The organism is Hydrogenophaga sp. YM1, assembly GCF_016903055.1.
Classification (GTDB): domain Bacteria; phylum Pseudomonadota; class Gammaproteobacteria; order Burkholderiales; family Burkholderiaceae_C; genus Hydrogenophaga; species Hydrogenophaga borbori.
On the sequence record NZ_CP070223.1, the window covers coordinates 2,841,264 to 3,066,206 of the forward strand.

Below are 224,943 nucleotides of genomic sequence, written 5' to 3' on the forward strand. Positions count from 1 at the left end.
GCTGACGGCCGATCTCAAGACCGAGGCCGGCCAAGCCGTGCTGCACAAGCAGTTGCTGCGCACCGACGTGCTGCTGACCTCCTTCCGCCCCTCGGCCCTGGCCAAGCTGGGCCTGTCGTGGCCGGCGCTGCGCAAGCGCTACCCCGCGCTGGCCATGGTGAGCATCGTGGGCGCGCCCGGCGAACGCGCCGAGGAACCGGGACACGACCTCACCTACCTGGCCGACGCCGGCCTGGTGACCGGCCTGGACCTGCCGGCGACGCTGTTCGCCGACATGGGCGGCGCGCTGATGGCCGCCGAGGCGGTGCTCAAGGCCGTGCTGCTGCTGCGCTCCACGGGGCGCGGCAGTGCCCATGAGGTGGCCCTGTCCGATGCCGCCGCCTGGCTCGCGCTGCCGCGCAGCTGGGGCCTGACGCAGCCGACGGGGGCCGTGGGTGGCGCGCACGCGGGCTACCGCGTCTACCCCTGCAAGGACGGGCGCGTGGCCGTGGCCGCGCTGGAGCCGCACTTCGCCGCCGCGCTGTGCGAAGCGGCGGGCGTGGCCGACGGCCAGCGGATGAAGACCCTGTTCGCACCCGCCACACATGAGGCCATCGCGCGCTTTCTGGCGGGCCGCACGCGCGCGCAACTGGACAAACTGGCGGTCGAGCGCGACATCCCGATGCACACGCTGGCATGAGGCCTCAGCGCGGCGCCAGCAGCCCCTGGGCCCAGCGCGGCAAGGACGCCTCCCGAAAGGTGGGCACGCCGCGCCGCAGGCGCGCCACCAGGCGCGGCGGCACGATGTCCTGCCCGTGCGCGGCCGTGGTGTCAAACAGCAGGCACAGCTGGTCAAGCCGCGCGGCGTGCCCGCGCCGAGGGTGGCGCCGGCGCCCGCTGGCGATCGGCCTGCACCGTTTCTCGCACGGCCTGGGCCAGGCCACCGCTGGCCACCGCCTCGGCGAACCACAAGACCGACAATCCAGCGGCACCACCCTCCCCGAGGCCATGAAGAAGCAAGGCACCATCGTCCACTGGGACGCCGAGCGCGCGTCCGGTTTCATCCGCAGTCCCGACACCGCCGCCGAGGTGTACTTCCACCTGCGCGACTACGAAGGTCCACACCCCATCGCGCCGGGCACGGCGGTGGTGTACGAGGAGATCGTGGTCGGTGGCAAGGGGCCGCGCGCACTGTCGATCAAGCTGCCGCCCCCGCCGCCGCTGCGCGAGGCCGGCGCCCCCATTGGGCCGGCGCCCGAGCCGGTGCTGGCCCCAACCGCCACGTCCAAGGCCCAGCGCTGGCGAGAGGAACGCGCGCAGCGCCGCCAGACCCAGATCGCCCTGGGCCTGCTGGGCGGCTGGCTGCTGCTCTGGCTCATCGGCATCGGTTCTGGCCGCTTTCCGTGGGTGGTGCTCACCGGCGTGGTGCTGGTGAACATCGCCACCGTCTTCCTGTACTGGCGCGACCAGCACGTGATGACCGAGGGCGGCGCGCCCTGGCCGCTGGAACTGCTGCACGCGGCGGCCGCGCTGGGCGGCTGGCCAGCGGCCTGGCTGGCCCAGCATTCGCTTCGGCACCGCCTGGACGACAAGCGCTTCCAGCAGACCTTCGTGGCCTGCGCCGTGTTCAACGTGACCGCCCTGCTGGCCTGGGTGGCCTGGCCGCTGTTCGCCGGCGGCGGCGCCTGAGCGCCGTCAGCGCGGCTTGGGCCGCCGCGCCGCCGTGCCGGCGCGCGGCGGCAGGCCGGTGTGCTGCGTCAGCATCTGCCCCTTGCGCGGCGCGGGCGCCGCGGCCGGCGCGCGGGCGGTGGGCGTGCTGTTTTTGCGCCGCGCGCTCTGGTAGCCGCCGTCGGTGAGCGGCTGGAACGTGGGGATGAGGTGGTGCTTGCCGTTGCCGATCAGGTCGGCGCGGCCCATGGCCTTGAGCGCCTCGCGCAGCAGCGGCCAGTTGTTGGGGTCGTGGTAGCGCAGGAAGGCCTTGTGCAGGCGGCGGCGCTTCTCGCCGCGCACGATGTCCACGCGCTCGCCGCGTTCGTCGCGGTGAATGCCCTTGAGCGGGTTCAGGCCCGAGTGGTACATGGCCGTGGCGGTGGCCATGGGGCTCGGGTAGAAGGTCTGCACCTGGTCGGCGCGGAAGCCATTCTTCTTGAGCCACAGCGCGAGGTTCATCATGTCCTCGTCGCTGGTGCCCGGGTGCGCGGCAATGAAGTACGGGATGAGGAATTGCTTCTTGCCCGCCTCCTCGCTGTACTTCTCGAACATCTGCTTGAAGCGGTCGTAGCTGCCGATGCCGGGCTTCATCATCTTCGACAGCGGACCGGTCTCGGTGTGTTCGGGCGCGATCTTCAGGTAGCCGCCCACGTGGTGCTGCACCAGCTCCTTCACGTACTCGGGGCTCTTGATCGCGAGGTCGTAGCGCAGGCCCGAGCCGATCAGGATCTTCTTGATGCCCGGCAGCGCCCGCGCACGGCGGTAGATGCGCACCAGCGGCCCGTGGTCGGTCGTGAGGTTCTGGCAGATGCCGGGGTAGACGCAGCTGGGCTTGCGGCAGGCGGCCTCGATCTCGGGGCTGGCGCAGCCCAGGCGGTACATGTTGGCCGTGGGGCCACCGAGGTCGCTGATGACGCCGGTGAAGCCCTCGACCTTGTCGCGGATCTCCTCCACCTCTTTCAGGATGGAGGCCTGCGAGCGGCTCTGGATGATGCGGCCCTCGTGCTCGGTGATGGAGCAGAAGGTGCAGCCGCCGAAGCAGCCGCGCATGATGTTCACACTGAAGCGGATCATCTCCCACGCGGGGATCTTGGTTTCACCGTCGTGGCGGCCCTGCGCGTCGGCATAGGCCGGGTGCGGGCTGCGCGCGTACGGCAGGTCGAACACGTGGTCCATCTCGGCCGTGGTCAGCGGAATGGGCGGCGGGTTGATCCAGACGTCGCGCGCGGTCGCCCCCTCGCCGTGTGCCTGCACCAGGGCGCGCGCGTTACCGGGGTTGGCCTCCACGTGCAGCACGCGGTTGGCGTGGGCGTAGAGCACGGCGTCGCTCTTGACCTGTTCGTAGCTGGGCAGGCGGATCACGCTGCGATCGCGCGGCGGGCGCTTGGTCTTGCCCTGCAACGCGGGGTTGGGCACGAAGTTCAGCGCTTGGATCGACGCGCCCTGCGCCGCCGGCGCCTGCGCGGCCTCGTCCTTCGCGCACGATTGACCCGCCGACTGCGCCTGTTCGCTCGTGGTCTGGTACGGGTTGATGTGCGCGTCCACCGGGCCGGGCTGGTCCACCTCGGTGGAATCGATCTCGAACCAGCCCTCGGTGGACGGATCACCCGGGCGGCGCACGAAGGCCGTGCCACGCACGTCGGTGATGCGCTCGATGGGCTCGCGCGCCGCGAGCCGGTGCGCCACCTCGACCAGCGCGCGTTCGGCGTTGCCATAGAGCAGCAGATCGCACTTGCTGTCCACCACCACCGAGCGGCGCACCTTGTCGCTCCAGTAGTCGTAGTGCGCGATGCGGCGCAGGCTGCCTTCGATGCCACCGAGCACGATGGGCACATCCTTGTACGCCTCGCGGCAGCGCTGGCTGTAGACGATGGCGGCGCGATCGGGGCGTTTGCCGCCCTCATCGCCGGGCGTGTAGGCGTCGTCGCTGCGGATCTTCCGGTCGGCGGTGTACCGGTTGATCATGGAGTCCATGTTGCCGGCCGTCACGCCCCAGAACAGGTTCGGTTTGCCCAGGGCCTTGAAAGGCTCGGCACTCTGCCAGTCGGGCTGGGCGATGATGCCCACGCGAAAGCCCTGCGCCTCGAGCACGCGGCCGATGACCGCCATGCCGAAGCTGGGGTGGTCCACGTAGGCATCGCCGGTGACGATGATGACGTCGCAGCTGTCCCAGCCGAGCGCGTCCATCTCGGCCCGGCTCATGGGCAGGAAGGGCGCGGTGCCGAAGCGCTTGGCCCAGTAGGGCCGGTAGCTGGTGAGCGGCTTGGCGTTGCGCGCGAAGAGGGAGACGTCGATGGGAGCGTTCATGGGTGGGCGCGAACCCATGGCGGGCGCAGCGGGGCGAAGGGCGCGATTTTACCGGCGCCCTCCTTTTCCCGCTGCCCGCGGGCCATCCCGCCTAGCTGTTGAGTTGCAATAGGTTGTTCCCAGCGAGGCGGGAAGCTGGAGGGCGATGACCGAGGGCCGAGTGAGGCCTGCGGGCGTTGTAGTAGCTCAGGAACGCGGGTAGCCAGGCGGTGCGCTCGGCGCTGTTGCTCCAGATTCGACCGTAGGCCCATTCGCGCAGGCAAGTCTGGATGAAGCGCTCGGCCTTGCCGTTGGTCTGCGGTCGGTAGGGTTGGGTGAAGCCGTGCTTGATGCCCAGCGCCTGGCAAGTCTTGGCGAACAGGCGCGAGCGGTAGGCCGAGCCGTTGTCGGTGAGCAGCCGCTCGATGCGCACACCCAGCGCCGCGTAGTGAGCAACGGCAGCCTTCAAGAAGGCCACCGCCGAGCCTTTGCGTTCATCGTCATGCATCTGTACGAAGCCCACGCGGCTGTGGTCATCAATGGCCACGTGGGCAAACTCCCAGCCGATGCCCTCGACCGAGTCGCGCCGGTTGCCCGTGACGCGGTGGCTGGGGCGCTCGATGCGCCCGAGCTTCTTCGTGTCCATGTGCAGCATGGCTCCAGGCGTGTCGTGTTCGTAGCGAACCACAGGCGCGGCCGGCTGCAGCGCTTTGAGGCTGGAGAGGCCCAACCTGGCCAGCCAGCGGCTGATAGTGGCCACGCTGCGCCCGACCACGGCGGCGATGCGGCGCATGGGCATGCGGCTGCGTCGCAACTGCTCGATGCGCTGACCCAGCGCCACGTCAATGGTGTTGCGCGTTCTGGCGGGGCGCGAACTGCTGTCCAGGAGAGCATCGAGTCCGCCAGCCTCGAAGCGACGCCGCCACTTGCGGGCAGTCCGCACGCTGATGCCTGCGGCCTCGGCCGCAGGCATCAGCCCCATGACGGCAATGCGCTCGATGAGCAACTTGCGTCCTTCAAACGTCAATCTGGCATTCTTGTGGCTGTTCATCCGACGGGTTTCCTCTGTGAGTGCTGAAGCGTGGTAACTCCAGTCTCCCAGATGCCGTCGGGTGAACAACCTATTGAAACACCACACCTAGCGGGACTTGAGCGTCCAGTCGGGCACGCTGGCCGGCATGGGCCGTGCCTGTCGGCGGGTCTCTAGCCGCTGCGCGGCCAGCCGCGCGGTGAGCTTGAGTTTGGCCAGGTCCTCGGGGTTGGGCCGGCCATGGGCCTCGAAGCTGAAGCAGCACAGCGTGCCGTAGACCTCGCCGCTGGACAGCACCAGCGGCGTGCTGATGTGCGTGCCGATGGGAAACGGCAGGTCCTTGAGCAGCGGGGAGGCGGCGGGATCGCGCTTCGCGTCGGCGATGTACTGCCGCAGTCGGCCGTCCACCACGCGCTGACACCAGGACTCCTCCAGCCACGCGCTCTCGCCCTCAGCGATCACGCCCACGCCGGGCGCTTGGGCCACCTGGCGGAATACGCGCCGGCCATTGACGAATTCGGAGACGAAGACCACGTCCATCTGCAGGCGCTCGCGAAGCAGGCGCAGCACCTCGCCGATGGCCGCGTCCAATTCCGCGTCGGTCTGGTCGGAGGTGGCCACCAGCGACTCGGACACCCGCACTTCAAGCGAATCGGCACCAAAGTCCGTGGGAGCGAAGGGATTGCGCTTCATGTGAAGCGTTATAGCGACGATGCGCGTATCAAGGTGTATCGCCTCCAGCGCCCCCCGGGCGGCGCGGCGCGGCGTGCGCGATCAACCGGTCCACCAGCCCGAGCAACTGCCGCCGCTCGGCCACGCCCAGGCAGCCCATGATTTCGCGGTTGCGGCGGTCGATCAGGCGCAGCGCGCGCGCGTGCAGTGCACGCCCCGGGCGCGACAGGCGCAGCACCACGGCGCGCGCGTCGGTCTCGCTGGGCGCCTTGATCACACTGCCGCGCTCCACCAGCATCTGCGCGGCGCGGCTGGCCTGCGCCTTGTCCAGGTGGGCGTGCGCGGCCAGGTCGTTCACCGACAGCGGTTCGAAGGAACCGATCGCGGCCAAGGCGCGCGCCTCGGCCACGCCCAGGCCCAATTCGCCCGCGTAAGCGGCGGCGGTCGCGGCATCGGTGAGCTTGCCCAGGCGGTGCAGGCGCCAGCTCAGTTGCTGCTCCAGCGGCAGCGGCTTGGTGTCAGCGCTCATGCAAGGGCTCCTGCAGGCAGCGTTCGCGCGCCCGCTCGATCAGGGGCAGGGCCTGCGCGGCGCTGTCCAGCCGCCCCAGCAGCGACAGGCTCAGCATGGCCAGCAGGAGGGGGGCCTGCTGTTCTCCCACCTCGCCCAGGGCGCGGCACAGCGCGGTGTAGCTCGTGTCGAGATCGGCATCGGTCATGCGGTGACTCCAGAGGATTGCAGGGCCGCGCGCAAGGGCGCGGTGTCCAGGCCGCGCCAACGGCCCATCACGTAGCCGTCGGGACGCACCAGCACCAGAGCGGGAGCGGCCTCGACAGGCAGACCATAGCGCCGCCAGGCCTGGCCGTGCGGGTCGGCTGCGGGGTGGATGGGTATGGCCTCCACGTCGCGCGGCAGGCCGCCCTCGGGGGGGCCGTTGAACACCAACGCCACGAAGCCACGCCCGAAACGGCTGCTGAGGTGAAAGGCGTGGCCGTGCGCGTCGTGCAGCAGGGCCTCGGGTGCAGGGGCGCCGGGCCCGGCCTGCGCGCTCGCCCATTCACCAGACTCGCCCGCGTTGAGCGGCGAACCCAGGTACTGAATGGCCGAGGACTGGCGTGGGTTGATCAGTGGGCGAACGGTCTCGTCGTCCAGCGCGAGGCGCAGCGCGGCCTCGCGCATGAGGCGGAAAGCGAAGTCGGGCGGCGCCATGAACTCGGTGCTCTTGGCACCGTAGGCGATGTTCTCGCGCGTGGCGTGCACACGCTCCACGCTGTAGCTGTCGAGCAGTGCCTCGGGCGAAGCGCCGCGCACCACGCGGGCCAGCTTCCAGGCCAGGTTGCCGGCGTCGTCCAGGCCCGAGTTGAGCCCGCGCACGCCGAAGATGGGCACCAGGTGGGCGGCGTCGCCCGCGAAGAACACACGACCGTGGCGGTAGCTCGGCAGCGTGAGGCACTTGGCGTTGTAGATCGAGATCCACAGCGGCTCCCAGGGCTCGGTCTCGCCGATCATCTCGAGGTGGCTGCGCACGCGTGGCAATACGTTCTCCGGCTTGACCGCCTCGGCTGGGTCTTCGTCGTCACGGATCTGATAGTCGATGCGCCAGACGTCGTCGGGCTGGCGGTGCATGAGGATGGTGGAGCCCGGGTTGGACGGCGGGTCGAACCAGGCCAGGCGCTCCACCGGGCGCTGCGTCTTCTGGCGGATGTCGACGATGACGTAGCGACCCTCGTATTGCGTGCCCTCGAACTGCAGGCCCAGTTGCTCGCGCACGGTGCTGCGCCCACCGTCGCAGGCCAAGAGCCAGTCGGCGCGCACGCGCCGGTGGCCGCGCGGCGATTCGATGTCGACCAGCACGTCACGCTCGCGCGCCTGAACGCGCTGCACACGCTCGCCCCAGCGCACGGTCGTGCCATCGGCGCCCGCTTCGTCGATGGCGCGGTGCGCGTATTCCTCGACGTAGAACTGCTGGATGTTCACCATGGGCGCGAAGCGCTGCGTGGGCTCGCTGGGCATCTCGAAGCGCAGCACCTCGGTCTGGCGGAAATGGCTACTCCCGGCGGTCCAGCCCAGGCCCTTGGCCACCAGCGGCGCGTCGGCGCCCACCCAGCCCAGGATCTCCTGCGAGCGGCGCGAGATGCAGATGGCGCGGCTGCCGGTGCAATAGCCCTCGTCGGCCTCGATCACCTGGCTTCGGATGCCCTGACGCGACAGCAGCGCGGCCAGCGTAAGGCCCACCGGGCCGCCACCGGCGATGAGCACCGGCACGTGTTCTTCGGTTGTCTGGTCCATGAATGTTTCACCTATTTAGTTGCGCGCGCAACTGTATCGCCTTCGCGACTCCACGCCACAACCACCCGTCGATAAGATGGTTTTCACACCAACAAAGGAGACAGCCATGCCGAACTTCAACACCCTGCGCATCGACCAGGACCCCGCGAACCCGCGCGTGGCGCGCCTGCTGCTCAACCGCCCCGAGCGGCTCAACGCCATCAACGACGACACCCCGCGCGAGATCCGCGCGGCGGTGGAATGGGCCAACGCCAACGACGACGTGCATGTCATCCTGGTCGAGGGAGCGGGCAAGGGCTTCTGCGGCGGCTACGACCTTTCCCACTTTGGCGAGGGCGACATCGACCACCCCTGTCAGCAGGAACGCCACCCCTGGGACCCCCTGGACGACTACGCCTTCATGAAGCGCATCACCGAGGACTTCATGAGCCTGTGGCGCAGCCCCAAGCCCACCATCGCCAAGGTTCATGGCGCGGCCGTGGCCGGCGGCAGCGACATCGCCTTGTGCTGCGACCTGCTGGTGATGGCCGAGGACGCGCGCATCGGCTACATGCCCACGCGCGTGTGGGGCTGCCCCACCACGGCCATGTGGACCTACCGCCTGGGTCCCACGCGCGCCAAGCAGCTCATGTTCACCGGCGACCTGATCGATGGCCGCACCGCCGCCGATTGGGGCCTGGCCAACGAAGCCGTGCCGCTCGACCAGCTGGAGACGCGCGCCCTGGCCCTGGCCGAGCGCATCGCGGGCGTGCCGCGCTCGCACCTGGCCATGCACAAGATGGTGGTCAACCAGGTGCTGCTCACCATGGGGCTGGAGCAGACGCAATCCCTGGCCACGCTGTTCGACGGCATCACGCGCCACAACCCCGAAGGCCTGTGGTTCCGCCGGTATGCGCAGGACCAGGGCTTCAAGGCCGCCGTGCAGTGGCGCGACAGCGGCCGTCCCATTCCAGAAGGCGATGAAGCCCGAGCGCTGATCCGCGACATGGAGGATCGCCGGCGTACCAACCGCTGAGGGCCGTTGGTCGCCCGTTCATCTCGACACAGCTCTTACGGAACGGGCGCGAATGTAAGGGCTATGCTCCCTAGCATGGGGACTTCTGCCCACTACACCTCAGGAGAAACCCATGGCACTGCACTTCGGCAAACGCGACAACGAGCCCTCCCGCCCCCTGGGCAGCGGCGGCATGGCCACACCGCGCAACACGGCTTACGGTCAATCACAAACCTCCCCCAGCAGCAGTGCGCCGGTGGTTCCCCAGGAGGCCGAGGTGAAACCTGCCACCAGCACCACGCCCACCACCACCCCCGAAGGCGGCAGCAAGCTCACCGTCGGGCCGAACATCAAGCTCAAGGGCGTGGAGATCACCGACTGCGACACGCTGGTGGTCGAGGGCACGGTCGAGGCGACCATGGACTCGCGCGTGATCCAGATCGCGCAGCAAGGCGCCTTCAAGGGCTCGTGCGAGGTCGACCTGGCCGAGATCTACGGCACCATCGACGGCAACCTCACGGTGCGCCAGAAGCTGGTGATCCACGCCACGGGCAGGGTCACCGGCCGCATCCGCTACGGCAAGATCGTCATCGAAGAAGGCGGCCAGCTCTCGGGTGACGTCGAGTGCGCCGCCAACGGCGCGGCCAAGGCGTCGTCGTCCGGCACCAAGCCGTCGATGCAGCTGGCGGCCTAAGTCTGCGCCGAACCCCCGGCGGGCGGTTTGCCCGCCCCGGGGGGCCCCGGTATGCTCGGGGCCATGTACGCCGAGTTTTTCGGGCTCCAGAGCGACCCGTTTTCGATCGCGCCCGACCCCCGCTACCTGTTCATGAGCGAGCGCCACCGCGAAGCGCTCGCTCATTTGCTCTATGGCGTGCGGGGCGGTGGCGGCTTCGTGCTGCTCAGCGGCGAGATCGGCGCCGGCAAGACCACCATCTGCCGCTGTTTCCTGGAGCAGGTGCCCGAGAACTGCAACGTCGCGTACATCTTTAATCCGCGCCTGACGGTCGCGGACCTGCTCAAGTCCATCTGCCGCGAGTTCCGCATTGAGGTCAAGCACGAGGGCCTGGGCCCGGCCACGGTGCACGACCACCTCGATCCGCTCAACGAATTCCTGCTGGCCAGCCACGCGCGCGGCGAGCGCAACCTGCTCATCATCGACGAGGCGCAGAACCTCACGCCCCATGTGCTGGAGCAGCTGCGCCTGCTCACCAACCTGGAAACCAGCGAGCGAAAGCTGCTGCAGATCATCCTCATCGGCCAGCCCGAGCTGCGCGGCATCGTGGCGCGGCCCGAACTGGAGCAGTTGGCCCAACGCGTGATCGCGCGCTTCCACCTCGACGCCCTGGACGCCGCCGAGACACGCCAGTACATCCAGCACCGCCTGCAGGTGGCCGGCCTCAAGGGGCCGCTGCCGTTCTCGCCAGCCGCCATCGAACGCATCCATGAGCTGTCGCGCGGTGTGCCGCGCCGCATCAACCTGCTGTGCGACCGCGCCCTGCTCGGCGCCTACGCGAACGGGCAGAGCCGCGTCGAACGCACGGTGGTCGACAAGGCCGCCGCCGAGGTGTTCGACGGCGCCGGCTCCCCGCCACCGCCCCGGCGCGCCCGTCCGATGGGCGTCGCGCGTCCCACCGGCCTGGGCACTGCGGGCATGGGCGCATTGGCCGGCGCTGTGGTGGGCGCCTTGGTCGCCGCCGCGGTGCTGTGGTTCTGGCTGCAGCGGTCGGGCACGCCGACCGCCGCCGGGCCCGCCGCCCCAGTGGCCGCCGCCCCGGTCGCCCCTCCCGTCACCGACCACCCCGCGGCCGCCCCCGCCATCAGCCCCAGCGCGCCGACCGACCCCGCCACGACCCGCGATCCCTCCCCCACCTCCGGCTGGCCCGCTGCCGATACCCTGCTGGCCACCGAGGCCGAGGCCTGGCGCGAACTGGCCCCGCTGTGGGGCGCCGCGCTGGCCGACAGCGGCGACCCCTGCGAACACGCGCTGGCCGGCGGTCTGCAGTGCTACCGCACCTCGCGCATGACAGTGCATGGCCTGCGCCAGCTCGACCGCCCCGGCATCTTGAACCTGCGCCTGCCCGGCGGCGACAGCGGCCGGCTGCTGCTCACCGCCCTGGACGCGGACAGCGCCGTGCTGGCACGCGGTGAGCGCCGCTGGCGCGTGCCCCTGACCGAACTGGCCGACGCCTGGCGCGGCGACTACGCCACGCTGTGGCGCCTGCCCCCCGGCCACACCGGCCGCCTGGCCGATGGCCGCGACGGCCCGGCTGGCCGCTGGCTCGGCGAGCGCATCGCGGCCTTGCAGGCCAGCGGCCGGGTGCCCGCCTCGGGCCAGGATCTGGCGGCGCGCCTGCTGGCCTTCCAGCGCGCGCAGGGCATCGACGCCGGCGGCCCGGCGGGCCCGGTGACCTTCATGCAAATCAACCTGGCCAGCGGGGTGGATGAGCCCCGGCTGCTGCCCCGCTCCTGAGCTTCCGATGTCTTACATCCTCGACGCCCTGCGCCGCGCCGACGCGGAACGCGAACGCGGCCGCGTGCCGGGCCTGCACACCCAGGTGCCGCCCTCGCGGGCAAGCGAACCGCCGGCGGCGCGTGGTGGCGCGCGGCCCTCGCGCGGCCCGCTGTGGATAGGCCTCGGTGTGCTGGCGGCCGCCATCGCCGGCATCGCCTGGTGGTTGATGCGCGACGGCGCTTCGGCGCCGTCGCCTGGGCCGGTGGCCCAGGCCCCCTCGCCCGCACCGGCGTTCAAACCCGAGCCCCCGCCGGCGCCGCCGCCCCGCACGGGCGCGGCCCCTGTCCCGGCACCGACACCGGCCGCGCCCGTGCAGCCTATCCTGGCGCCGCCACCGCCACCGCCACCGCCACCCGCGCCCGCTCCGTCCGCCGCGCCGGCGCGCCCACCCACCCCACCCGTGGCGCCGCCCCCGGTCACGCCCTCGCCAACGCCCGCCCCCGCCACCAGCGGCGACACCCACCTGCCGCGCGTGAACGAGCTCAGCCCCACGGCGCGCGCGGCCCTGCCGCCGCTCAAACTCAGCGGCAGCACCTACGCCGACAACCCCAAGCTGCGCATGCTCATCGTCGACGGCCAGGTGGTGCAGGAAGGCCAGGACATCGTGCCGGGGCTCAGGCTGGAGTCGATCGGCCCGCGCAGCGCGGTCATCGTCCACCAGGGCCAGCGGCTGCGCCTGCCCTACTGACCCCCCATGACCCCGCTGCTGCGCGCCGACCACCTGCGCTTCGCCTGGCCCGGCGGCCGGCCGCTGTTCGATGGCCTTTCGCTGGCACTCGGCCCCGGCCTCACCTGGATCACCGGCGACGACGGCTGCGGCAAAAGCACCCTGCTGTCGCTGCTGGCGGGCGCCCTGGCGCCCCAGGCCGGGCGGCTGTGGGCGGCCGGTCACTGGGCCGACGAGGACCCGGTGGCCTACCGCCGCCAGGTGTTCTGGATCGATCCCCAGACCGAGGCCCACGACGCCCTGCCCGCCGCCGGCTACCTGGAGGGCCTGAGCGCGCATTGGCCGGGCCTGAGCGAGGCCGCCCTGGCCGATCTCGTGGACGGCTTCGGCCTGGCCGAGCACCTGCACAAGCCGCTGTACATGCTGTCCACCGGCAGCCGGCGCAAGGTCTGGCTCACCGCCGCGCTGGCAACGGGCGCGCCCGTCACGCTCATCGACCAGCCCTTCGCCGCGCTGGACGCCCCGTCGGCCCGTTTTCTGGCCGACTGCCTGACCGAGGTCGCCGAGCACCCCAGCCGCGCCTGGGTGGTGGCCGATCACGCCGCCCCGCCGGATACCCCCGAAGGGTTCATCCTTCGCCTAAGCGGCGCTTGAGACCGCACCGAATGGTGCGAACGTACTGCCAGCGCAGTACTGTGACGGCCTCATCGGGCCGGTTTTTAGCGCTGCTAAATCGTCCTTGCTAACTTCGAAATCGACAGGGTGACGGGGCCCACCTAGATTCGCGTCCATGCCGAGCCGGGGCCAGTCGCCGCCCACCAGGTTGCCGGCCGCCGTTGGGACCCAGGAGCCACCATGAGCCATGCCGCCTTTGCCGAGTCGCAACTGACCGCCTCCATGCTCGACATGCTGATGGCGCGTTGGCAGACGGCGCCCCGCCCGGCGGCCCCGCCGCACGAATCCCCAGCCGATGCCATGGAGCGCGCGCGCGGCATCGTCGTCCAGACGGTGGGCCACTACGTGAACTACCTGGAGGCCTCGGACCAGGCGCTCTACGCCACGCTGATCTCCCTCACCGACGCCGAAGCCCTGCGCGAATTGTTCTTCGAGTGCTTTGACCTCATGGTCAGGACCCGAGGCCCGGCCATCGCCGTTCTGCGCGTGCACGAGCTCTACCGCCTCGTGCGCTGACGGCCGCCGCGCGGTCGTCCGGCTTTAGGCCGCCACCACAGGATCCGGCGCCACGTGTTCCCGCAGTCGCTCCCGCAGCCAGCGGTGGGGCGGGCTTTGGTGGGTGCGGTGGTGCCACACCATGTAGTTCGGGCGCCAGGACCGGGGCAGTTCGGGCGGCAAGGGCAGTAGCCTCAGCCCGGGGGCACGTCGGCGCAGGTCATTTCCATCGATGGGCGCCACCGTGGCCAAACGGTCCGTCGTGGACAAGACGTGGGCCAGACGATCAATGGGATAGACCACACTGCAGGACCGCGGTGGCAAGCCGATGCTCATGAGCCAGCGGTCGATGGGCAGCACGGCGGCCTCGGTGGCGCGCATCGTCACCGAGGCCAACAGGTGGTGCTCGGCCAGGTATTGCTGCAGGCTCAAGCTGTCGCCGATGCGCGGATGCGCGGCGCTGAGGCAGCAATGGGTGAACGTGGTCGCCGGCAACGGCTCAGCGTGCAAATCCGGGGCGTCCTCGGGGGGCGGCCACGCGGTCAGCAGAACGTCGGCGTCCGCGGTTCGCAGCCCCTCGTAGCCCCCGGTGGCCGCGTCGGGCTCGCGCACGTCGAGCCGCACATGCGGCGCCAGGGCCACGATGGCGCTGTAGCAGGCGTTCAGGTCGACCCGCGTGAAGCCCTCGGTACTCATGATCCGCAGATGCGCCTCGCCGCTGGCGGGGTCGAAAGGCGCGCCCGAGGTGATGTCCTGCCACAGATGCACCATCTCCCGGAACGACGCCAGCACGCCTTGCCCCAAGGGCGTGGCCACATAGTCCGAGCCCTGGCGCTGCACAAGCTCGTCGCCGAAGAACTCGCGCAGTCGCTGCAGCGACTGGCTGGCCGCCGGCGGCGTGAGGCCCATGCGCTCCGCGGCCTGGCTCAGGCTCTGCGCGTCCAGCAGCGCCACCATCAGCGCGATCTGACGCATGTCGGCCGTGCCGATGGCGCGTGCAACGCGCGACCCACCGAAACCTTCGGTACTCACGCAGGCACCTCCATCGACCGGCCCGCGGCCCGCGACACCGCCCGCAGGCGCTCGCGCAGCCATTGGTGAGGGCGGCTGCGATCGGTCCGTTCGTGCCAGATCATGTGGAGCTCACTGCGCACCGCCGGAAAGTCGGGGGGCAAGGGCAGGCTGCGCACCTGGCTCAGCAGTGCCACCACCACGCGGGCGCCGTCGGCCGACATCGTCATGAGAAAGTCGCCCCGCGACACCAACTGCAGGCAGGTCCACAGGGACTGCACGTAGGTCGAGCGGCGCAGAGCCTGGCCCCGCGCCTGCAGGGCGGCGTCCAGCGGGCTGCGCGACGCCGCGTCGAGGTTGCGGTAGTGCGCCACCACGTGTTCCTCGGCCAGGTACTGCGCCAGGCTGATGCGGTCACCCACGCGGGGGTGCGACTTGCTCAGCAGCACATGCGTCAGGGCGTGCGAACAGAGCAGCTCATGCCGCATATCCCGCGCGTCCGCCGGCGGCGGCGCGCTGGCGCAGAGCACATCGAGCCGGCCCGCGCGCAGCAACTGGAAGTCAACCGCGTTGTACAGGGGCACCTGCAGATCGAGCCGCGCGCCCGGCGCCTGTTCGCGCAGATCGGCCTGCAGTTGCACGAAATCGGGCAGAGCCGAGTGGCCCACGCAGGCCACGTTGAACCGCATTGCGCTCTCGGACGGATCGAAGCCCTGCACGGCCTGCAGGCTCTCGTTCCAGCGTTTGACGATGGTCCGGATGCCACCGATCACACGCTCGCCGTGGGACGTGAGCCGGTAGGCATTGCCGTGCCGCACATACACCTCTTGCGCGAACGCGGCGCGCAAGCGGCTGAGCGACTGGCTGGCGGCCGACGGCGTCATGCCCAACCGGGCCGCTGCCTCGCTGAGGCTTTGCGTATCGATCAGCTCGCACATCAGGGCCAACTGCTTGATGTCGGCGTTTTTCATGGCCAAGCGCTCCAGCAACCACCGTGCCGAGCCACAGCCTACACCCATGCCAGCGGTTTGGCATGACCGGTTTCGGACCGCGCGTCTTCAGCGCCCGCCCAGGCCCATCTGCCGGGAGATCAGCTCCTTCATGATCTCGTTGGTGCCGCCGTAGATGCGCTGCACGCGCGCGTCGGCGTAGGCGCGGGTGATGGGGTATTCCCACATGAAGCCGTAGCCGCCGTGCAACTGCACGCACTCGTCCATCACCTTGCACTGCAGGTCGGAACACCAGTACTTGGCCATGCTGGCAGTGGCCGAGTCGAGGCGGTTCTCGTTGACGAGCTCGCAGCACTTGTCCACGAACACGCGCGCCACCTGCACCTCGGTCTGCAGCTCGGCCAGGGTGTAGCGCGTGTTCTGGAAGGCCGCCACCGTGCTGCCGAAGGCCTTGCGCTCCTTCACGTACTGCACGGTCCAGTCGATGGCGGCCTGGGCCGCCGCCACCGCGCCGATGGCGATCTGCAGCCGCTCCCAGGGCAGCTGCTCCATCAGGCAGACGAAGCCCCGGCCCAGAAAATCCGGCCCGCCGAGCACGTTGTCGGCCGGCACCGCCACGTTGTCGAAGAACAGCTCGGAGGTGTCCTGCGCCTTCAGGCCCAGCTTCTTCAGGCGCTTGCCCTTGTCGAAGCCGGGCATGCCGCGCTCCACCAGCAGCAGCGTGGTGCCTTTGGCGCCGGCCGAAGGATCGGTCTTGGCGACGACGATCACCAGGTCGGCGTGCCAGCCATTCGTGATGAAGGTTTTGCTGCCGTTGAGGCGATAGCTGCCGTCGGGCTGCAACAAGGCGGTGCTCTTGATGCCCTGCAGGTCGCTGCCGGCCGCGGGCTCGCTCATGGCGATGGCGCCCACCATCTCGCCGCTGGCCAGCCGCGGCAGGTACTTGCGCTTCTGCGCCTCGGTACCGTAGTGCAGGATGTAGGGCGCCACGATCTCGCTGTGCAGCCCGAAACCGATGCCACTGAAGCCGCCGCGCGCCAGCGCCTCCATCTGCACCACCGAGTAGAGCCGGTCGGCGCCCGCGCCGCCGTAGGCTTCGGGCATGGACGGACACAGAAAGCCGTTGGCCCCGGCCTGGCGCCAGACCTCGCGGTCCACGTAGCCTTGCTCTTCCCAGGCCTCGTGGAAGGGCGCGATCTCCTTGTCGACGAAGCGCTGGAAGGCGTCGGCGAAGGCCTGGTGGTCGCTGTTGAAGAGGGTGCGTTCGATCATGCTGTCACCGACTGGACGGTTGGGGGATTTTTGGCAAGCAACTGCTTGGCGAAAGTCAATATACTGGGCCGAGGTATCGGTCACCACCGGGGACAAACCATGAGCGCCGTCCCGCCGTTTCGAAGGCGCTCGCACCGCAGCCCGCTGCGCGGAGGTCATGACAATGAGCGAAGCCTTCATCTTCGACGCCATCCGGACGCCCCGTGGCAAGGGCAAGAAGGACGGCAGCCTGCACGAGGTCAAGCCGATCGATCTGCTGGCCGGCACGCTGAGCGCGCTGCAGCGGCGGCACGACTTCGACACCGCCGCGGTGGATGACGTGGTCATGGGCGTGGTCTCGCCCATCGGTGAGCAGGGCTCGGTGATCGCCAAGGTGGCCGCGCTCAAGGCCGGCTGGGACTGGCGCTGCTCGGGCGTGCAGCTCAACCGCTTCTGCGCCTCGGGCCTGGAAGCGGTGAACCTGGCGGCCATGAAGGTGCGCAGCGGCTGGGAAGAGCTGGTCGTGGCCGGCGGCGTGGAGAGCATGAGCCGCGTGCCCATCGGCTCGGACGGCGGCGCCTGGGCCCAGGACCCCGCCACCAACAGCGCGACGATGTTCGTGCCCCAGGGCATCGGCGCCGACCTGATCGCCACCATCGAAGGCTTTCGCCGCGAAGACGTGGACGCCTTCGCCCTCGAGTCGCAGCGCCGCGCGGCCAGTGCACGCGGCGAAGGCCGCTTCGATCGCTCCGTGGTGCCCGTGACGGACATGCTGGGCCAGACCGTGCTGGGCGAGGACGAGTTCATCAAGCCCCACACCACCCTGGAAGGCCTGGGCGCGCTCAAGCCGGCCTTCGAACAGCTCGGCCAGATGGGCTTCGACGCCGTGGCCCTGCAGCGCTACCCGCAGGTCGAGCGCATCGAACACGTGCACCACGCGGGCAATTCCTCGGGCATCGTCGACGGCGCGGCGGCCGTGCTGATCGGCAGCGAGGCGGCGGGACGCACGCACGGCCTGACGCCACGCGGACGCATCGTCGCGGCGGCCCTGTCGGGCGCGGACCCGACCATCATGCTCACCGGCCCCATGCCGGCCAGCCGCAAGGCCTTGGAAAAAGCCGGCCTGACGGTGGACGACATCGACCTCTTCGAGGTCAACGAGGCCTTCGCCGCGGTGCCGATGAAGTTCATGCGCGAGATGGGCGTGCCGCACGACAAGGTCAACGTCAACGGCGGCGCCATCGCCCTGGGCCATCCGCTGGGCGCCACCGGCGCCATGATCCTGGGCACCCTGCTCGACGAGCTGGAGCGCCGCGGCCTCAAGCGCGGCCTGGCCACGCTGTGCGTGGGCGGGGGCATGGGCATCGCCACCATCATCGAACGGGTCTGAACGAATGAAAACGATCCGCTACGAGCTGCACGACGGCATCGCCACCATCACCTTCGACGAGCCCGGCTCGCCGGTGAACACCATGTGCACCGACTGGCAACGCGACCTCACCACGGTCACGGGCCTGGTGGTGCGCGACAAGGCGCTCATCAAGGGCATCATCCTGGCCTCGGCCAAGAGCACCTTCTTCGCCGGCGCCGACCTGAAGGGCACGATGCGCCTGAAGGCCAGCGACGCGCGCCAGGTCTACGCCGAGATCGAGCAGACCAAGAAGAACTTCCGCACGCTGGAAACCCTGGGCGTGCCGGTGGTGAGCTGCATCAACGGCGCCGCCCTGGGTGGCGGCTGGGAGGTGGCGCTGGTGGGGCACCACCGCATCGCCATCGACCACCCCAAGATCCAGCTCGGACTGCCCGAGATCACGCTGGGCCTGATCCCGGGCGCCACCGGCATCACCAAGATGACGCGCCTGCTGGGCCTGCAGGGTGCCCAGCCCTTCATCCTGGAAAGCCGCCTGTTCGGTCCGCGCGAGGCGCTGGAGCTGGGCCTGGTGCACGAGCTCGCGCCCGACGCGCTGAGCCTGCGCGCCGCGGCCGAGGCCTTCATCGGCGCCCACCCGACGGCCCAGCACCCCTGGGACGCCAAGGACTACAAGATGCCCGGCGGCACACCGAGCAACCCCAAGGTGGCCGGCATGCTCAGCGTGGCGCCAGCCCTGTTGCGGCAGAAGACGCAGGGCCTGTACCCCGCGCCCGAGGCCGCGCTGGCCGCCATGGTGGAAGGCGCGATGGTCGACTACGACACGGCGCTGCGCATCGAGAGCCGCTACCTCGCCCAGCTCATCGTGAGCCCGGTGGCGAAGAACATGATCAACACCTTCTTCTTCGACATGAACGCCGTGCGCGGCGGCGGTTCGCGTCCGAAGGACTATCCGCGCTTCACGCCACGCAAGGTGGGCATCCTGGGCGCCGGCATGATGGGCGCGGGCATCGCCTACGCCCAGGCCAGCCGCGGCATCAACACCGTGCTGGAGGACGTGAACCTGGAGACCGCCGACATCGGCAAGGCCTACAGCCAGCGACTCACGCAGATGCGTGTCGACAAGGGGCTGATGAGCGTGCAGGAGCAGCTCGGCCTGCTCGACCGCATCCAGCCCACCGACCACCCCAAGGACCTCAAGGGCTGCGACCTGATCATCGAGGCCGTGTACGAAAACCGCGAGGTCAAGGCGCAGATCACGCGCGAGGCCGAGGAGCAGCTGGCGCCCGGCGGCTTCTTCGCCAGCAACACCTCCACCCTGCCCATCTCCAGCCTGGCCAAGGCCTGCCGGCGCCCCGAGAAGTTCGTCGGCATCCACTTCTTCAGCCCGGTGGACAAGATGAAGCTGGTGGAGATCATCCGCGGCCAGCGCACCGACGACGAGACCATCGCGCGCGCCTACGACTACGTGCTGGCGCTGGGCAAGCTGCCCATCGTGGTGAACGACGCGCGCGGCTTCTACACCAGCCGCACCTTCGGCACCTACGTGATGGAAGGCGCGGCCATGCTGGGCGAAGGCATTCCCGCGCCGGTGATCGAGAACGCCGCCGTGCAGGCCGGCATGCCCGTGGGCCCGCTGGCCGTGCTCGACGAAACCTCGCTCGCGCTCTCAGTGCACGTGCTCGACCAGACGCGCGCCGACTTCAAGGCCGAAGGCAAGGTCTACGAACCCGGCGCCGGCGAGTTGCTGGTCGAGCGCATGGTCAAGACCCTGCGGCGCGCGGGCCGCGCGTCGGGTGGTGGCTTCTACGAATACCCGGCGGGCCAGCGCAAGCGCCTGTGGGTGGAGCTCAAGGGCCTGTTCGAGGACCCCAAGCTGCCCTGGGAGCTGCAGGACGTGAAGGACCGCCTGCTCTACCGCCAGTCGGTGGAGACCGCGCGCTGCCTGGCCGAGGGCGTGCTCACCAGCGCGCACGACGCCAACATCGGCTCCATCTTCGGCATCGGCTTCCCGGCCTGGACGGGGGGCGCGCTGCAATTCATCTACGGCCAGGGCATCGAAGCCTTCGAGCGCCGCTGCGACCTGCTGGCGCGCCGCTTCGGCCGCGGCTTCCTGCTCGACGGCGCGGCGCGCGACGCCATCCGCCGCTTCCAACCCCAGTACTGACACCCCGAACGATGTCCCGACTGTCGAACAAGGTCTGCCTCATCACCGGCGCCGCCCAGGGCATTGGCCTGGCCACCGCCGAAACCTTCGCCCGCGAAGGTGCCACCGTGGTCGTCGCCGACCTCAAGCCCGAGGCCGTGGACGCGGCCGTGCGCCGCTGCCAGGCCCTGGGCGCCCAGGCCGAGGGCCACGCGCTGGACGTGACCGAGCGCACGCAAGTGGACGGGGTGGTGGCCAAGGTGTTGGCGCGCCATGGCCGCATCGACGTGCTGGTCAACAACGCCGGCATTACGCAGGACGCGCGCCTGCAGAAGATGACGATCGAGCAGTTCGATCGCGTCATCGACGTCAACCTGCGCGGCGTCTTCCACTGCGCGCAGGCCGTGGCCGACGCCATGGTGCGCCAGGGCCACGGCGTGATCCTCAACGCCTCTTCGGTGGTGGGCCTGTATGGCAACTATGGCCAGACCAACTACGCCGCCAGCAAGTTCGGCGTCATCGGCTTCACCAAGACCTGGGCGCGCGAGCTGGGGCCCAAGGGCATCCGCGTCAATGCCGTCGCGCCGGGGTTCATCGAAACGCCCATCCTCGCCACCATCCCCGACAAGGTGCTGGACGAACTGCGCCAGCGCGTGCCTCTGCACCGACTGGGCCGGCCCGAGGAGATCGCCAGCGTCTACGCCTTCCTGGCCAGCGACGACGCCAGCTACGTCAACGGCGCGGTCATCGAGGTCAGCGGCGGCATGTCGGTCTGAGGCGGCCCCCGGGATCTGGCATCCCCCAATGAGGGGATGTGAGGAATATCACACCCTGTCCAGCCGCCCGGCGGACAACCGGCGGCGGGCCAGCGTGTTACAAATCGGGGTTTTGCTCGCCCCAAGCCCCCGATGCAGCCCTCTCCGCCGCCCGCCCCAGAAGGCCCGCGCCTCGCGCGGCTGCGCGCGCTGGGCGTGCTCGACACCCTGCCCGACCGGGCCTACGACGGCATCGCCGCCCTGGCCCAGACCCTGTGCGACACCCCCATCGCCCTGGTCTCGCTGGTGGACGCCGAGCGGCAGTGGTTCAAGGCCCGCATCGGCCTGCCCCTGAGCGAAACCCCACGCGACTGGAGCTTCTGCGCCATCGCCATCCAGACGCCCGGCGAGGTGCTGGTGATCGAGGACGTGCGCCACGACCCGCGCGTGCAGCACCACCCCCTCCTGCGCGAACAGCCCGACCTGGGTTTCTACGCGGGCGCGCCCATCGTGACCGCCGACGGCCTGGCCCTGGGCACGGTCTGCGTCATGGACGTTCGGCCCCGGCGGCTGTCCGCCCCCCAGGTGGACGGACTGCGCCACCTGGCCACGCTGTCGGCCACCCTGCTGGAACAGGGCGCGCAGGACGTCGAGACGCTCAAGCGCAACGAGGTCCGACTCAACCGCACCGTCGCGCTGCTGGAGCGCAAGACGGTGGAGCAGCAGCGCTTCATCTACATGCTTTCGCACGACCTGCGCGAGCCGGTCAACACCATCAACAACTTCAGCTCGCTGCTGGTGGAGGACCACCAGGCCGAGCTGATGCCGGCCGCGCAGCGCTACCTGGGTTTCGTGCGCGAAGGGGGCCGGCGCATCGGCCGCCTGCTTGACGACCTGGTCGAGTTCGCCCAGCTCGACACCCACCCGCTGCGCATCGAGCCGGTGGACCCGGCCGCCCTGGCGCAACACGTCACGCAAGACCTGGCACCGGTGCTGCAGCGTTGCCAGGGCCGCATCGAGATCAACACGGCCCTGCCGGTGGTCATGGCCGACGCCGGCCTGCTGCGCGTGGCCCTGCACAACCTGGTGAGCAACGCGCTCAAGTTCACGCGCCCCGGCATTCCGCCGGTGGTGACCGTGGGCGCCTCGCGCAGCGGCGAGCTCGACCAGATCCACGTGAGCGACAACGGCGTGGGCATCGCGCAGGAGCACCAGGGCCGCATCTTTGGTCTGTTCAACCGCCTGCACAACCGCCGCCGCTACGACGGCACCGGCCTGGGCCTGCCGATCTGCCAGCGCATCGCCGAACTCCACCAAGGCCGCCTGACGCTCGATTCGTCCACCGACGCCGGCAGCCGCTTCACCCTGCACCTGCCTCCGGCGGGTCGCGCCTGAGGACCCCCACACATGGCAGCCCCCGCGCGTTTCATCCTGATCGACGACAGCGACGCCGACAACGTGTACCACGAGATCATGATCCGCCGGGCCGGCTTCACCGGCGAGGTACGGGTCTTCGACAACGGCGTGGACGCCTTGAACTTCCTGCGCGACGACCCGCTCGCGCTGCCCACCTGCATCTTCCTGGACATCAACATGCCCGTGCTCGATGGCTTCGAGGTCGCGCACCAGGCCACCGATCTGCTGAGCGGCAAGCCGGCCACCGTGCTGCTGATGCTCACCTCGTCCGACGCGCCGCAGGACCGCCAGCGCGCCGCCGAGCTGCCGGTGATCCAGGGCTACGTCACCAAGCCCCTCACCGCCGACATGGTGCGCCGCATGCTGGCCCGCGATGCCTGAGCCCGCTCCCGACGAAGCCCCCCTGCGGCCGCGCTCGCGCGCCGAACTCTTCACCGCTTTCACCTGGCTGGCCCTGCAGGGCTTTGGCGGCGTGCTGGCCGTGGTGCAGCGCGAGCTGGTGGAAAAACGCCGCTGGCTCACGCGCGACCAGTTCGTCGAGGACTGGGCGGTCGCGCAGATCATGCCGGGCCCCAATGTGGTCAATCTGGCCTTGATGATCGGCGGGCGGCACTTCGGCCTGCCGGGCGCGCTGTCGGCGCTGGCCGGCATGCTGTTGGCGCCGCTGGCCCTGCTGCTGCTGTTGGCCGTGCTCTACAGCCAGTTCGCCATGCTGCCGCAGGCGCAGGCCGCGCTGCGCGGCATGGGCGCGGTGGCGGCCGGACTGATCACCGCCACCGGCCTGAAGCTGGTGGCGGCGCTGCGCAGCAACGTCATGGGGCTGGGCGTGTGCATGGGCTTCGCCGCCTGCACCTTCGTTGCCATCGCCTTGCTGCGCTGGCCGCTGGCCTGGGTGCTGCTGGGCCTGGGCACGCTGGCCAGCGCCTGGGCCTGGCGCCAACTGGGCCGCACGGGGGGCTGAGGCCATGACCACCCTGCCCCTGGCCGTGGACTGGCTGGACCTGTTCACCCACTTCCTCACGCTCTCCCTGCTGGCGGTCGGCGGGGCCATCACCGTGGCACCGGACATGCACCGCTACCTGGTGGTACAGCACGGCTGGCTCGGCGACGCGCAGTTCACCGCCTCGATCGCGCTGTCGCAGGCCGCGCCCGGGCCCAACGTGCTGTTCATCGCGCTGCTGGGCTTCAACATCGGCATCAACGCGGCGGGCGGGCCCGCGGCGGGCTGGCGCGCCTGGGCGCTGGGGCTGTTCGGCGCGGGGGTGACGATGGTGGCGATCCTGCTGCCGTCCTCGTTGCTCACCTACACGGCCACCCGCTGGGCGCACCGCCACCGCGAGCGGCGCGGGGTGCGCGCCTTCAAGGCGGGCATGGCGCCCATCGTGATCGCGCTGCTCATCGCCACCGGCTGGGTGCTCACCGCGGCGCACGACCAGCCGGCGCGCGACTGGCGGCTGTGGCTGCTGACGGCGGTGGCCGCGCTGATCGTCTGGCGCACCCGGCTGCACCTGCTGTGGCTGATCGGCGCGGGTGGGCTGCTGGGAGCGCTGGGCTGGGTCTGAGCCTCAGCGCCCGATCGCCAGGTAATCGAAGCCCATGCGGCGCACGAACACCGGGTCGTAGAGGTTGCGGCCATCCACGATCAACGGCTGCTTCAGGCGCTCCTTGATCAGGTCGAAGTCCGGGCTGCGGAACTCCTTCCACTCGGTCACGATGACCAAGGCGTCGGCGCCCTCCAGGGTCTCGTTGGGCGTCTGGGCGTAGCGCACGCGCGGCTCGTCGCCCAGGATGCGCTGCGCCTCGGGCATGGCGGCCGGGTCGTAGGCCGTGACGGTGGCGCCCGCGGCCAGCACCTCCTCGATGAAGCTCAGGCTGGGCGCCTCGCGCATGTCGTCGGTGTTGGGCTTGAAGGCCAGGCCCCAGAGCGCGATGTGGCGGCCCTTGAGGTCGGCGCCCAGGCGCTGCTTGAGCTTGCGCGCCAGCACCTGCTTCTGCGCGTCGTTGGCGGCCTCGACGGCGCTCAGCACCTGCAGGTTCAGGTCGGCGTCGCTGGCGGCGGTCTTGATCAGCGCCTTGACGTCCTTGGGGAAGCAGGAGCCGCCGTAACCCGCGCCGGGGTAGAGGAAGTGGTAACCGATGCGGGGGTCGGAGCCGATGCCCTGGCGCACCATCTCGATGTCGGCGCCCAGCTTCTCGGCCAGGTTGGCCAGCTCGTTCATGAAGCTGATGCGCGTGGCCAGCATGGCGTTGGCCGCGTACTTGATGAGTTCCGCGCTGCGCACATCGGTCACCAGCAGGCGCTCGCGGTTGCGCTGGAACGGCGCGTAGAGCGCGCGCATGAGGAAGATGGCCTGCTCGTCGCTGCCGCCCACCACGATGCGGTCGGGCTTCATGAAGTCGTCCACCGCCGCGCCCTCCTTCAGGAATTCGGGGTTGGAGACCACGGCATAGGGCGTGCTCACGCCGCGCTGGGCCAGTTCGTCGGCGATGGCGGCGTGCACCTTGTCGGCGGTGCCCACGGGCACGGTGCTCTTGTCCACCACCACCTTGTAGTCCGTCATCAGGCGGCCGATGCTGCGCGCCGCGGCCAGCACGTACTGCATGTCGGCCGATCCATCCTCGTCGGGCGGCGTACCGACGGCAATGAACTGGATGGTGCCGTGGTTCACGGCGCGCGCCACGTCGGTGGTGAAATGCAGGCGGCCGGCGGCCACGTTGCGTGCCACCATCTCCTTGAGGCCCGGTTCGTAGATCGGGATGCCGCCCGACTCGAGAATGCGGATCTTCTCGGGGTTCACGTCCAGGCAGAGCACGTCGTTGCCCACCTCGGCCAGACAGGCGCCGCTGACCAGCCCCACGTAGCCCGTTCCCACCACCGTCACTTTCATTGCGGATCCCTTGTTCGGCGTCCCTCATGGCGGGGACGCGGCATGATAGCGAACGAATATGGCACTTTCGTCGTACCCTCCCCCGTATGGGCGACGCCGCGTGAAGCTGTTCGCGCTGGCGCTTGGCCTGCTGTTGCTGTTGACCCTGGCACCGCTGGCCTGGCTGGCCGGCACCGAACGGGGCCGGGCTGTCTGGGACCAGGCCACCAGCCGCAGCCCCAACGAACTGATCCGCTACACCGAACGCCGGCTGCAGGGCCACCCCCGGCTGGAGCGCTGGCTGCTGCCGCCCTTGTACGCCCTGCGCTCGCGGGTGGAGCCCGAGCCGCCTCCGGGCCCCCTGCCCGACCTGGGCAAGGGCCAGCGCCCCGAGTCTTTTCCGCTCCCGGCCGGTCTCTCCACCCGCTGGGCGGTCGACACCCCGCAGGCCATCCGAGACGCCCTGCTGCGGGCCACACCCGGCACGCAGATCGTGGTGGCGCCGGGCCTCTACCCCTTCGACGCTCCCCTGCGCCTGGGCCAGGACGGCAGGGCCGACGCCCCCATCGCCCTGCGCGCCGAGCGCCCGGGCACCGTGTGGTTCGCCTTCGCCCAGGTGGACGGCATCCGCGTCGACCGTCCGCACTGGGTGTTCGAGAACCTGGACATCCGCGGCACCTGCGCGCGCCACGGCGATTGCGAGCACGCCTTCCACGTGATCGGGCGCGGCGCGCGGGTGAGCATCCGCAACAACCGGCTCAGCGACTTCAATGCCCCCATCAAGGTCAATGGGCAGGACGGCAACTGGCCCGACGCAGGCGAGCTGGCCTGGAACACCCTGAGCAACACCAGCCCGCGCGACACCGCCCAACCCGTGGTCATGCTCGATCTGGTCGGCGCCCACCGCTGGCGCGTGCACGACAACCACGCCGCCCATTTCGTGAAAACCCAAGGCAACCGCGTGGCCTATGGCTTATTTGCCAAGGGCGCGAGTGAGGACATCCGAATCGAACGCAACCTGGTGGTCTGCACGCCCCAGGGCATTTCACAACCCGGCGAGCGCGTCGGCATTTCGGTGGGCGGCGGTGGCACCGACCCCCAGGTGTGCCGCGACGGCACCTGCCGGTCGTTTGAGCACCGCGGTGGCGTCGCCGCCAACAACGTGGTCGCGCATTGCAACGACGCGGGCGTGGACGTGAACCGGGGCGTGGACGTGCGGGTGGTGCACAACACGCTCATCAATACGGCCGGCATCACCGTGCGGGCGGGCTCCAGCGCCCGCCTGCAGGCCAACCTCGTCGACGGCGGCAGTTGGCGGCGCGACCGCAGCGTGGTGGACGAGCGCGACGCCGCCCCGCTGGCCCGGTGGCTGGACCCGGCGGCGGCACGGGCCCTGCAATGGCACTGGCGGCGGGCCCCGCTGGATGGCCCCGCCACCCCGGACATTCCCAGCGATTTCAATGGCCAATCGCGCGCCGGCCATTCGACACCGGGCGCGCTGCTCCCCTGAACTCACAATTCGTCACCGATTTTCAACAATCGGTGACAGGGAAACGCGATTCAGCCCCTACCCAGGGCCGAATGAGTTACCAATTGACACGGCGATCAATGGCAATTCTCCGTCAATAATTCATTGACGGTATTTCGCGATATCGCACCCCTCTGATTCGCTCGAATCAGCCTCCCATCCGGCGCCTACTACCTATTCGGTACACCGATGAAGTGGTGGGTCAATTTGTGTCTTTTTGTACGAAGAATACCGTTCGTCGGCAAAAAATGCCGTGCGTTTCCGCGCACTTCCGCACATCGCCGATTTTGAACAGCCGATCAACTGTGCCGCTTTTCACGCTTTCACCCCCCCTAAAGTCATTCGCAGTGGCGTCGAGAAACAAGGCAATGGGGCCAAAAACGTGAGGCACTTCACGATCGGACTGCAGAACCCCAAACATTCGTATTAACGCTTTTGGCTGAAATTCGCCAGGCGTCGGAACTTTCAATTCAACTCATTGCGAACGCCAACCATCATGGAAATCGAATTGGTTAATCCCCGCCAGAAACGGCAGTTGTCCCGCCCGGTGTTGGCGGCCCTGTTCACCTGCGTGGCCTTGGCCGCCTGTGGTGGTGGTGGCGGTGGGGGTAGCGAAGGCGCCTCCGCGGCGCCCGTGGACAACGCGGCCAGCGCGGCGCCCCCGCCGCCCGCCAACGGCGGCTCGCCCACCCAAGCCGAGATGGACGCGGCGGCGGCCCGTGGCTGGTCCTGGAACAGCTTCAAGAAGTTCTGGGAATCGATCAAGTCGCCTGCTCCAGCACCTGCCCCCGCTCCGGCACCTGCCCCCGCTCCGGCGCCTGCCCCCGCTCCGGCACCTGCCCCCGCTCCGGCGCCTGCCCCCGCTCCGGCGCCTGCCCCCGCTCCGGCACCTGCCCCCGCGCCGGCGCCTGCCCCCGCGCCGGCACCTGCCCCCGCTCCGGCACCTGCCCCCGCTCCGGCACCTGCCCCCGCTCCGGCGCCTGCCCCCGCGCCGGCACCTGCTCCCGCACCGGCGCCTGCCCCCGCGCCTGCCCCCGCTCCCGCCCCGGCGGTCGGCATCGGCGGCCTGGCCTGCGCCGCGGGCGCCATCACCTGCGTGGAGGTGAGCTCCGGCAGCGCCCAGACCAACCTGCCCATCACCTTCGGCCAGCCCTTCCGCAGCGGCGACCTTTCCACCAGCCAGGGCCTCAGCGCCCAGGACAGCGCCGGCAACACCGTGCCCGTGCAGATGGATGAGGTGTCCACCCATGCCAACGGCTCCGTGCGTTTCGCTGTGCTCAGCGCCAGCGTCCCCAGCCTGCCAGCCAACACCGCGCGCCTGATCAATTTCTACCCCGCCGCCAAGACCAGCCCCAGCGTCTCGGTGCCAGCCGATCCGGCCTGGAACCTGCAGGTCACGGCCAAGCTCGCCGACGGCAGCACCCTGGTGGCCAACCCGCAGCAGCAGCTCAAGCAGCAGATCGCCAGTGGCACCAACCGCCGCCTGTACGGCCCGGTGGCCAGCGAATTCACCGTGGTCGCGCCCATGGTCAACCAGGCCACCGGCGCCGCCCACCCGCACCTGGTCGCACGCCTGCACACCCGCCTGTACCAGAGCGGCCAGATCCGCACCGACGTGGTGATGGAGAACAACTGGGCGCTCAAGGCCTCGCCGTCTGACCTGAGCTACTCGTTGACCATCACGGCCAACGGCCAGACGCTGCTGTCGCAGCCCTCGTTCACGCACCACCACCATGCGCGCTGGCACAAGGTGGTGTGGAACAACGGCGCCGCACCGAACGTTCGCCTGCGCCACAACATGCGCTACTTCCTGGATAGCCGCGCCACCTGGAACTACAACCTGGGCCTGACGATTCCCGAAACCGTGCTCGCCGCCGAGGCGAGCAACCTGGCCAAGACCAACACCGGCCCCATGGGCACGGCCATGCTGACCACCAACATGCCGGGCACCGGCGGCCGGGCGGAGATCGCCCCCGTGCCGCGCTGGACGGCGATGTACCTGATCAGCCAGGACGACCGCGCCCGCGCCTCCATGCTGGCCAACGCCGACGCCGCCGCCAGTGCCCCGGTGCACTACCGCGACGAGGCCACCGACCAGCCCATCAGCGTGATCAAGTACCCCGGCATCGCGCTGCGCTACGGCTCCTCCAGCCCCGCCGTGCCGACCGCCAGCACGTCCAGCGTCTGGACGCCGGACATCGCGCACCAGGGGTCGTACGCCTATATCCCCTACCTGGTCACCGGCGACGCCTTCTACCTCGACGAAATGATGTTCTGGGCCGCCTGGAACGTCGCCGCCAACGACCCGTACTACCGCCAGCAGGGCAAGGGCCTGCTGATGCCCGAACAGGTGCGCGGCCAGACCTGGGGCGCGCGCTCCCTCGCCGAAGCGGCCTTCGCCACGCCGGACAACCACCCCATGAACGGCTACTTCGACACCATGCTGTCGAACAACATGGCCTGGTTCCTGGACACCTACGGCCCGGGCAAATCGGGTCCGCTGTTCTCGCCCATGGGGGCGCTGATCTCGCAGTACAACAACAACCAGACACCGTCGTACGAGTCGGATTTCTTCGCCACCGTGATGAGCTGGCTGACGGAGAACAACGTGCCGAACGCCAGCGCGGTGCTCAACAGCGTGGGCCGCATGCAGATCGACCGCTTCCTGGCCACCTCCCAAACGGCCGGCTTCTGCACCAGCCGCGCCGCGGGCTACTGGCTGCAGACCATGAACGGCAGCTCGTACGTCAACACCTGGGCCGACTTCTACAAGCTGAACTACGGCACCGCCACCTGCGGCACCACCGCCCAGCCCAATGACCCGGCTTACCCCGACTGGGCCGGCGGCTACGCGGCCGTGGCGCGCGGCATGCTGGCGGCGGCGAAGAACGCCGGCGCGACCAACGCCTCGACCGCACAGGCCCGCTGGGTGCAGTTCACGCCCAACCTGGACCCGGACTTCAAGAACGACCCGTCCTACGCGATCGTGCCGCGCTGAGCGCCACGGTGTTCAGACCAAGCCCCGCGGCCCGCGCCGCGGGGCTTTTTCTTGCGCTCATGTCCGCCCCGCTGAGCACGGCCATGTGCCGCGCCGAGCGGACCCAGGCGCGGAGCGCCTCGTCCGTGGGGGGTCAGCCGCGCTGGCGCAGGGCCTCGTAGAGGCAGACGCCGCTGGCCACCGAGACGTTCAGGCTCTCGACCGCGCCGCGCATGGGGATGTGCACCAGCTCATCGCAGGTCTTGCGCGTGAGCTGGCGCATGCCTGGGCCCTCGGCGCCCAGCACCAGGGCCACCGGGCCCTTGAGGTCGACCTCGTAGACCGATTTGGGCGCGTCGTCGCTGGTGCCGATGACCCAGATGTTGCGTTCCTTGAGCTCGCCCAGCGTGCGCGCGAGATTGGTCACCATGAAGTACGGCATGGTCTCGGCCGCGCCACTGGCCACCTTGGCCACGGTGGCGTTCAGGCCCACCGCGTGGTCCTTGGGCGCCACCACGGCGTGCGCGCCCGCGCCGTCGGCCACGCGCAGGCAGGCGCCCAGGTTGTGCGGATCGGTCACGCCGTCGAGCACCAACAGCAGCGGTGCCTGGCCCGCGCCGTCCACCTGGTCCAGCAAATCGTCGAGCGAACGGGCCTGTTCGACGGGCAGCACGCGCGCGGCCACGCCCTGGTGGCCGTGGCTGCCGACGAGCTTGGCGATGCGCAGCGCGTCGGCCTCGATCAGGCGCACGCCGGCTTCCTTGGCGCGTTCGAGGAACTGGCGCATGCGCGCGTCGCGCCGCGAGCTGTCCACGTAGACCTCGACCAGGCTCTGCGGCGCGGTCTTCAGGCGCACGCCAACCGCGTGGAAACCGAACAGGACTTTGGTGGCGGACGGGGCTTTGGGCGGGGCGGACATGGGCGCGATTATCGGCCCCCCGCCCCGGCGGCCCCGCCAGCCCGCGCGCGGCGCCTCAGGCCGCGACGCCGGCGCTGATGTCGGCCACCTGGCCCGCGCTGATGGTGATGCGGCGCTCGCAGCGCTCGGCGATGCCGCGGTCGTGCGTGACCAGCACCAGCGTGGTGTGCTGCTCGCGGTTGAGCTCGAACATCAACTCCATCACGCTGGCGCCGGTGGCGAAGTCCAGGCTGCCCGTGGGCTCGTCGGCCAGCAACACGGCCGGGCGCACCACGAAGGCCCGCGCCAGGGCCACGCGCTGCTGCTCACCGCCCGACAGCACCTTGGGGTAGTGGTTGAGCCGCTCGCCCAGGCCCACGCGCTGCAGCATCTGCGTGGCGGCGGCGCGGGCGTCGCGCCGCCCGGCCAACTCCAGCGGCAGCATCACGTTCTCCAATGCGGTCAGGTTGGCCAGCAGCTGGAAGCTCTGGAACACGAACCCCACCTTCTCGGCGCGCAACGCGGCGCGGCGGTCCTCGTCCATGGCGAACAGATCGACACCATCGATGTGAACCGTTCCCTGCGTCGGGGTATCCAAGCCCGCGATGATCGACAGCAAGGTGCTCTTGCCCGAGCCGGAGGCGCCCACGATGGCCACGGTTTCGGCGCGGCGCAGGCTGAAATCGATATCGCGCAGAATGGTCAGCGTGCCCGTCGAGTCGGACACCGACTTGAACACATGGCTGACCGCAATCATCACATCGGACATGAAGCATTCCCTGAAGACGAACCGCCGCCACTTTAGCCTGAGCCTGGTGGCGGCGTGGGCGCTCGGCCAGGCGGGCGCGCTGCGCGCCCAGGGCAAGGCCGAGCCCGTGGTGCTGGTGGTGGGCGATTCGCTCAGCGCCGAATACGGCCTGCGCCGGGGCAGTGGCTGGGTCGCGCTCACCGAAGAGCGGCTCAAGGCCGAAAAGGTTCCGGCGCGGGTGGTCAACGCCAGCGTCAGCGGCGACACCACCTCGGGCGGGCGTTCGCGCCTGCCGGCGCTGCTCCAGCAGCACCGGCCCTCGGTCGTGGTCATCGAGCTGGGCGGCAACGACGCCCTGCGCGGCCTGCCGCTGAGCATGACGCGCGACAACCTGGCCGTCATGGCGCGCGCCGCCAAGGCCGCCGGCGCGCGCGTGCTGCTGCTGGGCATGGAAATGCCGCCCAACTACGGCGCGAAGTACGGACAGGAATTCCGCGAGCTGTTCGCCGCCGTGGCACGGCAGGAAAAGGCCGCGCTGGTGCCCTTTTTCCTCAAGGGCGTGGCCGACGGCGCCGACCCGCTGGCGCTGTTCCAGAGCGACCGCATCCACCCGAACGAGAAGGCCCAGCCCACCATGCGCGACACGGTCTGGCCTGAACTGCGCAAACTGATCGCGGCGGGATAATCGGGCCCATGCCCGTTGCCACCCTGAGCGCAGGCGACGCCCTGCGCCGCCTCGCCGAATTCGACACGATCATCGACGCCCGCACCGAGGACGAGCACGCGCTCGACCACGTACCCGGCGCCCTGAACTGGCCCACGCTGGACAACGCCGAGCGCATTGAGATCGGCACCATGTACAAGCAGGTGAGCGCCTTCGAGGCCAAGAAGCGCGGCGCCGCGCTCGCCGCGCGCAACATCGCCGCCCATATCGAGCGCGAGGTGCTCGACAAGCCCAAGGGCTGGCGCCCGCTGGTCTACTGCTGGCGCGGCGGAAACCGCAGCGGCGCCCTGGCCACCATCCTGGGCGCCATCGGTTTCCAGGTCACGCTCATCGACGGCGGCTACAAGGCGTGGCGCGCCGCGCTGGTGGACGACCTGCCCCGCCTGGCCGCGGGCTTGCGCTACCGCGTCGTCTGTGGTCCCACGGGCAGCGGCAAGACGCGGCTGCTGCACGCGCTGGCGGCTGAGGGTGCGCAGGTGCTCGACCTGGAGGGCCTGGCCTGCCACCGCAGCTCGGTGCTGGGCCACCTGCCCGGCCAGCCACAGCCCAGCCAAAAGGGCTTCGATTCCTTGCTGTGGGACGCGCTGCGCCGCTTCGACCCCGAGCGACCGGTGTACGCCGAAAGCGAAAGCAAGAAGGTGGGCAACCTGCGCGTGCCCGACGGCCTGATGGACGCCCTGCGCGCCAGCGAGTGCATCGCCCTGCGCCTGAGCGACGAGGAGCGCGTGGCGCTGCTGCTGGAAGACTACGACTACTTCGTGCGCGACCCCGAGCTGCTGATCGGGCGCCTGCAGGCCCTGCGCGCGCTGCGGGGCGGCGAGGTGGTCAACGGCTGGATCGGTCTGGTGCGCGCGGGGCGCACGCCGGAAATGGTGCGGGATCTGCTGGCCCAGCACTACGACCCCACTTACGCGGCCTCGACCTCGCGCAACTTCCGCCGCTTCGCCGAGGCCCTGCCTTGCGAGCCCGCCGACCGGTCGATGGGGGCGATGCGAGCGGCCGCGCGCCGCCTCATCGACAGCGAAACGGCACCGGCACCGAAGGCCGGTTGAGGCCTTCAGTTGGCGCCGCCGGCGCCACCATCGCCCTGCCCGGCATCGCCCGGCGCACCGGTCGCCTCGCCATCGGGCTGGTCGGCACCGTCTGGGTGCTCGCTGGTCTTGCGCGCGGCCTTGGCGCGCAGTTTCTCTTCCTTCTTCTGCTTCTTGGCCAGCTCGCGCTGCCGTTTCTCGTAACCGTAGTTGGGTGTAGCCAAATCGCGCTTTCGTCGGGTTGAAGGGGGTCAGGACCGCAAGCGGGGCAAGGCCTGCGCCAAGTCGGCCCGCAGGTCTTCGACATGTTCCAGGCCGATGGCAAAGCGTACCAGACCCCCCGCGTGAGGCCAACCCAATGTCCGGATGGCGCTCATGCGGTACGGTGCGCACAGGCTGATGGGACCGGCCCAGCTCCAGCCCAGCTTGAACACGCGCAGGCTGTCGCAGAAGGCGTCGATGCGTTCCTGGGGAATGGACGCGTCGAAGGCTGCGCTGAACAGGCAGCCAGCCGCCTGGGCGTCGCGTTGCCAGGTGGCGTGGCCGGGCGAGCCCGCCAGCGCCGGATGGAAAACCTGCGCCACGCCGGGCTGGCCCTGCATCCAGTGCGCCAGCTCGCGCGTGGCGGCGTCCTGGGCGCGGTAGCGCAGTTCGATGCTGGGCAGACCGCGCAGCACGAGCTCGGCGTCGTTGCCAGCCACGCCCAGGCCCAGGCGCATGTGGCACAGCAGCACCGTGCGGTGCAAGGCCTCGTCGCGCGTGACCACGGAGCCCATGAGCACGTCGGCACCGCCGCTGGGGTACTTGGTGAGCGCCTGCACGGACAGGTCCACGCCCAGCGCGAAAGGCGCGAACGCGATGCCGGCGCCCCAGGTGTTGTCCAGCGCGGTGACGATGGGCCGCTCGCGGCCTTCGCTGGCCCGGCGCGCCACCGCCACCAGCGCGGGAATGTCGGGGAACTCGAGCGTGATGGAACCCGGCGCCTCCAGCCACACCAGGCGCGTGGCCGACGAGATCTTCGCGGCCAGGTCGGCCGGGTCCATGGGATCGTAGAAGCGGTGCGCAATGCCCCAGGCCGCCAGTTCGCCCTCGGCGAAGGTTTTGCCAGGCCCGTAGGCGTTGTCCGGGATCAGCAGTTCGTCGCCCGTGCGCAGGAAGGCCATGTCCACCAGGGCCACGGCGGCCAGGCCGCTGGGCGCGAGCACGCAGTGCGCACCGCCTTCCAGGGTGGCGATGCGCTCCTCCAGGGTGAAGGTGGTGGGCGTGCCGTGCAGACCGTAGGTGTAGCCGCTCTTGTCCTTCCAGTCGTAGGTGCGCAGGGCCTGCACGTTCGGGAAGATGACGGTGGAGGCCTTGTGCACGCCAGGCGCGACAGCCTCGAAGCCCTCGGGGGGCTTGTAGGGGTGGTGGATGAGCTGGGTGGACAGGCGCTCGCGGCTCATTCGCTCACAGCTTCCACTTTTCCAGCAGTTGCGCGGGGCGCAGGCTGTCGTAGCCCTCGAAGGGCTGGTGGATCCACGGGTTGGTGGGCAGGTATTCCACCGAATAGTCGGGCGTGAAGGTGGACAGCTGCTTGGTCCAGATCACCGCGCTGCGCAACTCGGTGATGGGCGAGTAGTTGTTCTTGAGCAGGTCGATCACCACCTTGAGCGTGTGGCCCGAGTCGGCGAGGTCGTCGACCAGCAGCACCTTGCCGGCGATTTCGCCCTTGGGCGTGGTGATGTAGCGCGCGATGTCGAGCTTGCCCTGCACCGTGCCGGCCTCGGCGCGGTAAGAGCTGGTGGACATGATGGCCAGCGGCTTGTCGAAGATGCGGGAGAGGATGTCGCCCGGGCGCATGCCGCCGCGCGCCAGGCACAGGATGGTGTCGAACTCCCAGCCCGACTGGTACACCTTGAGCGCCAGCTTTTCGATGAGGTTGTGGTACTCGTCGTAGGAGACGTAGAGGTGTTTGCCGTCTTCGGTGAGCATGCGTGCGGACTCCAGGCTGGGAGGGTCGAAACAGTGTGTCGTGGGGCGGGCGAACGCCCTACCCGGGCTTACCCGTGCTCACCCCTGGAAGGGGTGCTGCAGCAGGATAGTGTGGTCGCGGTCGGGGCTGGTGGACACCACGTGGATCGGCACGCCGGTGGTCTCCTGGATGCGCTTGAGGTAGTGGCGCGCGTTCGCGGGCAGGTCCTCGAAGCGCGTGACGCCCACGGAGGACTCCGTCCAGCCGGGAATGGTCTCGTAGATGGGCTTGCAACGCGCGATCTCGTCGGCGCCCATGGGCAGGATGTCGATGCGCTCGCCGTCGAGCTCGTAGCCCGTGCAGAGCTGCAACTCAGTCAGGCCGTCGAGCACGTCGAGCTTGGTGATGCACAGGCCCGACAGGCCGTTCACCTGGGCCGAGCGCTTGAGCAGCGCGGCGTCGAACCAGCCGCAGCGGCGCGAGCGGCCGGTGGTGACGCCCTTTTCGGCGCCCACAGTGGCCATGTGCCAGCCCGGCGTGCCTTCCGTTTCCCAGTCGAGTTCGGTGGGGAACGGGCCGCCGCCCACACGCGTGCAATAGGCCTTGGTGATGCCCAGCACGTAGTGCAGCAGTTGCGGGCCCACGCCCGCGCCGGCCGCGGCGTTGCCGGCCACGCAGTTGCTGGAGGTGACGAAGGGGTAGGTGCCGTGGTCGATGTCGAGCAGCGTGCCCTGCGCGCCCTCGAACAGCAGGTTGACACCCGCCTGGTGGGCTTCGTTGAGCTCGCGCGAGACGTCGGCGATCATGGGCTTGAGCTGCTCGGCCTGGGCCATGGCTTCGGCGTAGACGCGCTCGAACTGGATGGCGCCGTCCTTCATGTAGGGCGCGATCTTGTCGTCCCAGGCCATGTCGGCCGAATGCAGGTAGGTGGTGAGCACGTGGTTGTGCAGATCCAGCAGTTCGCGCAGCTTGGCCGCGAAGCGCTCGGGGTACTTCAGGTCCTGCACGCGCAGCGCGCGGCGCGCGATCTTGTCCTCGTAAGCCGGGCCGATGCCGCGGCCCGTCGTGCCGATCTTCTCGGTGCCGGCCTTGACCTTGGCGGCCTCGCGCGCGATGTCCACCGCGGCGTGGAAGGGCAGGATCAGCGGGCAGGCCTCGCTCACGCGCAGGCGCGAACGCACCTCGACGCCAGCTTTCTCCAGTCCCGCGATTTCCTCGAACAGCTTGCCGACCGAGAGCACCACGCCGTTGCCGATGTAGCACTTGACGCCCGCGCGCATGATGCCGCTGGGAATGAGGTGCAGCGCCGTCTTCACGCCGTTGATGACGAGGGTGTGGCCCGCGTTGTGGCCGCCCTGGAAACGCACCACGCCCTGCGCGGTTTCGGTCAGCCAGTCGACCAGCTTGCCCTTGCCTTCGTCGCCCCACTGGGTGCCGACCACCACCACGTTGCGCCCGGGGGTTGCGGCGCGGTCCTTGTTGCTCATCTCGGTTTCCAGTCAAAGAGGCCGGACGGTCCAGCCGCCCGGGCGGCCGGTGTCGGGCACCAGCTCGCGGTCACACAGGAATTCATCGACCTCGTGCTCATGCCCCGGCAGGGCACAGACCACGGTATGGCCCTGCGCGCGCAGGAGGGCCACCGCCTGGCGCAGGCCGGCGTCCATGCCCCAGGGAGCGCGGATGGCAGCCACCAGGGGGCGCGGGGCCACGCAGGCGACGAGTTCCTTGAGGTCGAGGCTGAAGCCCACGGCCGGGCGCTTGCGCCCGAACACGGCCCCCACCTCGTCGTAGCGGCCGCCGCGCGCGATGTCGGCGGCCGGGCCGCGCGCGTCGCGCGCGAAGACGGCGAAACGCACACCGGTGTAATAGGCATAGCCACGCAGGTCGGACAGGTCAAACGAGACCGCCATGCCCTGCACGTGCTCGGCCAGCCACTGCAGCTGGTCCAGCGCGGCGTGCAAGGCCGGCGACGGCGTGAGCACGCGGCGTGCCTCGGCCAGCACCTGGGCATCGCCGAACAGCGTGGCCAGCGCGGTCAGGTCGCGCTGCACGGCCGCGGGCAGGGCCTTGGAGAGCAGGCGCAGCTCGGCCACGTCCTTGGCGGTGAGGGCGGCGTGCAGCAGGGCCACCCGCGCGGCGGGCAGCTTCAGCGGATCCAGCACGGCGTCGATGATGCGCACGTCAGCCAGATCGACCTGCAGCTCGCGCAGGCCGGCGCCGCGCAGGCAGGCCTGGGCCAGCTCCAGCGCCTCCAGATCGGCCTCCAGCCCGGCGTGGCCATATATCTCGGCGCCAAACTGAAGCGGCTCGCGGCTGGACGCCGGGCGCTCCATGCGCGTGTGCACCACCGGGCCGCAGTAGCACAGGCGTGCCACGCCCTGGCGGTTGAGCAGGTGGGCGTCGATGCGCGCCACCTGGGGCGTGCTGTCGGCGCGCAGGCCCAGCGTGCGGCCGCTGAGCTGGTCCACGAGCTTGAAGGTGCGCAGATCGAGCGATTCACCGGTGCCGGTGAGCAGCGACTCGATGTGCTCGAGCAACGGCGGCATCACCAGCTCGTAGCCGTGGGCGCGGGCGGTATCGAGCAGACTTCGGCGGAGTTCTTCGATGTGCCGGGCCTCGGACGGCAGGACATCGGCGATGTGATCCGGGAGGACCCAGGCGGACATGGCGTTTTCAGGCGCTGTTAAAAACCGGATTCTACCGGGACCCATGCGGGGCCCCGGCAGGCGCCGGCCTGGGCTCAGGCGAACAGGCCCGCAATCAGCAGGCCCGCGGCCACGCTGATGAGTCCGAAGAAGCGGATCTGCCCGTCGCGCAGCGAGAGCATCTGCGTGAAGACGCGGCGCCAGCCGCCGGGTGACAGCAGCGGGAGCAAGCCCTCGAACACCAGGACGAGCCCCAGCGCCAGCCACCAGGCGTCGCCGCCACCGCTGTTCATGTTCAGCGCTGCGTCGCCGCGCTCGGGCTGCGCAGCGCCCGGAAGAAGTCGGTCGAGGGATCGACCACCATCACGTCGTTGCGGCCCGTGAAGCTGGCCTTGTAGGCCTCCAGGCTGCGGTAGAACTGCGCGAAGGCCGGGTCACGGCCGAAAGCCTCGGCGAACGAGGCCGCGGCGGCGGCGTCGCCCTCGCCCTTGATGCGCTGGGCGTCGCGGTAGGCCTCGGCCACGATCACCTCGCGCTGGCGGTCGGCGTCGGCGCGGATGGCCTCGCCCTCGGCATAGCCGGTGGAGCGCAGCTCGTTGGCCACGCGCTTGCGCTCCGCTTCCATGCGCTGGTAGACGGAGGACACGATGGATTCGGCGTAGTCGACGCGGTTGATGCGCACGTCCACCACCTCCATGCCCCAGGGCTGGTTGGCGCTTTGCACCGCCGCCACCACGCCGCGCTGCACCTCGCGCATGAGCTCCTCGCGGTGCGTGGCGAGCAGCTCACGCAGGGTGCGCTTGTTCACTTCCTGCTGGAACGCGTTGCGCACCACGCGGTTGAGCTGCAGGGCGCCCGCGCGCTCGTTGGTGCCCACGTTGCGGATGTAGGCCTGCGGGTCGCTGATGCGCCAGCGCACGTACCAGTCAATCACCACGCGTTGCTTCTCGGCCGTGAGGGTCGGCTCGCTGTCCTGGCTCTCGAGCGTGAGCAGGCGCTTGTCGATGTAGGTGACGTTCTGGAACGGCGGCGGCAGCTTGAAGTTCAGGCCAGGCTCGGTCACGACCTGCTTGATCTGGCCGAGCTGGTAGACCACGCCGAACTGGCGCTGGTCGACGACGAACAGCATGGAGCTGGCCACGGCCAGCAGCACGATGAGGGAGGTGACGACGAAACCAAGTTTGTTCATGTTCTGACTTCCCTTATCAGCGGCTTTCGCGCTCGCGCGAGCGGGCGCCGTCGCCGGAGCGCTCGGTCGGCACCGCCGTGGAGGCCGGCGAGGACGTGCTCGGCAGGGCATTGGCGGGCACGCTCGGCGGCATGGCGCCCGCGGACTGCATCAGGCGGTCGAGCGGCAGGTACAGCAGGTTGGAGCCGCCGTTCTTGGTGTCGACCAGCACCTTGGTCACGTTGCCGTAGATCTGCTGCATGGTGTCGATGTAGAGGCGATCGCGCGTGACTTGCGGTGCCTTCTGGTACTCGGCCAACAACGACTTGAAGCGCTGCGAATCGCCTTGCGCCTGGGCGGAGATGCGCGCCTTGTAACCCTCGGCCTCTTCCTTCAGTCGCGAGGCCGTGCCGCGGGCGCGTGGCACCACGTCATTGGCGTAGGCCTCAGCCTCGTTCTTGGCGCGCTCGCGCTCCTGGCCGGCGCGCAGCACGTCGTCGAAGGCCGCCTGCACCTGCTCAGGCGGGCGCACGCCACCCTGCTGCAGGTTCACGGCCACCACGTCGATGCCCACCTTGTAGCGGTCGAGAATGGTCTGCATGAGGCTGCGCACGCGCGGCGCGATCTGGTCGCGTTCCTCGGCCAGCACGGCGTCCATCTTCATCTTGCCCACCACCTCGCGCACGGCGGTCTCGGCGGCCTTGAGCACGGCCAGGTCGGGGTCGCGGCTTTCGAACAGGAAGGCGCGCGCGTCACTCAGGCGGTACTGCACGACGAACTTGATGTCGACGATGTTCTCGTCCTCGGTGAGCATGGACGACTCGCGCAGGCCCGTCGCCGGCACGATGTTGTCGCGCCCCACGTCGACCGAGCGCAGCTGCGTCACGAACACGGTCTCATGCCGCTGCACGGGGTATGGCAGGCGCCAGTTGAAACCGGCCCCCACGGTGCTGTGGTAACGGCCGAACTGGGTGATGACGGCCTGCTGGCCTTCCTGCACGATGAAGAAGCCCGTGCCCAGCCAGATGAGCACCGCGATGCCGGCGATGAGGCCCACGCCCACGCCGGCCGCCTTGGGGTTGGGGTTGAAACCCTGGCCGCCGCCGTTGCCGCCGCCCGTGGGGCCACCGGGGCCACCGGGGCCGCCGGGCCGGCGGTTGCCCAGCAAGCCACCGAGCTTGCGGTTGAAGTCGCGCCAGAGTTCGTCCAGGTCGGGCGGGCCCTGGTTGGGGCCCTGCCCGCGCGGACGCTGCGGCGATCGCGAATCGTCCTCGCGGCCGTTTTGCTCACCGTCCTCGCGACCCCAGCGCGGGTCGTTGAGGTTGAACACGCCCAGCCAGCGGCGCCAGCCACGCGGACGGGCCGGCGCGGCGTCGCGCGCGGCCTGCGGGGTCCCAAGGTTCACATCCATGCTCGGTGTTGTTCCTGTTATCGACTCGGAGTTCACATTGTGCCCAATCAAACCAGCGGGTCGGCCGCTTCGGCGGGCCGCATGGGGTCTTGTTCGGCCGGCGCGCCGTGGCGGCGCGCCACCTCGGCCGCCAGCCAGGACCGCAGTTCGGGCAGACCTTCGCCCGAAAGCGCGCTCACGAAGACGCGCGGCACGCTCTGCCCATCGACCTCCATCGCGTCCAGCGCACGCAGGGGCCGGTTCGCCGGGTCCATGGCGTCGATCTTGTTGAAAACCAGCAACTGCGGCACCTCGGCCGCCCCGATCTCGCCGAGCACACGCTGCACGGCGGCGATCTGCTCGGGGTGGTCGGGGTTGGAGGCGTCGACCACATGCAACAGCAGGTCGGCGTCGGCGGCTTCCTGCAAGGTCGCGGCGAAAGCCTCCACCAGGCCGTGCGGCAGCTCGCGGATGAAGCCCACGGTGTCGGACAGCGACACCGTGCGCCCGGCCTCGCCCAGGTAGAGCTGACGGGTGGTGGTGTCCAGCGTGGCGAAGAGCTGGTCAGCCGCATAGGTGCGGGCCTTCACCAGGGCGTTGAAGATCGAGCTCTTGCCGGCGTTGGTGTACCCCACCAGGGAGATGGTGAACGCCTCGCGGCGCTGGCGCTGGCGGCGCTGCGTGGCGCGCTGCTTCTTGACCTTCTCCAGGCGCTCTTTGGTGCGCTTGATGGCCTCGCCGATCATGCGGCGGTCGAGCTCGATCTGCGTCTCGCCCGGGCCGCCGCGCATGCCGATGCCGCCGCTCTGGCGCTCCAGGTGCGACCAGCGCCGCACCAGCCGGGTCGACAGGTACTGCAGCCGCGCGAGTTCGACCTGCAGCTTGCCCTCGTGGCTGCGCGCGCGCTGCGCGAAGATTTCCAGGATCAGCAGGGTGCGGTCGTTGACCGGACAGCCCATGTGGCGCTCGAGGTTGCGCTGCTGGGCCGGGCTCAGCGCCTGATCGAACAGCACCTCGCTGGCGCCGGTGGACTGCACCAGCAGCTTGATCTCGTCGGCCTTGCCCGAGCCCACGAACAGGGCCGGATCGGGCGCACGGCGCTTGCAGCTGACGCGGTCGGCCACGCGGTAACCCGCGGTCTCGGCCAGCTGGCCCAGCTCCTGCAGGTCGGCATCGAAATGGGGAAGCCCGAAATCAACCCCCACCAGGATGACCGATGGTGTGGCGTTCGGGAGAGAGGCGGTGGGAGATGTCAAATTGGTGGGGCAACGCGCCCTGCGTTGCCCACCCGGCCGTCAGGACGTGCCTGGCGGCTCGGGTTGCGCGTGTCTCGCAGCGGCGGACTCAGGCGGCGTTGGAATCGTCGGGGTTGTTGGCCGAGAACTGCACGGGACGACCGGGAACGATGGTCGAGATGGCGTGCTTGTAGACCATTTGCGTCACGGTGTTGCGCAACAGCACGACGTACTGGTCGAAGGACTCGATCTGGCCCTGCAGCTTGATGCCGTTGACCAGGTAGATCGAGACGGGGACATGTTCCCGGCGCAATTGGTTCAGGAACGGGTCTTGCAAGAGCTGGCCTTTGTTGTTGCTCACGATATGCTCCGTGTTCGGCTGGTTTTGGAGGGTGGAAACATACCACACGGGCATGCCCTGCGCCTCACCGGGCCATTATTTGCGCCTCGGTCATTCGGCTTTGAAGGGGTTGCTCGAGGTTCTGAACTCGATGCGCAGCGGGGTGCCGACGAGGTCGAAGGCCTTGCGAAAGCGCCCCTCCAGGAAGCGCCGGTAGGCGTCGGGCACCCGGTCCAGCGAGTTGCCGTGGATGACGATCACCGGGGGGTTCATGCCGCCCTGGTGGGCGTAGCGCATCTTGGGCCGGGCCTGGCCACCGCGTGACGGCGCCTGGAAGGCCACCGCCTCCTGCAGCAGGCGGGTCAGCACCGGGGTGGGCATCTTGCGCATGGCCGAGGCGTGCGCCTGGGCAATGGAGGCCCACAGCGGCGCCAGGCCCTGGCGCTTTTTCGCCGAAATGCGGTGCAGCGCGGCGAACTTCAGGAATGCCAGGCGGTTTTCGATCTGGCGCTCCAGCTGCTCGCGCTGGTAGCTGTCGATCGCGTCCCATTTGTTGATGGCCACCACCACGGCGCGGCCACTCTCCAGGATGTAGCCCGCGATGTGGGCGTCCTGGTCGGTCACGCCTTGGGTGGCGTCGAGCAGCAACAGCACGACGTTGGCGTTCTCGATGGCCTGGAGCGTCTTGATGACGGAGAACTTCTCGATCGCCTCGAACACGCGGCCCTTGCGGCGCAGGCCGGCCGTGTCGACCAGCTCGAAGCGTTGGCCATTGCGCTCGAAGGGCACGCTGATGGCGTCGCGCGTGGTGCCGGGCATGTCGAAAGCGACCAGGCGCTCCTCGCCGAGCCAGGCGTTGATCAGCGTGGATTTGCCGACGTTGGGGCGGCCCGCCACGGTCAGGCGGATGGTGCCGGTGTTGTCCTCGGCCTCGCCTTCCTCGTCCTCGGCCAGGCCGGGGACTCGATCGAGGGCGGTCTCGATCATGGAGCGAACGCCCTGCCCGTGCGCGCCCGACACGGGCAGCACTTCGCCCAGGCCGAGTTCGAAGAACTCCACCAGCTGGGCGCCCTGGGTCATGCCCTCGGCCTTGTTGGCCACCAGCACGCAGGGCTTGCCCAGGCGGCGCAGGTAGTTGGCGATGTCGTGGTCCTGCGCGCTCAGGCCGGCGCGCGCGTCGACCACGAAGAGCACCACGTCGCTTTCGGCCACGGCTTGGCGCGTCTGCTGCGCCATTTCGCGGTAGATGCTGCCCTCGCCGGCGTCGGGCTCGAAGCCGCCGGTGTCGACGACGATGTACTCGCGTTTGCCCAGGCGGCCATTGCCGTAGTGGCGGTCGCGCGTGAGGCCGGCCAGGTCGGCCACGATGGCGTCGCGTGTGCCCGTGAGGCGGTTGAACAGGGTGGACTTGCCCACATTGGGGCGGCCCACGAGCGCGACGACGGGTTTCATGGAGGGCGAACGGGCCTTATTGCGGGCGCCAGGCGTACAGGCCGCCGCGCGCTGTCATGACCACCAGCGCGTCGCCGGCCAGCACGGGCGGCGACACGATGGCCGAGCCGTCGGTGCTCAGACGGGCCATTTCACTGCCGTCCTCGCGCGACAGCACGTGCACCAGGCCGGTGCCGTCGCCCAGCGCAATCACGCGGCCCAGGGCCAGCGGGGCGCTGAGTTGGCGGTACTTCAGGCGCTCGGAACGCCAGGCCTGTTCACCGCTGTCGCGCCGCCAGGCCAGGAGGGTGCCGTTGCTTTCGGTACCGAACAGCAGGCGGTCGTCGCCGTGCACGCCCACCACGCCCTGCGCCGGCTTGGTCCAGATCACGGAGCCGCGCACGCCGTCCAGGCAACCCACCGCGGCGCTGTAGGCGCGCACGCAGATGTTGGTGCCGATGCGGCTGACGGGCGCCAGCACGTCGACCAGGCGCTCGACCTCGTTGGTGCCGCGCGCCGTGGCCACGGGCGCTTCCCAGCGCACCGTGCCGTTGTCGGGGTTGAGGCCGACCAGGCGGCCGGACACGCCGGCCACCAGGGTGTCGCCCACGGCCGCGAGCGCGCCCGGCTGGTTCAGCGTGAGCGGGTCGCCCGAGCGGGTCTGGTTCCACAGGCGCGCCCCGTTGGCGGCGTCGAAGGCCACCACGCTGCGATCGGCGGTGAGCACGAACACCCGGCCGCCGGCCACCAGCGGCGGCGTGAAGGAACGCGCCGGCAGGCGCACGCGCCAGCGCGCCTCGCCGTCGACGATGGCCACCAGCACATTGGCGGCGGTGACGACGGCAGCGGTCTGGCCGTCGCTGCCCACGCCCGTGGCCAGGCGGGTGCGCAGGTCCACGCGCCAGGCGTCGGCGCCGGTGTTGGCGTCGATGGCGGCCACCACGCCGGTGGCGCCGGCCGCGAACACGCGGCCGGCCGCGTGCACGGGCACGAAGCCCGAGCCGCCCTCGCCCACGTTGGCGGTCCAGATCTGGCGCGTGCCCATCAGCTGGGTGGCGGGGCCCAGGTCCGCTGGCTGCGGCTTCTTGGGCCCGGAGGAGCAGGCCGCGAGCGCGAGCGCGGCCGCGAGGCACAGGCTGGCGGTGCGCAGGCGCTTCATGGCTTGGCTCCCGCGTCCACGGCCACGCCCAGCGAGGCCAGCTTCACCGCCACCAGGCGGCGCACCTCATTGCCGGCATCCAGCGCCTTCCAGGCGGCCTCGTACTGGGCCTTGGCCTCCTCGGTCTTGCCCTGGGCCAGCAGCACGTCGCCACGGCGGTCGGCCAGCAGCGGCTCGAAGGGCGCCGGCACCTTGGCCTGCAGCACCTGCAGGGCGGCGTCGGGCTTGTCGGCCTGCAGCTCCACCGAGGCCAGGCGCAGGCGGGCGACGGCCTGCAGCCCCTCGTCCTTGCTCTCGTTCAACACGGCCTGCAGGGCCTCGCGCGCCTTGTCGAGCTGGCCGCCGTCGAACAGCGCCTTGCCGGCCAGCAGGCCGGCCTGGGCGGAGAAGGTGGTGCGGGCGAAATCGGCGCGCATGTCGGCCAGCACGCGGCCCACGCGGTCCAGGTCCTTGGACTGCACGGCGCGGTCGACCTCTTCATAGAGCACCGCCGCCTTGGCCGCCTGGTTGCGCTGCCACCAGTTCCAGCCGTTGTAGGCGGCGAAGCCGCCGAACACCACGATGAGCAGCCAGCTGATGGCGTTGCCGTACTTGGCCCAGAAGTGTTTGATCTGGTCGAGCTGTTCCTGCTCTTCGAGGTCGAGGTGTTTGGCCATTGGACTCGTCGTTCGCGAAAGTGCTGGATTGTAGGTAGGCGGGCGACCCGCTCAGTGCGCGCGAAGGCGGGCAGCGATGGCGCCGGGATCGGCCAGGGGCAGCATCACCTGCCCCGCCGCCTGCTCGCGCTCGCCGCGCAGGGGCTTGAGCGCCACCTGGCCCAAGGCGATTTCCTCGGCACCGAAGATGAGCGCGAAGCGCGCGCCGCTGGCGTCGGCCTTCTTGAACTGCGATTTCATGCTGCCCATGCCCTCGGCGCCGGCGGCGTGCATCTGCACGCGGGCGCCGGCCTGGCGCAGGGCGCGCAGCAGCGGCATGACGCGCGGCAGCTCGGCGGCGTCGGGCACCACGGCGTAGGCGTCGGGCACCGGCGCTTCGGGCAGGCGGCCCTGCTCTTTCAGCAGCTCCAGGATGCGCTCCATGCCCAGGGCCCAGCCCACGGCGGGCGTGGGCTTGCCGCCGATCTGCTCGAACAGGCCGTCGTAGCGGCCGCCCGCGCACACCGTGCCCTGCGAGCCGAGCTGGGTGGTGACGAACTCGAACACCGTGAGGTTGTAGTAGTCCATGCCGCGCACCAGGCGCGGATTGACGCGGTACGCGATGCCGTGCGCCTCCAGCAGGGCCTTCACGCGCCCGAAGTGCGCGAGCGATTCGGCCCCCAGGTGGTCCATGAGCTTGGGCGCCGCGTTCACCAGCGCCTGCATGGCGGGGTTCTTGGTGTCGAGGATGCGCAGCGGGTTGCTGTGCAGGCGGCGCCTGGCGTCCTCGTCGAGCTGTTCGGCGTGCGATTCCAGGTAGGCGATCAGCGCCTGGCGGTGCGCCAGGCGTTCGGCGGGTTGGCCCAGGCTGTTGATCTCGAGCTCGATGCCCGTGAGGCCCAGCCTGGCCCACAGGTCGCAGGCCAGCACGATGAGTTCGACGTCGACGTCGGGGCCGGCGAAGCCCAGGGCCTCGGCGCCGAACTGGTGGAATTGCCGGTAGCGACCACGCTGCGGGCGCTCGTGCCGGAACATCGGGCCCATGTAGTACAGGCGCTTGGGGCCGTCGTAGAGCATGGAATGCTCCAGCGCGGCGCGCACCACGCCGGCGGTGTTCTCAGGCCGCAGCGTGAGGTGCTCGCCGTTGAGCCGGTCCTCGAAGGAGTACATCTCCTTCTCGACGATGTCGGTCACCTCGCCCAGGCCCCGCACGAACAGCGCCGTGGGCTCCACGATGGGCGTGCGCAGGTTGCGGTAGCCGTAGCCCGCCATGAGCGCGCGCAGCGTGTCTTCCAGCCACTCCCAGTGCGCCGACTGCGGAGGGGCGATGTCGTTCATGCCTTTGACGGCAACCAGTTTCTCGGCCATGGAAAAAGGGGCGGTCAGGCGTGCAACACGCCGAACCGCTTCTCGATGTAGTTTTCGACGATGGTCTGGAACTCGCGCGCGATGCCCTCACCGCGCAGCGTGACGGCCTTCTGGCCGTCGATGAACACCGGCGCGGCCGGCGCCTCGCCGGTGCCGGGCAGGCTGATGCCGATGTCGGCGTGCTTGCTTTCGCCCGGGCCGTTGACGATGCAGCCCATGACCGCGACCTTCAGGCCCTCGACACCCGGGTAGCGCTCGCGCCAGACCGGCATGGAGGCGCGCAGGTAGTCGTCGATCTGCTTGGCCAGTTCCTGGAAGGTGGTGCTGGTGGTGCGGCCGCAGCCGGGACAGGCGGTGACGCTGGGCACGAAGCTGCGCAGGCCCAGGGCCTGCAGGATCTCCAGGCCGACCACCACCTCCTGTGTGCGCGCCTCGCCGGGCTGCGGCGTGAGCGAGATGCGGATGGTGTCGCCAATGCCCTGCTGCAGCAGCACCGACAGCGCGGCGGTGGAGGCCACCGCGCCCTTGGTGCCCATGCCGGCCTCGGTGAGGCCCAGGTGCAGGGGGTAGTCGCAGCGCTGCGCCAGCGCCTGGTAGACGGCGATCAGGTCCTGCACCGCGCTCACCTTGCAGGACAGCACGATGTTCTCGCCCGGCAGGCCGATGGCCTCGGCGCGCTCGGCGGACGAGATGGCCGAGGTGATGAGCGCCTCGTACATCACCTGCTTGGCGTCCCAGGGCTTGGCGCGCGCGTGGTTGTCGTCCATGAGCCGCGCGAGCAGGTCCTGGTCGAGGCTGCCCCAGTTCACGCCGATGCGGATGTGCTTGCCGTGGCGCGCGGCGATCTCGACCATCTGCGCGAACTGGCGGTCGCCCTTCTCGCCGCGCCCCACGTTGCCGGGGTTGATGCGGTACTTGGACAAGGCCTCGGCGCAGGCCGGGTGGTCGCTGAGCAGGCGGTGGCCGTTGTAGTGGAAGTCGCCGATCAGGGGCACGCTGATGCCCATGCGGTCGAGCTGCTCGCGGATGTGCGGCACGGCCTTCGCGGCCTCGTCGTTGTTGACGGTGATGCGCACGAGCTCGGAGCCGGCCTGGGCCAGCTCCTTCACCTGGATGGCGGTGGCGATGGCGTCGGCCGTGTCGGTGTTGGTCATCGACTGCACACGCACCGGGGCGTCGCCGCCGATGGACACGCCGTGATCGCCCCAGCGCACCACGCCCTGGCGGGTGCGCCGGCGCGGGGCTTGGGGCAGGGGAATCGGGCCGTCGGACATGCGGGAACTCACTTGGCGTCGAAGCGCGCGACGTCGTTGCGCGCGACGCTGGCGACGTCGTAGGCGCGGCCGCGCAGCTTGACCTGCACCGCGCTGGCCTTGCCGATGGTCACCGCGTACGGCGGCGCGGCCGAGAACTCGACGCGCTCGCCGCGCTGCAGCAGCCGCTGCAGCACCACGGTGCCGGTGCCGTTCACCACCTCGGCCCAGGACTCGCCACTGGCCTCGATCTGCAGCACGGCGCCGCCCGGAGGCGTGGCCACGGCCGGCGCCTCGGGGGTGACGGCGGGAGCCGCGGCACTGGTGGGTGCGGTGGGCGCCGCGCCCGCGGCCGCAGGCGAAGGGGTGGGCGGCGCGGCCGCCCCGGTGTCGGCCGGGCCGGTGGTTTCCTCGCCCGCGGGCGCGCTGGGCGCGCCTGGCGTGGCCTCGGACGGCTGGAAGATCGGCAGCCCTGGCGCGGCGGCGGGGGCCACGGGCGCGGCGGCCTCCTGGGCGGTGTCGGGCGCGCCCTGCACCACGTCCGCGGGTTCCATGTCGGGCAGGAACATGACCACCAGCGCCGCCAGCAGCAGGGCGATGGCGCCCAGCAGCGCGGGGCGCGACAGCCAGGTCAGCGGGCTGGCGGCGGGCGCCTCGCTCGCGGGCTTGAAGGGCGCGTTGATGGTGCTGTCGCTGTCGCGCAGGGCGGGCTTGGGGTTCAGCGGGATCTGCTCCAGCACCGGCGCCGGGTCGATCCGCAGCTGGCGGCAGGCGCTGGAGGCCAGGGCGCGCGCGAAGGTCAGGTCGGGCAGTTCCTCGTAGCGGCCGGCCTCCAGGGCCTCCAGTTTGCGCACAGGCACCTTGAGCGCGGCGGCCAGCGCCGCGATGTGCAGTCCCGCGGCCTCGCGGGCCTCGCTCAAACGCACCGGCCGGCTCGCCGCCGGTGCCGATTCGAGGGTCTGCTCCCCCAACTCACTCATTGAATGCCCCCCGTTGGTACGCCGCCCACTGGGGCGACTGTGGAAAACGCCGGCCCAGCTGCTGGGCGAGCTGCGCCGCCGCCACGTCGTTGTTGAGCTGGCGCTCGACCTTCACGCCGAGCCACAGCGTTTCGGCGTTGGCGAGCTCGGAGTTGTTGACGCGGCGGATGATGAACTGCGCCCCCTGGTTATCGCCCCGGCGGTGCTTGAGGCTGGCCAGGTTGTAGGCCGCGATCGGGTTGCTCGGGTCGAACTCGTAGGCGCGCGCGAGCGTGGCCTCGGCGTCCTGCAGCTTGCCCGCGCGGATCTGGCAGACGCCCTGAACCAGCCAGGTGCGCGAGCGCCCGCCGTAGGTCGGCACGGCCAGGGCCTGGTTGAACATCTCGTCGGCCTGCACATAGCGGGCCTGCTCGCAGGCGAACAAGCCGTAGCTGTGCAGGGCCTGCGCGTCGCGCGGGTTGATCTGCAGCGCGCGGCGGAAGCTCTCCTCGGCCAGCGCCACGTCGTTCAGGCGCATGTAGACCAGACCGCGCAGGATGTAGGCCGGCGCGTAGTTCGGGTCGGCCTGCAGCGACAGCTTGATCTCGTCGAGCGCGACGGTGGTCTGGCCCTGCTCGTAGTAGCTGGCGGCCAGCTCGTAGCGGATGCGCGCGCGGCGCACCGCCGGCGGCTCGTCGGACGCGGTGATGGGCTCCACGCCCGGTGTGGGCGAGGCCGACACGCGCGGCGCCTGCGAGGAGGCGCAACCGGCCAACCACGCCAGCGCCAGCACCATGGACAAAAGCCACAGGGCTTGAACGGTTCGGCTGCGCGGCGGTCGGTTCGCGACGGAGGTCATGCCTGCCTTTCCTTTTCCTTGGTCATCAAACGGATGGGCTGCACCGATTCGCGGCGGCGCGCCATGCGGCGCGCGGCGTCGGTGCGGTCCAGCACGTCGCCGGCGAGCTGGCCGCAGGCGGCGTCGATGTCGTCGCCGCGCGTCTTGCGGATCGTGGTGACGATGCCGCCTTCGTTGAGCGCCTGGCCGAAGCGCTGCACCGCGGCGCGCGGCGAGCAGCGCAGGCCCGAATCGGGGAAGGGGTTGAAGGGAATGAGGTTGAGCTTGGCCGGCACGCCACGGCCGGCGTGCCCGCGCAGCAGCGTGAGCAGGGCCTGCGCGTGCTCGGGCTGGTCGTTCACGCCGTCGAGCATGCAGTACTCGAAGGTGATGAAGTCGCGCGGCGCGGCCGGCAGGTAGCGCAGGCAGGCGTCGAGCAGCTCGGCGATGGGGTACTTGCGGTTCAGCGGCACCAGGTCGTCGCGCAGCGGATCGAAGGGCGCGTGCAGCGACACGGCCAAAGCCACCGGGCAGTCCTGCGCCAGGCGGTCGATCATGGGCACCACGCCCGAGGTGGAGACCGTCACACGCCGGCGCGACAGGCCATAGGCGTGGTCGTCGAGCATGGTCTTGAGCGCGGGCACCAGCGCGTGGTAGTTCTGCAGCGGCTCTCCCATGCCCATCATGACCACGTTGGTGATCACGCGTTCCCCGGGGCGGTTGAGAAACACGCGCAGGAAGAACTCGGCGTGCCAGAGCTGGGCCAGGATCTCGCCGGTGGTGAGGTTGCGCGAGAAACCCTGGTGCCCGGTGGAGCAGAAGCGGCAGCCCACGGCGCAGCCTGCCTGCGAGGACACGCACAGCGTGCCGCGGTCGTCCTCGGGGATGAACACGGTCTCGACGGCGTTGCCGTCACCGACGTCGAACAGCCACTTGATGGTGCCGTCGGCCGAGTCCTGGCGCGAGAGCACGCGCAGGCCTTCGACGCGCGCCACGCCGGGCAGCTTCTCGCGCAGGCTGCGCGCGAGGTCGGTCATCTGGGAGAAATCGGACGCACCGCGCTGGTGGATCCAGCGAAACAGCTGGACGGCGCGGAAGCGCTTTTCGCCCAGCCCTTCGCAGAAGGCGGCCAGCCCCTCGAGATCGAAGTCGAGCAGGTTGACCGTCATGACATGGTCAACGCGAGTAGACGTTCATGCCGGGGAAGAAGAAACCCACTTCCACGGCGGCCGTCTCGGGCGCGTCGGAGCCGTGCACCGCGTTGGCGTCGATGCTGTCGGCGAAATCGGCGCGGATGGTGCCGGCGGCGGCCTTCTTCGGGTCGGTGGCACCCATCAGGTCGCGGTTCTTGAGGATGGCGCCCTCGCCTTCGAGCACCTGGATCATCACCGGGCCGCTGATCATGAACTCGACCAGGTCCTTGAAGAAGGGGCGCGCGCTGTGCACGGCGTAGAACTGCTCGGCTTCGCGGCGCGACAGGTGGGCCATCTTGGCGGCCACGACCTTCAGGCCGGCGGCCTCGAAACGGGCGTAAATCTGGCCGATGACGTTCTTGGCGACGGCGTCGGGTTTGATGATCGAGAGGGTGCGTTCGATGGCCATGGGTTTCCTGAAGTTTTGAGAGCGATCGGAGCAACGGACCCGTGGTCCGCAAAGCCCGCCATTCTACATGGCGGAAGTGTCAGCCCCTGGGGCGGCGCCCCTGTGGACGGGGGGGTTTGCCGATGCCTTTGCCCGGGGCTTTGCCGCCCTGGCGGCGCTGGCGCTGCACCGCGTCGTGGCCGATGTAGCCCTGGCTGGTCTTCATGGGATCGGGCTGGCCGCCGGCGCTTCGACCTCGGGCCGCGGCGCCCTCGGCGCGGCGCGGCGCGGACGGCTTGGGCGGCGGCGATTTGGGGCCCGGCCCCTGGCGACGGCGCGCGCTGGCTGGGGCCGGGGCGTCGCCGCGCGGGCCCCGGGGCGGGGCATCGGCCAGGCCGGCCGCCTGGCCCAGGCGCTGCACGTCGCGCTCGCCCAGTTCGATCCAGGCCCCGCGCGGCAGGCCGCGCGGCAGCACCACGGCCCCGTAGCGGATACGGATGAGCCGGCTCACGGCATGGCCCACGGCCTCGAACAGGCGGCGCACCTCGCGGTTGCGGCCTTCGCCGATGGTGACGCGGTACCAGCAGTTGGCGCCCTCGCCGCCCCCGTCCTCGATGGACTGGAACTGCGCCATGCCGTCTTCCAGCTGGACGCCGTCCAGCAGCCGCTGCCGCTCTTCGTTGGAGATGGCGCCGAGCACGCGCACGGCGTACTCGCGCTGCAGGCCGAAGCGCGGGTGCATCAGGCGGTTGGCCAGTTCGCCGGCATTGGTGAACAGCAGCAGGCCCTCGGTGTTGAGGTCGAGCCGCCCCACCGACTGCCATTTGCCCTGGTGCAGGCGCGGCAAGCGGCGGAACACCGTGGGGCGGTTCTGCGGGTCATCGTGGGTGACGACCTCGCCAGCCGGCTTGTGGTAAGCCAGCACGCGCGGTGCTGGCGGCTGCAGGCGCACGCGCAGGGGCTTGCCATCCAGGCGGATCTGGTCGCCGTGCTGGATGCGTTGGCCGACGTGGGCGGGCTCGCCGTTGACCGAGAGGCGGCCCTGCACGATGAGCTGCTCCATCTCGAGCCGCGAGCCCAGGCCCGCCTGGGCCAGCACCTTGTGCAGCTTGGGCGATTCGGCCTCGGGCGCGAGCACGCGCTTGGCCGGCTCGGTGGGCGCCTCGGGGGCGTGCGACTGGGCCTCGTCGAAGGCGCCGCTGACGACCTCGTCGAAGCGCAGGGCGTCGGCGTCGGCCGCGGGTGCGTCCGCGCGCCGGGGGCGCTCGGTGCGCGGCTTGTCGACGCGCGCCGCTTCGGAGCGCGGCTGGCTGGCGCGCGGCCGATCGGACCGGGACTTGCCGGCGGCGCTGGGCCGATCAGGCCGGGGTTTGCGTGGGGTGGCCGGGCTCATCGGGATCGTCCTCGGGGGCGGGTTCGTCGGCCGCGGGCGGTTCGCCCTCGGCCAGGGTGGCGGTGTCGTCGGCCGAGGGTTCGGCGGGCGGCTCGGCCGGTGTTTCGGCGGCAGGCTGGGCCGCGGCATCGCCAGCGGCCTCGCCGCCCTCGCCCGCCTCGGCCGGCAACTGCGCCGCCAGGCTCTCGAAATCGAGCGAGCCCAGCGAGGACTCCTGCACCCCGCTGGCCTCCAGCGGCGGCAGTTGGTCGAGCGAGCTCAGGCCCAGGTCGTCGAGGAACTGGCGGGTGGTGGCGAACAGCGCCGGACGGCCCACCGTCTCGCGGTGGCCGATCACCTCGACCCAGCCGCGGTCCTCCAGCTGCTTGAGGATCAGCGAGTTGATGGTGACGCCCCGGATGTCCTCCATGTCGCCGCGCGTCACGGGCTGGCGGTAGGCGATGATGGCCAGCGTCTCCAGCGTGGCGCGCGAGTAGCGCGGCGGCTTCTCGGGGTGCAGGCGGTCCAGGTAGTGGCGCATCTCGGGCCGGCTCTGGAAGCGCCAGCCGCTGGCCACGGGCACCAGCTCCACGCCGCGCCCGGTCCATTCGAGCTGCAGCTCGCCCAGCAGGGTCTTGAGGGTGTCATTGGCAAGTTCGCCGTCGAACAGCACCGAGAGTTCGCGCAGCGTCATCGGCTGCGCGGCACAGATGAGGGCCGTCTCGAGGACACGCTTGGCATCCGTGGTGTTCATGATGGTCTTGGTCGCTCGGCGCCGGGGCCGCGAAAAATGGGCTCTGGGTGGGCGGGGCCGGGGAAGAGGTCCCGGGCATGGGCCGCGGCACGGGCCGCGAAAGAAGCGTTCGCCGATGCGGGCGGATCAGTCGATCAGGCCCTGGCCGGCAGGGGGCGGATTGTACCGGAGCCCCCCGGCGGCCAAGGCGGCCGCCAGGTCCTCGGGCGGGTCGCGCCAGAAGGCCAGCGGCGCCCCGGAAACCGGGTGCGACAGGCGCAGGGACGCCGCGTGCAGCGCCTGGCGCTGCAGGCCCCAGAGCGGCCGGCCGCCGTACAGCGTGTCGCCCACCAGCGGATGGCCCAGCCAGGCCATGTGCACGCGGATCTGGTGCGTGCGCCCGGTGTGCAGCTTGCAGGCCACCAGCATGGCCTCAGCGCAGCGGTCGAGGGCAAGGAAATCGCTCTGCGCCGGCTTGCCCGCGCCCTCGCCCACCACCGCCATGCGCAGGCGGTTGCGGGGGTCGCGACCGATGGGCTCGTGCACCGTGCGCAGGCCCTCGTGGCGCCAGGCGCCGTGCGCGATGGCCAGGTACTGGCGCCCCACCTCGCGGGCCGCGATGGCGCTCACCAGCGCCTGCATGGCGGGGCGCGACTTGGCGACCATCATCAGACCCGAGGTGTCCTTGTCGAGCCGGTGCACGATGCCCGCGCGCGGCAGCGCGGCGGCGCCCGCGTGGTGCGCGAGCAGGCCGTTGAGCAGCGTGCCGCCCCAGTGCCCGGCCGCCGGGTGCACCACCAGGCCGGCGGGCTTGTCGATGACCAGCAGGTGCTCGTCCTCGAACACCAGGTCCAGCGCCATCGGCTCGGCCACGAAGGCGCGCGCCTGCGGCGTGGGCCGCAGCGTGACCACCACCGTGTCGCCCGCCGACACGCGCGTGGCGGCCTTGGTGCAGACGCGCTCGCGCCAGAGCACGCCGCCGTCGGCCAGCAGCTGCTGCAGGTAGGAGCGGGAGAACTCGGGCACCAGCGCGGCCAGCGCACGGTCCAACCGCCAGCCGTGTAGCCCGGCGGGGACCTCGTGGCGGCGCTGCTCGGCCTGTTCGTCCCAGGGCTCGCCCTCTGGCGCCACACCCCCGGCCGATATACTGTCCGCTTCGTTCAACGAGTCCTGTTCCAGCGCCATGCCCTTGAAGTTGAGCCGTGGATTATCGGCCCCGTCCCTGGCCGCCGTCGCCCTGGCGCTGCTGCTGCAGGGCTGCAGCACGACCCCGGTCGATGAGACCATTGGCTGGAGCCCCAACCGCCTCTACAGCGAGGCCACGGACGAGCGCGACGCCGGCAACTACGCGCGCGCCGTCACCCTGTTCGAAAAGCTCGAAGGCCGCGCCGCCGGTACGCCGCTGGCGCAGCAGGCCCAGCTCGACAAGGCCTACACCCAGTACCGCGGCGACGAGCCCGCGCAGGCCCTGGCCACGCTGGACCGCTTCATGCGCCTGCACCCGGCCAGCCCCGCGTTCGACTACGCGCTCTACCTCAAAGGCCTGGTCAACTTCAACGACAACCTGGGTCTCTTCGGCTCGCTGGCGCGCCAGGACCTGTCCGAGCGCGACCAGAAGGCGGCCAAGGAATCCTACGAAGCCTTCCGAGAGCTGAGCACGCGCTTTCCCCAGTCGCGCTACACGCCGGACGCGGTGGCGCGCATGCGCTACATCGTGAACTCGCTCGCGCAGTACGAGGTGCACGTAGCGCGCTATTACTTCGGCCGGGGCGCCTACCTGGCGGCCATCAACCGCGCGCAGTCGGCGCTGACCGATTACACCGACGCACCCGCGCTCGAAGAGGCGCTGTACATCCTCGTGCAGTCCTACGACGCCCTGGGCATGACCCAGCTGCGCGACGACGCCGCGCGCGTGATGCGCGCGAGCTACCCGAACAGCGAGTACGTCGAGCACGGCTTCAAGAAGTCGAGCGATCCGTGGTGGAAGCTCTGGTGAGCGCCGCCAGTTCGCCCAGCCACGCGTCCACCTCCCCCTCCGTGTCCAGCCAGCGGCTGGGCGGCAGCGCCGCCAGCAGCGCCGGTCCGTAGGCGCGCCGGCGCAGGCGCACGTCGCCGATCACGATCAGGCCCCGATCGCCCGCGCGGCGGATCAGGCGCCCCACCCCCTGCCGCAAGGCCATCGCCGCGTCGGCCAGTTGCACCTCGCTGAACGGGTCGGCGCCCAGCGCCTGCGCGCGCGCCAGGCGCTGCCGCAGCCAGGGGTCGTCGGGCGGCGCAAACGGCAGCTTGTCGATCACCAGCAGCTGCAGGGCCTCGCCCGGCACGTCGATGCCCTGCCACAGCGCGCCGCTGGCCACCACCACCGTGGGCGCCGCACCGCCCGCGCGGCGCAGGGCCTCCAGCGCGGCGTGCGTGGGGCGCTCGCCCACCAGCCACACCCGCCAGCCCGGCCGGGCGCGCGCCTGCAGGGCCTGCGCGATCCGCTGCGCCGCGCGCCGCGTGGTGGCCAGCACCAGGCAGCGGCCGCCCAGCCGCGCGATCCAGGGCACGATGCGCTCGGCCAGGGCCTGCGCGTGCGTGGCCTCGGCGGGCTCGGGCAAGTCCTCGGGCACGAACAGCGCGGCGGCGCTGGGGTCTTGGTCCCCCGCCACCAGGCGCAGCGCGCGCGGCGACCAGGCGGCATCCACCGCCAGGGCCTGGCGGTGCCAGCCCAGGGCGTCGTCCAGGCCCAGCGTGGCCGAGGCGTGCACCACGCAGCGCGCGCCCAGCGGCGCCGCGGTGGCCAGGGCCAGCGCGGCCGCGTCCTGGCCCTGCGTCGCCGGCCGCAGGCAGGTCCAGTCCTCGGGCGAACGCCAATCGAGCCAGACCGCCGCCGGGTCCTCGCTGCTCAGCAGCGTGTGCAGCACCTGCGCCATCGAGCGGGTGCGCTCCAGCAGGCGGCGCGGGCGTGGATCGGCCTCGCCGCTGGCCGTGAGCGCGGCCTGCGCGGCGGCGACGGCGTGGGCCAGCCGCCAGGGCGCCAGGCGATCGCCCAGGGGCCAGGCCTGCCGGCCTTCGCGCGGCGGCAGCGCCGCCAGCGCCTGGGCCAGCGCGCGCGTGGCCGATTGCCCGTCGTGCGCGAGCAGCCGCCAGGCCTGCAGGCCGCGCAGCGGGCCCTCGGCCAGCGCGGCGAGATCGGCCCACAGGCGCTGCAGCGCCGCCTGGTCGAAGGCCTCGGCGCCCAGTTGCGCGCGCAGCCCGTGCAGGGCATGCGCCTCGTCGAACACCACCACGTCCACCTCGGGCAGCAGGCGCGGGCGGCCCAGGCGATGGCGCTGCAGCTCGGCCAGCCACAGGTGGTGGTTGATGACCACCACGTCGGCCGCCTGCGCGGCGCGGCGCGCGCGCTCCACGTGGCAATCGGCCCAGCGCGGGCAGGCCTGGCGCGCGCAGTTCTCGCTGGTGGAGGTGATGCGCCCGTGCAGTCCGGCGATGGCGTCGGTGCCGGCCACCTGGTCGAGGTCGCCATCGCCGCCGCGCTCGGCCCAGGCCAGCAGTTCACGCAACCAGGCGTGTTCCGCCGGCGCGCCCGCGCGCGGGCCCTGGTCCACCGCCGTCTGCAGGCGCGCCAGGCAGACGTAACGCCCCCGGCCCTTGAGCAGGGCCACGCGCACCGGCTGGCCAGTGGCGCTGGCCAGGCGCGGCAGGTCTCGCTCGGCCAATTGGCGCTGCAGCACATGGGTGCTGGTGGAGACCAGTGCGCGCTGGCCCGACAGCAGCCAGGGCAGCAGGTAGGCCAGGGTCTTGCCGCTGCCCGCCGGGGCCTCGACCAACAGCGCGCCCCCGCCCTCGATGGTCTGCGCCACCGCCTGCGCCATGGCGGCCTGCGCCGCGCGCGCGGTCCAGCCGGGCCAGGTCCGGGCCAGCGCGCCACCGGGCGCGAGCGCCTGCGCCACGCGGGCGCCGAGCTCGCTCATGCGAACGCCTCCGCGCAGCGCGCCGCGCGGCGGGCCCCATCCGGCGGCCGTGCGAGGCTCACGCGGGCTTCCCCCGTCCGGCCGGCCGGGGATTAGTGGATACCATTGCGACCACCGCGCCCCCGCCGCCCCAACCGATCGAATCCATATGAGCAAAGGCTATCGCATCCTGGCATCGACCGGCATCCACAAGGGTGACCGCGACTACCAGCAGGACCAGGTCGAACTGATGCAGCACACGCGCATCCCCAACTGCCTGCTGGCCGTGCTGGCCGACGGCATGGGTGGGCGCAGCGGCGGCCGCAAGGCCTCGGACCAGGTGATGCTCACGGCGCGCCAGCTGTTCAACCGCTTCGACCCCGAAACCGACGACCCGCGCGCCCTGCTCAAGCAGATCGTCAACGAGTCGCACATGGTGATCAAGCTGACGGCGGTATCGGCCGAGCAGGAACCGCACAGCACCGTGGCGGCCTTCTTGCTGCTGCCCAATGGCGAGAGCCACTGGGTGCACGCCGGCGACTCGCGGGTCTACCACTTCCGCCAGGGCAAGCTGCTGCACCGCACGACGGACCATTCCTACGTGCAGACCCTGGTCAACCAGGGCGAGATCACCGAGCAGGAAGCCCTGGACCACCCGCACGCCAACATCCTGATGGGTTGCCTGGGCACCGAGAACGACCCGCCGATCGACCTGCACGCGGTGCCCAGGCTGAACGCGGGCGACGCGCTGATGGCCTGCAGCGACGGCATCTGGCACTACTTTTCGCCCGAGGAGCTGGCCAGCACCATCGCCATGCTTTCGCCGCGCGAGGCCTGCGAGTTCCTGATCCAGAAGGCGCGCACACGGGCGCGGGGGACCGGGGACAACCTCTCGCTGGTGGTCGTCAAGCTCGACCCCTTGATCTGAGCGCCGCGCTCAGGTCAGCGCCGTGTCCACCACCCGGTGCGGCAGGGCCAGGTACTCCTGCGACTGCATCTCCGTCAGGCGCGACACCGTGCGCGGGAATTCGTGCGACAGGGGCCCTTCGAGGTACAGCGCCTCGGGCGGCACGGCCGCCGACAGCACGAGCTTGCAGTGCCGGTCGTAGAGCACGTCCACCAGCCAGGTGAAGCGCCGCGCCTCCGACGCCATGCGCACCGACATCTGCGGCACGTTGGACAGCAGCACCGTGTGGAACTGGCTCGCGATCTCCAGGTAATCGTTCTGCGAGCGCGGTCCGCCACACAGGGTGCGGAAGTCGAACCAGATCACCCCGCCCGCGCGGCGCAGGGCCTGGATCTGGCGCGACTCGATGCCCATCACCGGGCTCTGGTCGCCCACCTCCGCGAGCTGGTTGAAGGTGGCTTCCATCGCCGCGTCGGCCGCGGGGCCCAGCGGCGTGTGGTACAGCGCGATGTGCGTCAGCGTGCGCTGGCGGTAGTCGGTGCCGTTGTCCACGTTCACCACCTCCAGCCGCTCCTTCAGCAGCTCGATCGCCGGCAGGATGCGGTCGCGGTGCAAGCCCTGCGGGTACAGCTGGTCGGGGTGGAAGTTCGAGGTGGTGACGAAACCCACGCCGTTGCGGAACAACGAGTCCAGCAGGCGGTGCAGGATCATGGCGTCCGTCACGTCGGCCACGTGGAACTCGTCGAAGCAGATCAGCTTGTAGCGCCGGGAGATGCGCTCGCCCAGCACGTCCAGCGGGTTCTGCGTGCCCTGCAGGTCGCGCAGCTCGCGGTGCACCTCGCGCATGAACTCGTGGAAGTGCAGGCGCGTCTTGCGCTTGAGCGGCACGGCGTGGAAGAAGCAGTCCATGAGGAAGCTCTTGCCGCGCCCCACCCCGCCGAACATGTACACGCCGCGCGGGATGTCCGGCCGGTGGATGAGCTTCTTCAGCGCGTTGGAGCGCTTCTGCTTGTACTGCGTCCACTCTTGCGCGCAGCGTTCCAGCGCGTCCACGGCCCGCAGTTGGGCCGGATCGGGCGTGTAGCCGCGCTCCTTGAGCGCGGCCTCGTAGGCGCTGCGGACGCTCAAGGCGGTGTCAGAAGTTCAGTGAGCGCTTGTCGACGGCCAGCGCGGCTTCCTTCGTCGCCTCCGACAGCGAGGGGTGCGCGTGGCAGATGCGCGCGATGTCCTCGCTGCTGGCCTTGAACTCCATCGCCACCACGGCCTCCGAGATGAGCTCGCTGGCCATGGGACCCACGATGTGCACGCCCAGGATCTCGTCGGTCGCGGCATCGGCCAGGAACTTCACCATGCCGGTGGTGTCGCCCAGCGCGCGCGCACGGCCGTTGGCCATGAAGGGGAAGGTGCCGGCCTTGTAGGCGGCGCCGCGGGCCTTGAGCTGCTGCTCGGTCTCGCCCACCCAGGCGATCTCGGGGCTGGTGTAGATCACCCAGGGGATGGTGTTGAAGTTCACGTGCCCGTGCTGGCCCGCGATGCGCTCGGCCACCGCCACGCCCTCTTCCTCGGCCTTGTGCGCGAGCATGGGGCCGCGCACCACGTCGCCAACGGCCCAGACGCCCGGCAGGTTGGTGCGGCAGTCGCCGTCGACCACGATGGCGCCGCGCTCGTCAAGCTGCAGGCCCACGCCCTCGGCGTTGAGGCCGATGGTGTTGGGCACGCGGCCGATGGAGACGATCAGCTTGTCCACCTCCAGCGTCTGCGCCTCGCCCTTGGCGGTGGTGTAGGCGATGGACACGCCCTTCTTGCCGGACTTGACTTCGCCGACCTTCACGCCCAGCTCGATCTTCAGGCCCTGCTTGTCGAAGGCCTTCTTGGCTTCCTTGGCGATCTGCTCGTCCACCGCGCCCAGGAACGTGGGCAGGCCTTCGAGGATGGTCACCTCGGCGCCCAGGCGGCGCCAGACGGAGCCCATTTCCAGGCCAATGACGCCCGAGCCGATCAGGCCCAGCTTCTTGGGCACCGCGCCCACGCGCAGGGCGCCGTCGTTCGATAGGATGTTCTCCTCGTCGAAGGGCGCGCCGGGCAGCGCGCGCGCATTGGAACCGGTGGCCACGATGACCTGCTTGCCGATGAGACTCTCCTCGCCGGCCTTGATCTCGTAGCCACCCGTGGAACCGGAGGTTCCACCCTCACCGGGCGGAACGGCCTTCACGAACGAACCGCGGCCGTGGAAGAAGGCCACCTTGTTCTTCTTGAACAGGAACTCGATGCCCTTGTTGTTCTGCTCGACCACGTGGTCCTTGCGCTTGAGCATCTGGCCCACGTCCAGGCTCAGGCCCTTGACCTCGATGCCGTGCTCGGCGAAGTGCTTGCCCGCGTGCTCGTAGTGCTCGGACGACTGCAGCAGCGCCTTGGAGGGGATGCAGCCCACGTTGGTGCAGGTGCCGCCCAGGGCGGCGCCGCCCTTGGCGTTTTTCCACTCGTCGATGCAGGCGACCTTGAAACCCAGTTGCGCGGCGCGGATGGCCGCGATGTAGCCCCCGGGGCCGCCGCCGATGACGATGACGTCGAATTGCTGGCTCATCGTCTCGTCCTCAGATGTCGAACAGCAGGCGCGCGGGGTCTTCCAGCGCTTCCTTCATGGCGACCAGGCCCAGCACGGCTTCGCGGCCGTCGATGATGCGGTGGTCGTACGACATGGCGAGGTAGTTGATCGGCCGGATCACGATCTGGCCGTTCTCCACCACGGCGCGGTCCTTGGTGGCGTGCACGCCCAGGATGGCCGACTGCGGTGGGTTGATGATGGGCGTGGACAGCATGGAACCGAAGACGCCGCCGTTGCTGATGGAGAAGGTGCCGCCGGACATCTCTTCAATGCCCAGCTTGCCGTCCTTGGCCTTCTGGCCGTACTCGGCGATCTTCTTCTCGACGTCGGCGAAGCTCATCTGGTCGGCGTTGCGCAGGATGGGCACCACCAGGCCGCGCGGCGAACCCACCGCGATGCCGATGTCGAAGTAGCCGTGGTAGACGATGTCGTTGCCGTCGACCGAGGCGTTGAGCACCGGGTACTTCTTGAGCGCGTGCACCGCGGCCTTGACGAAGAAGCTCATGAAACCCAGCTTGACGCCGTGCTCCTTCTCGAACTTCTCCTGGAACTTCTTGCGCATTTCCATCACCGGGGCCATGTTGACCTCGTTGAAGGTGGTGAGGATGGCGTTGGTGGACTGCGACTGCAGCAGGCGCTCGGCGATGCGGGCGCGCAGGCGCGTCATGGGCACGCGCTCTTCGGGGCGCTCGCCCAGGTTGGGACCGGCCACCGGCACTTGCGGCAGGGCCTTGGTGGGCGCACCCGTGGGGATCGCCACCGGTGCGGCCACGGCACCGGCGGCTTTGGGCGCGGCCACGGCGGCGAGCACGTCGCCCTTGGTCACGCGGCCATCTTTGCCGGTGCCGGCCACGGAGCCCGCGGCCAGGTTGTTGTCGGCCATGAGCTTGGCGGCGGCGGGCATGGCCACGCCGGCCTTGCTGCTCGACACGGCGGCAGCGGCGGCGGGGGCCGGCGCGGGCGCGGCGGTCGCGGGGGCCGCCGCCGGTGCGGCGGCGCCGGCCACGGCGGCGGTGTCGATGCGCGCGATCACCTGGTCGGCGACGACGGTGGCGCCGTCGCCCTGCAGGATTTCGGTGAGCACGCCGCCGGCGGGGGCCGGGGTCTCGAGCACCACCTTGTCGGTCTCGATCTCGATCAGGATTTCGTCGGCGGACACCGCCTCACCGACCTTCTTTTTCCACTGCAGCAGCGTGGCCTCGGCCACCGATTCGGACAACTGAGGGACTTTGACTTCAACGATTGCCATGTTCTGTTCCGTGCGTTCGTTCTAAGGGGGACGTGTCGGGCGCCTGGCGGCGCGACCGCGAGGCCACGCGCCCGACAGACTGTCTTTACTTGGTCAGGATGAAGCCCTTGAGCTTGCCGAAGGCGGCGTCGATCAGCTGCTTCTGCTGTTCCTGGTGCAGGTGGGCGTAGCCCACCGCCGGCGAGGCCGAGGCCGCGCGGCCGGCGTAGCCGAGCTTCTGGCCCTCGAGCATGTTCTCGTGGATGTAGTGCTGAACGAAGAACCAGGCGCCCTGGTTCTGCGGCTCGTCCTGGCACCACACGATGTCGGCCGCGTTCGGGAAGCGCTTGAGCTCGGCGGCGAAGGCCTTGTGCGGGAAGGGGTAGAGCTGCTCGACGCGGATGATGGCCACGTCCTCGCTGCCCTTTTCCTCGCGCTTCTTGACCAGGTCGTAGTAGACCTTGCCCGAGCACGCGATCACGCGCTTGACCTTCTCGGCCTTCTTCACCACCTCGGCGTTCTGCTCGGGGATCACGGTCTGGAAACCGCCCTTGGTGAACTCGGACAGCGGCGAGGTGGCGTCCTTGTTGCGCAGCAGGCTCTTGGGGGTGAACAGGATCAGCGGCTTGCGCAACGGGCGCACCATCTGGCGGCGCAGCACGTGGAAGATCTGGCTGGCCGTGGTCGGCTGCACGATCTGCATGTTCGTGTCGGCCGCCAGCTGCATGAAGCGCTCCAGGCGGGCCGAGCTGTGCTCGGGGCCCTGGCCTTCGTAGCCGTGCGGCAGCATCAGGGCGATGCCGTTGACGCGGCCCCACTTCACTTCGCCGGAGGCGATGAACTGGTCGATCACCACCTGCGCGCCGTTGGCGAAGTCGCCGAACTGCGCTTCCCACACCACCAGGGTGTTCGGGTCGTTCGACGCGTAGCCGTACTCAAAGCCCAGCACCGCCTCTTCCGACAGGATGGAGTCGATCACCACGAACGGGGCCTGGTTCTCGGCCACGTTCTGCAGCGGGATGTAGGTGCCCTCGTCGTACTTCTCGCGGTTCTGGTCGTGCACGACCGCGTGGCGGTGGGTGAAGGTGCCGCGGCCGCAGTCCTCGCCGGACAGGCGCACCGGGAAACCGCTGGCCACCAGCGAGGCGAAGGCCATGTGCTCGCCCATGCCCCAGTCCACCGGGATGTCGCCGCGGGCCATGGCCGCGCGGTCGGCGTAGACCTTCTTCACCAGCTGGTGCGGCGTCACGGTGTCGGGGATGGTGGTGATGCGCTCGGCCAGGCGGTTCCACTCGGTCAGCGGGATCGCGGTGTCGGCGCTGTCGCTCCACTTCTTGCCCAGGTAGGGGCTCCAGTCGACCGCGTACTTGCTCTTGAAGTTGGTGAGCACCGGGTCCACCGTGTGGCGGCCCTCGTCGAGCGCGGCGCGGTAGGTCTTGACCATGTCGTCGCCCAGCGTCTCGCCCAGGCCCTGGGCCGCGAGGCGGTCGGCGTACAGCTTGCGCGTGCCGGGGTGGGCCGCGATCTTCTTGTACATCAGGGGCTGGGTCAGGCTGGGGGTGTCCTGCTCGTTGTGGCCCAGCTTGCGGAAGCAGACGATGTCGACCACCACGTCCTTCTGGAAGGCCAGGCGGAACTCGAGCGCGAGCTGGGTGGCGAACACCACGGCCTCGGGGTCGTCCCCGTTCACGTGCAGCACGGGCGACTCGATCATCTTCACGATGTCCGAGCAGTACAGCGTGGAGCGGCTGTCGCGCGGGTCGGAGGTGGTGAAGCCGATCTGGTTGTTGATGACCAGGTGCACCGTGCCGCCGGTGGAGTAGCCACGCGTCTCGGCCAGCGCCAGGGTTTCCATGACCACGCCCTGGCCGGCGAAGGCGGCGTCGCCATGCACCAGCACGGGCAGCACCTGCTTGCCCAGGGGGTCACCGCGGCGGTCCATGCGGGCGCGCACCGAGCCCTCGACCACCGGGTTGACGATCTCCAGGTGAGAAGGGTTGAAGGCCAGAGAGAGGTGCACCGGGCCGCCGGGGGTGGCGACGTCGGAGCTGAAGCCCTGGTGGTACTTCACGTCACCGGCGGGCAGGTCCTCGGGCGCGGTGTGGTCGAACTCGGCGAACAGGTCCTTGGGCATCTTGCCCAGGGTGTTGACCAGCACGTTGAGGCGGCCGCGGTGGGCCATGCCGATGACGATTTCCTGGATGCCGGCCTGGCCGGCCTGCTGCACCAGCTCGTCCATCGATGCGATGAAGCTCTCGCCGCCTTCGAGCGAGAAGCGCTTCTGGCCGACGTACTTGGTGTGCAGGAAGCGCTCCAGACCCTCGGCGGCCGTCAGGCGCTCCAGGATGTGCTTCTTCTTCTCGGCGTTGTAGGCCGGACGGGTGCGCGTGGCTTCCAGCTTTTCCTGCCACCAGCGCTTCTGGTTCTGGTCGGTGATGTAGTTGTACTCGGCGCCGATGGAGCCGCAGTAGGTTTCGCGCAGCGCGTTCAGCAGGTCGCGCAGCGACATGGAATCGCGGCCGAAGAAGGTGTTGCTGGTGTTGAACACCGTCTCGTAATCGGCGTCGGTGAAGCCGTAGAACGAGGGCTCGAGCTCGGGGATGTGGGGGCGCTCGGCGCGCTTGAGCGGGTCCAGGTCGGCCCAGCGGGCGCCGACGTTGCGGTAGGCCGCGATGAGCTGCTGCACGGCGGTGCGCTTGCGGGCCAGCTCGGAATCGGCGCCGGAGGCCACCACCACGGTGGTGCCGCCCTGTTTGGCGCGCTCGGCGAAGGCGTTGATGACCGGCAGGTGCGGGACGTCCTTGGCGTTGCTGCCGTCGACCGCGGGAACGTTCTGCAGGGCGTCGAAGTACTCGCGCCAGTTGTCCGGCACGCTCGTGGGGTTGGCGAGGTAGTTCTCGTACATCTCTTCCACGTACGGCGCATTGCCGCCGAAGAGATACGAGTTGCCCTGATAGGCAACGTAGATGTTGCCCGCGTTCGATGGGGTATCGCTCATGGATCCGCTGACCTCCGTCTTCCTCGGGAAGACATTAGCTGGTTAAGACAACCTTCCGCGACACGGCTGGACCGGTTGGCGGATGCGACAGTGACTGGGAAGGACCTGACTGCGGACGGCATTGTGCCACCGCCCCGCGCCAAGGGGGCGATCATGGGCCAAAGCCCACGCCGATACTGTGACGGGTGGTGAAGCGGGCGTGACCGGCGGGCGTGCTCAGGGCGCCACGCGCGGCGACAGCCGCTCGGACGCCGGCACCGAGGCCGGCTCGTCCATCTCGATCGCGATCTGGGTGCAGACGGTGCGGCACAGCATCACGGCCTTCTCGCTCTGCACACGGTAGAACACCTGCGTACCGTCCTTGCGCTTGGCGAGCACGCCCGAGCGGTAGAGCAGGTTCAGGTGCTGCGATAGGTTGGGCTGGGTGGTGTCGATCTCGCGCAACAGCTGGGAGACCGACTTTTCCTGGTCGCACAGGGCGCTGAGGATGCGCAGCCGCATGGGGGTGGAGAGCACGCCGAAGAGTTCGGCGGCGAGTTCAAAGACCCGCCCTTTCTCGACCTGGGCATCACTGGCGATCATGTCGGCCATGGCATCCGCGCTTGGTTGGAAATATAAGCATGGATGATAGCCCTGGCCCCCGGCCCCCGCCTAGCCAGCCCGTCAGGGCCTGCGGCGGGAGGCGCGCTCAGCCGCCATCGCCCGCCAGCGCCTGGCGCAGTTCGCGCTTGAGCACCTTGCCCATGGGGTTGCGCGGCAGCGCCGGCATCACCGCCCAGCGGCGCGGCACCTCGTGGCGGGCCAGGTGGGCGCGGCACCACTCGCCCAGGGCCTGCGTGTCCAGGGTGTGGCCCGGCGCCGGAACGACGCAGGCGGCCACCTCCTCGCCCAGCCGTTCGTCGGGTACCGCCACGACGGCCACGTCCGCGATGCCAGGGAAACGCATCAGCGCGGCCTCCACGGCGGCCGAGGACACTTTCAGGCCGCCGCGGTTGATCACGTCCTTCACGCGGTCGATGAAGCGCAGCAGCCCGTCCCCGTCGGCCACCACCAGGTCACCGGTGTGCAGCCAGCCGTCGCGGAAAGCGAGCGCGGTGGCCTGTGGGTCCTCGAAATAGCCAGCCGCCAGGCTGGGGCCGCGGAACAGCAGCTCGCCCGGGGTGCCGGGCCCGACCGGCCGCCCCGCCCCGTCCACCACGCGCAGCTCGCAGTGCGGCATGGCCTGGCCCATGAGGCCGGCCTTGGCTGGCAGCCAGTGCGGCGGCAGGTAGGCGCCGGCCGGACCGCTCTCGGTCATGCCCCAGACGTGCACCTGCTCCATCCAGGGCCAGCGGACCGCCGCGCGCCCGATGAGGGGCGCCGGCATGGCCGCGCCGCCGTAGGCCAGGCGCCGCACGCGCCGCAGGCCCTCGGCGCCGCGCTCGGCCTCGGCCAGCATGAGCTGGATTACCGAGGGCACGCCGTGGTAGACGGTGGTGCCTTCGGCGTCGGCCAGGGCCAAGCGCTGCGCGCTGTCCAGGTGGTGCTCCATGACAAAACCCGCGCCATGCACCCAGGAGGACATGCAGCCCAGGTTCAGGCAGGAACTGGTGAAAAAGGGAAACGCGCCCTGGTAGAGGTCACCGGCCACCAGCCCCACCGCGGCGCCCATGGCCAGGCCCGCATGCAGCAGGCTGCGGTGGGTGTGCACCACCGCCTTGGCCTGGGCCGTGGTGCCCGAGGTGAACAGCAGGCAGGCGGGTTCGGTGGGCGACACGGGCGGGCCAGCCGCCTCGGCCAGCCCCGGTGCCGACCCGTCCAGGGTCGCCGGCCAGGCGGGTTCGGGCCCGTCCAGCAGCGCCAGGGGAACACCGCTGGCCGCCGCGAGGCGCGGCGCGCTGGCGGCCAGGCCAACCACCAGGCGGGGCCGCACCAGGGCCAGGGCCTGGGCCAGCTGCTCGTCGGACCCGCGGGTGCTGAGCGGCACCACCACCGCGCCGATGGCCCAGCAGCCCAGCGCCGTGAGCACCGCCTCGCGGCCGGCGTCGTTGTCCAGGTAGACAACCACGCGGTCGCCGCGCGCCACACCCCGGCGGGCCAGGCCCTCGCCCACGCGGCGCTGCCAGCGCGCGAGCTGGGCATAGCTCAGGCGCTCGCGGTGCCCGGCGGCGGCGCGCGCGGACAGGGCGATGGCCGAGGGCCGCTGCAGCGCCCGCCGATCGATGAGCGCGCTCACGCTCAGCCCCTGCAGCTGCGCGGGCGATGGGGGCTCGAAGTCGGGACCGGCCATCGCTGCCTCAGCGACCGGTGAACACCGGCGCGCGTTTCTCGCGGAAGGCGTTCACCGCCTCCTGGTGGTCCTGGCTGCGGTTGGACAGGGCCTCGTAGGCGAGCGAGGCGTCCATGATCGAATGGGCCAGTTGCTTGAGCCCGATGTTCACGGCCATCTTGCTCCAGCGGATGGCCTTGACCGCCCCACCCGCCAGCCGATCGGCGAACTGCGCCACGCGCGCGTCCAGATCGGCCGCCGGCACGGCGTGGTTGATGAGCCCGATGCGCGCGGCCTCGGTGGCGCTCATCAGGTCACCGGTCATCAGGTACTCCTTGGCGCGCGCGTAGCCGATGAGCTGCGGCCAGATCACCGCGCCGCCGTCGCCCGCCACGAAGCCCACGCTGACGTGCGGGTCGCCGATCCTGGCGGTCTCGGCGGCGAACACCACGTCGCAGAACAGCGCGATGGTGGCGCCCAGGCCAGTGGCGTGGCCGTTGAGCTTGGCCACCAGCGGCTTCTCGCAGTCCAGCAGCGAGTAGACGATCTGCTTGCCCTCGCGAGCGGTGGTCTCGAAGGCGCCCGGCTCGTCGATCATCTTCTGCATCCAGTCGATGTCGCCGCCAGCCGAGAAGGCGCGGCCCGCGCCGCCGAGCACCACCACGTCGCTGTCCGGGTCGCCCGAGGCCTCGACGAAGACGCGCGCCAGCTCGGCGTGCATGCGCTCGTCGATGGCATTGAGCTTGTCGGGCCGGTTCATGGTGATCTCCAGCACGCGGCCCCGGCGCGCGAACTGAAGCGACGAATAGCTTGAAAAGTCCATGGGTTCCTCGCTCAGGCCGCGGCGCGGTAGACGTTGAGTTCCAGTTTTTCGCGCGCCATGGCGGCCGCCACCGGCGCCGACGCGGCCACGCGCTGCGCGTGCGCCCACAGCGCCGGCAGGCCCTGCGGGTCGATGCCCGCGTAGCCACCCCAGCGCAGCAGGGTGAGCGCGTAGGCGTCGTGGAAGGACGGCCGCTCGCCGAACCAGAACGGCGTGGCCTGCGCCACCCAGCCCTGGATGCGCTCCAGGTGATCGCGGAAGCGCTTGGTGTTGAAGCGCTTGAGCTCGGCGTGCACGGCCTCGTCCTCGGCGAACAGGTGGGGCTTGAAGACGTGGGCGAAGGTGGGGTGCGCGGTGTTGTTCATGAAGGCGAGCTGCGACATGGCCTGCGCGCGCGCCCAGGGGTCGGTGGGCAGCAGGCCCACCTGGGGGAAGCGGCGGTCCAGGTAGTCGGCGATGGCCAGCACCTGGGTCAGCGGCCGGCCCTCGGCCACCAGCACGGGCACCTGGCCCAGGGGGTTGAGCGCCAGGTGCGCGGCGCTCAGGTGCTCGCCCTTGTGCAGGCGCACGGCGTGCGCCGCAAAGTCCTGGCCGATCGCCGCCCGGATGGTTTCCAGGCCGGCGTGGACCACGAACGAGCAGGTGCCCGGGCCATAGTGAAGTTCCAGCATGCAATGTGTCCTTGGTGGGGCCCGGGCGGTGCCGGGCGGGTGGGAAGCGTTCGCCGGCCTCAGAGGTCCAGGTCGTCGGGCACGGGGATGTCGAACTCCAGCAGCTGCTGGGCCATGCCCTTGCCCATGGGGTCGGGGCGCAGCGAGCTGGGGCCACCGCCGTCCAGGGCGCCGTCCAGCACGAAGTTCAGGGCGTGCAGGCCGGGCACCGCGTGGCGCACCACGGCGCCCTCGACCAGGTGGGCCAGGTAGGCCTTCACCGCCTCGGCGCTCAGCGCCGCCTCGATGAAGGGCAGGAAGGCCGGCCGGCGCGCGATGACGGCGATGTTGGAGGTGTTGCCCTTGTCGCCCGAGCGGCCCCAGGCCAGGCGCACCAGTGGCACGCGGCGCCCGCCGGTCGCGGTCGCGGTCGCGGCGCGCGGGGCCGCGGCCGGCGCCTCGGCCAACGGCGCACCGGCAGGGATGGGCACGCTCACGCACTGCCCGTCCAGCGTCACGCGCGGCGGCGCCAGCCGCGCCTTGTCCACCAGGCAGGTGAACAGGCGGTAGCGCGGCTCCACCACGGGCCGGCTGTTGAACATGAGCGCGCTGCCGGTGGTGGTGCCGGGCGCGAACGACACGCCGGGCACGCGCGCCTCGCGCGAGAACAGTTCCAGGGCCTCGCGGCGCGGGTGCGTTGCCGCCACGCGCGCGATCGCCTCGCGCAGATCGAAGGCGCGCGCGCGCGGGCCGTAGCCGTCCTCCGCGCCCACCACGCCCACGGCCACCTTCTCGAAATCGCCCAGGCCGCGCGCCAGCGCCATGGCGCGGGCCCGGCCGAGCAGCGCCTCGCCGGTGCGGCGCGCCTTGCGCACCGCGTCGATGCCGAACACCGGCAGCTGCGCCACGCAGCGGTAGCCGTCGAGGTAGGCGGCGGACAGCTTGTAGTGCGGGCCGGGTGCCTGGCCGCGCGCGCCACGCACCACCACGCGGTCGGGGCCGGCCTCGGTGACGGTGACGCCAGTGAAATCGCAGCAGACGTCGGGCAGCCGGTAGCGGGCCGGGTCGCCCACCTCGTACAGGATCTGCTCGCTGACCGTGCCGCGCGTGACCAGGCCACCGGTGCCGGCGGGCTTGCTCACCACGAAGTGCTCGGCGCCGTGGCATTCGATGACGGGGTAGCCGATGTTTTCCCAATCGGGCACGGTGTGCCAGTCGGTGTGGATGCCGCCCGTGGCCTGCGGCCCGCACTCCAGGATGTGGCCCGCCAGCGAGCCCATGGCCAGGGCGTCGTGGTCGTCTGGCGTCCAGCCGTACTCGTGCATCAGCACGCCCAGCGTGGTCGCGCTGTCGACGATGCGCCCGGTGACCACGATGTCCGCGCCCATCGCCAGGGCCCGCGCGATGGGCAGCGCGCCCAGGTAGGCGTTGGCGCTCACCAGCTCGGCCGGCATGGCCTCGCCGGTGTAGAAATCCACCACGCCCGCCGCGCGCAGCGAGGGCATCAGGTCCAGGCAGTCGTCGCCTTCGACGCAGGCCACCGTCAGCTGGGTGCCCAGTTCGCGCTGCAGCCGTCCGATGGCCTGGACGCAGCCGGCCGGGTTCAGGCCGCCCGCGTTGGCCACCAGGCGGATGCCGCGCTGCTGGCAGGCCGGCAGGATCTCGCGCAGCGTGAGCTCGACGAACTCGCTGGCCCAGCCGGCCGCCGGGTCGCCCTGACGGGTGTGGGCGAAGCTGGAGAGCGTCATCTCCGCCAGGTAGTCGAACACCAGGTACTGCATGCCCGGCACCGCCACCAGCTGGCGCGGCCCGAGGATGCTGTCGCCGACGAAGGCACAGGCGCCGCCGATGGTGACGGTCTTGGCGGTCTTGGAAGCGGTGCGGTTCATCAGTCGGCGCTCAGTCCCAGGCGGCGCACGATCTGGCCAGCGGTGTCGACCTCCTCGCGCAGGAAGGCGCTGAACTCGGCCGGCGTGCCGCCGATGCCCTCGGACCCCTTGCGCGCCAGCCGCTGCTGGAACTCGGGGTTCTTCATCACCTGGGCGATCTCGCGCGACAGCTTGTCCACGATGGCGGGCGGCGTGCCCGCCGGCGCCAGCAGGCCGGCCCAGGCGTAGGTCACCAGCTCCGGGTGACCCAGCTCGCCAATGGTGGGCACGGCCGGCAGCTGCGGCGAGCGCTGGTGGCTGGTCACCGCCAGGGCGTGCACCGCGCCCTTGGCGATGTGCGGCTCCATGGTGGGGATGGCGTCGAAGCTGAACTGCACGCGGCCGGTCAGCAGGTCGCCGCGCGCCTCGTTCGAGCCCTTGTAGGCCACGTCGAAGGCGCCGCGCAGGCCGGTGGCGACAGCGAAGCGCTCGCCCAGGATGTGGTTGGCCCCCCCCTTGCCGCTGGTGGCGTAGCTCAGCGGCGGCTGGCCCTTCTGGCCCAGGGCGACGAAATCCTTGAAGGCGCCCGGCATCTGCGGCGCGGCCACCAGCACCAGGGCCGTGCGCGTCATCAGCGACACCGGCACCAGCGACTGCGGCGTGTAGGGCAGCTTCTTGTAGAGCGACTGGTTGATGGCGTAGGCGCCGATCACCACGCCCAGGGTGTAGCCGTCGGGCGCCGACTTGGCCACGGACTCGGTGCCGATGATGCTGTTGGCCCCGGGCTTGTTGTCCACCACGATGGTCTGGCCCAGGCGCGCCGACAGCTCCTTCATCACCTCGCGGGTCATGTCGTCGGTGTTGCCGCCGGGCGGGTACGGCACCACCACGCGCAGCGGCCGGTTGGGGTAGCCGGCGTCGGCCTGGGCGGCGGCGCCGGTGCAGGCCAGCGCGGCCGCCGCCAGCAGCAGGCAGCGGAAGCGCAACGGGATCGAGGCGGGGGGCATGGCTTGTCTCCTGTCGTTGTTCATGGGCACTGTCGCCGGGCCATTGTGGAAGCGCCCTCCCCCGCATGGATGGCGAAACAGGGGTTTTCTGATAACGTTTTGGAATCGCAGAACAGCGCCGCCAAGGCTCGCCCCATGCAACTCAAGGACCTTCAGGCCTTCGCCCGCATCGCCGAGCACGGCAACCTGCACGCGGCGGCCGACGCCCTGGGCCTGACGCAGCCGGCGCTGTCCAAGTCCGTGCGCCGGCTGGAAACCGAACTGGGCGTGCGCCTGCTGGAGCGCCTGCCGCGCGGCGTGGCCCTCACGGCCGCCGGCCGCCTGCTGCACGAGCGCGGCCGCTCGCTCGCGCGGCTGGTCGACGACACGCGCGTGGAGATCGCCGACCTCAAGACCGGCCAGTCGGGGCAGTTGCGCGTAGGCGCGGTGCCCACCATCCTGGACACCAAGCTGGCGCCGGTGCTGGCGCAGCTGCTGGGCGGCGACGACCCGCTGCGCTTTTTCGTCAGCGTGCAGCTCAGCGGCGGCCTGCTGCGCGCGCTTCAGGCCGGCGAGCTGGATTTCGCGCTCGCCGCCATCCCTGAGCCGGTGCCGGACGGGCTGTCCTGCCTGCCGCTGTGGCGGCAGGAAACGCACATCGTGGCGCGCAAGGGGCACTGGCTGCTGCGCCGCCCCGGCACCCTGGACGACCTGCGCCAGCAGCCCTGGCTGCTGCCGCCGCGCGGCATCATGACGCGCACCTGGGTCGAGGCCCTGTTCGCGCAGGCCGGCCTGGACAAGCCGCGCATGATGGTGGAGGCCGACGCCTCGCCCGGCCTGTTCGCCACGCTGATCCGCAAGACCGACCTGCTGAGCGCCATGACGGTGGACACGCTGGCCTCGCCCATGGGCGCGGGTCTGGCCACGGTGGCCTCGCCGCAGGGCCCCTGGGTCACGCCCCTGGGCCTGTTCTGGCGCCGCACGGCCTACTTCTCCAAGCCCATGGAGCGCTACCGCGACCACCTGCTGGCCACCCTGGCCGAGCCCGCGCCCGCCTGAACGGGCGCGGCGGGCCGCAACGGGCGGCCGCCGGCCGGGCGGTGGTCAGGCGGCGCCCACCAGGTCCTTGATCTGCTGCAGCGCGCCGGGGTCGTCCATGGTGGTCAGGTCGCCCGGGTCGCGGCCTTCGCACACGGCCTGGATCGCGCGGCGCAGCAGCTTGCCGCTGCGCGTCTTGGGCAGCAGCGAGACGAAACGCACCCGCGCCGGCCGCGCCACCGCGCCCAGCTGCGCGTCCACCAGCTTCATGATCTCGCCTTCCAGCCGGAGCTGGGCCTGGGCGTCGCCCAGCGCCGAGGCGTCCTTGGCCACCACGAAGGCCATGGCCACCTGGCCCTTGAGCGAATCGGCCACGCCCACCACCGCCACTTCGGCCACGTTGGCGTGGCTGGCGATGCTCTCCTCGATTTCGCGCGTGCCCAGGCGGTGGCCGGCGACGTTGATCACGTCGTCCGTGCGGCCCAGGATGTAGTAGTAGCCGTCCTGGTCGCGGATGCCCCAGTCGAAGGTCGAATAGACCAGCTGGCCCGGGATGCTCTTCCAGTAGGTGTTGACGAAGCGCGCATCGTCGCGCCACACCGTCTGCATGAAGCCCGGCGGCGTGGGGCCTTCGATCACCACCACGCCTTTCTGATCGGCGCCGGTCAGCTCCTCGCCGGTGGACTCGTGCAGCAGCTTCACGCGGTAGCCGTACATGGGCACGCCCGGGCTGCCGAATTTGCTGGGCTGCTTCTCCACGCCGTTGGCCACGGTCAGGATCGGCCAGCCCGACTCGGTCTGCCAGTAGTTGTCGATGATGGGCACGCCCAGGCCGTCGGCGATCCAGCGCGCCGTGGGTTCGTCCAGCGGCTCGCCGGCCAGGAACAGCGCCTTGAGGCTGGAGAGGTCGTATTGCTTGAGGTAGGCCGGGTCCTGCTTCTTGAGCACCCGCACCGCGGTGGGCGCGCTGAACATCACCGTGACCTTGTACTTCTCGACCAGCTTCCACCAGATGCCGCCGTCGGGGCGGATCGGCAGGCCCTCGTACATGATGGTCGCCATGCCCGCGATCAGCGGCCCGTAGACGATGTAGCTGTGGCCCACCACCCAGCCGATGTCGCTGGTGGAGAAATAGGTCTCGCCCGGCTGGCCCAGGAAGATGTGCCGGATGCTGGCCGCCAGCGCCACCGCGTAGCCGCCCACGTCGCGCTGCACGCCCTTGGGCTTGCCCGTGGTGCCGCTGGTGTAGATGGTGTAGCTGATGTCCGTGGCGTCGAGCCAGGTGCAAGGCACCTGCGCGTTCAGGTGCTGTTCGCGCAGGGCGGCGTAGTCGTGGTCGCGCCCGGCCACCCGCTCCATGGGCGCCAGGCCGCGGTCCACCAGCAGCACCGAGGCGGGCTTGTGCCGGGCCAGGGCGATGGCCTCGTCCAGCAGCGGCTTGTAGGGCACCACCTTGCCTCCGCGCGAGCCGGCGTCGGCGCTGACGATGGCCACCGGCGTGGCGTCGTCGATGCGGCTGGCCAGCGAATGGCTGGCGAAGCCGCCAAACACCACCGAGTGGATGGCGCCGATGCGCGCGCAGGCCAGCATGGCGAAGGCGGCCTCGGGAATCATGGGCATGTAGATGAGCACGCGGTCGCCCGGCTTCACGCCCTGGGCGAGCAGCACGGCGGCCATGCGCTGCACCTCGGCGTGCAGCGCCTCGAAGCTGTAGATCCGCTCCACGTCGGTCTCGGTGGACACGAAGATCAACGCGTTCTGCTGCGCGCGGTCCTTGAGGTGCCGGTCCACCGCGTTGTGGCAGAGGTTGGTGCGGCCGCCCTCGAACCAGCGCGTGAACGGCGGCTTGTCGTTGTTGCAGACGCGGGTGAAGGGCGTGTGCCAGTCGATCAGGCGGGCCTGCTCGGCCCAGAAGCCCTCGGGGTCCTCGACCGAGCGGCGGTGGAAATCGGCGTATCCCATGCGTGTCTCCTGGTGCGGCCGGCCCCGGCTGGCGACCGCTTCTGAATTCTTAATTATGGAGACCTGGCTTGCGTGGGGCTGACGGGAGTAACCCGCGCTGCCCGGGCCCGCGCCTAACGTCCGCTTAATCCTGCGCCGTTCTGATGCCGGCCGTGATCACCGCCCCCGCCAGGACGTGCCATGGACGCCATCAACCAGTGGCTGATGCCGCTGTGGAACCTCTCCCCTTCCGCTCCCGCCGCGCTGGTGCTGCTCGCGCGCGTCGCCAGCCAGTACCTCCCCTTGATCGCCTTTCTCTCGGTCGCCGTCCTGCTCAGCCTGGGCGAGCCCTGGCGGCGCACCGCCTGGCAAATGCTGCTGGCCATGGGCGCCGCCTGGCTGATCGCCAGGGGCTTGCACAGCCTGTGGCCGCAGGCGCGCCCGGCGGCGCTGGGCATCGGCACCCAGTGGCTGGAGCATGGCAATTCGCCGGCCTTCCCCAGCCGCCACGCCACCGTCGGCCTGGCCTTCGGGTTCGCCGGCCTGCTGGCCGCGCCCCGGCGCGCGGTCGGCGCGCTCTGCCTGCTCGCCGGCCTGCTCATCGCCTGGAGCCGCGTGGCCCTGGGCGTTCACTTTCCCCTGGATGTCATCGCGGGCGCGGCCATTGCCGCGGCCTGCGCCCTGGCCGTGCACCGGCTGTGGCCGTGGACGCCCGCCGACAGCGAGCCGCCGCCTTCCCCGATTTCCGTTTCCACCGACGCCGCCATGCCCTACCCCCCTGCCCTTGAAGTCTCCGTCCTGATACCGGCCAAGAACGAGGCCGGCAACATCGGCCCCCTGGTGCGGGAAATCGCCGCCGCCCTGGGCGCCGACTACGCGTTCGAGGTGGTGCTGGTCGACGACGGCAGCACCGACCACACCGGCGCGGAATTCCTGGAGCAATGCCGCCAGCGGGGTGTGCGCGGCCAGCTGCTGCGCCACGCCCGCAGCTGCGGCCAAAGCACCGCGCTGGCCACGGCGGCGCAGCACGCGCAGGGGCGCTACCTCGTCACCATCGACGGGGACGGCCAGAACGACCCCGCTGACATCCCCGCCCTGATCGCCGAAGCGCGCCGGCTGAGCGCGGCCGGCCCCGACTTCTGCATCGCCGGCTACCGGCGCAACCGCCGGGACACGCGCTGGAAGCGCCTGCAGTCGCGCATCGCCAATGGCGTGCGCCGGCGCGTGCTGGACGATGGCGTGCCCGACACCGGCTGCGGCCTCAAGCTGATCCCGCGGCAGACCTGGCAACGCCTGCCGTACTTCGACCACATGCACCGTTTCCTGCCCGCGCTCGTGCAGCGCATCGACGGGCGGATCGCCGTGGTGCCGGTCAACCACCGCCCGCGGCGCACCGGCGTGTCCAAGTACACCGCCTGGAACCGGGTGTGGGTCGGCATCGTCGACATGCTGGGCGTGCGCTGGCTGATGCTGCGCAGCCAGCACCCCACCCTGTCGTCCAAAGAGGTCGTTGGCGAGCCCACGCCGTGAAGACCGAGCTCCGCCTCTTCGCCAAGCCGCTGCTGCTCACCGCCGCGCTCAGCCTGGCCTTCGTGGCGTTGCATGAGGGCTGGCTGGGCGCCTTCACGGAGAAGGAGCTGCTGCACGCGCTGTTCCTCTACCACTGGGGCATCGCCTGGCCGGCCTTCGTGGCCATCGGCGTTGTCTACACGGCCCTGGGCGGCCCGCGCCAGGTGCTGGCCTTCAGCAGCGGCTACCTGCTCGGGGGATGGCAGGGCGCGCTGGTCAGCACGCTCATCACCGGACTCGGCGCCCTGTTGACCATGGTCGTGGCGCGCTACGCCGCCGGCGACTGGCTGCGCCGCCAGTACCCGCGGCGGGTCGAGGCGCTGCGCCAGCTCATGGCCGAGGACACCTGGAAGTGGGTCTGCATCCTGCGCCTGCTGCCGGTGGGCAGCAACCTGGCCACCAACATCGTCGCCGGGCTGTCGGGGCTGGACCTTCGGCCCATCGTCGTGGGCAGCCTGCTGGGCTACCTGCCGCAGATGCTGCTGTTCGCCTACGCGGGCTCGGGCCTGGCCCTGCACAACAGCGCGCACCTGTGGATCAGCCTGGCCACGCTGGCCGCCTCCACGGCGCTGGGCGTCTACCTGTACCGCCACGGCTTCAGGCAGCGCCTGGAGCGCCTGCGCGGCGAGGCCCAGCCGCAATGACCCACGCCGAGCGCCCCGCCGACGGCGGATGGGCCTGGCCCGTCGCGTTCATCCTGCTGGCCGCGCTCGTCGTGCTGGCGGCCGGCATCGGCCTGCGCTCGCCCTGGCCGGCCGACGAGCCGCGCTTCGCGCAGATCGCGCGCGAGATGGTCGAGTCCGGCCAGTGGCTGTTCCCGATGCGCGGCGGCGAGCCCTATCCCGACAAGCCGCCCGTCTTCATCTGGCTGGTGGCCCTGTTCTACCTGGCCACCGGCCAGCTGAAAGTGGCCTTCCTGCTGCCCAGCGCGCTGGCCGGGCTGGGCACCCTCTGGCTGGTGCACGACATCGGCCGCCGCCTCTGGGGACGCGACGTCGCCCGGTACGCGCTGCTCATTCTGCTGTTCACGCCCCAGTTCTTCATGCAGGCCAAATCGGCGCAGCTCGATGCGCTGGTGACGTTCTGGATCACCCTCGGTTGCTACGGCCTGCTGAGGCACTTTGTGCTGGGCCCGTCCTGGGGCTGGTACTGCGGGGCCTTCGCGGCCATGGCGCTGGGCATCATGACCAAGGGCGTGGGCTTCCTGCCGGTGCTCATGCTCATCCCCTTCGCGCTCTGGGGCTCGCGCACCGGCGCGGGGCCTTCGGGCAAAGTCTGGGGCGCCAGGAGTTGGCTGGGCCTGCTGGTGCTGCTGGGCACGCTGGCCCTGTGGCTGGGGCCCATGCTGTGGACGGTCGCGGCCTCCGGCAGCGATGCCCTGCGCGCCTACCGCGACAACATCCTGTTCCACCAGACCGCCGGCCGCTACGCCAACCCCTGGGGCCACATCAACGCCTGGCACTACCTGTTCACGGTGGCCATCCCTTCCGTCTGGCTGCCCTTGCTGGTGCTGATGCTCACGCAGTGGCGGCGCCTGGGCCGCCTGCTCAAGGAGGACAGCACCGCCCGCGTGCTTTTCACCTGGGCGCTGATGGTGCTGGTCTTCTTCTCGCTGAGCCGGGGCAAGCGGGTGGTCTACATCCTGCCGGCGCTGCCCATGCTCTGCCTGGTGGCGGGCGCGCTCTGGCGGCGGGCGCTGGACGACGGCGGCACGCGCACCTCGGCCCTGGCGCTGCGGGCGGTGGTGGTGCTGATGGGCCTGGGCCTGGCCGCGCTGGGCGCGGTGGCCTGGCTGCACCCCGCCCTGCTGGGGCCCAAGGTCGACGACTACGGCGACGTGCTGGCCGTCATCGCCCTGCCCGTGCTGGGCATGGGCGTGGGCGTGCTGGCCCTGGCCGCCGCCACCTGGCGCCGCGACGCGCTGGCCTCGCTGGCCGCCGTATCGCTGCTGTGCTGGTTCGCGCTGTCCTGCTGGGTCTGGCCCGCGATGGACGCCCACCGCACGCCCAAGGCCTTGATGCAAGCGCTCGAGCGCGCCGTGGACGCCCGGCACGAGGTCGGCCTGCTGCAGTTCAAGGAGCAGTTCCTGCTGTTCTCGCACCGGCCGCTGACCCATTTCAGTGTCCTGGCCCCGGTGGCCGAGCAAGAGCGCAACGCCTGGCGCTGGATGCAGGAAGACCCCAGCCGTGTCCTGCTGGTGCCCGATTCGCTGGACCTGGCCTGCTTCGACATGCACCGGCTGCGCGTGCTGGGCAATGCCCACCGGCAGGACTGGGGCCTGCTCGACGCCGGCGCCATGAAGCCCCGCTGCGAGTCCCCGCTCAAGGCCCTGCGCTACACTTGGCGCCCGCAGCGCCTGGACATCCTGGACTGAGCCCGCGCCGCCGGCCTGGCCCACCGGGCCAGGCGGCCCGCGCGCCAGTGCCCGACCGCGCGGGCCTTACTTGATCAGCCCCTGCACCGCCTTGAAGTCGGGGTGCTCGGCCGTGCGCAGCCACTCGAAGGCCACCATCTCGGTGGTCAGCAGTTCGGCCCCGGCACCGGCCAGGCGGTCGAAGGCGGCGTCGCGGTTGCGCTCGGTGCGCGAGCCGCAGGCGTCCGTCACAACCCAGACCTCGAACTCCTGCTCCAGCAGCTCCAGCGCGGTCTGCATGAGGCAGACGTGGGCCTCGCAGCCGGCGATGACGATGCTGGGCCGCTCGGCCTCGCGCGGCGTCTGGGCGCGTTCCTTCTGCAGGTGCTTGGGCAGGCTGCGCACGTTGCCGCCCTGCGGGCGCGCGGGCGGGCGCAGCCAGTCGGCCAGGCCGTCGGCCACGGCGCTGAAGTGCATCTTGGCCAGGGTGCGGCGGCACAGGGCACGCAGCTCGGGCGGGTTGGGGCCCAGCTTGTCGGGGTTCTGCTCGGTGCCCCAGGCGGGCACGTCCAGGGCCTGGGCCATCTGCGCCAGGCGCAGCGCGTTGGCCAGCACCAGCGGGCCTTCGTGGATGGCGGGCATGAGGCGGGACTGGTAGTCCACCAGCACCAGTTGGGAGTCGTCGGCGTCGAGCAGCATGGCGAGCGGGAAAAGGGTCAATCGGCGAACAGATCGCGTTGCGGCAGGGTGCGGCCGGGCGCGGCGGGGTCGAAGCGCTCGACCAGGCGGTCCACGTACTGCGCGAACAGCGCCTCCGCGGCCTGGCCGAACAGCCGGATGCGGCCGGTGTGCTTGAGCAGCAGCAGCCCCATGCCGTGGGCGAACAGGGCGGCATTCTCGCGCGCCGCGGCGTCGGGCGGCAGACCCAGGTCCTCCAGCGCCTGTTCGCAGGGGCGCAGGGCCTCCAGCAGGCGCTCGTTGAGCGCGCGGTCCAGCTCGTGCGTCAGGCCATGCGGGGCCAGGCCATTGACGAGGTAGAAGCCCAGGTCCAGGTCGCGCGGGTGGCTGGCGTAGAAGCCGAACCAGGCCTGGGCCTTGGCCGCCAGGGCCTGGCCCGGCTGGCCCTTGGGCGCGCGCGCGGCCTGCACCTCGGCCAGCAGGCGGTCCAGCGACTCGGCCAGGAGCGCGCCGTAGATGGCCTCCTTGCTGTCGAAGTAGCTGTAGAGCGCCCCGGCGGTATAGCCCGCCTCGCGCGCGATCTCGCGGATGCTGGCGCCCTCCACGCCCTTGTCGGCGAAGACGCGGCGCGCCGCGTCCAGCACATGGGCCCGCCGCGTGTCCGACATGGCCAGCTGCCGCTGCTGGCGCAACTCCAGCTGGCGCTGGGCCTCGGCCTGGTCGGCCGCGCTGGGCAAGGGACGAAGCTCGTCGAGGTGCACGTTCATGGCGCGCAGTGTAGCGAGGGAGGCGAACTTGGTTTTATTTCATGAACTCTTGTCAAAGAATTGAACACTGTTTAATCTTTTGATCGTCACTACCAAAATTCAACGGCAACAACGGCCCCCGAACAGGAGACAAACGCATGAACACCATGGCCCCCCCGCCAGCCCTGATGACCGGCGCCGACTACCGCGAGTCGCTGCGGCGCTACCGCCCTCGGGTGAGCGTGGACGGGCGCTGGGTGGACAGCGTGGCCGACGACCCGGCGCTGCGGCCCGGCATCAACGCCGTGGCCCTGACCTACGACTTCGCCCACCAGCCGAAGTACGCGCCGCTGATGACGGCCACGCAGCCCACCAGCGGGCGCACGGTGAACCGCATGACCCACCTGTCCACCAGCGCCGGCGACCTGCTGAACAAGCTGGAGGCGGTGCGGCTGATCTGCCAGGAAACCGGTTGCGCCCAGCGTTACCTCACCCACGACGCGCTGCACGCCATCGCCCAGCTCAGCGCCCGGCTGGACGACGCCAGCGGCGGGCGCGAACGTGGCGACCGCTTCCTGGCCTACCTGCACCGCGTGCAGGACCAGGACCTGACCCTGGGCGTGGCCATGACCGACGCCAAGGGCGACCGCAGCCGCCGCCCGCACCAGCAGGCCAACGCCGACACCTATGTGCACATCGTCGAGCGCAACGCCAAGGGCATCGTCATCAGCGGCACCAAGGCCATCGTCACGGGCGCGCCCTATATGCACGAACTGCTGGTCATGCCCTGCCGCAACATGGGCGAGGCCGACGCCGACTTCGCCGTCTGCTGCGCCGTGCCGGTGGACGCCGAAGGCCTGACCATCGTGGCCCGGCCCGCGGGCCGCCCCGGCGAACGGCTGGAGCACGGCGACGCCCTCTTCTCGCGCCGCTTCGGCCAGAGCACCGGCGTGTGCCTGTTCGATCGCGTCTTCGTGCCCTGGGAGCGCGTGTTCCTGGCTGGCGAGTGGGAACACTCCGGCCACCTCACCTACAGCTACGCCACCCACCACCGCCAGACCTGCATCGCCGCGCGCGCCGGCTTCGGCGACCTGCTGATCGGCGCCGGCGCGCTGATGTGCGAGGCCAACGGCTTCGACCCGGGTGCCGAAAGCCACCTGCGCGAACAGATGGTGGAGCTGATCACCATCGTGGAAGGCTTCTACGCCTGCGGCGTGGCGGCCAGCGTCTACGGACGGCGCGACGAACACGCCGAGGTCTTCATGCCCGACCCGGTGTTCGCCAACATCGGCAAGCTGCTGCTGGCCACCAAGATCTACGACATGCACCGCCTCGCGCACACCGTGAGCGGCGGCCTCATCGTCACCCTGCCCGGCCCCGACGAGGACCACAACCCCGAGACGGCGGGCCGGCTGTCCGACGTGCTGCGCGCCAGCCCGGACGTGCCCTACGAGCAGCGCATCCAGGCCGCGCGCTTCATCGAAGACCTCACCGCCGGCTACCAGGGCGGCTGGTACAGCGTCATCAGCCTGCACGGCGGCGGCTCGCCGGCCGCCATGAAACAGGAAATCTGGCGCCACTACCCGGTGGGCGACAAGGTCGACCTGGTGGAGCGCCTGCTCGAGCGCGGCCTGAGCGCCGATCCGGCGCGCGCCATCACGCGCAACCGCCAGCCCGGCCGCTGCTGCGACAGCGGCTGCACCCAACCCGGCCAGCCCATGATGGTGAGCTTGCCAACGAATACCAAAGCAACAAAATCGGCCTGAATCAAGCAGTTACAAGGCTTTTTTCAGTTGACGGGAGAGGTGGCAGCCACTACCCTCCACGCCCATGCGCCGCTGGCTCCCCTTCCTCCTCCTTGGCTGTTCGGCCGTGGCACAGGCCGCGCCGCCCAGCGGGAGCTGGGAAAACATGGAGTCCATGCTCGCCGACAAGGGCTTCATCAGCCGCCTGGGCGAGCAGGTGCATCAAGCCGGCACCACTGCCGGCCAGCAGGCCTCCAGCTTGGTGATCAACGCCCTGGCCTTCCTGGGCGTGCCCTACAAATGGGGCGGCAACTCCTTCGACACCGGCTTCGACTGCAGCGGCTTCGTGCGCGCCGTGTACGAGCAGTCCATGGGCAAGCTGCTGCCGCGCCGCTCCGACGAGCAGGCCGCCGCCACCCAGCCCATCGAGCGCAGCGAGCTGCAACCCGGCGACCTGGTGTTCTTCAACACCCTGCGCCGCTCCTTCAGCCACGTGGGCATCTACATCGGCGACGGCAAGTTCGTTCACTCGCCCCGCGCCGGCGCCCAGGTGCGGGTGGAAGACATGCGCGTGGCCTACTGGAACAAGCGCTTCAATGGCGCCCGCCGCGTGCCCGAAGGCGCCGGCCCCAGCCAGCCTTGAGACCGCGCGGGCCGCGGAGCGCTGAGGCGGGCGCCGCCCCCGCATGGCCTCAGGGAGCGGCGGGGAAGTCCAGCGCCAGACCGAGGCGCTCGCCTCGGCGCACGCGACCGATGGCGTGCCGCATCCGCACCCGGTAATGGCCCCGGCCGCCCTGGAACGGGCGCTGGTTCGTGGCGATGATGGCTGCGTCGCCCAGCCGCAGCGGCAGCACCAGCGGGCGCGACTGCATGCGCGGGCGCTGCTCGGTCATCACGAAGTCGCCGCCCTCGAAGTCCTGGCCGGGTTGCGACAGCAGCACGACGAGCCGCAGCGGGAACGCGGCGTCGCCCACCGGGCCCGGGTGCAGCAGCAGCTCGTCGCCGGCCCCGAGCCGGCTGAGGCAGCACGGCCACCGCACCGGCCCCGCCCGCCGCGGGTCCAACCGACGGCCGTCCAGCGCCGCCGGGTAGCGGCCATCGAGCCCCAGGGTCTCGTTCCACCGGTTGGCGATGCCCGCCAGGGGCCGGTAGAGCGCCGTGCGCCAGGCCGCCAGCGGCGCCGGCAGCGGCCCGTCGACGCCTAGCGCCTCGCCGCGCCCCAGGCCCAGGGCGGCCAGCGGCACGCGGGCGGTGGCCGAGGCGGCGAAGCGCCGCGCCAGGCCGCGCGCCGCCTCGCCGCCCAGCCAGCCGGGCAGCAGGGCGTGGCCCTCGCTGTCCAGCTGCGCCGCGAGGGAGGCCCAGTCGAGGTGCTCGACCGCCGCGTCGACGGGCGCGTCGATGGACACCGTGGCGCTCGGCCCCATCACGCCAGGGCCTCGCGGCGCAGCAGCTCGCGCTTGCGGTCCACGCCCCAGCGGTAGCCGGCCAGGTCGCCATCGCACCGCACCACGCGGTGGCAGGGAATGGCCACGGCCAGGCGGTTCGCGCCGCAGGCCTGCGCCACGGCGCGCACCGCCCGGGGCGAGCCGATGCGCTCGGCGATCTCCGCGTAGCTCGCGGTCGTGCCCGGCGGGATCTCGCGCAGGGCGCGCCAGACGCGCTCCTGGAAGGCCGTGCCCTGCACGTCCAATGGCAGCCGCAGGCCGATCGCGGGCGCTTCGATGAAGCCCACGACCTCGGCGATCCAGCGCTCAAAGGCGGCGTCGCCGCCGATGAGCCGGGCCCGGGGAAACTGGTCCTGCAGCTCGCGCACCAGCGCCTCCGGGTCGTCGCCCAGCAGGATGGAACAGATGCCGCGCTGGCTCTGGGCCACCAGGATCGCGCCCAGCGAGCACTGCCCCACCGCGAATCGGATCTGCGCCCCGGCGCCACCGGCCCGGTAGTCGCGCGCCCGCATGCCGAGCAACTGGTCGGCGGCCTCGTAGAAGCGGCTGTTGGAGTTGAAGCCCGCGCCGTAGATGGCGTCGGTGATGGACGCCTTGGGCGCGGCCAGTTCCTCGCGCAGCCGGCGGGCGCGGTAGGCCCAGCCATAGGCCTTGGGCGTCAGGCCCGTCTCGGCCTTGAACAGGCGGTGGAAGTGGAAGGGGCTCATGCCGAGCTCGGCCGCCAGGCCGTCCAGCGAGGGCGGCGTCTGCGCGGCCTCGATGAGCCGGCAGGCGCGCGCCACCCGCTCGGCCCGCGCGGCCGCCGCGCGGGTCTGGTCGCCCTGGGCGCGGCGGCTGGGTCGGTAGCCCGCCGCCTCGGCCGCGTCGGCCGAATCGAAGAAGGCCACGTTCTCGCGCCGGGGCCGCCGCGCCGCCGAGCTGGGCGGACCGTACACCCCGGTGGTGCGCACGGCATAGACGAAGTGCCCGTCGGCGGCGGCTTCCCGGGCCTGCACCGCGGCCCAGCGCTCGTCCTCGGTGCGGTAGGCGACGGTGATGCTGGCGTTCATGTTCATCCTGCCCGACGGAACGTGAGGTTGATGCGCTGCGGGCCCAGCACGGCGTGGGACCCGTCCTTGAGCGGTGACACGCCGTGGAAGCGCAGGCGATCGGCGCCGCCCCAGACCACCACGTCCCCGTGCCGCAGCGGCAACTTGAGCGTCGGGTCGGTGCGCGCCTGGCCGCCCCACAGAAACGTGGCCGGCAGGCCCAGCGAGACCGACACGATGGGCGCCGAATGGTCGCGCTCATCGCGGTCCTGATGCAGCGACAGCCGCGCGCCGGGCGCGTAGCGGTTGATCAGGCAGGCGTCGGGCGCGAAGCCCTCGAAGCCCGCCGCGGCCGCCGCCTCGTGGGCCAAGCCGGCGAAGGCGGGCGGCATGGCCGGCCAGGGCCTGCCGCGCTCGGGATCGATGGCGCTGTACCGGTAACCCCGGCGGTCGCTGGTCCAGCCCAGCTCGCCGGCATTCGTCATCGCCACCGACATGGTGAAACCGCCCGGCGTCACCAGGTGCCGGAACGGCGACACCGCCTCGATGGCCGCGATGGCGGCCAGCAGCTGCGGCACGCACGGCAGGGCGAAGCCGTGCAGCAGCCAGGCGCCGGGCCCCAGGCGCTGCTGGCGCTCGCCCGGCTCGAACAGATCCAGCGTTTCCATGCTCAACCCGCGTCGTGGAAGATGAGGCCCACCGTGTGCCGCAGGCCAGCGTGGACGCGGCTGACGCCGTGCCGCATGGCCAGCCGGCGCACGCCGCGCCGGCCCGTGGCCGGCCGTTGATGGACGGTGAACACCACCGCGTCGCCCTGGTCCAGCGGGACCACCTCCGCGCGCTGGCCCTCGCCCGATCGCTCGGTCATGACGAATTCGCCGCCCTCGAAGTCCCGGCCGGGCCGCGACAGCAGGATGGCCACCTGCAGCGGGAAGACCAGCTCGCCGTACAGGTCCTGGTGCAGGCAGTTGTGGTCGCCCTCGCCATACCGCAGGATCAGTGGTGTCGGCCGCGTCTGGCCGGCCCCGTGGCAGCGCCGCAGAAAGCTGTCCAGCCCGTCCGGGTAGCGCGTGGCCAGGCCCAGCTGCTGGCTCCAGCGGTTGGCGATGGGGGCCAGCCGGGGATACAGGGCGTGGCGCAGTTCGTGCAGCAGCGGCGGCAGCGGGTACGCGAAGTACTTGTACTCGCCACGCCCGAAGCCGTGCCGCGCCATGACCACCCGCGAGCGGAAGCCTTCCTGGCGCGGATAAAGCGCCGCGAGGGCCTCGCATTGCGCCGCCGTGAGCAGGCCGGGCAGCACGGCGTGGCCATGGGCGTCGAGCGACGCTTCGATGCCCCCCCAGTCGTGGGGCGCGGCGGTGTCCTGGCAGATGGCGCTTGGCATGGGGTCCAGTGTAGGAAGCCCCGCCGGCCAGAACACTCCGCTCCTTGCGCTTGAATTGCCCTGCCCCAAAAAAAGCCCCCGGCCGTTGAACCGCCGGGGGCTTTTTGTCGCTCGGAGCGAGCCGGCTCAGCGCCGCTGCGGGGGGACGTCCGTGCAGCTGCCGTGCGCCACCTCGGCCGCCAGGCCCATGCTCTCGCCCAGCGTGGGGTGCGGGTGGATGGTCTTGCCGATGTCCACCGCGTCGGCGCCCATCTCGATGGCCAGCGCGATCTCGCCGATCATGTCGCCCGCGTGCGTGCCGACGATGCCGCCGCCCAGGATGCGGCCGTGGCCGTGCGCCTCGGGCGAGTCGTCGAACAGCAGCTTGGTGAAGCCCTCGTCGCGGCCGTTGGCGATGGCGCGGCCCGATGCGGTCCAGGGGAACAGGCCCTTCTTGACCTTGATGCCCTGCGCCTTGGCCTGGTCTTCGGTGAGGCCCACCCAGGCCACCTCGGGGTCGGTGTAGGCCACGCTGGGGATGACGCGCGCATTGAAGGCGGCGGCGGCCAGGTCGGCCTTGCCCTGCAGCTCGCCCGCGATCACCTCGGCCGCCACATGGCCCTCGTGCACCGCCTTGTGCGCCAGCATGGGCTGGCCCACGATGTCGCCGATGGCGAAGATGTGCGGCACGTTGGTGCGCATCTGGATGTCGACGTCGATGAAGCCGCGCTCGGTGACGGCCACGCCGGCCGCGTCGGCGCCGATCTTCTTGCCGTTGGGGCTGCGGCCCACGGCCTGCAGCACCAAGTCGTAGGTCTGCGGCGCGGGCGCGTTCTCGCCCTCGAAGCTCACCTCGATGCCCGCCGGCGTGGCCTTGGCCGCCACCGTCTTGGTCTTGAGCAGGATGTTGTCGAAGCGCGGCGCGTTCATCTTCTGCCAGACCTTCACCAGGTCGCGGTCGGCGCCCTGCATCAGGCCGTCGAGCATCTCCACCACGTCCAGGCGCGCGCCCAGGGTGCTGTAGACGGTGCCCATCTCCAGGCCGATGATGCCGCCGCCCAGGATCAGCATGCGCTTGGGCACGCCGGCCAGGGCCAGCGCGCCGGTGCTGTCGACCACGCGCGGGTCCTCGGGCATGAAGGGCAGGCGCACGGCCTGCGAGCCGGCCGCGATGATGGCCTTCTTGAAGGCCACCACCTGATTGCTCCCGGTCTTGTTCTGGCCAGCGCCCTCGGTGAGCTCCACGCCCAGGTGGTTGGGGCCGACGAAGCTGCCATAACCGCGCAGCACGGTGACCTTGCGCATCTTCGCCATGGACGATAGGCCGCCGGTGAGCTTGCCGATCACCTTTTCCTTGTGGCCGCGCAGCTTCTCGATGTTGACCACGGGGCGGCCGTACTCGATGCCGTAGCCGGCCAAGTGGTTCACCTCATCCATGACGGCGGCCACGTGCAGCAGCGCCTTGGAGGGGATGCAGCCCACGTTGAGGCAGACGCCGCCCAGCGTGGCGTAGCGCTCCACCAGCACCACCTTCAGGCCGAGGTCGGCCGCGCGGAAGGCGGCCGAGTAGCCGCCGGGGCCGCCGCCCAGCACGACGACGTCGCACGCCAGGTCGGCGGCACCGGCGTAAGCCGGGGCGGCGGGCGTGGCCGCGCGCGGGGCCGGCGCGGGACTGGCCGCGGCGGGTGCGGGTGCGGGTGCGGGTGCGGGTGCGGGTGCGGGCGACGCCGCGGGCGCCGGCGCGCTGGCCGCGCCCTCGCCGTCGATCACCGCGAGCAGGTCGCCGATGTTCACCTTGTCGCCGACCTTGACCTTGAGCTCCTTGAGCACGCCCGCCTGCGAGGACGGGATCTCCATCGAGGCCTTGTCGCTCTCCACGGTGATGAGCGATTGCTCGAGTTTGATGGTGTCGCCGGGTTTCACCAGCACCTCGATGACCGCGACGTCCTTGAAGTCGCCGATGTCGGGGACCTTGATGTCCATGAGAGGCATGTCGGTCTCCTTACAGCAGCACGCGGCGGAAGTCCGCCAGCACCTGGCCGAGGTACGCGTTGAAACGCGCGGCGGACGCGCCGTCGATGACGCGGTGGTCGTAGGACAGCGACAGCGGCAGCGTCAGGCGCGGCACGAACTGCTGGCCGTCCCACACCGGCTTCATCTGGCTCTTGGACAGGCCGAGGATGGCCACCTCCGGCGCGTTGATGATGGGCGTGAAGTGCGTGCCGCCAATGCCGCCGAGCGAGCTGATGGAGAAGCAGCCGCCGCTCATGTCGGCCGGGCCCATCTTGCCGTCGCGCGCCTTCTTGGCCAGATCGCCCATTTCCTGGCTGATCTGCAGGACGCCCTTCTTGTCGGCGTCCCTCAGCACGGGCACCACCAGGCCATTGGGCGTGTCGGCCGCGAAGCCGATGTGGAAGTACTGCTTGTAGACCAGGGTGTCGCCGTCGAGGCTGGCGTTGAACTCGGGGAATTTCTTCAGCGCCGAGACCACCGCCTTGATCACGAAGGCCAGCATGGTGACCTTCACGCCGGACTTCTCGTTCTCCTTGTTGGTGGCCACGCGGAAGGCCTCCAGTTCGGTGATGTCCGCCTCGTCGTTGTTGGTGACGTGCGGGATCATCACCCAGTTGCGGTGCAGGTTGGCGCCGCTGATCTTCTTGATGCGCGAGAGGTCCTTGCGCTCGACCGGGCCAAACTTGGTGAAGTCGACCTTGGGCCAAGGCAGCAGGTCCATGCCCATGCCGCCGCCACCGGCCGGGGCCTTAGCGGCCTGGGCCTGCGTCTGCGCGCTGCCCGCCATCACGGCCTTGGTGAAGTTCTGCACGTCCTCCAGCGTGATGCGGCCCTTGGGGCCGTTGCCCTTGACCTCGGCCAGCGGCACGCCCAGCTCGCGCGCGAACTTGCGCACCGAGGGCGAGGCGTGCGGCAGGCCCACGGGCGGCACGGTGGGGTTGTGCGCGGGGGCCTGGGCCGGCGCGGCCGAGGGCGCCGCCGCGGCGGGCGCCGGGCTGGACGCCTGGGCCGGGGCGGGAGCGGTGGCGGCCGGGGCGGGGGCCGGCGCCTGCGCGGGCGCGCCCGTGGCGGCCGCCCCTTCCAGCACCGCGATCAGGTCGCCGATGTTGAGCTTGTCGCCCACCTGGACCTTGAGTTCCTTGAGCACGCCAGCCGACGACGAGGGAATCTCCATCGAGGCCTTGTCGCTCTCCACGGTGATGAGCGACTGCTCGACCTTGACCGCGTCGCCGGGTTTGACCAGCACCTCGATCACCGCGACGTCCTTGAAGTCGCCGATGTCGGGCACGCGCACCTCGACCGGGCCGGCAGGTGCCGCTGCGGCGGGTGATGGAGCCGGCGGCTGCGCGGGCGAGGCAGCGGGCGCCGGTGCGGCTGCGGCGGGCGCCGGTGCAGCGGCAGCAGGCGCCGGTGCGGCGGCAGCGTCGGCCTCCAGCACGACCACCACCGAGCCCTGCTTCACCTTGTCGCCGAGCTGGACCTTCAGCTCCTTCACCACCCCCGCGTGCGAGGACGGGATCTCCATCGAGGCCTTGTCGCTCTCCACGGTGATGAGCGACTGCTCGGCCTTCACGGTGTCGCCGGGCTTGACCAGCAGCTCGATCACCGCCACTTCGTCGAAATCCCCGATGTCCGGGACCTTCACTTCAATGCTTGCCATGTCGGTCTCCGGTGCTCAGGCGTGGAGCGGGTTGATCTTGTCGGCCTTGATGCCGTATTTCTGGATCGCCTCGGCCACCTTGGCCGCCGGCAGCTTGCCCTCGTCGGCCAGCGCCTTCAGCGCGGCCAGCACGATGTAGTGGCGGTTCACCTCGAAGTGCTCGCGCAGCTTGCTGCGGAAGTCGCTGCGGCCGAAGCCGTCGGTGCCCAGCACCTTGTAGGTGCGGTCCTTGGGCACGAAGGGACGGATCTGCTCCGCGTAGTTCTTCATGTAGTCGGTGGAGGCGATCACCGGGCCCGTGGTCTTGGCCAGTTGCTCGGTCACGAAGGCCGTGCGCGGCTTCTCGGTGGGGTGCAGCAGGTTCCAGCGCTCCACGTCCTGGCCGTCGCGCGTCAGCTCGTTGAAGCTCGGGCAGCTCCAGATGCCAGCGGCCACGCCCCAGTCCTTCTCCAGCAGCTCCTGCGCGGCGAACGCCTCGCGCAGGATGGTGCCGCTGCCCAGCAGCTGCACCGTGGGCGCGTCCTTCTTGAGCGCGGGCGCCTGCTTGCACAGGTACATGCCCTTGATGATCTGCTCCTCGGTGCCGGGCTGAAGGCCGGGCATGGGGTAGTTCTCGTTGAGCAGCGTGAGGTAATAGAAGACGTTCTCCTGGCGCTCCACCATGCGCTTGAGACCGTGGTGCATGATCACCGCCACCTCGTGCGCGAAGGTCGGGTCGTAGCTCACGCAGTTGGGAATGGTGCCCGCCATGATGTGACTGTGGCCGTCCTCGTGCTGCAGGCCTTCGCCGTTGAGCGTGGTGCGCCCCGAGGTGCCGCCCAGCAGGAAGCCGCGGGCCTGCATGTCGCCCGCCGCCCAGGCCAGGTCGCCGATGCGCTGGAAACCGAACATCGAGTAGTACACGTAGAACGGCACCATGATGCGGTTGTTCGTCGAGTACGAGGTGGCCGCGGCGATCCAGCTGGCCATGCCGCCGGCTTCGTTGATGCCTTCCTGCAGGATCTGGCCCGCCTTGTCTTCCTTGTAGTACATGACCTGGTCTTTATCGACCGGGGTGTACAGCTGGCCCTTGGGGTTGTAGATGCCGATCTGGCGGAACAGGCCTTCCATGCCGAAGGTGCGCGCCTCGTCCACCAGGATGGGCACCACGCGCGGGCCCAGCGCCTGGTCGCGCAGCAGTTGCGTCAGGAAACGCACATAGGCCTGGGTGGTGCTGATCTCGCGGCCCTCGGCCGTGGGTTCCAGCACCGCCTTGAAGGTCTCCAGCGCCGGCACGGTGAAGCTCTCGCTGCTCTTGGCGCGGCGGTGCGGCAGGTAGCCGCCCAGGGCCTTGCGGCGGTCGTGCAGGTACTTCATCTCCGGCGTGTCGTCGGCCGGCTTGTAGAACGGGATCTTGGGCAGCTCGCTGTCCGGGATCGGGATGTTGAAGCGGTCGCGCATGTAGCGGATGTCATCGTCCGACAGCTTCTTGGTCTGGTGGGCGGTGTTCTTGCCCTCGCCGGCCTTGCCCATGCCATAGCCCTTGACCGTCTTGACCAGCAGCACCGTGGGCTGGCCCTCGTGGTGGAAGGCACGGTGGAAGGCGGCGTACACCTTCTGGGCATCGTGGCCACCGCGGCGCAGCGCCCAGATGTCGTCGTCGCTCATCTTGGACACCAGCTCCAGCGTGCGCGGGTCGCGGCCGAAGAAGTTCTTGCGCACGAAGGCGCCGTCGTTGGCCTTGAAGGCCTGGTAGTCGCCGTCCAGCGTGTCCATCATGACCTTGCGCAGCGCGCCGTCCTTGTCGCGTGCCAGCAGGGCGTCCCACTCGCTGCCCCACAGCAGCTTGATGACGTTCCAGCCCGAGCCGCGGAACTCGCCTTCCAGCTCCTGGATGATCTTGCCGTTGCCGCGCACCGGGCCGTCCAGGCGCTGCAGGTTGCAGTTGACGACGAACACCAGGTTGTCGAGCTTTTCGCGCGCCGCCAGGCCGATGGCGCCCAGGCTCTCGGGCTCGTCCATCTCGCCGTCGCCACAGAACACCCAGACCTTGCGCTGGGAGGTGTCGGCGATGCCGCGCGCGTGCAGGTACTTGAGGAAACGCGCCTGGTAGATCGCCATGAGCGGCCCCAGGCCCATGGACACGGTGGGGAACTGCCAGAACCCGGGCATGAGCTTGGGGTGCGGGTAGCTGGACAGGCCCTTGCCGTCCACCTCCTGGCGGAAATTGAGCAGGTGCTCCTCGCTCAGGCGGCCTTCCATGAAGGCGCGGGCGTAGATGCCGGGCGCGCTGTGGCCCTGGATGTAGAGCAGGTCGCCGCCGTGCTTGCCGCCGTTGTCGGTGTCGTCGGCGTGCCAGAAGTGGTTGAAGCCGACCGCGAACATGTGCGCGAGCGACTGGAAAGAGCTGATGTGGCCACCCAGGTCGCCGCCGTCGGCCGGGTCCAGGCGGTTGGCCTTCACGACCATGGCCATGGCGTTCCAGCGCATGTAGGCGCGCAGCCGGCCTTCAAGCTCCAGATTGCCCGGATTGCGGGCCTCTTCGCCGGGCTCGATGGTGTTGACGTAGCCCGTGGTGGCCGAGAACGGCATGTTCACGCTGTGCTGGCGGGCTTCTTCGAGGAGCTGCTCCAGCAGGAAGTGCGCGCGCTCGGGACCTTCTTTCTCGATGACGGCGGCCAGCGCCTCCATCCATTCCCGCGTCTCCTGGACGTCGTGGTCCACGGCGCCCGCGCCGCTGTTCGTGTCGTTCGCTGACATCGCTGTCTCCTGATGTATGAAGGCGAGCTTACGGAGCCCGTTCGGTGAAGTCTTGGATTCTTCCACAGCGGCCTGGGCATTTCAATATGCGCCTATTGATTTCTTTATGTGAAATTTCAGATGGGGGCCGGCCATGAAACCATTTCCCCTCACGTAGACTCCTCCCGCCATGTCATATACCCCCCCTGCCACCACCCCGCCGTGGTGGAAACGCTGGTGGCGCCGGCTGCCACCATCGCGGCAGGACCGCTTCGCCACGCTCGGCCCGCTGCTGGCGGTGCTGCTGTTCCTGGCCGCCATCGTGGTGGCCATCGCCTACCTGCGCTTCGAGGAGATCGACCGCGAGCGCGAGGCCGTCACGCGCGACGTCGAGTACGCCCAGCAGCGCTTGCGGCTGCGGCTGCTGGAACGCCAGGAGCAATTGATGCGCCTGGCCCGCGAGATCGACAACCAGGCCCTGGACACGGAGGAGTTCGCCTTCCAGGCCGAGACCCTGGTGAGCCAGTTCCCCGAGCTGCTGGCCATCACCTGGGTGGACAGCCGCCGCCGCGTGTTGTCGGGCTATACCTCACCCAGCGCGCCCGTCGCGCTCATGCGCAGCGTGGGCAGCTCGCTCTCGCCATCCGAGACCGACGGCAGCTTCGACCTCGCGCGCGACCTGCGCCAGCCGATCTACTCGCGCCCGCTCGCCGACAACGACCCGCGCAGCGCGCGGCTGATGCTGCACGTGCCGCTGTCCGAGCAGGGCCGCTTCGCCGGCACCGTGATGGGCGAGTACTCGGTGGACGGCCTGGTGCGCTTCGGCATGCCGCCCGAGATCATGGCGCGCTACGCCGTGGCCCTGCTGGACGACAGCGGCACCGTGTTGGCCGGCAGCCTGCAGACGGCCGAGCCAGTGCTGTCCTTCCTGCCCTGGTCCACGCCCTCGCTGGAGCACGAGGTGCCGGTCTCGCCCGTGGGCAACGGCCTGATCCTCAAGGCCCAGGGCTACCGCACCTCGCAGGACATCGTGGGTTCGGGCTTTGTCGGGGTCATCGGCGCGCTGTCGGCGCTCACGGTGTGGATGCTGATCGGCACCTGGCGCCACACGCGTCGGCGCGTGCAGGCCCAGCAGGCCCTGGTGGCCGAGACCAATTTCCGCCGCGCCATGGAGAACTCCATGCTCACCGGCATGCGCGCGCTGGACATGCAGGGCCGCATCACCTACGTCAACCCCGCGTTCTGCTCCATGACGGGCTGGACCGAGGCCGAGCTGGTGGGCCGCACCGCGCCCTTTCCCTATTGGCCCGAGGAGGACCACGAGCTGCTGCACGCGCGACTGGACGACGAGCTCAACGGCCGCTCCACGCCCGGCGGCTTCGAGGTGCGCGTGCGCCGGCGCAACGGCACGGTGTTCGACGCGCGCATGTACGTCTCGCCGCTGATCGACCCGAAGGGGCACCAGACCGGCTGGATGACCTCCATGACCGACATCACCGAGCCCAAGCGCATCCGCGAGGAGCTGTCGGCCTCCTATGAGCGCTTCACCACCGTGCTGGAGTCGCTGGACTCGGCCGTGTCGGTGGCGCCGCTGGGCAGCGAGGAACTGCTGTTCGCCAACAAGATGTACCGCCTGTGGTTCGGCACGCGCGGCCAGGGCCACCGCCACCTGGTGGACCTGGCGGGCAACCAGCCCCAGCCCAGCATGGACGACGCCGACCCGGTCGACGCCTTCGCCGGCATGCCCACCGGCACGCTCACCGACGCCGGCGTGGAGAACGCCGAGGTCTTCGTGCAGGAACTCGACCGCTGGCTGGAGGTGCGCACGCGCTACCTCACCTGGGTGGACGGGCGACTGGCGCAGATGGTGATCGCCAGCGACATCACGCCGCGGCGCGCCGCCGAGGAACAGGCCGCGCGCCAGACCGAGCGCGCCCAGACCGCCAGCCGCCTCATCACCATGGGCGAGATGGCCTCCAGCGTGGCGCACGAACTGAACCAGCCGCTCACCGCCATCAGCAACTATTGCACCGGCATCATTTCGCGCCTGCAGGAGCAGCGCATCTCACCCGAGGAAATGCTGGTGGCGCTGGACAAGACGGCGCGCCAGGCCCAGCGCGCGGGACAGATCATCCAGCGCATCCGCGCCTTCGTGAAGCGCAGCGAGCCCAACCCCACGCTGTCGGATGTGGCCCAGATGGTGAACAACGCCATCGAGCTGGCCGACATCGAGCTGCGCCGCCAGCAGGTGCGGCTCACGCCCTACGTGGCCGCGCGCCTGCCGGCGCTGATGGTGGACCCGATCCTGATCGAGCAGGTGCTCATCAACCTGCTCAAGAACGCCGGCGAGTCCATCGTGCAGGCGGGCCGCCCGCTGGGCGAGCGCCTGGTGGAGCTGCGCGTGGCGCCGCGCCAGCTGGACGGCGAGGGCGTGGTCGAGTTCGAGGTGCGCGACTCCGGCAAGGGCGTGCCCGACGAGATGATCGAGCGCATCTACGAGGCCTTCTACAGCACCAAGAGCGAGGGCATGGGCATCGGCCTCAAGCTGTGCCGCAGCATCGTCGAGTCGCACCACGGCCGGATGCGGATGGAGAACCTCTACAATGGCACCGAGGTGACGGGGTGCTGTTTCAGCTTCTGGATCCCCGTCGCGCCGCGACTTCAACCCCAGGGTTCGTCGGACACTGCCGCCAACGAACCACTGACGGACACCGAGAGAGCGAGATGAGCCTGATCCCCAAAAAGGGCACCGTCTATGTCGTCGATGACGACGAGGCCGTGCGCGATTCCCTCCAGTGGCTGCTCGAGGGCAAGGACTTCCGGGTTCGCTGTTTTGAATCGGCGGAGGCCTTCCTCTCCCGGTACGACGCCCGCGAAGTGGCCTGCCTCATCGCTGACATCCGCATGGGCGGCATGACCGGCATGGAGCTGCAAGACCGCCTGGTCGAGCGCCAGTCCCCCTTGCCCATCGTCTTCATCACCGGCCACGGCGACGTGCCCATGGCGGTCGAATCCATGAAAAAGGGCGCGCTGGACTTCATCCAGAAGCCCTTCAAGGAAGACCAACTGGTGGCCCTGGTCGAGCGCATGCTGGAACACGCGCGCGAGGCCTTCACGACCCATCAGCAGGCCGCCAGCCGCGACGCCCTGCTCTCCAAGCTCACCGGCCGCGAATCGCAGGTGCTCGAGCGCATCGTCGCCGGCCGCCTGAACAAGCAGATCGCCGACGACCTGGGCATCAGCATCAAGACGGTGGAGGCGCACCGCGCCAACATCATGGAAAAGCTCGGCGCCAATACGGTGGCCGACCTGCTCAAGATCGCCCTGGGCCAAACGCCCGCGAAAGCCTGACCCCACAGCCACCCACCAACGCCCGCCACCTTGGCGGGCGTTTCGTTTTCCCAGCCTTCACTCTCTTGCAGCCATGACCGCCCAGCTCATCGACGGCAACGCCCTCTCCCGCCAACTCCGCGCCGACGTGGCGCAGCGCGTGCAGGCCCTGCGCAACCGCGGCCTCACGCCCGGCCTGGCCGTGATCCTGGTCGGCGACAACCCGGCCTCGCAGGTCTACGTGCGCAACAAGGTCAAGGCCTGCGAGGACACCGGCATGCACTCGGTGCTGGAAACCTGGCCCGCCACGCTGAGCGAGGCCGAGCTGCTGGCGCGCGTGCAGGCCATGAATCAGGACCCGACGATCCACGGCATCCTGGTGCAGCTGCCGCTGCCCGCTCACATCGACGCGCAGAAGGTGATCGAGGCCATCTCCCCCGCCAAGGACGTGGACGGCTTTCACGTGGCCAGCGCCGGCGCGCTGATGACCGGCCTGCCCGGCTTCTGGCCCTGCACGCCGCATGGCTGCATGAAGATGCTGGAGCACATCGGCGTCGACCTGCGCGGCAAGCACGCGGTGGTGATCGGGCGCAGCAACATCGTGGGCAAGCCCATGGCGCTGATGCTGCTGCAGGCCAATGCCACCGTCACCGTCTGCCACAGCGGCACGAAGGACCTGGCGGCGTTCACGCGCCAGGCCGACGTGGTGGTGGCCGCCGTGGGCAAGCGCAACGTGCTGACGGCCGACATGGTCAAGCCCGGCGCCGTGGTGATCGACGTGGGCATGAACCGCAACGAGGCCGGCAAGCTCTGCGGCGACGTGGACTTCGACGGGGTCAAGGAAGTGGCCGGCTGGATCACGCCCGTGCCCGGTGGCGTGGGCCCCATGACCATCACCATGCTGATGGTGAACACGCTCGACTCGGCCGAGCGCCAGGCCGGCGTTCAGGCGGGCTGATCGCCGCCCGCGGGCCGGGGCCCGCTCAGGCGCCACAGCAGGGCGCCGCTGCACAGCCACTGGCCCAGCACCAGGGCGCTGCCCGCGCCGTGCCAGAGCCTGAGATCGCCGCCGCTGGCGCGCGCGCTCACGATCTTCTGCGCCACGCCGTACTCCTGCAGCACGGCCAGCGCCATGGCCACACAGACCAGGGCCAGCGCGGTGCGGGCCATCGGCGAAGGGCCGCCCTGGCGCACCAGGATCAGCAGCACCAAGCCGATGACCAGGCCCGCCTGGCACTGCAGCGAGAACAGCTTCGCCGCCACCGGCCCGGCCACGGCCGGGTTGCCAAGGGCGGCAAACAAGGTGGGCACGGCCAGGAAGCTCAAGGCCGTGATGCCGCCCCACCAGAGGGCGGCCAGCATCAACGCGGGGCGTTGCAGGCGCATGGTCCGCGCGCTCAGGCGTAGCGCACGGCCACGATTTCGTAGCGGCGCAAACCGCCGGGCGCCTGCACCTCGGCGGTGTCGCCCTCTTCCTTGCCGATCAGCGCGCGCGCGATCGGGCTGCCGATGTTGATCAGGCCTTCCTTCAGGTCGGCCTCGTCCTCGCCCACGATCTGGTACGTGACGGCCGAGCCGCTGTCCTCGTCCTCGAGTTCCACGGTGGCGCCGAACACCACCTTGCCGCCCGCGTTCAGGGCGCTGGGGTCGATGATCTGCGCCGTCGACAGCTTGCCCTCGATCTCGGCGATGCGGCCTTCGATGAAGCCCTGGCGGTCCTTGGCGGCGTCGTACTCGGCGTTCTCGCTCAGGTCGCCCTGGGCGCGCGCCTCGGCGATGGCGCTGATGACCGCGGGGCGGTCGACGGTCTTGAGGCGGTGCAGCTCTTCCTTGAGCTTTTCGGCGCCGCGCTTGGTGATGGGGATGGTGGCCATAGATGTCTCTCCACAAAAGCAAACCGCCGGGCGTTGCCGCTCGGCGGTGTCGTGAAAGGCATTATGCCCCGAAGGGCACGCGGGTCAATGCCGCGCCGGCGGATCGCGCGAGGCGCGGAGGTGGTGGGCCTCTGTTCAGGCCGCGATCAGCGCGTGCATGTCCTGCACCGAGATGACGTCCAGGCTGGCCATGTACTTCATGCCCTCGACGGCCGCCTCGGCGCCCGCGATGGTGGTGAAGGTGGTGACGCGCGCCAGCAGCGCCGAAGTGCGAATCGCGCGCGAGTCGGCGATGGCGTTGCGGCGCTCCTCCACCGTGTTGATCACCAGCGCGATGTCGCCGTTCTTGATCATGTCCACGATGTGCGGGCGGCCCTCGGTGACCTTGTTGACCGTCTGCACCGCCAGGCCGGCCGCCTCGATGGCCGCCGCCGTGCCGCGCGTGGCGATCAGCTCGAAGCCCAGGTCGACGAGCTGGCGCGCCACGTCCACGGCCCGCGGCTTGTCGCTGTTCTTCACCGTCAGGAAGACCTTGCCCGCCGTGGGCAGCTTGGTGCCCGCGCCGATCTGGCTCTTCACGAAGGCTTCGCCGAAGGTCTTGCCCACGCCCATGACCTCGCCAGTGGACTTCATCTCGGGGCCGAGGATGGTGTCCACACCCGGGAACTTGACGAAGGGGAAGACCGCTTCCTTCACGCTGAAGTACGGCGGCACCACCTCTTCACCGATGCCCTGCGAGTCGAGCGACTGGCCGGCCATGCAGCGCGCGGCCACCTTGGCCAGCTGGATGCCCGTGGCCTTGGAGACGAAGGGCACCGTGCGCGAGGCGCGCGGGTTCACTTCGAGCACGTAGATCACGTCCTTCTTCTGGCCGTCTTCCTCGATCTCCTGGATCGCGAACTGCACGTTCATGAGACCGACCACGTTCAGGCCCTGGGCCATGGCCGCGGTCTGGCGCTTGAGCTCGTCCACCGTGGCCTTGCTCAGGTAGTACGGCGGCAGCGAGCAGGCGGAGTCGCCGCTGTGCACGCCGGCCTGTTCGATGTGCTCCATCACGCCGCCGATGAACACGCGGCCCGTGGCGTCGCGCACGGCGTCCACGTCGCACTCGATGGCGTCGTTGAGGAAGCGGTCGAGCAGCACCGGCGAATCGTTGCTGACCTTCACGGCCTCGCGCATGTAGCGCTCGAGGTCGCGCTGCTCGTGCACGATTTCCATGGCGCGGCCGCCGAGCACATAGCTCGGGCGCACCACCAGCGGGTAACCCAGCGCGGCGGCCTTCTCGAGCGCTTCCGTCTCGGTGCGCGCGGTGGCGTTGGGCGGCTGGCGCAGCTTGAGCTCGTGCAGCAGCTTCTGGAAACGCTCGCGGTCTTCGGCCGCGTCGATCATGTCGGGCGAGGTGCCGATGATGGGCACGCCCGCGGCCTCCAGGCCCAGCGCGAGCTTGAGCGGCGTCTGGCCGCCGTACTGCACGATCACGCCGGCCGGCTTTTCCTTGTCGACGATCTCCAGCACGTCTTCCAGCGTGAGCGGCTCGAAGTAGAGGCGGTCGCTGGTGTCGTAGTCGGTCGACACGGTCTCGGGGTTGCAGTTGACCATGATGGTCTCGTAGCCATCCTCGCGCATGGCGAGCGCGGCGTGCACGCAGCAGTAGTCGAACTCGATGCCCTGGCCGATGCGGTTGGGACCGCCGCCCAGCACCATGATCTTCTTGTTGCCAGTGGGCTCGGCCTCGCACTCGGCCTGGCCGTGGCCTTCGTAAGTGGAGTACAGGTAGGCCGTGGTGGTGGCGAATTCGGCCGCGCAGGTGTCCACGCGCTTGTAGACCGGGCGCACGCCCAGCTCGCGGCGGCGCGCCCGCACGGCGGTGTCGCTGGTCTTGAGCAGCTTGGCCAGGCGGCGATCGGAGAAGCCTTTCTTCTTCAGGCCCCGCAGCGTGGCCACGTCCAGCGAGGCCAGCGCGCCCTCGCCCTTCTGCGCGGTCAGCGCGTCCATGGCGAGTTCGAGCTTGACGATCTCCTCGATCTGCACGAGGAACCACTTGTCGATCTTGGTGAACTGGTGCACCTCGTCGACCGTCCAGCCCGCGGCGAAGGCGTCGCCCACGTACCAGATGCGCTCGGGGCCGGGCTCACCGAGTTCCTTTTCCAGCGTCTCGCGGTCCTGCGTCTTCTCGTTCATGCCGTCGACGCCGACCTCCAGGCCGCGCAGGGCCTTCTGGAAGCTCTCCTGGAAGGTGCGGCCCATGGCCATGACCTCGCCCACGGACTTCATCTGCGTGGTCAGGCGGTCGTCGGCGTCCTTGAACTTCTCGAAGGCGAAGCGCGGGATCTTGGTGACCACGTAGTCGATCGAGGGCTCGAAGCTCGCGGGCGTGGCGCCACCGGTGATCTCGTTGCGCAGCTCGTCGAGCGTGTAGCCCACGGCCAGCTTGGCCGCGACCTTGGCGATGGGGAAGCCCGTGGCCTTGGAGGCCAGCGCGGACGAACGCGACACGCGCGGGTTCATCTCGATGACGACCATGCGGCCGTCTTTCGGGTTGATGGAGAACTGCACGTTGGAGCCACCGGTGTCGACGCCGATCTCGCGCAGCACCGCCAGGCTGGCGTTGCGCAGGATCTGGTACTCCTTGTCGGTCAGCGTCTGCGCGGGCGCCACGGTGATCGAGTCGCCGGTGTGCACGCCCATGGGGTCGAGGTTTTCGATCGAGCAGACGATGATGCAGTTGTCGGCCTTGTCGCGCACGACCTCCATCTCGTACTCTTTCCAGCCGAGCAGCGACTCTTCGATCAGCAGCTCATTGGTGGGCGAGGCCTCGATGCCGCGCTTGCAGATGGTCTCGAACTCTTCGGGGTTGTAGGCGATGCCGCCGCCCGTGCCGCCCAGCGTGAAGCTGGGGCGAATGACGACCGGGAAGCCCACGGTCTTTTGCACGCCCCAGGCCTCTTCCAGCGTGTGGGCGATGCCCGAGCGCGCCGAACCCAGGCCGATGCGCGTCATCGCGTCCTTGAACTTCAGGCGGTCCTCGGCCTTGTCGATGGCTTCGGGCGTGGCGCCGATCAGCTCGACGCCATATTTGGCCAGCACGCCGTGGCGCCAGAGGTCCAGCGCGCAGTTGAGCGCCGTCTGGCCGCCCATGGTCGGCAGGATGGCGAAGCCGCCGGCCGTTTTGGGGCGCTCCTTGGCGATGATCTTCTCGACCGTCTGCCAGGTGATGGGCTCGATGTAGGTGACGTCGGCCGTGGCCGGGTCGGTCATGATGGTGGCGGGGTTGCTGTTGATCAGCACCACGCGGTAGCCCTCTTCGCGCAGGGCCTTGCAGGCCTGCACGCCGGAGTAATCGAACTCGCAGGCCTGGCCGATGATGATGGGACCGGCGCCGATGATCAGCACGGTCTGGATGTCTGTTCTCTTGGGCATCTTGTGTCGCTCGCGGGTTATTGGTCCGCGCGTTGGTCTAGTTTGTTCAGCAGCGCCTGCGCGCGCTCGGCGGGGATGGCCTTCTGCATCAGCTGCAACAGGCCGTCGCCCTGCACCAGGGGGCGCAGGACCTCGGCCTCGGCCTCGTGGAAGCGCGCGTCCCACGCGGCCATTTCGCTGTTGAAGGTCTCGTCGTCCCAGGTCTTGCACTTGGCCAGCAGCGTCACCAGCGGCACGGCCTTGTGGTCGAGAAAGGCCTTGCGGTAGGGCTTCTGCGCCCAGCGCTGCGCGAACCACTCCTTGTGCGGCGGCGGCAGCGTGAGCTGGCGCTTGGCGATGGCCTTCTCGATGGCGGCGGCGGGAAAGCTGAACAGCTTCATTCGGGCCTTCTCAGGCGGCGACCGCCGCGCGCTCCTTCATGAGCGCGACGAAGCGGTCGAACAGGTAGCCGATGTCGTGCGGACCAGGCGAGGCCTCAGGGTGGCCCTGGAAGCAGAAGGCCGGCTGGTCGGTGCGGGCCAGGCCCTGCAGCGTGCCGTCGAACAGGCTCACGTGCGTGGGGCGCAGGTTGGCGGGCAGGGTCTTTTCGTCGACCGCGAAGCCGTGGTTCTGGCTGGTGATGGACACGCGGCCGTCGTCCAGGTCTTTCACCGGGTGGTTCGCGCCATGGTGGCCGAACTTCATCTTGAAAGTCTTGGCGCCGCTGGCCAAGGCCATGATCTGGTGACCCAGGCAGATGCCGAAGGTGGGCAGGCCGGCGTCGATGATCTCGCGCGCGGCGGCGATGGCGTAGTCGCAGGGCTCCGGGTCGCCGGGGCCGTTGGAGAGGAACACACCGTCGGGCTGGAGCTTGAAGACCTCGGCCGCGGGCGTCTGCGCGGGCACCACGGTCACGCGGCAGCCGCGCGAGGCCAGCATGCGCAGGATGTTGTGCTTGACACCGAAGTCGTAGGCGACGACATGGAAGGCGGCCTGGCTGAGTTCGCCATAGCCCTGGCCCAGCGTCCACTCGGTTTCGGACCAGGCGTAGGGCTTGTCCACGGACACCACCTTGGCCAGGTCCTGCCCCGCCATGTTGGGCGCAGCCTTCGCGGCGGCAATGGCGGCGGCGCGGTGCGCGTCGGTGAGGGCTTCGCCCGCCGCCAGCGCCACGATGCAGCCGTTCTGCGCGCCGTGGGTTCGCAGGCGGCGCGTGAGCGCGCGCGTGTCCAGGTCGGCGATGGCCACGGTGTTCTCGCGGCGCAGGTAGTCGGAGAGGGTTTCCTCGCAACGGAAGTTGGAGGCCAGCAGCGGCAGGTCCTTGATGATCAGGCCGGCGGCGTGCACGCGCGTGGCTTCCACGTCTTCGCGGTTGACGCCGGTGTTGCCGATGTGGGGATAGGTCAGCGTGACGATCTGGCGGCAGTAGCTGGGATCGGTGAGGATCTCCTGGTAGCCGGTGATCGCGGTGTTGAACACCACCTCGCCCACGGTCTGGCCGGTGGCGCCGATGGAGATGCCTTCAAAGACCGTTCCATCAGCGAGCGCGAGAAGGGCTTTCGGGTGGACGGGCAGCACAGGGATCTCCAGAAAAGGGGTGGGCTGGCCGTCGCGCGCGGTCGGCAGGTGCCGCGCAGGCTTCGCGTCCACCGGCCGCGGGGGGCGCTGGGTGGGCGAAATCCTGGGGTGTGGAGCCGCGGCGCGCGGGGCATGGCGCCGATTGCAGTTAAACCGTCGAATTATAGCGCGCCGCTGTGTTGCGGCGCAGCACCCAGGGCACCTGCTGGCCTCAGTCGCCGGCGCCGTTGAAACGTCCGGCCGCGCTCGCGTGCAGACAGATGGCGGCCGCCGCGGCGACGTTGAGCGACTCCTCGCCACCGGGCTGCGCAATGCGCACGAAGCGGCTCGCACGCGCCATGAGCGCCTCGCCCACGCCCTGCCCTTCGTGGCCCATGACCCAGGCGCAGGGCCAGGGCAAGGCGGTCCGGTGCAACCAATCGCCCTGGTGCGAGCTGGTGACCAGCAGCGGCACCGACAGGGACGCCAGCGCCTCGGGCGCCAGGCCCTCGACCAGGCGCAGGGCGAAATGCGCGCCCATGCCCGCGCGCAGCACCTTGGGCGACCACAGCGCGGCCGAGCCCTTGAGCGCGGCCACTTGCGTGAAGCCGAAGGCGGCCGCGCTGCGCAGCACGGAGCCCACGTTGCCGGCGTCCTGCAGGCGGTCGAGCACCACGGTGGGCGCATCGGGCAGCAGCCCCGCCGCGTCGGGCAGATCGGTCACGAAGCCCATGGCGGGGGGCGACTCCAGGCCGCTCACGCTGGCCATGACGGCGTCGGGCAGGCGCACCACGCGCGGCGCGGCGGCCACCAGTTCGGCGTCGGCGCGCGGCCAGCCGGAGACGCTGAAGACAGCGATGGACGGCCGCTGGCCGCGCGCCAGCAGCGCGCGGCAGAGGTGGTCGCCGTCCAGCCAGACCCGTCCGCGCTGGCGGTAGGCGGTGTTGTCCTGCGCCAGCGCGCGCAGCTCCTTCACGAGCGGGTTGTCGCGCGACTGGATGTCCTGCGGCGTCACGGTCATGGCGTGGCCCGCGCGTCGGGCATGGCGGCGCCCAGGCCGTCGGCCGGCCGCACGGCGCTCACGCGCGCCGCGTGGGCCTGGGCCACGGGCGCGAAGGAACGCCGGTGCTCGGGCAAGGGGCCGTGCTGGCGCAAAGCGTCCAGGTGTTGCGCGGTGCCGTAGCCCTTGTGTTGGTTGAAGCCGTACTGCGGATGCCGCAGGTGCAGCTCGTCGAGCAGGCGGTCGCGCGTGACCTTGGCCAGGATGGAGGCGGCCGAGATGGCCGGTACCTTGGCGTCGCCTTGCACGATGGCTTCGGCCAGCACGTCCAGCGGCGGCAGGCGGTTGCCATCCACCAGCACCTTCACCGGCTTCAGGCGCAGCCCGGCGACCGCGCGCTGCATGGCCAGCAGGGTGGCCTGCAGGATGTTGAGCGTGTCGATCTCCTCCACCGAGGCCAGGGCCACGCTGCAGCACAGGGCCTTGGCGCGGATCTCGTCGTACAGCCGCTCGCGCCGCGCGGCGCTGAGCTGCTTGGAGTCGGCCAGGCCCGCTATGGGCTGCAGTTCGTCGAGGATGACCGCGGCCGCCACCACCGGACCCGCGAGCGGACCGCGGCCGGCCTCGTCCACGCCGGCGTGCAGGCCGGGCGTATCCCACACCAGCGTGGCCTGCTCAGCGAGCAAGAAGCGCTTCGATCGCATCGGTGGCCAGCGCCGCGGTGTCGCGGCGCAGCTCGTGGTGCAGTTGGGTGAAGCGGGCCTGCAGCGCGCGCACGCGCTCGGGCGCGTCGAGCCAGTCGAGCACGGCCTGCGCCAGGCGCTGGGGCGAGGCCTCTTCCTGCAGCAGCTCGGGCACGACGAAGTCCTGGCACAGGATGTTGGGCAGGCCCACCCAAGGCTGCAGGCGCTGGCGACGCATGATCTGCCAGGACAGCCAGTTCATGTTGTAGGCAATGACCATGGGCCGCTTGAACAGCGCGGCCTCCAGCGTGGCGGTGCCGCTGGCGATCAGCGTGGCATCACAGGCGGCCAGCACGGCATGCGACTGACCTGGCACCACCTGCACCAGGTCCGACACGCCCGCCTCGCGCGCCACGCGCTCGATGCGCTCGCGCTGCACGGGCACGGCGGGCAACACGAAGCGCAGCCCCTGGCGCGCCTGCCGCATGAGCCGCGCCGCCTCGAAAAATCGGTGCGCGAGGTAGTCGACCTCCGAGCCACGGCTGCCCGGCAACAGCGCCACCACCTCAGCGTCCTCGGGAAGGCCGAGCTGGCGGCGCGCGGCCTGGCGGTCGGGCTCCAGGGGCACCACGTTGGCCACCGGGTGCCCCACGTAGGTGGCGGCGATGCCGTGCTCGGCGAGCAGCGCGGGCTCGAAAGGAAAGATGCACAGCACGTGGTCGGCGCTCGCCTGGATCTTGCGCACGCGCTCGGGCCGCCAGGCCCAGATCGAGGGACAGACGAAATGCACCGTGCGCACGCCCGCCGCCTTGAGACTCGCTTCGAGTTCGAGGTTGAAGTCGGGCGCGTCCACCCCGATGAAAACGTCGGGTCGCTCGCCTTGCAGCAGGCGTTGGCGCAGCTGCTGGCGTATGCCCACGATTTCGCGGTAGTGCCGCAGAACCTCGACATAACCGCGCACGGCCAGCCGCTCGCTGGGCCACCAGGCGTCGAAACCCTGGGCGACCATCTGCGGACCGCCGATGCCCACGCCCGTGAGGCCCGGCCAGCGCTGGCGCAGGCCACCCAGCAGCAGGCCCGCGAGCAGATCGCCCGAGGCCTCGCCTGCCACCAGGGCGAAACGTGGCGATGCGCTCACGCCAAACCCCTCTTCAGCGAACGATGCCGCGCTGCGGCGAGGCGCCGCGCAGGAAGCCCAGCATCAGATCGACGTCTTCCCCGGCCTCGGGCTTTTCAAGGCGCAGCGCGTCGATGCGCGCCATGGCTTGCTCGAGCGTGCGGTCCTCGCGGTAGAGCGCCTTGTGCATGGCCTTGACGGCGGCGATGCGCTCGGCCGAAAAGCCGCGCCGGCGCAGGCCCTCAAAATTCATCGAGCGCGCACTGGCGGGCTGGCCCTGCGTCATCACGAACGGTGGCACGTCGGCAAGCAGCGCGGAGCACATGGCCGTCATGGCGTGCGCGCCGATGCGCACGAACTGGTGAACCACGGTGAAGCCACCAAGGATCGCCCAATCGCCCACGTGCACGTGCCCCGCGAGTTGCGAGTTGTTGGCGAAGATGGTCTTGTTGCCCACCACACAATCGTGCGCGAGGTGCACGTAGGCCATGATCCAGTTGTCGTCGCCCAGGCGCGTGAGCCCCTTGTCACCGGGCGAGCCGATGTTGAAGGTGCAGAACTCGCGGATGGTGTTGCGGTCGCCGATCACCAGCTCGCAGGGCTCGCCCGCGTACTTCTTGTCCTGCGGGATCGCGCCGAGGGAGTTGAACTGGAAGATGCGGTTGTCGCGGCCGATGGTGGTGTGGCCCTCGATCACGCAGTGCGGACCGACCGTGGTGCCGGCGCCGATCTTCACGTGCGGACCGATCACGGTGTACGGACCGACCTCGACCGTGCTGTCGAGCGAGGCCGAGGGATCGACGATCGCCGTGGGGTGGATACGCGTCATTGGCAGACCTCCGCGCAACGCGCTGCGGAGCGAGCCCCTTCGGGCGGCCGTGCGGTGCTCATGCGTCGCGCCCCGCCGTCAGGCAACCGTGCGCATGGTGCACATGAGCTCGGCCTCGCAGGCCACCTCATTGCTCACGCGGGTGACGCCCTTGAACTTGTAGATGCCGGCCTTGGCGCGTTCCAGGCTCACGTCCATCACGAGCTGGTCGCCCGGCTCCACGGGGCGCTTGAAGCGCGCGCCATCGATGCCGGCGAAGTAGTAGACCGTCTTGTCGTCGGGTGCCACGCCCATGGTGTCGAAGGTCAGCAGCGCGGCCGTCTGCGCCATCGCTTCGAGCATGAGAACGCCCGGCATCACGGGCCGGTGGGGGAAGTGGCCGGTGAAGAACGGCTCATTGATGGTGACGTTCTTGAGCGCCTGGATGCGCTGGCCCTTTTCGATCGAGACCACGCGGTCCACGAGCAGGAAGGGGTAGCGGTGGGGCAGGAGTTTGAGAATCTGGTGGATGTCCATCAGGCGTCGTCCGTTCTGGTCTGGGCCCGCGCGATCGCTTGTTCCACGGCCTTGAGCCGTTCGCGCAGGCGGTTGAGCTGCTTGAGCGAAGCAGCGTTCTTTTCCCAGGCGGCATTGTCGTCGATGGGGAACATGCCGGTGTAATGGCCCGGCTGCAGGATGGAGCGCGTGACCACCGAGGCCGCCGAGATGTTGACGCCATCGGCCAGCTTGAGGTGACCCAGCACCACGGCGCCGCCGCCGATGGTGCAACGCGCGCCGATATCGGCGCTGCCGGCCACGCCCACGCAACCGGCCATGGCCGTGTGCGCGCCCACGCGCACGTTGTGGCCGATCTGGATCAGGTTGTCGAGCTTGACGCCATCCTCGATCACCGTGTCGTCGAGCGCGCCGCGGTCGATGCAGGTGTTGGCACCGATCTCCACCCCATGGCCGATGCGCACCGCGCCCAGTTGCTCGATCTTGATCCACTGCCCCTGGTGAGGCGCAAAGCCGAAGCCGTCGGCGCCGATCACCACGCCGCTGTGCAGGATGCAGCGATCGCCCACGGAGCAGCGCTCGCCCAGCGTGACGCGTGGGTGCAGCACGCTGCCCTCGCCCACCGCCGCGTCGCGACCGATCACCGCGTGGGCGCCGATGCGCGCGCCAGCGCCGACCCGGGCGCCTTCGGCGATCACCACGAACGGCCCGACATCGACGCCGGGCCCCAACACCGCGTCGGGGTGCACGCTGGCGAGCGGATCGATCCGCGGCGTGCGCGCCGGCTCGTGCCGTTCGCGCCACCACTGGGTCAGGCGCGCGAAATAGAGGTAGGGATCGTCGGTGACGATGCGCGCGGCGCGATCGGCCGTGGTGGCCTCGAGCGCGGGCGGCACGATGAGGGCGCCTGCCTGGGAGGCCGCGATCTGAGTGGCGTAGCGCGCACTGGCCACGAAGGCCAGTTCATCGGCGCGGGCGCTGTTCAGCGGCGCGAGCCGCTGCACGAGAAAGGAGGCGTCACCGACCAGGCTGCCACCGAGGGCATCGACGATGGCGCCCAGCGGTGCTGCCACGGCGCGGCTTACTTGCCGTCGAGCTGGGACATCACACGATCGGTGATGTCCACGCGCGGGCTCACGTAATAGGCTTCCTGCACGATCAGATCGTACTTTTCGGCCTCGGCGATCGTGCGGATCACGCGGTTGAGCTTTTCGACGACCTGCTGCAGGGCCTCGTTGCGGCGCAGGTTGAGCTCTTCCTGGAAGTCGCGCTGGCGGCGTTGCAGGTCGCGTTCCTGCTCGACCAGCTGTCGCTGGCGCGGGGTGCGCTGGCTCTCGGGCAGCGTGGGCGATTCGCGCTCGAACTTCTCGACGGCCTGGCGGAGCTGGTCGGCCGAGGCACGGAGGTCGCGCTCACGCTTGGAGAAATCCTGCTCCAGCTTGGCCGAGACGGCCTTGGCTGTGGAGGAGTCACGCAGGATGCGCTCGACGTTGACGGCGCCAACCTTGGCACCGGCCTTGGCGTCCTGCGCCGCGGCACCGCCGACCATGGCCAGCGCCAGCGACACCGCCAGGGCGAATTGCCGTGCGAACAGGCGAGTTGGGGTGTTCATCAAAAGGACGTTCCGATCTGAAACTGGAATCTCTGGATTCTATCGCCCTCGAACTTGCGAACGGGGTTAGCGAATGCAATACGCAAAGGGCCGATCGGCGACAGCCAGCTCACGCCAAGACCGACGGAAGCGCGCAGGTCGCGGGCATGGGGACGGGTGTCGTTCTCGCCAAAAACGTTGCCCACGTCGAAGAAGCCAAACATGCGCAGGGTGCGGTCATTGCCCGCGCCGGGGAACGGCATGATGAATTCGGTATTGAGCGCAATGCTGCGATTGCCGCCAATGTTGATGACGGACCCGTTGGGGGAATTGATCACCGGCGAGGTCGGGCCCAGGGTACCGCCCTCGAAGCCGCGCACCGAACCCAGGCCGCCGCCGAAGAAATTCTTGAAGACCGGGTACGGGCGGCCACCAAGGCCCTTGCCGTAGCCCAGTTCGGCGTTGAAGGCCAGGGTGTACTGGCGCGACAGCGGGTAGTACTGCTGGAACTGCAGGTTGGTCTTGGCGTAGCGCGCGTCGCCCGACAGGCTCATCTCGCCGTTGACGCGCATCAGCCGTCCCTTGGTGGGCACCAGCGCGCTGTCGCGGCTGTCGCGCGTCCAGCCCAGGGTCAATGGCAGGGTGTTGCTGGTGCGACCGAACTGCGCGGCGTAGTCCTCGTACGCCGTCGGCAGGAAGTTGCCCGGCTCGATGGTGGTCTGCTCCACGCCGGCGCCGAAGAACACGGTGTCGATCTCGGTGAAGGGCACGCCGAAGCGCACGCTCAGGCCCTTGGTGACCAAGCGGTAGTCGCCATCCTGGTTGTCGTAGGGGCGCGTGGTGCGGTAATAGGCGTCGAAGGCACGCGAGACGCCGTCCTTGGTGAAGTACGGGTCGACCGTGCTCACCACCAGCTGGCGGTTGAACTTGCTGGTGTTGATGTCCAGGCCCAGGTAGTTGCCGGTGCCGAACACGTTCTCCTGGCGAATGCCCGCGATGATCGAGAGCTTTTCTTCCTGCGAGTAGCCCGCGCCCAGGGTCAGGTTGCCCGTGGGCTTTTCGACCACGGTGACGGTCAGGTCCACCTGGTCGGGCGAGCCAGGCACAGGCTCGGTGTTCAGGTCGACCGAGGTGAAGAAGCCCAGGCGGTCGATGCGGTCGCGCGAGAGGCGGATGCGGTCGCTGTCGTACCAGGCGGCTTCGAATTGCCGGAACTCGCGCCGGATGATCTCGTCGCGCGTGCGGTTGTTGCCCTCGACGTGGATGCGGCGCACGTAGACACGGCGCTGCGGCGTGGCGCGCAGCGTGAAGGCCACGCGCTTGTTGACGCGGTCGATGTCGGGCGTGGCCTCGACCTGGGCGAAGGCGTAGCCGAAGGCGCCGAAGTACTCGGTGAACGCTTTGGTGGTGTTGGTGACGTCCTCGACGTTGTAAGCCTCGCCGGGCTTGAGCGTGACGAGCGACTTGAACTCGTCCTCGCGGTCCAGGTAATCCCCCTGCAGCGCCACCGAGGACACCACGTAGCGGTCGCCTTCGGTGACGTTGATGGTGACCGACATGCTCTGCTTGTCGGGCGAGATGGCGACCTGCGTGGAGTCGATGCGGAAGTCGATGAAGCCGCGGCTGAGGTAGTAGGAGCGCAGCGTCTCGATGTCGGCGTTGAGCTTGGCGCGCGAGTAGCGGTCGCTCTTGGTGTACCAGCTCAGCCAGTTGCCCGTGTCGAGATCGAACAGGTCGCGCAGGGTCGACTCGGAAAATGCCTGGTTGCCGACGATGCGGATCTCGGTGATCTTGGCGATCTCGCCTTCGGTCACGCTGAAGTTCAGGTTGACGCGGTTGCGCTCGGTCGGGGTGACGGTGGTCACCACCTCGGCGCCGTAGAAGCTGCGGTTGATGTACTGGCGCTTGAGCTCCTGCTCGGCGCGGTCGGCCAGGGCCTTGTCGAACGGCCGGCCGTCGGTCAGGCCGATGTCGCGCAGCACGCCGCGCAGCACCTCGTCGCTGAACTCCTTGATGCCCGAAAAGCTCAGGCCGGCCACGGTGGGCCGCTCTTCCACGATGACGACCAGCACGTCGTTGCTGATCTGCAGCCGCACGTCACTGAACAGACCGAGGCCGAAGAGCGAGCGGATGGCCGCGCTGCCCTTGTCGTCGTTGTACTGATCGCCGATGCGAAACGGCAGCGACGCGAAGACCGTGCCCGGTTCGACCCGCTGCAAGCCCTCGACGCGGATGTCGCGCAGGGTGAAGGGATCGACCGCCCACGCCGGCAAGGCGGCCAGCAGGCCCATCGCGAGCGCAGAAAGACTCAGGCCGCGAAGACCTCGTTTGGATTGATTCATGCGAAGGAAATGTTCAGCCGGCGAGGCGGACGACATCGTTGAACAGGGCAACGGACATGAGCGCCATGAGCACCACGACACCACCACGCTGCAGGCGCTCCATCCATGCGTCCGACACGCTTCGGCCCGTGAGCGCCTCCCAAAGATAATACATGAGGTGCCCCCCATCGAGGACCGGCAGCGGCAGCAGGTTGAGCACGCCCAGGCTCACGCTGATGAGGGCCAGGAACAGAAGGTAGGAGGTCAGGCCCAGGCTGGCCGACTTGCCGGCGTAGTCGGCGATGGTCAGGGGGCCGCTGAGGTTGCTCAGCGAGGCCTCGCCAATCAGCATGCGCCCCATCATCTTGAGGGTGAGCCAGGACATCTCCCAGGTTCTTTGCACGCCGTGCACCAGGCCGTCGACGGGGCCATGGCGCACGGTCAGCATGGCGGGGGCGTCGCCCACGTAGGCCTCCACCCGCGCGATCCATTGGCCGCCCTGCTGCTGCGGGCGTGGCGTCACCGCCAGGCTGAGCGCCTGGCCGCCACGGTCAATGTCCCAGCGCTGCGGTTTCGGCTGGCCCTGCGGGCCCACCGACTCGCGGATCAGGCGGCGCAGTTCCTGGCCGTCCCGCACCGGCCGGCCGTCGATGCGGCGCACCAGGTCGCCGTCGCGCAGGCCGGCGGCCTGCGCCGCCCCGCCATCGAAGACCTGCCCCACGCGCGGCGCGGTGTGCGGCGAGGTGATGCCGATGCGGCGGAACAAGGCGGCATCCGCCTCTCGCACGTCCAGGCCGGCAAGTGCCAGCGTGATCGGACGCGCTGGTGCCTCGGGCGCGGCGGCCACCCACAGGGTGAGGTCCTGGCCGTCCAGCGCCGCCTGGGTGATGCGCCAGCGCAGGTCCTCGAAGGAGGCGACGCCCTCGCCCGCCGCCAGGCCATCGGAGCCGTCGTTGGCCTCACTGGCGCGCAGCACCCATTCGCCGCCGCGCAGGCCGGCGCGCTCGGCCACGGTGCCAGCGGCCGGCGCCGACAGCACGGGCTGCGGCTCCTCGATGCCCACCCAATTGATCACCGAATAGATGAGGGTGGCCAGCAGCAGGTTGGCCAGTGGGCCAGCGGCGACGATGGCCGCGCGCGAGCGCAGCGGCTGGGTGTTGAAGGCCAGGTGGCGCTCGGCGGGGTCCACCGGCGCCTCGCGCTCGTCGAGCATGCGCACGTAGCCACCGAGCGGCAACGCCCCAAGAACGAACTCCGTGGGCTTGCCGGGGCGGTGCCATCGCAGGATGGGTTTGCCAAAGCCCACCGAAAAGCGCAGCACCTTGACGCCACAGGCCACGGCCACGCGGTAATGGCCGTATTCGTGGATCGCGATCAGCAGACCCAGGGCAACGAGGAAGGCGATGACGGTGAGCATGGGCGACTCGCTGCGCCAGGGGACAGGCCGGGCCGGCGCGAAGGATCAGGTCTGCAAACGGGTGACTTGCTGCCGCGCGCAGGCGCGGGCCTCTTCGTCGAGCGCCAGCAGGTCGGCCAGCGATTGTGGCTTGGAAGGGCTCACGCGCTGCAAAGTTGCATCGTTGACCGCGTGGATGTGGTCGAAGCGCAGCCGCCGGTCGAGAAAGGCCGCCACGGCCTCCTCGTTGGCGGCGTTGAGCACCGCGGTGGTACCGGCCGGCCCGCGCAGCGCGGACCAGGCCAGCGGCAGGCCGGGGAAACGTGTCTCGTCGGCGGTTTCGAAACTCAGCGTGCCCAGGGTGGCGAAGTCGAGCGCGCTGGCGCCCGAGGCGATGCGCTCGGGCCAGGCGAGGCCATAGGCGATGGGCACCCGCATATCGGGCGTGCCGAGCTGGGCCACGATGGAGCCGTCGCGGTACTGCACCATGGAGTGGATGACGCTCTGCGGGTGGATCACCACCTCGATACGCTCGGGCGCCAGGCCGAAGAGGTAGCGCGCCTCGATGACCTCCAACGCCTTGTTCATCATGGTCGCGGAGTCGACCGAGATCTTTCGGCCCATGACCCAGTTGGGGTGGGCGCAGGCCTGCTCGGGTGTGACATCGGCCAGCGTGCCGGGCGCGCGGGTGCGAAAAGGCCCCCCGGAGGCTGTGAGCACGATCTTGTCCACGCGCCGTTCCCAGCTCGCCGGGTCCTCGGGCAGCGACTGGAACACCGCCGAGTGCTCGCTGTCGATGGGCAGCAGCGTGGCGCCGCCGGCGCGCACGGTGTCCATGAACAGATCGCCGCCGACCACGAGCGCCTCCTTGTTGGCCAGCAGCAGTTTCTTGCCGGCGCGCGCGGCGGCCAGGCTGGGCGCCAGGCCGGCGGCACCGACGATGGCGGCCATCACGGCGTGCACCTCGGGCGCTTCGCTCACCTCGCACAGGGCCTGGGCACCCTGCCGCACCTCGACGGCCAGGCCGGCCTCGCGCACGCGCTCGCGCAGACGCGCGGCGGCGGCGGCGTCCACCAGCACCGCGACGCGCGGCTGGAAGGCCCGGCATTGCTGGAACAGGGCTTCGTCCTGCCGCGCGGCGGTGAGGGCGAACACGCGGTAGCGCCCGGGGTGGCGCGCGACCACGTCGAGCGTGCTTTGCCCGATCGAGCCCGTGGAACCGAGGATGGTGATGAATTGCGGGGCGTCGGACATGGATCAGAAGGAGACGAGCATCATGGCCAGCGGCAACACGGGCAGCAAGGCGTCGATGCGGTCGAGAACGCCGCCATGGCCCGGCAGCAGGCCGCTGGAGTCCTTGACGCCGGCCGCGCGCTTGACCAGGGACTCGACCAGGTCGCCCACCACGCTCATCGTGGTGAGGAACACCAGGGCGGCCAGGGCCAGCGGCGGCCCCAGGCTCCAGAGCGTGTCGTACAGGTGGCCAGGCGCCAGCCAGCCCCGCTGGGTGCCCAGCAGCCAGACGCCGGCGAGCAAGAACACGCCGATGAGGCCGCTGATGGCGCCCTCCCAGCTCTTGCCCGGGCTGATGCGGGGCGCGAGCTTGCGGCGCCCGAAGCGCTTGCCGCCGAAATACGCGGCGATGTCGGCCGCCCACACCAGCAGCAGCACGGACAGCAGAAAGCCCAGGCCGATCAGGCGCGCCTGGACCAGCGCCAGCCAGGCGCAGGCGATCAGAAACAGGCCCAGCCACAGGCGGATCCAGAGTGGGCAGCGGGTCAGCGCCTCGGTGCCGCCGCGCAGCAGCACCAGGGCCAGCAGCACCCAGACCCCGCACAGGCCCAGCCACAGGCGGGGCCAGGGACGCTCCACCCCACCCAGCAGCCAAAACACCAGGCCCGCGACGCCCAGCGCCAGTCCGGCGCTCACCGCGCGGGTCTGGCCGCAGCCGTTAAGCCGCGCCCATTCCCAGCCTGCCGTGCCGATCAACACCAGCGTGAAGGCCGCGAAGGGTTCGATCGACGGGTACAGCAGCGTGGGCAGGAAGACGGCGAGCAGCAGCAGCGCCGTGATGACCCGCTGCTTAAGCATCGCGGGTTCCGGCGTCGGCGGTCACGGCGGCGTCGGCGCGCTGCGCGGAGGTCTGGCCGAAGCGGCGTTCGCGGCGCGCGTACTCGGCCAGGGCCAGGTCCAGCTGCGCGGCGTCGAACTCGGGCCAGAGGCAGTCGCTGAACACCAGCTCGGCGTAAGCCGCTTGCCACAACAGGAAGTTGCTGATGCGCTGCTCACCACCGGTGCGGATGATGAGGTCGGGATCGGGCACATGGGCCATGGCCATCGCGGCCGACAGGCTCTCTTCGGTGATGGCTTCGCCGCGCTCGGCCAGCCGTTGCGCGGCCTGCGCCATGTCCCAGCGCCCGCCGTAGTTGAAGCAGACATTGAGCACCAGGCGCTCATTGCCCTGCGTCGCCGCCTCCGCCGAAGCCAGGCCTTGCGCCAGGCGCGGCGACAGGCGCGAGCGGTCACCGGGGAAATGCAGGCGCACGCCACTGTCGGCCAGGCGCGGCACCTCGCGCGACAGCGCCACGGCCAGCAGGTCCATCAGGCTGGCCACCTCGTCCACGGGGCGGCTCCAGTTCTCGGACGAGAACGCGAACACGGTAAGCACCCGGATGCCGCGCTGCACGCTGGCCTCGACGATGCGGCGCAGCGCGTCCACGCCTTGCTTGTGGCCGGCCACACGCGGCAGCCAGCGCTTCTGAGCCCAGCGGCCATTGCCGTCCATCACGATCGCGACGTGATACGGCAGGTTCTGGGCGACGGTGTTCTGCATGCCTCGGTCTGGCTCGAACGGGACCGGCGGCTCAGACCGCCATGATGTCCTGTTCCTTGCTGGCCACGAGCTTGTCCACCTCGGTGATCATGCGATCGGTCAGCTTCTGGATGTCGTCCTGGGCGCGGCGCTCATCGTCCTCGGAGACTTCCTTGTCCTTCAGCAGCTTCTTGAGCGCTTCGTTGGCGTCGCGGCGCAGGTTGCGGATGGCGACCTTGGCGGACTCGCCCTCGCCCTTCACCACCTTGGTGAGCTCCCGGCGGCGCTCTTCGGTCATGGGCGGCAGGGGCACGCGGATCAGGTCGCCCTGCGAGGCCGGGTTCAGGCCCAGGTCGGACTCGCGGATCGCCTTCTCGATCTTGGCGCCCATGCCCTTCTCCCAGGGCGCAACGCCGATGGTGCGGGAGTCGAGCAGCGACAGGTTGGCCACCTGCGACAGGGGCAGCATGGAGCCGTAGTAGTCCACGTGCACGGTGTCCAGCAAGGCCGGGTTCGCGCGGCCGGTGCGGACCTTGGTCAGGCTGTTCTTGAACGCCTCGATGGACTGCTGCATCTTGTGCTCGGCGTTCTTGCGGGTATCGGCAATGGTCATCTTGGGAGTCTCCTGTGGGCGGACGCGCTCAGACGTGAACGAGGGTGCCCTCGTCGGCGCCCATCACCACGTTGCGCAGCGCGCCGGGCTTGAAGATGGAAAACACCTTGACGGGCAGCTTCTGGTCACGGCACAGCGCGAACGCCGTCGCGTCCATCACCTGCAGGTTCTTGACCATGGCCTCGTCGAAGGAAATGGTGGTGTAGCGCGTGGCGCTCGGGTCCTTGTTCGGGTCGGCGGTATAGACACCGTCGACCTTGGTGGCCTTGAGCACCATCTCGGCACCGATCTCGGCGCCGCGCAGCGCGGCCGCGGTGTCGGTGGTGAAGAAGGGGTTGCCGGTGCCGGCGGCGAACACCACCACCTTGCCTTCTTCGAGGTACTGCAGGGCCTTGGGGCGCACATAGGGCTCGACGACCTGCTCGATGCCGATGGCGGACATCACGCGGGCCACCAGGCCGGCCTTGTTCATGGTGTCGGCCAGCGCCAGCGAGTTCATGACCGTGGCGAGCATGCCCATGTAGTCGGCGGTGGCGCGGTCCATGCCCACGGAGCCGCCGGCCACGCCGCGGAAGATGTTGCCACCGCCGATGACGATGGCCACTTGCACCCCGAGGCGGGTGACTTCGGCGATTTCGTCGACGATGCGCACGATGGTGGCGCGGTTGATGCCGAAGGCGTCATCGCCCATGAGGGCTTCACCGGACAGCTTCAGCAGGATCCGTTGGTAGGCGGGCATGAAAGGCTTTCTGGATCGGTTCGCGGCGCGGGCAGCCGCCAAGTGTAGCGGCGGTCCAGGGGGCCACTGGCCGCCCCGCCGCCGAAAAATGGTCAACACATATGACAACGGGCCTTGCGGCCCGTTGTCTGAGGGAGCAGGACGCTCAGGCGCCCTTGGCCGCCGCGACCTGGGCCGCCACCTCGGCGGCGAAGTCGTCGACCTTCTTCTCGATGCCCTCGCCCACCACGAACAGGGTGAAGGACTTCACCGTGGTATTGGCGGCCTTGAGCATCTGCTCCACCGTCTGCTTGTCGTTCTTGACGAAGGGCTGGTTGAACAGCGAGACCTCCTTGAGGTACTTCTGCACCGAACCTTCGATCATCTTGGCGGCGATGTCGGCGGGTTTGCCGGACTCGGCCGCCTTGGCGGTGGCCACCGAGCGCTCGCGCTCGATCAGCTCGGCCGGCACGTCGGCGCTGGTCAGCGCCACGGGCTTCATGGCGGCCACGTGCATGGCCACGTCCTTGGCGGCCGCCTCGTCGCCGTCGAACTCGACGACCACGCCGATGCGGGTGCCGTGCAGGTAGCTGGCCAGCTTGGACGAGCCGCTGTAGCGCTTGAAGCGGCGGAACGACATGTTCTCGCCGATCTTGCCGATCAGGCCCTTGCGCACGTCTTCCAGCGTCGGGCCGAAGCCGTCCTGGCTGTAGGCCAGGGCGCCCAGGGCGTCGACGTCGGCCGGGTTGTGTTCGGCGATGAGCTTGGCCGCGGCGTTGGCCAGGGCCAGGAAGCTGTCGTTCTTGGTCACGAAGTCGGTTTCGCAGTTGACCTCGATGAGCGCGCCGGTGTTGCCCTGCACGGCGGCGGCCACCACGCCTTCGGCGGTCACGCGGCTGGCGGCCTTGCCGGCCTTGGTGCCCAGCTTGACGCGCAGCAGTTCCTCGGCCTTGGCCATGTCGCCATCGGCCTCGGTGAGGGCTTTCTTGCACTCCATCATGGGGGCGTCGGTCTTGGCGCGCAGCTCAGCGACCATGCTTGCGGTGATTGCCATGTGTGTTCTCCTGGGGTCCGGCGCGTCGGGTGCGCCGGCGGGTCAATGATGGATTTCGGTTACGAAAAAGGGGCTACGCGAGCCCCTCGTTCGCGCGCGAAACGGGATCAGGCCGCGTCGTCCTGCACTTCGACGAACTCGTCGCCGCCTTCAGCCGACACGGCCTTGGCCACGTCGGACACGGCGTTGGCGCGGCCTTCCAGCACGGCGTCGGCGATGCCGCGGGCGTACAGGGCCACGGCGCGGGCCGAGTCATCGTTGCCGGGGATCACATAGTCGATGCCGACGGGCGAGTGGTTGGTGTCGACCACGCCCACCAGCGGAATGCCCAGCTTCTGTGCCTCGAGCACGGCGATCTTGTGGAAACCCACGTCGACCACGAAGATGGCATCGGGCAGCGCGGTCATGTCCTGGATGCCGCCGATGTCCTTCTCAAGCTTTTCCATCTCGCGGTTGAACATGAGCTGTTCCTTCTTGCTCATGCTGTCCAGGCCGGCTTCCTTCTGAGCCTGCATGTCTTTCAGGCGCTTGATGGAGGTCTTGACGGTCTTGAAGTTGGTCAGCATGCCGCCCAGCCAGCGCTGGTCGACGAAGGGCACGCCGGCGCGGCGCGCTTCCTGGGCCACGATGTCGCGCGACTGGCGCTTGGTGCCCACCATCAGCAGGGTGCCGCGGTTGGCCGACAGCTGGCGCACGAACTTCTGCGCGTCGTGGAACATCGGCAACGTCTTTTCGAGGTTGACGATGTGGATCTTGTTGCGGTGCCCGAAGATGAAGGGCGCCATCTTGGGGTTCCAGAAGCGGGTCTGGTGACCGAAATGGACACCGGCTTCCAGCATTTCGCGCATGGAAATGGACATGAGTTGTTTCCTGAGGTTAGGTCTAAAATCCAGCCCCGATCGCGGCGGTAGCGGGTGGAGCAACTCCACGGCGGCCGACGCGACACCCGGATGGGCCGGTTTGCGATTGACTTTGCGCCGATGGGCTTCAGGCGAAGCCCCAGATGCAAAGCCTGTCAATTATAGCACCCGGTGTCTGGGCGCCCTCTTCTCTTCCCTCCCTTTGCATGAACATCGCCATCGTGGGCGCAGGTGTCTGCGGCGTGACCACCGCCCATGAGCTGCTGAACGACGGTCACACGGTGACCCTGTACGAAAAGCGCGGCACGCCCGCCGAGGAAGCGAGCTTCGCGCCGGCCGGCCTGGTGTCCACCGCCTGGGCGCTGGCCTGGGCCGGCCCTGAGCACCGGCTGCACGCCCCCTGGGCGCCCCCTGGCCCTGGCGTGCGCTGGCGCGCCGGACTGGACACCGCCGCCTGGCGATGGTGGCGGCGCTGGCGGCGCGAGGAGCGCCGCCGCAGCGACGACGCCCTGCTGGCCCTGCGCGACCTGATCGACCGAGGCCTGCAGCGCCAGATTGAACTGACCGCCGAACTCGACCTGGACCACGACCGCAGCGACGACCTGTTGGTGCTGCTGAGCGACGCCCGCGAAGCAGCCAATGCGCAGCCCGCCATCGACCGCCTGCGCGGCCTGGGGCTGGAGCTGCGCGCGGTCTCGGCCGACGAGGCGCGCGCCATCGAACCCGCCCTCAATCCGACCGCGCCCCTGCATTCGGCCGTGCACCTGCGCGGCCCCGGGGTGGCCAACTGCCGCGAATGGACCATGCTCATGCGCCACCGCGTCGCGCGCCTGGGCGGTGCCTTGCGCTTGCGCACCGGCGTCACCGGGCTGCGGCCGGACGGCCTGGGGTGGCGGCTGAGCGCCTCGGACGGCAGCGAGGCGCGCTTCGACGCCGTGGTGCTGTGCGCCGGCGTCGGCGCGGACGAGCTGCTCGGCAACCTCGGTCTGCCCACGCCCTGGACGGTGCTGTGGTCGCACTCCCTGAGCGCGGGCCTACGCGAGCCCATGGACGCGCCCGTGTCGGCCGTGCTCGACCTCAAGTCACGCATCGCCATCACCCGCTTGGGCCAGCGGGTGCGCGCCTCGGGCGGGGCCGATCTCGGCGGCTCCGGCGCCGGCACCGATCCGGCCAGCCTGCGCCGGCTGGGCCAGGTGATGTCGCACTGGTTCCCGGCGGCGGCCCGTTTCTCGGGTCCGCAGGCTTCGATACAAAGCTGGCGCGGCGCCCTGGTCATGTCGGACGACGGCCTGCCCTGCATCGGCGCCAGCCGCCTGCCCGGCCTGTGGCTGAACCTGGCGCACGGCGCGGCCGGCTGGGCCATGGCCTGCGGCGCAGCGCGCCATCTCGCCGACGCCATCACCCACCCCTCCACCGAGGCCCCCGCCGCCTTTTCTCCCTCGCGTGTGGGGCTGTGAACCCGCGATCGCGTGGTGAAATGCCCGCCATGCGATCCCTGCGCGCCGACCAACTCGAACCCCTGCACGACACGGCGGGTACGCGCGCGATCGAGCAGGCCCTGGCGGCCACCCTGCCCCCGCACGCCCTGATGGCCCGCGCCGGCGAGGCGGTGGCCCGCCTGGCCCTGGCCTGGCGGCCGCATGCGCGGCGCCTCTGGGTGGCCTGCGGCCCCGGCAACAACGGCGGCGACGGCCTGGTCGCCGCCCGCCATCTGTTGCAGGCCACTCCGCCCGGCTGGCGCGAGATCGTGGTGACGCACGACGCCCACCCCGAGCGCCTGCCAGCCGACGCCGCCTGGGCCTTGCGCGACGCCCTGGCCGCCGGCGCCACCGTGCAGTCCGCCCCTCCCGACAGCCCCGACCTGGTCATCGACGCCCTGCTGGGCATCGGCGCCCGCGCCTTGGGCCAGGACCCGCTGGCCACGCGCGTGCGCGAGGTGCGCGGCCATCGCGCGCCGGTGCTGTGCGTCGACCTGCCGAGCGGGCTGAACGCCGACAGCGGCGTGGACAGCGCCGGTGCCTGCCCCGACGCCGGCCCGCGCCAGACCCTGAGCCTGCTGACACTCAAACCCGGGCTGTTCACGGCCGGCGGGCGCGACGCCGCGGGCACGGTCTGGTTCCACGACCTCGGCGCCCCCGCCGACGGGGCGCCGCCCGCCGCCTGGTGGGGCGGGCACCTGCCCTCTGTGGCGGACCCGGCTGTCGGCCCCCACGCGGCCCACAAAGGCAGCCATGGGGACGTGGGCGTGCTGGGTGGCCAGCTGCCAGGTGCCACCGGCGTGGGCATGGCGGGCGCCGCCGTGCTGGCGGCGCGGGCCGCCCTGCACGCCGGCGCGGGGCGCGTGTACCTTGCGTTGGTGGGGAACGGGCCAGCCCCCTCGCACGACCCACTGTCACCCGAGCTGATGCACCGACTGCCCGCCGCGCTGCTGGGCGCCGACGAGCACGCCCTGCCCGTGCTCGTCGCGGGCTGCGGCGGCGGCGAGGCCATTCGCGAATGGATGCCGCAGGCCCTGGTCTGCCCCCGGCTGGTGATCGACGCGGACGGGCTCAACGCCCTCGCCCGCGACCCCACGCTGCAGCGCCTGGCCGCGCGCCGCGCGGCGCGCGGCTGGCTGACGGTGCTCACGCCCCACCCGCTGGAAGCCGCCCGCCTGCTGGGGACCAGCACCGCCGAGGTCATGGCCGACCGATTGGGCGCCGCGCGCCAGCTCACCAAGCGCTTTGGCGCGGTCACGGTGCTCAAGGGGTCCGGAACCGTGGTGACCGAGCCCGGCGGCGCGCCCTGGATCAACGCCACCGGCAACGCCCGCCTGGCCACCGCCGGCACCGGCGACGTGCTGGCCGGGATGATCGGCGCGGCCTTGGCGCGCCCGCACGAACACGGCGCCGACGCCGTGCGCCGCGCCGTCGCCGCACACGGCGCGCTGGCGGACCACTGGCCCGCCGATCACACACTCACGGCCGGGCGGCTGGCGCGCGCGGCGCAGCCGCTCTGACACGAGCTACTGGGCGAATCAGCCCAGCAGCATCAGCCCCACCTGCAGGGCGATGATCACCACCAGCACCGACAGGTCGACCCCGCCCACCAGCGGAACCACGCGCCGCACGGGTGCCACGATGGGTGAGGACAGACGGTCGAGCAGCCCCATGAGGGGCGAGCGCGGCTGCACCCAAGACAGGATCGCGTAGACGATCAGCAGCAGCATGAGGCCCTGCAACAGGTCCCGCACCAGAAAACGCAGGCCCAGCACCGGCACGGCCGCCCAGGGCAACTCGCCGCCCGAGGCGATCAGCAGCCACAGCAGCGCGTGCAGCAGGGACAGCAGCACCGCGGCCACCAGGCTCGCGCCATCGATGCGGCCCTTGGCAATGGCCGCTGGCAACAGGCGGCGCAGCGGCTGCACCAGCCAGTCGGTGATGGCCATCACGAAGCGCCCGGGCTGCGCCTGCATGGGCACGCGCAGGTGGTTCATCCAGGCGCGCAGCAGCGCCGCGGCCACGAGGAAGAAAAAGACGGTGTCGAGCAGGAACAGGAGGATGCGCATGCCGGCGAGTTTAGGCCGTCGGGAACCTCAAGCCGCCAGGCGCTGACCGGCGCGCGGCGGCCGGGGGTCGAGTTCCAGGCCGGCGTCGAAGCGGCGCATGGCTTCGGCGCGCGAGGCCTCCAGAAAGTCCAGCATGATGGGCGAGCTGTCCACCAGGGCGTGGCGGCCATGGTGGAACTCGGGGTGCCACTGCACGCCGCGCGCGTAGGCCTCGCCGGTCCAGCGGATCGCCTCGACCAGGCCGTCGAGCGAGGAAACGGCCTCCACCACGATGCCCTTGCCCAGGTCCGCCACCGCTTGGTGGTGGATGCTGGTGACGCGCAGCTGCGTGGACTTGGGGTAAAGCTCGGTGAGCGCAGAGCCCTGGATGAAGGTGACGTCGTGCTCGAACTGGTCGTACAGCTCCACGTCCACGTGCTCGTGCGCGGCCGGGCATTGCGTGGCGATGTCCTGGAACAGTGTGCCGCCGAAAGCCACATTGAGCAGTTGCGCGCCACGGCACACGCCCAGCACGGGCTTCTTCTGCGCCAGGAAGCAGCGCATCAGCGCGAGTTCGTAGCGGTCGCGCACCACGTCGCCTCGCCACTCCTCGCGCAGCGGTTCTTGCCCGTAGGTTTCGGGCGCCACGTCCGCCCCGCCCTGCAGCACCAGGGCATCGAGCTCCTGCACCACGTGCTCAACCTTCAGGTGGCGCGCGGCCAACTGGGTGTCCTGCGTGACGGCCGGCACCATGAAGGCCACGGCGCCGTGCGCCATGATCCAGTGCGCCAGCGAGGCCTCGATGTACTGCAGGCTCTTGTTGCGAAAGCCCAGCTCGGGTGGCACATGGTGCATGAGCCGCGCCGACACGCCGATGCGCAAGGGCCGCTCCTGTTCGACGCGCAGCGATTTGCGGGCCCCGGCACCGCCGAGGCTGCCCTTCGCACTCATCGCCGCGACGCTCATCGCTTGCCCCGCCTCGACTTGGAGGGCCCCGCGCGCGAGGGCTTGGCGGCCGACTTCTTGTCGGCCGCACGGCGCACCGCGGACTTGAGTTCGGCGCCCGGGCGCGGCTTGGCCGCGCCCCGCTCCCGTCGCCCCGCGCCGGCCGAAGCGGCTTCGCCGCCGGTCTTGTCGCGCATGGCCTTGAGCACCACGTCGTCCTCGCCGCTCACCAGGCGGAAATCGATGCGGCGGCCGTCCAGGTCGACACGGCTGACCTGCACCTGCACGCGCGAACCCAGCGTGTAGCGGATGCCCGTGCGCTCGCCGCGCAGTTCCTGGCGCGCCTCGTCGAAGCGGAAATACTCGCCCCCGAGCTCGGTGATGTGCACCAGGCCCTCGACGTACATCGCATCCAGGGTGACGAAGAGGCCGAAGCTCGTGACCGCGCTGACCACGCCCGAGAACACTTCGCCCAGGTGCTCGCGCATGTACTTGCACTTGAGCCAGGCCTCCACGTCGCGGCTGGCCTCGTCGGCGCGGCGCTCGTTGGCGCTGCAGTGCAGGCCCGCGGCCTGCCAGCCCAGGGTGTCGGCCGAGGGCTTGCGCGCGTTGGGTGCCGGTGGCTTCACGCGGCTGGCCAGGCGCTTGCTGAGCTTGGCGTGCGCATCGCCCGGCGTGGGCAGCTCGGGCAGCTGGTACTTCTGCTTGTGCAGGATGGCCTTGATCACGCGGTGCACCAGCAGGTCGGGGTAGCGGCGGATCGGACTGGTGAAGTGCGTATAGGCCTCGAACGCCAGGCCGAAGTGGCCGCTGTTGATGGGCGTGTAGATGGCCTGTTGCATGGAGCGCAGCAGCATGGTGTGGATCTGCTGCGCATCGGGTCGGTCCTGCGTCGCCTGGGCGATCTGCTGGAACTCACCTGGCTTGGGTTCCTCGCTGAGCGAGGCGTTGACGCCCATGGCCTTGAGGTAGTTGCGCAGCACCTCCAGCTTCTCGGGCGTGGGGCCTTCGTGCACGCGGAACAGGCCCGGGTGCTTGCCCTGCTCGATGAACTCGGCCGAGCAGACGTTGGCGGCCAGCATGGCTTCTTCGATCAGCTTGTGCGCGTCGTTGCGCGTGCGCGGCACGATGCGCTCGATGCGGCCCGATTCGTCGCAGACGATCTGCGTCTCCACGGTCTCGAAGTCCACCGCCCCGCGCGCGTTGCGCGCCGCCAGCAACGCGCGGTACACGTCGTGCAGGTTCAGCAGGTACGGCACCAGCGGCTTGCGGTTCATGGCCTCGGGGCCGCGCGTGTTCTGCAGGATCGCCGCCACCTCGGTGTAGGTGAGGCGCGCGTGGCTGAACATCACCGCCGGGTAGAACTGGTAGGCGTGGATCTCGCCGCGCGCGGTGATGAGCATGTCGCACACCATGCACAGGCGCTCCACCCCGGGGTTGAGCGAGCACAGGCCGTTGGACAGCTTCTCAGGCAGCATGGGGATCACGCGGCGCGGGAAGTAGACCGAGGTCGCGCGGTCGTAGGCGTCCACGTCGATGGGCGAACCGGTCTGCACGTAGTGGCTCACGTCGGCGATGGCCACCAGCAGGCGCCAGCCCTTGGCCTTGCCCACTTTCGCGGGCTCGCAGTACACGGCGTCGTCGAAGTCGCGCGCGTCTTCGCCATCGATGGTCACCAGCGGCACGTCGCGCAGGTCCACCCGGTGGCGCAGATCGCTCGGCCGCACGTGATCGGGCAAGGCGCGCGCCTGCGCCATGGCGGTCTGCGAGAACTCGTGCGGCACGCCGTACTTGCGGACCGCGATCTCGATCTCCATGCCCGGGTCGTCGATCTCGCCGAGCACTTCCTTCACACGCCCCACGGGCTGCCCGTACAGCGCGGGCGGCTCGGTGAGCTCCACCACCACCACCTGGCCCGGCTTGGCCGAGCCCGTGGCACCCTTGGGAATCAGCACGTCCTGGCCGTAGCGCTTGTCTTCGGGCGCCACGAGCCACACGCCGCCCTCTTGCAGCAGACGGCCGATGATGGGCGCCGTGGAGCGCTCGATGATTTCGGTGACGCGGCCCTCGGGACGGCCCTTGCGGTCGAGCCGCACGATGCGGGCCTTCACGCGGTCCTTGTGCAGCACCGCGCGCATTTCGTTGGAGGGAAGGTAGATGTCGGGCTGGCCGTCGTCGCGGACCACGAAACCGTGTCCATCACGGTGTCCGGAAACGACGCCATCAAATTCTGCAAGGAGGTTGTTTTTATCGCTCACTATTTCTCTGCTATACTGCTGGTTTCCTGAGATGCCCAGGTGGCGGAATTGGTAGACGCACTAGTTTCAGGTACTAGCGCCGAGAGGCGTGGAGGTTCGAGTCCTCTCTTGGGCACCATCATATAAGGGCCTGCAGTCCACAAGACTGCAGGCTTTTTCTTTGGCCGAATGCCGCAATGGCGCCGGCCAGGGCCGGCGGCCCCGGATCAAACGGGCAAGGCCACAAGGTCGTGGCCGTCGGTATCAACAATGCGGGCCCGCGTGAATTCGCCCACCTTCAGCGTCTTGCTGATCTTCTCGGGCGGCAGCAGCCGCACCACGCCATCGATTTCAGGCGCGTCCGCGTAGCTGCGGCCCACGGCCCCCTTCTTGCCCAGGCCGGGCGCGCTGTCCACCAGCACCTGCATGTTGGCGCCGATGTGAGCGCGCAGCTTGTCGGCCGACACCTGCTCGGCCACGGCCATGAAACGCGCGCGGCGCTCCTCGCGCAGCGCCTCGGGCACCGGGTCGGCCAACCCATTGGCGGCGGCGCCCTCCACCGGCGAATACGCGAAGCAGCCGGCGCGGTCGATGCGCGCCTCGCGCAGGAAATCGAGCAGGTGCTCGAATTCGGCCTCGGTCTCGCCGGGAAAGCCCGCGATGAAGGTGCTGCGCACGACGATCTGCGGACAGATCTCGCGCCAGCGCGCGATGCGCTCCAGGTTGCGCTCACCGCTGGCGGGCCGCTTCATGCGGCGCAGCACGTCGGGGTGGCTGTGCTGCAAGGGCACGTCCAGGTAAGGCAGCACCAGGCCTTCGGCCATCAGCGGGACGATTTCGTCCACGTGCGGGTAGGGATAAACGTAGTGCAGGCGCACCCAGGCGCCGAAGGGCTTGGCGAGCTCGCCCAATTCGCGCACCAGGTAGTGCATGCGCGTCTTCACCGGCCGGCCATCCCAGAAGCCGGTGCGGTACTTCAGGTCCACGCCGTAGGCGGAGGTGTCCTGGCTCACCACCAGCAGCTCTTTAACCCCCGCCTCGAACAGCTTGCGCGCCTCGGTCAGCACGTCACCGACGGGCCGGCTCACCAGGTCCCCGCGCATCGACGGGATGATGCAGAAGGTGCAGCGGTGGTTGCAGCCCTCGCTGATCTTGAGGTACGCGTAGTGGCGCGGCGTGAGCTTGATGCCTTGCGGCGGCACCAGGTCCACGAAGGGATCGTGCGGCTTGGGCAGGTGCTGATGCACCGCTTCCATCACCTCGTGCGTGGCGTGCGGGCCGGTGACGGCCAGCACGCTGGGGTGCATCTGGCGCACCAGGTTGCCGCCCTCTTCGCCTGCGCGCGCACCCAGGCAGCCGGTGACGATGACACGGCCGTTCTCGGCCAAGGCTTCGCCGATGGCGTCCAGGCTTTCCTTCACGGCGTCGTCGATGAAGCCGCAGGTGTTGACGATGACCAGGTCGGCGCCGTCGTAGGACTTGGAGGTCTGGTAGCCCTCGGCGCTCAGTTGGGTCAGGATCAGCTCGGCGTCGGTGAGCGCCTTGGGGCAGCCGAGGCTGACGAAGCCCACCTTGGGCACGGCGCCCGGGGCGGTTGCAGTGGATTCACTCATAGAGGCGGGATTGTCTCAGACCCCGCCCAAGCGTTCAGGCCATTCAGCGTTTGAGGCCCAGCGCGGCGAGCATCTGCTCACTGTTTTTCTGCATCTGCTCCTGCATCTGCGTGAAGGCGGTGCGCGACTGCTCCAGGTAAGTGCCCATCATGCCCTGCATCATGGGCGACTGCAGGTTCATGAATTGTTTCCAGGCCTCGGGGTTGAGCCCGCCACCGCCCTGCTCCGCCATCTTCTGCTGCAGGTCCATAAAGATCTGGATGTTCTTTTCCAGATAGGACCCCATGAAGTCCTGCATGGCATGGCCGTAGAAACGGATGATGTTCGCCAGCACCTGTTCGGTGAAGATGGGCGCGCCGGCCGTTTCCTCTTCCAAGATGATCTGCAGCAGGATGCTGCGGGTGAGGTCTTCGTTGGTCTTGGCGTCACGCACCACGAAGGACTCGTTGCCCATCACCAAAGCCTTGACCTCGGCCAGGGTGATGTACGACGAGGTGTCGGTGTCGTACAGCCGGCGGTTGGGGTACTTCTTGATCACGCGCACGCCACGCGCACCCGCTGCTTCGGTCTTGGATTTGGTCGCCATTCCGGCATTCTAGGAACCGGCGGGGGGGTACCGGGCATGGTTTTCCCTGTGCAACCCGCCCCGCCTCAAGGCCAAGACAAAGGGCCTGTCGCGGTGGCAACAGGCCCTTTGGGAAAGTTGGTAGGCGCGAAGGGACTCGAACCCCTGACCCCCACCATGTCAAGGTGGTGCTCTAACCAGCTGAGCTACGCGCCTTCGAACGAATCGAAGCCTCGCAGTATAGCAGTTCCTGGCCGCGCTATTTGCGGCGCACCATGCGAACGCCGTTCACGTCTCCCACCACGGCCATGGCGCGCGCCACCTGCCGGGCGTCTGCCACCTCGATGGTGAAGGTCATCCAGGCCACGCCCCTGACGGACTGCGTCTGTACCCCGATCACGTTCATCTTCTCGCGGGCGAAGACGTCGGAGATGTCGCGCAACAGGCCCTGACGGTCGACAGCCTCGATGGCCACGTCGACGGGGTACACCGCCTGAGAGCCGCCACGCGCGTCGTCGCGACCGGCCCAATCGACCTCGATCACGCGGTCCGGGCTCTTGCGCACCAGGTGCGCGAAGTCGGTGCAGTCGGCACGGTGAATGCTCACGCCCTTGCCTCGCGTGACGAAGCCGCGAATCTCGTCGGGCGGTGCGGGCCGGCAGCACTTGGCGAGCTGGGTCATCAGCGAGCCCACGCCCACCACCAGCACGTCGCCCTTGGGGCTTTCCTGGCCGCGACGGGGCTTGCGCACCCAGCTGCTGGGCTCGGGCGTGGCCTCGGGTTCGGGCGGGCGCAACTGGGTCTCGATCGAGCGCAGCGACAGCTCATCCTTGCCGACCAGCTCGAAGAGCTCGTCGGCGGAACCCAGGCCCATTTCAATGGCCAGGTCCTCGAACTTGAGCGCCGTGCGGCCTTCGCGCTGCAGCAGCTTTTCCACCGCCTCTCGCCCGCGCGCGATGGTCTCGGCCAGGGCCTGGGCGTTGAACCAGGCGCGCACCTTGCTCTTGGCGCGGTGGCTCACCAGATAACCCAGCTCGGGGTTGAGCCAGTCACGCGAAGGGCCACCGTCCTTCACGGACACGATCTCCACCGTCTGGCCGTTCTGCAACGCCGTGTTCAGCGGCACCATGGCGCCGTCGACCTTGGCGCCGCGGCAGTGGTGGCCCAGGTCGGTGTGCACGGTGTAGGCAAAGTCGACCGGCGTGGCGCCCTGCGGCAGTTCAACGATGGCGGCGTTCGGCGTGAGCACGTAGATGCGGTCGTCGAACAGGCCCTGGGCGGTGCCGCTGAGGTCGCGCTCCCAGGCCAGCAGTTGGCGCAGCACGGCGATCTTGGCGTCGTACTCGGAGTTGGCCGTGACGCCCGAGTAGCCTTTGGCACCCGCTTCCTTGTAGGCCCAGTGCGCGGCCACGCCGTGTTCGGCGTGGTCGTGCATGGCCTGGGTACGGATCTGGATCTCGAAGGCCCGCCCCTGGGCGTCGCGCACCACCGTGTGCAGGGACTGATAGCCGTTGGGTTTGGGCTTGGCGATGTAGTCGTCGAACTCATCCGCCACCGGCGTGAAGTGCTCGTGCACGAAGGACAGCACGGCGTAGCAGTCAGCGGTTTCGAGCACGATCACGCGCAAGGCCCGGATGTCGAACACCTGCTCGAAGTCCAGCGCCTTGCCCCGCATCTTCTTGACGATGCTGTAGATGTGCTTGGGCCGGCCTTGCACCATGGCGGCGATACCCTGCGCCAGCAGCGCGCGCTGCAGGTCCTCGCGCACCTGCTCGACATGCGCCTCGCGCTCGGCGCGCTTTTCGTCGAGCAGCTTGGCCACGTTCTTGTAGGTCTGCGGCTCCAAGAAGCGAAAAGCCAGGTCTTCCATCTCCCACTTGATCTGCCAGATGCCCAGCCGGTTGGCCAGGGGCGCGAACACATGCAGGGATTCGCTGGCCAGCAGTTCACCCGGATCGCCCTTGATGGAGGCGAAATAGCGCAGCGTCTGCAGACGCGAGGCCAGGCGCAGCATCACCACGCGCAGGTCGCGTGAAAAGGCGAGCAGCATCTTGCGCACGTTCTCGGTCTGGCTGGCCGCGAGCTCGGACACGGGCGCCTTGGACAAGCCCGGCGCGGGCTGGCCCGCGTCTTGGGCGGCCAGGCGTTCCTCCTGCTTGCGCGCGAGCTTCTCCGCCGCCTTCAGACGCGCCTGCCGCTGCAACTGGACGAGCTTGGTGGTCTCCAGCGCCAGCGCGGCGTGCTGCTCGCCGAAGGCTTTGGCGATGACTTCTTGCGGCCGGTTCAGGTGCTGACAGGCATACACCAGGTACACCACCGACTGCATGGCCTCGGACCCCCCGATGTCGGCCAGGATGCGCGCCACCGCCTCGGCGTGTGCCCAGGTGTTCTCACCCGTGTCCAGGCACTCGCCTTCCAGCAGGGGCTCGGCAAAGGCACGGGCGCGCGCCAGCGCATTGGCCTGCTGAGGCAGGCCCGCGGCGGTGGCGGCCACGATCGCGGCCGTGGCGGGCGCCGCGTCGTCCAACGAGGGGTTGGCCCGCTTCATGGCGAGAGCAGGAAGTCGAGCACGGCGCGCACCTGATCGTCGGCCATCAGCGTGGGCGCGTGACCCACGCCGGCGAAGCTCACGCAGCGCGGGCGCGGCCCGCGGGCCTGCATGGCCCGCACGGTGTCCATGCTGAGCAGGTCCGAGTCCTCGCCACGCAACACCAGGGTGGGCGCGGCGATCGCGTCGTACAGGTCCCACAGCGCGGCCTCGCCGGCGCGCACCGCCTCACGCAGCGCCTGCGTTTCCACGCCCTGCGTCATGGCCTTGAACGGCAGGGCGATGGCCGGGTCGTAGTGCAGGCGCACGCGCCCGCCGCGCTCGCGCAGCATGGGCAGGGACAGGGCCCGCCATTGCTCGGGCGTGTGGGGGCCGAAGCCCTTGGAAATGCTGGCCAGGTAGTCACTCGCCGCCTGCATGGAGTCGAAGTCGGGGTCCAGGCCCAGGTAGGTGCCGATGCGCATGAGCGCTTCCCACTGCACCACGGGTCCCACATCGTTCAGCACCAGGCGCGTGGGCGCCAGCAGCGGCTGCGCCGCCACGCCCATGCCGATGAGTCCTCCCATGCTGGTGCCGACCCAGTCGATGCGCACGCCGGGTCGCTGCGCGCGCAACTGCTGCAGCAGCACGGCAAGGTCGGCCACGTAGGTGGGCACCTGGTAGGCCATGGGGTCAGCCAGCCAATCGCTGTGCCCGCGCCCCGCCACGTCCACCGCGACCACGCGGCAGAACGGTTGCAGCGCGCGCGCCAGGGTGTCGAAGTCGCGCCCCTGGCGCGACAGACCGTGCACGCAGACGACCACGTGATCGTCGCGCCCGCCGGTGCTGCGCCAGTCCCACCAAGCCATGCAGCGCGGGCCGCCTTCACGGGCCGCGGCCCCACCGACGACGGTGTGCTGGAGTTGGGGTTCGGTCATGGTGCGGCTCGGGGCTGGCGTCCGCCATCCATAATGCATGGCAGCACGTCGAACCAATCGTAATGGAACTGGAGTAACCCATGCTCACCGGGAAAACCGCACTCGTCACCGGATCCACCAGCGGCATCGGCCTCGGCATCGCCAAGGCCCTCGCACGCCAGGGCGCCAATGTCGTGCTCAATGGTTTCGGTGACAGCGCCGGCCCACAGGCCGAGGTGGCGGCACTGGGCGCCAAGGTCGGCTACCACGGTGCCGACATGAGCAAGCCGGCAGAGATTGAGGACATGATGGCCTACGCGGCCAAGACCTTCGGCCAAGTGGACATCCTCGTGAACAACGCGGGCATCCAGCACGTCGCCAGGGTGCAGGACTTCCCGGTCGAACGCTGGGACGCGGTGATCGCCATCAACTTGTCCAGCGCCTTCCATACCTCGCGTCTGGCCCTGCCGGCCATGCTCAAGGCCAACTGGGGACGCATCATCAACGTGGCTTCGGTACATGGGCTGGTGGGATCGGCGGAGAAGTCGGCGTACGTGGCGGCCAAGCATGGCATCGTGGGCCTGACCAAGGTGACGGCCCTGGAAACCGCCACCTCGGGCGTCACCTGCAACGCCATCTGCCCGGGTTGGGTGCTGACGCCGCTGGTGCAGAAGCAGGTGGACGCGAAGGCCGCCGCGCTGAAGCTTTCGAACGCGGAAGCCACCAAGCTGCTGCTGGGCGAGAAGGAGCCCTCGATGCAATTCACCACGCCCGAGGAGCTGGGCGAACTGGCGGTGTTCTTCTGCTCGCCCGCCGCCGGCAACGTACGCGGCGTGGCCTGGAACATGGACGGCGGTTGGGCCGCCCAGTAAGGCCTCAGCGCATTTGGATGGCGCCAGACACCGTGATGCTCACGGTGCTGGTGCCGGCGGCCACCGGAATGGCGGCGTCGCTCGCGGCCGCCTTGGCCTCCATGGCCATCATGCGCGGCATGGGTCGCTCGGGCATCTCGGCCGAGCTCACCGACACATCGCGCAGCGTGTAGCCGCTGAAGCCAAAGCCCTTGGCGATTTCACTGGCGCGCGCGCGAAAACGCTCGATGGCCTGCGCCTGCACCTGGGACTCCAGCGCCTGACGCGCTTCGCGCGAGAGCGAGAAGCCCATGTTGGAGACGGTGAGGGTCTGCACACGACCAGCCACCGCGCTCACGTTGGCGATGTCGCGGCCCTCGATCACCACCTCGGCCTGACCCTGCCAGCCGCTGATGCGGCCATTGCTGCCATAACGGGGGTAGAGGCGCAGGTTGCCGGTGCGCACCTCCAGTTGCTGAGGCTTGGCCTGCGGCTGGGCGATCGCCAGCGCGGCATCCACAGCCACCTTGAGCTGATTCTGCACAGTAGCGGCATCGCTGCCCTCGCGGGTGGTGCTCAACACCACGGTGAGCCAGTCTTGCGGCACTTCCAGGTGGCCGCTGGCGGAGAGGCTCACCACATTGGCGGGCACCTCGGGCGCCTGCGCCAGCGCAACCGGCGAAGCGGCCACGGCGGCCATGAGGCTGAGAGCGGAAGCGGCGCGGCGAACCGCAGCCGCCGAGCGGGCGGGCAGATAGGGCATGGGCATGTGTGCTGGTTTTTTTCAGGGCTGGCGATGGGACTCGAAGGGCGGTTGCACCCTGAGCTGCTCGCGCAGGCGCTGACGCTCCTCCACGGACAGCCGGAAAGGCTTGCCGCCGTCGTCCATGTCGTCAAAGGGTTGGCGCAGGGCATCGCGCAGCCGCATGGGCGCACGCGCCTCGCCACCATCGATTGAGATCGGCACCACCGTCACCGCCGCGGCGTCGGCGCCGATCACGCCGGCGTCGCGCGGACGCTCCGGATTGGCGTAAGCCAGACCCGCGGTCAAGCAAGCGATGGTTCCCATCCAAACGGACTTCATGGTGTGGAGGAGTATGAACAGAAGCCCGATTGTGCGAGTGAGGCTCGGGTCAAGCGAATGGCGTGCAGGGCAACATCTGTAACAGCCTGTCAGAAAACCAAAAAACGAGCGTTGACAAGCACTTGCCGCTGCCAAAATCGGCTTTGTTACATTTATCGGAAGTTGCTCCCATGCCACAGAACCACCCCCGCCCCAACAAGGTTCTCGTCGTCGATGACGACGTGCGCATCCGCGACCTGCTGCGCCGCTACCTGATGCAGGAAGGCTTCGAAGTGATGCTGGCCGAAGACGGCAAGGCCCTGAACAGGGTCCTGCAGCGCGACGCCGTAGACATCATCGTGCTCGATCTGATGATGCCCGGCGAGGACGGGCTGTCGATCTGCCGCCGCCTGCGCGCCAATGGCGACCGCACGCCCATCATCATGCTGACCGCCAAGAGCGAGGACGTGGACCGCATCGTGGGCTTGGAGGTCGGCGCCGATGACTACCTCGGCAAACCGTTCAATCCGCGGGAACTGCTGGCCCGCATCCACGCCGTGCTGCGCCGCCGCCCGCCGGCCGAGGTGCCCGGCGCGCCCTCGCAGGACGCCGAGGTGGTGAAGTTCGGCCCCTACGAATTCGATCTGAGCCTGCGCACCCTGCGCAAGGACGGCAACGACCTGCCCTTGACCACTGGCGAATTCGCCATGCTCAAGGCCCTGGTGCGCCACCCGCGCCAACCGCTGTCGCGCGAGAAGCTGGCCCAGTTGGCGCGCGGACGCGAGTTCGAGCCCTTCGACCGCAGCCTGGATGTGCAGGTCTCGCGCCTGCGCAAGCTGATCGAGGACGACGCATCCTCGCCGCGCTACCTGCAGACGGTATGGGGCGTGGGCTACGTGTTCGTGCCGGACGGCAACACCTGATGGACAGCGAATCACGGGTACCGTTCGAGACCGAACCCACCGCGCTGGAAACCGCCCCGGCCCCGCTGGAGGTGCGGCCCACGCGCGGCGTGAGCCTGTTCTGGCGCACCTTCTTCTTTCTCACGCTGCTGCTCACTGGCTGCATCATCGCGTGGCTGCAAACTTTCCGCGCGCTGGAATACGAGCCGCGCGCCCTGCAAAGCGCGCAGCAGCTCGCTTCGCTGGTGAACCTCAGCCGCGCGGCGCTGATTCACTCGGATTCGATCGCGCGCGTCTCGCTCATCAAGACCCTGGCGTCCGAGGAAGGCCTGCGCATCGCTCCGCGCGAGCCCAACGACACCTTCCAGCTCTACGACACCGACCTGCTCAGCCGCAACGTGGCCGGACAGTTGAAGGCCCGCCTGGGGCCGGACACGGTGGTGGCGCGAGAGGTCAATCACCAGGCGGGGCTGTGGATCGGCTTCTCGATCGACGGCGACCCATACTGGCTGTTGACCGACCCCTCCCGCATCGGCCCGGTGGCGGGCACCACCTGGCTGATCTGGCTGGGCACGGCCGCCCTGCTCTCGCTCGCTGGCGCCGCGCTCATCGCGCGCCTGATCAACCGGCCGTTGAAGAAGCTCTCCTTCGCGGCCAGCCGCGTGCGCGAGGGCGACTTCAACGCCAGCCAGCTCAACGAGACGGTGGCCACCAGCGAGATTCGCGAAGTCAACATCGGCTTCAACCGCATGGCGCAGCGCCTGTCCAAGATCGAGCAGGACCGCGCGCTCATGCTCGCCGGCATCTCGCACGACCTGCGCACGCCGCTGGCGCGCCTGCGGCTGGAAACCGAGATGAGCGTGGCCGATCCGATGGCGCGCGAGCACATGTCGGCCGACATCGAGCAGGTCAACGCCATCATCGACAAGTTCCTCGACTACGCGCGGCCCGACCACATGAAGCCGGAGGAGGTCAACCTCAACGAGGTGATAGAGACCGCGCTGTTCGCGCTCGGCGACGACCCCAAGACGGTCATCAAGACCCGTATCGAGCCCGCGCTGTTCGTTCTGGGTGACCCGGTGGAGTTGCAGCGCGTGTTCAGCAACCTGCTGGAAAACGCCTCGCGCTACGGCCGCGACCCCGACAGCGGCGTGGCGCAAATCGACATCGCCGCCAAGGCCAAGGACGACTCGGTGCTGGTCAAGCTGCGCGACCATGGCCGCGGCGTGCGGCCCGAAATGCTGGAGCAGCTGACCCAGCCGTTCTTCCGCGGCGACGCCGCGCGCTCCGACGCCACCGGCACGGGCCTGGGCCTGGCCATTGTGGAGCGCGCCATCACGCGCATGGGCGGGCGCTTCGCGCTGGCCAACAGCAGCACGGGCGGCCTGGCGGCGCACATGAAGCTGCGCCGCGCGCCGGGCTGAGCGCCGCCCGGCGGCTGCCGCTCAGACCTTGAACAACAAGGCCACGGCGCGGGCCTCGATGGCCTCGCCCTGCCCCACCGGCCCCATCTTCTCGGCCGTCTTGGCCTTCACGTTCACCTGGCCCACCGCCAAGTCGAGCAAGGCGGCGATGCGCTCGACCATGGCCGGGATGTGCGGCGCCAGCTTGGGCGCCTGCGCAACCACGGTGCTGTCGAGGTTGCCGATCTCGTAGCCTTCGGCGCGCACGCGCCGAGCGGCCTCGGCCAGCAGCGCACCCGAGTCGGCGCCGCGGAAGCGCTCGTCGGTGTCGGGAAAGTGGCGGCCGATATCGCCCAGCGCGGCGGCGCCGAGCAGCGCGTCGGTGATGGCATGCAGCAGCGCGTCAGCGTCGGAATGCCCCAGCAGGCCATGCGTGTGCGGCACGGTGATCCCCCCCAACACCAGTGGGCGACCGGTAACCAGGCGGTGGATGTCCCATCCTTCGCCGATGCGGATGGCGTTCATGTGCGGCTCCTGAGGATGGCTTCGGCCAAGGCGAAGTCGTACGGGTAGGTGACCTTGATGTTGCTGGCGCGCCCTTCCACCAGGCGCGGGCGCCGCCCGGTGCGCTCGATGGCGCTGGCCTCGTCGGTGATGCCCTCGAAGCCGGTGGCTCGCGCCATCAACAGCGCGTCCAGCAGTTCGCCCAGGCGGAACATCTGCGGTGTCTGTGCCAGCCACTTGTGGCGGCGCTCGATGGTGCGCGCCACGCGGCCGTCCACCTCGTCCTTCAGCGTGTCCGGCAACGGCAGCGCCAGCAGGCCGCCCACCGGGTCGCTGGCGCAGGCCTCGATCAGCGCCGTCACCTCCTCGGGCGTGACCAGGCAGCGCGCGGCGTCGTGCACCAGCACCCAATCGGCATCGGGCACGCCGGCTTCGCGCAGGGCCTGCAGGCCATTGAACACGGTTTCGGCGCGCGTGGCCCCGCCGCGGCGCAGGGCGAGCACGCCGTCGACATCGCCGGGCCAGTGCGCATCGTCGGGCGCCAGCACCACCACGATCCGATCCAGCGTCGTCACGCCGCGCAACGCAGCCAGGGTGTGTTGCACCAGAGGCCGCCCCGCGATGGGCTGGTATTGCTTGGGCAGCGGCGCGCCCGCGCGCGAACCGGTGCCCGCGCAAGGCAGCAGCGCATGGCAGCGGGGCAAGGACGATGGGGCGTGGAAAGGGGAAGCAGCGCTCATGGGCGCCGCCATTCTAGAATTCACCCACACCCCCGGCCCGATCCGACCGGGGGTATTTGCATTGTTGGTACCGACCGAATGTCCCTCACCCTGCCCGCGCTGAGCCCCGGCAAGCGCCACACCCTGCCCCACCCCGGCGGCTCGGCCGACGCGCTGTGGTTGGCCCGCCTGGCCGAGCGCGAACAGCGCGACGGCCGGCTCACCGCCATCGTCACGGCCGACGCGAACGACGCCCGGCGCCTGATCGACGAGCTGGCCTTCTTCGCACCCGATCTGCGCACCACGCTGTTTCCCGATTGGGAAACCCTGCCCTACGACACCTTCTCGCCGCACCAGGACCTCATCAGCGAGCGCCTGGCCACCCTGTGGCGCATCTCCCAGCGCGCGCAGGACGGCGGCGCCGACGTGGTACTGGTGCCCGCCACCACGGCGCTCTACCGGCTCGCGCCACCGTCCTTCCTGGCGGGCTACACCTTCCACTTCAAGGTCAAGCAATCGCTGGACGAGGCGCGGCTCAAGGGCCAGCTCACGCTCGCGGGCTACCAGCACGTCACACAGGTGGTGAGTCCCGGCGAGTACGCCGTGCGCGGCGGCCTCATCGACCTCTTCCCCATGGGCAGCCCGGTGCCGTACCGCGTGGATCTGTTCGACGACGAGATCGACAGCATCCGCACCTTCGACCCCGACAGCCAGCGCAGCCTGTACCCGGTGAACGAGGTGCGCCTGCTGCCCGGCCGCGAATTCCCTATGGACGACGCGGCGCGCGCGCGCTTTCGCAGCCGCTGGCGCGAACTGCTCGAAGGCGACCCGACCAAGAGCCGCCTATACAAGGACATGGGCAACGGGGTGGCCACCGCCGGCATCGAGTACTACCTGCCGCTGTTCTTCGAGGACACCGCCACGGTGTTCGACTACCTTGGCGAGGCCGCAACCTTGGTGCTGCACGGGGAGCTGGAGCCCGCCTTCCAGCGCTTCTGGCAGGACACGCGCGAGCGCCACCGCCTGCTGCAGGGCGATCCCGACCGCCCCATCCTGCCGCCCGACGCCCTCTTCCTCAACGCCGAGCAGTTCTTCACCCGGGCCAAGGCGCATGCCCAGGTGGTGATGCGCCCGGGCGCCAGCGACGTGAGCGACAGCGCATTCGCCCAGGCACTGCCCGATCTGGCCGTGGTGCGCGGCGCCGACGAACCGCTGGCCAAGCTGCAGGCCCACCTGCGCGCCAGCCCGCAGCGCGCGCTGATCTTGGCCGAAAGCGACGGCCGCCGAGAAAGCCTGCTCGACTTCCTGCGCGCCAGCGGCCTGAACCCGCCCGCCTTCGACAGCCTGGCCGAATTCCAGGCCAGCGAGGAAAAGGCCGGCATCGCCACCGCCGCCCTGGCCACCGGCTTCGCCTGGCTGGAAGCCGGCATCGACTTCGTCACAGAGACCGAGCTCTTCGCCGCCGGCCCCACCACACGCCGGCGCCGCAAGCAGGAGCAGGTGAGCGACGTCGACGCGCTCATCAAGGACCTGTCCGAGCTCAACGTGGGCGACCCGGTCGTGCACGCGGCGCACGGCATCGGCCGCTACCGCGGGCTCATCAACCTGGACATGGGCGAGAAAAACGCCGACGGCACGCCCGCGCTGCAGGAGTTCCTGCACCTGGAATACGCCGACAAGGCCGTGCTCTACGTGCCCGTGAGTCAGCTCGGTCTCATCGGCCGCTACACCGGTGTCAGCGCCGACGAGGCGCCACTGCACAAGCTGGGCAGCGGCCAGTGGGAGAAGGCCAAGCGCAAGGCCGCCGAGCAGGTGCGCGACGCCGCCGCCGAACTGCTCAACATCTACGCGCGCCGCGCCGCGCGCCAAGGCCACGCCTTCCGCTACTCACCGCAGGACTACGAGGCCTTCGCCAACGACTTCGGCTTCGAGGAAACCGCCGACCAGCGCGCCGCCATCCACGCCGTGGTGCAGGACATGATCAGCCCGCGGCCCATGGACCGCCTGGTCTGCGGCGACGTGGGCTTCGGCAAGACCGAAGTGGCACTGCGGGCGGCCTTCGTGGCCGTGACCGGCGGCAAGCAGGTGGCCTTCCTCGCGCCCACCACGCTGCTGGCAGAACAGCACTACCAGACCCTGGTGGACCGCTTCAGCAAGTGGCCGGTGAAGATCGCCGAGATGAGCCGCTTCCGATCGCAGAAGGAAATCACCGCGGCCATGAAGGGCATCGCCGACGGCTCGGTGGACATCGTCGTTGGCACGCACAAGCTGCTGAGCGAGAAAGCCCAGTTCAAGAACCTGGGCCTGCTCATCATCGACGAGGAGCACCGCTTCGGCGTGCGCCACAAGGAGGCCATGAAGCAGCTGCGCGCCGAAGTCGACGTGCTGACGCTCACCGCCACCCCCATCCCCCGCACCCTGGGCATGGCGCTCGAGGGCCTGCGCGACCTGAGCGTGATCGCCACCGCCCCGCAGCGCCGCCTGGCCATCAAGACCTTCGTTCGCAACGAAGGCAACGGCGTCATCCGCGAGGCCGTGCTGCGCGAGCTCAAGCGCGGCGGCCAGGTCTACTTCCTGCACAACGAGGTCGAAACCATCGAAAACCGCAAGGCCAAGCTGGAAGAGATCCTGCCCGAGGCGCGCATCGCCGTCGCGCACGGCCAGATGCCCGAGCGCGAGCTGGAGCGCGTGATGCGCGACTTCGTGGCCCAGCGGTACAACCTGTTGCTGTGCTCCACCATCATCGAGACCGGCATCGACGTGCCCACGGCCAACACCATCGTCATGAGCCGCGCCGACAAGTTCGGCCTGGCGCAGCTGCACCAGCTGCGCGGCCGCGTGGGCCGCAGCCACCACCAGGCCTACGCCTACCTGCTGGTGCCCGAGATCGAAGGCCTCACCAAACAGGCCGCGCAGCGGCTGGACGCCATCCAGCAGATGGAGGAACTGGGCAGCGGCTTTTACCTGGCCATGCACGATCTGGAGATCCGTGGCGCCGGCGAGGTGCTGGGCGAGAACCAGAGCGGCAACATGCTGGAGGTGGGTTTCCAGCTCTACAACGAGATGCTCTCGGAGGCCGTGAAGGCGCTCAAGGCCGGCCGCGAACCCGACCTGCTGGCGCCCTTGTCCGTCACCACCGACATCAACCTGCACGCCCCCGCCCTGCTGCCCAACGACTACTGCGGCGACGTGCACCTGCGCCTGAGCTTCTACAAAAAGCTGGCCACCGCCCGCAGCGCCGAGCAGGTCGATGCCCTGCTGGAGGAAATCGTCGACCGCTTCGGCAAGCCGCCGGCGCAGACGCAGACCCTCATCGACGTGCACCGCCTGCGCGTGCTCAGCGCGCCCTATGGCGTGGCCAAGGTCGACGCGGCGCCGGGCGTGATCAACATCACCTTCAAACCCAACCCGCCCATCGAGCCGATGCGCATCGTCGAGCTCATCCAGAAGCACAAGCACATCAAGCTGGCGGGCAACGAGAAGCTGCGCATCGAGCGCGCGCTGCCCGAGGTGAAGGACCGCGTGCAACTCGTGCGCGACGTGCTGCGCGCCCTGGGCCAACCCCAAAAGACCACCACCGAAACCGCATGACCGCCCCCGCCACTTCCATCGCCCCCGGCCTCACCGTGCGTGGCTTCACGCCGCCGCTCAAGCTCCGCGACTTCAAGCTCATCGCCTTCGACATGGATTCCACGCTCATCAGCATCGAGTGCGTGGACGAGATCGCCGACGTGGTCGGCAAGAAGGCGGAGGTCGCCGCCATCACCGAGGCCGCGATGCGCGGCGAAATCACCGACTACAAGGACAGCCTGCGCCGTCGTGTGGCCCTGCTCAAGGGCGTGACCGTGGCCGACATGGAGCAGGTGCTGGTCGAGCGCCTGCGCATCAACCCCGGCGCGGCCGAACTCGTGCGCGCCTGCCAGGCCGCCGGACTCAAGGTGCTGCTGGTCTCTGGCGGCTTCACCTATTTCGCCTACCGTGTGCGCGACACGCTGGGCATCGACTTCGTGCGCGCCAACGTGCTGGAGATCGCGAGCGGCGCGAACTGCGGCGAACTCACGGGCCGCATGGTCGACCAGACCTGGGGCGACATCTGCGACGGCGCAGAGAAGCGGCGCACCCTGCTGGAGGTGGCCTCGCTGCTGGGCATCGAGCCCTCGGAATGCATTGCCATGGGCGACGGCGCCAACGACCTGCCCATGATGGGTGTGGCCGGCCTGTCCGTGGCCTACCACGCCAAGCCCGCCGTGCGCGAACAGGCCATGGTGTCCATCGAAAGCGGCGGACTGGACCGCCTGCTGGAGGTGCTGCGCTGAAGCGCGGGCGCCCGAGACAAAAGAAAAAGCCCGTCATCGCAAGATGACGGGCTTTCGCATAAGTGGTCGGCGTGGCGGGATTCGAACTCGCGACCCCTTGCACCCCATGCAAGTGCGCTACCAGGCTGCGCTACACGCCGACAAGCCTCGCATTATAGCCGGCAAAAAAGCGCTCTCTCAGGCCGATAGCCGAAGCAACTCACGAATCTCGAGCAGTTCGCGGCGCATGTCGCTCAACAGCGTGGGTTCGGCCGATGCCGCTGGCGCGGCGTGCGACACCATGGCCGACACCACGGTGGTGTCGTCGTCGTGGATGACGGCGTCCAGGTCGATCACGTCGATCGGATCTTCCTCGTCCTGGCGGCGCTTCTCGCGCTCGGCCTGGGCCAGTTCCTGCAGCTTGTTGCGTGCACCGCTGATGGTGAAGCCCTGGTCGTACAGCAGCTCGCGGATGCGGCGGATCATCAGCACCTCGTGGTGCTGGTAGTAGCGCCGGTTGCCCCGGCGCTTCATGGGGCGAAGCTGCGTGAACTCCTGCTCCCAGTAGCGCAGCACATGCGGCTTGACGCCACACAGCTCGCCCACCTCACCAATGGTGAAGTAGCGCTTCGCTGGAATGGGGGGCAGCGATTTTTCCATGTAAATCAAGGCGGTAGAAACCGAAGCTTGAATTTACTCTAAGTCAGGAAACCCCGGGGACTACCCCGGGGCTTTTCGTGCGAAATGTTGTAAGCGACCCCTATCGGGCCGCGCGACAGCGCCGTTCAGCCGCCGATGACCGCCGCCTGCACCTGCTCCTTGAGCTTGGGACTGGCGTGGAAAGTGACAACCCGCCGGGCCTGGATGGCCACCGGTTCGCCGGTGCGCGGGTTGCGGCCCGGGCGGGCCGCCTTGGTGCGGATCTGGAAGTTGCCGAAGCCCGAGATCTTCACGTCCGTGCCATTGACCAGGCTCTCGGTGATGAGATCGAAGAAGGCGTCGATCATGTCCTTGGATTCCCGCTTGTTCAGGCCGATCTGGTCGAACAGCAGCTCGGCGAGCTGCGCCTTGGTGAGGGCGGGGGTTTCCAGGCTTTCGACGGCCAGTTCCATCGGGTTCTCCTTCTTGTCGGTGTCGGGGCTCAAGCGCGCAGACGGGCTTTCACGCGCTGCTGCAGGGACACGAGCGTCTGCTGCACGGCGGCTTCGATCTGTTCGTCGGCCAGTGTAGCGTCCTCACGGTTCATGACGAGGCGCACGGCCAGGCTCTTCTCATGCTCCGCCAGGCCGGGCACCGTGGCGCCTTTCTTCGGTCGGTAGACATCGAACAGCACGGCGTCCTGCAGCCAGGGGTTCCCGGCGGCGCGGATGGCGGCCATCACGGCGTCGTGCGAGACGGCTTCGTCGACCACCAGCGCCAGGTCGCGCTGCACCGGCTGGTGGCGGCTGACCGCGCGGAAGGCCGGCACCGGCCGGGCCAGCACGGCGTCGAGTTCCAGTTCGAACAGCACCGGCGCCTGGGGCAATTCGTATGCCTGGCGCCAGCGCGGGTGCAATTCGCCCACGTGACCGATGCAGCGGCCGTCCAGCCACACGGCCGCGCAGCGGCCCGGGTGCATCGCCGGGTGTTCGGCCGCGCGGAACTCGGCGCGGCGCGGCGCCAGCAAGGCCTCCACATCGCCCTTGGCGTCGAAGAAATCGGCGCCGCGATCGCTCTCGCCCCACTGCAAGGCGTTCAGCGGCCCGCCCGCGAGGCCGGCCACGCGCATGGGCTGGTCGAAGCCGGCCACGGTGGTGTCGCTGTCGGCCACGCCCGCGTCCTTGCGGAACACACGGCCGATCTCGAACAGGCGCACGCGCTCGGCGCGGCGGTCGAGGTTGAACTTGCACACCGCCACCAGGCTGCCGATCAGCGAGGAGCGCATCACGCTCATCTGGCTGGCGATCGGGTTGAGCAACTGGATCGGGTCGGCGTTGCCCGCGAGCTCACGCTCCCAGCGCTCTTCGACGAAGCTGAAGTTGATCGTCTCCTGGTAACCCAGCTGCGCGAGCTGGCGGCGCACGGCGAAAGCGCCGCGGCGCGCCTCGGGACGCAGCTTGGCGGTGATCGGCGCCAGCGGCGGCGCGGTGGGCAGTTGCTCGTAGCCCACGAGGCGCACCACTTCTTCGATCAGGTCCTCCTCGATCTGCAGATCGAAGCGGTAGGGTGGCGGCGTCACGGTGACCGTGCCCTCGCCCTCCTGCAAGGCCAGACCCAGGCGGCGCAGCGCACCCACGCACTGCGCCTGCGTGAGCGGCATGCCGATGACCTTGGCCGCGCGCGCCACGCGCAAGGTGACGGGCTTGGCCTCGGGCAGGCGCGCCACCTGGTCGTCCATGGGACCGGCCTGGCCGCCGCAAATCTCCAGCACGAGCTGCGTGATGCGCTCGATGTGCTCGACCGTCGTGGACGGATCGACACCACGCTCGAAGCGGTGGCCCGCGTCCGTGCTGAAGTTGTAGCGGCGCGAACGCCCGGCCACCGCCTTGGGCCACCAGAAGGCGGCCTCGATGTAGATGTTCTGGGTGTCGTCGGACACCGCGGTGGCGTCGCCGCCCATGATGCCCGCCAGCGACTCGACCGCCTGGTCGTCGGCGATCACGCCCACGCCGGCGTCCACCGCGATGGTGTTGCCGTTGAGCAGCTTGAGCGTTTCGCCCTCGCGCCCCCAGCGCACCTGCAGGCCGCCGTGGATCTTGTCGAGATCGAAGATGTGCGAGGGCCGGCCGAGCTCGAACATCACGTAGTTGGAGATGTCCACCAGCGCGGTGACGCTGCGCTGGCCGCAGCGCGCCAGGCGATCGACCATCCAGGCCGGCGTCTGCGCCCGGGTGTTCACGCCGCGCACCACGCGGCCGCTGAAGCGGCCGCACAGGTCGGGCGCCTCGATGCGCACCGGCAGCCGGTCGTCCAGCGACACCGGCGCGGCCGGGAAGCTGGGCGCCTGCAGCGGCGCGCCGGTGATGGCCGCCACTTCGCGCGCGATGCCGTACACGCTCAGGCAGTGCGCCAGATTGGGCGTGAGCTTCAGGGTGAACAGCATGTCGTCCAGCGCCAGCTGCTCGCGGATGTCGCGCCCCACCACGGCGTCGGCGGCGAGTTCGAGCAGGCCTTCGTGGCTGTCGGACAGCTGCAGCTCACGCGCCGAGCACAGCATGCCCTGGCTTTCCACGCCGCGCAGCTTGCCAAGCTTGATGGCGAAGGGCTTGCCGTCCTCGCCCGGGGGCAGTTCGGCGCCCACCAGCGCGCAAGGCACCTTGATCCCCACGCGGGCGTTCGGCGCGCCGCAAACGATATTGAGCGGCGCGCCCTGCCCCACGTCCACCTCGCACACCCGCAGGCGATCGGCGTTGGGGTGCTGCGCGGCGGACTTGATCTCGCCCACCACGACTCGGGTGAACGGCGGCGCCACCGGGCGCAGCTCTTCGACCTCGAGCCCGGCCATGGTGAGGGTGTCGGCAAGTTGCTGGCTCGTCAGCGGCGGGTTGCAGAAGCTGCGCAGCCAGGATTCGGGGAATTGCATGGTGGTCGCTTATCGGAACTGGCTGAGGAAACGCACGTCGCCGTCGAAGAACAGGCGCAGGTCATTGACGCCGTAGCGCAGCATGGTCAGGCGGTCGGGGCCCATGCCAAAGGCGAAGCCGATGTAGCGCTCGGGGTCGAGGCCCATGTTGCGCACCACGTTCGGGTGCACCTGGCCGGAGCCCGCCACTTCGAGCCAGCGCCCGGCCAGCGGGCCGCTCTGGAACTGGATGTCGATCTCCGCGCTCGGCTCGGTGAACGGGAAGAAGCTGGGGCGAAAGCGCAGCACCAGGTCGTCGCTCTCGAAGAAGGTGCGGCAGAAATCGGTGAAGACGACCTTGAGGTCTTTGAAGCTCACGTTCTCGCCAATCCACAGGCCCTCGCACTGGTGGAACATGGGCGAGTGGGTAGCGTCGCTGTCCACGCGGTAGGTGCGGCCCGGCGCGATGACGCGGATCTCGGGCATGCCCTGGCCGGCGTCCAGGGCCGCGCGGTGGCGCTTGACGTGCTGCACCGCGTGGCGGATCTGCATCGGGCTGGTGTGCGTGCGCAGCAGATTGGGCGCTTTCGCCGAGCCGCCTTCCACGTAGAAGGTGTCGTGCATGGAACGCGCCGGGTGGTCCTCGGGGGTGTTCAGGGCCGTGAAGTTGAACCAGTCGGACTCGATCTCGGGCCCCTCGGCCACCTCGAAACCCATGGAGCCGAAGATGGCCTCGATGCGCTCCAGCGTGAGGCTCACCGGGTGCAGCCCGCCCGCGCCGCGCTGACGGCCCGGCAGGCTCACGTCCAGGGCCTCGGCCTTGAGCTGGGCGTCCAGCTCCGCGTCGGCCAGGGCCTGGCGGCGCTGCGTCAGCGCGCCCTCGATGGCCTGCTTGGCCAGGTTGATCGCAGCACCGCGGGTCTTCTTCTCGTCCACCGACAGGGCAGCCATGCCCTTCATCAACTCGGTGATGCGGCCCGACTTGCCCAGGTAGCGCGCCTTGGCGTTCTCCAGGTCGGCCGGCGTGGCGGCCTGCGCGAACTCGGCGCGCGCCGCCTCGGCCAGGTTGTCCAACTCGTTCATTCGATGCGTGTCCGATGCAATGAAAAAAGGGTTGAAGCCGGCGGGTCACCCCTCAAGCCTCAACCCCTTAGAACGGCAGCGGGCGCCTGCGCGCCCGGCCGGGAATCAAGCGGTGGCCAGCTTGGCTTTGACCTGCTCCACGATGCTGCCAAAAGCCGCCGGGTCGTTGACGGCCAGGTCGGCGAGGACCTTGCGGTCGATCTCGATCTGGGCCTTCTTCAGACCGTTGGCGAACTGGCTGTAAGTCAGGCCGCAAGCGCGCGCACCGGCGTTGATACGCGCGATCCACAGCTGGCGGAACACGCGCTTCTTGGTGCGGCGATCGCGGTAGGCGTACTGGCCCGCCTTCATCACCGCCTGTTTGGCGATGCGGAAGACGTTGCCGCGGCGGCCGCGGAAACCTTTGGCCAGAGCCAGGACTTTTTTATGGCGGGCGCGAGCCGTGACACCACGTTTGACGCGAGGCATATGCTTCTCCTAGTTCGTCTTGATTACAGGCCAGCGAACGGCAGCATCTGCGCCATGTGACCCATGTTGGTCTCATGGACGTTGACGGCCCCGCGCAGGTGGCGCTTGTTCTTGGTGGACTTCTTGGTCAGGATGTGACGCTTGAAGGCTTGACCGCGCTTGACGGTGCCACCGGGACGAACGCGAAAACGCTTCTTCGCGCTGCTCTTGGTCTTCATTTTGGGCATGGAAATGCTCCTTTTGATTTGTGCTCGCGAGGCGCCGCGGCAACCAGCCACGGTCTTGATGGGCCCCGAGCCACTTCTGGTAAGGCCCTTTCGGGTCTTCCTTTCGGCACCGGCCTTGCGGCTGGTGCCTCAAGCCGGCAGGGGACCAACCCTGCCCGCTCAATTCTTCAAACAACCCCGGCGTCTCAGGCCGCCGTGGGGCTGGCCGCCGGCGCCGCCGTTTCGGCCGCGGGCTTCGCCGCCACCTTCTTGCGGCTCGGCGCGATCATCATGATCATCTGGCGCCCTTCCAGCTTCGGGAACTGCTCCACGATGATCAGGTCACCCAACTCGTCGCGGATGCGGTTCAGCAGCGCCAGACCGAGTTCCTGGTGCGTGATCTCGCGGCCACGGAAGCGCAGCGTGATCTTGCACTTGTCGCCGTCGTCCAGGAACCGGCGGATGTTGCGCATCTTGATGTTGTAGTCGCCGTCGTCGGTACCCGGGCGGAACTTGACTTCCTTGATCTCGATGACCGTCTGCTTGGCTTTCGCTTCGGCCGCCTTCTTCTGTTCCTGGTACTTGAACTTGCCGTAATCCATCAGGCGGCACACCGGCGGATTCGCGGTGGCGGCGATCTCCACGAGATCGACGTCGAGCTCGCCAGCCATCCGAAGGGCTTCCTGCAAGCTCACGATGCCCAAGGGCTCGTTGTTCGGGCCGTTGAGGCGAACCTCGGGGGCCATGATTTCCCGGTTCAGGCGGTGCGCGCGTTCTTCACGCTGGCGGCGGTCGCGAAAGTTGGTAGCGATGGTGCGTTTCCTTCAAGTGGGCCGGTGAATCAAAAGCGGCCTGTCGGCCGCGGGGCTGCTCGCACCATGGGCGCCCGGTGATGCGGCGGCTTCACCGGGCCATGCCCGAGGGCGTTCAAGCCTTGGATGAAACCGATGTCGCGACGAGCTGGGAGAAGGCCTCCAGCGACATCACGCCCAGGTCTTTGTTGCCCCGGGCCCGCACCGCCACGGCGCCAGCGGCCTTTTCCTTGTCGCCCACAACGGCAATGAAAGGCAGCTTTTGCAACGCGTGCTCTCGTATTTTATACGTTATTTTCTCGTTGCGCAGGTCTGTTTCGACTCTAAGCCCTTGATTCTGCAGTGATTTCGCGATTTCACGACAGTAATCGGCCTGCGCGTCCGTGATGTTGAGCACCGCCACCTGCACCGGCGCCAGCCAGGTGGGCAGCGCGCCGGCGTGCTGTTCGATCAGGATGCCAATGAAACGCTCCAGACTGCCAACGATGGCGCGGTGCAGCATGATGGGGCGCTGCCGGGAGCCATCTTCGGCCACGTACTCGGCGTCCAGGCGCTCGGGCATGTTCGGGTCGACCTGCATCGTGCCGCACTGCCACTGGCGTCCCAGGGCGTCCTTCAGCGTGTACTCGATCTTCGGGCCGTAGAAGGCGCCCTCGCCCGGCAGGTACTCGAATTCGCAGCCCGACGCGCGTAGGCCCTGGGCCAGGGCGGCCTCGGCCTTGTCCCAGCTCTCCTCGCTGCCGATGCGCTTCTCGGGGCGCGTCGAGAGCTTGTAGAGGATCTCAGTGAAGCCGAAGTCCTTGTAGACCTTCTGCAGCAGCGTCGTGAAGGCGGCGACCTCGGCCTGGATCATGTCTTCGGTGCAGAAGATGTGGCCGTCGTCCTGCGTGAAGGCGCGCACGCGCATGATGCCGTGCAGCCCGCCCGTGGGCTCATTGCGGTGGCAGTTGCCGAACTCACCGAAGCGCAGCGGCAGGTCACGGTAGCTCTTGATGCCCTGCTTGTAGATGAGGATGTGACCGGGGCAATTCATCGGCTTGAGCGCGTAGTCGCGCTTTTCCGACTCCGTGGTGAACATGTTCTCGCGGTACTTGTCCCAGTGGCCGGTCTTTTCCCACAGCGCCTTGTCCAGGATCTGCGGACCCTTGACCTCCTGGTAGCCGTTGTCGCGGTAGACGCGGCGCATGTACTGCTCCACCTCCTGCCAGACCACCCAGCCCTTGGGATGCCAGAACACCGTGCCGGGGCTGTGCTCGTCCAGGTGGAACAGGTCCAGCTCGCGGCCCAGCTTGCGGTGGTCGCGCTTCTCGGCTTCCTCCAGCATGGTCAGGTATTGCTGCAGCTCTTCCTTGGTGGCCCAGGCCGTGCCGTAGATGCGCTGCAGCATCTCGTTGCGGTGGTCCCCTCGCCAATAGGCGCCGGCCACCTTCATGAGCTTGAAGTGCTTGAGCTTGCCCGTGCTGGGCACGTGCGGACCGCGGCAGAGGTCCTCGAACCCGCCTTCACGGTAGAGGCTCACGTCCTCGTTGGCCGGGATGCTGGCGATGATCTCGGCCTTGTAGTGCTCGCCCATGGCCTTGAAGTGGGCCACGGCCTCATCGCGCGGCAACACGCGGCGCTCGACCTTCTCGTCCTTGTTGGCGAGTTCGGCCATGCGCTTCTCGATGGCGGCCAGGTCGTCGGGTGTGAAAGGACGTTTGTACGAAAAATCGTAGTAAAAGCCGTTCTCGATGACCGGGCCGATGGTGACCTGCGCCTCGGGATACAGCTCTTTCACGGCGTAGGCCAGCAGGTGGGCGGTGGAGTGGCGGATCATCTCCAGGCCGTCGGCGTCCTTGGCCGTGACGATCGCGAGCGAGGCGTCGCGATCGATGGTGTAGCTGGTGTCGACCAGCCGGCCGTCCACCTTGCCGCCCAGCGCGGCCTTGGCCAGGCCACTGCCGATGGAGGCCGCGACGTCGGCCACCGTCACCGGTGCGGGAAAGCTGCGTTGCGAACCGTCGGGAAGCGTGATCTGGGGCATGGTGGGTATCCGGAAAACAAAAAAGCGCGGCTGGGGCCGCGCTTTCATGAGGAAGAGGAAAAGGACTCGGGCAGGCGCGAACTGCTGGCCTCAAGGGGCCGCGAAGAAAAACGCCTGAGTTCGCGGTGTCATAACCGACATGCCTTTCTCGCTCTTTCTGGTGGACGGAAACGCAGATTGTCCCACAAAGGGCCCTGGCCGTCCCCTGCGGACAGGGCACGGCGTTTGCCGGCAAGACGCCCCATGAATCCCACCACCCTTCTGCGGGTCCAGGGCACCGACGTGGCGGTCCGCCTGAGTGGCGACCGGGGCCAGCCAGCCCTGCTGATGATCCACGGCTTCCCGAGCTCGTCCGAATCGTTCCGGCACGTGATCGACCCGCTCGCGCGCGACTGCTTCGTGATCGCACCCGACCTGCCGGGCTTCGGCCGCTCCCCGCCCATCGAGGCAGCCTCCTTTTCGCGCCTGGCCGACATCGTCGGCGAACTGTTGGCGCGGCTCGGGGTGGCCTCTTTCCACCTCTACCTGCACGACCACGGCGCGGCGGTGGGACTCCACCTCGCCACGCGCACGCCGGACCGCATCCGCGGGCTCATCGTCCAGAACGCCAACGCCCATGAGAGCGGCCTGGGACCGCAATGGTTGGCCACCCGGGCCTACTGGAAGGCTCCCTCACCCGAGCGGGAAGCCGAGGCGACCGCGCACCTGAGCTTCAAGGGAACACGCGACCAATATGTGGCCGGCATACCGGACGACCTGGCCGCGCGCATCGACCCGCAACAGTGGGAAAGGGACTGGCGCACCATGAACCTGCCCGGCCGGCTGGCGACGCAGCGCCAGCTGGTGCTGGACTACCGCCACCACGTCGCGCGCTTCGCGGACATTGCCGACTGGCTCGCCCGCTGGCAACCGCCAGCGCTGATGCTGTGGGGCCGGCACGACGCCTTCTTCGCGCTCGAAGAGACCCTCTCGTGGATGAAGGACCTGCCGCGCATGGAAGCGCACATCCTTGATGGCCCGCATTTCCTGCTGGAAACACACGCGGCCGAATGCGCGGCCCTCATGCGCGCCTTCATCGAACGCGTGGAAACACGGCACCGACCGAACCCCTGACCCACCCAACGTGGCCCCGAAGGTCGCGCCGTCAGCGCCCCCTGCCGAAAAGAAGCCCCCCTGGCAGACAGCGGAGCGGCTGGCGGATCGGACCGCCGGGCGGCCGACTGTCCGCCCCCCAGCAAAAAGGCCGCCCCGAAGGGCGGCCCTGTCTACTCGAGTGTCCTCGCGATCCGTGGATCCGGCTCAGTGGAACTGCTCTTCCTCCGTCGAGCCCGTCAGCGCCTTCACGCTCGACGAACCGCCCTGGATCACCGTGGTCACGTCGTCGAAGTAACCCGCGCCCACCTCCTGCTGGTGCGACACGAAGGTGTAGCCCTGCTCGCGCGCCTTGAATTCGGGCTCCTGCACCATCTCCGTGTAGTGCTTCATGCCTTCGCCGCGGGCGTAGGCGTGGGCGAACTGGAAGGTGTTGAACCAGTTGATGTGGATGCCGGCCAGGGTGATGAACTGGTACTTGTAGCCCAGCGCCGAGAGCTCGTCCTGGAAACGGGCGATGGTCTTGTCGTCCAGGTTCTTCTTCCAGTTGAACGAGGGCGAGCAGTTGTAGCTCAGCAGCTTGCCCGGGCTCTTGGCGTGCACGGCCTGCGCGAACTCGCGCGCGAAGCCCAGGTCGGGCGTGCCGGTCTCGCACCACACCAGGTCGGCGTAGGGCGCGTAGGCCACGCCGCGGCTGATGGCCTGCTCCAGGCCGTTCTTGACGCGGTAGAAGCCTTCCTGGGTGCGCTCGCCGGTGAGAAAGGGCTTGTCGTTGGCGTCGTGGTCGCTGGTGATGAGGTTGGCTGCCTCGGCGTCGGTGCGGGCCAGCACGATGGTGGACACGCCCATCACGTCGGCGGCGAAACGTGCAGCGATCAGTTTTTCGATGGCTTCCTGCGTGGGCACCAGCACCTTGCCGCCCATGTGGCCGCACTTCTTCACGGCGGCCAGCTGGTCCTCGAAGTGCACGCCGGCGGCGCCGGCCGCGATCATGTTCTTCATCAGCTCGAAGGCGTTGAGCACGCCGCCGAAGCCGGCTTCCGCGTCGGCCACGATGGGCAGGAAGTAGTCGATGAACTCCTTGCTGCCCGGCTCGATGCCGCGGCCCCACTGGATCTCATCGGCGCGCTTGAAGGTGTTGTTGATGCGTCGGACCATGGTGGGCACCGAGTCGTAGGCGTAGAGCGACTGGTCCGGGTACATGGTTTCGCTGGTGTTGCCGTCGGCCGCCACCTGCCAGCCCGACAGGTAGACCGCCTCCAGCCCGGCCTTGGCCTGCTGCATGGCCTGGCCGGCGGAGATCGCGCCGAAGGCGTTCACGTAGCCCTTCTTGGCGCCGCCGTTGATTTTTTCCCAGAGCTTTTCCGCGCCGCGCTTGGCCAGGGTGTGCTCGATGTGCATGCTGCCGCGCAGGCGCACCACGTCGGTGGCGCTGTAGCCGCGCTTGACGCCTTTCCAGCGCGGGTTCGTCGCCCAGTCTTTCTCCAGGGCTTCGATCTGTTGCGCGCGGCTGAGCTGTTCGGTGAGGGACTGGGGCATGGGGACACTCCTTGGGGGTTGATGGGTACCGGGGCGGCGTTCGCGGCAAAGGCGGTGCCGTTGGACATGACTCTAAGTCTTGTAGAAGACTTAAATCGTCTCTTATGTCTTATACAAGACAAAAATTTTCTTCTTTTAAATCAATGAAATTTTCATTCATTTTTTCAATACGAAATTCAATCTCCCATATCAAGAAATTTTTCTGCGACGCAGCATTCCACATTTTCTTGATGTGAAAAGCAAATTCCTCATCCCGAAACCCACGCCAGTGGCTGAGGCATGATGCGGACCACCCCGCCCCCGCCCACACCTTTCCCGTGACCTCCCTTCACCGTGCCACGGCCTACGCTTGCCTGGCCCTGAGCATGGCGCTCGTGGGCAGCTATGTGGCGCTGTCCAAGCCCCTGGTGCTGGTGTTTCCGGTGTTCCTGCTGGCCTGGCTGCGCTTCGGCATCGGCGCCCTGGCCATGTGGCGCTGGCTGCGCAAGCCCGCCGACGAGCCCCCCCTGAGCCCGCGCACGCGCGCCCTGCTCTTCCTCGAGTCCTTCCTGGGCAATTTCCTGTTCTCCATCTGCATGCTCTACGGCGTGAGCCTGACCACCGCCGTGGCCGCGGGCGTGGTGATGTCGTCCATTCCCGCCGTGGTGGCGGTGCTCAGCGCCATCTTTCTGCGCGAGCGCATCGGCGCGCGCAGCGCGGCGGGCATCGCCTGCGCGGCCTTGGGCATTGGCCTCTTTTCGCTCGACAAGGGCGCCGGCCCGGCCGTGGGCGGCGCCCAGGCCCTGCTCGGCAACCTGCTCGTGTTCGCAGCGGTGGTGTGCGAGGCGTCCTACGTGGTCATCGGCAAGCGCCTCACCGAGGGCCTGGGACCCAAGCGCATCTCGGCCATCATCAACCTCTGGGGGCTGGCGCTGGTCACGCCCCTGGGCGTGTGGGCCGCGCTGAGCTTCAACTTCGGCGCCGTGGCCCTGCCCACCTGGGGCCTGTTGGTGTTCTACGCGCTGGCGGCCAGTGTGTGGACGGTGTGGCTGTGGATGACCGGGCTCAAGACCGTGCCCGCCTCGCAGGCCGGCGTGTTCACCGTGATGCTGCCCATCAGCGCGGCGCTCATTGGCGTGGTCTTCATGGGCGAACGCCTCAGCGGCCTGCAGCTGCTGGCTTTTGGCATCGCTCTGCTGGGCCTGGTGCTGGCCACACTCCCGAGCCGTACCAAGACCTGACGCCGGGCGGCGGTCTTCACAAGCACCACAGACCCGTCGGTTGGGTGATCCCCATCCACAGGGCCCAGCCCGAGGCCAGCAGCAGCGCCAGCCCCGCGAGCCGGATGCCCCAGGCGCCCGAGCGCGCCTCGCGCAGGCGCAGCAGCAACCAGGGCCCGGCGAACAGCGACACGGACGAGCCGATGGCGAACAGCGCCATCACCGCCGCGCCCTGCACCGCGTCGGCCGAGAGCGAGGCCACCAGCAGCGCCGAATAGAGCAGACCGCAGGGCATGAGCGCCCAGCCGAAGCCCAGCACCCAGGGCGCGCGCGGGCCCAGGCGGGCGATGGCGGGTTTCGCGCGGCGCCAGATGCCCTGGCCCATGCCGTCAACCCACGCCGGCTGGCGCGCCCGCCAGAGCAGCCAGGCGCCCAGCAGCAGGGCCGCGACGTGGAACATGGTCCACAGCGGCCGGATCACCTGCGTGTGCGCGCCCAGCCAGGCCAGCCCCTGCACCGAGCCCGCCGCCAGCGCTCCCACGCTGGCGTAGCCAGCGACGCGGCTGAACTGGAACGCCAGCAGCGCGCGCGTGCCGCGCTCGCCGGCCGCACGGCCGATGCCCGCGCAGGCCGCGCCGCACATGGCGATGCAGTGCGGCCCGCCCACCAGGCCCATGAGCAGCGCCGTGATCAGCAGTGAACCGGACATCGGTGCGCTCAGAGAATCCTTGAAAACCGCGCGCGGTCCTGGTCGGCCTGCAGGTGGCGGTCGAACACCATGGCGATCGCGCGCACCAGGTACCAGCCGGTTTCGGTCACCTGCACGCCCTGCTCGTCCATGGTGACCAAGCCCTCGTCCACGAAGGGCTCGAGCGCGCGCAGCTCGTTGGCGAAGTAACGGCGACTGTCGATCAGGTGCCCCAGGTCGATGGCCTCGAACTGCAGTTCGCCCTGGCACATCAGGGACATGATCACCGCACGGCGCAGCACGTCGTCGCGCGTGAGCGCCAGACCACGCACGATGGGCAGGCGGCCCTGGTCGAGCAGGTCCACGTACTCGTCCAGGGTCTTGGCGTTCTGGCTGTAGGTGGCGCCCACCCGGCCGATGGCCGACACGCCGAGCGCGATGAGGTCGCAATCGGGCTGGGTGCTGTAGCCCTGGAAGTTGCGGTGCAGCCGGCCCTGGCGCTTGGCCACGGCCAGGGCGTCGTCGGGAAGGGCGAAGTGGTCCATGCCGACGTAAACGTAGCCCGCCGCGCGCAGGATGTCCAGCGAGGCCGAGAGCATGGCCAGCTTGTCGGCCGCGCCCGGCAACTCGGCCGCCACGATGCGCCGCTGCGGCTTGAAGCGCGCCGGCAGGTGCGCGTAGGCGTACAGCGCCACGCGGTCCGGCCGCAGGGCCTGCAGCTGCGCCAGCGTGCGCCGGAAGGACTCGGGCGTCTGCAGCGGCAGACCGTAGATCAGGTCCACGTTGACCGACTCGAAGCCGATCTGCCGCGCCGCGTCGACCAGCGCGAACACCTGCTCGGCCGGCTGCACGCGGTGCACGGCCTTCTGTACGGCGGGATCGAAGTCCTGCACACCGAAGCTCAGGCGGTTGAAGCCCAGGCGGTGCAGCGCGCGCAGGCGTTCGGCGCTCACGGTGCGCGGGTCCACCTCGATGGAGTACTCGCCGCCCGGCGCGAGCGCGAAGTGGCGCCGCAGCATGGCCATCAGGTCTTCCAGCTCGGCATCGCTCAGGAAGGTGGGCGTGCCGCCCCCCAGGTGCAACTGGGACACCGACTGGCCCGCGCCCAGGTGCTCGATCTGCAGGTCCAGCTCGCGCGAGAGGTGGCGCAGGTACTCGGCGCCGCGCGAATGGTGTTTTGTAATAACTTTGTTGCAAGCGCAGTAGTAGCACACCGATTCGCAGAACGGGATGTGCACATACAGCGACAGCGGCAGCGCCATCGACCCGGCCCGCCGCTGTCCCAGCGCCAGACGGTAGTCCTGCTCGGTGAAGGCCTCCACGAAGCGGTCGGCCGTGGGATAGGAGGTATAGCGCGGCCCCGGAACGTCGAAGCGACGCAGCAGTTCATCGGGGATCACATGGCTCACGGCGGGTCCTTCTGGCATGGCCCCACTGTGCCGGCTGGCGGGCCCAGACGCCTTGATCCTGGTCAAGCGGCTCTGTGATCCCGAACCCAAAGGGGTATGCTCGCTCCCTGTCATGCACTCAGGAACGACGCACATGGACGCGCAACGCATCAAAGTGGCGTGCTCAAGCTGCAACCTTCGCGAACTCTGCCTGCCCATGGGCCTGAGCGCAGAGGAAATGGGCCAGCTCGACACACTGATTTCCTCCCGCAAGCGCGTCAAGCGCGGCGAAGCCCTGTTCTCCGTCGGCGATCGCTTCACCTCGCTCTACGCCGTGCGCTCGGGCTTCTTCAAGACCTGCGTGACCACCGCCGACGGGCGCGACCAGGTCACGGGTTTCCAGATGGCGGGCGAGATCATCGGCCTGGACGGCATCGTGAGCGACCACCACGCCTGCGACGCGGTGGCGCTGGAAGACGCCGAGGTCTGCGTCATGCCCTTCAACCAGGTCGAAGAGCTGTCGCGCCAGTTCACCCCGCTGCAACACCACGTGCACCGCATCATGAGCCGCGAGATCGTGCGCGACCACAGCGTGATGCTGCTGCTGGGCAGCATGCGCGCCGAGGAGCGGCTGGCGGCCTTCCTGCTCAATCTGGTGCAGCGCCTGCAGGCGCGTGGTTTCTCGCCGTCCGAGTTCAACCTGCGCATGACGCGCGAGGAGATCGGCAGCTACCTGGGCATGAAGTTGGAGACGGTGAGCCGCACCTTCTCCAAGTTCGTCGACGACGGCATCATCGACGTCAAGCAGCGCTACGTGCACATCAAGGACACCGAGGCGCTGCGGCGCATCGTCAATCCGCAGACCTGCTCCTGAGCGCTTCCTGCGGCGGCAAGGCCAGCCACAGGCTCAGGCTGCAGGCGACGGCCGTCACCGCCCAGAACACGAAGAAGGCCACCGTGTAGACGGCGGGGCGCGACCAGTCGAGCGCGACGCCCTGCCAGTGCAACTCGCCCGGGTCCACCACCGCGAACACCAGCATCTCCAACACGCCGGCCATCAGGAATGACGGCCAGCCCACCCACATCCAGCGGCGGCCCATGTCAGTGGCCACCCTCGCGGACCACGGGCGAGGCCGCGTGGTTGCGCGCCTGGTGCGCGGGCTGCAGGCCGATCAGCGCCTCGTCGCGCTGCGGGCCCTGCAGGCGGCGTGCCTGCTCCAGTGTGGCCTGGTAGGCGGCCTTGTCGAGCACCGGGTCGGCGCCCTCGATGGCGATGACGGCGGTGCCGATGGCCGCCACCACCACCACCAGCGGCCCGCCCACCACCAGCCACATGGGGCCCACGCGCCACCAGGGCTCGGGCGCGTCGGTGCTCATCGGATCGGGGTTCATGGGGTCTCCTGCGAAAGCGTCATCGGGGAACGAGGAAGGTGCTCTTCTCACGCACCCGCACGCGCTCGTCCTGGGCGGCGCGCACTTCGAACTGGATGGGGTGCGAGCCGCTCGCGGCCACCCCGGGCGGCACCTGGACCCGCGCGGCGACGGCGCGCACCTCGGCGGGCGCCACCTCCACACGATCGCCAGACGCCAGGGCGATGCCCGGCAGGCCCTCCACGCGCAGTTCGTAGGTCTGCGCCACCTCGGTGGCATTCATGATCTGCAGCCGGTAGACGTTCTCGACGCGGCCTTGCTCCACCTCGCGCGCCAGCGCGCCGCGGTCGCGGATCACGTCCACCTTGAGCGGCGTGCGCAGCCACAGGCTGCCCAGCACCGCCAGCGACACCGCCAGCAACACGCCGCTGTAGACCAGCACGCGCGGGCGCAGGGCGCGGCGCAGCATCTGCGCGCGGTTCCAGCCCTTGGCGACACCGTTCTGCGTGGCAAAGCGGATCAGGCCACGCGGGTAGCCGACCTTGTCCATCACCTCATCGCACACGTCCACGCAGGCGGCGCAGCTGATGCACTCGTACTGCAGGCCTTTTCGGATGTCGATGCCGGTGGGGCAGACCTGCACGCACAGGGTGCAATCCACGCAACTGCCCAGGCCGAGGGCCTTGGGGTCGGCCTTGCGGCTGCGCGCGCCACGCGGCTCGCCGCGCGCCTCGTCGTAAGTGACGATCATCGTGTCGCGGTCGAACATGGCGCTCTGGAAGCGCGCGTAGGGGCACATGTACTTGCACACCTGCTCGCGCAGGAAGCCCGCGTTGCCGTAGGTGGCCAGGCCGTAGAACAGGATCCAGAAGGTCTGCCAGGGCCCGAGCGACAGGCTGGCCACCAGGCCCGCGAGCTCACGGATCGGCGTGAAGTAGCCGACGAAGGTGAAGCCCGTCCACAGCGCCAGCGCGCCCCACAGCCCGTGCTTGAGCGCGCGTTTGCCGAACTTGGCCGCGCTCATGGGCGCGGCGTCCAGGCGCAGCCGCGCGGAGCGATCGCCCTCGACCCGGCGCTCGATCCACATGAAGATTTCCGTGTACACCGTCTGCGGGCAGGTGAAGCCGCACCACAGGCGCCCGGCCACCGCCGTGAACAGGAACAGCGCCAGCGCCGAAATGACCAGCAGCCCGGTGAGGTAGATGAAGTCCTGCGGATACAGGATCAGGTCGAACAGGTAGAAGCGCCGCGCCTCCAGGTCGAACAGCACGGCCTGACGGCCGTTCCAGGGCAACCAGGCCAGGCCGTAGAACACCAGCTGCGTGGCCCACACGAAAAACCAGCGCCAGCGCGCGAACACGCCAGTGACCGAGCGCGACTGAATCTTCTCCTGCGCGGCATAGAGCGAAACGACGATTTCCTCGTCGTCGCCGGGCGGCGCGGGCTGGATCGGAATGGTCTTCATGTCGTCTGGCGGGCCCGACGCGCGGGCCGCCGCCGGGTCCTCAGGGTTTGGCGGGCCGGTTCGACAGGCCCCACACGTAGGCCGTCAGCACGCGGATCTGGTCGGCGTTGAGCAGCTGGTTCTGCGCCGGCATGCGGTTGTCGATGCCGTTGGTGATGGCGCGCACGATGGCCTCCTCGCCCCAGCCGTGCAGCCACACACCGTCGGTGAGGTTGGGCGCGCCCAGCGCGGTGTTGCCCTTGCCGTCCATGCCGTGGCAGGCCGCGCAGGCGGCGAACTTGGTTCGGCCCTGCGAGGCGCGCACGCGGTCGTGCGGGCTGTTGGACAGGCTGAGCACGTAGTGGGCGACGTTGCGCACATCGTCGGCGCTGCCCACGGCAGCGGCCATGGGCGGCATCACGCCGTGGCGGCCCTGGGTGATGGTGGTCTCGATGGCCGCGGGCTCGCCGCCGTGCAGCCAGTCGCCGTCGGTGAGGTTGGGGAAGCCCTTGGAGCCGCGCGCGTCCGAGCCGTGGCACTGGGCACACTGGTTCATGAACAGGCGCTCGCCGATCGCCATGGCCTGCGCATCGCCGGCCAGGCGCTCGGGCGGCTGGTCGTGGAACTGCGCGTACAGCGGCGCGATGGCTTCCTGGTGGCGCTGCACCTCGACGGTGTGCTGGCCGCTGGAAGTCCAGCCCAGCACGCCCGCGTAGCGGCCGTACATGGGGTACAGCAGGCCATAGGCCAGGGCGAAAACGATGGTGATGACGAACAGCCAGACCCACCAGCGCGGCAGCGGGTTGTTGAGTTCGCGCAGGTCGCCGTCCCACACGTGGCCGGTCGTGTTGTCCTGGCCCGGCTTGACCTTGGTGGTGCCGGCCACCCACAGCAGCACGCCGCAGGCCAGGATGCTGACCACCGTGATGGCGCCGACGTAGATGGACCAGAAGTCGCTGGTGAAATCGCTCATGATGGTTCCCGTGTGTGGGGGTGGCTCATTCGTCCTGGAACGGCAGGCGGGCCGCCTCGTCGAAGCGCTCGCGGTTGCGGCGCGACCAGGCCCAGGCCACGATGCCCAGGAAGACCAGCAGGCTGATGACGGTAACGATGGAACGCAGGGCGTTGATGTCCATGGCAGCCTCTCCTTATTTCAAGGCGGTGCCCAGCACCTGCAGGTAGGCGATGAGCGCGTCCATCTCGGTCTTGCCCTTCGCCGCCTCGCTGGAGGCGGTGATCTCCTCGTCGCTGTAGGGCGCGCCCAGGGTGCGCAGCGCCTTCATGCGCGCCGGCAGGCCAGCGGCGTCGACGGGTTTCTTCTCCAGCCAGCTGTAGGCCGGCATGTTGGACTCGGGCACCACGTCGCGCGGGTTGTTCAGGTGGATGCGGTGCCATTCGTCGCTGTAGCGGCCGCCCACGCGCGCCAGGTCGGGGCCGGTGCGCTTGCTGCCCCACTGGAAGGGGCGGTCGTAGACGAACTCGCCGGCCACCGAGTAGTGGCCGTAGCGCAGGGTCTCGGCCTGGAAGGGGCGGATCATCTGCGAGTGGCAGTTGTAGCAGCCTTCTTTCACGTACACGTCGCGGCCCGCGAGCTGCAAGGCGGTGTAGGGCTTGAGCCCTTCCACCGGTTGCGTGGTGGATTTCTGGAAGAACAGCGGCACGATCTCGACCAGGCCGCCGACCGAGACCACCAGGACGATCAGCACGATCATCAGGAAGTTGCTGGTCTCGATGCGCTCGTGCGTGAAGCCGGTGGGTTTGTCTTGTTGCGACATGCGATTCACCTCAGGCGTGGGCGGGTTGGGCGGCCGGAATGCGCACCGGCTCGATGCGGCCGTTGCGCGCCGTCATCACCGTGTTCCAGAGCATCACGCACATGCCGGCCAGGTACAGCAGGCCCCCGGCCAGGCGGATGACGTAGAACGGGAAGGTCGCCTTGACCGATTCGACGAAGGTGTAGGTCAGGCTGCCATCGGGGTTGACGGCGCGCCACATCAGGCCCTGCATCACGCCGGCGATCCACATGGCGGCGATGTAGAGCACGATGCCGATGGTGGCGATCCAGAAGTGCAGCTCGATCGCGGGCACCGAGTACATCTTCTTCTGGCCGTACAGGCGCGGGATCAGGTAGTACATGGAGCCCATGGTCACCAGGCCCACCCAGCCCAGCGCGCCCGAGTGCACGTGGCCGATGGTCCAGTCGGTGTAGTGCGACAGCGCGTTCACCGTCTTGATGGACATCATCGGACCCTCGAAGGTCGACATGCCGTAGAACGAGAGCGAGACGATCAGGAAGCGCAGGATCGGGTCGTCGCGCAGTTTGTGCCAGGCGCCCGACAGCGTCATGATGCCGTTGATCATGCCGCCCCAGCTGGGCGCCAGCAGGATCAGCGAGAACACCATGCCCACGGACTGCGCCCAGTCAGGCAGCGCGGTGTAGTGCAGGTGGTGCGGACCCGCCCACATGTAGGTAAAGATCAGCGCCCAGAAGTGCACGATGGACAGCCGGTACGAATACACCGGGCGCTCGGCCTGCTTGGGGATGAAGTAGTACATCATCCCCAGGAAGCCGGCCGTGAGGAAGAAGCCCACGGCGTTGTGGCCGTACCACCACTGCACCATCGCGTCCTGCACGCCCGCGTAGGCCGAGTAGCTCTTGGTGAGGCTCACCGGCAGGGCCGCGCTGTTGACGATGTGCAGCAGCGCCACGGCCAGGATGAACCCGCCGAAGAACCAGTTGGCCACGTAGATGTGGCGCACCTTGCGCAGGCCGATGGTGCCGAAGAACACCACCGCATACGCCACCCACACCAGCGCGATCAGGATGTCGATCGGCCACTCGAGCTCGGCGTATTCCTTGCCCTGTGTCATGCCCATGGGCAGCGTGATGGCCGCCAGCACGATGACCACCTGCCAGCCCCAGAAGGTGAAGGCGGCCAGACCGTCGGAGAACAGCCGGACCTGGCTGGTGCGCTGCACCACGTAGTAGCTGGCGGCGAACAGGCCGCAGCCGCCGAAAGCGAAGATGACCGCGTTGGTGTGCAGCGGTCGCAAGCGGCCATAGCTGAGCCATTCGATGCCCAGGTTGAGGGCCGGCCAGGTGAGCTGCGCGGCGATGATCACGCCGACGAGCATGCCCACCACGCCCCAGAAAACGGTGGCCAGGGCGAACTGCCTGACCACCTTGTCGTTGTAGACCGTGGGGTCGGCGGATGCCTTGTTGTTGACGGCCATGCGGATACTCCTCTCGATGTTGCACCGGGAGTGTCCCGGCCCGGCGGCCGGACCGGCTTGACCTAGGTCAAGCCGGTGTCATTCCTCGTGGAGGATGCGTTCGCCTTCGCGCTCGACGCCGTCGAACTGGCCCGACTGCAGCGCCCACCAGAACACGCCGATGACGCCAAAGACGATGAGGACCGACAGCGGGATCAACAGGTACAGGACATCCATGGCGACTCAGCCTTTCGGTGCGGGTTCGGGGCGGCTCAGGCGCCAGGCGTTGCCGATGACCAGCAGCGAGCTGGCGGCCATGCCCAGGCCAGCCAGCCAGGGCGGCATCCAGCCGATCAGCGCCAGCGGCACGCAGACCGCGTTGTAGAGCGCCGCCCAGGCCAGGTTCTGGCGCACCACGCGCCGCGTGCGCCGGGCCTGCAGCAGGCTGTCCACCACGTCCATCACGCGCCCGCCCTGCACCACGGCGTCGCTGCGCGCCTGCGCCAGCGGCGCGGCGCGGCCGAGCGCGAAGGACGCGTCGGCCCAGGCCAGCACGGGGCCGTCGTTCAAGCCGTCGCCCACCATGGCGACGCGCCAGCCTTGGCGCTGCAGGGCCTGAACCTCGGCCAGCTTGCGCTCGGGCGTGGCCTCGGCCAGCACATGGTCCACGCCCACGGCCTGGCCAATGCGGTGGGCCTGCGAGGCGCGGTCGCCCGACAGCAGCCATGTCTGCATACCCAGGGCGCGCAGGCGCTGCACGGCCACGCGCGCGTCCTCGCGCAGGCCCTCGCTGAGGGTGATGGTGGCCAGCCAGCCGTGCTCGTCGACCAGGTAGGTGCGCGGGCCTTCGGCGTCGTGCTCGGGCATGGCGCCGGTGAACAGGGGCGAACCGAGCTTGAGCCAGCGACCGTTGGCCAGGCGCGCGGAAATGCCCTGCCCCGGCTCCTCGTGCCAATCGAACAGGGGCTCGTCGGCCGGCGGAGCCGCCGCCGCGACAGCGCGCGCCACCGGGTGCAGCGAATCGCGCGCCAGCGCGGCCGCCAGCGCCAGCACCTGGGAGCGGTCGGCGCCGCTGCGCAGCAGCACCTCGCGCAGCATCAGGTGCTCGCGCGTCAGCGTGCCGGTCTTGTCGAACACCACGGCGTTCACCGAGGCCATGGACTCCAGGGCCTGCAGGCGGCGCACCAGCACGCCGCGGCGTGCCAGCGCGCCGGCCGAGGCCAGCATGGCCGCCGGCGTGGCCAGCGACAGCGCGCAGGGACAAGTGACGATGAGCACGGCCACGGCGATGGCCAGGGCGCGCGAGGGATCGACCTGCCACCAGGCAAAGGCGGCGGCGGCGGCGGCCAGCATCACCAGGACCAGGAAGGGCCCGGCGATGCGGTCGGCCAGCACGGCCAGACGCGGCTTGTCGGTGGCGGCGCGCTCCATCAGCCGCACGATCTGGGCGTAGCGCGTGTCCACGCCCACGCGGTCGAGCCGCAGGCGCACCGGCCCGGCGAGGTTGAGGCTGCCGGCCACCAGGGCATCGCCGCAGCGCCGCGTCTGCGGGCGCGCCTCGCCGGTGAGCAAGGCCTCGTCGACCGAGGCGCGCGCGTCGAGCAGCACGCCGTCGCCAGGGAAGGCCTCGCCGGCGCGCACCCAGACCACGTCGCCGGCCGCCAGCCGGCGCACCGAGACGGTTTCGCGCGCGCCGTCCGCGCGCTCGCGCTCGCAGGTGGCGGGCAGGCGGTTGATCAGCGCGTCCAGCGCGCCGGCCGTGCGCTGGCGCAGGCGCGCCTCCAGGTAGCGCCCGCCGAGCAGGAAGAACACGAACATCGTGAGCGAGTCGAACCAGACCTCGTGCCCCCAGGGGCCGCTGGGGTCGAAGGTGGCGGCCGAGCTGGCGAGGAAGGTGACCAGGATGCCCACGGACACCGGTGTGTCCATGCCGACGCGGCGGGCCTTGAGATCGGCCCAGGCGCGTTCGAAGAAAGGGCCGCTGGCGAAGAACACCACCGGCAGGCTGATGACCCAGCTGGCCCAGCGCAGCAGCTGTTCGATGTCGGGCGGGATGTCGCCCGGCGCGGCCACGTAGGCCGGCCACGCGTACATCATCACCTGCATCATGCAGAAGCCGGCGACGAACAGGCGCCACAGGGCCTGGCGGGTCTCGCGCAGGCGCTCGTCGATGGACAGGGCCTGCTGCAGCGGCAGCAGCCGGTAGCCGCGGTCGCCCACGCGCCGGGCCACTTCCGACAGGCGCACCCGGTCGGGGTCCCAGCGCAGCTGCAGGCGGCGCGTGCCGGCGTGCACGCGAACCAGTTCCACGCCGGGCACGCTGTCCAGCGCGGACTCGATGGTGTCGGCGCAGGCCGCGCAGTACATGCCCTGCACCACCAGCACCGACTCGCGCTGCGCGTCCACCCCGTCCACGGACTGGGTGAACGCGGCCTGCTCGACGGGGTCGTCGAGCACGGCGAAGTCATCGGTGACCGTGAGGGGGCCCCGGTGCTCGCTCGACCAGGTGGCGGAACTCATGGGGGCGTAGGGTACTCGCAAAGGCTGCGCCATCCCCTTGACGCAGGTCAAGCCGGGCGGTGCCGCCCGGGGGTAGCCTGGGGCTCCGTTCCATCATTCCATGAGGAGAAGAACCATGTACAAGCGCATCCTCGTCGCCACCGATGGCTCCAAGCTGTCCCAGAAGGCCGTGGAGCACGCCCTGTCACTGGCGGACCTGACCGGGGCCGAAGTGGTGGCCCTGAAGGTGGTGCCGCGCTACCCGCAGACCTATTTCGAAGGCGGCGTGACCCTGGCGGCCTCCGAGGTGGCCCGCATCGAGAAGCAGTGGCAGACGGAAGCCATGGACGCGGTGAACGCGGTCAAGGCGGCCGGGCAACTGCTGGAAGTGAAGGTCAAGCCGGTCACGGCCAAGGGTGACCTGATCGCGGAAGCCATCATCGCCACGGCCAAGAAGCAGAAGTGCGACCTGATCGTGATGGCCTCGCACGGGCGGCGCGGCATCAAGCGGCTGCTGCTCGGCAGCGAGACGCAGCAGGTGCTGACGCACTCGCACACGCCGGTGCTGGTGCTGCGCTGAGCCAGGCGCGGGCGCCGCCGGGCGCCCGCCCCCGCCTTCAGGCGAACAGGCCCTTGTACTGTTCGCGCAGCAGGTTTTTCTGCACCTTGCCCATGGTGTTGCGGGGCAGTTCGCTCACCACGAAGCAGCGCTTGGGGATCTTGAAGTTGGCCAGCCGCGCCTTCAGCGCCCCGATCAGCACCTCCGGGTCCGGCGCGCCTTCCGGGCGGGGGATCACGATGGCCACGCCCACCTCGCCGAAGTCGGGGTGCGGCACGCCCACCACCGCGCTCTCGGCCACGCCGGGCATCTCGTTCAGCGCACCCTCGATCTCGGCCGGGTAGACGTTGTAGCCGCCCGAGATGATCAGGTCTTTGCTGCGCCCCACGATGGTCACGTAGCCGCGCTCGTCGATGCGGCCCACGTCGCCCGTCTTGAAGTAGCCGTCGGTGGTGAACTCCTCGGCCGTCTTCTCGGGCATGCGCCAGTAGCCCGCGAACACGTTGGGCCCACGCACCTGGATGCCGCCGATCTCGCCCGTTTCCACCGGACGGCCCGCCTCGTCCACCACGCGCAGGCTCACCCCCGGCAGCGGGAAGCCCACCGTGCCGCCCCGGCGCTCGCGCTCGCCGTTGTGGCGCTCGTCGGGCGCGTAGGGGTTGGAGGTGAGCATGATGGTCTCGCTCATGCCGTAGCGCTCCAGGATGGTGTGGCCCGTGCGTTCCTGCCATTCGTTGAAGGTCTCGATCAGCAGCGGCGCCGAGCCCGAGACGAACAGCCGCATGCCCGCCACCCGTTCGCGCGTGAGCGCGGGCTCGGCCAGCATGCGCGTGTACAGCGTGGGCACGCCCATGAACACGGTGGCGCGCGGCAACAGGCCAATGACGGCCTTGGGGTCGAATTTGTTGAGCCACAGCATGGCGCTGCCATTGATGAGCGCGCCGTGGATGGCCACGAACAGGCCATGCACATGGAAGATGGGCAGCGCGTGGATCAGCACGTCGCCCTTCTGCCAGCCCCAGTACGACTGCAGCACGCGCGCGTTGCTCAGCATGTTGCCGTGCGTGAGCATGGCGCCCTTGCTGCGCCCCGTGGTGCCGCTGGTGTAGATGATGACCGCGAGGTCGTCGGGCCCGCTGTGCGCCACGGCGTGGGTGTCGGCGTGGTGCGAGGCGCGCTCCAGCAGCGTGCCGCCGCGGTCTTCGCCGAGCGTGAACACGTGGCGCGTGCCGGCCTTGAACGCGATCTTGCTGACCCAGCCGAAGTTGGCCGGGCTGCACACCACCACGGCGGGCTCGGCATTGCCCACGAAGTACTCGATCTCGCCGGACTGGTAGGCGGTGTTGAGCGGCAGGTACACATGGCCGCTGCGCAGCACCGCCAGGTAGAGGATGAGGTTCTCGACCGACTTCTCCACCTGCACCGCGATGCGCGAGCGCGCCGGCAGCCCCAGGCCGTCGATCAGGTTGGCCAGCATGGCACTGGCGCGGTCGAGGTCGCGCCAGCTGTAGCACAGGCCGTCGCTGGCGCCACCCACCACCTCCACGGCGGTGGTGTCCAGGTCGGCGGGGAAGGCCGCGCGCAGCGCGGCGTAGAGGTTGTGGTTCTGCGGGTTCATGGAGGGACTCAGAAGGCGGGCGTTCGCTTGTCGAGAAAGGCGGCGATGCCTTCCCGGTGCTCGGCGTGACCGGCGTAATCGTAGGCGCTGTCGAGCAGCGCGTCGGCGCGCGCGCCGCCGGCCAGGGCGCGCAGGGTGCGCTTGTTCAGCCGAGCGGCCTCGGGGGAGAGCGTGGCCATGCGCCGTGCGCGCGCCAGCACCTCCTCGGCCAGCAGGGCTTCGGGCACCACGGCGTGCAGGAAGCCGCGCGAGAGCATGGTGGGCGCGTCCAGCACGGCCGCCTGCAGCAACATCTCGCGCGCGCTGGCCAGGCCTGCCTCGCGCGCCACCAGCTCGGCCTCGCGCGGGGCCATGGGAAACCCCAGGCGCGCGATGGGCGCGCCGAAGCGGGCCGAGGCACTGGCCACGCGGATGTCGCAGCAGCTGGCGATCTCCACGCCCGCGCCCATGCAATGGCCGTCGATCATCGCGATGACGGGCTTGTCGCAGGCCAGCAGCGCGGACAGGCCGCCCCAGACCTCGCGCTCGTGGAAGTCGCGCAGGCTGGCCTCGTCGAAGCGGAAGCCGGGGTACTCGGCGATGTCGCCGCCCGCGCAGAAGTGGCCGCCCTCGCCCGCCACGACCAGCGCGCGCACCTCGGCGCGCGCGGCCACGGCGGCCAGGGCTTCGGCGAGTTCGCGCCACATCGCGCGCGACATGGCATTGAACTTCGCCGGGCGGCGCAGGGTCAGGCGCGCGATGGCGCCGTCGATGGCCAGGTGCAGTCCGTCGGCGGGCAATCCATCACTCCAGCTTGGCGCCCGAGGCCTTGACCACCTGGGCCCACTTGCGCACCTCGGCGCTGACGAACTGGCCGAAGGCCGGGCCGGTGATGTCGGGGAACTCGGCGCCCTGGGCGGCCCACACGCCCTTGGCCTCGTCGGTGCTGCAGGCCTTGCGGATCTCCTCGATCGCGCGCGCCTGCGCGTCGGCCGGCGTGCCCTTGGGCGCCCACACGCCGTACCAGGTGGTCACGTTGTACTGGGGCAGGCCCACCTCGGCCGCGCAGGGCACGTCGGGGAAGGCCGGGTTGCGCTTGGCGCCCGACACCATCATGGGCTTGATGCGCCCGCCCTTGATGTGGCCGGCCGAGGAGCCCAGGCCGTCGAACATGACGTCCACGTTGCCCGCGATCAGGTCGGCCAGCGCCGGGCCGGCGCCCCGGTAGGGAATGTGCGTGATGAAGGTGTTGGTCTGCTGCTTGAACAGCTCGCCCGCCAGGTGGTGCGAGGTGCCGCTGCCGGCCGAGGCGTAGTTGAGCTTGCCCGGATTGGCCTTGACCTGCGCCAGGAAGGCCTTGAAGTCGGGTGCGGTGATGTTCTTGGGGTTCACCACCACCACCTGCGGCACGCTGGCCACCAGGATCAGCGGCACCAGGTCGGTCTCGATGTTGTAGTCCAGCTTGGGGTACATGCTGGGCGCGATGGAGTGGTGCACGGCGCCCATGAACAGGGTGTAACCGTCGGGCGCGGCCTTGGCCGCGATGCTGGCGCCCACGGTGCCGCCGGCGCCGCCGCGGTTGTCGATGACCAGCGCCTTGCCCGACAGGCGCGCGAACGAGGCCGCCATGGGGCGCGCGAAGGCGTCGGTGCCGCCGCCGGCCGGGAACGGCACGACCATGGTCACCGGGCGCGAAGGCCAGGTCGATTGCGCGCGCGCGACCTGGCTTCCGATGGGGCCGAGCACGGCGCTCGCGGCAGCGGCGCGCAGCAGCGCGCGCCGTTGGATGGGCTGGTTCATGTGGTCTCCTTGGTGGTTATGAAGCCGACGCGACCTGGCGCCCAGGTCCGCGTCAACGGTACAGGGCCTCGACGGCCCCGCCTATCGGGACTTTTCCCGCTGCCAGCATGGCCCTGTGCTTGTCCAGGCGCCGCAGGTCGTAGAGGTAGTTCACCATCAGGCCGAAGGACTGCTTGTTGCCCTTGGCCGAAGGATCGCCGCCCCAATGGATGCGCTCGATCCGCGCGCCGTTGCCCAGGTGGAATCGCGCCACCGGGTCCAGCGGCTCGCCGTTGCGCAGCTCCTGGCCCAGGTAGCGCGCGGTCCAGGCGAGCAGGGCCTGGCGCTCGGGCGCCTTCTCGTCGAGTTCCGTCCAGCGCTCCCAGGCGGCGAGCAGCTCGGGCGGGGCCTGCCGGGACAGCCAGGCGCGCAGGCCCGGAATGGGCGACAGGGTGGCGAAGGTGCGCAGGCGCGGAAACTCCTCTTTTAGCGTCTCCACCACGCGCTTGATCAGCGAGTCGCCGAAGCTCACGCCGCGCAGGCCGACCTGGGTGCTGCTGATGGAATAGAAGATGGCGGTGGTGGCGCGCGAGAGGTCGGCCGGCGCGGCCGACTCGTCCAGCAGCGGCGTGATGCTGCCAACGATGTGATTCATCAGCGCCACCTCCACGAAGATCAGCGGCTCGCCCGGCAGGCGCGGGTGGAAAAAGCCGTAGCAGCGGCGGTCGCTGTCCAGCCGGTTCTTCATGTCGGCCCAGCCGCGCACGTCGTGCACCGCCTCGTAGCGGATGAGCTTTTCGATCAACGAGGCCGGCGAATCCCAGCTGATGCGGCGCAGCTCCAGGAAGCCGACGTCGAACCAGGTGGAGAACATGTACTCCATCTCAACGTCCAGTGCCTGCAGGCGCGGCTCCTGGCGCAGCGCGGGCTGCAGCTCGGCGCGCAGCGCCACCAGGAAGGGAATGCCCTGGGGGTTGGCACTGAAGCGCTGCAGGATGCGCCGGCGCGGCGACACCGTGGCGCGTCGGTAGCGCACCTCGGCGGCGGCCTCGTCGGGCGTGCCCACGGCCGCCTGGTACTCCGACTGGGCCCGCTTCACCTTCTGCGGGTCGGCCATGAAGTGCTCGCTCATGAGCAGCCAGAGGTCGCGGCGCTGGGCGGGCTCGGCCTTGCCGTACCAGTCGATCAGGGCCTGCGCCCGCCGCCCGCCCTCCACCTCGCTGACCATGGGGTCCACCACCGCCTTGATGTCGTCCAGCAGGCGGCGCAAGGCGCGCGGCGCCAGGGCCTCGCCTTCCTGGCGCAGGCGCGCCCCCAGGCGCTCGGCGGTGGAACGCGGCGCGGGCGCTGGCGCGGCCGGGGCCGCCGGGCGAAGGCGCGAGACGCGCTCGGCGATCCACTGCGGGGCGTCGAGGCGGATGCCCCCTCGCTGCGCGCGCCGCGCCGCGGACCGAAGGCCTTGCCAAGGCTGGGCAAGGCTCATGCGCTCAACCTCGACTTCTGCTGCCGCGCCAGCTCGCGCAGCGCCACGCGCTGACGCGTGAGGTGGGTGCGCATGGCCGCCTCGGCGCCCTCGGCGTCGCGCGCCTTGAGCGCGGCGAACACGGCCAGGTGCTCCGACAGGCTCTGCTCCAGCCGGCCCGGCGCGCGCAGCTGCTGCTGCCGGGCCAGCTTGAGGATCTTGCGCAGGTCGCCGATGACCTGGGCCAGCCAGCGGTTGTCGGCCAGCGCGATGATGGCCTCGTGGATGGCGTAGTTGACGGCGTAGTACTCGTTGATGCGCTTGGCGCGCGCGGCGCGCTGGAGCTTGTCGTGCAACTGCTCCAGCGCGGCGAGCTCGGCGTCGCTGGCGTTGCCCGCGGCCTCGAAGGCGCAGCGGCCCTCCAGCAGCGCGATCACGGGGAAGATCTCGTCGAGGTCGCGCTCGGTGACCTCGGCCACGAAGCAGCCGCGGCGCGGTTCGTGGCGCAGCAGCCCCTCGGCGGTGAGCACCTTGAGCGCCTCGCGCAGCGGCGTGCGCGAAATGCCCAGGGCCGCGCACAGGGCGGGCTCGTCCAGGTAACTGCCGGGCGCGAGCTCACCCGAGAAGATGCGCTCGCGCAGTTGCGAGGCCGCTTCATCGTGCAGGGAGTTGAGCACCACGCGCATGGGTAATCACTGGTAATTACAGCTAATTCTTTCAGCCCCGAACGGCGTCCCGGCACGGGGAAAACCCGTGCCACCGACCGGCGGCGGTTCAGCCCCCCGCCTTGGGGTACAGCACCATCTGCGTGCAGCGGAACAGCGCCAGGGTCTTGCCGGTCTCGCGGTGGGTGACGGTGGCGTCCCACACCTGGGTGGTCCGGCCCAGGTGCGCGGCCTTGGCCACGCAGTCCAGCGTGCCCTCCAGCGCCGTGCCCAGGTGGTTGGACTTGAGTTCCACCGTGGTGAAACCGTTGGCCCCGGGCGGCAGGCTGGCGAGGCAGCCGCAGCCGGCCGAGGTGTCGGCCAGCGTGACCAGGCTGCCCGCGTGCAGGAAGCCGTTGGGCGCCATCAGGGCCTCGCGCACCGGCAACTCGGCACGCACCTCGCCCGAGGCGACGTGGGTGACAACAAGGCCCAGGTGGCCGGGCAGTTTGCCGGCGCTGCGCTGGTTGAAGTTTTCGGGGGTGATCATGGCTGGCTCTCCTCGCGTGGCGGCAGCGGCTGCGCCGGTGGCGGCGCCCATTCTGCGGCATCCCTTCGATCCGCCCCACGGCCTCGTCCCACCACGCAGCCGTGACGGCGCCTCGCCAGCGGGAACCCCCACCGCCCGCCCGCGACGAATCCGCGCCCGTGCCCGACGGCACGCCACACAAAGGTCCAGCCCGCCATGCGCCGCGTCTCCGGCCCCGATGCCCTCACCAAGACCCGTTCCCGCAGCCTCTCCACCGGCCCAGGCACCGGGGCCCCCAAGTCCGGCGCCCTCACGCCACCGCAACCGCCCCAGCGCCCCAAGCGCTCGCCTGAACCTCCCACCGAAACCCCGGTACCGGACCACTGGACGCACCCCGCCCTGGCGCCACGAGGTCACCCAAAAGACGGCGACCCGCGCCAGGCGATCGAACAGAGGTTCAACCACCGCCTAAGCGCGATCGCGTCGTACGGCCAGCCGGAGCGCGTGCGCCACGCCCACCAGGCCGCCACCGCGCTGATGGACTTGTTCGCGCTGTTCGGCTGGCCGGGCGCGCTGTGCCTGTCGTTGGTGCAAGACAACGCGCTGTGGGACGCCTTCCTTCTGCCGACCCATGCGCCGCATATCCAGCACGACAGTGCGCCGCACAGGGCGCAGTGGCCCGGCCCGAGCCTGCGGCCACCGATCAATGGCCGCGTCCTGGCCTCGGTGATCGCGGCCTTGCTGGCGCTCGACGAACACACCCGTGCGCAAGCGGTGCTCGACGCCTGCCCCCAGGCCAAGAACCGGCGGGTCGTGCTCAAGTGGCTGCTCAGACACCCCGGTGCCCCTTTGCTTCGGCTGAAATCCACCGACGCGGCCGCCGCCTTCGAGCGTGTGCTGAGGGACATGCTCAAAGAAGAGCACGCCGGCTTCTATGGTCGGTACGGACCGGCGATCGAGGCCCTGCTCGTCCACTGGCACCCCCCCGCGAACCCGTCTACCGTCGACGGCATTCGCGACAAGCTCATCGAGCTGGGCGTCGCCATCGTGTTCGACCCACACGGCCATGCGCTGCTGGTCGCCCAGAGAGACCTGGCCTCCCCGGCGCTGGACAGCCTGGCGGACTATGTCCACCAGGCCCTTCCCCATCCCGACTGGAGCCCGTCCGTGCCCGGCGTGGTGTGCGATGCGCTGGCCCTCCTGGGTGTCGTGGTCAATTTCCAGGGCCGCTTTCTCTTCCATCGCAAGGGCGGACCGGCCCAGATCCGCCGCGACATCGCATCGCTGACACCGTCCAGGTACCGCGAAGTGGCGCGCTTCGTTCGCCGGTGCGCCACGGCACTGATGGCCAATCATCAACACCCCGCGCTGACTCTGACCTTGATTCGGCTCTGCGCCGAGATGGACGACCCCGAAAGGGCCGGCGATGGCGCCTTTCAGCAGGCCGCTCGGCAGGCCATGCTGAACCACGGTGTCATCCACCCCGGTCTCCTCGGTTACGACCCCGGGTCCGGGCGCATGCCCCTGCGCGAGATGGACGCCCTGCTGGACAAGGTGCACGAGATCCCGTCGCCCGAGACGGCGCTCCAGTTCATCGTCGGCGCCATGCGCTACCTCGCGCAGATCCAGCCGCAGGACCCGTCGCCGGAGAACGCGCGCGCACAGGCCGAATGGCGGCAACTGCGCCAGCGCCTGCTCGACCGTCTGGTGGAAGCCTTCACCCGACTGACACACCGTTGCGCGGAGCCGCTGCACCCCGACTGGATGGCCCTCGCGCGCTGGGTGTGGGTGACGCAGGCCACGCTGCGCCTGCTGCCGCCCGACGAAGACCGGCTGCCGCCTCGCTCAGACAGCGCCGTGCATGCCCCTTGCCTCGCTTTGTTCGCCTCCCAGAGCACGGCCTTGCGCCACACCCTGAAGCTGCTGTGCGAGCCCGCCTTGCTCGAAACCACACCGGCCATGCCCTACGCCCCGGTGACCGCGCCAGAGCTGTTCCTGCTCTGCGCGCCGCCGACCCGTCTGGCCGTTCTGCGCCTGCCCTTGCCAGGGCTCTGGCTCTCCATGCCACCGGCGTTCGACCCGGACCTGTTCTTCGCCAACATCCCCGAACTGCCCCTCGAAACCCTGGCCGATCAATGGGCGCATCTGCTGCCCTACATCGAGCCCCACATGCATTTCAGCGACATGAGCGACACGCTGTACCGCTTGCTGGAGGCCGCCAACATCGGCGCGCTGATCGACCATTTGCGCCAGCGTCCACAGGGCCATCGGTGGGCCTACTACCTGCTCAGAGCCTTTCGCGAGCGCCTTGAAGAGTCGCCGTCCATGCTTCGCCCCCGGGGCCTGCCAGCGCTGCTGGCGTGGTGCGGGCGGGTCGCTCTGTTGTACTTGGCCCAGGGCAACCGCGACCCCTGGGCCAACTGGCTGCATTTCCTCAGCGAATGCGCGAACCGGGAAAACTCACATGAACCGCAGGAGCCGCTGTCGGTGGCCGATTGGCTCGTCCTCGGCCACTACCTGCCGCTCTGCCCCGATCGGGACATCGCCCGCACCCAACTCGAACAACTGTCGGGCGATCGGCTCGGCGCGCGGGCGCACGCCTACCTGCTGCTGGGCTGGCTGCGCCAGCGCTTCGCCGAAGTGGCCAGCCCCCCGTGCCGCGAACAAGCGGTGCCCACGGTCCCTCGTTGGCTGTTCCAGACCGTGGCCAAAGCGGCGAAGTCCCTCACCCGAAGCTGGGCCGAGGCCGAGAAGCTGGCCTTGCGCAACGAGCTCAAGCCCATGGCCACGCAGTACGGGGCGCTCAGGAAGAAGCACCCATGAGCTGGACGCGGGCCGCGTCCAGCACCACCCCATCGGCGTCGGCGACTTCATCGCTGTCGTCGCCATTCGTCCCGTCCACCGGGCCCAGGCCACGGCGGGGCAACAGGGCGCGGCCCGGATGGTCATCGACCCGGATGGCGTGCGCCGTCGCGTCCCACTCCACCGCGACCCAGGCCGCAGCGTCCGCCCGCGGCTCCCGTTCGAGCAGCACCCCGGGAGCATCCTGCATCGCCTGTGTCAACCGGCCAGTGGCCGCGCCGTCCCCCTGCATCCACCGCAGCAACTGGTCGAACGCCACGCCGCGTCCTGTCCCGATCAGGCCGCCGTACCGCGCCGCCCGCTCCACCACCACAGGCCGATGCCGCCCACGATCATGGGCACGCACAGCCACTGGCCCATGCTCAGGCCCAGGGCCAGCAGGCCCAGGTAGGCATCGGGTTCGCGGAAGAACTCGGCGATGAAGCGGAACACGCCGTAGCCCAGCAGGAACAGGCCCGAGACCTGGCCCGTCCGGCGCGGCCGGCGCGCATAGAGCCACAGCAGCACGAAGAGCAGCACCCCCTCCAGCAGGAACTGGTAGACCTGCGAGGGGTGGCGCGGCAGATCGCCCGCGCCGCGGAACACCATGCCCCAGGGCAACGAGGGATCGGCCACGCGGCCCCACAGTTCGCCATTGATGAAGTTGCCCACGCGACCGGCCGCGAGGCCCGTGGGCACGCAGGGCGCGACGAAGTCCATCACCTGAAAGAAAGGCCGGCCGCGGCTTCGCGCGTACCAGACCATGGCCAGCATCACGCCAATGAGCCCGCCGTGAAAGCTCATGCCGCCCTGCCACACGTAGAACACCTCCAGCGGGTGCTGCAGGTAGTAGGCCGGCTGGTAGAACAGGCAGTAGCCCAGGCGACCGCCCGCCACCACGCCCAGCACGCCGAGGAACAGGATGTCCTCCACGTCGCGCGCTTCCCAGCGGCGCGGCTGGGTGATGCTGGCGTACGGCTCGTGGCGCAGACGCAAGCGGCCGAGCCAGAAGAACAGCGCGAAGGCCGCGAGGTAGGTCAGGCCGTACCAGTGGATGGCGAGCGGCCCGATCTGCAGGGCCACGGGGTCGATCTGGGGGTGTTGCAGCATGCGGCTATTGTGAACGCCCGGCATCGATGAAGCGCTGCAGCGCCGGGCTGAGCGCAGCGTCGCGCCAGACCAGGCTGGTCTCGCACTGCGGCACGGCCTGGCCGCGCGGCAGACCCACGGGGCGATAGACCACGCCGGGCCGCTGGAATTGCCGCACGCTCTGCGGCACCCAGGCCAGACCCAGCCCGGCCGACACCAGGTTCACGATGGTCTGCATCTGGATCGCCTCCTGCGCCACCCGAGGCTCGCGCCCGGCGGCGCGGTACAGGCGCGTGAGTTCGTCGAACACCTCGGGCAGGATGCGGCGCGGGAACATCACCAGCGGCTCGTCCGCCACCGCCGCGAGCGACAGGCGCGTTCGCGCCGCCAGCGGGTGCGCCTCAGGCAAGGCCAGCACCAGCGGCTCCGTCACCAGGGCCCAGTGCTGCAGGCCCGGAGCGCTGTCGCCAGGCGCGTGCAGCACGAAGCCCGCGTCCAGGTCGCCGCGGGCGATGAGATCGCGCTGCACGTCGCCCGTGGCCTCGATCAGCTCCAACGCCACCCCTGGCCAGCGCTCTCGAAACGCCCGCACCCAGGGTGGCAGCAGGCTGAAGCCCACGGTGGAGACAAAGGCGATGCGCAGCCGACCGCTTTCGCCCTGTGCCGCCGAACGCGCCAGCGCGGGCAGCGCCTGCGCCCGGCGCAGCAGCTCGCGCACCTCGGGCAGCAAGGCCTCGCCCGCCGCACTCAGGGCCACCTGGCGGCGGCTGCGCTCGAACAGGCGAACGCCCAGCGCCGCCTCCAGCGAGGCGATGGCCTGCGTCAGCGCGGGCTGCGTGAGGTGCAGCCGCGCCGCTGCGCGGCCGAAGTGCAGCTCCTCGGCCAGCACGGCGAACTGGCGCCATTGTCGCCATTCGCTGCGCTGCGGGTTTTGTCCTTTGTTCATAAGCCCAGCATATCAATGAGCCCAGCCGATCCGATTGGATGACCCTGCGGCGCTGGCGCATACTGCGAAGCTTTCCCCTCCTTCCCACGAGACCCGAGAGAGACGACATGGCCGACAAGACCCCCCGACAGGTTCTGCGCAGCGACAACATCACCCAGGGCAAATCGCGCGCGCCCAACCGCTCCATGTACTACGGCATGGGCTACAAGGAAGGCGACTTCGGCAAGCCCATGGTGGGCGTGGCCAACGGGCACAGCACCATCACCCCCTGCAACAGCGGGCTGCAGAAGCTCGCCGACGCGGCCGTGCAGGGCATCATGGAAGCTGGTGGCAATCCGCAGATCTTCGGCACGCCCACCATCTCCGACGGCATGGCCATGGGCACCGAAGGCATGAAGTACTCGCTGGTCAGCCGTGAGGTCATCGCCGACTGCATCGAGACCTGCGTGCAAGGCCAGTGGATGGACGGCGTGGTCGTCGTCGGCGGCTGCGACAAGAACATGCCCGGCGGCCTCATGGGCATGCTGCGCGCCAACGTGCCGGCCATCTACGTCTACGGCGGCACCATCCTGCCGGGCAAGTGGAAGGGCCAGGACCTCAACATCGTCAGCGTGTTCGAGGCCGTGGGCCAGAACGCGGCCGGCAAGATCAGCGACCAGGAACTCAAGGACATCGAGCAGCACGCCATTCCCGGCACCGGCTCCTGCGGCGGCATGTACACCGCCAACACCATGAGCTCGGCCTTCGAGGCCCTGGGCATTTCCCTGCCCTACTCGTCCACCATGGCCAACCCCCACGACGAGAAGCAGAACTCGGCCAAGGAATCGGCCAAGGTGCTGATCGAAGCCATCAAGAAAGACATCAAGCCGCGCGACATCGTCACCAAGAAGGCGATCGAGAACGCCGTGGCCGTGATCATGGCCACCGGCGGTTCCACCAACGCGGTGCTGCACTTCCTGGCCATCGCGCACGCGGCCGGCGTGGAATGGTCCATCGACGACTTCGAACGCATCCGCCAGCGCACGCCGGTGCTGTGCGACCTCAAGCCCAGCGGCAAGTACCTCGCGGTGGACCTGCACAACGCCGGCGGCATCCCGCAGGTGATGAAGATCCTGCTCAAGGCCGGCCTGCTGCACGGCGACTGCCTGACCATCAGCGGCCAGACCATCGCCGAGGTGCTGAAGGACGTGCCCGACGAACCGCGCAAGGACCAGGACGTGATCCGCCCGATCAACGATCCCATGTACGCCCAGGGCCACCTGGCCATCCTCAAGGGCAACCTCTCGCCCGAGGGCGCGGTGGCCAAGATCACCGGCCTGAAGAACCCGGTGATCACCGGCCCGGCGCGCGTGTTCGACGACGAGCAGTCCGCGCTGCAGGCCATCCTGGACGGCAAGATCAAGGCCGGCGACGTGATGGTGTTGCGCTACCTGGGCCCCAAGGGCGGCCCCGGCATGCCGGAGATGCTGGCGCCAACGGGCGCGCTGATCGGTGCCGGCCTGGGCGAAAGCGTGGGCCTGATCACCGACGGCCGCTTCAGCGGCGGCACCTGGGGCATGGTGGTGGGCCACGTGGCCCCCGAGGCCGCCGCGGGCGGCAACATTGCGCTGGTGCACGAGGGCGACTCCATCACCATCGACGCCCACCAGCTGGTGCTGGAACTCAACGTGGCCGAGGCCGAGCTGGCGAAACGCCGCGCCGCCTGGAAAGCGCCGGCCCCGCGCTACACGCGCGGCGTGCAGGCCAAGTTCGCGTTCAACGCGGCCAGCGCCAGCAAGGGCGCGGTGCTCGACAACTTCTGAGCCGACGCGAGCGGCGGGCGCTGCCTCAGCGGCGCCTGCCCGTCTTGATCCCCAGCGCCTCGCGCTGCTTGTCGAGGCGGTCGCGCTTCTTCTGGTCCATCTTTTCCACGGCCTTGCGCTTGGTGTAGCCCGAGAAGTCGGCCCAGGCCCACCAGGCCGCGGCCAGCGCGAACGGGGCCAGCACGACCCACCAGGACCATTCGGCGACCGGGCCGAATTCCAGGTATTTCATCAGCAAGAGCGCGATGCCCAGACCCAGCAAATACATCTCAGCCTCCGGTAAATGACCGGTAAATTCCGGCAAAGAAAATCCGATAACAGGGGCTCGGCCAACCCAGTCGATAGAATTTGCCCCGTTCGCCCCTGACATTCCAAAGGACACCCCATGAAACGTGCGCTTCTGATTATGGCCGCCATGACCACCCTGGCGGCACCCGCCATGGCCGACGAGGCCCTGGCCAAGGCCAAGAACTGCATGGCCTGCCACGCGGTGGACAAGAAACTGGTCGGCCCTGCGTACAAAGACGTGGCCAAGAAGTACGGCAACGACGCCAAGGCCGTCGACATGCTGGCCACCAAGATCATGAAAGGCGGCTCGGGCGTGTGGGGCGCGATTCCCATGCCCGCCAACCCGCAGGTGAGCGAGGCCGAGGCCAAGAAGCTCGCGGCCTGGGTGCTGAGCCAGAAGTAATTTCACGCCCCCCACAAAAAATGCCGGCATCGCGCCGGCATTTTTTTTATGGGCCATGTCAGCTCCGCCAGGGCTGCTCCAGCGCCTGCCCGTCGGGCAGGCGCACGGGCACCGGCGTCTGCCCGAACACGCCCGTCAGCTCGAGGGGCGTGGCGCCCACGCTGAACACTTGGTGCAGCTTCTCGCGCGGCAACACCACGCTCTGGCCGGCGCCGAAGCGCTGGACCTCGCCGTCGATGTGCAGCTCGCCTGCACCCGCGTGGCACAGCACCACCTCGTCATGTGGCGTGCGCCACGCCCGCGATGGGGTGGCTTCGGGGATGGACTGATCGATCACGGACACGCCCTGCCCATCGCCTTCGGCCGGCGCAAGCTGTTGCCGGTGCTGGCGCAACTCGCCGAACGCCGCCCCGGCCTGGTGCTCGACATCCCGCTCTCCGACGCCTACGCGGACCTGGTCCAAAGCGGCCTGGACGCCAGCGTGCGCGTGGGCGAGCTGGATGACTCGAGCCTGGTGGCGCGGCGCTTCGCCAAACAATCGATGATCCTGTGCGCCGCGCCGTCTTACCTGGACCGCGCGGGCCGCCCGCGCCGCCATGAGGACCTCGCCCGCCACCGCTTCATCGTCTACCGACAGCACTCCAGCGGACGCAACCGGCCTTTGCCGTTCCGGGTGAACGGCGAGATACGCACGCTGCACCCCGAGCACGCGCTGCGCATCATCGACGGCGAGGCCATGGCCCGCGCGGCCTCGCTGGGCCTGGGCCTCACGCAACGGCTCGACCACATGGTGGAGGACGAACTGGCCAGCGGCGCGCTGGTGCAATTGCCGCCGCGGCTGCGCCCGCCCGACATGTCCATCCACCGGCTGATGCCCACGCAGCGGCTCATGCCGGCGCGTGGGCGGGTGCTGGCGGATGCGCTGACCGAGGCCTTCGCCGCGCGCTGACTCACAGCGCGTTCACCGGAATCTTCAGGTAGGACACCCCGTTGGCCTCGGGCGGCGGCAACTCGCCCGCGCGGATGTTGACCTGCACCGACGGCAGGATCAGTGTCGGCATGTCCAGCGTGGCATCGCGCTTCGTTCGCATCTCGACGAACTGCGCCTCGCTCACGCCGTCGTGCACGTGGATGTTGTTCGCGCGCTGTTCGGCCACCGTGGTTTCAAAGCGCACCTCGCGGCCGTTGGGCGGGTAGTCGTGGCACATGAACAGGCGCGTGTCACCCGGCAACGAGAGCAGGCGCCGCACCGAGGCGTACAGTGTTTTGGCGTCGCCACCGGGAAAGTCGCAGCGCGCGGTGCCCACGTCGGGCATGAACATCGTGTCGCCCACGAACACCGCATCGCTCACGTGGTAGGCCGCGCAGGCGGGCGTGTGGCCGGGCACGTAGAGCACCTCGGCCTCCAGTTCGCCGATGCGAAAACGCTCTCCCTCCTGGAAGAGGTGGTCGAACTGCGAGCCGTCGAGGCGGAACTCAGGCTCCAGATGGAACACGGCCTTGAACACTTTCTGCACCTGCGTGATGCGCCCACCGATGCCGATGCGCCCGCCCAGGTGCTTCTTCAGGTAGGGCGCGGCCGACAGGTGATCGGCGTGCGCGTGCGTTTCCAGGATCCATTCGACCTTGAGGCGGTTGGCGCGCACATAGTCGATCACCTGATCGGCCGAGGCCGTGCGCGTGCGGCCCGACTTGGGGTCGTAGTCCAGCACAGAGTCGATGATGGCCGCAGGCGTGCCCGGGCCGTTGTGCACGACGTAGGTGACGGTCCAGGTGGCGGGGTCGAACAGCCCTTGGACCTGGGGCCGGACGGTGGTGGCGACGGACATGGCAGGCTCCTTTCAATAAGTGAACAACAATATATTGACAAACAATCTATCAGTCAATATAGTGTCGACCGTGCCGCCGATGAACGGCACATTGAATGGAGTGTCCCATGCCTGCTGCCAAGCTCGACATCGATGACATGCAATCGGCCGCCGCCGAGGCCTGTCGCCTCATGAAGGTGCTGTCCAACCCCGACCGCCTGATGCTGCTGTGCCAGCTGTCCCAAGGCGAACACAACGTGGGCGAACTCGAGGCCGCGCTGGGCATCACGCAGCCCACGCTGTCCCAGCAGCTCACGGTGTTGCGCGACGAGGGGCTGGTGCTCACGCGCCGCGAGGGCAAGCACGTTTTCTACAGCATCGACAGCCCACCCGCGCAGGCCGTCATCCGCACCGTGTACCAACAGTTCTGTTCCCGTTGAAGGAGTTTTCCACCATGACGATCGATTGGGTCAATTTCACGCCCTGGGCCTCTCTGGCCGGCGGGCTGCTGCTGGGCCTGGCCTCGGCGCTTTTCATCCTGCTCAATGGCCGCGTGCTGGGCATCAGCGGCATCGTGGGCGGCCTGCTGAACCCCAAGGCCGGGGACATCGGCTGGCGCCTGGCCCTGGTCGCGGGCCTGCTGGTGTCGCCGCTGGTGTTCGTCTGGCTGGCGCCCGCGGGCTGGCTGAGCGCGCCGCGCATCGACGCCAGCACCGGCCTGGTGGTGCTGGCCGGCCTGCTGGTGGGCATCGGCACCCGCTACGGCTCGGGCTGCACCAGCGGCCATGGCGTGTGTGGGCTGTCGCGCCTGTCGCCGCGTTCGCTGGTCGCCACGCTGGCCTTCATGGCCACCGGCTTCGCCACCGTGTTTGTCATCCGTCACCTGATCTGAGGACACCAACCATGCAGAAACTCTCCGCATTTTTCATCGGCCTGTTGTTCGGCCTGGGCCTGATGCTGTCGGGCATGACGGACCCCGGCAAGGTGCAGGGCTTCCTGGACCTGGCCGGCGCCTGGGACCCCTCCCTCGCCTTCGTCATGGGGGGCGCGATCGCCGTGGGCCTGCTGGCCTTCGCGGTGGCCAAACGGCGCACGCGCAGCTTCCTGGGCTCGGGCATGTACCTGCCCAAGGCCACGGAAATCGACCGTAGGCTGGTGCTGGGCAGCCTCACCTTCGGCGTGGGCTGGGGCCTGGCGGGCTTTTGCCCCGGGCCGGGGCTGGTGTCCATGGCCGCGGGCGAGGTCAAGGGTCTTGTCTTCGTGCTGGCCATGCTCATGGGCATGGTCGTGTTCGAATGGCTGGAGCGCATGAGCGCGAAGACCCGCACGACCTGAAGGATGACCATGGACCTCAAACGCCTCACCCCCACCCTGTCCGTTGCCCCCCAAATCGCGCCGGACGACCTCCCCGCCGCCGCCGCCGCCGGCTTCACCACGCTGATCTGCAACCGGCCCGATGGCGAGCAGCCCGGCCAGCCCGACCACGAGACCATGGCGCGCGCCGCTCAGGCGGCCGGCCTGCGCTTCGTGTTCCTGCCCGTCGTGACCGGACAACTGAACGAAGCACAGGGCCGCGCCTTCGGCGAAGCGCTCGCGCAGGCCGAGGGCCCCGTGCTCGCGTACTGCCGCAGCGGCACGCGCAGCACCCAGCTCTGGGCGCTGTCGCAGGCCGGCCAGCGCCCCTGGGCCGAGGTGCTGCAGGCGGCCGCCGCCGCGGGGTATGACCTCAGCCGAATGCCCCCACCCTCAGCGCGGACCTGAGCGCCGCCACACCGCCATGAACCTGTCCACACGCCACTGGTGGCCCGACCTGCCCATGAGGCATTGGGCTCGCGGGTACGGCCGCGACACCCTGCTGCGCGACGCCGTCGCCGCGGTCATCGTCACGCTCATGCTGATCCCGCAGAGCCTGGCCTACGCCCAGTTGGCGGGCCTGCCGCCCGAAGTCGGCCTGTACGCCAGCGTGGCGCCGCTGCTGGCCTACGCCCTGCTCGGCACCAGCCGCGTGCTGGCGGTCGGCCCGGTGGCCGTGGTCTCGCTGATGACGGCCGCCGCCGTGGGCGAACACGCCGCGGCCGGCAGCGCCCACTACCTGGCGGTGGCGATCACGCTGGCCTTCCTCTCGGGACTGATCCTGCTGGCCATGGGCCTGCTGCGCCTGGGCTTTCTCGCGCACTTCCTGAGCCACCCGGTCATCGCGGGCTTCATCGCGGCTTCGGGCCTGCTGATCGCGGCCAGCCAGCTCAAGACCTTGCTGGGGGTGTCGGCCGGCGGGCACAACCTGGTGGAGATGCTGGCGGCGCTGTGGGCGCAACGCGGCCAGGTGCATGGCCTCACACTGGGCATCGGCGCGGCCAGCCTGGCCTTTCTGTTCTGGGTGCGGCGCGGCCTGCAGCCGCTGCTGCGCCGCCTGGGCGTGCCGCCGCGCGCGGCCGAGCTGGGGGCCAAGGCCGGGCCGGTGGCCGCCATCATCGGCGCCACGCTGTTCACCTGGGCGGTCGACGGCGGCGCGCGGGGCGTCAAGCTCGTGGGTGCGGTGCCGCAGGGCCTGCCGCCATTCACCCTGCCCTTGTGGGACCTGGCGCTGTGGCAAACGCTGCTGGTGCCCGCGCTGCTGATCAGCGTGGTGGGCTTCGTGGAGTCGGTCTCGGTGGGCCAGACGCTGGCCGCGAAGCGCCGCCAGCGCATCGAGCCCGATCAGGAGCTGGTCGCCCTGGGGGGCAGCAACCTCTCAGCCGCGTTCACGGGCGGCTTTCCCGTCACCGGCGGCTTCGCGCGTTCGGTGGTGAACTTCGACGCCGGCGCACAGACACCCGCCGCCGGCGTGTACACCGCCGTCGGCATTCTGCTGGCCTCGCTGCTGCTGACGCCGGCCCTCTTCCACCTGCCGCAGGCCACGCTGGCCGCCACCATCGTGGTGGCCGTGCTGTCGCTGGTGGACGTCGGCATCCTGCGCCGCACATGGATGTACTCCAAGGCGGACTTCATCGCCGTGCTCTCCACGCTGGTGGCCACGCTCGCGGTGGGCGTGGAAAGCGGCCTGGTGGCCGGGGTGGGCGTGTCGCTGGCCCTGCACCTGTGGCGCACCAGCCAGCCGCACATCGCCGAGGTCGGCCAGGTGCCTGGCACCGAGCACTACCGCAACGTGCTGCGCCACCAGGTCATCACCCACCCGCAGGTCTTGGCCCTGCGCATGGACGAGAGCCTGTACTTCGCCAACGCGCGCGCGCTGGAGGACCGCATCAACGCCGCCGTGGCGCAGCGCCCGGCCTTGCGCCACGTGGTGCTGCAGTGCTCGGCCATCAACGACATCGACGCCAGCGCGCTCGACAGCCTGGAGGCCATCGACCAGCGCCTGCGCGACGCCGGCCTGCAACTGCACCTCTCGGAAGTGAAAGGCCCGGTGATGGACAAGCTGCAGCGCAGCGACTTCCTGCAGCGCCTGAGCGGGCGCGTGTTCCTCACGCACCACCAGGCCGCCGTGTCACTGGCGCCAGCGGACGACTGAGCGCCCGGGGCTTACTTCGCGGCGTTCGGGAAAAACAACTGCTCGCCGCCGATCTTGTAGGCGGCGATGGCGGCCTGGCCGGCGGGGCCGGTGACCCAGTCCACGAACTTCTGGCCCTCGGCGGTCTTCACCTGCGGGTGCTTGGCCGCGCTCACCAGCATCACGCCGTACTGGTTGAACAGGCGCTGGTCGCCCTCCACCAGCACCGTCAGGTCGCCCCGGTTCTTGAAGTTGAGCCAGGTGCCGCGGTCGGTGAGCACGTAGGCATTGGCGCCCGAGCCGATGTTGAGCGCCGGGCCCATGCCGCAGCCACATTCCTTGTAGCCACTGCCCTTGTCGTCGCCCCCGGTCATCTTCCAGAAGCGCAGTTCGGCCGCGTGCGTGCCGCTCTTGTCGCCGCGCGAGATGAAGGGCGCGTTGGCCGCCGCGACCTTCTTGAGCGCGGCCACGATGTCCTTGCCCGCGGTCTTGGCCGGGTCGGCCTTGGGGCCCACGAGAACGAAGTCGTTGTACATGACCTCCTGGCGCTTGGCGGCGAAGCCCTCGGCCACGAACTTCTCCTCGGCCACCTTGTCGTGCACGAAGAGCACGTCGGCGTCGCCGCGGCGCGCCATGTCGATCGCCTGGCCGGTGCCCAGGGCCACCACCTTCACGTCGATGCCCGTGGCCTGCTTGAACTGCGGCAGGAGGTGACCGAACAGCCCGGACTGCTCGGTGGACGTGGTGGACGCCACGACGATGCTCTGCGCGAGCGCGGCGCCGCCGATCAGCAGGCCGGCGGCCAGGGTGAGGACGGAACGGATGGGTTTCACCAGCTTTCTCCTTGAACGAACAAATGGGCGTGCGGGCACACGGCGCGCAACAGGTCGGCGTTGAAAAAATCGTGCACGGGCAGGTCGGCGAGCACACGGCCCTGCTCCAGGTAGACGACGCGGCTGGCCAGGCGCTTGACCTGGCCGAGGTTGTGGCTCGCGAACACCAGCGTGGTGGGCTGGCCCTGCGCGGGCGTGGTGGTGAACTCGGCGATGAGCTGCTCGACCTCGCGCTTGGCGTGCGGGTCCAGGCTGGCGGTGGGCTCGTCGAGCAGCCAGATGTCGGGCTGCAGGGCCCAGGCGCGCGCCAGCGCCAGGCGCTGCTGCTGCCCGCCCGAGAGGGCGCGGCCGTTGCGCTGTGCGAGCTCGGCCAGGCCCACGCGCCGCAGGGCGGTGAGCGCCAGTGTGCGCGCCTCGCCCCAGCGCCGCCCCTGCAGCCACAGGCCCAGGGCCACGTTGTGCAGCGCGCGGATGCGCAGCATGTGCGGACGCTGGAACAGCATGGCCACGCGCTGGCCGCCCGGCGCCCGCAGCGTGCCCGCCGTGAGCGGCAACAGCCCGTGCAGGGTGCGCAGCAGCGTGCTTTTGCCGCTGCCATTGGCGCCGATGAAGGCCACGCGCTCGCCGGGCAGGATGCGCAGGTTCACCTCGTCCAGCGCGGGCGGGCGCGGCGCCGGCCCCAGGCGCACCTGGGCGCCGCGCAGCTCGAAACACGGCTCGGCGATGGCGGTGGGCGGCACCCCGCTCATGCGGCCGCTCCAACGGGCAGCAGCCCATCTTGCCGCTCGCGCCAGCGCCGCACCAGAGACACCAGGGCATTGAGCACCAGCACCACGGCCAGCAGCACCAGGCCCAGGCCCAGCGCCAGCGGCAGGTCGCCCTTGCTGGTTTCCAGGGCGATGGCGGTGGTCATGACGCGCGTGAAGCCGTCGATGTTGCCGCCCACGATCATCACGGTGCCGACCTCGGCGATGGCGCGGCCAAAGGCCGTGATGAAGACCGTGAGCAGCGCGTAGCGCTCGTCCCAGGCCAGCAGCAGGCTGCGCGTCAGCGTGCCCGCGCCCATGGAACGCAGCTGCTCGCCGTGGCTGCGGTCGGCGTCCTCCACGGCCTGGCGCACCAGGGCGGTCACCAGCGGCAGCACCAGCACGGCCTGCGCCACCACCATGGCCTCGAAGTTGAACAGCCAGCCCAAGAAGCCGAGCGGGCCCGAGCGCGACAGCAACAGGTACACCACCAGCCCCACCACCACCGCCGGCACCGCCAGCGCGGTATTGAGCAGCGTGAGCACCGCGCCGCGCCCGGCGAAGCGCGCGGCCGCCAGCCAGGCGCCCAGCCACAGGCCCAGGGCGTAGGCGATGCCAGTGGCGGTGACGCTGACCGCCAGCGACCGCCACACGATGGCCCACAGGCCCGCATCGCCGGAAAGGATGAGCCCGATCGCGGTCGCCACGCTATCGGCAAAGGTGTTCATATGTGGGCGAGCTTAGCGAGCCAGAGACCTGCCCGCGCTACGTACTGACGCGGTATGAACCTTGGTGCATAAGACACCTTGATGCACACTTGACGACCATGCGACGAATCGAGCTGGCGTACCAACTGAGCACGCGCGAGCGGCCCGCCGGCAATGGATCGGCCCTGCTGCGCAACCCCATGATGGACGTGCTGCACGCCGTGAAGGCCTCGGGCTCCATCTCCGGCGCGGCGCGCGAGCTGGGCCTGTCCTACCGCCACGTCTGGGGGCAGCTCAAGGACTGGGAGGCCGATCTCGGCCAGGGCCTGATCTTCTGGGAGCGCGGCCAGGCCGCGCGCCTCACGCCCTTCGGCGACAAGCTGCTGGCGGCCGAGCGCCTGGCCCAGGCCCGGCTGGGCCCGCAGATGGAGAACCTGCGCGCCGAGCTCGAACGCGCCTTCGCGCTCATGCTCGACGGCGAGGCCGCCGAGCACCCCCAGCTCACGCTCTACGCCAGCCACGACCACGCCCTCGCCGAGCTGGTGGACTTCGCGGCGCGCGACGCCGGCGGCAGCGGCCAGGGGGAAGCCCAGCGCCTGCACCTGGACGTGCAGTTTTGCGGCAGCGTGGATGCCATCCGCGCGCTCAACGAGGGCCGCTGCAAGATCGCGGGCTTTCACACGCAACCTTTCGCTGCAGCCAATACGCTGACGGCCCGCACCTACCGCCCGCTGCTCAAGCCGGGTCTGCACAAGATCATCGGCTTCGCGCGGCGCACGCAGGGTCTGATGGTGGCGCCCGGCAACCCGCTGCGCCTGCGCGACGTCGCCGACGTGGCGCGGCTGCAGGCGCGCTTCGTCAACCGCGCCAAGGGCACGGGCACCCGCCTGCTGCTGGACGAGCTGCTGGCCCAGGCCGGCCTGCCACCGGGCGACGTGGACGGCTACGAGCGCGTGGAGCGTTCGCACGCGGCGGTGGCGCACGCCGTGGCCAGCGGCAGCGCCGACGTGGGCCTCGGCACCGAATACGCGGCGCGCAGCGCCGGCCTGGGCTTCGTGCCCGTCACCGACGAGCGCTACCTGCTGGTCTGTCTGAAGAACACCCTGGACGAGCCGCCCCTGCAGCGCCTGCTGGAGCGGCTGCGCAGCCGCGCCTGGCAGGAGCGCCTGGCCGCCCTGCCAGGCTACCGGCCGGACCACTGCGGCGAGGTGGCGGCGATGAAGCGGCTGCTGCCCTGGTGGGGCTGAGCCGCCGTCATCGGCGTCGTCAACCCGGCCTGGCGCCTATCCGCCGCTGCCACTGCCACGCTTCTTGACGCGCAACAAATCACCATGGCCAAGACTGAGCGAAGGTAAACACCTTGTATCGATCGTCGACGCGGCACGCTGCGCATCCTCCGTTCGGCCAAGTGGCCGACAACGAGGCGATCGACGCCCATTCGAGGAGCGCATCTTGAAGCCAGTCGGCCCCGAACACCCGCCACAACGCCCCTATCCAACATCCCATGACGCGCCCGCGGTCGCTGGAAACAAAAGCCTTGCCGATCTGCTGACACTGCTCGGCGGTCACGGCCCCCCCACCCCAGAGATCCGCGAAGCTGCAGCACGCGTCGCATTGGGCCATCGCCGCGTGACGGCAGGCCAGCCTTTGGTCGAGATGGTGATGCCGGCCATGGCGATGTACTTCGTGGACACCGGCACCTTCAAGATCGCTCGCAGCGACAGAGATGGGTACGAGCAGGTCCTCGCGTTTGCGGGGCGCGGCGAGGCGCTGGGCTACGACGCCCTGTGCGCCGACCAGCACCCCACGAGCGCCATTGCGCTGGAGGACTCCACCGTCTACGTGATCCCCAAGTCGTCCCTGGCGCTGATCCGCCGCTCGGTGCCGGCTTTCGAGCTGGAGTTGCAGCGCGCGGCCTGCGTGGCGCTCGCGCGCAGCAACGACCTCGTGGACATCATGGCCGCGGTCTCGTCGGAAGTCAGGCTGGCGCGCTTCCTGCTGCAGCTATCGCGGCAGATGAGCACCAAGGGCCTGTCACCGCGGCGCTTCCTGCTGCGCATGGGCCGGCGCGACATCGCGAGCATGCTCGGCGTGGCCCTCGCGACGGTCAGCCGATCGTTCTCCGCGCTCGCCGCGGCGCGGCTGCTGTATGTGAATGATCGCGATGTCGAGATTCTCGACATCGACGCCCTGCGGGAATACGCGCGCTGCACGCGCAAGGCGATGGAAGAGTCCGTTGCGTCGGGGGCATGCCGCCTGGACGCCCCCCTCCGCGCTGACCAAGGGGTGCACGGCGTCGCAGGCCTTCAGGCCTGAAGGCATCAGGGGCGCGCCAGCCAACTGCCGTCGGGCTGTCGACATGCGGTGCCCCAGACCGTCTCCACCCGCCCGCCAATCACGGCGCTCACCTGGTACTCGCGACAGGGCCCCGCCGCGGTGTCGTATGTGGTGGTGGGCAGCACCGTGTAGCGATTCCCCGTGTCCGGGTTGACCCACTGACTGGGCACCCCGGTGCGGACAGTCTCCAGGGCTTGCGCGGCCATGTAGCGATCACGCTCGGCCATGGAGCGGCCCACAGAGCCACCAACGGCCACTCCGGCAAGCGTGCCAAGAATGATCGCGGCCGTGCGGCCGCTGCCGTGGCCGAACTGCGATCCCAAGGCGCCGCCAACCAGTCCACCGATGACCATGGCGCTTTGTTCCTGCGTTATGGGCGCCTGGCAGGCGCTCAGCGCCAGTGCGCAGGCCAACAACACATTGGCGCGTTGAAGTGTGCGGCTCGCGTTCATGGTGACGACCTCCTGAGGCAACGCTGCATGCGGTAGGCGCTCAGTGTGCGTGCCGAAGAATCGGTGCGCGTTGAGCAAACTCATCGCTCACGGGCTGAGGTCGCGCGACATTCGTTCCATCCGAGCGAAAACCCGCCACCACCGACATGCCTGCGCATCCGCACGCCCCCCAGCCACAGCAAGACGCCAACCGATGCGTATCGGCCAGCGCCGGGCGCGATGCGCCGTTCCCTGACCACCCGAGCAGGCCGCCATGAACAGGCCTCACGCGCTCCGCTTTCCGATCCACCTATTCCTGAGAGAAGACGCCATGAAATTCACTTTCCCGACGTTGCGCCGCGGGCTCGCTGTCCCGCGCATGGATGGCCGCAAGATCTGCGGCGCGTTGTTGACGGCCTTGACGGTGTCCACCGCGATGTCTGCCACGATCACGGTGGACCCCACGGCGGCCGACGACGCCAATGCAGGCGACGGCAAGTGCTCGCTGCGCGAAGCCGTCATGTCCATCAACGCAGGCGGCTCCATGGGCGACTGCGTGGCCGATGTCACTCAAGCCTTCGGCACCAACGACACGATCGTGATGCCTGCGGGTACGTACACGCTGTCGCGCCAGGGCATCGACGAAACCTACAGCGACGCCGACCCGGGCTCCCCCGCGAGCGTTCCCGTGGTCGTGAACACACCCGACGCCAGCCGCGGAGACCTCGATCTGCAGAAGAGCCTGCGATTGGTGGGGGCCGGTGGTGGGGCCACGGTGATCCAATGGGATGCGGCCCTGGTGGGCGACCGCGTCCTCCATGTGGTGGCCGACACAGGCACCGTTGACGTGGTGCTGGACGGAGTGGACGTTCGGGGTGGCACGCCGCGCGAGGTCGACATCAAAGCCGGCCCGGCATCGACCTCCGGTTCCCTGGAAACCCGCTACTACCTGCGGCGCGCAGGTGGCGGCATTGCTGTCGGCCCCGCCGCATCGATCGTTCTGGTGGACCCGAATGTCACCGGATCGACCAACTCGGGTGGACGTGGGGGCAGCAAGCGACCGGGTGGCGGCGAGGAAAGCGGGGCCACGTACTCGCTCAAGCTCAATGGTGTGACCGTGTATGACAACAATGCCCAGGGCGACGGTGGCGGCATCTACACGGCAGGCGCCATGACGATGACGCGCAGCACCGTGCGCAACAACGTCGGCAGCACCAACGGCGGAGGCATCTACAACGAGGGGAACACCACCCTGCTGGAATCCACCGTCCGCGACAACAAGGCCGAGGGTGGGGGCGGCTTGTTTGCCACGGGGAGCAACACGGTCGGCATCGCCGGATCGACGTTCAACGGCAACGAAGCGGTGGGCGGTGGCGCCATCAGCGCACGCGCGGGCGTGACACTGAAGATCGTCAACACCACGATCAGCGGCAACAAGGGCACCGACGTCGGCGGTGGCCTGTACACCAACGGATCGGCTCAGTTGCTCTTCGTCACCATCACCAACAACCTCGCGGGGGCCGATTCAAGCAACGCCGGGTCCGGCATCAACCTCTTTCCATCCAGCAGCGGCGGCAGCACGGTTTCATTGAAGAACGTCATGCTGTCGGGGAACCGCAAAGGCTGGACCGTCGGCATGGACGACACCGCCATCGCGGCGCTGCCATCGGCCAACTGTGGCGTGACGGGCAGCGGCTTGCCTGTGAGTTCGCAAGCGTCGAACCTCAGCAGCGACGCCAGCTGCGACACCTGGCTGACGAGCACCAGCGACAAGAAGGCGATCGACCCCAGGATCGGCGTGCTCACCGACAACGGTGGTCCCACGCTCACGCACGCGCTGCTGGACGGCAGTCCGGCGTTGGGCGCCGGCACCGCCGACACCGAAGCGCTCAAAGACCAGCGCGGTATCCAGCGCGACGCCACCCCGGACATCGGCGCGTTCGAGTCGCCCACGGTCGCAGCGCCCACGCCCGAGTCGACGGTGGTGGACGAAGGCGGCGGCTGCACGATGGCCAATGGTCGGCGCCCGATCGACCCGGTGTTGCCCATGGTGGCCATGTTGGCCGTGCTCGCGCTGCTGCTGCGCCAACGCCTTCGCCCGGCCCGCAACCGCTGAGATCGTCCGCCCCCACGCGATGCAGGTTCGTCCGTGTCAACCGAAACAGTCCCCCCGCCATCAGGCCCCAAGCGGACGACCCGGTGGGCCCTCCTCCTGCGCGACGCCGGTCTGAACCGCCCCATGGCCCACTGGACGCAAGACATGCACTGGCGTGCGGCCTTGTGGTCGGCGGTCCCGGTGTGGCTGGGCCTTGGCCTGCTGGTCGGCGCCTCCCTGCGCGCGCCGGTCAGCGCCACGGCCTGGCTGTCCCTGGTGGTCGTGCAACCGCTGCTGGAAGAGGTGACGGTGCGAGGCCTGGTCCAGGGCGCTTTGTCGCAGTGGAATGGCCGGTGGGAGCGTCGCCTGCGAGTGGTGCCGGTGAGCCAGGCCAATCTCGTCACCACCGCCCTGTTCGTCGCCTTGCACCTCAACAACCAACCCTGGCCATGGGCCTTGGCGGTGGCGCTGCCGTCGCTGCTCCTGGGCCACATACGCGAGCGTTTTGGCAGCGCCTGGCCATGCGTGCTGGCGCATGCGCATTTCAACGCCGGCTTCGGGGTGGCGGCCTGCCTCGCCGGATAAACGCCTGCAGTGCAGATGCCGCCCTTTTTTGAAGGCCAACGGAGTCAGATATGCCGCATTTCCACGACCCAAAGGGGCCCTGGTGGCCTCGCCTCTCGATCATCGCAGGCTCGATCGTGGCATCCCTGATCGGCGCCTGCGGCGGCGGCGGCGGCGTCGATGCAGGCCTACCCCCACCGGCGCCGGCGCCGGCGATGATCACGACCAGCACGCCATTGACGCTCAGCGATTTCGGCTCGGGCGACAAGCCCAAGATCCAGCGCGCAGGTGATGGCACCCTGGTCGTCATCTACGGCGACGCAGCCGACAACAGCCGCCTCGTGTACGACGTCCAGGCCCAGGTCGAACGCCCTGCGCGGGACATCTATGTGAAAACATGCAAGCCCGATGCTTCGGCCGTGCCCGTGAAAACCTGCGATGACCTGGTCGACTGGTCGGCAGCGACGAACCTCTCCCAGTCGTCCGACAAGAGCAGCATCGCCACCGAATGGCAGGGTCCGTCGTCCCCCGGCCTCAAGGCCTATCCCGGCGATATCGACAAACCCACCGTCAAGACGAGCGGGCCGGTGATGGTGGTGACCTGGGTCAGCAAGTACTGCCCCGATGGCGATCTGGGCACCGCCGGCATTCAGGCCCCTGTTCAACGGGCCCTGCGCTACCCCGAACGCGACGGCCGTGTCATTCCCTTCGCCTGTGCTTGGATGGTCCACTCCCTCAACAACGGTGGCAGCTGGAGCGCGGCGGTGCAACTGAGCACCGGCCTGCGTGACGCAATCCAGGACTCCAGCAGCGGCACCTTCAACACCGACACGCGGAGGGGCCAGGTGAACGCGTCCTGGCAGGAAGACCCGCAGGGGCTGCGACTCGGCGGGGGCGATGGTCCCGGTGACGGCGCCTCGGGCGCCGACGTCAACGGTGGCACGGACATCTGGTACACCAGCGCCACGATCGATCTGTCCGTGCCATCCACGCCCGCCGACGACTTCGACCTCGCCGCCCCCGTGCGCCTGACGGACAACTGGCAGGGCCAGTACGGCCTGGCGGACCAGAGCCATCCTGTGGTCGACGGCATGGGCGCCAGCGTGGACCCCGCGCAGATCGAGACTGGCGTGGTCGGCGCCTCACGCCCCAATATCGGCATGGTGAGCAACACGGCCATCGTTGCCTACGAAGAAACCAAGGGCCCCGAAGGGCCGAACGCCGGCAAGTTCGTGCGATACCACGCTTTCCCCTTCGCCGAGCCCGCGGCCACGGCGGCCGACAAAGCTGGCTGTGTCATCAGCCATCCGCTCAAGAACGCGCGCCGTGTCCGATTCCTGACACAGAGTCCCGCCGACGCGGGCACGGGTGGCATACAGATCGCGGTGTTCTGGAAGGAAGGCATCTTCGACAAGGGCGGTCCGTCCGACATCGTGGTCCGCCGTGGCATGGGAGGCCTTCAACCGGGGGACATGGCGCCCGCCGTGGCCCCGGCGTGCGCCACCTCCGACTACGCCACCGCGATGGGATTGAACAATGCGCCGGCCGAAAACATCAGCAGCCGCAGCCCCCAGCTGACCATGGCCGACAACGGCCTTGGCGACGGGACCGAGACCAACGCCAGCGAAAACGCATTGGCGCACCGAGGCGTGCTGCGAGGGAGCGATCTGTGGATTGGATACTCGTACACGGGTGACCTTGCCAAGCTCCCGCTCCAACTCGAGAACTACAACTTCTGGATCCGCAAATACACCTTTGCTGGTGGCAGCGGCACCTGGGACCTGCCCCGCAATGTCACCAACATCACCGACAGACGCATCAATGTGCGCGAGCCTCGTCTGTTCGGCACGCCCAAGGGCAGTGCGGCCTCGTGCCCCAGTGGGCGGCCCGACGATCCAACCACCACCGACCCGACCGCTTGCCAGAACACGAACGTGATCTACGTGGCCTGGGGCACCCAAGAAAACCTTGCCCCCGACGTCTCCGGTGGCGGGGCGAACCTGGGCATCTTCATCACGGCCAGCATCGATGCGGCACGCAACTTCTACCCGCCCGTCCAATACTCGGTGGCGGCGGGACGCCTGTTCGACGACGACGAATCGGCGTATGAATCGCAGGTGGTGACCCGACCCGACGGCGGACGCTTCTACGGTGTGTGGAACCAGGCCGACGCCACGGTGCAGGTGGCGCCCGGTGTGGCCAAGACCGTTGCCGAGTACGGCAGCGGCAGCCTCACCGCGATCGTCAGTCCGTAGAGTCGGGGGCCGCTCCACGCAGAAGCCGCGCCCCGTTACGCGGCGGTCAATCGCTCACAGCAGGTTCGCGCTGCGCGCGGCCGCCTCGATGCCCTTGTAGTTGTCCGCCTTGGTGGGCACGAAGCGGGTGGCGCGCTGCAGGTCCAGCACCTCCTTGCCTTGCGGCGTGGCGCGGTCCAGCTTGAGCAGCGCGGCGGCGAGCTTCTCGCGCTGCGCGGCGGGCATGTCGGCGTGCACCGACCAGTTGTAGTCGTAGTACGGCGGGGTGGTGAAGATCACGCGCACCTTGGTCGTGTCGACCTTCTTGTCGGCCACGAACTTCTCCCACACCGAGATGTTCAGCGCCCCGCCCTGCACCTTGCCCGAGGCCACGGCCGCGATGGTGGCGTCGTGCGCGCCGCTGTAGGCCACGCGGCCGAAGTCCTTCTCGGGGTTGATGTTGGCCTGCAGCAGGAAGCTGCGCGGCATGAGGTGGCCCGAGGTGCTGCTCTGCGAGCCGAAGCTCACGTCCTTGCCCTTGAGGTCGGCCAGCGACTTCACGGCCGGGTCGCTGGAGATGAAGACCGAGCGGAACTTTTCGTCTTCCTCGCGCTGCACCAGCGGAATGATCTTGCCGCCCGAGCGCACATTGGCCTGCACGAAGGTGAAGCCGCCGAACCAGGCCATGTCCACTTTCTTGTTCACCAGCGCCTCCACGGCGGCGGCGTAATCGGTCACCGGCGTGTACTCCACCTTCATGCCCAGCGCGCCCTCGAGGTACTTCACCAGCGGCGCGGCCTTGCGCGCCAGCTCGGTGGGCGATTCGTCGGGGATGGCGGTGACGCGAAACACCTGCTGGGCCTGCGCGGCGGCGGCGATCAGGCCGACGCCCAGCACAAGGGCGTTGCGAAAGCGGTGGAGCGGGGAAAGGCGGGTCATGGTGGTTTCCTGATGAAAGGAGGAAAGGATTCAAGGAAGCGGCAACGGGCGCGGCCTTGCGAGAAAGGAAGGCGGCATGCCCTGGCGGGGTCCGGCGCGCGGGCGGCGCATCGGACCGCGAATCCTAGTCCACGCGGCATCCGTCAGGCCGTCGACCGACTGCCTTGCAACAAACGGAATGGCGGACGTTACGCAGATGGCCGCGACCCCGCGCCGTCCACTGACCCACCGCCCCATCCCTCAATGAAACGCAGCAGCGCCGCCATTTCGAATCCCCAGCCCACCGGGACAAGCCACCAGACAAGGTTCAACGGATCGACACAAAAGCCTGCTGAATCGCCCCCCCCGCTGACTGCGGCCAGCGCTGGCCAGCGGGTCATGGACATCCTCAACACCGCCGCATCCAGCGCCTGTGAGCTCTCCCCCTTGTTTCGCGAAATGAACAAACAAGGGATACGTGAACTGAAATTGAGCGGCCAGCTCGGCGAAGAGGGTTATGCCGCGCTGCTGGAGCTCTTTTCGTTCCATCAATACCTTCTGCGCAATGAGGTCAACGCGCTGGATTTTTCACACATGGAACTTCCGCAATTGAGCTCACTGCTGAAGCTGTTCGAAGAACAAGCGCAGCTGGAATCCATCGATTTTTCTTATGTGGGTTTTCCGGCCACAAAGGGGTCGACAACGCAAAAGCCTTCTCTTCAGGTCAGCCATCTCGCCGCCATTGCCAGGATCGTTGAAAACAGTGGCGGCCTGAAGCACCTGAGCCTGAACGGTGCCAGGCTCATGGGCAGCGACAAGCCCAGCCATCCGCTGATCTACTTCAGAGACGCGCCGCTCTTCAAGCTGTTGAGCGCCTGCGCGAAGGCGCCCCGGATGGAGCGCCTGGAATTGCGCGATTGCCACCTCACCGAACGCGACCTGGACAACCTCCAGCGTGTGCTCGACCAACCAGCAAAGGACGGCGGCCTCAAACCACTCGGCGCACTCAAGTCATTGGAGCTGAGTGGCGACCAGCAGGCCGGTCTCTACCAATGGAAGCACTTCTTCAGGAGCCTCGCCCGGCATGCCCACCTGCAAACACTGTCGCTGCCGGACGGGGTGGCCCAATACGTGCAAGCACAGTCTGCGCAAGTGCGGCAGGAAATCGCGCGAGACATTGCGAGCTGCCCCCAGCTGGCAAACCTCGCACCACCGGCATTGGCCAACATCCCGGAAATCTGGCAGGCCATGTTGAAAGGCCATGCGAAACAGCAGCAGGAGCTGCTGCAGAACGTGGCGCTGATCGCTCGAAGCTACCCCGGCATGCACAACGTCGCGCTGGGGCTCACGCTCCAGGCCGTGAACCAAGAGCTGGCGCTGGACCCCGACAACCTACCGAAGAAGCTTGACTTCCCCCCTGCCCAAAAAGATTTCAAGATGCCGGTCTATTCGCCCACCACCACGGGCGCCCTCCACAACAGCTGAGGCCCGGCCCTCACCCCGGCCATTCGCCCAGCAGCTCGTCCGGCGAAGGCTTGTGAAACTTCGGCTGGCCCACGCCCACCGGCGTGCCCAGCACCATCCAGCCGACCAGGGTTTCGCCGGGCCGGCAGAAGGCCGACATCACGGCCTCGGCGCGCACCTTGCTGCCCGAGAGCATCTTGCCGCCATAGCCCAGCGCGTGAGCTGCCGTCAGGAAGTTGGCGAGCGCGCCGCCCAGGGCGATCCACTGCTCATGCACCGTGGCCACCGGGTGGCCGGCGTCGATGCGCGCGACCACGGCCACCAGCAGCGGTGGTTCGGTGGCGCGCCCGCGGTCGCGCCGCGCCTGCTCGGCGGGCTTGCCCTGCGCCAGGGCCACGGATTCGAAGAGGTCGGCCAGGCGCTGCCTGGCCTCGCCACGCACCACGGCGAAGCGGTAAGGCACCAGGCCCGCGTGGTCGGGCGCGCGCAGCGCGGCGGCGGCCATGCGCCGCAGATCCTCGGGCGGGGGTGCGGGCTCGCGCAGGTACTTGGTGCCAACCGACAGGCGCGACAGCAGAGGCTCGAGCGGGTCGGCGGGCGCGGGATCGCGGGGGATGTTCATGGCGGCGGGCTGTGCGGTGGGTGTGTCAGAACACGAGTGTGCGCCAACGCAGGTCGCTGGCGCGGGCCATGAACTGCACGGCACCGCCGCGGTCGGTGCATTCGGGAATCAGGTCGTCGGGAGCGATCCCCTGCGCGTGCAGCGCGTCCGTGCAGGCGAAGAGGCGCGCGCCGTGCCCGACGGCCTCGCGCAAGGCCTGGCCCACGGTCTTGTCGTGGCGCGGACTGGCGCGCAGGCCGTCGGCCACGCCCGGCACCAGCAGGTACACGCTGCGCGCGCTGAAGTAGATCTCCACCGGGGTGTCCATGGCGGCGGCCGCGGCGGCGTAGAAGAACGGCGCCACCAGCCGGTGCGGCGCCTCGGGCTCGGCAGCCCAGAGGAGGATGGCGATGCCGGCGGCCTCGTGCGGGTCAGGCATGGCCATCGATTTCGATGCGGTAGCGGCGCGCGTGTTCGGCCATCGCGGCCCACACGGCATCGCCGCTGACCAGCGCGGCGGCTTCGGTGTCCAGCGCCGACGGCCGCAGGCGTGCGATCCAGCCCTCGCGGTAAGGGTCGCGGTGCACGCGCTCGGGCCGCTGCGCGAGCGCGGGATTGGTCTCGACCACCGTGCCCGACAGCGGCGCCTTCACCGAGACGATGGACTTGGCCAGTTCCACCACGCCGAGGGCGCGCCCCTGCTCCACCGCCGTGCCAACAGGCTTGGCGCGGCACATGTAGACCTCGCCCGAGAGCCGGATGCCCAGCGAGGTGATGCCCACCGTGACGAGGCCGGGCGCGTCCACGCGGGCCCAGACCTGGTGCTCCACGAGATACAGCAAGTCGGCAGGGAAGTCAGGGGTGAAGCGATCCAAGTCCAACCCCAGGTTCAAAAAACGGTGGCGGAAGAGAATGGGAGTCGAACCCACCCGGCGACGCATGGCGCCACCCACCGGGTTTGAAGCCCGGCCGGCCCACCAGGGCCGTTTCCCTTCCTTGAAACGTGCCGGACGGCCCGCCTCGAAACCTGCGGCGCCATCATATCGGCGCTTGCGCAAACAGCTGACTGTCGGCGCGCAGCCAATGCACGTCACCCACACGGCGCAGCAGGCCGATGCGGTCGAAGTGCTCCAGGATCTGGATGGCGCGCTTGCGGCCCAGGCCGGTGGCGTCGCGGAAATCAGCCGCCTGCACCTGGCCGCCGTGCGCGGCGGCGGTGTCGCGCACCAGGGCGGCCAGGCGCGCCATGGTGGCGGGAGGGTAGTACAGGTCCTTCACCACCTGGTGCAGCTCGCCGCGCTGCGACAGGCGCGCCAGCGTCACGCGCATCAAGGCCTCCGACTCTTTGGCGTCGCGCGCCAGATCGCGCACCCAGGCGCCATCGAATCCGGCCTCCAGCAGCGGCTGCGCCACCTTCTGCGCCAGCCGCTCCTCCACCGCCGACAGGTGCACGCCGTGTTCGGGCAGGTGCACGAAGGCGCCGCGCTGCCTCAGCGCGCCCTGCGCGATCCCACGCGCCAGCAACGCGCGCCACAGGGGCTCGGGCAGGCGTGGCAGGGCCAGGCGGCGCAGGCGCGCGGCGTCGGGACCCAGCTCGTCGGGCTGCTTGTGGTGGTAGGCGGCCAGGGCTTCGTGCACGCGCCGCGCGGCCTCGGCGGCGTGGCTTTCGTGCAGCAGGTGCTCGGCCTGGGCCTCGTGCTGACGCAGCGGGCCTTCGCCCCGCCCGGATGTGCTGGTGTCGACCCCACAGCCCTGCGCGGCGGCGAAACGGCGCAACTCCAGACCCTGCGGAGACACCGCCAACAAGGCGGCCAGGCGCTCGCCCACGGTCGCCTGGGACAGGGCCTGCAGTTCGCTCAAGCGCTGCGGCGTGCGCCGGTAGCGCACGGGGGCCAGCGGGTCGAGCACCGTGCCACCGGCCAGCGTACGGCTGGCCGCCGCGTCGCGCAGCACCACGCGATCGCCGTGCCAGGCGCCGGCGGGTTCGCGCAGCACGATCTGAACCAGCGCCGAGCCTCCGGGCTCGACCACCGCCGGCTCCAACACGGCCACGCTGCCCATCACCGACTGCGAGCCGATGTGCACATGCACCGGCGTGCCTGAGCGCAGCGCGCGCGGCTCGCCGTGCCACAGGTTCAGACGGGCGTCGAAGCGGTCGGTGGCCAGGGCGGCCCAGGGCGCGACCAGCCACTGCCCGCGCTGGACCTGTTCGCGCTCCACGCCCGCGAGCGCCAGGGCGCAGCGCTGGCCGGCCGAGGCTTCCGGCACCGCACGGTTCTGCGCGTGCACGCTGCGCACGCGCAAACTGCGGGTGCCTGGCACCAGGCGCAGCTCATCGCCCACGCGCACGGTGCCCGCGTGCACGGTGCCCGTGACCACCGTGCCGGTGCCATCGAGCACGAACACGCGGTCCACGGCGAGGCGGAACGCGTCGAGCCGGCGCGGGTGCTCGGCCGCGCGCGCGGCGGCATCGAACAGGTGCTGTTTCAAGGTCGGCAGGCCTTCCCCGGTGTGGGCGGACACCGGCAGCACCGGGGAACCGGCCAACGGCGTCGGCGCGATCAGGGCCCTCGCCTCCTCCACCACCGAGGCCACACGCGCGGCGTCGGCGCGATCGCACTTGGTGACGGCCACGGCGCCGCTGGACAGGCCCAGCAGGCTCAGCACCGCCAGGTGCTCGTGCGTCTGCGGCATGACGCCATCGTCGGCGGCCACCAGCAGCAGGGCGTGGGCGATGCCGGTCGCGCCGGCCAGCATGGTGTGCACCAGGCGCTCGTGGCCGGGCACGTCGACGAAGCCGATGCGCCGGCCGTCGGAGGTGTCGAGAAAGGCATAGCCCAGTTCGATGGACACGCCGCGGCGCTTCTCCTCGGGCAGCCGATCAGTGTCCACGCCAGTGAGCGCGCGCACCAGCGTGGTCTTGCCGTGGTCGATGTGGCCCGCGGTGCCGACGATCATCCGAACATGTCCTCGAACTTGAGGCCGGCCCAGCGAAAGTTCTCCTGCACGAGTTCACCGCTGCGCTGGTTGACGTCGATCTGCGTCTGCTCGATCACGCCCTTGTCGTTGAGCCTGTAGTCAAACTGCACGCTGATGGCTTCGCGCGGCTCGCCATTGACCATCATGTAGCAGAGGTTGTCGGGCAGCACGGTTTGGGGCGCGCGGCCGGCGATGCGCTCGGCGATGTAGCCCGCGACGATGTGGCCATGCTTGTTGGCCACGTGGGCGCTCTTGGGATAGAAGGCGAAATGCGGCGAGACAAAACCCACCGCGTCGCCAATGACGTAGACGGCCGGGTCGCCCTTGAGGTGCAGCATCTGCGGATCGACCTCGGCCCAGCCGGTGGGCTTGCCCTCGCTGTTGCGGCCGATGGTGTCGGCCTTCCAGGCCAGGTCGCCCGCCTGGTGTGGCGCCATGAGCACCGCATGGTCGAACCGCATGTCGCCCGCGTCGGTCTTGATTTCCTTCTTGAAGGGGTCGATGGACTGCACGTGCGCGTTCGGCACGTAGGTGATGAAGTCCTTGTAGAGCTCGCTGAAAGCGGCGCGGAAACCAGGGCCGATGGGGCGCACGCCGTCCTTGTGGTCCAGTATGGTGACCTTGCCCTTGATGCCGTTCTTCTTGAAGTACCAGGCCACCATGCAGGCGCGCTCGTAGGGCGACGGTGGACAGCGCTGCGGCGGGGGCGGCAGCGTCATCACCCAATCGCCGCCCTTGAAGTTGTGCAGGGCCCGCTTGAGCGCGAAGTGCTCGGCGTTGCCGATGTAGGCCGCCGGGAAACGCGCGCGCGTGGCATCGGCGATGCGGCGGTCGTTGCCGAACCAGGCCTCGTAGTGGTAGCGGATACCTGGGGCCAACACCAGGTAGTCGTAGTCGAGCGCGCCCAGCGAGGTGACCACGCGCTGGACGCCGCGGTCCACCTCCAGCACCTCGGCCTGGATGAAGCGGTAGCCGTGCCGCTCCGACACGCGCAGGTAGTCGTGGGTGATGAAGCTCGTGTCGACCATGTCGACCAGCCACTTGTTGCTGATGGGGCAAGAGAAGAACACCGGGTTGCGCTCGATCAGCACGACCTCGGCCGCGGGCGCCAGCTGGCGCAGGTACTTGGCCGTGGTGAGGCCGCCCCAGCCGCCACCGCAGACCACCACGCGCGGCGCCCGGCCCTTGGGCAGCAGGGTCTGCGCGGGGCTGCCGATGAAAAAGGGCAGCGCGGGCTTGGCCGCTGCGCCTCCGGTGCTGGCGCAGCCCGTGAGCAGCGTGGCGGCGCCAGCGCCGGCGGCGGTGAGGAAGTGGCGGCGATCGAGGGTCATGCGACAGGCTCCTGGGGTGTTCGGGATCGGTCTTGAAGGGGGTGACAGCGGCAGGCGTCAGGCCAGCGCATCGCGCAGCGCGGGCAACTGGTGCAGGAAAGGCGCGCTGTCGTCCAGACAGCGCAGGTCGAGCAGCAGGCGGTCATCGGCGATGCGGCCGATCACGGGACGCGGCAGCGCGCGCAGCGCCGCGGCGAGTTCGTCCAGGGCGCGGCCAGCGCCCTTCTTCTGCGCCGGCGCGATGGCCAGGCCGGCCGACGGCAGCCGCTCGACCGGCAGCGAGCCCGAGCCGATCTGGCCCTGCAGATCGAGCACCGACGCCACGAAGCGCGGTGCCACCGCCGCCTGCAACGCGGCCAACAGACCCTCGGCCTGTTCGCGGATGGCCTGGGCCGGACGCGTGAGCAGGCGCAAGGTGGGCAAGTCCTGGGTCAAGCGCTCGGGCCGCCGGTAGAGCATCAGCGTGGCCTCCAGCGCGGCCAGCGGCAGCTTGCTCATGCGCAGCGCGCGCTTCATGGGGAACTGGCGGATGCGGCCGATGGCCTCGCGCGTGCCGACGATGAGCCCGGCCTGCGGGCCGCCGAGCAGCTTGTCGCCGCTGAAACTGACCACGTCGCAGCCGGCGGCGAGCTTCTCGCGCGGCGTGGGCTCGTGCGGCAGGCCCCAGGCCGACATGTCGACCAGCGCGCCGCTGCCCAGGTCGGTGGCCATGGGCAGGCCGCGCGCGTGCGCGATGCGCGCGATCTCGCCCTCGTCCACTGAAGACGTGAATCCCTGCACCGCGTAGTTGCTGGTGTGCACCTTCATCAGCAGGCCGGTGCGTTCGGTGATCGCCTGCGCATAGTCGCGCGGGTGGGTGCGGTTGGTGGTGCCCACTTCCACCAGCGTGGCGCCAGCGCTGACCATCACGTCGGGCATGCGGAAGGCGCCACCGATCTCGACCAATTCGCCGCGCGAGACGATCACCTCGCGCCCGCGCGCCAGCGCGGCAATGCCGAGCAGCACGGCCGCCGCGTTGTTGTTCACCACCGTGGCGGCCTGAGCGCCGGTGAGCTCGCACAGCAACTCCTCGACCACGCTGTCGCGGTCGCCCCGGCCGCCGCTGGCCAGGTCGTACTCCAGGTTGTTCGGGCCGGCCATCACGGCCAGCAGGTGCTGCAGGGCGGCGTCGGCCAGCAGGGCGCGGCCCAGGTTGGTGTGGATCACGGTGCCGGTGAGGTTGAGCACGGTGCGCAGGCGCGGCGCCAGGCGTTCGGCCACGCGCGCCTGGATGGCCCGCGCGACGGCATCGGGCGCCAGCGCGGTGGCGTCCAACGCGCCCTGCCGCGCGGCTTCGCGCAAGCCGTCGACGGTGGCGCGCACCTCGCCGGCCACCAGGGGTGTGGCCGTGTTCATCGGCGAGCGCGGCCACGGCCGGCCAGCGCAGCACTCGATCGATCGAGGGGAGGTCTTGAGGGTTCGCCGGGTTCTTCGCCTGGGAACCGTCGACGACGGATTCGGTCAGGCGGCCCATCATCGACTCCCTGGTGGCGAGCCGTCTTCGAGCAGGGGCTCGGGCTCGCCGAACAGCAGCATGAAGTTCACGCCGTGGCGCTCTTTGCCGGTCTCGGCCACCAGGAGGTCCAGCGTGAGGCTGGCGAGGTCGTCGGCCACCGGGTCCACGAAAGGGTCGCGGTCGGAGTGCACGATCTTGAGGTAGTGGCCGCAGTCCTCGCAAGTCTCGGCCTGAACCTTGGCCGACGCGGCGCGCGAGGCGCTGGCCTCCTCGCCACCCTCGCCTTCGGCGAGATCGAGCGACTGGTAGCTCAGGCCCTTGGCACCCAGGCAGTGCGGGCATTGACCGCGCACCATGTGCCATTCGAGGTTGCACAGCGAGCAGTGCAGGTAGCGCTGGCCCAGCGACTCGCCAGCCGTGCGCGTGACGCTCGCGGCGGGCCGGCTGCCGCAGCAGGGGCAGACAGTGGCATCCTCGATACGGCCGACCGGCGCGCCCTGTCCCTGGTGCAGGCCCTGAACAGCGAGCAGCAAATGCGTCCAGTAGACCTGCAGGGCTGCGCCCACGACGGGCGCGGCGCCCAGGTCCAGTCCGGTGGCCAGGCCGTTGAGCAGCAGGTCGGCCTGGCGCTCCAGAAACACCTCGTCGGCACCGGCGAGTTCGCGCAGCGCGGACCGCGCGGCCTCGGGCGCGCGCTCGGCCAAGGCGGCGGCCAAGCGATGCGCCACGGCCCGCCAGGACGGATCGCGCGGCCAATCGGTGGCCGGCAACGGCGGCAGGCCCGCGCGCGCGGCGCGGTCCACGCCCGCCGCGTCGGGCAGCGCCACGGCGGGCATGGCCTGCAGGGCCTGGTGCTGCTCGTGCGTCAGTTCGGCCATGAAGCGCAGGTAGTCGCCCAGACTGTGGCCACCAGCCAGCTGGCGCAAGCGCATCTCTCGCTCGGCGAACAGGGTGGCGCGTTCGGGCCAGCGCAGGAAAGGGGTGTCCCCGCCGCCGCGCGCGGCGATCTCCTCCGGGGACATGACGCGCACGGTCGCGCTGTTGCTCATCGGCTCTTGCTCACTTCCTCGTGCCATTGGGGGTGGTTCAGGCGCGCCCAGCTCTCGGTCACGGTGCCACGCGTCATGGCGCGCATCGTGCCCTTGACCCAGATCGCCGCGTAGACGTGAACGATCACGGTCAGCACCAGCACCACGGCGGCGATCGCGTGCAGCAGCACGGCGACGCGCATGAAGCCGATGCTGAAGTACGGCGCGAACCACGGGCGCCAGAACATGAAGCCCGTGACCACCAGCACCAGCAGGCTCAGCGCCATGAGCCAGAAGACCAGCTTCTGCCCGTAGTTGTACTGACCCGCCGGTGGCATGCCGGCCTTGTCGCCCCTCAGCATGCGACCGGCGTGCCGCCGCCATTCGCGGTCCTGGGCGCCAATGAGGTTCTGCCGCCAAAGCCTGAAGAACAGACCGAGGAAGCCGACCACCATCAACACGCCCAGGAAGGGGTGCAGGATGCGCGCCCATGGCCCGCCACCGAACAGCTGGCTGAAGAAGAACAGGCTCGGGTGGAAGAAGGCCAGGCCCGAGAGGGCCGCCAGAAAGAACATGATCGCGATGAACCAGTGGTTCATGCGCTCGCCGTCCTTGTAGCGCTGGATGAGACGCTGGCTCATTTCACGTCCTCCTTCTCGGCCGGGTCCTTCTCTTCGATCGGGCCCACCTTCATGTAGTGGAAAAAGCCAGCCACCGCCGCGCCGAGCACGGCAGCCACCGCGAGCGGCTTGGCCATGCCCTTCCAGAGCGATACCAGCGGGCTGATCGTCGGGTCCTTGGGCAGGCCCTCCAGCTCGGGCCGGTCGGCGTGCTTCATCACATACATGACGTGCGTGCCCCCCACCCCTTGCGGGTTGTAGAGGCCGGCGTTCTGGAAGCCGCGCTCCTTGAGCTCACCCGCGCGCTTCTCGCCATAGGCCACCATGTCGTCCTTGGTGCCGAAACTGATGGCGCCCGTGGGGCAGGTCTTCACGCAGGCCGGCTCCAGGCCCACGCCCACCCGATCGGAACACAAGGTGCACTTGTAGGCCTTGTTGTCCTTCTGGCTGATGCGAGGGACGTCGAAAGGGCAGCCCTTGACGCAGTAGCCGCAACCGATGCAGTTCTCGCTGATGAAGTCGACGATGCCGTTGGCGTACTTCACGATCGCGCCGGGCGACGGGCAGGCCTTGAGGCAACCCGGGTCCTCGCAATGCATGCAGCCGTCCTTGCGGATCAGCCATTCGAGGTTGCCCTCCTGGGGCTCGACCTCGAAGAACTTCATTACCGTCCAACTGGTGGGCGTGAGGTCCACCGGGTTGTCGTAGACACCGATGTTGGTGCCGACCTCGTCGCGCAGGTCGTTCCAGTTCATGCAAGCCACCTGGCAGGCCTTGCAGCCGATGCACTTGGACTCGTCGATGAGCTTGGCCAGCGCCGGCGCGCTGGTGCGCACCTGCGGCGTGGGCGTGGTGGTGGCCGAGCGGGCGACCACGTCGAGTGATTGCAGGCTGGCCATCGTTACGCCTTCTCAATGTTGACGAGGAACGCCTTGAACTCCGGCGTCTGCGAGTTCGCGTCGCCGACGAAGGGCGTGAGCGCATTGGCCAGGTAGCCGTTCTGCGTCACGCCCTTGAAGCCCCAGTGAATGGGGATACCCACCAGGTGCACCGGCTTGCCATCGATGGTCCAGGGCTTGATGCGCTTGGTGACCACGCAGGCCGCTACCACCTCGCCCCGGTTGCTGCGCACCCGGACCTGGTCGCCCTGCCGGATGCCCTTTTCCCTGGCCAGCTCTTCGCCGATCTCCACGAAGGCCGCCGGCTGCACGATGGCGTTGCTGCGCGCGTGCTTGGTCCAGAAGTGGTGGTGCTCGGTGAGGCGGTAGGTGGTGGCCGCGTAGGGGAACTCTTCCTTCTTGCCGAAGGCCTCCAGGTCGCCCTTGAACACGCGCGCCGCCGGGTTGCTGACGGCCAGCGGGTTGTCCGGGTGCAGCGGGTTGCTGCCCAGCGGCGTCTCGAAGGGTTCGTAGTGCTCGGGGAAAGGCCCCTCGGCCATGCCCACGGCGTGCAGGCGCGCCACGCCTTCGGGGTTCATGATGAACGAGCCCACGCCCTCCTCGGGCGCGGCGTTCGGCCGCATGTCGGGCACGTCGGCACCGCCCCAGGCCGTGCCGTTCCAGCGCATGTAGGTGCGCGAGGGGTCCCAGGGCTTGCCGTCCTTGTCCGCGCTGGCGCGGTTGTAGAGGATGCGGCGGTTGGCCGGCCAGGACCAGCCCCAGCCCGGATAGACACCCAGGCCGGTCGGGTCGCTCAGGTCGCGGCGCGCCGTCATGTTGCCGGACTGCTGCCAGCAGCCGGCGTAGATCCAGTTGCCGCAGGCGGTGGAGCCGTCGGCCTGGAGCAGCGCGAAGTTGGGCATCTGCTCGCCGGCCTTGACCAGCACCGTGCGCGGCGCTGTCGGGTTCTTCGGGTCGACCGGTGCGAGCACATCGGCGATGGCGCGGCCGTTGATCTCGCGCAACAGTTCCGCCGAACTCGGCACCTGCGGGTTGAGGTACGGCCAGGTCAGCGCGGCCACCGGCTCGGGCAGGCTGCCGCCTTCCTTGGCGTACATCGCGCGGATCTTCATGAACAGCCGCGCCACGATTTCCGAGTCGGCCTTGGCCTCGCCCGGCGGGTCCACCGCCTTCTCCTTCCACGAAATGACGCGGCTGGAGTTGGTGAAGCTGCCGGTCTCCTCCGCGAAGCAGCTCGCCGGGAAGCGGAAGACCTCGGTCTGGATGGCCTTGGGGTCGACCTCGTTGAGCGGGCCGAAGTTCTTCCAGAACTCGCTCGTCTCGGTCTCCAGCGGGTCCATCACCACCAGGTACTTCAGCTTGCTCAGCGCGGCCGAGAGCTTCTTCTTGTTGGGCACCGCCGCCAGCGGGTTGAAGCCCTGCACGAGGAAGCCGTTCATCTTGCCCTGGTGCATCAGCTCGAAGATATGCAGGATGTCGTAACCCGCGTCGCGCTTGGGCACCCAGTCGTAGGCGAAGCCGTTCTGCGCCGTGGCCGCCGGACCGTAGTAGGTCTTCATCAGGCTGTTGAACCACTTCGGGAAGTTCTGCGTGAACGTCATCTGGTTAGGACGCAGCGGCTTGCCGGTGCGCCGTGCCAGGAACTCCTCGGCGCTGGTGTCGGCGTCGGTGGGTGCGCTCAGGTAACCCGACAGCACCTCGGAGTAGGCGTTCATGTCGGTCACGCCCTGCACGTTGGCGTGGCCGCGCAGCGCGTTGACACCCCCGCCCGGGCGGCCCATGTTGCCCAGCAGCAGCTGGATCATGGCCATGGTGCGGATGTTCTGCGAGCCCACCGAGTGCTGTGTCCAGCCGAGCGCGTACATGATCGTGCTCGTCTTGTCGGGCGCGGACATCTCGCCCAGCATCTGGCAAATTTGCAGGAACTTGTCCTGCGGCGTGCCACAGATGCGGCTCACCATCTCGGGCGTGTAGCGGCTGTAGTGCTTCTTGAGCTGCTGGTACACCGTGAGCGGGTCCTGCAGGGACTCGTCCACCTTCACGAAGCCGTCCTCGCCGACCTGGTAGCCCCAGCTCGCCTTGTTGTAGCTGCGCTTGGCTTCGTCGTAGCCGCTGAACAGGCCGTTGTCGAAGCGGTAGTCCGGCTTGGTCAGGAAGGCCACGTCGGTGTTGAAGCGCACGTAGTCGTGGTGGATCTTGTCGTGTGACAGCAGATAGTTGATGACACCGCCAAGGAAAGCGATGTCGGTGCCGTTGCGGATCGGCGCGTAGACGTCGGCCACGGCCGCGGAGCGCGTGAAACGCGGATCCACGACGATGAGCTTGGCCTTGCGCTGCTGCATCGCTTCGGTCACCCACTTGAAGCCGCAGGGGTGGGCTTCGGCGGCATTGCCGCCCATGATCAGGACGAGATCCGTGTTGCGGATGTCGGTCCACGAGTTGGTCATCGCTCCGCGACCGAAAGTCGGGCCCAGACTGGACACCGTCGGCGCGTGTCAGATACGTGCTTGCGTATCGAGTGCGACCATCCCCAGGCCGCGCGCGACCTTGACGGACAGGAAGCTGGACTCGTTGGACGAGGCCGAGGAGATCAGAAAGCCGGTGGTGTTCCAGCGGTTGACCGTCACGCCCTTGTCGTTCGTCTTGATGAAGTTCGCGTCGCGGTCCTTCTTCATGTGCGTGGCCACGCGGGTCAGCGCCTCGTCCCAGGAGATGCGCTTCCACTCGTTGCTGCCGGCCTCGCGCACCTGCGGGTAGTGCACGCGGTTGGGCGACTGGATCATGTCCATCACGCCCGCGCCCTTGGGGCACAGCGTGCCGCGGTTCACCGGGTTGTCCGGGTCGCCCTCGATATGGATGATGGTCGATTTGACGTTCTTGGCCTTGTCACCCAGCGTGTACATCACCAGCCCGCAACTGACGGAGCAGTAGGGGCAGATGCTGCGTGTCTCGGTGGTGCGCGCGAGCTTGAAGCTGCGCGTCTCGGCCAGCGCGGCCGTGGGCGAGAAGCCCAGTGCCACCAGACTGGATCCCACCAGCCCGGCACCGCTGACCCGGAAGAAATGTCTCCGGTTCATGTCCATGTCGTTGAACTCCAGCGGGTCGTGGGGCCCGCGTGTCTGGCACGCCTGCGTCACGGCAGAGCGAACCGAGTGTGCCGCCCGAACGGTGAAACCGTTCTGGGGTCCAGCCCTTATGAACCGCCGTGCGTAGACCGGCGCCGAAGCGGCGCCCCCGGTGCGCGACAAGCTGTCGCACCTGGCGTCAACCTGTCACGGACCGACGCGGGCTACGTCAGGAGAAAGGACTAGAAAGGGCCATCAAGCCCCGCTGAAGCGGCCAAGAACCCAAGCCGACGAAAACACAACGGTGTGGATCTCCTGCATATCTTGCTCATCCCTCGGGGCCGGCCAGCGCGCTCAGAACGCCTCTTTCTCCGCCTCCAGGTACGCCAGGCTGGTGTACTTGCCGATGTTGCTGTCGAAGCCCTGCATGCGCGCCGCGCGCGAGGCCACGCGCGGATCGGCCAGCACCAGGCCCTTGGCCTTGTCCAGCGGCAGGCCTTCTTTCACCGCCTTCAGGCAGGGCTCGTAAATGCCGCGCAGGAAGTCGCCGTAGGTCTGGAGCAGGTCGCGGCTGGCGTGGCCGTGGCCGGGCACCCAGAGCTGCTCGCCCAGGTCCTTGATGAGCGTGTCGTAGGTCTTGAAGGTACCCACGTAGGAGCCGTCGTCGATGTTGGCGATGCGGTTGCCCATGGCGATGTCGCCGACGTAGGTGAGGCGGTCCTGCACCACCTCCATGCACAGGTCGGACGGCGTGTGCGCCACGCCGTGGTGGTGCAGGCGCAGCTGCACGTCGCCGTAGTCGAACACCTGGCCGGGCCGCACGTCGGTGTTGGGCGCGACGATCTTCGTGCCCAGCGTGGCCTGGTTGGTCCAGCGCTCCATCATGCCGCGCCAGGCATTGCCCTCGGCCCCCAGAATCTGCTCGCGCGTGTGCGGCAGCGCGTGGATGGGCACGCCGGGGAAGGCCTCGGCGAAGGCGTGGTTGCCCAGCCAATGGTCGCCGTGGTAATGGCTGTTGAACACGGCCACCACGGGCCGGTCGGTCACGCGGCGGATCATGCGGATCGCCATCTGCCCGATCTGCAGCGAGCCCCCCGAATCCAGGACCACCACGCCTTTTTGGGTGACCACGAAGACCACGTTGGCCATCATCCCCTGGTTCTGCGGGGTGGGAAATCCGTCCTCGGCGAACACCATCCACACGTGCGGGGACAGCTGTTGCGCGGGGATGTCGGGCATGGGCGGGCCGAGCACGAAGTCGCGCACCTGCTGCGCGAACAGCCGCGCCTCGGGCACGGCGGCCAGGCCGGCGGCGCCCAGCGCCAGGCCGGCACCGGCGCGCAGCCAGTGGCGGCGGGTGAGGCCGTCGGTGGGGAGGTGGGGGGCGGGCATCGGCGTCTCCATCAGTTATTGCTTATTTTTGGATCATAGCCAGACCGACGGGGAACGGCGCGCCGCCCGGCCCTTGTCGACCGCTCACCGGGGCCGGGACAGACCGTCCAGGGGTGTGGCGTGGCGCGCCCGGATGGCGTCGGCCTGCCGCGCGACCTCGGCGCGCAGCGCCGCCGGCGCCACCACCTCGACCTCGGCGCCGTGGCCCAGGATCTGCCGCGCGCCGTGCTCGACCGACTCCAACGCCCACAGGACGCAACGCCAGCCGTCGGGCGCCCTGTCCTGCGGCGTCACCGGCACCTCGGCGAAACGGTTGCGCTCGTGCTCCAGCCAGCCCATCGCCCGGGGCGACGCCAGCACCCGGGCCTGCAGCGGCCGCAACCCGGCCTCGAACCGCGCCGACGACTCCTGCCAGTAGCGCGCCAGGTCGAAGCCGCGGGGGCGCCGGAAGCCGCTGCCCAGAAGCGCCAGGTCCTGCACGCTGGCCAGGCGGTAGGTGCGCACGGCGGTCTGCCCGGTTTCGCGCGCCGCGAGGTACCAGGCGCCGGCCTTGAGGACCAGCCCCAAGGGCTCCAGTTCCCGCCGCGACAGGCCGCGCCAGCTCATGTAGTCGACCCGCAGGCGCTTGCCGCTCCAGACGGCCTGCGCCGCTTCCCGAAGGAAGGCGGGTGTGTCGGAGGTCCGATACCAATCCAGGGGATCGATGTGCAGCCGCTCGGCCACCACGGCCGCCTGGTCGCGCCAGGGCGCCGGCACGCTGGCCATCAGCTTGAGCCGCGCCGACGCGGCGGCCTCGCCCAGGCCCAGCGCCGTTGCCGGCCCCGGCAGGCCGGCCAGCCACAGGGCGTTCGCCTCGTCGCCGGTCATGCCGGTGAGCTGCGTCGTCCAGCCCGGCTGCAGCTGGAATCCGCCCTGGTGGCCTCGCTCGCCCCACAGGGGCACGCCGGCCGCCGAGAGTTGATCGATGTCGCGCAGGACGGTGCGCTCGGACACCTCGAGCGAGCGCGCGATGGCGCCGGCCGTCAAACGACCGTGGGCCTGCAGCAGCATGAGGATGGACAACAGGCGGTGGGCTTTCATGGCCGCTCAATCATGACACCCCTTGTCATATTGATGGTGCCAGCATCGCCCCTCCTTCATCACCACAAGGCAGGCGCACCATGAACACCCCAGACCCCGGCGCAACGAGCGCGAAGCAGGACTTCGATTTCCTGGTCGGCCACTGGACCACCCGCCAGCGGCGCCTGAAACAGCGCCTGCAGGGCAGCGACGAATGGGAAACCTTCACCGCGTCCACCACCAACCAGCACCTGCCGGGCGGCGTGATCAACTTCGACACCCTGGTCGCGCCGACCTGGAAACCGGGCTGGGTGGGCATGTCGCTGCGCCTGTTCAACCCCGCGACCAACCTCTGGAGCATCTACTGGGTCACCAACGAAGGCGGCGGCATCGACCCCGCGACGGGACAGCTCGGCGCCCCGGTGGTCGGCCGCTTCCAGGGAAGCGAAGGTGTGTTTGAGGGCGAGGACCGGTTCGAGGGACGCACGGTCCGCGTGCGCTTCCATTGGCAGCGCTGGGGCAGCGAGCGGGCGCGCTGGCAGCAGGCCTTCTCCGACGATGGCGGGCGCAGCTGGGAGGTCAACTGGATCATGGATTTCGAGCGCGAGGCGCCTTCCTCGGCCGAACCTTGCTCGAACCGCAGGAAGCATTGGCCAGGGCCGTGATGGGCCGGTTCCGCGACCTCGATGCGCCCGACCACTTCGTCTGGCTGCGCGGCTTTGCCGACAGGGGCAGCCGCACCCACCGCGCGTTCGGCGATCCAGGCCTGAGCGCCACGCCCGCCGGAGTCGCTGCTCAGCGGCGCGGCAGCCGGCGGGCGATCTCGCTCACGAGTTGGCGCGCCAGGGCCAGCTTGGCGGCGCGCGGCAACTCGGTGCTGCCGGCCTCGTCCACCAGCAGCAGCGCGTTGTCGTCGCGGCCGAAGGTGTCGGGCCCGATGTTGCCCACCAGCAGCGGCACGCCCTTGCGCGCGCGCTTGGCCTGGGCGTGGGCCAGCAGGTCGTGGCTTTCGGCGGCGAAGCCCACGCAATACAGCGCGCCGGCCTGGGCGCGCGGGCTGGCGGCCACGCCGGCCAGGATGTCGGGGTTCTCCACGAAGGCCAGGGTGGGCACCTCGCCGCTGCCGTCCTTCTTGATCTTCTGGCCGGACGTGCTGGCGGGGCGCCAGTCGGCCACGGCGGCGGCGGCGATGAAGACATCGGCCGCGTCGGCGCTGGCCAGCACGGCGCGCTGCATGTCCTGGGCGGACATCACGTCCACCCGCTGAACCCCGCGCGGCGTGGGCAGGGCCACCGGGCCGGCCAACAGCGTCACCTGGGCACCGGCCTCGTGGGCGGCGCGCGCGAGCGCGAAGCCCATCTTGCCGCTGGAGCGGTTGGTGAGGCCGCGCACCGGGTCGATGGCCTCGAAGGTGGGCCCGGCCGTGATGAGCACGTGCCGGCCCGCCAGCGCCTTGGGCCGGAAGTGGCGCACCACGTCGTAGAGCAGTTCGTCCGGCTCGAGCATGCGGCCATCGCCGGTTTCACCGCAGGCCTGCTCGCCCGCGCCCACGCCCAGCACCACGGTGCCGTCGGCGCGCAGCTGCGCCAGGTTGCGCTGCGTGGCGGGGTGGGCGTACATCTCGCGGTTCATGGCCGGGGCCACGATCAGCGGCACGCGGTCCAGCGGCCGGGCCAGGCACAGCAGCGAGAGCAGGTCGTCGGCGCGGCCGTGCAGCAGCTTGGCCATGAAGTCGGCGCTGGCCGGCGCGATGACGATGGCATCGGCCTCGCGGCTGAGGTTGATGTGGGGCATGTTGTTGCCCTCGCGCGGGTCCCACTGCGAGCCGTAGACCGTGCGGCCCGACAGCGCCTGCATCGTGACCGGCGTGATGAAGTGCTCGGCCGCCTCGGTCATCACCACCTGCACCGTGGCGCCGGCCTTCACCAGGCCGCGGCAGAATTCGGCGGCCTTGTAACAGGCCACGCCGCCGCTGAGGCCCAGCACGATGTGTTTTCCCGCGAGATCGCTCATGGAGGCGCAATGTAGCAGCGCCCCGCGAGAAGCCCTGGCGGACGGGCCCAGCGGGAGGGGCCACCTATAATCGGAATTTCCCACCTGAGCCAGCCCCCGGGCTGGCCCGAGTCATGACCAAATACGTGTTCGTCACCGGCGGTGTGGTGTCCTCCCTGGGCAAGGGCATTGCTTCTGCGTCTCTCGCCGCGCTGCTCGAATCGCGCGGCCTCAAAGTCACCCTCATCAAGCTCGACCCGTACATCAACGTGGACCCGGGCACCATGTCGCCGTTCCAGCACGGCGAGGTGTTCGTCACCGACGACGGCGCCGAAACCGACCTGGACCTGGGCCACTACGAGCGTTTCATCGAAACGCGCATGCGCCAGTCCAACAACTTCACCACCGGCAAGATCTACCAGTCGGTGCTGGAGAAGGAGCGCCGCGGCGACTACCTCGGCAAGACCGTGCAGGTGATCCCGCACGTCACCAACGAGATCCAGGAATTCATCCGCAAGGGCTCGGGCGAAGGCACGCCCGACGCGGTGGACGTGGCCATCGTCGAGATCGGCGGCACCGTGGGCGACATCGAGTCCCTGCCGTTCCTGGAGGCCGTGCGCCAGATGAGCCTGCGCCTGGGCCCCAACAGCTCGGCCTTCCTGCACCTGTCCTACCTGCCCTGGATCGCCGCCGCCGGCGAGCTCAAGACCAAGCCCACGCAGCACACCGCCAAGGAGCTGCGCGCCATCGGCATCCAGGCCGACGCCCTGCTCTGCCGCGCCGACCGCCGCATCCCCGACGAGGAACGCGCCAAGATCAGCCTGTTCAGCAACGTGCCCGAATGGGGCGTGATCAGCATGTGGGACGTGGACACCATCTACAAGGTGCCGCGCATGCTGCATGAGCAGGGGCTGGACGGCCTCATCTGCGACAAGCTGCGCCTGAACACGCCGCCGGCCAACCTCAAGCGCTGGGACGACCTGGTGCACGCGGTCGAGAACCCGCAGGGCACGGTGCACATCGCCATGGTCGGCAAGTACGTCGACCTGTCCGACAGCTACAAGTCGCTCAACGAGGCCCTGCGGCACGCCGGCCTGAAGAACCAGGCCAAGGTGGCCATCGAGTACGTCGACTCCGAAACCATCACACCGGCCAACGTGGCCCAGGTGCTGGGTCGCTTCGACGCCGTGCTGGTGCCCGGCGGCTTCGGCAAGCGCGGCATCGAGGGCAAGATCTGCGCGGCGCGCTTCGCCCGCGAGCAGAAGGTGCCCTACCTGGGCATCTGCCTGGGCATGCAGGTGGCCACCATCGAATACGCGCGCCACGTGGCCGGCCTGAAGGACGCCAACAGCACCGAGTTCGAGCCCGGCACGCCGCACCCCGTCATCGCCCTCATCACCGAGTGGAAGGACGCCGACGGCAGCATCCAGCAGCGCGACGCCAATTCCGACCTCGGCGGCACCATGCGCCTGGGGGCGCAAAGCTCTGACGTGGCCAAGGGCACGCTGGCGCACAGCATCTACGGCGACGTGGTGACCGAACGCCACCGCCACCGCTACGAGGCCAACGTGAACTACCTCGACCGGCTGCGCCAGGCCGGGCTGGTGATCTCCGCGCTGACCCAGCGCGAGCACCTGACCGAGATCGTGGAGCTGCCGCAGTCCGTGCACCCCTGGTTCATGGGCGTGCAATTCCACCCCGAGTTCAAGTCCACGCCCTGGGCCGGCCACCCGCTGTTCAACGCCTACATCAAGGCGGCGCTGACCCACCAGGCGCAGCGTCGGCCCGCCCGGGCCGTGGCCTGATACCCCGACGGAGAGCCCCACGATGAAGCTCTGCGGTTTCGACGTCGGCCTGGACAAGCCCTTCTTCCTCATCGCCGGCCCCTGTGTCATCGAGTCCGAGCAGCTGCAGATGGACGTGGCCGGGCGGCTGAAGGAGATCACCGGCTCGCTGGGCATCCCCTTCATCTTCAAGAGCAGCTTCGACAAGGCCAACCGCAGCAGCGGCAAGAGCTTCCGCGGCCCCGGCCGCGAGGCTGGCCTGGCGGTGCTGGCCAAGGTCAAGGCGCAGCTCGGCGTGCCCGTCATCACCGACGTGCACAGCGAGGACGACATCGCCCCCGCCGCCGCCGTGTGCGACGCGCTGCAGACCCCGGCCTTCCTGTGCCGCCAGACCGACTTCATCCGCGCCGTGGCGCAGAGCGGTCGGCCGGTGAACATCAAGAAAGGCCAGTTCCTCGCGCCGCACGACATGAAGAACGTGATCGACAAGGCGCGCGACGCGGCCCGCGACGCCGGCCTGCCCGAGGACAGCTTCCTCGCCTGCGAGCGCGGCGCGAGCTTCGGCTACAACAACCTCGTCTCCGACATGCGGGCCCTGGCCATCATGCGCGAGACCGGCGCGCCGGTGGTGTTCGACGCCACCCACAGCGTGCAGCTGCCCGGCGGACAAGGCACCAGCTCGGGCGGCCAGCGCGAGTTCGTGCCCGTGCTGGCGCGCGCCGCGGTGGCGGTCGGCGTGTCCGGCCTGTTCATGGAAACCCACCCCGACCCGGCCAAGGCCTTGAGCGACGGCCCGAACGCCGTGCCGCTCAAGCACATGCCCGCGCTGCTCGAAACGCTGCTCGCGCTCGACGCCGTGACCAAGAAGAACGGCTACCTCGAAGACCGCTTCAACGCCTGAGCCGCGCCCTGTTTTCTTTGACTTTCCGAACCAGAGGACCCTTGATTCATGAGTGCCATCGTTGACATCGTCGGCCGCGAAGTGCTGGACAGCCGCGGCAACCCCACCGTCGAGTGCGACGTGCTGCTGGAGAGCGGCGTCATGGGCCGCGCGGCCGTGCCTTCGGGCGCGTCCACCGGCTCGCGCGAGGCCATCGAGCTGCGCGACGGCGACAAGAGCCGCTACCTGGGCAAGGGCGTGCTCAAGGCGGTGGAGCACATCAACACCGAGATCAGCGAGGCCGTTCTGGGCCTGGACGCCTCCGAGCAGGCCTTCCTGGACAAGACCCTGATCGACCTGGATGGCACCGAGAACAAGAGCCGGCTGGGCGCCAACGCCATGCTGGCCGTCTCCATGGCCGTGGCCCGTGCCGCCGCCGAGGAAGCCGGCCTGCCCCTGTACCGCTACTTCGGCGGCATGAGCGCGGTGCAGATGCCCGTGCCCATGATGAACGTCATCAACGGCGGCGCGCACGCCAACAACAACCTCGACCTGCAGGAGCTGATGATCATCCCCGTGGGCGCGCCGAACTTCCGCGAGGCCCTGCGCTGGGGCGCCGAGGTGTTCCACGCGCTCAAGAAAATCCTGCACGACAAGGGCATGAGCGTGGCGGTGGGCGACGAAGGCGGCTTCGCGCCGAACGTCGAGAGCCATGAGGCCGCGCTGCAACTGCTGATGGACGCCATTTCGGCCGCCGGCTACACCCCGGGCGACCAAATCGCGCTGGGCCTGGACTGCGCCGCGAGCGAGTTCTACAAGGACGGCAAGTACGCGCTGGACGGCGAGGGCCTGCAGCTCAGCGCCGAAGAGTGGACCAACATGCTGGCCACCTGGTGCGACAAGTACCCCATCGTCAGCATCGAGGACGGCATGGCCGAGGGCGACTGGGACGGCTGGAAGGTCCTCACCGAACGCCTGGGCCAGCAGGTGCAGCTGGTGGGCGACGACCTGTTCGTCACCAACACCAAGATCCTGAAGGAAGGCATCGACAAGGACATCGCCAACTCGATCCTGATCAAGATCAACCAGATCGGCACGCTGACCGAAACCTTCGCCGCCATCGAGATGGCCAAGCGCGCGGGCTACACCGCCGTCATCAGCCACCGCAGCGGCGAGACCGAGGACAACACCATCGCCGACATCGCCGTGGGCACCAACGCCGGCCAGATCAAGACCGGCTCGCTCTCGCGCTCGGACCGCATGGCCAAGTACAACCAGCTGCTGCGCATCGAGGAAGACCTCGGCGAGGTGGCCGTGTACCCGGGCCGCGCCGCCTTCTACAACCTCCGATGAAAACAACCGTGCGACGCATGAAATGCCCGGACCAGGGGGTGCCGCGGAACCGGCTTTGCCGGGCCGCAGGCGCCACCCCCTTGAGGGGGTCGCACGAAGTGCGGCGGGGGTGAGACCAGTATGGCCAACCGCCTGATCCCCGGCCTGCTGGTCGCGCTGCTGCTGGTGCTGCACGCGCAGCTCTGGTTCGGCCGGGGCAGCGTGCCGCAGGTGGCGCAGCTGCGCCGCGACCTGGCCGCCCAGCTCGAGGCGAACGAGCTGGCGCGCCAGCGCAACGCGCAGATCGCCAGCGAGCTGCGCGACCTCCAGGAAGGGCTGGAGATGGTCGAGGAACTGGCGCGCCAAGACCTCGGCATGGTCAAGCCCAACGAGGTTTTCGTGCAGATCGCGCGCTGATCCCCGCGGATCGGCGCCCTTCCCCTTCCCGTCCCATGCTCACCGTGGCGCTGCTCGGCGGGCCGCTCACCGGCAAGCGCACGCTGGCGCGCCAATTGCGCGAGGCCCTGGACGCGCGGGGCATCGCCGGGGTTGTGATCGCCGACGCCACCGCGCTGATGGCGGCGGCCCACAACGAGCTTCGTTTCAATGACCGCGGCCTCTGGCCCGAGGCCCTGGCCGCGCAGCGCCGCATCGGCCTGACCCTGCTGATGGGCCTGGACCTGCCCTGGGTGCCCGACGGCCGGTTCCGCGACGGCCCCGCCGTGCGCGAGGCCATCGACGCCCTGTTGCGCCGCGAGCTGCAAGGCGCTGGCATCGGCTTCCAGACGGTCTATGGCCAGGGCGCGCGGCGCCTGCAGGCCGCGCTGCGCGCCGTGGGGGCCGCCCTGGGCCGCGAACTGCTGCCCGACGACCCGCTGCTGCGCGAGGGTTCGGGTCGCTGGGCCTGCGAGGCCTGCAGCGACCCCGACTGCGAGCACCGCCTGTTCAGCGCCCTGCTTGCGCGCCGCGGCGGCTGAACCTCACTGCGGCCGGTCGGTCCCGGGCGGCTGCGCCAGCGGCTGCAGGAACACCTGCGCGGCATCCACCGGATCGAAGGTGTATTGCGCGCCACAGAAATCGCAGTTGACCTCCACCTGGCCCTGCTCTTGCAGGATGGACTCGATCTCGTCGCGCCCCAGCGAACGCAGCATGCCGCCCACGCGCTCGCGCGAGCAGGTGCAGGCGAAGCGCGGCCCCGCGCCGGCCAGCAGCGGGTCGAAGCGGCGCAGGTTCTCTTCCCAGAACAGGCGGCGCAGGATGGTGTCGGCGTCCAGCCCCAGCAGCTCTTCGCGCTTGAGGCTGCTGGCCAGGATCGCGATGCGCTGGTAGTCCTCGTTGCGGCCGATCTGGTCCTCGTCGCGCTGCACCGACTGGCCGGCCAGGTTGGCCTCGCCCTGCAGCGGCAGGCGCTGGATCAGCAGGCCAGCGGCCATCTTGTCGTTCGCCGCCAGCACCAGCTTGGTGTCGAGCTGCTCGCTCTGCAGCATGTAGTGCTCGATCACCTCGCTGAGCTTCTCCAGCTTCTCGTGGCGGTCGCCGAACAGCGGCACCACGCCCTGGTAGGGCTGCTGACCGGGCTGGCGGTCCTTGGGATCGAGGGTGATCGCGCAACGGCCCTGGTTGGTGGCGTTGACCATGTGCGACAGGGGCGCGTCGTCCGCCACCTCGCCGGCCACCGTGGCGGTGGCGCGCAGGCTCAGGTCGGGCTGCACCTCGGCCACGGCCAGCTTCACCGGGCCGTCGCCGTGGATCTGCATGACCAGGGCGCCGTTGAATTTGATGTTGGCCTGCATCAGCGTGGCCGCCGCCGTCATCTCGCCCAGCAGCTCGGTCACGGCCGCGGGGTAGCCGCCGGCTTGCGCGCGGCGCTGCAGGATCTCCTGCCAGGCGTCGGTGATGCGCACCAGCATGCCGCGCACCGGCAGGCCTTCGAACACGAATTTGTGGAGCTCGGACACGGGGTTCCTTCGACCAAAGCGGCTCAGGTGGCGCTCAGCCGGTCTTTTTCAAGCCCTTGCGGTAGCGCTGGGCGTTCTCGACGTAGTGGGCCGCGCTGCGGCGCAGGCCCTCGATCTGCTCGGGCGTGAGCTGGCGCACCACCTTGGCGGGGCTGCCCAGGATCATGGAGCCGTCGGGAAACTCCTTGCCCTCGGTCACCAGGGCGCGCGCGCCCACCAGGCAGTTCTTGCCGATCTTCGCGCCATTGAGCACGGTGGCGCCGATGCCGATCAGCGACTCGTCGCCGATGGTGCAGCCGTGCAGCATCACCTGGTGGCCGATGGTCACGCGCTCGCCCACCACCAGCGGGAAGCCGACGTCGGCGTGCATCACCGTGCCGTCCTGCACATTGCTGCCCTGGCCGACGGTGATGGTCTCGGTGTCGCCGCGCAGCACCGCGCCGAACCAGACGCTGCTGTCTTCGTGCAGGTGCACGTTGCCCATGACCTGCGCGCTGTCCGCGACCCAGGCCGAATCGGCCAGGGTCGGTGCCACGCCATCGAGTTCGTACAAAGCCATGCGGCGGTCTCCTCGGGTGCTCGGGTGTCGAAACCTAGAATTGTAGGGATGCCCCCCACCGTACCCGCCGAGACGCCCGCCAGCCTGCGCGAGCAGGCCCTGGAAGCCCTGTGCACGGCCGATCCCACGGCCAAGGCCGCGGCCACGCACGCGCTGTGGGCCCGTTGGCGCGCCCTGGGCGGCGCCGACGAATCGGCCTGGGCCGCGCAGGCCGGCATGGCGCCCAACCCGGCGCGCCCGCTGCCTGGCCGGCCCGAGCGGCCCGAGCTGGTGCCAGCCCAGGCCGTGGCCCAGCGCTCGCCCTTCACGCGCGAGGGGCTGGCCGCGCTGCTGCACGCCATCGCCCACATCGAGTTCAACGCCATCGACCTCGCGCTGGACGCGCTGTGGCGCTTCCCCGGCCTGCCGCTGGACTTCTACCGCCAGTGGCTGCAGGTGGCGCACGAGGAGGCCACGCACTTCGGCCTGCTGCGCGAGCTGCTGCTGACCCTGGGCCACGACTACGGCGACTTCCCCGCCCACAACGGCCTGTGGGAGATGTGCGTGAAGACCCAGCACGACCCGTTGGCGCGCATGGCCCTGGTGCCGCGCACCCTGGAGGCGCGCGGCCTGGACGCCACGCCGCTGATCCAGTCGCGCCTGCGCCAGGTGACGGCGCGCGAGGTGAAACAGGAAGCCCAGCGCGCGGTCGAGATCCTGGACACCATCCTGCGCGACGAGATCGGCCACGTGGCCGTGGGCAACCGCTGGTACGGCTGGCTCTGCGCGCAACAGGGCATCGAGCCCCTGAGCCACTACCGCCGCCTGGCGCGCGAGCACGCGGCGCCGCGCCTGAGGCCGCCGTTCAACGACGCCGCCCGGCGGGCGGCGGGCTTCACCCAGGCCGAATTGGACGCCCTGCTCGGCCCCTGAAGCCGGCGAACTGGGCAAACCCGGACAATCGGAGGGATGACTTCCGCTTCCCCCACCGCGTTCAGCGCCCTCCCCCTGTCCCCCGCCACCCTGGCCAACCTGGAGCAGCTGGGCTACACGGCCATGACGCCGATCCAGGCCGCCGCCTTGCCGCCGGCCCTGCTGGGCAAGGACCTCATCGCCCAGGCCAAGACCGGCAGCGGCAAGACGGCCGCCTTCGCCCTGGCGCTGCTGGCCAACCTGAACCCGCGCCGCTTCGCCGTGCAAACGCTGGTGCTGTGTCCCACGCGCGAGCTGGCCGACCAGGTGAGCACCGAGATCCGCCGCCTCGCGCGTGCGGCGGACAACGTCAAGGTGGTGGTGCTCTGTGGCGGCGTGCCGCTGCGCGGGCAACTGGCCTCGCTGGAGCACGGCGCGCACATCGTGGTGGGCACGCCGGGGCGGGTGATGGACCACCTGGAGCGCGGCAGTCTGCGGCTGGACGCGCTGAACACCCTGGTGCTCGACGAGGCCGACCGCATGCTCGACATGGGTTTCTTCGACGACATCGCCACCGTCGCCAAGCAGTGCCCCGCGGCCCGCCAGACCCTGCTGTTCTCCGCCACCTACCCCGAAGGCATCGCCCAGCTCAGCGCGCGCTTCATGCGCGAGCCCGTCACCGTGAAGGTGGAGGCCCAGCACGCGGGCGCGCAGATCGAACAGCGCTGGTACGAGGTGAGCGAGACCCAGCGCCTGGACGCGGTGGGCCGCCTGCTCGCCCACTTCCGCCCCGCCAGCGCGCTGGCCTTCTGCAATACCAAGGCGCAGTGCCGCGATCTGGTGGCCATGCTGCGGGCCCAGGGCATCGGTGCGCTGGCGCTGTTCGGGGAGCTGGAGCAGCGCGAGCGCGACCAGGTGCTGGTGCGCTTCGCCAACGGCAGCTGCCGGGTGCTGGTGGCCACCGACGTGGCCGCGCGCGGCCTGGACATCGCCAGCCTGGGCGCCGTCATCAACGTGGACGTGACGCCCGATCCCGAGGTGCACATCCACCGCATCGGCCGCACCGGCCGGGCGGGCGAAAGTGGCCTGGCGCTGAACCTGGCCAGCCTGGACGAAATGGGCAGCGTGGGCCGCATCGAGCAGCTGCAGGGCCAGGCGTCGGCCTGGTTTCCCCTCAGCGAACTGGTGCCCACCGGCCAGGGCCCGCTGCTGCCGGCCATGGCCACCTTGCACATCCAGGGCGGCCGCAAGGAAAAGATCCGCCCCGGCGACGTGCTGGGCGCGCTCACGGCCGACCTGGGCTACACGCGCGAACAGGTCGGCAAGATCAACGTCAACGACTGGTCCACCTATGTCGCGGTGGAGCGTGGCATCGCGCAGCAGGTGGCCAGCCGGCTGAACGCCGGCCGCATCAAGGGCAAAGGCGTGAAGGTGCGGGTGCTGGAAGACTGAGTCCCATCGGGCGGGCACCGCGGTATCAGGCGTTGCCCGCCGATCAAACGGCAAGGGTTAACCCTTTGTCCGACGGGCTGGCACCGTGCGCCGTGACGCGTTGCGCAATGAGCGGGGCCACGACGCGCTCAACCTCTGCCCCGCTTGAGCCGATACGTTTGGTGACATAACATGCCGCCGGGGAGGAACGCCTTGCCATGCCGAGCAACCGCATCGAACTCGACGACTACCTGGGTCAGGCATTCCACCGCATGCCCGTCGCCATGATCGTGGTGAACCAGCGCGGCCAGATCACACGCCTCAACCAGCTCGCCGAGACCACCTTCGGCTACGAGGCCAGCGAGCTCATCGGCCAACCCGTCGAGGCCCTCATTCCCCAGCGCTTCCGCGCCGCCCACCCGCACTACCGCCAGGGCTTCCTGGCCGAGACCAGCGCGCGCCCCATGGGCCTGGGCCGCGACCTGAGCGGCCTGCGCAAGGACGGCAGCGAGTTCCCGGTGGAAATCGGCATCAACCCGGTGGAAACCGACGAGGGGCCGATGATCCTGTCGGTGATCCTGGACCTGTCCGAACGCAAGCAGGCCGAGAAGCGCATCCAGGACGCGCTCACGCAGAAGGACCTGCTGCTGCGCGAGGTGCACCACCGCGTGAAGAACAACCTGCAGGTGATCCACAGCCTGCTCGACCTGCAGGCCCTCAAGCTGGCCGACCACGAGGTGGTGGAGGTGCTGCGCGACAGCCAGAACCGCATCCGCTCGATGTCGCTGATCCACCAGACGCTGTACCAGTCGCGCAACTTCGCGCGCGTCGATTTCCAGCGTTTCCTCGACGAGCTGCTGCCCAGCCTGACCGAGTCCTACCGCTCGGTGGCGGGCCTGGTGTCCATCGCCATCGACGCGCACGAGGTCAAGCTGCCCATCAACGAGGCCATCCCCTGCGGCCTGGTCATCAACGAGCTGGTGAGCAACGCGCTCAAGCACGGCTTCACGCAGGGGCGCGGCGGGCAGATCACGGTGTCCGTGCAGCAGCATGGCGAGCGCACCATCGAGCTGTCCGTCAGCAACGACGGCCACGCCATCCCCGGCACGCTCGACCTCGAACAGACCACCACGCTGGGGCTGCAGCTCGTGCAGCTGCTCACGCGACAGCTCAACGGCAGCTTGGACATCCAGCGCGCGAACCCCACGCGGTTCACGCTGCGCTTCGACCTGGAGGGGGAGGCATGACCGCCGCAGCGAGTGCATCGAAGATCCTGATCGTGGAAGACGAAGGCATCGTCGCCTTCAACCTGCAGCAGCGGCTGCAGCACATGGGCTACCGCATCACCGGCCTGGCCGAATCGGGCGCCGAGGGCCTGGCGCTGGTCTCGCGCGAGCGGCCCGACCTGGTGCTCATGGACATCCACATCAAGGGCGAAATGGACGGCATCGAGCTGGCCCGCGCGCTCAACCGCGACTTCGACCTGCCCATCATCTACCTCACCGCGTACTCGGAAGACACCACGCTGGAGCGCGCGCGCCGCACGCGGCCCTACGGCTACCTCATCAAGCCCTTCTCCGAACGCGAGCTGCACGCCACCGTGCAGATGGCCCTGGAGCGCCACGCGATGCAGTCGGCGCTGAGCGAGAGCCAGGCGCTGCTGCGCCAGTCGCTGGACGCCGCGGCCATGGGGCTGATCGACTGCCTGCCCGCGGCCGACCGCCTGCGCCTGAGCGGGCCGCCGGCCGAACGGCTGGGACTGGACCCCGCCGGGGAGCACCCGCTGTCGGCCCTGCTGGAGCGGCTGGACGAGGCCGGGCGCGAGCGCCTGGGGGACGACTGGGCGCAGCCCGGGCCGCGGCGCCACACCCTGCGCGCGCGGACCATGGACGGCGGCCACCGCTGGCTGCAGCTCGACACCGTGGCCGACCCGGACGGCCGGGTGCGCGGCGTGGTGCAGGACGTCACGGAACGCGAACAGGCCCGCCTGGCGATGCAGCGCGTCAACGAAGAACTCGAAGACCGCGTGCTGGAGCGCACCGCCGAGCTGCGCCAGCACGTGCGCGAGCTGGAGGCCTTCAGCCACACCGCGGCGCACGACCTGCGCTCGCCGATCCGCGCCATCTCGGGCCTGGGGCAGATCCTGGCCGAAACCCACGGCGCCGCGCTGGGCGACGACGGCCGCCGCATGCTCGATCGCATGTCGCACGCGGCGCACCGCATGGGCGAGCTCATCGATGCGCTGCTGAGCCTGTCCAAGCTGTCGCGCGCGCCGCTGTACCGCGCCGAGGTGGACCTGGGCGCGCTGGCGCGCGAGGTGGAGCGCGCCCTGCGCGAGGCCGAACCCGCGCGCGAGATGCGCGTCGAGGTGGCCGACGGCCTGTATGTGCAGGCCGACCACGCGCTGATCCGCAGCGTGATCGACAACCTCATGCGCAACGCCTGGAAGTTCACGCGCGAACGGGAACAGGGCCTCATCGAGGTCGGCCGGCAGGACGAGGACGGGCGGGTGGTGTACTTCGTGCGCGACAACGGCTGCGGCTTCGACATGGTCCACGCCGACAAGCTCTTCGGTGCCTTCTTCCGCCTGCACGACGAGCAGCACTACGGCGGCTCGGGCCTGGGGCTGAGCATCGCCCAGCGCATCGTGCAGCGCCACGGCGGTGAGATCTGGGCCCAGGGCGAGGTAGGCCGGGGCGCCACGGTGTACTTCACGCTGGGCGGCTGAACCCTCACGGCGGGTGGGCCTCCAAGCGCCCATGCACCGCCGAACCCTGCTTCTCTCCTTCCCTTGGCTGTGCGCCGCGCTCGGCGCCACGGCAACGGCCCGCGCGGCGGACGCCGACGCCGACCAGGGCAAGCCCGCCGGGTACGCCGTCTCCACCGAGCAGATACAGCAGGCGCTGGCGCAGCGCTTCCCGCTGCGTTACCCGGTGCCCGGCGTGCTGAACCTGGACCTGCAGACGCCCCGCCTGCGCCTGCTGCCCCAACGCAACCGTCTGCTCGCCGAGATGGCGGTGCAGGCCAGCGGCCCGGCCCTGCACCGCGCGCACCAGGGCGGTTTCGACGTCGACTTCGCCCTGCGCTACGAGGCCAGCGACCGCACGCTGCGCGCGCAGCAGCTGCACCTGAGCCGCCTGCGCTTTCCCACGCTGCGGCCCGAGGTGGTGGACATGCTCAACGCCTACGCTCCCGCGCTGGCCGAGCAGTCGCTGCGCGACGTGGTGCTGCACCAGCTGCAGCCACAGGACCTGAAGGCCGTGGAGGCCATGGGCCTGCAGCCGGGCCCCATCACCGTGACCGAGACGGGCCTGGTGATCGGCCTGGTCCTCAAGCCGCTGTGACGGCCCTCAGCCGCGCGGGTGGTGCTGCGCCACCACCGTCTTGAGCCGCTCGCGCGCCACATGGGTGTAGATGGTGGTGGTGGAGATGTCGGCGTGGCCCAGCAGCATCTGCACGGCGCGCAGGTCGGCGCCGTGGTTGAGCAGGTGGGTGGCGAAGGCGTGGCGCAGGGTGTGCGGCGACAGCGGCGCGGTGATGCCGGCCTCGCGCGCGTAGCGCTTGACCAGCTGCCAGAACATCACGCGCGTCATGGCCGAGCCGGCGCGCGCGCCGCGCGAGGTGACGAACAGGTCCTCGCTCGCCAGGCCGCCCAGGATCGCCGGCCGGCCTTCGGTGAGGTAGCGCTGCAGCCAGTCGCCCGCCACCTGGCCGAAGGGCACCAGCCGCTCCTTGTTGCCCTTGCCCGTGATGCGAAGCACCTGCTCGGCCAGCCCCAGGTGCCAGGTCTTGAGGGTGACCAGTTCGCTCACGCGCAACCCGCTGGCGTACATCAGCTCCAGCATGCTGCGGTCGCGCAGGCCCAGCGGGGTGCCGTCGTCCGGCGCGGCCAGCAGGGCCTCCACCTGGGCCTCGCTCAAGGTCTTGGGCACGCGCAGCGGCTGGCGCGCGGGCGCCAGCCGCAGGGTCGGGTCGGCGGTGATGAAACGCTCGCGCAGGGCCCAGCGGTAGTAGCGGCGAAACACCGTGAGGCGGCGGTTCGCCGTGGTGGCCCGCGTCTGCGCGTGGCGCTCGGCGAAATAGCCGTGGATGTCGGCTTCCAGCGCCTCGGGCAGGGCCTTGCCCTGGCCGCGCAGCCAGGCGTCGAAAAGCGCCAGGTCGCGGCGGTAGGCATCCAGGGTGTTGCGCGACAACCCTTCTTCGAGCCAGAGGCTGTCGATGAAGGCCGACAGCGTGGGGTGCTCGTCGGCCTTCTTGCTGGGGGCCATCCGTCGAATCAGTCGAGCCGCAGCTTCTGCTTGGCCACCACCTGCTTGTAGACCTCGAACTCGGCCTTGATCTGCGCCGCGAACTCGCTCGGCGAGTTGCCGACCACCAGCGAGCCGGTGTCCTCGATGCGCTTGCGCACCGCCGGGTCTTTCAGCGCCTCGGCGGCGGCGGCGTGGATCTTGTTCACCACATCGGCCGGCAGGCCCTTGGGACCGATCAGGCCGTAGTAGGCCATGCGGTTCACCGGCTCCAGGCCCATCTCCTTGAAGGTGGGCACGTTGGGCAGGGCCGCCACGCGCTGCGGCGCCGCCACCGCCAGCGCGATCAGGCGCCCGCCCAGGATGTGCGGCAGCGCCGAGGGCAGGTTGTCAAAAATGATCGGCACCTGGCCACCGATGGTGTCGTTGAGGGCCGGGCCCGCGCCGCGGTAAGGAATGTGCGTGATGAAGGTGCCCGTCAGGCTCTTGAACAGCTCGGTCTGCAGGTGGCCGATGCCGCCCGTGCCCGAGCTCGCGTAGCTGTACTTGCCGGGGTTCTTCTTCACCTCTTCGAGGAAGGCCTTGAAGTCCTTGGCCGGGAAGCTGGGATGCACCGCGATCACGTTGGGCGTGGCCGCGATGTTCATGATGGGCGTGAAGTCGTTGAGCGTGTCGTACGGGATCTTGGGGTTGATCGCCGGGTTGGCCGCCGTGGTCGACACCGTGGCCACGCCGATGTAGTGGCCATCGGGCGTGGCGCGCGCCAGTTCCTGCGCCCCTACCACGCCACCGCCGCCGGCGCGGTTGAGCACGATCACGTTCTGGCCCAGTGCCTTGCCCAGCGGTTCGGACATGACGCGGGCGATGATGTCGGTGGTGCCGCCGGGCGCGAACGGCACCTGCAGCGTGACGGGCTTGCTGGGAAAACCCTGGGACAGCGCCGGGCCGGCGGCAAGAACCAGGCCCATGGCCAGGGCGGCCAGGTTGACGGAGCGACGTAGGACCATGCGATGGACTCCAAAGGGGGAAATGACGGCGACGCGGCACGCAAACGGCATGCCCACGGCGGGCGCCATTGTGGGCCACGGCCCCACGACAGGCATCCGTGGTGCTACGGCCTGGGGAAAACCCGGGGCCGCCTACGCGTTTCCCGCGAAGCGCGGGGGCCGAACCCTGGGTTAAGGTCGCCCATCCCTCATCCACCACAACATCAGGAGACATCGCATGCGTCTGATCCGCCACATCGGCCTGGGCATCAGCCTGGCCGCCGCACTCGCCGCCAGTGGCGCCGCCCTGGCGCAACAACAGTTCGTCAACGTGCTGACCGGCGGCCAGGCCGGGGTGTACTACCCGCTCGGCGTGGCGCTGGCGCAGGTGTATGGGCAGAGCATTCCGAACGCGCGCGCCACCGCGCAGGTGACCAAGGCGTCGGCCGAAAACCTCAACCTGCTGCAGGCCGGCCGCGGTGAACTGGCCTTCTCCCTGGCCGACGCGGTGTCCGACGCCTGGAACGGCAACGCCGAGGCTGGCTTCACGAAGAAGCTCGACAAGCTGCGTGGCCTCTCGGCCACCTACAACAACTACATCCAGATCGTGGCCAGCGCGGACTCGGGCATCAAGACCTTGGCCGACCTGAAGGGCAAGCGGGTGTCCGTGGGCGCCGCGCGCTCGGGCACCGAACTCAACGCCCGCGCCATCTTCAAGGCCGCGGGCCTGGGCTACCAGGACCTGGCCAAGGTGGAGTACCTGCCATTCGGCGAATCGGTCGAGCTCATCAAGAACCGCCAGCTCGACGCCACGCTGCAGTCCGCCGGCCTGGGGGTGGCCTCCATCCGCGACCTGGCCACGGCGGTGAAGATCGTGGTGGTGCCGATCCCCGCCGAGGTCGTTGCGAAGGTCGGCGATCCGGCCTATCAGCCGGCCACCATCCCGGCCAACACCTACGGCGGCCAGGCGGCCGATGTGCCCACGGCG

At 69.6% G+C, this 224,943-nt stretch carries 210 protein-coding genes, 4 tRNA genes and 1 pseudogene (2 of these 215 running past the window's edge); 69 read left to right on the plus strand and 146 right to left on the minus strand.

The genetic code is table 11. From position 1 onward, the window contains the following. On the plus strand, positions 1–679 hold the 3' portion of the coding sequence (locus JNX00_RS13330) for a CoA transferase (RefSeq protein ID WP_204742575.1). Its footprint begins 212 nt before the window's first position; the window shows 679 of its 891 coding nt (coding positions 213–891); its start codon lies beyond the left edge, outside the window; it ends in the stop codon at positions 677–679. A gap of 4 nt (positions 680–683) precedes the next feature. Here the strand turns inward: JNX00_RS13330 and JNX00_RS13335 are convergent, their stop codons facing one another. Beyond that, complete coding sequence (locus tag JNX00_RS13335; protein ID WP_175442866.1) at positions 684–923, minus strand: hypothetical protein; 240 nt, start codon at positions 921–923, stop codon at positions 684–686. A 64-nt stretch (positions 924–987) separates the two neighbouring features. Here JNX00_RS13335 and JNX00_RS13340 point away from each other — a divergent pair, with 64 nt between their 5' ends. Beyond that, positions 988–1,668, plus strand: a complete 681-nt coding sequence (locus tag JNX00_RS13340) for a DUF1294 domain-containing protein (RefSeq protein ID WP_204742576.1) — start codon at positions 988–990, stop codon at positions 1,666–1,668. A 6-nt stretch (positions 1,669–1,674) separates the two neighbouring features. On the opposite strand, the gene JNX00_RS13345 is transcribed toward JNX00_RS13340, so the two are convergent. The 6 genes from JNX00_RS13345 to JNX00_RS13370 form a co-directional block, all read right to left on the minus strand. Beyond that, on the minus strand, positions 1,675–3,996 hold the full coding sequence (locus tag JNX00_RS13345) for a YgiQ family radical SAM protein (protein ID WP_204742577.1): 2,322 nt from the start codon (positions 3,994–3,996) through the stop codon (positions 1,675–1,677). Between the two features lie 91 nt (positions 3,997–4,087). Continuing rightward, complete coding sequence (locus tag JNX00_RS13350; protein WP_204742578.1) at positions 4,088–5,026, minus strand: IS481 family transposase; 939 nt, start codon at positions 5,024–5,026, stop codon at positions 4,088–4,090. An 87-nt stretch (positions 5,027–5,113) separates the two neighbouring features. Further along, on the minus strand, positions 5,114–5,698 hold the full coding sequence (locus JNX00_RS13355; protein ID WP_204742579.1) for a GAF domain-containing protein: 585 nt from the start codon (positions 5,696–5,698) through the stop codon (positions 5,114–5,116). A 28-nt stretch (positions 5,699–5,726) separates the two neighbouring features. Then, a complete protein-coding gene (locus JNX00_RS13360) occupies positions 5,727–6,206 on the minus strand; it encodes a MarR family winged helix-turn-helix transcriptional regulator (protein WP_204742580.1) in 480 nt (159 codons plus the stop codon). Beyond that, positions 6,196–6,393, minus strand: a complete 198-nt coding sequence (locus JNX00_RS13365) for a hypothetical protein (protein ID WP_204742581.1) — start codon at positions 6,391–6,393, stop codon at positions 6,196–6,198. Before JNX00_RS13365 ends, JNX00_RS13360 begins: the two co-directional genes overlap by 11 nt. Next, a complete protein-coding gene (locus JNX00_RS13370; RefSeq protein WP_204742582.1) occupies positions 6,390–7,964 on the minus strand; it encodes an FAD-dependent monooxygenase in 1,575 nt (524 codons plus the stop codon). The genes JNX00_RS13365 and JNX00_RS13370 overlap by 4 nt, the downstream gene beginning before the upstream one ends. 106 nt (positions 7,965–8,070) lie before the next feature. On the opposite strand from JNX00_RS13370, the gene JNX00_RS13375 reads away from it, so the two are divergent. The 6 genes from JNX00_RS13375 to JNX00_RS13400 all read left to right on the plus strand — a co-directional run bounded on the left by JNX00_RS13375 (position 8,071) and on the right by JNX00_RS13400 (position 13,328). After that, positions 8,071–8,979 (plus strand): crotonase/enoyl-CoA hydratase family protein, encoded by a 909-nt coding sequence (locus JNX00_RS13375; protein ID WP_204742583.1) that lies wholly within the window; start codon positions 8,071–8,073, stop codon positions 8,977–8,979. A 112-nt stretch (positions 8,980–9,091) separates the two neighbouring features. Then, a complete protein-coding gene (locus tag JNX00_RS13380) occupies positions 9,092–9,652 on the plus strand; it encodes a polymer-forming cytoskeletal protein (RefSeq protein WP_204742584.1) in 561 nt (186 codons plus the stop codon). A 63-nt stretch (positions 9,653–9,715) separates the two neighbouring features. After that, the gene (locus JNX00_RS13385) at positions 9,716–11,428 is read left to right on the plus strand and encodes an AAA family ATPase (RefSeq protein ID WP_204742585.1); all 1,713 of its coding nucleotides are present in this window, start codon (positions 9,716–9,718) and stop codon (positions 11,426–11,428) included. A gap of 7 nt (positions 11,429–11,435) precedes the next feature. Continuing rightward, a complete protein-coding gene (locus JNX00_RS22500; protein ID WP_204742586.1) occupies positions 11,436–12,158 on the plus strand; it encodes a general secretion pathway protein GspB in 723 nt (240 codons plus the stop codon). Positions 12,159–12,164: 6 nt separating this feature from the next. Further along, on the plus strand, positions 12,165–12,791 hold the full coding sequence (locus tag JNX00_RS13395; RefSeq protein ID WP_204742587.1) for an ATP-binding cassette domain-containing protein: 627 nt from the start codon (positions 12,165–12,167) through the stop codon (positions 12,789–12,791). Between the two features lie 201 nt (positions 12,792–12,992). Beyond that, the gene (locus JNX00_RS13400; RefSeq protein WP_070400082.1) at positions 12,993–13,328 is read left to right on the plus strand and encodes a hypothetical protein; all 336 of its coding nucleotides are present in this window, start codon (positions 12,993–12,995) and stop codon (positions 13,326–13,328) included. A 24-nt stretch (positions 13,329–13,352) separates the two neighbouring features. On the opposite strand, the gene JNX00_RS13405 is transcribed toward JNX00_RS13400, so the two are convergent. The 3 genes from JNX00_RS13405 to JNX00_RS13415 all read right to left on the minus strand — a co-directional run bounded on the left by JNX00_RS13405 (position 13,353) and on the right by JNX00_RS13415 (position 16,540). Beyond that, on the minus strand, positions 13,353–14,339 hold the full coding sequence (locus tag JNX00_RS13405) for a LysR family transcriptional regulator (RefSeq protein WP_204742588.1): 987 nt from the start codon (positions 14,337–14,339) through the stop codon (positions 13,353–13,355). After that, positions 14,336–15,289 (minus strand): LysR family transcriptional regulator, encoded by a 954-nt coding sequence (locus JNX00_RS13410; protein WP_204742589.1) that lies wholly within the window; start codon positions 15,287–15,289, stop codon positions 14,336–14,338. The genes JNX00_RS13405 and JNX00_RS13410 overlap by 4 nt, the downstream gene beginning before the upstream one ends. 87 nt (positions 15,290–15,376) lie before the next feature. Then, positions 15,377–16,540 (minus strand): acyl-CoA dehydrogenase family protein, encoded by a 1,164-nt coding sequence (locus tag JNX00_RS13415; protein WP_070400079.1) that lies wholly within the window; start codon positions 16,538–16,540, stop codon positions 15,377–15,379. Positions 16,541–16,703: 163 nt separating this feature from the next. Here JNX00_RS13415 and JNX00_RS13420 point away from each other — a divergent pair, with 163 nt between their 5' ends. The 7 genes from JNX00_RS13420 (at position 16,704) to JNX00_RS13450 (ending at position 23,767) form a co-directional block, all read left to right on the plus strand. Then, on the plus strand, positions 16,704–17,909 hold the full coding sequence (locus tag JNX00_RS13420; RefSeq protein ID WP_204742590.1) for an acetyl-CoA C-acetyltransferase: 1,206 nt from the start codon (positions 16,704–16,706) through the stop codon (positions 17,907–17,909). 4 nt (positions 17,910–17,913) lie between these two features. Beyond that, positions 17,914–20,055, plus strand: a complete 2,142-nt coding sequence (locus JNX00_RS13425; RefSeq protein WP_204742591.1) for a 3-hydroxyacyl-CoA dehydrogenase NAD-binding domain-containing protein — start codon at positions 17,914–17,916, stop codon at positions 20,053–20,055. An 11-nt stretch (positions 20,056–20,066) separates the two neighbouring features. Beyond that, positions 20,067–20,810: a 3-oxoacyl-ACP reductase FabG gene (fabG, locus tag JNX00_RS13430; RefSeq protein WP_204742592.1), complete on the plus strand. Its 744-nt coding sequence runs from the start codon at positions 20,067–20,069 to the stop codon at positions 20,808–20,810. Positions 20,811–20,942: 132 nt separating this feature from the next. Beyond that, positions 20,943–22,184, plus strand: a complete 1,242-nt coding sequence (locus tag JNX00_RS22505) for an ATP-binding protein (RefSeq protein ID WP_204742593.1) — start codon at positions 20,943–20,945, stop codon at positions 22,182–22,184. A 12-nt stretch (positions 22,185–22,196) separates the two neighbouring features. Beyond that, the gene (locus JNX00_RS13440) at positions 22,197–22,586 is read left to right on the plus strand and encodes a response regulator (protein ID WP_070400074.1); all 390 of its coding nucleotides are present in this window, start codon (positions 22,197–22,199) and stop codon (positions 22,584–22,586) included. Then, positions 22,579–23,166, plus strand: a complete 588-nt coding sequence (locus tag JNX00_RS13445) for a chromate transporter (protein WP_204742594.1) — start codon at positions 22,579–22,581, stop codon at positions 23,164–23,166. The genes JNX00_RS13440 and JNX00_RS13445 overlap by 8 nt, the downstream gene beginning before the upstream one ends. A gap of 4 nt (positions 23,167–23,170) precedes the next feature. Continuing rightward, a complete protein-coding gene (locus JNX00_RS13450; RefSeq protein WP_204742595.1) occupies positions 23,171–23,767 on the plus strand; it encodes a chromate transporter in 597 nt (198 codons plus the stop codon). A 3-nt stretch (positions 23,768–23,770) separates the two neighbouring features. On the opposite strand, the gene JNX00_RS13455 is transcribed toward JNX00_RS13450, so the two are convergent. Beyond that, entirely contained in the window at positions 23,771–25,093 is a 1,323-nt protein-coding gene (locus JNX00_RS13455) for a UDP-glucose/GDP-mannose dehydrogenase family protein (protein WP_070400071.1), read from the minus strand. 100 nt (positions 25,094–25,193) lie between these two features. On the opposite strand from JNX00_RS13455, the gene JNX00_RS13460 reads away from it, so the two are divergent. Then, the gene (locus tag JNX00_RS13460; RefSeq protein ID WP_239478142.1) at positions 25,194–26,582 is read left to right on the plus strand and encodes a hypothetical protein; all 1,389 of its coding nucleotides are present in this window, start codon (positions 25,194–25,196) and stop codon (positions 26,580–26,582) included. Between the two features lie 483 nt (positions 26,583–27,065). On the opposite strand, the gene JNX00_RS22510 is transcribed toward JNX00_RS13460, so the two are convergent. Then, positions 27,066–27,365 (minus strand): hypothetical protein, encoded by a 300-nt coding sequence (locus tag JNX00_RS22510; protein WP_275564508.1) that lies wholly within the window; start codon positions 27,363–27,365, stop codon positions 27,066–27,068. Positions 27,366–27,702: 337 nt separating this feature from the next. Between JNX00_RS22510 and JNX00_RS13470 the strand changes: the two genes are divergently transcribed. After that, positions 27,703–29,598 (plus strand): hypothetical protein, encoded by a 1,896-nt coding sequence (locus JNX00_RS13470; RefSeq protein WP_204745117.1) that lies wholly within the window; start codon positions 27,703–27,705, stop codon positions 29,596–29,598. A 133-nt stretch (positions 29,599–29,731) separates the two neighbouring features. On the opposite strand, the gene rlmB is transcribed toward JNX00_RS13470, so the two are convergent. Continuing rightward, on the minus strand, positions 29,732–30,496 hold the full coding sequence (rlmB, locus tag JNX00_RS13475) for a 23S rRNA (guanosine(2251)-2'-O)-methyltransferase RlmB (protein ID WP_204742597.1): 765 nt from the start codon (positions 30,494–30,496) through the stop codon (positions 29,732–29,734). Between the two features lie 55 nt (positions 30,497–30,551). Further along, positions 30,552–31,244: an ABC transporter ATP-binding protein gene (locus JNX00_RS13480; RefSeq protein ID WP_070400067.1), complete on the minus strand. Its 693-nt coding sequence runs from the start codon at positions 31,242–31,244 to the stop codon at positions 30,552–30,554. Between JNX00_RS13480 and JNX00_RS13485 the strand changes: the two genes are divergently transcribed. Next, positions 31,243–31,908: an arylesterase gene (locus tag JNX00_RS13485; protein ID WP_070400066.1), complete on the plus strand. Its 666-nt coding sequence runs from the start codon at positions 31,243–31,245 to the stop codon at positions 31,906–31,908. The genes JNX00_RS13480 and JNX00_RS13485 overlap by 2 nt on opposite strands. An 8-nt stretch (positions 31,909–31,916) precedes the next feature. Then, positions 31,917–32,999, plus strand: coding sequence for a tRNA 2-selenouridine(34) synthase MnmH (gene mnmH / locus JNX00_RS13490; RefSeq protein WP_204742598.1), 1,083 nt, complete (start codon positions 31,917–31,919; stop codon positions 32,997–32,999). Between the two features lie 5 nt (positions 33,000–33,004). Here the strand turns inward: mnmH and JNX00_RS13495 are convergent, their stop codons facing one another. From JNX00_RS13495 to JNX00_RS13600, 22 genes are all read right to left on the minus strand, one after another. After that, on the minus strand, positions 33,005–33,202 hold the full coding sequence (locus tag JNX00_RS13495; protein WP_204742599.1) for a hypothetical protein: 198 nt from the start codon (positions 33,200–33,202) through the stop codon (positions 33,005–33,007). 27 nt (positions 33,203–33,229) lie between these two features. After that, positions 33,230–34,420, minus strand: a complete 1,191-nt coding sequence (locus JNX00_RS13500; protein ID WP_070400063.1) for a PLP-dependent transferase — start codon at positions 34,418–34,420, stop codon at positions 33,230–33,232. A 4-nt stretch (positions 34,421–34,424) separates the two neighbouring features. Next, entirely contained in the window at positions 34,425–34,949 is a 525-nt protein-coding gene (locus JNX00_RS13505; protein ID WP_070400062.1) for a phosphoribosyltransferase, read from the minus strand. A gap of 78 nt (positions 34,950–35,027) precedes the next feature. Then, the gene (locus tag JNX00_RS13510; RefSeq protein WP_204742600.1) at positions 35,028–36,416 is read right to left on the minus strand and encodes an adenylosuccinate synthase; all 1,389 of its coding nucleotides are present in this window, start codon (positions 36,414–36,416) and stop codon (positions 35,028–35,030) included. A 12-nt stretch (positions 36,417–36,428) separates the two neighbouring features. Continuing rightward, complete coding sequence (locus tag JNX00_RS13515; protein WP_204742601.1) at positions 36,429–37,595, minus strand: ATP phosphoribosyltransferase regulatory subunit; 1,167 nt, start codon at positions 37,593–37,595, stop codon at positions 36,429–36,431. Positions 37,596–37,669: 74 nt separating this feature from the next. Beyond that, positions 37,670–37,867 (minus strand): DUF2065 domain-containing protein, encoded by a 198-nt coding sequence (locus JNX00_RS13520; RefSeq protein ID WP_070400059.1) that lies wholly within the window; start codon positions 37,865–37,867, stop codon positions 37,670–37,672. A gap of 2 nt (positions 37,868–37,869) precedes the next feature. Further along, a complete protein-coding gene (hflC, locus tag JNX00_RS13525) occupies positions 37,870–38,763 on the minus strand; it encodes a protease modulator HflC (protein WP_070400058.1) in 894 nt (297 codons plus the stop codon). 16 nt (positions 38,764–38,779) lie between these two features. After that, positions 38,780–40,153: an FtsH protease activity modulator HflK gene (gene hflK, locus JNX00_RS13530; protein ID WP_204742602.1), complete on the minus strand. Its 1,374-nt coding sequence runs from the start codon at positions 40,151–40,153 to the stop codon at positions 38,780–38,782. A 47-nt stretch (positions 40,154–40,200) separates the two neighbouring features. Further along, positions 40,201–41,337, minus strand: a complete 1,137-nt coding sequence (hflX, locus tag JNX00_RS13535) for a GTPase HflX (RefSeq protein WP_239478143.1) — start codon at positions 41,335–41,337, stop codon at positions 40,201–40,203. 139 nt (positions 41,338–41,476) lie between these two features. Further along, positions 41,477–41,782, minus strand: coding sequence for an RNA chaperone Hfq (hfq, locus tag JNX00_RS13540; RefSeq protein WP_070400056.1), 306 nt, complete (start codon positions 41,780–41,782; stop codon positions 41,477–41,479). A 36-nt stretch (positions 41,783–41,818) separates the two neighbouring features. Beyond that, on the minus strand, positions 41,819–43,159 hold the full coding sequence (gene der, locus JNX00_RS13545; RefSeq protein WP_204742604.1) for a ribosome biogenesis GTPase Der: 1,341 nt from the start codon (positions 43,157–43,159) through the stop codon (positions 41,819–41,821). 16 nt (positions 43,160–43,175) lie between these two features. After that, the gene (bamB, locus tag JNX00_RS13550) at positions 43,176–44,297 is read right to left on the minus strand and encodes an outer membrane protein assembly factor BamB (protein WP_204742605.1); all 1,122 of its coding nucleotides are present in this window, start codon (positions 44,295–44,297) and stop codon (positions 43,176–43,178) included. After that, positions 44,294–44,953, minus strand: coding sequence for a tetratricopeptide repeat protein (locus tag JNX00_RS13555; RefSeq protein WP_070400053.1), 660 nt, complete (start codon positions 44,951–44,953; stop codon positions 44,294–44,296). The genes bamB and JNX00_RS13555 overlap by 4 nt, the downstream gene beginning before the upstream one ends. A 51-nt stretch (positions 44,954–45,004) precedes the next feature. Beyond that, positions 45,005–46,300 (minus strand): histidine--tRNA ligase, encoded by a 1,296-nt coding sequence (hisS, locus tag JNX00_RS13560; protein WP_070400052.1) that lies wholly within the window; start codon positions 46,298–46,300, stop codon positions 45,005–45,007. Positions 46,301–46,314: 14 nt separating this feature from the next. Continuing rightward, entirely contained in the window at positions 46,315–47,574 is a 1,260-nt protein-coding gene (gene ispG, locus JNX00_RS13565; RefSeq protein WP_204742606.1) for a flavodoxin-dependent (E)-4-hydroxy-3-methylbut-2-enyl-diphosphate synthase, read from the minus strand. An 8-nt stretch (positions 47,575–47,582) separates the two neighbouring features. After that, positions 47,583–48,533: a RodZ domain-containing protein gene (locus JNX00_RS13570; protein WP_204742607.1), complete on the minus strand. Its 951-nt coding sequence runs from the start codon at positions 48,531–48,533 to the stop codon at positions 47,583–47,585. Then, positions 48,526–49,371 carry a type IV pilus biogenesis/stability protein PilW gene (gene pilW / locus JNX00_RS13575; RefSeq protein ID WP_204742608.1) on the minus strand — a complete coding sequence of 282 codons (846 nt, stop codon included), beginning with the start codon at positions 49,369–49,371 and terminating at the stop codon, positions 48,526–48,528. The genes JNX00_RS13570 and pilW overlap by 8 nt, the downstream gene beginning before the upstream one ends. Then, positions 49,368–50,519: a 23S rRNA (adenine(2503)-C(2))-methyltransferase RlmN gene (gene rlmN, locus JNX00_RS13580; RefSeq protein WP_204742609.1), complete on the minus strand. Its 1,152-nt coding sequence runs from the start codon at positions 50,517–50,519 to the stop codon at positions 49,368–49,370. The genes pilW and rlmN overlap by 4 nt, the downstream gene beginning before the upstream one ends. A 7-nt stretch (positions 50,520–50,526) precedes the next feature. After that, positions 50,527–50,952 carry a nucleoside-diphosphate kinase gene (gene ndk, locus JNX00_RS13585; RefSeq protein WP_070400047.1) on the minus strand — a complete coding sequence of 142 codons (426 nt, stop codon included), beginning with the start codon at positions 50,950–50,952 and terminating at the stop codon, positions 50,527–50,529. 79 nt (positions 50,953–51,031) lie between these two features. Beyond that, entirely contained in the window at positions 51,032–52,324 is a 1,293-nt protein-coding gene (gene rluB / locus JNX00_RS13590; RefSeq protein WP_204742610.1) for a 23S rRNA pseudouridine(2605) synthase RluB, read from the minus strand. Continuing rightward, positions 52,290–53,057, minus strand: a complete 768-nt coding sequence (gene scpB / locus JNX00_RS13595) for an SMC-Scp complex subunit ScpB (RefSeq protein WP_204742611.1) — start codon at positions 53,055–53,057, stop codon at positions 52,290–52,292. The genes rluB and scpB overlap by 35 nt, the downstream gene beginning before the upstream one ends. A 126-nt stretch (positions 53,058–53,183) precedes the next feature. Beyond that, positions 53,184–54,221, minus strand: coding sequence for an RluA family pseudouridine synthase (locus tag JNX00_RS13600; protein ID WP_204742612.1), 1,038 nt, complete (start codon positions 54,219–54,221; stop codon positions 53,184–53,186). On the opposite strand from JNX00_RS13600, the gene JNX00_RS13605 reads away from it, so the two are divergent. Continuing rightward, a complete protein-coding gene (locus JNX00_RS13605; protein WP_070400043.1) occupies positions 54,220–55,032 on the plus strand; it encodes an outer membrane protein assembly factor BamD in 813 nt (270 codons plus the stop codon). The two genes, JNX00_RS13600 and JNX00_RS13605, sit on opposite strands and share 2 nt — an antisense overlap. On the opposite strand, the gene JNX00_RS13610 is transcribed toward JNX00_RS13605, so the two are convergent. Then, positions 54,995–56,992, minus strand: a complete 1,998-nt coding sequence (locus JNX00_RS13610; protein ID WP_204742613.1) for an ATP-dependent DNA helicase — start codon at positions 56,990–56,992, stop codon at positions 54,995–54,997. The genes JNX00_RS13605 and JNX00_RS13610 overlap by 38 nt on opposite strands. 148 nt (positions 56,993–57,140) lie before the next feature. Between JNX00_RS13610 and JNX00_RS13615 the strand changes: the two genes are divergently transcribed. Beyond that, positions 57,141–57,899, plus strand: a complete 759-nt coding sequence (locus tag JNX00_RS13615; protein ID WP_204742614.1) for a protein phosphatase 2C domain-containing protein — start codon at positions 57,141–57,143, stop codon at positions 57,897–57,899. Between the two features lie 9 nt (positions 57,900–57,908). Here JNX00_RS13615 and zapE read toward each other — a convergent pair whose 3' ends face one another. The 10 genes from zapE to JNX00_RS13665 form a co-directional block, all read right to left on the minus strand. Further along, complete coding sequence (gene zapE / locus JNX00_RS13620) at positions 57,909–59,006, minus strand: cell division protein ZapE (protein WP_070400040.1); 1,098 nt, start codon at positions 59,004–59,006, stop codon at positions 57,909–57,911. Positions 59,007–59,013: 7 nt separating this feature from the next. Then, entirely contained in the window at positions 59,014–60,462 is a 1,449-nt protein-coding gene (gene lpdA / locus JNX00_RS13625; protein WP_204742615.1) for a dihydrolipoyl dehydrogenase, read from the minus strand. A 10-nt stretch (positions 60,463–60,472) separates the two neighbouring features. Further along, positions 60,473–61,732 (minus strand): 2-oxoglutarate dehydrogenase complex dihydrolipoyllysine-residue succinyltransferase, encoded by a 1,260-nt coding sequence (gene odhB, locus JNX00_RS13630; protein WP_070400038.1) that lies wholly within the window; start codon positions 61,730–61,732, stop codon positions 60,473–60,475. An 85-nt stretch (positions 61,733–61,817) separates the two neighbouring features. Then, positions 61,818–64,709 (minus strand): 2-oxoglutarate dehydrogenase E1 component, encoded by a 2,892-nt coding sequence (locus tag JNX00_RS13635; RefSeq protein WP_070400037.1) that lies wholly within the window; start codon positions 64,707–64,709, stop codon positions 61,818–61,820. 216 nt (positions 64,710–64,925) lie between these two features. Then, entirely contained in the window at positions 64,926–65,300 is a 375-nt protein-coding gene (locus JNX00_RS13640) for a metalloregulator ArsR/SmtB family transcription factor (protein ID WP_070400036.1), read from the minus strand. Positions 65,301–65,397: 97 nt separating this feature from the next. Continuing rightward, positions 65,398–66,978: a class I adenylate-forming enzyme family protein gene (locus JNX00_RS13645; protein ID WP_204742616.1), complete on the minus strand. Its 1,581-nt coding sequence runs from the start codon at positions 66,976–66,978 to the stop codon at positions 65,398–65,400. Positions 66,979–66,985: 7 nt separating this feature from the next. Beyond that, positions 66,986–67,780 carry an enoyl-CoA hydratase-related protein gene (locus JNX00_RS13650; RefSeq protein ID WP_204742617.1) on the minus strand — a complete coding sequence of 265 codons (795 nt, stop codon included), beginning with the start codon at positions 67,778–67,780 and terminating at the stop codon, positions 66,986–66,988. A gap of 11 nt (positions 67,781–67,791) precedes the next feature. Continuing rightward, complete coding sequence (locus JNX00_RS13655) at positions 67,792–68,451, minus strand: glutathione S-transferase family protein (RefSeq protein WP_204742618.1); 660 nt, start codon at positions 68,449–68,451, stop codon at positions 67,792–67,794. 59 nt (positions 68,452–68,510) lie between these two features. Continuing rightward, complete coding sequence (locus tag JNX00_RS13660) at positions 68,511–70,319, minus strand: acyclic terpene utilization AtuA family protein (protein WP_204742619.1); 1,809 nt, start codon at positions 70,317–70,319, stop codon at positions 68,511–68,513. Further along, positions 70,319–71,305 carry a tripartite tricarboxylate transporter substrate binding protein gene (locus tag JNX00_RS13665; RefSeq protein ID WP_070400031.1) on the minus strand — a complete coding sequence of 329 codons (987 nt, stop codon included), beginning with the start codon at positions 71,303–71,305 and terminating at the stop codon, positions 70,319–70,321. Before JNX00_RS13665 ends, JNX00_RS13660 begins: the two co-directional genes overlap by 1 nt. Positions 71,306–71,440: 135 nt before the next feature. Between JNX00_RS13665 and JNX00_RS13670 the strand changes: the two genes are divergently transcribed. Beyond that, positions 71,441–72,343 (plus strand): LysR family transcriptional regulator, encoded by a 903-nt coding sequence (locus JNX00_RS13670; protein ID WP_204742620.1) that lies wholly within the window; start codon positions 71,441–71,443, stop codon positions 72,341–72,343. 45 nt (positions 72,344–72,388) lie between these two features. On the opposite strand, the gene JNX00_RS13675 is transcribed toward JNX00_RS13670, so the two are convergent. After that, positions 72,389–74,284 (minus strand): propionate--CoA ligase, encoded by a 1,896-nt coding sequence (locus tag JNX00_RS13675; protein ID WP_204742621.1) that lies wholly within the window; start codon positions 74,282–74,284, stop codon positions 72,389–72,391. Positions 74,285–74,464: 180 nt separating this feature from the next. Between JNX00_RS13675 and JNX00_RS13680 the strand changes: the two genes are divergently transcribed. From JNX00_RS13680 to JNX00_RS13690, 3 genes are read left to right on the plus strand one after another with little or no spacing between them, the layout of a single operon-like run. Further along, positions 74,465–75,793 (plus strand): glycosyltransferase, encoded by a 1,329-nt coding sequence (locus JNX00_RS13680; RefSeq protein WP_204742622.1) that lies wholly within the window; start codon positions 74,465–74,467, stop codon positions 75,791–75,793. After that, the gene (locus JNX00_RS13685; RefSeq protein WP_204742623.1) at positions 75,790–76,476 is read left to right on the plus strand and encodes a VTT domain-containing protein; all 687 of its coding nucleotides are present in this window, start codon (positions 75,790–75,792) and stop codon (positions 76,474–76,476) included. Before JNX00_RS13680 ends, JNX00_RS13685 begins: the two co-directional genes overlap by 4 nt. Further along, positions 76,473–78,206 (plus strand): glycosyltransferase family 39 protein, encoded by a 1,734-nt coding sequence (locus JNX00_RS13690; RefSeq protein ID WP_204742624.1) that lies wholly within the window; start codon positions 76,473–76,475, stop codon positions 78,204–78,206. Before JNX00_RS13685 ends, JNX00_RS13690 begins: the two co-directional genes overlap by 4 nt. Before the next feature lie 66 nt (positions 78,207–78,272). Here the strand turns inward: JNX00_RS13690 and JNX00_RS13695 are convergent, their stop codons facing one another. Beyond that, positions 78,273–78,884, minus strand: coding sequence for an isochorismatase family protein (locus tag JNX00_RS13695; protein ID WP_204745068.1), 612 nt, complete (start codon positions 78,882–78,884; stop codon positions 78,273–78,275). Positions 78,885–78,901: 17 nt separating this feature from the next. Then, positions 78,902–79,630, minus strand: a complete 729-nt coding sequence (locus tag JNX00_RS13700) for a TetR/AcrR family transcriptional regulator (protein ID WP_181936364.1) — start codon at positions 79,628–79,630, stop codon at positions 78,902–78,904. A 137-nt stretch (positions 79,631–79,767) separates the two neighbouring features. Between JNX00_RS13700 and JNX00_RS13705 the strand changes: the two genes are divergently transcribed. Beyond that, positions 79,768–81,375 carry a 4-hydroxyphenylacetate 3-hydroxylase N-terminal domain-containing protein gene (locus tag JNX00_RS13705; protein ID WP_204742625.1) on the plus strand — a complete coding sequence of 536 codons (1,608 nt, stop codon included), beginning with the start codon at positions 79,768–79,770 and terminating at the stop codon, positions 81,373–81,375. Between the two features lie 64 nt (positions 81,376–81,439). Then, the gene (locus JNX00_RS13710) at positions 81,440–81,997 is read left to right on the plus strand and encodes a C40 family peptidase (protein ID WP_204742626.1); all 558 of its coding nucleotides are present in this window, start codon (positions 81,440–81,442) and stop codon (positions 81,995–81,997) included. A gap of 49 nt (positions 81,998–82,046) precedes the next feature. Here JNX00_RS13710 and JNX00_RS13715 read toward each other — a convergent pair whose 3' ends face one another. From JNX00_RS13715 to aceE, 7 genes are all read right to left on the minus strand, one after another. Next, on the minus strand, positions 82,047–82,778 hold the full coding sequence (locus JNX00_RS13715; protein ID WP_204742627.1) for a 2OG-Fe(II) oxygenase: 732 nt from the start codon (positions 82,776–82,778) through the stop codon (positions 82,047–82,049). After that, positions 82,778–83,848: a bifunctional DNA-binding transcriptional regulator/O6-methylguanine-DNA methyltransferase Ada gene (gene ada / locus JNX00_RS13720; RefSeq protein WP_204742628.1), complete on the minus strand. Its 1,071-nt coding sequence runs from the start codon at positions 83,846–83,848 to the stop codon at positions 82,778–82,780. The genes JNX00_RS13715 and ada overlap by 1 nt, the downstream gene beginning before the upstream one ends. 2 nt (positions 83,849–83,850) lie before the next feature. Then, on the minus strand, positions 83,851–84,495 hold the full coding sequence (gene alkB / locus JNX00_RS13725; RefSeq protein ID WP_204742629.1) for a DNA oxidative demethylase AlkB: 645 nt from the start codon (positions 84,493–84,495) through the stop codon (positions 83,851–83,853). A 2-nt stretch (positions 84,496–84,497) separates the two neighbouring features. After that, complete coding sequence (locus JNX00_RS13730) at positions 84,498–85,211, minus strand: 2OG-Fe(II) oxygenase (RefSeq protein WP_204742630.1); 714 nt, start codon at positions 85,209–85,211, stop codon at positions 84,498–84,500. Between the two features lie 126 nt (positions 85,212–85,337). Further along, the gene (lpdA, locus tag JNX00_RS13735; RefSeq protein ID WP_204742631.1) at positions 85,338–87,182 is read right to left on the minus strand and encodes a dihydrolipoyl dehydrogenase; all 1,845 of its coding nucleotides are present in this window, start codon (positions 87,180–87,182) and stop codon (positions 85,338–85,340) included. Between the two features lie 10 nt (positions 87,183–87,192). Beyond that, positions 87,193–88,863 (minus strand): dihydrolipoyllysine-residue acetyltransferase, encoded by a 1,671-nt coding sequence (gene aceF / locus JNX00_RS13740; RefSeq protein ID WP_204742632.1) that lies wholly within the window; start codon positions 88,861–88,863, stop codon positions 87,193–87,195. 15 nt (positions 88,864–88,878) lie between these two features. Beyond that, positions 88,879–91,602, minus strand: coding sequence for a pyruvate dehydrogenase (acetyl-transferring), homodimeric type (gene aceE / locus JNX00_RS13745; RefSeq protein ID WP_070400017.1), 2,724 nt, complete (start codon positions 91,600–91,602; stop codon positions 88,879–88,881). 169 nt (positions 91,603–91,771) lie between these two features. Between aceE and JNX00_RS13750 the strand changes: the two genes are divergently transcribed. The 3 genes from JNX00_RS13750 (at position 91,772) to folD (ending at position 95,869) form a co-directional block, all read left to right on the plus strand. Further along, positions 91,772–94,309: a PAS domain-containing sensor histidine kinase gene (locus JNX00_RS13750; RefSeq protein ID WP_070400016.1), complete on the plus strand. Its 2,538-nt coding sequence runs from the start codon at positions 91,772–91,774 to the stop codon at positions 94,307–94,309. Then, positions 94,306–94,932 carry a response regulator transcription factor gene (locus tag JNX00_RS13755; protein WP_070400015.1) on the plus strand — a complete coding sequence of 209 codons (627 nt, stop codon included), beginning with the start codon at positions 94,306–94,308 and terminating at the stop codon, positions 94,930–94,932. Before JNX00_RS13750 ends, JNX00_RS13755 begins: the two co-directional genes overlap by 4 nt. A gap of 73 nt (positions 94,933–95,005) precedes the next feature. Then, the gene (gene folD, locus JNX00_RS13760; RefSeq protein WP_204742633.1) at positions 95,006–95,869 is read left to right on the plus strand and encodes a bifunctional methylenetetrahydrofolate dehydrogenase/methenyltetrahydrofolate cyclohydrolase FolD; all 864 of its coding nucleotides are present in this window, start codon (positions 95,006–95,008) and stop codon (positions 95,867–95,869) included. On the opposite strand, the gene JNX00_RS13765 is transcribed toward folD, so the two are convergent. From JNX00_RS13765 to rpsB, 21 genes are all read right to left on the minus strand, one after another. Then, complete coding sequence (locus JNX00_RS13765) at positions 95,857–96,297, minus strand: DUF4149 domain-containing protein (RefSeq protein ID WP_070400013.1); 441 nt, start codon at positions 96,295–96,297, stop codon at positions 95,857–95,859. The genes folD and JNX00_RS13765 overlap by 13 nt on opposite strands. An 11-nt stretch (positions 96,298–96,308) precedes the next feature. Continuing rightward, a complete protein-coding gene (gene greA, locus JNX00_RS13770; protein WP_070400012.1) occupies positions 96,309–96,785 on the minus strand; it encodes a transcription elongation factor GreA in 477 nt (158 codons plus the stop codon). 135 nt (positions 96,786–96,920) lie between these two features. Further along, positions 96,921–100,205: a carbamoyl-phosphate synthase large subunit gene (carB, locus tag JNX00_RS13775; RefSeq protein WP_070400011.1), complete on the minus strand. Its 3,285-nt coding sequence runs from the start codon at positions 100,203–100,205 to the stop codon at positions 96,921–96,923. Between the two features lie 17 nt (positions 100,206–100,222). Beyond that, positions 100,223–100,585 (minus strand): hypothetical protein, encoded by a 363-nt coding sequence (locus JNX00_RS13780; RefSeq protein WP_070400010.1) that lies wholly within the window; start codon positions 100,583–100,585, stop codon positions 100,223–100,225. A gap of 10 nt (positions 100,586–100,595) precedes the next feature. Next, entirely contained in the window at positions 100,596–101,762 is a 1,167-nt protein-coding gene (gene carA / locus JNX00_RS13785) for a glutamine-hydrolyzing carbamoyl-phosphate synthase small subunit (RefSeq protein WP_070400009.1), read from the minus strand. A gap of 211 nt (positions 101,763–101,973) precedes the next feature. After that, positions 101,974–102,762, minus strand: a complete 789-nt coding sequence (locus JNX00_RS13790) for an RNA methyltransferase (protein ID WP_070400008.1) — start codon at positions 102,760–102,762, stop codon at positions 101,974–101,976. Further along, positions 102,759–103,445 carry a ribonuclease HII gene (gene rnhB / locus JNX00_RS13795; RefSeq protein ID WP_070400007.1) on the minus strand — a complete coding sequence of 229 codons (687 nt, stop codon included), beginning with the start codon at positions 103,443–103,445 and terminating at the stop codon, positions 102,759–102,761. Before rnhB ends, JNX00_RS13790 begins: the two co-directional genes overlap by 4 nt. After that, the gene (gene lpxB / locus JNX00_RS13800) at positions 103,417–104,562 is read right to left on the minus strand and encodes a lipid-A-disaccharide synthase (RefSeq protein ID WP_204742634.1); all 1,146 of its coding nucleotides are present in this window, start codon (positions 104,560–104,562) and stop codon (positions 103,417–103,419) included. Before lpxB ends, rnhB begins: the two co-directional genes overlap by 29 nt. Before the next feature lie 13 nt (positions 104,563–104,575). Next, positions 104,576–105,370 (minus strand): acyl-ACP--UDP-N-acetylglucosamine O-acyltransferase, encoded by a 795-nt coding sequence (gene lpxA / locus JNX00_RS13805; protein WP_070400006.1) that lies wholly within the window; start codon positions 105,368–105,370, stop codon positions 104,576–104,578. Between the two features lie 78 nt (positions 105,371–105,448). Further along, on the minus strand, positions 105,449–105,889 hold the full coding sequence (gene fabZ, locus JNX00_RS13810; protein WP_070400119.1) for a 3-hydroxyacyl-ACP dehydratase FabZ: 441 nt from the start codon (positions 105,887–105,889) through the stop codon (positions 105,449–105,451). Beyond that, on the minus strand, positions 105,886–106,938 hold the full coding sequence (lpxD, locus tag JNX00_RS13815) for a UDP-3-O-(3-hydroxymyristoyl)glucosamine N-acyltransferase (protein ID WP_204742635.1): 1,053 nt from the start codon (positions 106,936–106,938) through the stop codon (positions 105,886–105,888). The genes fabZ and lpxD overlap by 4 nt, the downstream gene beginning before the upstream one ends. Positions 106,939–106,946: 8 nt before the next feature. Then, positions 106,947–107,477, minus strand: coding sequence for an OmpH family outer membrane protein (locus tag JNX00_RS13820; protein ID WP_070400004.1), 531 nt, complete (start codon positions 107,475–107,477; stop codon positions 106,947–106,949). Further along, positions 107,477–109,798 (minus strand): outer membrane protein assembly factor BamA, encoded by a 2,322-nt coding sequence (gene bamA / locus JNX00_RS13825; protein ID WP_204742636.1) that lies wholly within the window; start codon positions 109,796–109,798, stop codon positions 107,477–107,479. Before bamA ends, JNX00_RS13820 begins: the two co-directional genes overlap by 1 nt. A gap of 13 nt (positions 109,799–109,811) precedes the next feature. Continuing rightward, positions 109,812–111,194 (minus strand): RIP metalloprotease RseP, encoded by a 1,383-nt coding sequence (rseP, locus tag JNX00_RS13830; RefSeq protein WP_204742638.1) that lies wholly within the window; start codon positions 111,192–111,194, stop codon positions 109,812–109,814. A gap of 45 nt (positions 111,195–111,239) precedes the next feature. Further along, on the minus strand, positions 111,240–112,427 hold the full coding sequence (ispC, locus tag JNX00_RS13835) for a 1-deoxy-D-xylulose-5-phosphate reductoisomerase (RefSeq protein WP_204742639.1): 1,188 nt from the start codon (positions 112,425–112,427) through the stop codon (positions 111,240–111,242). Positions 112,428–112,430: 3 nt separating this feature from the next. Continuing rightward, positions 112,431–113,264 (minus strand): phosphatidate cytidylyltransferase, encoded by an 834-nt coding sequence (locus JNX00_RS13840; RefSeq protein ID WP_070400000.1) that lies wholly within the window; start codon positions 113,262–113,264, stop codon positions 112,431–112,433. After that, entirely contained in the window at positions 113,257–114,006 is a 750-nt protein-coding gene (uppS, locus tag JNX00_RS13845) for a polyprenyl diphosphate synthase (protein WP_204742641.1), read from the minus strand. The genes JNX00_RS13840 and uppS overlap by 8 nt, the downstream gene beginning before the upstream one ends. A gap of 31 nt (positions 114,007–114,037) precedes the next feature. Next, positions 114,038–114,598 (minus strand): ribosome recycling factor, encoded by a 561-nt coding sequence (gene frr / locus JNX00_RS13850; protein WP_204742642.1) that lies wholly within the window; start codon positions 114,596–114,598, stop codon positions 114,038–114,040. A 28-nt stretch (positions 114,599–114,626) separates the two neighbouring features. Then, entirely contained in the window at positions 114,627–115,337 is a 711-nt protein-coding gene (pyrH, locus tag JNX00_RS13855; RefSeq protein ID WP_070399997.1) for a UMP kinase, read from the minus strand. A gap of 145 nt (positions 115,338–115,482) precedes the next feature. Next, positions 115,483–116,370, minus strand: coding sequence for a translation elongation factor Ts (tsf, locus tag JNX00_RS13860; protein ID WP_204742643.1), 888 nt, complete (start codon positions 116,368–116,370; stop codon positions 115,483–115,485). A 107-nt stretch (positions 116,371–116,477) separates the two neighbouring features. Then, positions 116,478–117,230, minus strand: a complete 753-nt coding sequence (gene rpsB / locus JNX00_RS13865; RefSeq protein WP_070399995.1) for a 30S ribosomal protein S2 — start codon at positions 117,228–117,230, stop codon at positions 116,478–116,480. Positions 117,231–117,436: 206 nt separating this feature from the next. On the opposite strand from rpsB, the gene JNX00_RS13870 reads away from it, so the two are divergent. Both JNX00_RS13870 and JNX00_RS13875 read left to right on the plus strand, forming a co-directional pair. Further along, the gene (locus JNX00_RS13870; protein ID WP_204742644.1) at positions 117,437–118,687 is read left to right on the plus strand and encodes an FAD-dependent oxidoreductase; all 1,251 of its coding nucleotides are present in this window, start codon (positions 117,437–117,439) and stop codon (positions 118,685–118,687) included. A 29-nt stretch (positions 118,688–118,716) separates the two neighbouring features. After that, entirely contained in the window at positions 118,717–120,228 is a 1,512-nt protein-coding gene (locus JNX00_RS13875) for an NAD(P)H-hydrate dehydratase (protein ID WP_204742645.1), read from the plus strand. 18 nt (positions 120,229–120,246) lie between these two features. Here the strand turns inward: JNX00_RS13875 and JNX00_RS13880 are convergent, their stop codons facing one another. From JNX00_RS13880 to rnr, 3 genes are read right to left on the minus strand one after another with little or no spacing between them, the layout of a single operon-like run. Continuing rightward, positions 120,247–120,777 (minus strand): YggT family protein, encoded by a 531-nt coding sequence (locus tag JNX00_RS13880; RefSeq protein WP_070399993.1) that lies wholly within the window; start codon positions 120,775–120,777, stop codon positions 120,247–120,249. 27 nt (positions 120,778–120,804) lie between these two features. Next, positions 120,805–121,707, minus strand: a complete 903-nt coding sequence (locus JNX00_RS13885; protein WP_239478144.1) for a type 1 glutamine amidotransferase — start codon at positions 121,705–121,707, stop codon at positions 120,805–120,807. 11 nt (positions 121,708–121,718) lie between these two features. Then, positions 121,719–123,959 carry a ribonuclease R gene (gene rnr / locus JNX00_RS13890; protein WP_204742647.1) on the minus strand — a complete coding sequence of 747 codons (2,241 nt, stop codon included), beginning with the start codon at positions 123,957–123,959 and terminating at the stop codon, positions 121,719–121,721. Positions 123,960–123,992: 33 nt separating this feature from the next. On the opposite strand from rnr, the gene JNX00_RS13895 reads away from it, so the two are divergent. Then, a tRNA-Leu gene (locus JNX00_RS13895) sits at positions 123,993–124,077 on the plus strand. An 88-nt stretch (positions 124,078–124,165) separates the two neighbouring features. On the opposite strand, the gene rimO is transcribed toward JNX00_RS13895, so the two are convergent. The 5 genes from rimO to JNX00_RS13920 all read right to left on the minus strand — a co-directional run bounded on the left by rimO (position 124,166) and on the right by JNX00_RS13920 (position 129,581). Beyond that, the gene (gene rimO / locus JNX00_RS13900; RefSeq protein WP_204742648.1) at positions 124,166–125,551 is read right to left on the minus strand and encodes a 30S ribosomal protein S12 methylthiotransferase RimO; all 1,386 of its coding nucleotides are present in this window, start codon (positions 125,549–125,551) and stop codon (positions 124,166–124,168) included. Between the two features lie 43 nt (positions 125,552–125,594). Beyond that, a complete protein-coding gene (gene phaR / locus JNX00_RS13905; RefSeq protein ID WP_116957075.1) occupies positions 125,595–126,137 on the minus strand; it encodes a polyhydroxyalkanoate synthesis repressor PhaR in 543 nt (180 codons plus the stop codon). 118 nt (positions 126,138–126,255) lie between these two features. Beyond that, positions 126,256–126,332 (minus strand) — tRNA-Val (locus tag JNX00_RS13910). 43 nt (positions 126,333–126,375) lie between these two features. After that, a complete protein-coding gene (locus JNX00_RS13915) occupies positions 126,376–128,664 on the minus strand; it encodes a bifunctional (p)ppGpp synthetase/guanosine-3',5'-bis(diphosphate) 3'-pyrophosphohydrolase (RefSeq protein WP_070399989.1) in 2,289 nt (762 codons plus the stop codon). Beyond that, entirely contained in the window at positions 128,661–129,581 is a 921-nt protein-coding gene (locus JNX00_RS13920; RefSeq protein ID WP_070399988.1) for an alpha/beta hydrolase, read from the minus strand. The genes JNX00_RS13915 and JNX00_RS13920 overlap by 4 nt, the downstream gene beginning before the upstream one ends. Positions 129,582–129,661: 80 nt before the next feature. Here JNX00_RS13920 and JNX00_RS13925 point away from each other — a divergent pair, with 80 nt between their 5' ends. After that, on the plus strand, positions 129,662–130,432 hold the full coding sequence (locus JNX00_RS13925) for a 3-hydroxybutyrate dehydrogenase (RefSeq protein ID WP_070399987.1): 771 nt from the start codon (positions 129,662–129,664) through the stop codon (positions 130,430–130,432). Between the two features lie 4 nt (positions 130,433–130,436). Here JNX00_RS13925 and JNX00_RS13930 read toward each other — a convergent pair whose 3' ends face one another. Both JNX00_RS13930 and JNX00_RS13935 read right to left on the minus strand, forming a co-directional pair. Then, a complete protein-coding gene (locus tag JNX00_RS13930) occupies positions 130,437–131,174 on the minus strand; it encodes an SIMPL domain-containing protein (RefSeq protein WP_345774088.1) in 738 nt (245 codons plus the stop codon). A 21-nt stretch (positions 131,175–131,195) separates the two neighbouring features. Continuing rightward, entirely contained in the window at positions 131,196–131,495 is a 300-nt protein-coding gene (locus JNX00_RS13935; protein WP_139147081.1) for a hypothetical protein, read from the minus strand. 170 nt (positions 131,496–131,665) lie between these two features. Between JNX00_RS13935 and ompR the strand changes: the two genes are divergently transcribed. After that, positions 131,666–132,397, plus strand: a complete 732-nt coding sequence (ompR, locus tag JNX00_RS13940) for a two-component system response regulator OmpR (RefSeq protein WP_070399984.1) — start codon at positions 131,666–131,668, stop codon at positions 132,395–132,397. After that, the gene (locus JNX00_RS13945) at positions 132,397–133,800 is read left to right on the plus strand and encodes a sensor histidine kinase (RefSeq protein ID WP_070399983.1); all 1,404 of its coding nucleotides are present in this window, start codon (positions 132,397–132,399) and stop codon (positions 133,798–133,800) included. The genes ompR and JNX00_RS13945 overlap by 1 nt, the downstream gene beginning before the upstream one ends. A gap of 21 nt (positions 133,801–133,821) precedes the next feature. Here JNX00_RS13945 and ispF read toward each other — a convergent pair whose 3' ends face one another. Together ispF and ispD are read right to left on the minus strand one after the other, a co-directional pair. After that, complete coding sequence (gene ispF, locus JNX00_RS13950) at positions 133,822–134,304, minus strand: 2-C-methyl-D-erythritol 2,4-cyclodiphosphate synthase (RefSeq protein WP_070399982.1); 483 nt, start codon at positions 134,302–134,304, stop codon at positions 133,822–133,824. Further along, the gene (gene ispD, locus JNX00_RS13955; protein WP_204742649.1) at positions 134,301–135,023 is read right to left on the minus strand and encodes a 2-C-methyl-D-erythritol 4-phosphate cytidylyltransferase; all 723 of its coding nucleotides are present in this window, start codon (positions 135,021–135,023) and stop codon (positions 134,301–134,303) included. The genes ispF and ispD overlap by 4 nt, the downstream gene beginning before the upstream one ends. A 78-nt stretch (positions 135,024–135,101) precedes the next feature. Here ispD and mfd point away from each other — a divergent pair, with 78 nt between their 5' ends. Next, positions 135,102–138,593, plus strand: a complete 3,492-nt coding sequence (gene mfd, locus JNX00_RS13960) for a transcription-repair coupling factor (protein ID WP_070399981.1) — start codon at positions 135,102–135,104, stop codon at positions 138,591–138,593. Further along, the gene (gene serB / locus JNX00_RS13965; protein ID WP_204742650.1) at positions 138,590–139,318 is read left to right on the plus strand and encodes a phosphoserine phosphatase SerB; all 729 of its coding nucleotides are present in this window, start codon (positions 138,590–138,592) and stop codon (positions 139,316–139,318) included. The genes mfd and serB overlap by 4 nt, the downstream gene beginning before the upstream one ends. A 63-nt stretch (positions 139,319–139,381) precedes the next feature. Here the strand turns inward: serB and JNX00_RS13970 are convergent. The 9 genes from JNX00_RS13970 to thrS all read right to left on the minus strand — a co-directional run bounded on the left by JNX00_RS13970 (position 139,382) and on the right by thrS (position 147,430). Continuing rightward, positions 139,382–139,458: transfer RNA gene (locus tag JNX00_RS13970), tRNA-Pro, on the minus strand. A 37-nt stretch (positions 139,459–139,495) separates the two neighbouring features. Further along, positions 139,496–139,957 (minus strand): MerR family transcriptional regulator, encoded by a 462-nt coding sequence (locus tag JNX00_RS13975; protein WP_204742651.1) that lies wholly within the window; start codon positions 139,955–139,957, stop codon positions 139,496–139,498. 125 nt (positions 139,958–140,082) lie between these two features. Further along, complete coding sequence (locus tag JNX00_RS13980; RefSeq protein WP_009517529.1) at positions 140,083–140,409, minus strand: integration host factor subunit alpha; 327 nt, start codon at positions 140,407–140,409, stop codon at positions 140,083–140,085. Between the two features lie 29 nt (positions 140,410–140,438). Next, positions 140,439–142,859 carry a phenylalanine--tRNA ligase subunit beta gene (gene pheT, locus JNX00_RS13985; protein WP_204742652.1) on the minus strand — a complete coding sequence of 807 codons (2,421 nt, stop codon included), beginning with the start codon at positions 142,857–142,859 and terminating at the stop codon, positions 140,439–140,441. 9 nt (positions 142,860–142,868) lie between these two features. Next, positions 142,869–143,921 carry a phenylalanine--tRNA ligase subunit alpha gene (gene pheS, locus JNX00_RS13990; protein ID WP_070399973.1) on the minus strand — a complete coding sequence of 351 codons (1,053 nt, stop codon included), beginning with the start codon at positions 143,919–143,921 and terminating at the stop codon, positions 142,869–142,871. Between the two features lie 105 nt (positions 143,922–144,026). Then, a complete protein-coding gene (gene rplT, locus JNX00_RS13995; protein ID WP_009517526.1) occupies positions 144,027–144,389 on the minus strand; it encodes a 50S ribosomal protein L20 in 363 nt (120 codons plus the stop codon). 23 nt (positions 144,390–144,412) lie between these two features. Then, entirely contained in the window at positions 144,413–144,616 is a 204-nt protein-coding gene (gene rpmI, locus JNX00_RS14000) for a 50S ribosomal protein L35 (protein WP_070399972.1), read from the minus strand. 185 nt (positions 144,617–144,801) lie between these two features. Then, positions 144,802–145,407, minus strand: coding sequence for a translation initiation factor IF-3 (infC, locus tag JNX00_RS14005; protein WP_083293252.1), 606 nt, complete (start codon positions 145,405–145,407; stop codon positions 144,802–144,804). Positions 145,408–145,522: 115 nt separating this feature from the next. Next, entirely contained in the window at positions 145,523–147,430 is a 1,908-nt protein-coding gene (gene thrS / locus JNX00_RS14010) for a threonine--tRNA ligase (protein ID WP_204742653.1), read from the minus strand. A 243-nt stretch (positions 147,431–147,673) separates the two neighbouring features. Here thrS and JNX00_RS14015 point away from each other — a divergent pair, with 243 nt between their 5' ends. Continuing rightward, on the plus strand, positions 147,674–148,543 hold the full coding sequence (locus tag JNX00_RS14015; RefSeq protein WP_204742654.1) for an alpha/beta hydrolase: 870 nt from the start codon (positions 147,674–147,676) through the stop codon (positions 148,541–148,543). Between the two features lie 186 nt (positions 148,544–148,729). On the opposite strand, the gene aceA is transcribed toward JNX00_RS14015, so the two are convergent. Continuing rightward, positions 148,730–150,061, minus strand: a complete 1,332-nt coding sequence (gene aceA, locus JNX00_RS14020; RefSeq protein ID WP_070399968.1) for an isocitrate lyase — start codon at positions 150,059–150,061, stop codon at positions 148,730–148,732. Positions 150,062–150,378: 317 nt separating this feature from the next. Here aceA and JNX00_RS14025 point away from each other — a divergent pair, with 317 nt between their 5' ends. Further along, positions 150,379–151,281 carry a DMT family transporter gene (locus JNX00_RS14025; RefSeq protein WP_083293251.1) on the plus strand — a complete coding sequence of 301 codons (903 nt, stop codon included), beginning with the start codon at positions 150,379–150,381 and terminating at the stop codon, positions 151,279–151,281. A gap of 16 nt (positions 151,282–151,297) precedes the next feature. On the opposite strand, the gene JNX00_RS14030 is transcribed toward JNX00_RS14025, so the two are convergent. Next, complete coding sequence (locus JNX00_RS14030; RefSeq protein WP_204742655.1) at positions 151,298–151,969, minus strand: sulfite exporter TauE/SafE family protein; 672 nt, start codon at positions 151,967–151,969, stop codon at positions 151,298–151,300. Between the two features lie 8 nt (positions 151,970–151,977). Continuing rightward, the gene (gene hemN / locus JNX00_RS14035; protein WP_070399965.1) at positions 151,978–153,375 is read right to left on the minus strand and encodes an oxygen-independent coproporphyrinogen III oxidase; all 1,398 of its coding nucleotides are present in this window, start codon (positions 153,373–153,375) and stop codon (positions 151,978–151,980) included. 115 nt (positions 153,376–153,490) lie between these two features. Here hemN and fnr point away from each other — a divergent pair, with 115 nt between their 5' ends. Further along, complete coding sequence (gene fnr, locus JNX00_RS14040) at positions 153,491–154,210, plus strand: fumarate/nitrate reduction transcriptional regulator Fnr (RefSeq protein ID WP_070399964.1); 720 nt, start codon at positions 153,491–153,493, stop codon at positions 154,208–154,210. On the opposite strand, the gene JNX00_RS14045 is transcribed toward fnr, so the two are convergent. The 9 genes from JNX00_RS14045 to JNX00_RS14085 all read right to left on the minus strand — a co-directional run bounded on the left by JNX00_RS14045 (position 154,188) and on the right by JNX00_RS14085 (position 161,884). Then, positions 154,188–154,448 (minus strand): hypothetical protein, encoded by a 261-nt coding sequence (locus JNX00_RS14045; protein ID WP_345774089.1) that lies wholly within the window; start codon positions 154,446–154,448, stop codon positions 154,188–154,190. The genes fnr and JNX00_RS14045 overlap by 23 nt on opposite strands. Beyond that, positions 154,438–154,728 (minus strand): hypothetical protein, encoded by a 291-nt coding sequence (locus tag JNX00_RS14050; RefSeq protein ID WP_070399962.1) that lies wholly within the window; start codon positions 154,726–154,728, stop codon positions 154,438–154,440. The genes JNX00_RS14045 and JNX00_RS14050 overlap by 11 nt, the downstream gene beginning before the upstream one ends. Before the next feature lie 19 nt (positions 154,729–154,747). Continuing rightward, a complete protein-coding gene (ccoG, locus tag JNX00_RS14055) occupies positions 154,748–156,172 on the minus strand; it encodes a cytochrome c oxidase accessory protein CcoG (protein WP_204742656.1) in 1,425 nt (474 codons plus the stop codon). 40 nt (positions 156,173–156,212) lie between these two features. Next, positions 156,213–157,124: a cytochrome-c oxidase, cbb3-type subunit III gene (gene ccoP / locus JNX00_RS14060; protein ID WP_070399960.1), complete on the minus strand. Its 912-nt coding sequence runs from the start codon at positions 157,122–157,124 to the stop codon at positions 156,213–156,215. Between the two features lie 25 nt (positions 157,125–157,149). Next, positions 157,150–157,287, minus strand: coding sequence for a cbb3-type cytochrome c oxidase subunit 3 (locus tag JNX00_RS14065; protein WP_204742657.1), 138 nt, complete (start codon positions 157,285–157,287; stop codon positions 157,150–157,152). 12 nt (positions 157,288–157,299) lie between these two features. Beyond that, the gene (gene ccoO / locus JNX00_RS14070) at positions 157,300–157,926 is read right to left on the minus strand and encodes a cytochrome-c oxidase, cbb3-type subunit II (RefSeq protein WP_116957048.1); all 627 of its coding nucleotides are present in this window, start codon (positions 157,924–157,926) and stop codon (positions 157,300–157,302) included. A gap of 10 nt (positions 157,927–157,936) precedes the next feature. After that, positions 157,937–159,385 (minus strand): cytochrome-c oxidase, cbb3-type subunit I, encoded by a 1,449-nt coding sequence (gene ccoN, locus JNX00_RS14075; RefSeq protein ID WP_070399957.1) that lies wholly within the window; start codon positions 159,383–159,385, stop codon positions 157,937–157,939. A 78-nt stretch (positions 159,386–159,463) separates the two neighbouring features. Further along, positions 159,464–159,601, minus strand: a complete 138-nt coding sequence (gene ccoS / locus JNX00_RS14080) for a cbb3-type cytochrome oxidase assembly protein CcoS (RefSeq protein ID WP_070399956.1) — start codon at positions 159,599–159,601, stop codon at positions 159,464–159,466. A gap of 6 nt (positions 159,602–159,607) precedes the next feature. Then, positions 159,608–161,884: a cation-translocating P-type ATPase gene (locus JNX00_RS14085; protein WP_204742658.1), complete on the minus strand. Its 2,277-nt coding sequence runs from the start codon at positions 161,882–161,884 to the stop codon at positions 159,608–159,610. A gap of 115 nt (positions 161,885–161,999) precedes the next feature. Here JNX00_RS14085 and JNX00_RS14090 point away from each other — a divergent pair, with 115 nt between their 5' ends. Beyond that, complete coding sequence (locus JNX00_RS14090; RefSeq protein ID WP_204742659.1) at positions 162,000–162,443, plus strand: universal stress protein; 444 nt, start codon at positions 162,000–162,002, stop codon at positions 162,441–162,443. A gap of 37 nt (positions 162,444–162,480) precedes the next feature. Here the strand turns inward: JNX00_RS14090 and JNX00_RS14095 are convergent, their stop codons facing one another. The 6 genes from JNX00_RS14095 to JNX00_RS14120 all read right to left on the minus strand — a co-directional run bounded on the left by JNX00_RS14095 (position 162,481) and on the right by JNX00_RS14120 (position 168,454). Continuing rightward, positions 162,481–164,040 (minus strand): malonyl-CoA synthase, encoded by a 1,560-nt coding sequence (locus JNX00_RS14095; protein WP_070399953.1) that lies wholly within the window; start codon positions 164,038–164,040, stop codon positions 162,481–162,483. 8 nt (positions 164,041–164,048) lie between these two features. Beyond that, complete coding sequence (locus JNX00_RS14100) at positions 164,049–164,819, minus strand: enoyl-CoA hydratase-related protein (protein ID WP_204742660.1); 771 nt, start codon at positions 164,817–164,819, stop codon at positions 164,049–164,051. A gap of 4 nt (positions 164,820–164,823) precedes the next feature. After that, positions 164,824–165,819 (minus strand): tripartite tricarboxylate transporter substrate-binding protein, encoded by a 996-nt coding sequence (locus tag JNX00_RS14105; RefSeq protein WP_204742661.1) that lies wholly within the window; start codon positions 165,817–165,819, stop codon positions 164,824–164,826. A gap of 52 nt (positions 165,820–165,871) precedes the next feature. Further along, positions 165,872–167,281: a malonyl-CoA decarboxylase gene (locus tag JNX00_RS14110; protein WP_083293250.1), complete on the minus strand. Its 1,410-nt coding sequence runs from the start codon at positions 167,279–167,281 to the stop codon at positions 165,872–165,874. Next, the gene (locus JNX00_RS14115) at positions 167,278–167,946 is read right to left on the minus strand and encodes a GntR family transcriptional regulator (RefSeq protein ID WP_070399950.1); all 669 of its coding nucleotides are present in this window, start codon (positions 167,944–167,946) and stop codon (positions 167,278–167,280) included. Before JNX00_RS14115 ends, JNX00_RS14110 begins: the two co-directional genes overlap by 4 nt. Before the next feature lie 88 nt (positions 167,947–168,034). Then, positions 168,035–168,454 (minus strand): PaaI family thioesterase, encoded by a 420-nt coding sequence (locus JNX00_RS14120; protein ID WP_204742662.1) that lies wholly within the window; start codon positions 168,452–168,454, stop codon positions 168,035–168,037. A 195-nt stretch (positions 168,455–168,649) separates the two neighbouring features. Between JNX00_RS14120 and JNX00_RS14125 the strand changes: the two genes are divergently transcribed. After that, positions 168,650–171,256, plus strand: coding sequence for a hypothetical protein (locus JNX00_RS14125; RefSeq protein WP_204742663.1), 2,607 nt, complete (start codon positions 168,650–168,652; stop codon positions 171,254–171,256). Here the strand turns inward: JNX00_RS14125 and JNX00_RS14130 are convergent. Genes JNX00_RS14130 through JNX00_RS14140 form a run of 3 tightly spaced genes read right to left on the minus strand, consistent with a single transcriptional unit; the run spans position 171,237 to position 173,309 of the window. Beyond that, on the minus strand, positions 171,237–171,554 hold the full coding sequence (locus JNX00_RS14130; RefSeq protein WP_204742664.1) for a hypothetical protein: 318 nt from the start codon (positions 171,552–171,554) through the stop codon (positions 171,237–171,239). The two genes, JNX00_RS14125 and JNX00_RS14130, sit on opposite strands and share 20 nt — an antisense overlap. A gap of 17 nt (positions 171,555–171,571) precedes the next feature. Continuing rightward, the gene (gene lgt, locus JNX00_RS14135) at positions 171,572–172,384 is read right to left on the minus strand and encodes a prolipoprotein diacylglyceryl transferase (protein ID WP_204742665.1); all 813 of its coding nucleotides are present in this window, start codon (positions 172,382–172,384) and stop codon (positions 171,572–171,574) included. A 4-nt stretch (positions 172,385–172,388) separates the two neighbouring features. Then, complete coding sequence (locus JNX00_RS14140; protein ID WP_204742666.1) at positions 172,389–173,309, minus strand: LysR family transcriptional regulator; 921 nt, start codon at positions 173,307–173,309, stop codon at positions 172,389–172,391. 107 nt (positions 173,310–173,416) lie between these two features. On the opposite strand from JNX00_RS14140, the gene ilvD reads away from it, so the two are divergent. After that, on the plus strand, positions 173,417–175,111 hold the full coding sequence (gene ilvD, locus JNX00_RS14145; RefSeq protein WP_204742667.1) for a dihydroxy-acid dehydratase: 1,695 nt from the start codon (positions 173,417–173,419) through the stop codon (positions 175,109–175,111). Positions 175,112–175,136: 25 nt separating this feature from the next. Here the strand turns inward: ilvD and JNX00_RS14150 are convergent, their stop codons facing one another. Beyond that, complete coding sequence (locus JNX00_RS14150) at positions 175,137–175,379, minus strand: TIGR04438 family Trp-rich protein (protein WP_204742668.1); 243 nt, start codon at positions 175,377–175,379, stop codon at positions 175,137–175,139. Between the two features lie 117 nt (positions 175,380–175,496). On the opposite strand from JNX00_RS14150, the gene JNX00_RS14155 reads away from it, so the two are divergent. Continuing rightward, entirely contained in the window at positions 175,497–175,802 is a 306-nt protein-coding gene (locus JNX00_RS14155; protein ID WP_070399942.1) for a c-type cytochrome, read from the plus strand. 58 nt (positions 175,803–175,860) lie between these two features. Here JNX00_RS14155 and JNX00_RS14160 read toward each other — a convergent pair whose 3' ends face one another. Beyond that, positions 175,861–176,145 (minus strand): cupin domain-containing protein, encoded by a 285-nt coding sequence (locus JNX00_RS14160; RefSeq protein ID WP_239478146.1) that lies wholly within the window; start codon positions 176,143–176,145, stop codon positions 175,861–175,863. Here JNX00_RS14160 and JNX00_RS14165 point away from each other — a divergent pair. Beyond that, on the plus strand, positions 176,083–176,751 hold the full coding sequence (locus tag JNX00_RS14165; protein ID WP_275564509.1) for a substrate binding domain-containing protein: 669 nt from the start codon (positions 176,083–176,085) through the stop codon (positions 176,749–176,751). The two genes, JNX00_RS14160 and JNX00_RS14165, sit on opposite strands and share 63 nt — an antisense overlap. Position 176,752: 1 nt before the next feature. On the opposite strand, the gene JNX00_RS14170 is transcribed toward JNX00_RS14165, so the two are convergent. Next, on the minus strand, positions 176,753–177,631 hold the full coding sequence (locus JNX00_RS14170; protein ID WP_204742671.1) for an MBL fold metallo-hydrolase: 879 nt from the start codon (positions 177,629–177,631) through the stop codon (positions 176,753–176,755). Between the two features lie 107 nt (positions 177,632–177,738). On the opposite strand from JNX00_RS14170, the gene JNX00_RS14175 reads away from it, so the two are divergent. Genes JNX00_RS14175 through sulP form a run of 5 tightly spaced genes read left to right on the plus strand, consistent with a single transcriptional unit; the run spans position 177,739 to position 181,118 of the window. Continuing rightward, positions 177,739–178,050 carry a metalloregulator ArsR/SmtB family transcription factor gene (locus tag JNX00_RS14175; protein WP_083293249.1) on the plus strand — a complete coding sequence of 104 codons (312 nt, stop codon included), beginning with the start codon at positions 177,739–177,741 and terminating at the stop codon, positions 178,048–178,050. Positions 178,051–178,064: 14 nt separating this feature from the next. Next, positions 178,065–178,502, plus strand: coding sequence for a YeeE/YedE family protein (locus JNX00_RS14180; RefSeq protein WP_070399939.1), 438 nt, complete (start codon positions 178,065–178,067; stop codon positions 178,500–178,502). A gap of 11 nt (positions 178,503–178,513) precedes the next feature. Further along, a complete protein-coding gene (locus JNX00_RS14185; protein ID WP_070399938.1) occupies positions 178,514–178,945 on the plus strand; it encodes a YeeE/YedE family protein in 432 nt (143 codons plus the stop codon). Between the two features lie 9 nt (positions 178,946–178,954). Then, complete coding sequence (locus tag JNX00_RS14190) at positions 178,955–179,371, plus strand: TIGR01244 family sulfur transferase (protein WP_070400114.1); 417 nt, start codon at positions 178,955–178,957, stop codon at positions 179,369–179,371. Positions 179,372–179,387: 16 nt separating this feature from the next. Further along, positions 179,388–181,118, plus strand: coding sequence for a sulfate permease (gene sulP, locus JNX00_RS14195; protein ID WP_204742672.1), 1,731 nt, complete (start codon positions 179,388–179,390; stop codon positions 181,116–181,118). Between the two features lie 11 nt (positions 181,119–181,129). Here the strand turns inward: sulP and JNX00_RS14200 are convergent, their stop codons facing one another. Genes JNX00_RS14200 through JNX00_RS14210 form a run of 3 tightly spaced genes read right to left on the minus strand, consistent with a single transcriptional unit; the run spans position 181,130 to position 183,404 of the window. Beyond that, positions 181,130–181,921 carry an extracellular solute-binding protein gene (locus tag JNX00_RS14200; protein ID WP_239478341.1) on the minus strand — a complete coding sequence of 264 codons (792 nt, stop codon included), beginning with the start codon at positions 181,919–181,921 and terminating at the stop codon, positions 181,130–181,132. Between the two features lie 5 nt (positions 181,922–181,926). Beyond that, positions 181,927–182,679, minus strand: a complete 753-nt coding sequence (locus JNX00_RS14205; RefSeq protein ID WP_070399935.1) for a phosphate ABC transporter ATP-binding protein — start codon at positions 182,677–182,679, stop codon at positions 181,927–181,929. Then, positions 182,676–183,404: an ABC transporter permease gene (locus JNX00_RS14210; RefSeq protein ID WP_070399934.1), complete on the minus strand. Its 729-nt coding sequence runs from the start codon at positions 183,402–183,404 to the stop codon at positions 182,676–182,678. Before JNX00_RS14210 ends, JNX00_RS14205 begins: the two co-directional genes overlap by 4 nt. A 98-nt stretch (positions 183,405–183,502) precedes the next feature. Here JNX00_RS14210 and JNX00_RS14215 point away from each other — a divergent pair, with 98 nt between their 5' ends. Together JNX00_RS14215 and JNX00_RS14220 are read left to right on the plus strand one after the other, a co-directional pair. Further along, positions 183,503–184,630, plus strand: a complete 1,128-nt coding sequence (locus JNX00_RS14215; protein WP_204742673.1) for a substrate-binding domain-containing protein — start codon at positions 183,503–183,505, stop codon at positions 184,628–184,630. Between the two features lie 205 nt (positions 184,631–184,835). Next, positions 184,836–185,699, plus strand: a complete 864-nt coding sequence (locus JNX00_RS14220; protein ID WP_204742674.1) for a Crp/Fnr family transcriptional regulator — start codon at positions 184,836–184,838, stop codon at positions 185,697–185,699. 5 nt (positions 185,700–185,704) lie between these two features. On the opposite strand, the gene JNX00_RS14225 is transcribed toward JNX00_RS14220, so the two are convergent. Further along, positions 185,705–186,172 (minus strand): RT0821/Lpp0805 family surface protein, encoded by a 468-nt coding sequence (locus tag JNX00_RS14225; protein WP_204742675.1) that lies wholly within the window; start codon positions 186,170–186,172, stop codon positions 185,705–185,707. Between the two features lie 310 nt (positions 186,173–186,482). Between JNX00_RS14225 and JNX00_RS14230 the strand changes: the two genes are divergently transcribed. The 3 genes from JNX00_RS14230 (at position 186,483) to JNX00_RS14240 (ending at position 191,065) form a co-directional block, all read left to right on the plus strand. Further along, positions 186,483–188,267: a choice-of-anchor Q domain-containing protein gene (locus JNX00_RS14230; protein WP_204742676.1), complete on the plus strand. Its 1,785-nt coding sequence runs from the start codon at positions 186,483–186,485 to the stop codon at positions 188,265–188,267. Positions 188,268–188,390: 123 nt separating this feature from the next. After that, a complete protein-coding gene (mrtJ, locus tag JNX00_RS14235; RefSeq protein WP_204742677.1) occupies positions 188,391–188,831 on the plus strand; it encodes a JDVT-CTERM system glutamic-type intramembrane protease in 441 nt (146 codons plus the stop codon). A gap of 50 nt (positions 188,832–188,881) precedes the next feature. Beyond that, complete coding sequence (locus JNX00_RS14240; RefSeq protein ID WP_204742678.1) at positions 188,882–191,065, plus strand: choice-of-anchor O protein; 2,184 nt, start codon at positions 188,882–188,884, stop codon at positions 191,063–191,065. 54 nt (positions 191,066–191,119) lie between these two features. Here JNX00_RS14240 and JNX00_RS14245 read toward each other — a convergent pair whose 3' ends face one another. After that, a complete protein-coding gene (locus JNX00_RS14245) occupies positions 191,120–191,983 on the minus strand; it encodes a putative selenate ABC transporter substrate-binding protein (protein ID WP_204742679.1) in 864 nt (287 codons plus the stop codon). 243 nt (positions 191,984–192,226) lie between these two features. Between JNX00_RS14245 and JNX00_RS14250 the strand changes: the two genes are divergently transcribed. Next, positions 192,227–193,447 (plus strand): hypothetical protein, encoded by a 1,221-nt coding sequence (locus tag JNX00_RS14250; RefSeq protein WP_204742680.1) that lies wholly within the window; start codon positions 192,227–192,229, stop codon positions 193,445–193,447. Between the two features lie 10 nt (positions 193,448–193,457). On the opposite strand, the gene JNX00_RS14255 is transcribed toward JNX00_RS14250, so the two are convergent. The 13 genes and pseudogenes from JNX00_RS14255 to JNX00_RS14315 all read right to left on the minus strand — a co-directional run bounded on the left by JNX00_RS14255 (position 193,458) and on the right by JNX00_RS14315 (position 207,916). Further along, entirely contained in the window at positions 193,458–194,048 is a 591-nt protein-coding gene (locus tag JNX00_RS14255; RefSeq protein ID WP_204742681.1) for a nitroreductase family protein, read from the minus strand. A 25-nt stretch (positions 194,049–194,073) separates the two neighbouring features. Beyond that, positions 194,074–194,466 (minus strand): DsrE family protein, encoded by a 393-nt coding sequence (locus JNX00_RS14260; RefSeq protein ID WP_204742682.1) that lies wholly within the window; start codon positions 194,464–194,466, stop codon positions 194,074–194,076. Next, complete coding sequence (locus JNX00_RS14265) at positions 194,459–194,869, minus strand: glycine cleavage system protein H (RefSeq protein WP_239478147.1); 411 nt, start codon at positions 194,867–194,869, stop codon at positions 194,459–194,461. Before JNX00_RS14265 ends, JNX00_RS14260 begins: the two co-directional genes overlap by 8 nt. 58 nt (positions 194,870–194,927) lie before the next feature. Next, positions 194,928–195,023 (minus strand) — tRNA-Sec (locus JNX00_RS14270). A 42-nt stretch (positions 195,024–195,065) separates the two neighbouring features. Continuing rightward, complete coding sequence (gene selB, locus JNX00_RS14275) at positions 195,066–196,985, minus strand: selenocysteine-specific translation elongation factor (RefSeq protein WP_204742684.1); 1,920 nt, start codon at positions 196,983–196,985, stop codon at positions 195,066–195,068. After that, positions 196,982–198,337 carry an FAD/NAD(P)-binding oxidoreductase gene (locus JNX00_RS14280; RefSeq protein WP_204742685.1) on the minus strand — a complete coding sequence of 452 codons (1,356 nt, stop codon included), beginning with the start codon at positions 198,335–198,337 and terminating at the stop codon, positions 196,982–196,984. Before JNX00_RS14280 ends, selB begins: the two co-directional genes overlap by 4 nt. A 57-nt stretch (positions 198,338–198,394) precedes the next feature. Continuing rightward, positions 198,395–199,850 (minus strand): annotated as a pseudogene (gene selA, locus JNX00_RS14285) (L-seryl-tRNA(Sec) selenium transferase). Then, the gene (fdhE, locus tag JNX00_RS14290) at positions 199,850–200,881 is read right to left on the minus strand and encodes a formate dehydrogenase accessory protein FdhE (RefSeq protein WP_204742686.1); all 1,032 of its coding nucleotides are present in this window, start codon (positions 200,879–200,881) and stop codon (positions 199,850–199,852) included. The pseudogene selA and the gene fdhE overlap by 1 nt, the downstream one beginning before the upstream one ends. Beyond that, entirely contained in the window at positions 200,878–201,501 is a 624-nt protein-coding gene (locus JNX00_RS14295) for a formate dehydrogenase subunit gamma (RefSeq protein ID WP_204742687.1), read from the minus strand. Before JNX00_RS14295 ends, fdhE begins: the two co-directional genes overlap by 4 nt. Further along, positions 201,498–202,379, minus strand: a complete 882-nt coding sequence (fdxH, locus tag JNX00_RS14300; protein ID WP_204742688.1) for a formate dehydrogenase subunit beta — start codon at positions 202,377–202,379, stop codon at positions 201,498–201,500. Before fdxH ends, JNX00_RS14295 begins: the two co-directional genes overlap by 4 nt. Positions 202,380–202,381: 2 nt before the next feature. Then, the gene (gene fdnG, locus JNX00_RS14305; protein ID WP_204742689.1) at positions 202,382–205,462 is read right to left on the minus strand and encodes a formate dehydrogenase-N subunit alpha; all 3,081 of its coding nucleotides are present in this window, start codon (positions 205,460–205,462) and stop codon (positions 202,382–202,384) included. Positions 205,463–205,798: 336 nt separating this feature from the next. Next, positions 205,799–206,836: an MBL fold metallo-hydrolase gene (locus JNX00_RS14310; protein WP_204742690.1), complete on the minus strand. Its 1,038-nt coding sequence runs from the start codon at positions 206,834–206,836 to the stop codon at positions 205,799–205,801. Positions 206,837–206,920: 84 nt separating this feature from the next. Further along, positions 206,921–207,916 carry a YafY family protein gene (locus JNX00_RS14315; protein ID WP_204742691.1) on the minus strand — a complete coding sequence of 332 codons (996 nt, stop codon included), beginning with the start codon at positions 207,914–207,916 and terminating at the stop codon, positions 206,921–206,923. A gap of 80 nt (positions 207,917–207,996) precedes the next feature. Between JNX00_RS14315 and JNX00_RS14320 the strand changes: the two genes are divergently transcribed. Beyond that, positions 207,997–208,560, plus strand: coding sequence for a hypothetical protein (locus JNX00_RS14320; protein ID WP_204742692.1), 564 nt, complete (start codon positions 207,997–207,999; stop codon positions 208,558–208,560). A gap of 130 nt (positions 208,561–208,690) precedes the next feature. Here the strand turns inward: JNX00_RS14320 and coaBC are convergent, their stop codons facing one another. Continuing rightward, on the minus strand, positions 208,691–209,908 hold the full coding sequence (gene coaBC / locus JNX00_RS14325) for a bifunctional phosphopantothenoylcysteine decarboxylase/phosphopantothenate--cysteine ligase CoaBC (RefSeq protein WP_204742693.1): 1,218 nt from the start codon (positions 209,906–209,908) through the stop codon (positions 208,691–208,693). A gap of 113 nt (positions 209,909–210,021) precedes the next feature. On the opposite strand from coaBC, the gene JNX00_RS14330 reads away from it, so the two are divergent. From JNX00_RS14330 to JNX00_RS14350, 5 genes are all read left to right on the plus strand, one after another. Then, the gene (locus JNX00_RS14330) at positions 210,022–211,692 is read left to right on the plus strand and encodes a CTP synthase (protein WP_204742694.1); all 1,671 of its coding nucleotides are present in this window, start codon (positions 210,022–210,024) and stop codon (positions 211,690–211,692) included. Positions 211,693–211,714: 22 nt separating this feature from the next. Then, complete coding sequence (gene kdsA, locus JNX00_RS14335; protein WP_204742695.1) at positions 211,715–212,572, plus strand: 3-deoxy-8-phosphooctulonate synthase; 858 nt, start codon at positions 211,715–211,717, stop codon at positions 212,570–212,572. Positions 212,573–212,620: 48 nt separating this feature from the next. Next, a complete protein-coding gene (gene eno, locus JNX00_RS14340) occupies positions 212,621–213,904 on the plus strand; it encodes a phosphopyruvate hydratase (RefSeq protein WP_070399923.1) in 1,284 nt (427 codons plus the stop codon). 120 nt (positions 213,905–214,024) lie between these two features. Then, positions 214,025–214,300, plus strand: a complete 276-nt coding sequence (locus tag JNX00_RS14345) for a septum formation initiator family protein (RefSeq protein WP_070399922.1) — start codon at positions 214,025–214,027, stop codon at positions 214,298–214,300. A gap of 35 nt (positions 214,301–214,335) precedes the next feature. Next, entirely contained in the window at positions 214,336–214,860 is a 525-nt protein-coding gene (locus tag JNX00_RS14350) for a hypothetical protein (protein ID WP_070399921.1), read from the plus strand. A gap of 3 nt (positions 214,861–214,863) precedes the next feature. Here JNX00_RS14350 and JNX00_RS14355 read toward each other — a convergent pair whose 3' ends face one another. Beyond that, positions 214,864–215,841, minus strand: a complete 978-nt coding sequence (locus JNX00_RS14355) for an Hsp33 family molecular chaperone HslO (RefSeq protein WP_204742696.1) — start codon at positions 215,839–215,841, stop codon at positions 214,864–214,866. 34 nt (positions 215,842–215,875) lie between these two features. Continuing rightward, complete coding sequence (locus JNX00_RS14360) at positions 215,876–216,400, minus strand: gamma carbonic anhydrase family protein (protein WP_070399919.1); 525 nt, start codon at positions 216,398–216,400, stop codon at positions 215,876–215,878. A gap of 48 nt (positions 216,401–216,448) precedes the next feature. Between JNX00_RS14360 and JNX00_RS14365 the strand changes: the two genes are divergently transcribed. The 5 genes from JNX00_RS14365 to JNX00_RS14385 all read left to right on the plus strand — a co-directional run bounded on the left by JNX00_RS14365 (position 216,449) and on the right by JNX00_RS14385 (position 222,066). Further along, positions 216,449–217,312: a ferritin-like domain-containing protein gene (locus JNX00_RS14365; protein WP_204742697.1), complete on the plus strand. Its 864-nt coding sequence runs from the start codon at positions 216,449–216,451 to the stop codon at positions 217,310–217,312. A gap of 36 nt (positions 217,313–217,348) precedes the next feature. Further along, positions 217,349–218,743 (plus strand): ATP-dependent RNA helicase DbpA, encoded by a 1,395-nt coding sequence (gene dbpA, locus JNX00_RS14370; RefSeq protein WP_204742698.1) that lies wholly within the window; start codon positions 217,349–217,351, stop codon positions 218,741–218,743. Positions 218,744–218,940: 197 nt separating this feature from the next. Beyond that, positions 218,941–219,969, plus strand: a complete 1,029-nt coding sequence (locus tag JNX00_RS14375) for a histidine kinase dimerization/phosphoacceptor domain -containing protein (RefSeq protein ID WP_070399916.1) — start codon at positions 218,941–218,943, stop codon at positions 219,967–219,969. Beyond that, positions 219,966–221,450 carry a hybrid sensor histidine kinase/response regulator gene (locus JNX00_RS14380; RefSeq protein ID WP_204742699.1) on the plus strand — a complete coding sequence of 495 codons (1,485 nt, stop codon included), beginning with the start codon at positions 219,966–219,968 and terminating at the stop codon, positions 221,448–221,450. Before JNX00_RS14375 ends, JNX00_RS14380 begins: the two co-directional genes overlap by 4 nt. 31 nt (positions 221,451–221,481) lie before the next feature. Then, on the plus strand, positions 221,482–222,066 hold the full coding sequence (locus JNX00_RS14385; RefSeq protein ID WP_204742700.1) for a DUF1439 domain-containing protein: 585 nt from the start codon (positions 221,482–221,484) through the stop codon (positions 222,064–222,066). A 6-nt stretch (positions 222,067–222,072) separates the two neighbouring features. On the opposite strand, the gene xerD is transcribed toward JNX00_RS14385, so the two are convergent. After that, a complete protein-coding gene (xerD, locus tag JNX00_RS14390; protein ID WP_070399913.1) occupies positions 222,073–222,990 on the minus strand; it encodes a site-specific tyrosine recombinase XerD in 918 nt (305 codons plus the stop codon). Between the two features lie 8 nt (positions 222,991–222,998). After that, on the minus strand, positions 222,999–223,976 hold the full coding sequence (locus JNX00_RS14395; protein WP_204742701.1) for a tripartite tricarboxylate transporter substrate binding protein BugE: 978 nt from the start codon (positions 223,974–223,976) through the stop codon (positions 222,999–223,001). 217 nt (positions 223,977–224,193) lie between these two features. Here JNX00_RS14395 and JNX00_RS14400 point away from each other — a divergent pair, with 217 nt between their 5' ends. Beyond that, a protein-coding gene (locus tag JNX00_RS14400) for a TAXI family TRAP transporter solute-binding subunit (protein ID WP_083293248.1) crosses the window boundary here: on the plus strand, positions 224,194–224,943 show its 5' portion. Its footprint extends 210 nt past the window's final position; 750 of the gene's 960 nt are visible here — the first part of the coding sequence; its start codon is at positions 224,194–224,196; its stop codon lies beyond the right edge, outside the window.

Coding starts and splice junctions, on each gene's coding strand:
- JNX00_RS13680 (WP_204742622.1), top strand. CDS start 74,465: ATGGACGCCATCAACCAGTGGCTGATGCCGCTGTGGAACCTCTCCCCT.
- JNX00_RS13420 (WP_204742590.1), top strand. CDS start 16,704: ATGAGCGAAGCCTTCATCTTCGACGCCATCCGGACGCCCCGTGGCAAG.
- JNX00_RS13645 (WP_204742616.1), bottom strand. CDS start 66,978: ATGGCCGGTCCCGACTTCGAGCCCCCATCGCCCGCGCAGCTGCAGGGG.
- JNX00_RS14360 (WP_070399919.1), bottom strand. CDS start 216,400: ATGGCTTTGTACGAACTCGATGGCGTGGCACCGACCCTGGCCGATTCG.
- JNX00_RS13555 (WP_070400053.1), bottom strand. CDS start 44,953: ATGGCCAAACACCTCGACCTCGAAGAGCAGGAACAGCTCGACCAGATC.
- aceA (WP_070399968.1), bottom strand. CDS start 150,061: ATGCCCCAGTCCCTCACCGAACAGCTCAGCCGCGCGCAACAGATCGAA.
- JNX00_RS14065 (WP_204742657.1), bottom strand. CDS start 157,287: ATGGACATCAACGCCCTGCGTTCCATCGTTACCGTCATCAGCCTGCTG.
- JNX00_RS14320 (WP_204742692.1), top strand. CDS start 207,997: ATGAACACCCCAGACCCCGGCGCAACGAGCGCGAAGCAGGACTTCGAT.
- JNX00_RS13350 (WP_204742578.1), bottom strand. CDS start 5,026: ATGAACAGCCACAAGAATGCCAGATTGACGTTTGAAGGACGCAAGTTG.
- JNX00_RS13750 (WP_070400016.1), top strand. CDS start 91,772: ATGTCATATACCCCCCCTGCCACCACCCCGCCGTGGTGGAAACGCTGG.
- fabG (WP_204742592.1), top strand. CDS start 20,067: ATGTCCCGACTGTCGAACAAGGTCTGCCTCATCACCGGCGCCGCCCAG.
- pheS (WP_070399973.1), bottom strand. CDS start 143,921: ATGAACGAGTTGGACAACCTGGCCGAGGCGGCGCGCGCCGAGTTCGCG.
- JNX00_RS13975 (WP_204742651.1), bottom strand. CDS start 139,957: ATGGAAAAATCGCTGCCCCCCATTCCAGCGAAGCGCTACTTCACCATT.
- JNX00_RS14105 (WP_204742661.1), bottom strand. CDS start 165,819: ATGAACCAGCCCATCCAACGGCGCGCGCTGCTGCGCGCCGCTGCCGCG.
- JNX00_RS13870 (WP_204742644.1), top strand. CDS start 117,437: ATGAACATCGCCATCGTGGGCGCAGGTGTCTGCGGCGTGACCACCGCC.
- lpxA (WP_070400006.1), bottom strand. CDS start 105,370: ATGACGCGTATCCACCCCACGGCGATCGTCGATCCCTCGGCCTCGCTC.
- JNX00_RS14190 (WP_070400114.1), top strand. CDS start 178,955: ATGGACCTCAAACGCCTCACCCCCACCCTGTCCGTTGCCCCCCAAATC.
- JNX00_RS14330 (WP_204742694.1), top strand. CDS start 210,022: ATGACCAAATACGTGTTCGTCACCGGCGGTGTGGTGTCCTCCCTGGGC.
- JNX00_RS13445 (WP_204742594.1), top strand. CDS start 22,579: ATGCCTGAGCCCGCTCCCGACGAAGCCCCCCTGCGGCCGCGCTCGCGC.
- JNX00_RS14240 (WP_204742678.1), top strand. CDS start 188,882: ATGCCGCATTTCCACGACCCAAAGGGGCCCTGGTGGCCTCGCCTCTCG.
- JNX00_RS13360 (WP_204742580.1), bottom strand. CDS start 6,206: ATGAGCGCTGACACCAAGCCGCTGCCGCTGGAGCAGCAACTGAGCTGG.
- mrtJ (WP_204742677.1), top strand. CDS start 188,391: ATGGCCCACTGGACGCAAGACATGCACTGGCGTGCGGCCTTGTGGTCG.
- JNX00_RS13885 (WP_239478144.1), bottom strand. CDS start 121,707: ATGAGTGCGAAGGGCAGCCTCGGCGGTGCCGGGGCCCGCAAATCGCTG.
- JNX00_RS14250 (WP_204742680.1), top strand. CDS start 192,227: ATGAAACGCAGCAGCGCCGCCATTTCGAATCCCCAGCCCACCGGGACA.
- mfd (WP_070399981.1), top strand. CDS start 135,102: ATGTCCCTCACCCTGCCCGCGCTGAGCCCCGGCAAGCGCCACACCCTG.
- JNX00_RS13690 (WP_204742624.1), top strand. CDS start 76,473: ATGACCCACGCCGAGCGCCCCGCCGACGGCGGATGGGCCTGGCCCGTC.
- JNX00_RS13935 (WP_139147081.1), bottom strand. CDS start 131,495: ATGAAGTCCGTTTGGATGGGAACCATCGCTTGCTTGACCGCGGGTCTG.
- alkB (WP_204742629.1), bottom strand. CDS start 84,495: ATGGAAACGCTGGATCTGTTCGAGCCGGGCGAGCGCCAGCAGCGCCTG.
- thrS (WP_204742653.1), bottom strand. CDS start 147,430: ATGCCCCAGATCACGCTTCCCGACGGTTCGCAACGCAGCTTTCCCGCA.
- JNX00_RS14015 (WP_204742654.1), top strand. CDS start 147,674: ATGAATCCCACCACCCTTCTGCGGGTCCAGGGCACCGACGTGGCGGTC.
- JNX00_RS13715 (WP_204742627.1), bottom strand. CDS start 82,778: ATGGGGCCGAGCGCCACGGTGTCCATCGACGCGCCCGTCGACGCGGCG.
- rseP (WP_204742638.1), bottom strand. CDS start 111,194: ATGCTCACCGTCATCGCCTTCCTCGTTGCCCTGGGTCTGCTGATCGCG.
- JNX00_RS14215 (WP_204742673.1), top strand. CDS start 183,503: ATGCGACGAATCGAGCTGGCGTACCAACTGAGCACGCGCGAGCGGCCC.
- aceE (WP_070400017.1), bottom strand. CDS start 91,602: ATGTCAGCGAACGACACGAACAGCGGCGCGGGCGCCGTGGACCACGAC.
- JNX00_RS14115 (WP_070399950.1), bottom strand. CDS start 167,946: ATGCGCGTGGTGCTCAACTCCCTGCACGATGAAGCGGCCTCGCAACTG.
- ispC (WP_204742639.1), bottom strand. CDS start 112,427: ATGTCCGACGCCCCGCAATTCATCACCATCCTCGGTTCCACGGGCTCG.
- JNX00_RS13670 (WP_204742620.1), top strand. CDS start 71,441: ATGCAACTCAAGGACCTTCAGGCCTTCGCCCGCATCGCCGAGCACGGC.
- JNX00_RS13385 (WP_204742585.1), top strand. CDS start 9,716: ATGTACGCCGAGTTTTTCGGGCTCCAGAGCGACCCGTTTTCGATCGCG.
- JNX00_RS14310 (WP_204742690.1), bottom strand. CDS start 206,836: ATGCCCGCCCCCCACCTCCCCACCGACGGCCTCACCCGCCGCCACTGG.
- JNX00_RS13930 (WP_345774088.1), bottom strand. CDS start 131,174: ATGCCCTATCTGCCCGCCCGCTCGGCGGCTGCGGTTCGCCGCGCCGCT.
- JNX00_RS13980 (WP_009517529.1), bottom strand. CDS start 140,409: ATGGAACTGGCCGTCGAAAGCCTGGAAACCCCCGCCCTCACCAAGGCG.
- JNX00_RS13700 (WP_181936364.1), bottom strand. CDS start 79,630: ATGAACGTGCACCTCGACGAGCTTCGTCCCTTGCCCAGCGCGGCCGAC.
- JNX00_RS13880 (WP_070399993.1), bottom strand. CDS start 120,777: ATGCGCATCCTCCTGTTCCTGCTCGACACCGTCTTTTTCTTCCTCGTG.
- JNX00_RS14260 (WP_204742682.1), bottom strand. CDS start 194,466: ATGCCTGACCCGCACGAGGCCGCCGGCATCGCCATCCTCCTCTGGGCT.
- JNX00_RS13730 (WP_204742630.1), bottom strand. CDS start 85,211: ATGCCAAGCGCCATCTGCCAGGACACCGCCGCGCCCCACGACTGGGGG.
- hflK (WP_204742602.1), bottom strand. CDS start 40,153: ATGGATGTGAACCTTGGGACCCCGCAGGCCGCGCGCGACGCCGCGCCG.
- JNX00_RS13705 (WP_204742625.1), top strand. CDS start 79,768: ATGAACACCATGGCCCCCCCGCCAGCCCTGATGACCGGCGCCGACTAC.
- ndk (WP_070400047.1), bottom strand. CDS start 50,952: ATGGCCATCGAACGCACCCTCTCGATCATCAAACCCGACGCCGTCGCC.
- JNX00_RS14205 (WP_070399935.1), bottom strand. CDS start 182,679: ATGAGCGGGGTGCCGCCCACCGCCATCGCCGAGCCGTGTTTCGAGCTG.
- JNX00_RS14385 (WP_204742700.1), top strand. CDS start 221,482: ATGCACCGCCGAACCCTGCTTCTCTCCTTCCCTTGGCTGTGCGCCGCG.
- JNX00_RS13395 (WP_204742587.1), top strand. CDS start 12,165: ATGACCCCGCTGCTGCGCGCCGACCACCTGCGCTTCGCCTGGCCCGGC.
- JNX00_RS14030 (WP_204742655.1), bottom strand. CDS start 151,969: ATGTCCGGTTCACTGCTGATCACGGCGCTGCTCATGGGCCTGGTGGGC.
- JNX00_RS13375 (WP_204742583.1), top strand. CDS start 8,071: ATGCCGAACTTCAACACCCTGCGCATCGACCAGGACCCCGCGAACCCG.
- JNX00_RS14150 (WP_204742668.1), bottom strand. CDS start 175,379: ATGTATTTGCTGGGTCTGGGCATCGCGCTCTTGCTGATGAAATACCTG.
- kdsA (WP_204742695.1), top strand. CDS start 211,715: ATGAAGCTCTGCGGTTTCGACGTCGGCCTGGACAAGCCCTTCTTCCTC.
- carB (WP_070400011.1), bottom strand. CDS start 100,205: ATGCCCAAGAGAACAGACATCCAGACCGTGCTGATCATCGGCGCCGGT.
- JNX00_RS14050 (WP_070399962.1), bottom strand. CDS start 154,728: ATGAACCCCGATCCGATGAGCACCGACGCGCCCGAGCCCTGGTGGCGC.
- JNX00_RS14230 (WP_204742676.1), top strand. CDS start 186,483: ATGAAATTCACTTTCCCGACGTTGCGCCGCGGGCTCGCTGTCCCGCGC.
- bamA (WP_204742636.1), bottom strand. CDS start 109,798: ATGAATCAATCCAAACGAGGTCTTCGCGGCCTGAGTCTTTCTGCGCTC.
- JNX00_RS14225 (WP_204742675.1), bottom strand. CDS start 186,172: ATGAACGCGAGCCGCACACTTCAACGCGCCAATGTGTTGTTGGCCTGC.
- JNX00_RS13600 (WP_204742612.1), bottom strand. CDS start 54,221: ATGGCGCTGGAACAGGACTCGTTGAACGAAGCGGACAGTATATCGGCC.
- JNX00_RS13480 (WP_070400067.1), bottom strand. CDS start 31,244: ATGTCCGATGTGATGATTGCGGTCAGCCATGTGTTCAAGTCGGTGTCC.
- hemN (WP_070399965.1), bottom strand. CDS start 153,375: ATGCCAGAAGGACCCGCCGTGAGCCATGTGATCCCCGATGAACTGCTG.
- JNX00_RS14125 (WP_204742663.1), top strand. CDS start 168,650: ATGCGCCGCGTCTCCGGCCCCGATGCCCTCACCAAGACCCGTTCCCGC.
- JNX00_RS13425 (WP_204742591.1), top strand. CDS start 17,914: ATGAAAACGATCCGCTACGAGCTGCACGACGGCATCGCCACCATCACC.
- rlmB (WP_204742597.1), bottom strand. CDS start 30,496: ATGTCCGCCCCGCCCAAAGCCCCGTCCGCCACCAAAGTCCTGTTCGGT.
- JNX00_RS13370 (WP_204742582.1), bottom strand. CDS start 7,964: ATGGACCAGACAACCGAAGAACACGTGCCGGTGCTCATCGCCGGTGGC.
- rnhB (WP_070400007.1), bottom strand. CDS start 103,445: ATGCGATCGAAGCGCTTCTTGCTCGCTGAGCAGGCCACGCTGGTGTGG.
- ccoS (WP_070399956.1), bottom strand. CDS start 159,601: ATGGATGTCCTGTACCTGTTGATCCCGCTGTCGGTCCTCATCGTCTTT.
- JNX00_RS13840 (WP_070400000.1), bottom strand. CDS start 113,264: ATGCTTAAGCAGCGGGTCATCACGGCGCTGCTGCTGCTCGCCGTCTTC.
- ispF (WP_070399982.1), bottom strand. CDS start 134,304: ATGAACGCCATCCGCATCGGCGAAGGATGGGACATCCACCGCCTGGTT.
- JNX00_RS14365 (WP_204742697.1), top strand. CDS start 216,449: ATGCCCCCCACCGTACCCGCCGAGACGCCCGCCAGCCTGCGCGAGCAG.
- JNX00_RS13920 (WP_070399988.1), bottom strand. CDS start 129,581: ATGACCGAACCCCAACTCCAGCACACCGTCGTCGGTGGGGCCGCGGCC.
- JNX00_RS13765 (WP_070400013.1), bottom strand. CDS start 96,297: ATGCGCCTGCAACGCCCCGCGTTGATGCTGGCCGCCCTCTGGTGGGGC.
- JNX00_RS14345 (WP_070399922.1), top strand. CDS start 214,025: ATGGCCAACCGCCTGATCCCCGGCCTGCTGGTCGCGCTGCTGCTGGTG.
- scpB (WP_204742611.1), bottom strand. CDS start 53,057: ATGAACACCACGGATGCCAAGCGTGTCCTCGAGACGGCCCTCATCTGT.
- JNX00_RS13640 (WP_070400036.1), bottom strand. CDS start 65,300: ATGGCCGACATGATCGCCAGTGATGCCCAGGTCGAGAAAGGGCGGGTC.
- ccoG (WP_204742656.1), bottom strand. CDS start 156,172: ATGAAGACCATTCCGATCCAGCCCGCGCCGCCCGGCGACGACGAGGAA.
- JNX00_RS14295 (WP_204742687.1), bottom strand. CDS start 201,501: ATGAGCCAGCGTCTCATCCAGCGCTACAAGGACGGCGAGCGCATGAAC.
- JNX00_RS13945 (WP_070399983.1), top strand. CDS start 132,397: ATGGACAGCGAATCACGGGTACCGTTCGAGACCGAACCCACCGCGCTG.
- hflC (WP_070400058.1), bottom strand. CDS start 38,763: ATGAACAAACTTGGTTTCGTCGTCACCTCCCTCATCGTGCTGCTGGCC.
- JNX00_RS13635 (WP_070400037.1), bottom strand. CDS start 64,709: ATGAGCGATACCCCATCGAACGCGGGCAACATCTACGTTGCCTATCAG.
- JNX00_RS13820 (WP_070400004.1), bottom strand. CDS start 107,477: ATGAACACCCCAACTCGCCTGTTCGCACGGCAATTCGCCCTGGCGGTG.
- serB (WP_204742650.1), top strand. CDS start 138,590: ATGACCGCCCCCGCCACTTCCATCGCCCCCGGCCTCACCGTGCGTGGC.
- JNX00_RS13915 (WP_070399989.1), bottom strand. CDS start 128,664: ATGAAGCGGGCCAACCCCTCGTTGGACGACGCGGCGCCCGCCACGGCC.
- bamB (WP_204742605.1), bottom strand. CDS start 44,297: ATGAAGCGCCTGCGCACCGCCAGCCTGTGCCTCGCGGCCGCGCTCGCG.
- JNX00_RS13755 (WP_070400015.1), top strand. CDS start 94,306: ATGAGCCTGATCCCCAAAAAGGGCACCGTCTATGTCGTCGATGACGAC.
- JNX00_RS13520 (WP_070400059.1), bottom strand. CDS start 37,867: ATGAACAGCGGTGGCGGCGACGCCTGGTGGCTGGCGCTGGGGCTCGTC.
- folD (WP_204742633.1), top strand. CDS start 95,006: ATGACCGCCCAGCTCATCGACGGCAACGCCCTCTCCCGCCAACTCCGC.
- JNX00_RS14350 (WP_070399921.1), top strand. CDS start 214,336: ATGCTCACCGTGGCGCTGCTCGGCGGGCCGCTCACCGGCAAGCGCACG.
- ccoO (WP_116957048.1), bottom strand. CDS start 157,926: ATGTCGCAACAAGACAAACCCACCGGCTTCACGCACGAGCGCATCGAG.
- JNX00_RS13660 (WP_204742619.1), bottom strand. CDS start 70,319: ATGAACCGCACCGCTTCCAAGACCGCCAAGACCGTCACCATCGGCGGC.
- JNX00_RS14280 (WP_204742685.1), bottom strand. CDS start 198,337: ATGACCCTCGATCGCCGCCACTTCCTCACCGCCGCCGGCGCTGGCGCC.
- uppS (WP_204742641.1), bottom strand. CDS start 114,006: ATGCAGAACACCGTCGCCCAGAACCTGCCGTATCACGTCGCGATCGTG.
- JNX00_RS13380 (WP_204742584.1), top strand. CDS start 9,092: ATGGCACTGCACTTCGGCAAACGCGACAACGAGCCCTCCCGCCCCCTG.
- JNX00_RS14380 (WP_204742699.1), top strand. CDS start 219,966: ATGACCGCCGCAGCGAGTGCATCGAAGATCCTGATCGTGGAAGACGAA.
- JNX00_RS14090 (WP_204742659.1), top strand. CDS start 162,000: ATGTACAAGCGCATCCTCGTCGCCACCGATGGCTCCAAGCTGTCCCAG.
- JNX00_RS14395 (WP_204742701.1), bottom strand. CDS start 223,976: ATGGTCCTACGTCGCTCCGTCAACCTGGCCGCCCTGGCCATGGGCCTG.
- JNX00_RS13605 (WP_070400043.1), top strand. CDS start 54,220: ATGCCCTTGAAGTTGAGCCGTGGATTATCGGCCCCGTCCCTGGCCGCC.
- JNX00_RS13505 (WP_070400062.1), bottom strand. CDS start 34,949: ATGCTCACCGAAGACGGCAAACACCTCTACGTCTCCTACGACGAGTAC.
- odhB (WP_070400038.1), bottom strand. CDS start 61,732: ATGGCAATCGTTGAAGTCAAAGTCCCTCAGTTGTCCGAATCGGTGGCC.
- selB (WP_204742684.1), bottom strand. CDS start 196,985: ATGATCGTCGGCACCGCGGGCCACATCGACCACGGCAAGACCACGCTG.
- dbpA (WP_204742698.1), top strand. CDS start 217,349: ATGACTTCCGCTTCCCCCACCGCGTTCAGCGCCCTCCCCCTGTCCCCC.
- JNX00_RS14165 (WP_275564509.1), top strand. CDS start 176,083: ATGTGGCGTGCGCCACGCCCGCGATGGGGTGGCTTCGGGGATGGACTG.
- JNX00_RS13515 (WP_204742601.1), bottom strand. CDS start 37,595: ATGTCCGCCTGGGTCCTCCCGGATCACATCGCCGATGTCCTGCCGTCC.
- der (WP_204742604.1), bottom strand. CDS start 43,159: ATGAAACCCGTCGTCGCGCTCGTGGGCCGCCCCAATGTGGGCAAGTCC.
- JNX00_RS13925 (WP_070399987.1), top strand. CDS start 129,662: ATGCTCACCGGGAAAACCGCACTCGTCACCGGATCCACCAGCGGCATC.
- frr (WP_204742642.1), bottom strand. CDS start 114,598: ATGACCATTGCCGATACCCGCAAGAACGCCGAGCACAAGATGCAGCAG.
- eno (WP_070399923.1), top strand. CDS start 212,621: ATGAGTGCCATCGTTGACATCGTCGGCCGCGAAGTGCTGGACAGCCGC.
- JNX00_RS14120 (WP_204742662.1), bottom strand. CDS start 168,454: ATGATCACCCCCGAAAACTTCAACCAGCGCAGCGCCGGCAAACTGCCC.
- JNX00_RS14315 (WP_204742691.1), bottom strand. CDS start 207,916: ATGAAAGCCCACCGCCTGTTGTCCATCCTCATGCTGCTGCAGGCCCAC.
- JNX00_RS14175 (WP_083293249.1), top strand. CDS start 177,739: ATGCCTGCTGCCAAGCTCGACATCGATGACATGCAATCGGCCGCCGCC.
- rpmI (WP_070399972.1), bottom strand. CDS start 144,616: ATGCCCAAAATGAAGACCAAGAGCAGCGCGAAGAAGCGTTTTCGCGTT.
- JNX00_RS13340 (WP_204742576.1), top strand. CDS start 988: ATGAAGAAGCAAGGCACCATCGTCCACTGGGACGCCGAGCGCGCGTCC.
- JNX00_RS13780 (WP_070400010.1), bottom strand. CDS start 100,585: ATGAAGCTGTTCAGCTTTCCCGCCGCCGCCATCGAGAAGGCCATCGCC.
- JNX00_RS13455 (WP_070400071.1), bottom strand. CDS start 25,093: ATGAAAGTGACGGTGGTGGGAACGGGCTACGTGGGGCTGGTCAGCGGC.
- JNX00_RS13570 (WP_204742607.1), bottom strand. CDS start 48,533: ATGAGTGAGTTGGGGGAGCAGACCCTCGAATCGGCACCGGCGGCGAGC.
- rimO (WP_204742648.1), bottom strand. CDS start 125,551: ATGAGTGAATCCACTGCAACCGCCCCGGGCGCCGTGCCCAAGGTGGGC.
- ompR (WP_070399984.1), top strand. CDS start 131,666: ATGCCACAGAACCACCCCCGCCCCAACAAGGTTCTCGTCGTCGATGAC.
- ispG (WP_204742606.1), bottom strand. CDS start 47,574: ATGTCCGACGGCCCGATTCCCCTGCCCCAAGCCCCGCGCCGGCGCACC.
- JNX00_RS22505 (WP_204742593.1), top strand. CDS start 20,943: ATGCAGCCCTCTCCGCCGCCCGCCCCAGAAGGCCCGCGCCTCGCGCGG.
- JNX00_RS13355 (WP_204742579.1), bottom strand. CDS start 5,698: ATGAAGCGCAATCCCTTCGCTCCCACGGACTTTGGTGCCGATTCGCTT.
- JNX00_RS14375 (WP_070399916.1), top strand. CDS start 218,941: ATGCCGAGCAACCGCATCGAACTCGACGACTACCTGGGTCAGGCATTC.
- rpsB (WP_070399995.1), bottom strand. CDS start 117,230: ATGTCCATTTCCATGCGCGAAATGCTGGAAGCCGGTGTCCATTTCGGT.
- pilW (WP_204742608.1), bottom strand. CDS start 49,371: ATGACCTCCGTCGCGAACCGACCGCCGCGCAGCCGAACCGTTCAAGCC.
- ccoN (WP_070399957.1), bottom strand. CDS start 159,385: ATGGCCGTCAACAACAAGGCATCCGCCGACCCCACGGTCTACAACGAC.
- JNX00_RS14245 (WP_204742679.1), bottom strand. CDS start 191,983: ATGACCCGCCTTTCCCCGCTCCACCGCTTTCGCAACGCCCTTGTGCTG.
- JNX00_RS13365 (WP_204742581.1), bottom strand. CDS start 6,393: ATGACCGATGCCGATCTCGACACGAGCTACACCGCGCTGTGCCGCGCC.
- JNX00_RS13875 (WP_204742645.1), top strand. CDS start 118,717: ATGCGATCCCTGCGCGCCGACCAACTCGAACCCCTGCACGACACGGCG.
- fdxH (WP_204742688.1), bottom strand. CDS start 202,379: ATGGCCAGCCTGCAATCACTCGACGTGGTCGCCCGCTCGGCCACCACC.
- JNX00_RS13510 (WP_204742600.1), bottom strand. CDS start 36,416: ATGAGCAACAAGGACCGCGCCGCAACCCCCGGGCGCAACGTGGTGGTG.
- JNX00_RS13615 (WP_204742614.1), top strand. CDS start 57,141: ATGAGCAAAGGCTATCGCATCCTGGCATCGACCGGCATCCACAAGGGT.
- JNX00_RS13655 (WP_204742618.1), bottom strand. CDS start 68,451: ATGCTGGAACTTCACTATGGCCCGGGCACCTGCTCGTTCGTGGTCCAC.
- rplT (WP_009517526.1), bottom strand. CDS start 144,389: ATGCCTCGCGTCAAACGTGGTGTCACGGCTCGCGCCCGCCATAAAAAA.
- tsf (WP_204742643.1), bottom strand. CDS start 116,370: ATGGCAATCACCGCAAGCATGGTCGCTGAGCTGCGCGCCAAGACCGAC.
- mnmH (WP_204742598.1), top strand. CDS start 31,917: ATGCCCGTTGCCACCCTGAGCGCAGGCGACGCCCTGCGCCGCCTCGCC.
- JNX00_RS14180 (WP_070399939.1), top strand. CDS start 178,065: ATGACGATCGATTGGGTCAATTTCACGCCCTGGGCCTCTCTGGCCGGC.
- JNX00_RS14155 (WP_070399942.1), top strand. CDS start 175,497: ATGAAACGTGCGCTTCTGATTATGGCCGCCATGACCACCCTGGCGGCA.
- sulP (WP_204742672.1), top strand. CDS start 179,388: ATGAACCTGTCCACACGCCACTGGTGGCCCGACCTGCCCATGAGGCAT.
- lpdA (WP_204742631.1), bottom strand. CDS start 87,182: ATGCCTCTCATGGACATCAAGGTCCCCGACATCGGCGACTTCAAGGAC.
- JNX00_RS14140 (WP_204742666.1), bottom strand. CDS start 173,309: ATGAACAAAGGACAAAACCCGCAGCGCAGCGAATGGCGACAATGGCGC.
- JNX00_RS13610 (WP_204742613.1), bottom strand. CDS start 56,992: ATGAGCGAGCTCGGCGCCCGCGTGGCGCAGGCGCTCGCGCCCGGTGGC.
- coaBC (WP_204742693.1), bottom strand. CDS start 209,908: ATGAGCGATCTCGCGGGAAAACACATCGTGCTGGGCCTCAGCGGCGGC.
- JNX00_RS22500 (WP_204742586.1), top strand. CDS start 11,436: ATGTCTTACATCCTCGACGCCCTGCGCCGCGCCGACGCGGAACGCGAA.
- xerD (WP_070399913.1), bottom strand. CDS start 222,990: ATGGCCCCCAGCAAGAAGGCCGACGAGCACCCCACGCTGTCGGCCTTC.
- JNX00_RS13410 (WP_204742589.1), bottom strand. CDS start 15,289: ATGAAAAACGCCGACATCAAGCAGTTGGCCCTGATGTGCGAGCTGATC.
- JNX00_RS14110 (WP_083293250.1), bottom strand. CDS start 167,281: ATGAGCCTTGCCCAGCCTTGGCAAGGCCTTCGGTCCGCGGCGCGGCGC.
- rlmN (WP_204742609.1), bottom strand. CDS start 50,519: ATGACGGTCAACCTGCTCGACTTCGATCTCGAGGGGCTGGCCGCCTTC.
- phaR (WP_116957075.1), bottom strand. CDS start 126,137: ATGGCGACCAAATCCAAGACCGAAGCAGCGGGTGCGCGTGGCGTGCGC.
- JNX00_RS14085 (WP_204742658.1), bottom strand. CDS start 161,884: ATGAGTTCCGCCACCTGGTCGAGCGAGCACCGGGGCCCCCTCACGGTC.
- ilvD (WP_204742667.1), top strand. CDS start 173,417: ATGGCCGACAAGACCCCCCGACAGGTTCTGCGCAGCGACAACATCACC.
- hisS (WP_070400052.1), bottom strand. CDS start 46,300: ATGGCCGAGAAACTGGTTGCCGTCAAAGGCATGAACGACATCGCCCCT.
- ccoP (WP_070399960.1), bottom strand. CDS start 157,124: ATGAGCGATTTCACCAGCGACTTCTGGTCCATCTACGTCGGCGCCATC.
- fdhE (WP_204742686.1), bottom strand. CDS start 200,881: ATGAGCAACAGCGCGACCGTGCGCGTCATGTCCCCGGAGGAGATCGCC.
- JNX00_RS14185 (WP_070399938.1), top strand. CDS start 178,514: ATGCAGAAACTCTCCGCATTTTTCATCGGCCTGTTGTTCGGCCTGGGC.
- JNX00_RS14095 (WP_070399953.1), bottom strand. CDS start 164,040: ATGAACCCGCAGAACCACAACCTCTACGCCGCGCTGCGCGCGGCCTTC.
- fnr (WP_070399964.1), top strand. CDS start 153,491: ATGGACGCGCAACGCATCAAAGTGGCGTGCTCAAGCTGCAACCTTCGC.
- pyrH (WP_070399997.1), bottom strand. CDS start 115,337: ATGCCCGCCTACCAACGGATCCTGCTGAAGCTGTCCGGTGAAGCCCTC.
- JNX00_RS13440 (WP_070400074.1), top strand. CDS start 22,197: ATGGCAGCCCCCGCGCGTTTCATCCTGATCGACGACAGCGACGCCGAC.
- aceF (WP_204742632.1), bottom strand. CDS start 88,863: ATGGCAAGCATTGAAGTGAAGGTCCCGGACATCGGGGATTTCGACGAA.
- ispD (WP_204742649.1), bottom strand. CDS start 135,023: ATGAGCGCTGCTTCCCCTTTCCACGCCCCATCGTCCTTGCCCCGCTGC.
- JNX00_RS13500 (WP_070400063.1), bottom strand. CDS start 34,420: ATGAGCCGCGAGCGCCTGTCCACCCAGCTCATCCACCACCCCTACAAG.
- lpdA (WP_204742615.1), bottom strand. CDS start 60,462: ATGAGCCAGCAATTCGACGTCATCGTCATCGGCGGCGGCCCCGGGGGC.
- JNX00_RS13485 (WP_070400066.1), top strand. CDS start 31,243: ATGAAGCATTCCCTGAAGACGAACCGCCGCCACTTTAGCCTGAGCCTG.
- JNX00_RS13710 (WP_204742626.1), top strand. CDS start 81,440: ATGCGCCGCTGGCTCCCCTTCCTCCTCCTTGGCTGTTCGGCCGTGGCA.
- JNX00_RS13345 (WP_204742577.1), bottom strand. CDS start 3,996: ATGAACGCTCCCATCGACGTCTCCCTCTTCGCGCGCAACGCCAAGCCG.
- JNX00_RS14210 (WP_070399934.1), bottom strand. CDS start 183,404: ATGAACACCTTTGCCGATAGCGTGGCGACCGCGATCGGGCTCATCCTT.
- pheT (WP_204742652.1), bottom strand. CDS start 142,859: ATGCAATTCCCCGAATCCTGGCTGCGCAGCTTCTGCAACCCGCCGCTG.
- greA (WP_070400012.1), bottom strand. CDS start 96,785: ATGGCCACCATCCCCATCACCAAGCGCGGCGCCGAAAAGCTCAAGGAA.
- lgt (WP_204742665.1), bottom strand. CDS start 172,384: ATGCTGCAACACCCCCAGATCGACCCCGTGGCCCTGCAGATCGGGCCG.
- JNX00_RS14170 (WP_204742671.1), bottom strand. CDS start 177,631: ATGTCCGTCGCCACCACCGTCCGGCCCCAGGTCCAAGGGCTGTTCGAC.
- hfq (WP_070400056.1), bottom strand. CDS start 41,782: ATGCCCGTGTGGTATGTTTCCACCCTCCAAAACCAGCCGAACACGGAG.
- JNX00_RS13450 (WP_204742595.1), top strand. CDS start 23,171: ATGACCACCCTGCCCCTGGCCGTGGACTGGCTGGACCTGTTCACCCAC.
- JNX00_RS14255 (WP_204742681.1), bottom strand. CDS start 194,048: ATGAACATCCCCCGCGATCCCGCGCCCGCCGACCCGCTCGAGCCTCTG.
- rluB (WP_204742610.1), bottom strand. CDS start 52,324: ATGAGCCCGGCCACCCCACGCAAACCCCGGCCTGATCGGCCCAGCGCC.
- JNX00_RS13695 (WP_204745068.1), bottom strand. CDS start 78,884: ATGCTGCTCGACGCCGACGACTCCCAACTGGTGCTGGTGGACTACCAG.
- ada (WP_204742628.1), bottom strand. CDS start 83,848: ATGAACGCCAGCATCACCGTCGCCTACCGCACCGAGGACGAGCGCTGG.
- JNX00_RS13650 (WP_204742617.1), bottom strand. CDS start 67,780: ATGGACTTTTCAAGCTATTCGTCGCTTCAGTTCGCGCGCCGGGGCCGC.
- JNX00_RS13665 (WP_070400031.1), bottom strand. CDS start 71,305: ATGCCCCCCGCCTCGATCCCGTTGCGCTTCCGCTGCCTGCTGCTGGCG.
- JNX00_RS13790 (WP_070400008.1), bottom strand. CDS start 102,762: ATGACCGTGACGCCGCAGGACATCCAGTCGCGCGACAACCCGCTCGTG.
- JNX00_RS13415 (WP_070400079.1), bottom strand. CDS start 16,540: ATGATCGAACGCACCCTCTTCAACAGCGACCACCAGGCCTTCGCCGAC.
- JNX00_RS13675 (WP_204742621.1), bottom strand. CDS start 74,284: ATGGGATACGCCGATTTCCACCGCCGCTCGGTCGAGGACCCCGAGGGC.
- JNX00_RS13400 (WP_070400082.1), top strand. CDS start 12,993: ATGAGCCATGCCGCCTTTGCCGAGTCGCAACTGACCGCCTCCATGCTC.